At 62.9% G+C, this 230,686-nt stretch carries 227 protein-coding genes and 4 tRNA genes (1 of these 231 only partly in view); 62 read left to right on the forward strand and 169 right to left on the reverse strand.

Features of this window, described 5'->3' with window-relative positions; all coding sequences use genetic code 11:
* Positions 1-115: 115 nt before the first annotated feature.
* The gene (locus H351_RS22875; protein ID WP_021334317.1) at positions 116-376 is read right to left on the reverse strand and encodes a GlsB/YeaQ/YmgE family stress response membrane protein; all 261 of its coding nucleotides are present in this window, start codon (positions 374-376) and stop codon (positions 116-118) included.
* 188 nt (positions 377-564) lie between these two features.
* Between H351_RS22875 and dctA the strand changes: the two genes are divergently transcribed.
* Entirely contained in the window at positions 565-1,971 is a 1,407-nt protein-coding gene (gene dctA, locus H351_RS22880; RefSeq protein WP_020906875.1) for a C4-dicarboxylate transporter DctA, read from the forward strand.
* Here dctA and H351_RS22885 read toward each other — a convergent pair.
* The 3 genes from H351_RS22885 to H351_RS22895 all read right to left on the reverse strand — a co-directional run bounded on the left by H351_RS22885 (position 1,949) and on the right by H351_RS22895 (position 7,137).
* Entirely contained in the window at positions 1,949-3,313 is a 1,365-nt protein-coding gene (locus H351_RS22885; protein ID WP_029254900.1) for an outer membrane protein assembly factor BamB family protein, read from the reverse strand. The two genes, dctA and H351_RS22885, sit on opposite strands and share 23 nt — an antisense overlap.
* Entirely contained in the window at positions 3,310-4,707 is a 1,398-nt protein-coding gene (locus H351_RS22890) for a hypothetical protein (protein WP_029254899.1), read from the reverse strand. Before H351_RS22890 ends, H351_RS22885 begins: the two co-directional genes overlap by 4 nt.
* Before the next feature lie 183 nt (positions 4,708-4,890).
* Positions 4,891-7,137, reverse strand: a complete 2,247-nt coding sequence (locus H351_RS22895; protein WP_029254898.1) for an MMPL family transporter — start codon at positions 7,135-7,137, stop codon at positions 4,891-4,893.
* A 224-nt stretch (positions 7,138-7,361) separates the two neighbouring features.
* Here H351_RS22895 and H351_RS22900 point away from each other — a divergent pair, with 224 nt between their 5' ends.
* A complete protein-coding gene (locus H351_RS22900) occupies positions 7,362-8,810 on the forward strand; it encodes a hypothetical protein (RefSeq protein WP_029254897.1) in 1,449 nt (482 codons plus the stop codon).
* Between the two features lie 54 nt (positions 8,811-8,864).
* Here the strand turns inward: H351_RS22900 and H351_RS22905 are convergent, their stop codons facing one another.
* The 24 genes from H351_RS22905 to mftA all read right to left on the reverse strand — a co-directional run bounded on the left by H351_RS22905 (position 8,865) and on the right by mftA (position 39,069).
* Complete coding sequence (locus H351_RS22905) at positions 8,865-9,977, reverse strand: NDMA-dependent alcohol dehydrogenase (RefSeq protein ID WP_019744235.1); 1,113 nt, start codon at positions 9,975-9,977, stop codon at positions 8,865-8,867.
* 48 nt (positions 9,978-10,025) lie between these two features.
* Complete coding sequence (locus H351_RS22910) at positions 10,026-11,525, reverse strand: aldehyde dehydrogenase family protein (RefSeq protein ID WP_019744236.1); 1,500 nt, start codon at positions 11,523-11,525, stop codon at positions 10,026-10,028.
* Between the two features lie 108 nt (positions 11,526-11,633).
* Positions 11,634-13,301 carry a sigma-54-dependent Fis family transcriptional regulator gene (locus H351_RS22915; RefSeq protein ID WP_029254896.1) on the reverse strand — a complete coding sequence of 556 codons (1,668 nt, stop codon included), beginning with the start codon at positions 13,299-13,301 and terminating at the stop codon, positions 11,634-11,636.
* Positions 13,302-13,305: 4 nt separating this feature from the next.
* A complete protein-coding gene (locus H351_RS22920) occupies positions 13,306-14,943 on the reverse strand; it encodes an AMP-binding protein (RefSeq protein ID WP_029254895.1) in 1,638 nt (545 codons plus the stop codon).
* A 207-nt stretch (positions 14,944-15,150) separates the two neighbouring features.
* Complete coding sequence (locus H351_RS22925) at positions 15,151-16,521, reverse strand: MFS transporter (RefSeq protein WP_019744239.1); 1,371 nt, start codon at positions 16,519-16,521, stop codon at positions 15,151-15,153.
* Between the two features lie 234 nt (positions 16,522-16,755).
* Entirely contained in the window at positions 16,756-17,295 is a 540-nt protein-coding gene (locus H351_RS22930) for a hypothetical protein (protein ID WP_029254894.1), read from the reverse strand.
* 142 nt (positions 17,296-17,437) lie between these two features.
* A complete protein-coding gene (locus tag H351_RS22935; protein ID WP_029254893.1) occupies positions 17,438-18,736 on the reverse strand; it encodes a haloacid dehalogenase-like hydrolase in 1,299 nt (432 codons plus the stop codon).
* An 82-nt stretch (positions 18,737-18,818) separates the two neighbouring features.
* Entirely contained in the window at positions 18,819-19,592 is a 774-nt protein-coding gene (gene eutC / locus H351_RS22940) for an ethanolamine ammonia-lyase subunit EutC (RefSeq protein WP_019744242.1), read from the reverse strand.
* The gene (locus H351_RS22945; protein ID WP_144440117.1) at positions 19,589-21,013 is read right to left on the reverse strand and encodes an ethanolamine ammonia-lyase subunit EutB; all 1,425 of its coding nucleotides are present in this window, start codon (positions 21,011-21,013) and stop codon (positions 19,589-19,591) included. The genes eutC and H351_RS22945 overlap by 4 nt, the downstream gene beginning before the upstream one ends.
* Complete coding sequence (gene eat, locus H351_RS22950) at positions 21,010-22,482, reverse strand: ethanolamine permease (RefSeq protein WP_003941913.1); 1,473 nt, start codon at positions 22,480-22,482, stop codon at positions 21,010-21,012. Before eat ends, H351_RS22945 begins: the two co-directional genes overlap by 4 nt.
* A 165-nt stretch (positions 22,483-22,647) precedes the next feature.
* Complete coding sequence (locus H351_RS22955; protein WP_029254891.1) at positions 22,648-23,208, reverse strand: DUF779 domain-containing protein; 561 nt, start codon at positions 23,206-23,208, stop codon at positions 22,648-22,650.
* Positions 23,209-23,299: 91 nt separating this feature from the next.
* Positions 23,300-24,823 carry an aldehyde dehydrogenase gene (gene adh / locus H351_RS22960; protein WP_007730158.1) on the reverse strand — a complete coding sequence of 508 codons (1,524 nt, stop codon included), beginning with the start codon at positions 24,821-24,823 and terminating at the stop codon, positions 23,300-23,302.
* Positions 24,824-24,966: 143 nt separating this feature from the next.
* The gene (locus tag H351_RS22965; protein WP_029254890.1) at positions 24,967-26,280 is read right to left on the reverse strand and encodes a sigma-54-dependent transcriptional regulator family protein; all 1,314 of its coding nucleotides are present in this window, start codon (positions 26,278-26,280) and stop codon (positions 24,967-24,969) included.
* 84 nt (positions 26,281-26,364) lie between these two features.
* Positions 26,365-27,867, reverse strand: a complete 1,503-nt coding sequence (gene mftG / locus H351_RS22970) for a mycofactocin dehydrogenase MftG (RefSeq protein ID WP_029254889.1) — start codon at positions 27,865-27,867, stop codon at positions 26,365-26,367.
* Complete coding sequence (gene mftF, locus H351_RS22975) at positions 27,864-29,261, reverse strand: mycofactocin biosynthesis glycosyltransferase MftF (RefSeq protein WP_029254888.1); 1,398 nt, start codon at positions 29,259-29,261, stop codon at positions 27,864-27,866. Before mftF ends, mftG begins: the two co-directional genes overlap by 4 nt.
* Positions 29,262-29,358: 97 nt before the next feature.
* The gene (mftE, locus tag H351_RS22980; protein WP_029254887.1) at positions 29,359-30,051 is read right to left on the reverse strand and encodes a mycofactocin biosynthesis peptidyl-dipeptidase MftE; all 693 of its coding nucleotides are present in this window, start codon (positions 30,049-30,051) and stop codon (positions 29,359-29,361) included.
* Positions 30,052-30,151: 100 nt separating this feature from the next.
* On the reverse strand, positions 30,152-31,390 hold the full coding sequence (locus H351_RS22985) for an HNH endonuclease signature motif containing protein (protein WP_059016363.1): 1,239 nt from the start codon (positions 31,388-31,390) through the stop codon (positions 30,152-30,154).
* Positions 31,391-31,442: 52 nt separating this feature from the next.
* Positions 31,443-33,392 (reverse strand): mycofactocin system FadH/OYE family oxidoreductase 2, encoded by a 1,950-nt coding sequence (locus H351_RS22990; RefSeq protein WP_029254886.1) that lies wholly within the window; start codon positions 33,390-33,392, stop codon positions 31,443-31,445.
* Complete coding sequence (locus H351_RS22995) at positions 33,392-34,219, reverse strand: mycofactocin-coupled SDR family oxidoreductase (protein ID WP_003941966.1); 828 nt, start codon at positions 34,217-34,219, stop codon at positions 33,392-33,394. The genes H351_RS22990 and H351_RS22995 overlap by 1 nt, the downstream gene beginning before the upstream one ends.
* Positions 34,216-36,147 carry a mycofactocin system FadH/OYE family oxidoreductase 1 gene (locus H351_RS23000; protein WP_029254885.1) on the reverse strand — a complete coding sequence of 644 codons (1,932 nt, stop codon included), beginning with the start codon at positions 36,145-36,147 and terminating at the stop codon, positions 34,216-34,218. The genes H351_RS22995 and H351_RS23000 overlap by 4 nt, the downstream gene beginning before the upstream one ends.
* A gap of 26 nt (positions 36,148-36,173) precedes the next feature.
* On the reverse strand, positions 36,174-37,352 hold the full coding sequence (gene mftD, locus H351_RS23005; protein WP_020906858.1) for a pre-mycofactocin synthase MftD: 1,179 nt from the start codon (positions 37,350-37,352) through the stop codon (positions 36,174-36,176).
* Between the two features lie 55 nt (positions 37,353-37,407).
* Positions 37,408-38,625, reverse strand: a complete 1,218-nt coding sequence (gene mftC, locus H351_RS23010; RefSeq protein ID WP_003942089.1) for a mycofactocin radical SAM maturase — start codon at positions 38,623-38,625, stop codon at positions 37,408-37,410.
* A gap of 76 nt (positions 38,626-38,701) precedes the next feature.
* Positions 38,702-38,989 carry a mycofactocin biosynthesis chaperone MftB gene (gene mftB / locus H351_RS23015; protein WP_007728309.1) on the reverse strand — a complete coding sequence of 96 codons (288 nt, stop codon included), beginning with the start codon at positions 38,987-38,989 and terminating at the stop codon, positions 38,702-38,704.
* Positions 38,974-39,069 carry a mycofactocin precursor MftA gene (gene mftA / locus H351_RS31540; protein ID WP_063836238.1) on the reverse strand — a complete coding sequence of 32 codons (96 nt, stop codon included), beginning with the start codon at positions 39,067-39,069 and terminating at the stop codon, positions 38,974-38,976. Before mftA ends, mftB begins: the two co-directional genes overlap by 16 nt.
* A gap of 150 nt (positions 39,070-39,219) precedes the next feature.
* Between mftA and mftR the strand changes: the two genes are divergently transcribed.
* Positions 39,220-39,819: a mycofactocin system transcriptional regulator gene (mftR, locus tag H351_RS23020; RefSeq protein ID WP_019744253.1), complete on the forward strand. Its 600-nt coding sequence runs from the start codon at positions 39,220-39,222 to the stop codon at positions 39,817-39,819.
* Between the two features lie 28 nt (positions 39,820-39,847).
* Complete coding sequence (gene mftM / locus H351_RS23025; RefSeq protein WP_029254884.1) at positions 39,848-40,681, forward strand: mycofactocin oligosaccharide methyltransferase MftM; 834 nt, start codon at positions 39,848-39,850, stop codon at positions 40,679-40,681.
* Between the two features lie 6 nt (positions 40,682-40,687).
* Here the strand turns inward: mftM and H351_RS23030 are convergent, their stop codons facing one another.
* A complete protein-coding gene (locus H351_RS23030; protein WP_019744255.1) occupies positions 40,688-40,891 on the reverse strand; it encodes a DUF4287 domain-containing protein in 204 nt (67 codons plus the stop codon).
* A gap of 142 nt (positions 40,892-41,033) precedes the next feature.
* Here H351_RS23030 and H351_RS23035 point away from each other — a divergent pair, with 142 nt between their 5' ends.
* Positions 41,034-41,246: a TOBE domain-containing protein gene (locus tag H351_RS23035; RefSeq protein ID WP_003942061.1), complete on the forward strand. Its 213-nt coding sequence runs from the start codon at positions 41,034-41,036 to the stop codon at positions 41,244-41,246.
* Positions 41,247-41,262: 16 nt separating this feature from the next.
* Here the strand turns inward: H351_RS23035 and H351_RS23040 are convergent, their stop codons facing one another.
* Entirely contained in the window at positions 41,263-41,688 is a 426-nt protein-coding gene (locus H351_RS23040; protein ID WP_019744256.1) for a DUF6314 family protein, read from the reverse strand.
* Between the two features lie 104 nt (positions 41,689-41,792).
* On the opposite strand from H351_RS23040, the gene H351_RS23045 reads away from it, so the two are divergent.
* Positions 41,793-42,269, forward strand: a complete 477-nt coding sequence (locus H351_RS23045) for a MaoC/PaaZ C-terminal domain-containing protein (RefSeq protein WP_029254883.1) — start codon at positions 41,793-41,795, stop codon at positions 42,267-42,269.
* A 233-nt stretch (positions 42,270-42,502) separates the two neighbouring features.
* Positions 42,503-43,291, forward strand: coding sequence for a thioesterase family protein (locus H351_RS23050; protein ID WP_029254882.1), 789 nt, complete (start codon positions 42,503-42,505; stop codon positions 43,289-43,291).
* Positions 43,292-43,314: 23 nt separating this feature from the next.
* Here the strand turns inward: H351_RS23050 and H351_RS23055 are convergent, their stop codons facing one another.
* Together H351_RS23055 and H351_RS23060 are read right to left on the reverse strand one after the other, a co-directional pair.
* Positions 43,315-44,985, reverse strand: a complete 1,671-nt coding sequence (locus tag H351_RS23055) for an ABC transporter permease (protein WP_029254881.1) — start codon at positions 44,983-44,985, stop codon at positions 43,315-43,317.
* Positions 44,982-45,917 (reverse strand): ABC transporter ATP-binding protein, encoded by a 936-nt coding sequence (locus H351_RS23060; RefSeq protein WP_020906854.1) that lies wholly within the window; start codon positions 45,915-45,917, stop codon positions 44,982-44,984. The genes H351_RS23055 and H351_RS23060 overlap by 4 nt, the downstream gene beginning before the upstream one ends.
* A gap of 68 nt (positions 45,918-45,985) precedes the next feature.
* Between H351_RS23060 and H351_RS23065 the strand changes: the two genes are divergently transcribed.
* Both H351_RS23065 and H351_RS23070 read left to right on the forward strand, forming a co-directional pair.
* Positions 45,986-46,480: a GbsR/MarR family transcriptional regulator gene (locus H351_RS23065; RefSeq protein WP_019744262.1), complete on the forward strand. Its 495-nt coding sequence runs from the start codon at positions 45,986-45,988 to the stop codon at positions 46,478-46,480.
* An 83-nt stretch (positions 46,481-46,563) separates the two neighbouring features.
* Entirely contained in the window at positions 46,564-47,103 is a 540-nt protein-coding gene (locus H351_RS23070) for an RNA polymerase subunit sigma (RefSeq protein WP_029254880.1), read from the forward strand.
* On the opposite strand, the gene H351_RS23075 is transcribed toward H351_RS23070, so the two are convergent.
* From H351_RS23075 to H351_RS23085, 3 genes are read right to left on the reverse strand one after another with little or no spacing between them, the layout of a single operon-like run.
* The gene (locus H351_RS23075) at positions 47,100-47,783 is read right to left on the reverse strand and encodes a MadR family response regulator transcription factor (protein ID WP_019744264.1); all 684 of its coding nucleotides are present in this window, start codon (positions 47,781-47,783) and stop codon (positions 47,100-47,102) included. The genes H351_RS23070 and H351_RS23075 overlap by 4 nt on opposite strands.
* Positions 47,780-49,171, reverse strand: a complete 1,392-nt coding sequence (locus H351_RS23080) for a MadS family sensor histidine kinase (protein ID WP_024487311.1) — start codon at positions 49,169-49,171, stop codon at positions 47,780-47,782. Before H351_RS23080 ends, H351_RS23075 begins: the two co-directional genes overlap by 4 nt.
* Positions 49,172-49,229: 58 nt before the next feature.
* Positions 49,230-50,435, reverse strand: a complete 1,206-nt coding sequence (locus H351_RS23085) for an iron-containing alcohol dehydrogenase (protein WP_078377468.1) — start codon at positions 50,433-50,435, stop codon at positions 49,230-49,232.
* 420 nt (positions 50,436-50,855) lie between these two features.
* On the opposite strand from H351_RS23085, the gene H351_RS23090 reads away from it, so the two are divergent.
* Both H351_RS23090 and H351_RS23095 read left to right on the forward strand, forming a co-directional pair.
* Positions 50,856-51,218 (forward strand): RNHCP domain-containing protein, encoded by a 363-nt coding sequence (locus H351_RS23090; RefSeq protein WP_003941922.1) that lies wholly within the window; start codon positions 50,856-50,858, stop codon positions 51,216-51,218.
* 15 nt (positions 51,219-51,233) lie between these two features.
* Entirely contained in the window at positions 51,234-51,653 is a 420-nt protein-coding gene (locus H351_RS23095) for an RNHCP domain-containing protein (protein ID WP_029254877.1), read from the forward strand.
* On the opposite strand, the gene H351_RS23100 is transcribed toward H351_RS23095, so the two are convergent.
* The 4 genes from H351_RS23100 to mdo form a co-directional block, all read right to left on the reverse strand.
* Positions 51,642-51,989 carry a hypothetical protein gene (locus H351_RS23100; protein WP_020968992.1) on the reverse strand — a complete coding sequence of 116 codons (348 nt, stop codon included), beginning with the start codon at positions 51,987-51,989 and terminating at the stop codon, positions 51,642-51,644. The two genes, H351_RS23095 and H351_RS23100, sit on opposite strands and share 12 nt — an antisense overlap.
* A 56-nt stretch (positions 51,990-52,045) precedes the next feature.
* Positions 52,046-53,569: a MadC family VWA domain-containing protein gene (gene madC / locus H351_RS23105; protein ID WP_029254876.1), complete on the reverse strand. Its 1,524-nt coding sequence runs from the start codon at positions 53,567-53,569 to the stop codon at positions 52,046-52,048.
* Positions 53,566-54,648, reverse strand: a complete 1,083-nt coding sequence (locus tag H351_RS23110) for a MadB family AAA-type ATPase (RefSeq protein ID WP_029254875.1) — start codon at positions 54,646-54,648, stop codon at positions 53,566-53,568. Before H351_RS23110 ends, madC begins: the two co-directional genes overlap by 4 nt.
* A gap of 86 nt (positions 54,649-54,734) precedes the next feature.
* Positions 54,735-56,009: an NDMA-dependent methanol dehydrogenase gene (gene mdo, locus H351_RS23115; protein ID WP_003942095.1), complete on the reverse strand. Its 1,275-nt coding sequence runs from the start codon at positions 56,007-56,009 to the stop codon at positions 54,735-54,737.
* A gap of 361 nt (positions 56,010-56,370) precedes the next feature.
* Here mdo and H351_RS23125 point away from each other — a divergent pair, with 361 nt between their 5' ends.
* Positions 56,371-57,426: a ferredoxin--NADP reductase gene (locus H351_RS23125; protein ID WP_020906844.1), complete on the forward strand. Its 1,056-nt coding sequence runs from the start codon at positions 56,371-56,373 to the stop codon at positions 57,424-57,426.
* On the opposite strand, the gene H351_RS23130 is transcribed toward H351_RS23125, so the two are convergent.
* Both H351_RS23130 and H351_RS23135 read right to left on the reverse strand, forming a co-directional pair.
* Positions 57,398-58,717 carry a glycosyltransferase 87 family protein gene (locus H351_RS23130; protein WP_029254874.1) on the reverse strand — a complete coding sequence of 440 codons (1,320 nt, stop codon included), beginning with the start codon at positions 58,715-58,717 and terminating at the stop codon, positions 57,398-57,400. The two genes, H351_RS23125 and H351_RS23130, sit on opposite strands and share 29 nt — an antisense overlap.
* Positions 58,718-58,755: 38 nt before the next feature.
* Positions 58,756-59,493 (reverse strand): DNA alkylation repair protein, encoded by a 738-nt coding sequence (locus H351_RS23135; protein ID WP_020906842.1) that lies wholly within the window; start codon positions 59,491-59,493, stop codon positions 58,756-58,758.
* A gap of 361 nt (positions 59,494-59,854) precedes the next feature.
* On the opposite strand from H351_RS23135, the gene H351_RS23140 reads away from it, so the two are divergent.
* Complete coding sequence (locus tag H351_RS23140) at positions 59,855-60,223, forward strand: SPW repeat domain-containing protein (RefSeq protein WP_029254873.1); 369 nt, start codon at positions 59,855-59,857, stop codon at positions 60,221-60,223.
* Between the two features lie 13 nt (positions 60,224-60,236).
* Here H351_RS23140 and H351_RS23145 read toward each other — a convergent pair whose 3' ends face one another.
* Positions 60,237-61,001: a glutamate racemase gene (locus H351_RS23145; RefSeq protein ID WP_029254872.1), complete on the reverse strand. Its 765-nt coding sequence runs from the start codon at positions 60,999-61,001 to the stop codon at positions 60,237-60,239.
* A 42-nt stretch (positions 61,002-61,043) separates the two neighbouring features.
* Positions 61,044-62,222, reverse strand: a complete 1,179-nt coding sequence (locus H351_RS23150) for an NAD(P)/FAD-dependent oxidoreductase (RefSeq protein ID WP_029254871.1) — start codon at positions 62,220-62,222, stop codon at positions 61,044-61,046.
* A 184-nt stretch (positions 62,223-62,406) separates the two neighbouring features.
* On the opposite strand from H351_RS23150, the gene H351_RS23155 reads away from it, so the two are divergent.
* The 5 genes from H351_RS23155 to H351_RS23175 are packed head-to-tail and all read left to right on the forward strand — an operon-like array spanning position 62,407 to position 64,950.
* A complete protein-coding gene (locus H351_RS23155; RefSeq protein WP_003941912.1) occupies positions 62,407-62,874 on the forward strand; it encodes an Asp23/Gls24 family envelope stress response protein in 468 nt (155 codons plus the stop codon).
* Positions 62,871-63,248, forward strand: a complete 378-nt coding sequence (locus tag H351_RS23160) for a hypothetical protein (protein ID WP_020906840.1) — start codon at positions 62,871-62,873, stop codon at positions 63,246-63,248. The genes H351_RS23155 and H351_RS23160 overlap by 4 nt, the downstream gene beginning before the upstream one ends.
* Position 63,249: 1 nt before the next feature.
* The gene (locus H351_RS23165) at positions 63,250-63,429 is read left to right on the forward strand and encodes a hypothetical protein (RefSeq protein WP_003942043.1); all 180 of its coding nucleotides are present in this window, start codon (positions 63,250-63,252) and stop codon (positions 63,427-63,429) included.
* Positions 63,416-64,390 (forward strand): DUF6286 domain-containing Asp23/Gls24 family envelope stress response protein, encoded by a 975-nt coding sequence (locus H351_RS23170; RefSeq protein ID WP_019744281.1) that lies wholly within the window; start codon positions 63,416-63,418, stop codon positions 64,388-64,390. Before H351_RS23165 ends, H351_RS23170 begins: the two co-directional genes overlap by 14 nt.
* A complete protein-coding gene (locus H351_RS23175) occupies positions 64,387-64,950 on the forward strand; it encodes a hypothetical protein (protein ID WP_029254870.1) in 564 nt (187 codons plus the stop codon). The genes H351_RS23170 and H351_RS23175 overlap by 4 nt, the downstream gene beginning before the upstream one ends.
* Positions 64,951-65,068: 118 nt before the next feature.
* Here the strand turns inward: H351_RS23175 and tuf are convergent, their stop codons facing one another.
* The 14 genes from tuf to H351_RS23245 form a co-directional block, all read right to left on the reverse strand.
* A complete protein-coding gene (tuf, locus tag H351_RS23180) occupies positions 65,069-66,259 on the reverse strand; it encodes an elongation factor Tu (RefSeq protein WP_019744283.1) in 1,191 nt (396 codons plus the stop codon).
* A gap of 125 nt (positions 66,260-66,384) precedes the next feature.
* The gene (fusA, locus tag H351_RS23185) at positions 66,385-68,487 is read right to left on the reverse strand and encodes an elongation factor G (RefSeq protein ID WP_003942073.1); all 2,103 of its coding nucleotides are present in this window, start codon (positions 68,485-68,487) and stop codon (positions 66,385-66,387) included.
* 201 nt (positions 68,488-68,688) lie between these two features.
* Positions 68,689-69,159, reverse strand: a complete 471-nt coding sequence (gene rpsG / locus H351_RS23190; RefSeq protein ID WP_003941856.1) for a 30S ribosomal protein S7 — start codon at positions 69,157-69,159, stop codon at positions 68,689-68,691.
* Positions 69,159-69,533, reverse strand: a complete 375-nt coding sequence (gene rpsL / locus H351_RS23195) for a 30S ribosomal protein S12 (RefSeq protein WP_003941908.1) — start codon at positions 69,531-69,533, stop codon at positions 69,159-69,161. The genes rpsG and rpsL overlap by 1 nt, the downstream gene beginning before the upstream one ends.
* Before the next feature lie 409 nt (positions 69,534-69,942).
* On the reverse strand, positions 69,943-70,488 hold the full coding sequence (locus H351_RS23200; RefSeq protein ID WP_029254869.1) for a DUF3558 domain-containing protein: 546 nt from the start codon (positions 70,486-70,488) through the stop codon (positions 69,943-69,945).
* A complete protein-coding gene (locus H351_RS23205; RefSeq protein ID WP_029254868.1) occupies positions 70,485-71,033 on the reverse strand; it encodes a DUF3558 domain-containing protein in 549 nt (182 codons plus the stop codon). Before H351_RS23205 ends, H351_RS23200 begins: the two co-directional genes overlap by 4 nt.
* Positions 71,034-71,116: 83 nt before the next feature.
* Positions 71,117-71,728: a TetR/AcrR family transcriptional regulator gene (locus H351_RS23210; protein ID WP_019744287.1), complete on the reverse strand. Its 612-nt coding sequence runs from the start codon at positions 71,726-71,728 to the stop codon at positions 71,117-71,119.
* 42 nt (positions 71,729-71,770) lie between these two features.
* Entirely contained in the window at positions 71,771-72,556 is a 786-nt protein-coding gene (locus H351_RS23215) for an enoyl-CoA hydratase family protein (protein ID WP_020906835.1), read from the reverse strand.
* A gap of 24 nt (positions 72,557-72,580) precedes the next feature.
* Positions 72,581-73,741 carry an acyl-CoA dehydrogenase family protein gene (locus H351_RS23220; RefSeq protein ID WP_029254867.1) on the reverse strand — a complete coding sequence of 387 codons (1,161 nt, stop codon included), beginning with the start codon at positions 73,739-73,741 and terminating at the stop codon, positions 72,581-72,583.
* Positions 73,741-75,726, reverse strand: coding sequence for an ATP-binding protein (locus H351_RS23225; RefSeq protein ID WP_029254866.1), 1,986 nt, complete (start codon positions 75,724-75,726; stop codon positions 73,741-73,743). The genes H351_RS23220 and H351_RS23225 overlap by 1 nt, the downstream gene beginning before the upstream one ends.
* Before the next feature lie 8 nt (positions 75,727-75,734).
* Positions 75,735-77,333, reverse strand: coding sequence for an acyl-CoA carboxylase subunit beta (locus tag H351_RS23230; RefSeq protein ID WP_003941989.1), 1,599 nt, complete (start codon positions 77,331-77,333; stop codon positions 75,735-75,737).
* Positions 77,330-78,478 (reverse strand): acyl-CoA dehydrogenase family protein, encoded by a 1,149-nt coding sequence (locus tag H351_RS23235; protein WP_007728404.1) that lies wholly within the window; start codon positions 78,476-78,478, stop codon positions 77,330-77,332. The genes H351_RS23230 and H351_RS23235 overlap by 4 nt, the downstream gene beginning before the upstream one ends.
* Entirely contained in the window at positions 78,475-80,196 is a 1,722-nt protein-coding gene (locus H351_RS23240; RefSeq protein ID WP_020968977.1) for an acyclic terpene utilization AtuA family protein, read from the reverse strand. Before H351_RS23240 ends, H351_RS23235 begins: the two co-directional genes overlap by 4 nt.
* Positions 80,193-80,993 carry a TIGR03084 family metal-binding protein gene (locus H351_RS23245; protein WP_020968976.1) on the reverse strand — a complete coding sequence of 267 codons (801 nt, stop codon included), beginning with the start codon at positions 80,991-80,993 and terminating at the stop codon, positions 80,193-80,195. Before H351_RS23245 ends, H351_RS23240 begins: the two co-directional genes overlap by 4 nt.
* Positions 80,994-81,102: 109 nt before the next feature.
* Between H351_RS23245 and H351_RS23250 the strand changes: the two genes are divergently transcribed.
* From H351_RS23250 to H351_RS23260, 3 genes are read left to right on the forward strand one after another with little or no spacing between them, the layout of a single operon-like run.
* On the forward strand, positions 81,103-81,903 hold the full coding sequence (locus H351_RS23250; protein WP_020906831.1) for a crotonase/enoyl-CoA hydratase family protein: 801 nt from the start codon (positions 81,103-81,105) through the stop codon (positions 81,901-81,903).
* Positions 81,900-82,760: an EamA family transporter gene (locus H351_RS23255; protein WP_020906830.1), complete on the forward strand. Its 861-nt coding sequence runs from the start codon at positions 81,900-81,902 to the stop codon at positions 82,758-82,760. Before H351_RS23250 ends, H351_RS23255 begins: the two co-directional genes overlap by 4 nt.
* A 44-nt stretch (positions 82,761-82,804) precedes the next feature.
* Positions 82,805-83,332, forward strand: coding sequence for a gamma carbonic anhydrase family protein (locus tag H351_RS23260; RefSeq protein WP_003941993.1), 528 nt, complete (start codon positions 82,805-82,807; stop codon positions 83,330-83,332).
* 40 nt (positions 83,333-83,372) lie between these two features.
* On the opposite strand, the gene H351_RS23265 is transcribed toward H351_RS23260, so the two are convergent.
* The 7 genes from H351_RS23265 to H351_RS23295 form a co-directional block, all read right to left on the reverse strand.
* Positions 83,373-84,359 (reverse strand): pirin family protein, encoded by a 987-nt coding sequence (locus tag H351_RS23265; RefSeq protein WP_029254865.1) that lies wholly within the window; start codon positions 84,357-84,359, stop codon positions 83,373-83,375.
* 20 nt (positions 84,360-84,379) lie between these two features.
* Positions 84,380-84,853, reverse strand: coding sequence for a MarR family winged helix-turn-helix transcriptional regulator (locus H351_RS23270; RefSeq protein ID WP_019744297.1), 474 nt, complete (start codon positions 84,851-84,853; stop codon positions 84,380-84,382).
* Positions 84,840-85,934, reverse strand: a complete 1,095-nt coding sequence (locus H351_RS23275) for an LLM class flavin-dependent oxidoreductase (RefSeq protein ID WP_020906827.1) — start codon at positions 85,932-85,934, stop codon at positions 84,840-84,842. Before H351_RS23275 ends, H351_RS23270 begins: the two co-directional genes overlap by 14 nt.
* 146 nt (positions 85,935-86,080) lie before the next feature.
* Positions 86,081-87,613 carry a DHA2 family efflux MFS transporter permease subunit gene (locus H351_RS23280; RefSeq protein ID WP_003942006.1) on the reverse strand — a complete coding sequence of 511 codons (1,533 nt, stop codon included), beginning with the start codon at positions 87,611-87,613 and terminating at the stop codon, positions 86,081-86,083.
* Positions 87,610-88,080: a MarR family winged helix-turn-helix transcriptional regulator gene (locus tag H351_RS23285; RefSeq protein WP_003941890.1), complete on the reverse strand. Its 471-nt coding sequence runs from the start codon at positions 88,078-88,080 to the stop codon at positions 87,610-87,612. The genes H351_RS23280 and H351_RS23285 overlap by 4 nt, the downstream gene beginning before the upstream one ends.
* Positions 88,081-88,169: 89 nt before the next feature.
* Positions 88,170-89,135 carry an NADPH:quinone oxidoreductase family protein gene (locus tag H351_RS23290; protein ID WP_019744299.1) on the reverse strand — a complete coding sequence of 322 codons (966 nt, stop codon included), beginning with the start codon at positions 89,133-89,135 and terminating at the stop codon, positions 88,170-88,172.
* 79 nt (positions 89,136-89,214) lie between these two features.
* Positions 89,215-89,871 (reverse strand): TetR/AcrR family transcriptional regulator, encoded by a 657-nt coding sequence (locus H351_RS23295; protein WP_019744300.1) that lies wholly within the window; start codon positions 89,869-89,871, stop codon positions 89,215-89,217.
* 65 nt (positions 89,872-89,936) lie between these two features.
* Between H351_RS23295 and H351_RS23300 the strand changes: the two genes are divergently transcribed.
* Together H351_RS23300 and H351_RS23305 are read left to right on the forward strand one after the other, a co-directional pair.
* Positions 89,937-90,926, forward strand: a complete 990-nt coding sequence (locus H351_RS23300) for an NAD(P)-dependent alcohol dehydrogenase (protein ID WP_029254864.1) — start codon at positions 89,937-89,939, stop codon at positions 90,924-90,926.
* Between the two features lie 44 nt (positions 90,927-90,970).
* On the forward strand, positions 90,971-91,729 hold the full coding sequence (locus H351_RS23305) for an acyl-[acyl-carrier-protein] thioesterase (protein WP_020906825.1): 759 nt from the start codon (positions 90,971-90,973) through the stop codon (positions 91,727-91,729).
* Here the strand turns inward: H351_RS23305 and H351_RS23310 are convergent.
* Positions 91,726-91,926, reverse strand: a complete 201-nt coding sequence (locus H351_RS23310) for a hypothetical protein (protein WP_003941897.1) — start codon at positions 91,924-91,926, stop codon at positions 91,726-91,728. The two genes, H351_RS23305 and H351_RS23310, sit on opposite strands and share 4 nt — an antisense overlap.
* Positions 91,927-91,999: 73 nt before the next feature.
* Here H351_RS23310 and H351_RS23315 point away from each other — a divergent pair, with 73 nt between their 5' ends.
* Complete coding sequence (locus H351_RS23315) at positions 92,000-92,497, forward strand: SixA phosphatase family protein (protein ID WP_007728426.1); 498 nt, start codon at positions 92,000-92,002, stop codon at positions 92,495-92,497.
* A gap of 13 nt (positions 92,498-92,510) precedes the next feature.
* Here H351_RS23315 and H351_RS23320 read toward each other — a convergent pair whose 3' ends face one another.
* Positions 92,511-93,518 carry an LLM class flavin-dependent oxidoreductase gene (locus H351_RS23320; protein ID WP_020968971.1) on the reverse strand — a complete coding sequence of 336 codons (1,008 nt, stop codon included), beginning with the start codon at positions 93,516-93,518 and terminating at the stop codon, positions 92,511-92,513.
* Between the two features lie 88 nt (positions 93,519-93,606).
* On the opposite strand from H351_RS23320, the gene H351_RS23325 reads away from it, so the two are divergent.
* Positions 93,607-93,993: a glyoxalase superfamily protein gene (locus H351_RS23325; RefSeq protein WP_003942070.1), complete on the forward strand. Its 387-nt coding sequence runs from the start codon at positions 93,607-93,609 to the stop codon at positions 93,991-93,993.
* 95 nt (positions 93,994-94,088) lie between these two features.
* On the opposite strand, the gene H351_RS23330 is transcribed toward H351_RS23325, so the two are convergent.
* The 27 genes from H351_RS23330 to H351_RS23460 all read right to left on the reverse strand — a co-directional run bounded on the left by H351_RS23330 (position 94,089) and on the right by H351_RS23460 (position 121,305).
* Positions 94,089-98,045 carry a DNA-directed RNA polymerase subunit beta' gene (locus tag H351_RS23330; RefSeq protein WP_019744304.1) on the reverse strand — a complete coding sequence of 1,319 codons (3,957 nt, stop codon included), beginning with the start codon at positions 98,043-98,045 and terminating at the stop codon, positions 94,089-94,091.
* Positions 98,046-98,162: 117 nt separating this feature from the next.
* Complete coding sequence (rpoB, locus tag H351_RS23335; protein ID WP_019744305.1) at positions 98,163-101,669, reverse strand: DNA-directed RNA polymerase subunit beta; 3,507 nt, start codon at positions 101,667-101,669, stop codon at positions 98,163-98,165.
* 450 nt (positions 101,670-102,119) lie between these two features.
* Entirely contained in the window at positions 102,120-102,953 is an 834-nt protein-coding gene (locus tag H351_RS23340) for a hypothetical protein (protein ID WP_029254863.1), read from the reverse strand.
* 45 nt (positions 102,954-102,998) lie between these two features.
* Positions 102,999-103,727 carry a hypothetical protein gene (locus H351_RS23345; protein WP_019744307.1) on the reverse strand — a complete coding sequence of 243 codons (729 nt, stop codon included), beginning with the start codon at positions 103,725-103,727 and terminating at the stop codon, positions 102,999-103,001.
* A gap of 99 nt (positions 103,728-103,826) precedes the next feature.
* The gene (locus H351_RS23350; protein WP_019744308.1) at positions 103,827-105,074 is read right to left on the reverse strand and encodes an MCE family protein; all 1,248 of its coding nucleotides are present in this window, start codon (positions 105,072-105,074) and stop codon (positions 103,827-103,829) included.
* Positions 105,071-106,348, reverse strand: a complete 1,278-nt coding sequence (locus H351_RS23355; protein ID WP_020906821.1) for an MCE family protein — start codon at positions 106,346-106,348, stop codon at positions 105,071-105,073. Before H351_RS23355 ends, H351_RS23350 begins: the two co-directional genes overlap by 4 nt.
* Positions 106,345-107,598: an MCE family protein gene (locus H351_RS23360; protein ID WP_003941941.1), complete on the reverse strand. Its 1,254-nt coding sequence runs from the start codon at positions 107,596-107,598 to the stop codon at positions 106,345-106,347. Before H351_RS23360 ends, H351_RS23355 begins: the two co-directional genes overlap by 4 nt.
* Positions 107,598-108,593: an MCE family protein gene (locus tag H351_RS23365; RefSeq protein WP_003942053.1), complete on the reverse strand. Its 996-nt coding sequence runs from the start codon at positions 108,591-108,593 to the stop codon at positions 107,598-107,600. Before H351_RS23365 ends, H351_RS23360 begins: the two co-directional genes overlap by 1 nt.
* Positions 108,590-109,669, reverse strand: coding sequence for an MCE family protein (locus tag H351_RS23370; protein ID WP_019744310.1), 1,080 nt, complete (start codon positions 109,667-109,669; stop codon positions 108,590-108,592). The genes H351_RS23365 and H351_RS23370 overlap by 4 nt, the downstream gene beginning before the upstream one ends.
* Positions 109,666-111,027 (reverse strand): MCE family protein, encoded by a 1,362-nt coding sequence (locus H351_RS23375; RefSeq protein ID WP_019744311.1) that lies wholly within the window; start codon positions 111,025-111,027, stop codon positions 109,666-109,668. The genes H351_RS23370 and H351_RS23375 overlap by 4 nt, the downstream gene beginning before the upstream one ends.
* Positions 111,024-111,884 carry an MlaE family ABC transporter permease gene (locus H351_RS23380; RefSeq protein ID WP_003941894.1) on the reverse strand — a complete coding sequence of 287 codons (861 nt, stop codon included), beginning with the start codon at positions 111,882-111,884 and terminating at the stop codon, positions 111,024-111,026. Before H351_RS23380 ends, H351_RS23375 begins: the two co-directional genes overlap by 4 nt.
* Positions 111,885-111,889: 5 nt before the next feature.
* Positions 111,890-112,684 (reverse strand): MlaE family ABC transporter permease, encoded by a 795-nt coding sequence (locus H351_RS23385; protein ID WP_003942038.1) that lies wholly within the window; start codon positions 112,682-112,684, stop codon positions 111,890-111,892.
* A gap of 9 nt (positions 112,685-112,693) precedes the next feature.
* Positions 112,694-113,815, reverse strand: a complete 1,122-nt coding sequence (locus H351_RS23390; protein WP_024487305.1) for an ABC transporter ATP-binding protein — start codon at positions 113,813-113,815, stop codon at positions 112,694-112,696.
* A 259-nt stretch (positions 113,816-114,074) separates the two neighbouring features.
* On the reverse strand, positions 114,075-114,461 hold the full coding sequence (gene rplL / locus H351_RS23395) for a 50S ribosomal protein L7/L12 (protein ID WP_003941857.1): 387 nt from the start codon (positions 114,459-114,461) through the stop codon (positions 114,075-114,077).
* A 78-nt stretch (positions 114,462-114,539) separates the two neighbouring features.
* Positions 114,540-115,124: a 50S ribosomal protein L10 gene (gene rplJ / locus H351_RS23400; protein ID WP_003942074.1), complete on the reverse strand. Its 585-nt coding sequence runs from the start codon at positions 115,122-115,124 to the stop codon at positions 114,540-114,542.
* A gap of 452 nt (positions 115,125-115,576) precedes the next feature.
* Complete coding sequence (locus H351_RS23405; RefSeq protein WP_029254862.1) at positions 115,577-116,269, reverse strand: hypothetical protein; 693 nt, start codon at positions 116,267-116,269, stop codon at positions 115,577-115,579.
* Between the two features lie 135 nt (positions 116,270-116,404).
* Complete coding sequence (gene rplA, locus H351_RS23410) at positions 116,405-117,124, reverse strand: 50S ribosomal protein L1 (protein ID WP_003941982.1); 720 nt, start codon at positions 117,122-117,124, stop codon at positions 116,405-116,407.
* Positions 117,125-117,233: 109 nt separating this feature from the next.
* Entirely contained in the window at positions 117,234-117,668 is a 435-nt protein-coding gene (gene rplK / locus H351_RS23415) for a 50S ribosomal protein L11 (RefSeq protein ID WP_003941896.1), read from the reverse strand.
* A 66-nt stretch (positions 117,669-117,734) separates the two neighbouring features.
* The gene (gene nusG / locus H351_RS23420; protein WP_003942049.1) at positions 117,735-118,571 is read right to left on the reverse strand and encodes a transcription termination/antitermination protein NusG; all 837 of its coding nucleotides are present in this window, start codon (positions 118,569-118,571) and stop codon (positions 117,735-117,737) included.
* A gap of 84 nt (positions 118,572-118,655) precedes the next feature.
* Positions 118,656-119,159, reverse strand: coding sequence for a preprotein translocase subunit SecE (gene secE, locus H351_RS23425; protein ID WP_020968963.1), 504 nt, complete (start codon positions 119,157-119,159; stop codon positions 118,656-118,658).
* A 31-nt stretch (positions 119,160-119,190) separates the two neighbouring features.
* Positions 119,191-119,263 (reverse strand) — tRNA-Trp (locus tag H351_RS23430).
* 173 nt (positions 119,264-119,436) lie between these two features.
* Positions 119,437-119,862: a (3R)-hydroxyacyl-ACP dehydratase subunit HadB gene (gene hadB, locus H351_RS23435; RefSeq protein ID WP_003941909.1), complete on the reverse strand. Its 426-nt coding sequence runs from the start codon at positions 119,860-119,862 to the stop codon at positions 119,437-119,439.
* On the reverse strand, positions 119,849-120,403 hold the full coding sequence (hadA, locus tag H351_RS23440; protein WP_019744315.1) for a (3R)-hydroxyacyl-ACP dehydratase subunit HadA: 555 nt from the start codon (positions 120,401-120,403) through the stop codon (positions 119,849-119,851). The genes hadB and hadA overlap by 14 nt, the downstream gene beginning before the upstream one ends.
* Positions 120,404-120,489: 86 nt before the next feature.
* Positions 120,490-120,657, reverse strand: coding sequence for a 50S ribosomal protein L33 (gene rpmG, locus H351_RS23445; protein WP_003941903.1), 168 nt, complete (start codon positions 120,655-120,657; stop codon positions 120,490-120,492).
* 61 nt (positions 120,658-120,718) lie between these two features.
* A tRNA-Met gene (locus H351_RS23450) sits at positions 120,719-120,791 on the reverse strand.
* A gap of 45 nt (positions 120,792-120,836) precedes the next feature.
* Positions 120,837-120,909: transfer RNA gene (locus H351_RS23455), tRNA-Thr, on the reverse strand.
* 313 nt (positions 120,910-121,222) lie between these two features.
* Positions 121,223-121,305 (reverse strand) — tRNA-Tyr (locus tag H351_RS23460).
* A gap of 224 nt (positions 121,306-121,529) precedes the next feature.
* Here H351_RS23460 and H351_RS23465 point away from each other — a divergent pair.
* Positions 121,530-122,021, forward strand: a complete 492-nt coding sequence (locus H351_RS23465) for a YajQ family cyclic di-GMP-binding protein (protein ID WP_029254861.1) — start codon at positions 121,530-121,532, stop codon at positions 122,019-122,021.
* A gap of 69 nt (positions 122,022-122,090) precedes the next feature.
* Here H351_RS23465 and htpX read toward each other — a convergent pair whose 3' ends face one another.
* Both htpX and H351_RS23475 read right to left on the reverse strand, forming a co-directional pair.
* Positions 122,091-122,954, reverse strand: coding sequence for a zinc metalloprotease HtpX (gene htpX, locus H351_RS23470; protein ID WP_029254860.1), 864 nt, complete (start codon positions 122,952-122,954; stop codon positions 122,091-122,093).
* Positions 122,955-123,089: 135 nt separating this feature from the next.
* Positions 123,090-124,139, reverse strand: a complete 1,050-nt coding sequence (locus H351_RS23475) for a polyprenyl synthetase family protein (RefSeq protein WP_024487304.1) — start codon at positions 124,137-124,139, stop codon at positions 123,090-123,092.
* A 104-nt stretch (positions 124,140-124,243) separates the two neighbouring features.
* Here H351_RS23475 and H351_RS23480 point away from each other — a divergent pair, with 104 nt between their 5' ends.
* Positions 124,244-125,506: a geranylgeranyl reductase family protein gene (locus tag H351_RS23480; RefSeq protein ID WP_021343459.1), complete on the forward strand. Its 1,263-nt coding sequence runs from the start codon at positions 124,244-124,246 to the stop codon at positions 125,504-125,506.
* Positions 125,507-125,561: 55 nt separating this feature from the next.
* On the opposite strand, the gene H351_RS23485 is transcribed toward H351_RS23480, so the two are convergent.
* The 4 genes from H351_RS23485 to menD all read right to left on the reverse strand — a co-directional run bounded on the left by H351_RS23485 (position 125,562) and on the right by menD (position 129,565).
* Positions 125,562-126,260 (reverse strand): demethylmenaquinone methyltransferase, encoded by a 699-nt coding sequence (locus H351_RS23485; protein ID WP_003941879.1) that lies wholly within the window; start codon positions 126,258-126,260, stop codon positions 125,562-125,564.
* A 37-nt stretch (positions 126,261-126,297) separates the two neighbouring features.
* Positions 126,298-127,443 carry a glycosyltransferase family 4 protein gene (locus H351_RS23490; protein ID WP_024487303.1) on the reverse strand — a complete coding sequence of 382 codons (1,146 nt, stop codon included), beginning with the start codon at positions 127,441-127,443 and terminating at the stop codon, positions 126,298-126,300.
* A gap of 68 nt (positions 127,444-127,511) precedes the next feature.
* Entirely contained in the window at positions 127,512-127,955 is a 444-nt protein-coding gene (locus tag H351_RS23495) for a DUF3592 domain-containing protein (protein ID WP_020968960.1), read from the reverse strand.
* Positions 127,952-129,565, reverse strand: a complete 1,614-nt coding sequence (gene menD / locus H351_RS23500) for a 2-succinyl-5-enolpyruvyl-6-hydroxy-3-cyclohexene-1-carboxylic-acid synthase (protein ID WP_020906813.1) — start codon at positions 129,563-129,565, stop codon at positions 127,952-127,954. The genes H351_RS23495 and menD overlap by 4 nt, the downstream gene beginning before the upstream one ends.
* A 68-nt stretch (positions 129,566-129,633) precedes the next feature.
* Here menD and H351_RS23505 point away from each other — a divergent pair, with 68 nt between their 5' ends.
* Together H351_RS23505 and H351_RS23510 are read left to right on the forward strand one after the other, a co-directional pair.
* Positions 129,634-130,236, forward strand: coding sequence for a flavin reductase family protein (locus H351_RS23505; RefSeq protein ID WP_021343457.1), 603 nt, complete (start codon positions 129,634-129,636; stop codon positions 130,234-130,236).
* A 58-nt stretch (positions 130,237-130,294) separates the two neighbouring features.
* Positions 130,295-131,122, forward strand: a complete 828-nt coding sequence (locus tag H351_RS23510; RefSeq protein WP_029254858.1) for a siderophore-interacting protein — start codon at positions 130,295-130,297, stop codon at positions 131,120-131,122.
* Between the two features lie 65 nt (positions 131,123-131,187).
* On the opposite strand, the gene H351_RS23515 is transcribed toward H351_RS23510, so the two are convergent.
* Genes H351_RS23515 through H351_RS23525 form a run of 3 tightly spaced genes read right to left on the reverse strand, consistent with a single transcriptional unit; the run spans position 131,188 to position 133,324 of the window.
* Positions 131,188-131,634: a DUF6918 family protein gene (locus H351_RS23515; RefSeq protein ID WP_003941973.1), complete on the reverse strand. Its 447-nt coding sequence runs from the start codon at positions 131,632-131,634 to the stop codon at positions 131,188-131,190.
* A gap of 48 nt (positions 131,635-131,682) precedes the next feature.
* On the reverse strand, positions 131,683-132,678 hold the full coding sequence (locus H351_RS23520) for an o-succinylbenzoate synthase (protein ID WP_029254857.1): 996 nt from the start codon (positions 132,676-132,678) through the stop codon (positions 131,683-131,685).
* A 1-nt stretch (position 132,679) separates the two neighbouring features.
* On the reverse strand, positions 132,680-133,324 hold the full coding sequence (locus tag H351_RS23525) for a PaaI family thioesterase (protein WP_029254856.1): 645 nt from the start codon (positions 133,322-133,324) through the stop codon (positions 132,680-132,682).
* A gap of 83 nt (positions 133,325-133,407) precedes the next feature.
* On the opposite strand from H351_RS23525, the gene H351_RS23530 reads away from it, so the two are divergent.
* Both H351_RS23530 and H351_RS23535 read left to right on the forward strand, forming a co-directional pair.
* On the forward strand, positions 133,408-134,301 hold the full coding sequence (locus H351_RS23530) for a 1,4-dihydroxy-2-naphthoyl-CoA synthase (RefSeq protein WP_024487301.1): 894 nt from the start codon (positions 133,408-133,410) through the stop codon (positions 134,299-134,301).
* Positions 134,302-134,329: 28 nt separating this feature from the next.
* Positions 134,330-134,719, forward strand: coding sequence for a VOC family protein (locus H351_RS23535; protein WP_019744328.1), 390 nt, complete (start codon positions 134,330-134,332; stop codon positions 134,717-134,719).
* An 80-nt stretch (positions 134,720-134,799) separates the two neighbouring features.
* Here the strand turns inward: H351_RS23535 and H351_RS23540 are convergent, their stop codons facing one another.
* From H351_RS23540 to H351_RS23560, 5 genes are read right to left on the reverse strand one after another with little or no spacing between them, the layout of a single operon-like run.
* Complete coding sequence (locus H351_RS23540; protein ID WP_003942018.1) at positions 134,800-135,159, reverse strand: hypothetical protein; 360 nt, start codon at positions 135,157-135,159, stop codon at positions 134,800-134,802.
* A 2-nt stretch (positions 135,160-135,161) separates the two neighbouring features.
* Positions 135,162-135,920 (reverse strand): ABC transporter ATP-binding protein, encoded by a 759-nt coding sequence (locus tag H351_RS23545; RefSeq protein WP_019744330.1) that lies wholly within the window; start codon positions 135,918-135,920, stop codon positions 135,162-135,164.
* Positions 135,917-136,660 carry an ABC transporter ATP-binding protein gene (locus H351_RS23550; protein ID WP_007728482.1) on the reverse strand — a complete coding sequence of 248 codons (744 nt, stop codon included), beginning with the start codon at positions 136,658-136,660 and terminating at the stop codon, positions 135,917-135,919. Before H351_RS23550 ends, H351_RS23545 begins: the two co-directional genes overlap by 4 nt.
* A complete protein-coding gene (locus H351_RS23555) occupies positions 136,653-138,911 on the reverse strand; it encodes an ABC transporter permease (protein ID WP_059016365.1) in 2,259 nt (752 codons plus the stop codon). Before H351_RS23555 ends, H351_RS23550 begins: the two co-directional genes overlap by 8 nt.
* A 60-nt stretch (positions 138,912-138,971) precedes the next feature.
* A complete protein-coding gene (locus H351_RS23560) occupies positions 138,972-140,396 on the reverse strand; it encodes an ABC transporter substrate-binding protein (RefSeq protein WP_059016368.1) in 1,425 nt (474 codons plus the stop codon).
* 284 nt (positions 140,397-140,680) lie between these two features.
* Here H351_RS23560 and H351_RS23565 point away from each other — a divergent pair, with 284 nt between their 5' ends.
* Genes H351_RS23565 through menE form a run of 5 tightly spaced genes read left to right on the forward strand, consistent with a single transcriptional unit; the run spans position 140,681 to position 143,992 of the window.
* Positions 140,681-141,880, forward strand: coding sequence for an inorganic phosphate transporter (locus H351_RS23565; protein WP_019744333.1), 1,200 nt, complete (start codon positions 140,681-140,683; stop codon positions 141,878-141,880).
* Between the two features lie 15 nt (positions 141,881-141,895).
* A complete protein-coding gene (locus tag H351_RS23570) occupies positions 141,896-142,159 on the forward strand; it encodes a membrane protein (RefSeq protein ID WP_019744334.1) in 264 nt (87 codons plus the stop codon).
* 54 nt (positions 142,160-142,213) lie between these two features.
* Entirely contained in the window at positions 142,214-142,549 is a 336-nt protein-coding gene (locus H351_RS23575; RefSeq protein WP_029254855.1) for a DUF3349 domain-containing protein, read from the forward strand.
* A 4-nt stretch (positions 142,550-142,553) separates the two neighbouring features.
* Complete coding sequence (locus H351_RS23580) at positions 142,554-142,856, forward strand: DUF3349 domain-containing protein (RefSeq protein ID WP_019744336.1); 303 nt, start codon at positions 142,554-142,556, stop codon at positions 142,854-142,856.
* Entirely contained in the window at positions 142,853-143,992 is a 1,140-nt protein-coding gene (gene menE / locus H351_RS23585; protein WP_020723596.1) for an o-succinylbenzoate--CoA ligase, read from the forward strand. Before H351_RS23580 ends, menE begins: the two co-directional genes overlap by 4 nt.
* Positions 143,993-144,046: 54 nt before the next feature.
* Here the strand turns inward: menE and H351_RS23590 are convergent, their stop codons facing one another.
* Positions 144,047-144,940 carry a hypothetical protein gene (locus H351_RS23590; RefSeq protein ID WP_029254854.1) on the reverse strand — a complete coding sequence of 298 codons (894 nt, stop codon included), beginning with the start codon at positions 144,938-144,940 and terminating at the stop codon, positions 144,047-144,049.
* Positions 144,941-145,094: 154 nt separating this feature from the next.
* Between H351_RS23590 and H351_RS23595 the strand changes: the two genes are divergently transcribed.
* Both H351_RS23595 and H351_RS23600 read left to right on the forward strand, forming a co-directional pair.
* Complete coding sequence (locus H351_RS23595) at positions 145,095-146,102, forward strand: daunorubicin resistance protein DrrA family ABC transporter ATP-binding protein (RefSeq protein ID WP_003941960.1); 1,008 nt, start codon at positions 145,095-145,097, stop codon at positions 146,100-146,102.
* Positions 146,099-146,926 (forward strand): ABC transporter permease, encoded by an 828-nt coding sequence (locus H351_RS23600; RefSeq protein ID WP_003941848.1) that lies wholly within the window; start codon positions 146,099-146,101, stop codon positions 146,924-146,926. The genes H351_RS23595 and H351_RS23600 overlap by 4 nt, the downstream gene beginning before the upstream one ends.
* A 21-nt stretch (positions 146,927-146,947) precedes the next feature.
* Here H351_RS23600 and H351_RS23605 read toward each other — a convergent pair whose 3' ends face one another.
* Positions 146,948-150,196: an AfsR/SARP family transcriptional regulator gene (locus H351_RS23605; protein ID WP_051636576.1), complete on the reverse strand. Its 3,249-nt coding sequence runs from the start codon at positions 150,194-150,196 to the stop codon at positions 146,948-146,950.
* 49 nt (positions 150,197-150,245) lie between these two features.
* On the opposite strand from H351_RS23605, the gene H351_RS23610 reads away from it, so the two are divergent.
* Positions 150,246-151,115: a 1,4-dihydroxy-2-naphthoate polyprenyltransferase gene (locus tag H351_RS23610; protein ID WP_019744341.1), complete on the forward strand. Its 870-nt coding sequence runs from the start codon at positions 150,246-150,248 to the stop codon at positions 151,113-151,115.
* Between the two features lie 12 nt (positions 151,116-151,127).
* Here H351_RS23610 and H351_RS23615 read toward each other — a convergent pair whose 3' ends face one another.
* From H351_RS23615 to H351_RS23630, 4 genes are read right to left on the reverse strand one after another with little or no spacing between them, the layout of a single operon-like run.
* A complete protein-coding gene (locus H351_RS23615) occupies positions 151,128-151,508 on the reverse strand; it encodes a phage holin family protein (protein ID WP_003941998.1) in 381 nt (126 codons plus the stop codon).
* Positions 151,509-151,557: 49 nt separating this feature from the next.
* Positions 151,558-152,124, reverse strand: a complete 567-nt coding sequence (locus tag H351_RS23620) for a Clp protease N-terminal domain-containing protein (RefSeq protein WP_020906798.1) — start codon at positions 152,122-152,124, stop codon at positions 151,558-151,560.
* 5 nt (positions 152,125-152,129) lie between these two features.
* Entirely contained in the window at positions 152,130-152,381 is a 252-nt protein-coding gene (locus tag H351_RS23625) for a helix-turn-helix domain-containing protein (protein ID WP_003941869.1), read from the reverse strand.
* Between the two features lie 52 nt (positions 152,382-152,433).
* Positions 152,434-153,171 (reverse strand): lysophospholipid acyltransferase family protein, encoded by a 738-nt coding sequence (locus tag H351_RS23630; RefSeq protein WP_003941959.1) that lies wholly within the window; start codon positions 153,169-153,171, stop codon positions 152,434-152,436.
* A 122-nt stretch (positions 153,172-153,293) separates the two neighbouring features.
* Between H351_RS23630 and H351_RS23635 the strand changes: the two genes are divergently transcribed.
* The gene (locus H351_RS23635; RefSeq protein ID WP_029254852.1) at positions 153,294-153,917 is read left to right on the forward strand and encodes a GNAT family N-acetyltransferase; all 624 of its coding nucleotides are present in this window, start codon (positions 153,294-153,296) and stop codon (positions 153,915-153,917) included.
* Here the strand turns inward: H351_RS23635 and cds1 are convergent.
* Positions 153,815-154,918, reverse strand: coding sequence for an L-cysteine desulfhydrase Cds1 (cds1, locus tag H351_RS23640; RefSeq protein ID WP_019744346.1), 1,104 nt, complete (start codon positions 154,916-154,918; stop codon positions 153,815-153,817). The two genes, H351_RS23635 and cds1, sit on opposite strands and share 103 nt — an antisense overlap.
* The gene (locus H351_RS23645; protein ID WP_019744347.1) at positions 154,915-155,301 is read right to left on the reverse strand and encodes a DUF4229 domain-containing protein; all 387 of its coding nucleotides are present in this window, start codon (positions 155,299-155,301) and stop codon (positions 154,915-154,917) included. Before H351_RS23645 ends, cds1 begins: the two co-directional genes overlap by 4 nt.
* Before the next feature lie 291 nt (positions 155,302-155,592).
* Between H351_RS23645 and H351_RS23650 the strand changes: the two genes are divergently transcribed.
* On the forward strand, positions 155,593-155,805 hold the full coding sequence (locus H351_RS23650) for a BldC family transcriptional regulator (RefSeq protein ID WP_003942029.1): 213 nt from the start codon (positions 155,593-155,595) through the stop codon (positions 155,803-155,805).
* A gap of 164 nt (positions 155,806-155,969) precedes the next feature.
* Entirely contained in the window at positions 155,970-156,176 is a 207-nt protein-coding gene (locus H351_RS23655) for a hypothetical protein (RefSeq protein ID WP_019744349.1), read from the forward strand.
* Between the two features lie 25 nt (positions 156,177-156,201).
* Here the strand turns inward: H351_RS23655 and H351_RS23660 are convergent, their stop codons facing one another.
* From H351_RS23660 to hemL, 7 genes are all read right to left on the reverse strand, one after another.
* A complete protein-coding gene (locus tag H351_RS23660; protein ID WP_029254851.1) occupies positions 156,202-157,890 on the reverse strand; it encodes a MinD/ParA family ATP-binding protein in 1,689 nt (562 codons plus the stop codon).
* A 142-nt stretch (positions 157,891-158,032) separates the two neighbouring features.
* Entirely contained in the window at positions 158,033-158,995 is a 963-nt protein-coding gene (gene ccsB / locus H351_RS23665) for a c-type cytochrome biogenesis protein CcsB (RefSeq protein ID WP_019744351.1), read from the reverse strand.
* Entirely contained in the window at positions 158,992-160,656 is a 1,665-nt protein-coding gene (gene resB, locus H351_RS23670; protein ID WP_021333939.1) for a cytochrome c biogenesis protein ResB, read from the reverse strand. The genes ccsB and resB overlap by 4 nt, the downstream gene beginning before the upstream one ends.
* On the reverse strand, positions 160,653-161,501 hold the full coding sequence (locus tag H351_RS23675; RefSeq protein ID WP_019744353.1) for a cytochrome c biogenesis CcdA family protein: 849 nt from the start codon (positions 161,499-161,501) through the stop codon (positions 160,653-160,655). Before H351_RS23675 ends, resB begins: the two co-directional genes overlap by 4 nt.
* Positions 161,502-161,503: 2 nt before the next feature.
* Positions 161,504-162,109: a TlpA disulfide reductase family protein gene (locus tag H351_RS23680; protein ID WP_003942071.1), complete on the reverse strand. Its 606-nt coding sequence runs from the start codon at positions 162,107-162,109 to the stop codon at positions 161,504-161,506.
* Positions 162,106-162,765, reverse strand: coding sequence for a histidine phosphatase family protein (locus H351_RS23685; protein WP_003941868.1), 660 nt, complete (start codon positions 162,763-162,765; stop codon positions 162,106-162,108). Before H351_RS23685 ends, H351_RS23680 begins: the two co-directional genes overlap by 4 nt.
* A gap of 67 nt (positions 162,766-162,832) precedes the next feature.
* Positions 162,833-164,158 carry a glutamate-1-semialdehyde 2,1-aminomutase gene (hemL, locus tag H351_RS23690; protein WP_029254850.1) on the reverse strand — a complete coding sequence of 442 codons (1,326 nt, stop codon included), beginning with the start codon at positions 164,156-164,158 and terminating at the stop codon, positions 162,833-162,835.
* 110 nt (positions 164,159-164,268) lie between these two features.
* On the opposite strand from hemL, the gene H351_RS23695 reads away from it, so the two are divergent.
* Together H351_RS23695 and H351_RS23700 are read left to right on the forward strand one after the other, a co-directional pair.
* On the forward strand, positions 164,269-164,616 hold the full coding sequence (locus tag H351_RS23695) for a hypothetical protein (protein ID WP_029254849.1): 348 nt from the start codon (positions 164,269-164,271) through the stop codon (positions 164,614-164,616).
* A 59-nt stretch (positions 164,617-164,675) separates the two neighbouring features.
* Positions 164,676-166,607, forward strand: a complete 1,932-nt coding sequence (locus H351_RS23700) for an acyl-CoA dehydrogenase family protein (protein ID WP_029254848.1) — start codon at positions 164,676-164,678, stop codon at positions 166,605-166,607.
* 40 nt (positions 166,608-166,647) lie between these two features.
* Here H351_RS23700 and H351_RS23705 read toward each other — a convergent pair whose 3' ends face one another.
* Positions 166,648-167,664, reverse strand: coding sequence for an ABC transporter permease (locus H351_RS23705; RefSeq protein WP_029254847.1), 1,017 nt, complete (start codon positions 167,662-167,664; stop codon positions 166,648-166,650).
* Between the two features lie 131 nt (positions 167,665-167,795).
* On the opposite strand from H351_RS23705, the gene H351_RS23710 reads away from it, so the two are divergent.
* Positions 167,796-168,356, forward strand: a complete 561-nt coding sequence (locus tag H351_RS23710) for a TetR/AcrR family transcriptional regulator (protein ID WP_019744357.1) — start codon at positions 167,796-167,798, stop codon at positions 168,354-168,356.
* On the opposite strand, the gene H351_RS23715 is transcribed toward H351_RS23710, so the two are convergent.
* The 9 genes from H351_RS23715 to H351_RS23755 form a co-directional block, all read right to left on the reverse strand.
* Positions 168,347-169,222, reverse strand: a complete 876-nt coding sequence (locus H351_RS23715) for a TIGR03619 family F420-dependent LLM class oxidoreductase (protein WP_019744358.1) — start codon at positions 169,220-169,222, stop codon at positions 168,347-168,349. The genes H351_RS23710 and H351_RS23715 overlap by 10 nt on opposite strands.
* A complete protein-coding gene (locus H351_RS23720; protein WP_019744359.1) occupies positions 169,219-170,877 on the reverse strand; it encodes an ABC transporter substrate-binding protein in 1,659 nt (552 codons plus the stop codon). Before H351_RS23720 ends, H351_RS23715 begins: the two co-directional genes overlap by 4 nt.
* Before the next feature lie 24 nt (positions 170,878-170,901).
* Entirely contained in the window at positions 170,902-171,963 is a 1,062-nt protein-coding gene (locus H351_RS23725) for a DUF1214 domain-containing protein (protein ID WP_019744360.1), read from the reverse strand.
* Between the two features lie 88 nt (positions 171,964-172,051).
* Positions 172,052-173,197, reverse strand: coding sequence for a sulfotransferase family protein (locus H351_RS23730; protein ID WP_029254846.1), 1,146 nt, complete (start codon positions 173,195-173,197; stop codon positions 172,052-172,054).
* 22 nt (positions 173,198-173,219) lie between these two features.
* Complete coding sequence (locus H351_RS23735) at positions 173,220-174,011, reverse strand: SDR family oxidoreductase (protein ID WP_019744362.1); 792 nt, start codon at positions 174,009-174,011, stop codon at positions 173,220-173,222.
* Positions 174,005-174,364 (reverse strand): nuclear transport factor 2 family protein, encoded by a 360-nt coding sequence (locus H351_RS23740; RefSeq protein ID WP_019744363.1) that lies wholly within the window; start codon positions 174,362-174,364, stop codon positions 174,005-174,007. Before H351_RS23740 ends, H351_RS23735 begins: the two co-directional genes overlap by 7 nt.
* A 24-nt stretch (positions 174,365-174,388) precedes the next feature.
* A complete protein-coding gene (cysN, locus tag H351_RS23745) occupies positions 174,389-176,290 on the reverse strand; it encodes a sulfate adenylyltransferase subunit CysN (RefSeq protein ID WP_019744364.1) in 1,902 nt (633 codons plus the stop codon).
* Complete coding sequence (gene cysD / locus H351_RS23750) at positions 176,290-177,195, reverse strand: sulfate adenylyltransferase subunit CysD (RefSeq protein WP_019744365.1); 906 nt, start codon at positions 177,193-177,195, stop codon at positions 176,290-176,292. Before cysD ends, cysN begins: the two co-directional genes overlap by 1 nt.
* Complete coding sequence (locus H351_RS23755; RefSeq protein ID WP_029254845.1) at positions 177,192-177,938, reverse strand: 3'(2'),5'-bisphosphate nucleotidase CysQ; 747 nt, start codon at positions 177,936-177,938, stop codon at positions 177,192-177,194. Before H351_RS23755 ends, cysD begins: the two co-directional genes overlap by 4 nt.
* A gap of 254 nt (positions 177,939-178,192) precedes the next feature.
* Here H351_RS23755 and H351_RS23760 point away from each other — a divergent pair, with 254 nt between their 5' ends.
* Positions 178,193-178,804: a TetR/AcrR family transcriptional regulator gene (locus H351_RS23760; RefSeq protein WP_029254844.1), complete on the forward strand. Its 612-nt coding sequence runs from the start codon at positions 178,193-178,195 to the stop codon at positions 178,802-178,804.
* Positions 178,805-178,816: 12 nt separating this feature from the next.
* Here H351_RS23760 and H351_RS23765 read toward each other — a convergent pair whose 3' ends face one another.
* The 12 genes from H351_RS23765 to H351_RS23815 form a co-directional block, all read right to left on the reverse strand.
* Positions 178,817-179,098 (reverse strand): metal-sensitive transcriptional regulator, encoded by a 282-nt coding sequence (locus tag H351_RS23765; RefSeq protein ID WP_003942012.1) that lies wholly within the window; start codon positions 179,096-179,098, stop codon positions 178,817-178,819.
* 31 nt (positions 179,099-179,129) lie between these two features.
* Positions 179,130-179,402 (reverse strand): hypothetical protein, encoded by a 273-nt coding sequence (locus H351_RS23770; RefSeq protein WP_007735305.1) that lies wholly within the window; start codon positions 179,400-179,402, stop codon positions 179,130-179,132.
* Positions 179,395-179,910, reverse strand: coding sequence for a hypothetical protein (locus H351_RS23775; RefSeq protein WP_003941872.1), 516 nt, complete (start codon positions 179,908-179,910; stop codon positions 179,395-179,397). The genes H351_RS23770 and H351_RS23775 overlap by 8 nt, the downstream gene beginning before the upstream one ends.
* Complete coding sequence (locus H351_RS23780) at positions 179,903-180,340, reverse strand: hypothetical protein (RefSeq protein ID WP_003942066.1); 438 nt, start codon at positions 180,338-180,340, stop codon at positions 179,903-179,905. The genes H351_RS23775 and H351_RS23780 overlap by 8 nt, the downstream gene beginning before the upstream one ends.
* Positions 180,341-180,355: 15 nt before the next feature.
* Positions 180,356-180,511 (reverse strand): hypothetical protein, encoded by a 156-nt coding sequence (locus H351_RS32310; RefSeq protein WP_019744371.1) that lies wholly within the window; start codon positions 180,509-180,511, stop codon positions 180,356-180,358.
* 57 nt (positions 180,512-180,568) lie between these two features.
* The gene (locus tag H351_RS23785) at positions 180,569-181,231 is read right to left on the reverse strand and encodes a hypothetical protein (RefSeq protein WP_019744372.1); all 663 of its coding nucleotides are present in this window, start codon (positions 181,229-181,231) and stop codon (positions 180,569-180,571) included.
* Positions 181,232-181,280: 49 nt separating this feature from the next.
* Entirely contained in the window at positions 181,281-182,255 is a 975-nt protein-coding gene (gene hemB, locus H351_RS23790) for a porphobilinogen synthase (RefSeq protein WP_029254843.1), read from the reverse strand.
* A gap of 76 nt (positions 182,256-182,331) precedes the next feature.
* Positions 182,332-183,894 (reverse strand): bifunctional uroporphyrinogen-III C-methyltransferase/uroporphyrinogen-III synthase, encoded by a 1,563-nt coding sequence (locus H351_RS23795; RefSeq protein WP_003941969.1) that lies wholly within the window; start codon positions 183,892-183,894, stop codon positions 182,332-182,334.
* Between the two features lie 60 nt (positions 183,895-183,954).
* Entirely contained in the window at positions 183,955-184,929 is a 975-nt protein-coding gene (hemC, locus tag H351_RS23800; protein ID WP_029254842.1) for a hydroxymethylbilane synthase, read from the reverse strand.
* Positions 184,926-186,287 carry a glutamyl-tRNA reductase gene (locus tag H351_RS23805; RefSeq protein ID WP_020968933.1) on the reverse strand — a complete coding sequence of 454 codons (1,362 nt, stop codon included), beginning with the start codon at positions 186,285-186,287 and terminating at the stop codon, positions 184,926-184,928. Before H351_RS23805 ends, hemC begins: the two co-directional genes overlap by 4 nt.
* Entirely contained in the window at positions 186,284-187,147 is an 864-nt protein-coding gene (locus H351_RS23810; protein ID WP_019744376.1) for a redox-sensing transcriptional repressor Rex, read from the reverse strand. The genes H351_RS23805 and H351_RS23810 overlap by 4 nt, the downstream gene beginning before the upstream one ends.
* A gap of 140 nt (positions 187,148-187,287) precedes the next feature.
* Positions 187,288-187,548, reverse strand: a complete 261-nt coding sequence (locus H351_RS23815) for a glutaredoxin family protein (RefSeq protein ID WP_003941953.1) — start codon at positions 187,546-187,548, stop codon at positions 187,288-187,290.
* 200 nt (positions 187,549-187,748) lie between these two features.
* Here H351_RS23815 and H351_RS23820 point away from each other — a divergent pair, with 200 nt between their 5' ends.
* The gene (locus H351_RS23820; RefSeq protein WP_020968932.1) at positions 187,749-188,744 is read left to right on the forward strand and encodes an HAD family hydrolase; all 996 of its coding nucleotides are present in this window, start codon (positions 187,749-187,751) and stop codon (positions 188,742-188,744) included.
* A 39-nt stretch (positions 188,745-188,783) separates the two neighbouring features.
* Here H351_RS23820 and H351_RS23825 read toward each other — a convergent pair whose 3' ends face one another.
* From H351_RS23825 to H351_RS23850, 7 genes are all read right to left on the reverse strand, one after another.
* Positions 188,784-189,821 carry a lysophospholipid acyltransferase family protein gene (locus H351_RS23825; protein ID WP_029254841.1) on the reverse strand — a complete coding sequence of 346 codons (1,038 nt, stop codon included), beginning with the start codon at positions 189,819-189,821 and terminating at the stop codon, positions 188,784-188,786.
* Complete coding sequence (locus H351_RS23830) at positions 189,818-190,951, reverse strand: NAD-dependent epimerase/dehydratase family protein (RefSeq protein ID WP_029254840.1); 1,134 nt, start codon at positions 190,949-190,951, stop codon at positions 189,818-189,820. Before H351_RS23830 ends, H351_RS23825 begins: the two co-directional genes overlap by 4 nt.
* 237 nt (positions 190,952-191,188) lie before the next feature.
* A complete protein-coding gene (locus H351_RS31545; RefSeq protein WP_003402602.1) occupies positions 191,189-191,290 on the reverse strand; it encodes a 30S ribosomal protein bS22 in 102 nt (33 codons plus the stop codon).
* Between the two features lie 244 nt (positions 191,291-191,534).
* Entirely contained in the window at positions 191,535-191,771 is a 237-nt protein-coding gene (locus H351_RS23835; RefSeq protein WP_003941845.1) for a helix-turn-helix domain-containing protein, read from the reverse strand.
* 126 nt (positions 191,772-191,897) lie between these two features.
* Entirely contained in the window at positions 191,898-192,713 is an 816-nt protein-coding gene (gene proC, locus H351_RS23840) for a pyrroline-5-carboxylate reductase (protein WP_019744381.1), read from the reverse strand.
* A gap of 34 nt (positions 192,714-192,747) precedes the next feature.
* Positions 192,748-193,593: a thioesterase family protein gene (locus H351_RS23845; RefSeq protein WP_029254839.1), complete on the reverse strand. Its 846-nt coding sequence runs from the start codon at positions 193,591-193,593 to the stop codon at positions 192,748-192,750.
* On the reverse strand, positions 193,590-194,228 hold the full coding sequence (locus tag H351_RS23850; protein WP_020968930.1) for a MerR family transcriptional regulator: 639 nt from the start codon (positions 194,226-194,228) through the stop codon (positions 193,590-193,592). The genes H351_RS23845 and H351_RS23850 overlap by 4 nt, the downstream gene beginning before the upstream one ends.
* Before the next feature lie 150 nt (positions 194,229-194,378).
* Here H351_RS23850 and H351_RS23855 point away from each other — a divergent pair, with 150 nt between their 5' ends.
* The 4 genes from H351_RS23855 to H351_RS23870 all read left to right on the forward strand — a co-directional run bounded on the left by H351_RS23855 (position 194,379) and on the right by H351_RS23870 (position 200,398).
* The gene (locus H351_RS23855; RefSeq protein WP_019744384.1) at positions 194,379-195,002 is read left to right on the forward strand and encodes a TetR/AcrR family transcriptional regulator; all 624 of its coding nucleotides are present in this window, start codon (positions 194,379-194,381) and stop codon (positions 195,000-195,002) included.
* A gap of 159 nt (positions 195,003-195,161) precedes the next feature.
* Entirely contained in the window at positions 195,162-196,628 is a 1,467-nt protein-coding gene (locus H351_RS23860; RefSeq protein WP_029254838.1) for a wax ester/triacylglycerol synthase domain-containing protein, read from the forward strand.
* A 3-nt stretch (positions 196,629-196,631) separates the two neighbouring features.
* Complete coding sequence (locus H351_RS23865) at positions 196,632-198,968, forward strand: glycerol-3-phosphate 1-O-acyltransferase (RefSeq protein WP_029254837.1); 2,337 nt, start codon at positions 196,632-196,634, stop codon at positions 198,966-198,968.
* The gene (locus H351_RS23870; RefSeq protein WP_029254836.1) at positions 198,965-200,398 is read left to right on the forward strand and encodes an HAD-IB family hydrolase; all 1,434 of its coding nucleotides are present in this window, start codon (positions 198,965-198,967) and stop codon (positions 200,396-200,398) included. Before H351_RS23865 ends, H351_RS23870 begins: the two co-directional genes overlap by 4 nt.
* Here H351_RS23870 and H351_RS23875 read toward each other — a convergent pair.
* From H351_RS23875 to H351_RS23885, 3 genes are read right to left on the reverse strand one after another with little or no spacing between them, the layout of a single operon-like run.
* The gene (locus H351_RS23875; RefSeq protein WP_019744388.1) at positions 200,378-201,262 is read right to left on the reverse strand and encodes a sugar phosphate isomerase/epimerase family protein; all 885 of its coding nucleotides are present in this window, start codon (positions 201,260-201,262) and stop codon (positions 200,378-200,380) included. The genes H351_RS23870 and H351_RS23875 overlap by 21 nt on opposite strands.
* Before the next feature lie 7 nt (positions 201,263-201,269).
* A complete protein-coding gene (locus tag H351_RS23880; protein WP_029254835.1) occupies positions 201,270-202,391 on the reverse strand; it encodes a hypothetical protein in 1,122 nt (373 codons plus the stop codon).
* The gene (locus H351_RS23885) at positions 202,391-203,341 is read right to left on the reverse strand and encodes a Ppx/GppA family phosphatase (RefSeq protein WP_003941975.1); all 951 of its coding nucleotides are present in this window, start codon (positions 203,339-203,341) and stop codon (positions 202,391-202,393) included. The genes H351_RS23880 and H351_RS23885 overlap by 1 nt, the downstream gene beginning before the upstream one ends.
* Before the next feature lie 66 nt (positions 203,342-203,407).
* On the opposite strand from H351_RS23885, the gene H351_RS23890 reads away from it, so the two are divergent.
* Positions 203,408-204,193: a DUF3109 family protein gene (locus H351_RS23890; RefSeq protein ID WP_003941928.1), complete on the forward strand. Its 786-nt coding sequence runs from the start codon at positions 203,408-203,410 to the stop codon at positions 204,191-204,193.
* A 71-nt stretch (positions 204,194-204,264) separates the two neighbouring features.
* Here the strand turns inward: H351_RS23890 and H351_RS23895 are convergent, their stop codons facing one another.
* The 8 genes from H351_RS23895 to H351_RS23930 form a co-directional block, all read right to left on the reverse strand.
* On the reverse strand, positions 204,265-204,954 hold the full coding sequence (locus H351_RS23895; RefSeq protein ID WP_003942020.1) for a response regulator transcription factor: 690 nt from the start codon (positions 204,952-204,954) through the stop codon (positions 204,265-204,267).
* Positions 204,951-206,186, reverse strand: a complete 1,236-nt coding sequence (locus tag H351_RS23900; RefSeq protein WP_019744391.1) for a sensor histidine kinase — start codon at positions 206,184-206,186, stop codon at positions 204,951-204,953. Before H351_RS23900 ends, H351_RS23895 begins: the two co-directional genes overlap by 4 nt.
* Positions 206,187-206,348: 162 nt before the next feature.
* On the reverse strand, positions 206,349-207,104 hold the full coding sequence (locus H351_RS23905) for a phosphoglyceromutase (protein ID WP_003941992.1): 756 nt from the start codon (positions 207,102-207,104) through the stop codon (positions 206,349-206,351).
* Between the two features lie 46 nt (positions 207,105-207,150).
* Positions 207,151-208,752, reverse strand: coding sequence for an AMP-binding protein (locus tag H351_RS23910; protein WP_029254834.1), 1,602 nt, complete (start codon positions 208,750-208,752; stop codon positions 207,151-207,153).
* Between the two features lie 139 nt (positions 208,753-208,891).
* A complete protein-coding gene (locus tag H351_RS23915; protein WP_029254833.1) occupies positions 208,892-209,389 on the reverse strand; it encodes a type III secretion system chaperone family protein in 498 nt (165 codons plus the stop codon).
* A complete protein-coding gene (mshA, locus tag H351_RS23920) occupies positions 209,386-210,714 on the reverse strand; it encodes a D-inositol-3-phosphate glycosyltransferase (RefSeq protein WP_019744394.1) in 1,329 nt (442 codons plus the stop codon). Before mshA ends, H351_RS23915 begins: the two co-directional genes overlap by 4 nt.
* Positions 210,715-210,756: 42 nt before the next feature.
* Positions 210,757-211,584: an alpha/beta fold hydrolase gene (locus H351_RS23925; protein WP_020906763.1), complete on the reverse strand. Its 828-nt coding sequence runs from the start codon at positions 211,582-211,584 to the stop codon at positions 210,757-210,759.
* On the reverse strand, positions 211,530-212,756 hold the full coding sequence (locus H351_RS23930) for an MFS transporter (RefSeq protein ID WP_019744396.1): 1,227 nt from the start codon (positions 212,754-212,756) through the stop codon (positions 211,530-211,532). The genes H351_RS23925 and H351_RS23930 overlap by 55 nt, the downstream gene beginning before the upstream one ends.
* A 111-nt stretch (positions 212,757-212,867) precedes the next feature.
* Between H351_RS23930 and H351_RS23935 the strand changes: the two genes are divergently transcribed.
* The 3 genes from H351_RS23935 (at position 212,868) to H351_RS23945 (ending at position 215,100) form a co-directional block, all read left to right on the forward strand.
* Positions 212,868-213,641: a PIG-L family deacetylase gene (locus H351_RS23935; RefSeq protein WP_019744397.1), complete on the forward strand. Its 774-nt coding sequence runs from the start codon at positions 212,868-212,870 to the stop codon at positions 213,639-213,641.
* A gap of 65 nt (positions 213,642-213,706) precedes the next feature.
* Positions 213,707-214,099, forward strand: a complete 393-nt coding sequence (locus H351_RS23940; RefSeq protein WP_003942017.1) for a PaaI family thioesterase — start codon at positions 213,707-213,709, stop codon at positions 214,097-214,099.
* The gene (locus H351_RS23945) at positions 214,096-215,100 is read left to right on the forward strand and encodes a tocopherol cyclase family protein (RefSeq protein WP_019744398.1); all 1,005 of its coding nucleotides are present in this window, start codon (positions 214,096-214,098) and stop codon (positions 215,098-215,100) included. The genes H351_RS23940 and H351_RS23945 overlap by 4 nt, the downstream gene beginning before the upstream one ends.
* Here H351_RS23945 and H351_RS23950 read toward each other — a convergent pair.
* Positions 215,066-215,935 (reverse strand): LysR family transcriptional regulator, encoded by an 870-nt coding sequence (locus H351_RS23950; RefSeq protein ID WP_029254832.1) that lies wholly within the window; start codon positions 215,933-215,935, stop codon positions 215,066-215,068. The two genes, H351_RS23945 and H351_RS23950, sit on opposite strands and share 35 nt — an antisense overlap.
* A gap of 70 nt (positions 215,936-216,005) precedes the next feature.
* Between H351_RS23950 and H351_RS23955 the strand changes: the two genes are divergently transcribed.
* Complete coding sequence (locus H351_RS23955) at positions 216,006-216,365, forward strand: YybH family protein (protein WP_019744400.1); 360 nt, start codon at positions 216,006-216,008, stop codon at positions 216,363-216,365.
* 15 nt (positions 216,366-216,380) lie between these two features.
* On the opposite strand, the gene H351_RS23960 is transcribed toward H351_RS23955, so the two are convergent.
* Entirely contained in the window at positions 216,381-217,652 is a 1,272-nt protein-coding gene (locus H351_RS23960) for an ROK family transcriptional regulator (protein WP_020906761.1), read from the reverse strand.
* Positions 217,653-217,994: 342 nt separating this feature from the next.
* Here H351_RS23960 and H351_RS23965 point away from each other — a divergent pair, with 342 nt between their 5' ends.
* From H351_RS23965 to H351_RS23975, 3 genes are read left to right on the forward strand one after another with little or no spacing between them, the layout of a single operon-like run.
* Positions 217,995-218,990 carry a TauD/TfdA dioxygenase family protein gene (locus H351_RS23965; RefSeq protein ID WP_029254831.1) on the forward strand — a complete coding sequence of 332 codons (996 nt, stop codon included), beginning with the start codon at positions 217,995-217,997 and terminating at the stop codon, positions 218,988-218,990.
* Positions 218,987-221,308, forward strand: coding sequence for an arylsulfatase (locus H351_RS23970; protein ID WP_029254830.1), 2,322 nt, complete (start codon positions 218,987-218,989; stop codon positions 221,306-221,308). Before H351_RS23965 ends, H351_RS23970 begins: the two co-directional genes overlap by 4 nt.
* A 15-nt stretch (positions 221,309-221,323) precedes the next feature.
* The gene (locus tag H351_RS23975) at positions 221,324-222,073 is read left to right on the forward strand and encodes an SDR family NAD(P)-dependent oxidoreductase (protein ID WP_003942076.1); all 750 of its coding nucleotides are present in this window, start codon (positions 221,324-221,326) and stop codon (positions 222,071-222,073) included.
* A 19-nt stretch (positions 222,074-222,092) separates the two neighbouring features.
* Here the strand turns inward: H351_RS23975 and H351_RS23980 are convergent, their stop codons facing one another.
* The 4 genes from H351_RS23980 to H351_RS23995 all read right to left on the reverse strand — a co-directional run bounded on the left by H351_RS23980 (position 222,093) and on the right by H351_RS23995 (position 226,801).
* Positions 222,093-222,854, reverse strand: coding sequence for an ESX secretion-associated protein EspG (locus H351_RS23980; RefSeq protein ID WP_029254829.1), 762 nt, complete (start codon positions 222,852-222,854; stop codon positions 222,093-222,095).
* Positions 222,851-224,401, reverse strand: a complete 1,551-nt coding sequence (locus H351_RS23985; RefSeq protein ID WP_029254828.1) for a hypothetical protein — start codon at positions 224,399-224,401, stop codon at positions 222,851-222,853. The genes H351_RS23980 and H351_RS23985 overlap by 4 nt, the downstream gene beginning before the upstream one ends.
* 127 nt (positions 224,402-224,528) lie before the next feature.
* The gene (locus H351_RS23990) at positions 224,529-225,725 is read right to left on the reverse strand and encodes a L,D-transpeptidase (RefSeq protein WP_029254827.1); all 1,197 of its coding nucleotides are present in this window, start codon (positions 225,723-225,725) and stop codon (positions 224,529-224,531) included.
* A 32-nt stretch (positions 225,726-225,757) separates the two neighbouring features.
* Positions 225,758-226,801 carry a UDP-N-acetylmuramate dehydrogenase gene (locus tag H351_RS23995; protein ID WP_020906754.1) on the reverse strand — a complete coding sequence of 348 codons (1,044 nt, stop codon included), beginning with the start codon at positions 226,799-226,801 and terminating at the stop codon, positions 225,758-225,760.
* 74 nt (positions 226,802-226,875) lie between these two features.
* Here H351_RS23995 and H351_RS24000 point away from each other — a divergent pair, with 74 nt between their 5' ends.
* The 3 genes from H351_RS24000 (at position 226,876) to H351_RS24010 (ending at position 228,746) form a co-directional block, all read left to right on the forward strand.
* The gene (locus H351_RS24000) at positions 226,876-227,373 is read left to right on the forward strand and encodes a DUF2505 domain-containing protein (protein WP_019744408.1); all 498 of its coding nucleotides are present in this window, start codon (positions 226,876-226,878) and stop codon (positions 227,371-227,373) included.
* Positions 227,374-227,449: 76 nt separating this feature from the next.
* Positions 227,450-227,950: a DUF2505 domain-containing protein gene (locus H351_RS24005; protein WP_019744409.1), complete on the forward strand. Its 501-nt coding sequence runs from the start codon at positions 227,450-227,452 to the stop codon at positions 227,948-227,950.
* A gap of 7 nt (positions 227,951-227,957) precedes the next feature.
* Complete coding sequence (locus H351_RS24010; RefSeq protein ID WP_020968914.1) at positions 227,958-228,746, forward strand: hypothetical protein; 789 nt, start codon at positions 227,958-227,960, stop codon at positions 228,744-228,746.
* A gap of 70 nt (positions 228,747-228,816) precedes the next feature.
* On the opposite strand, the gene H351_RS24015 is transcribed toward H351_RS24010, so the two are convergent.
* Positions 228,817-230,686, reverse strand: the 3' portion of a protein-coding gene (locus tag H351_RS24015) for an Ig-like domain-containing protein (RefSeq protein ID WP_029254826.1). 173 nt of this gene lie beyond the right edge of the window; 1,870 of the gene's 2,043 nt are visible here — the last part of the coding sequence; its start codon lies off the right edge, out of view; it ends in the stop codon at positions 228,817-228,819.

The following is a 230,686-nucleotide window of genomic DNA, read 5'->3' on the forward strand; positions in this document are numbered from 1 at the left end:
ATCTGAGGCGACGAGAGTGCCGTTCGCTCACAACTGGGGTCGGACAACTAGGGCAAACCAAAAGTGCGCCCTCCCGAACTTCGGGAGGGCGCACTTCGCGAATCGCGTTGGCTTGCTATTTCTTGCCCGTGACGGCGCTGTAGCCGATCGAGAGCACGGCCGCCGCGGCGATACTGATGATCCAGCGGATCCAGTCGATTCCACCCGTGTCGCCCTTGTCCGAGATCGCTCCCCAGACCCAGTACCCGATAAGCGCTCCGGCGACACCGAGGACGACGGTGATGATCATGCCGTACTGCTGCTTACCTGGCAGTACGAGACGAGCCAGGATTCCGATGACTGCGCCGAAAATGATGGTTCCGATAATTTGCCCCATGACAGCCCCTCTCACACGTCGTGCATGCACGCGGACGGAAGATCACCGCTCAGGGAAACAATAACCACAGTCACACACAACTGTCGCTTGTTGACCGAATTGTTGTCCGAGATGCAACCTCGACGCGTTACATCCACGACATTCGCGAGTTATTTTTTCGCAATCAAGCAGACCTACCGTTCCCATCCATGCCAACTTCCGTAAAACTGCCGAACAGCGAGCTCGCGCGACTCGCCAACAAGCCGCCCTGGTACCGATCACTGTTCGTGCAATTGATCGCCGCTATCGTCATCGGCGTTCTCATCGGCTGGTTGTGGCCGGAATTCGGCGCGAATCTCAAGCCCCTCGCCGACGGCTTCATCAAGCTGATCAAAATGCTGATCGCGCCGATCATCTTCTGCACGGTCGTGATCGGGATTGCTCACGTCGGGGATCTGAAGGCCGTGGGGCGTATCGGCGTCAAGGCTCTCATCTACTTCGAGGTCGTCACCACTTTCGCGCTGCTGTTCGGACTACTCATCGGCAACCTGATGAAACCAGGAGCGGGATTCAACATCGATCCGGAGACGCTGGCGAACGGTGCGGACGCCGTGGCCGCCAAGACCGGAAGTGGCGAACTTCCCCACACCGTGGAATTCCTGCTCAATATCATTCCGGTGTCGATAGTTTCGGCCTTCGCCGAGAACGCACTCCTCCAAGTCCTCTTCTTCGCCGTACTGTTCGGGCTCGCCTTGGCCAAGGCAGGTGAGAGTGGACCACCAATCGTGTTCGAACTCGTCGATCGTCTGAGCCATCTGTTCTTCACAATCATCGGCTGGATCATGAGACTGGCGCCGTTGGGCGCTTTGGGCGCGATGGCGTACATCGTCGGCCAGTACGGGATCGCTTCGCTCGGAAGTTACGGAAAGCTGATCGCCGCATGCTATCTCGCGGCCGTCCTGTTCATCCTCATCCTGGCGGCGATAGTCAGGTACTTCGCGGGCGTGAACCTGTGGAAGTTCGTCAAGTACATCAAGGACGAACTCTTCCTCGCGTTGGGAACGGCGTCGACCGAAGTAGTTCTGCCCCGAATCATGGTCAAGCTCACCAACGCCGGATGCTCGCGCACTACAACAGGATTGGTGGTGCCTACCGGCTACTCGTTCAATCTCGACGGCGCCACGCTGTACCTGTCGATCTGCATGCTGTTTCTGGCTCAGGCACTCGGCGTGGACCTGACACTCGGTGAACAGATCACTGCCGTCCTGGTACTGATGCTCACGTCCAAGGGAATGGCCGGCGTGCCGGGATCGTCATTCCTGGCACTGTCCGCCACCGTGGCCGCAATCGGTCACGGCGCAATTCCAGTTGCCGCAGTCGCCCTCCTGCTGGGCGCCGATCGAATCATGGACTCGATGCGAGTCTCGGTGAACCTGCTTGGGAACTGTGTCGCTACCTTCGTGGTCGCAAATTGGGAGGGGCAGCTCGACAAGGAGCGCATGCGCCGAGTGCTCGACGGAGAAGACGTTCCACCGCTCGAGGAAGTCGATCCGATCACCGGGAAAACTGTTCCGGCACCGGAGGCCGAAGCACTCAAGACAGTTTCAACGCCGTGATGCGGTCTTCACTGGAACGCAACAGCACTTTGTCCCCCGCCCACAGCTCCCGCGGCATCGCCCAGGGGGTGAACTCGTCGTCCCCGTCCTGGTCCACCCGAACCTCCCAACTACGTTGGCCCGTAAGGACATCCGTTCCGTAGACGTTTCCCTCGTCGATAACGACATCGCCGTGCCAGACAACCGCCCCGGCGCGCTCAGCGTTCGATCGCCACAGGACCTCACCGGTGAAGAGGTCCACGAACTGGACCTCGGGTTCGGAACCGGAACGTGTCACGGCAACCACGTTGCCGATCACCGCCAACGACTGTGCGGTGTCGAAGAGTTCACTGTTGGACCACAATTTCTCGCCGGAAGTCCGGTCGAAACCGCTGTGTCCCAGAATGATCGGAGTCGATCTTCCCACGGGATCATCTCGGCTGTATCGCCCGCCGTAGTACGAGGACTCCGAGGGCAGTTCGTCCGTCCTGGCGAACTCGCGCCCGTTCTGATCGAGCGCGTACTCACTTGTCGGACGGCCATTGCCTTCGCAACCGCCATCCGACACCAATGTCACGCCGTCCGACGATGTATGCGCGGTCGAACAGGTGGAGTAACCGTGTACCCACCGCTGTTCGCCCGTCTTCAGATCGAATCCCAGAGACTCGTCGAGAGCGATCACACCCAGATCGCCGTGCACCGACATCACCGGATCGACGTATCCGGCTTCCCACGATCCACCGACGTCGAACGCTTTGGACCAGTTCGCTTCCGGATCGTCGACGGTTCCGCTGTGCACGCGAACGTCGTTGCTCTCGATATCACCCTCGAGCGCGAGGACCGTGTCACCCGAGACAACCGCGATGATCGGTGCCCACGGCGTCTTGATGTCTCGACGCTCTCCTGTCTCGATATCGAAAAGTGAGTACGAACCACCGGATACGTACGGCCCGGAGAAACACAGCACCGAACTGCCGAGCAGAGTCTCGGAGCAACCACCGATGTCGACCGCCGACGTGCGCCAACGAACTGTGCCATCTTCGGCGTCCAATCCGACCAATTCTGCGTCGTCCAACGAATACGCCTGACGATCCGGCATACCGATCATCGTGACCACGAGTGATCCGGCGTCGATGAATCCGCCCATGTCCATGTTGAATTCGGTTCCAACAAGTGGGCTCCGAAATATCGCGAACTCGCGCCCGAGAATCTCGGAGGCCTCGACGCTCCACAACGGAGATGAGGCCGCTGTCGGTTCGGAACTCGTCGACGTGACCACCGTGGCGATGGCGGCGGTGACCGTGACTACGGCTACGGCGGCTGCGATCCGAAGGCGGACCTTGGGCGAATACCTGGCGGTCATCGAATCTCCAGCCCGTCGATCGTCGCGAGAAACTCCAACTGCTCGAACGTCATCGGCACGTTCGGTGCCTCTGCCGAAGAGCTCACCGTTACTCGCGTCCCACCGGGACGGGTAACGACTACCGATCTGTGGACCTTCTCCCCGCGACTCTCATCGCGTTCGATCACGGATCCATCCTCGGTGGTCTCCATCGAGAGCGGGTGTCCGTCGTACGAAGGGTCGTACTTGTTCGGAGGTGTGGGAAGCGGTTGTCCGCTGGTGATCGAGATACTCAGACGCGACTCGTTGCTTCCCGACCGTGCAACAAGAACCTGGCACGTGGTGGTGTCGTCGTATTCGGCCAGAACCAGATCACCCAGCCGGCTGCCGAGGTCAGGCGCTTCTGGCGGTGCTGCGCGCCAACCCGATCGGAGCGCTTCACCGAGCGCCTCGACGATTCCTCGATCCAGATCCCTCCCTGATGACTCGTCCGTCCGACCGCCACAATCAGTCTCAAGCGGGGCAGCCCCCGGCGGAGCAGGCGTCGTAATTCGCAGTTGCGGCAGGCTGACCAAGGACACCAGTTCGTCGATGGTCAGTGGAAGCGCGCCGCTTGCCTGAACCTCGGCGCCGACTCGATCGGCAGTGTCATCGAGATAGGCGTGAACTCGTGTGCCATCGATGCCGTAAAGGAACGCCGAACGAGAAAGAGTGCGTTGTCCGTTGATTTCACTCCACGAGTCCTGCACGTCCACAACTGAACCATCCGCGAGTGAGCGACGTTCGACGAGAGAACCGGCAACGCACGGAGGAACCGGCGCCTTACTGCTGTTGACCGAGACCGACAGTCCACCACTGGCCTCGCCTCGAAGTATTGTCGCCGACGCATCAGTGGACGCCAGATCCTCGATCGTCCATCCCTCGGGCAGCTCGTCCGAGGTCGACGGTGCCGAGATCGGACCGAACTGGAGTGATCGGCTCGGACTGGCGAACTTGATCTCGACGCCGTCCGGAATCGCACCGGCGACCGCATCCGACATCGATACAGCCTTGGCGCCGGAAAACCACGGAAAACGTGGATCGTCGTACGCGTCGTCGCCGCCTGTCGATGTGAAGATCGAGATTCCGTGTTCGTCGTCCGGCGCTTCGACACTCTCACAACCCGGAATCGTGGTCGGGTACACCGCGCTCGGCGTGACGTACGAATATTCAGGCACGTCCTCCGCCGGAATCTCGTCCGGTGTAGACGTCATGGTGATCGAAGATGACGCAGCTACAGAGATGTCATCGGACGGCGAACTGCTCCACCGATCCACCAGCCCGGCAACCACTGTCCCACCGGCGATCAGGGAGACGACCGTCAGCGCGAAGGTCCACTTCTCGGCCCGCTTCGAATCGGTTTGCTCCTTCGACACGTACCCTCGCAGTCACTGTCACGGCTCGCTCCCGATGCGCGTCGCCTCTGGAAGTCCTGTCGCGATCACAGCGATTTCTGTTACCAACCGGATGGTTTCCTATCGCGCGAGCGCCGCATGAAGACAGAAGAACGGGGTGCCAGTTGCTGTGCAACCGGCACCCCGTCCTGACGACCTGAGTGCTTACACCCTTACAGGCACCTGATTCGGGTCTGGATCGGAATCCGGATCCTGCTCGATCGGAATCCGTCGAATCGCTTCACCCTCGATGTCGACGTTCGGCAGGATCTTGTCGAGCCACGCCGGCAACTTCCACGCCGAATCACCGAGAATCGACATGACCGCAGGGATCACGATCATGCGGATGATGAAGGCGTCGAAGAAGACTGCCGCCGCGAGACCGAAGCCCATCATCTTGCTTGTCGTCTCCGAGGACAGCATGAATGCGCCGAACACGGAGATCATGATGATGGCCGCCGACGCGACCACGCGAGCACCATGGGTGTAGCCGGAGATGATGGCGTCCTTGGCCGACAATCCGTGCACGTATTCCTCGCGCATTCGCGTCACGAGGAACACTTGATAGTCCATCGCCAACCCGAAGACCACACCGATCATGAAGATCGGCAGGAACGAGATGATCGGTTGTGTGTGCTCGATCAGCCCGAAGTCGCCCAACTGGAAAATGGCCACCGTGGCGCCGAAGGTCGCACAGACGGAAAACAGGAATCCGAGAGTTGCGGTCAGCGGCACCAAGATCGAGCGGAAGACGACCATCATGATGATGAACGCCAGCCCCACAACCACGATGAGATACGGGATGAGCGCGGAACTGAGCTTCGACGACATGTCTGCAACGATCGCGGTTTGACCCGCTACACCGAGTTCTGCGCCTTCCGACTTCACCGTCGATCCGTAGTCCCGGATCTGATTCATCAGCTCGTGGGTTTCGGGGCCGCTCGGAGACATCTGCGGGGTGACCGCGATGAGCGCAGAGTTTGCGCCCGCCATCGGGTTTGCCGTGTCCGGTCCGTTTCCGACCCACATCAACTGATCCGGCGTTGCGACGTTGTCGAGGCCCTTGATGTGCGCGACAGTGCCTTCGGCAATCGCGGTGATGTCGGTACCGTCGGGCGCGTCGAGCACGACGAACAATTCGCCGTTGACGCCTTCACCGAATCCTCGTTGCAGGAGGGCCAGTGCCGGTCGCTCTTCGTCTTGAGTGAACGAGAGTCCGAGTTCGAGCTTCGTCATCGGAATAGCCGCGATCACCAGGAGGACCAGAGCAGCACCCGCGATCGGCCACGGGTACTTGGTGACTATCTTGGCCCAGCGATGTCCGTTGGATTCCATCGTCTCGGGCTCGTCACCGTGGCGAAGCCCGGGAATACGAGGCGAGAACGCGAACCGACCGAAGATGCCCAGAACTGCCGGGATCAACGTGATTGCGCCGAGCACGGCGATGATGACGGCAACCGCCGCCGAGATTCCCATCTGCGTGATCATCGGGACCCCGACCACCGCCAGGGCTGCCAGCGCGACCACCACTGTCAGGCCCGCGAATACGACCGACGAACCTGCTGTACCTACTGCGCGTCCGGCAGCAGCTTCCCTGGTTCCGCCCAGATTGAGCTCACTGCGGTAGCGCGACACGATGAACAACGCATAGTCGATCGAGACTGCGATGCCGATCATCGTGACGATTCCCGTGACACCTTCGTTGATGTCGAAGAAGCCCGAGCCGAGTGTGACCGTCAGAGTGGCCAGCGCAATTCCAAGAATTGCAGTGAACAACGGGATGAACGCCGCGATGAGTGCGCCGAACGCCACGATCATCACGATGAACGCCACCGCGAAGCCGAGCATCTCCGACAGACCGCCCGCGGCCTGCACCTGCATCATCGAACCGGTGCCTTCGACTTGCAGGCCACCGGTGCGGAATTTTGCCATCAAATCGAGGAACGCCGTCTTGTTCGCCTGCGTCTGATCCTCGATGCGAATCGACTGATTGAGCTGGATCAGCCCGACCTTGCCGTTGTCGCCGAGAACGGCTGACGCCACCGCCGGATTGGCCTCCGCGAGAGTGACCGGATTGACGATCTTCTCGGGATCGACGATGTCCGGCAACGTCTTCGCCTGTGCGATCAACTGGTCGATCTGATCGCTGTGCGCGGCAAGCCCGTCGTCTGCCGCGATGAGAATGCTGGTCGACGCCTGAGTTTGCTGCTCCGCTGCCGCTGCAAAGTTCTCGTTCATCAACTCGGTCGCACGCTGTGAATCGGTGCCCGGAAGATTGAATTCTTTGGAGAACGTCGGATTTGTGGCGCTGATAGCGCCTCCCACCACCGCGATCACGATAATCCACGCGGCCACCACAAGATACTTGTGGCGGAAAGCGAACTTCCCCAACCTGTAAAGATACGTAGCCAACGTAGGCCTCTCTCGCCGTGGACTGGTCTGTCCGAAGAACACGGAGTCTTTCGGTGCCAAGGTCATACGGTACGGACCGATAGGCCCATTGGCACCCGGTATATCTGCGAAAACGGCATATCCGGCGCGCTCTCCGTCTCCTTTTCAGACCGCTCGGTACCGTGGACACGACACGGGCAGGCGCCTCACCAGAGCAGACGTCGCGTAGTACGAAAGGCAATCCCATGAATCACGGCCATGCCGTCGATCGCGATCTCCTCCTTGCAGGCCAACAGCGACTCGACGCGCTGGGGCCACGATTGACGGGATCACCTTCACACCACGCGGTGGTGGAAGAAGTCGCGAACGAACTGACCGAACTGGGCCTCGAAGTCCGGCGTGATTCACACACTTTCGAACGCTGGGATCTACCGGACACATCTGAGGGGCTTCGCATCGAGTTGCCGACGGGACCGATCAAGGTTTCGTCCGCATTCCCCTACTCGGGATTGACCGGGCCTCAGGGAATCTCCGCTCCCCTGGTCTACGTCAGCGCGCGACGCCCCAAATGGTCCGCGGCCAAGGGCGCGATCGCGGTGATCGAGGTCCCGCACGTCGATCTTCCCCGCAAGCTACTGGTCAGCGAGTGGGGTCCGATCGCCACCGACGAGACTCTTCGAAATCCGGTTCTCTCCGCAACCCTTCTTGGCCCGAAACTCGACAAGGCCCGCAAGGCCGGAGTGCTCGGCGTGATCGCGGTGTGGCGTGACATCGCTCCGGACAACGCACTGGGACAATATCTTCCGTTCACGCAGCCGTACCACGACATCCCCGCCGTCTGGGTGGCCGGCGACGAGGGCAGGAAGGTTGTCGCTGCAGCTCGTTCCGGTCAGCGGGCGACTCTGGTTCTGGATGCAACTCTGCATCCGGACACCCGGACCGACACGGTGTGGGCGGTATCCCCGGGGACATCACCGGAAGAGACGATTCTGCTCATCACTCACAGCGACGGAACCAACGGCGTCGAGGAGAACGGGCATCTGGGAATGTTGGCCTTGGCGCGGCACGCCGTCGCGCAGCCGCATCGACGGTCGTACGTTTTTGTGCTGACGACTGGCCACCTGCGAATTCCAGCGGTGTCCAAGCACGGACAGGCAACCTCCACCTGGCTCGAAGTGCACCCCGAGATGTGGAAGGGCGAAGCCGGTCAGGCGCGCGCAGTAGCCGGGATCGCGATCGAACACCTCGGCGCGCTGGGTGATACCGAGGACACCTCGACCGGCAGCTATGCGTTGGTGACCACTCCGGAACCGGAACTGCTCTACGCGACGAGCCGAGAAGCACACGACATCGTTGCACCGCTGTGGCGCGACATCGGGGCAGGCGATCGCCGAATCGTGGCGCCAGGACCGGTCATTCATTTCGGCGAGGGTGAACCACTGTTCGAGCGGAAGATCCCGGCAGTCGCCTTGGTGACGGCGCCGCAGTACCTACTAGCTCTGCGTGATGCCGACGCCGCCACGCACGTCGATCTCGACGCGATGGTCAAACAGGTCGAAAGCTTCCGCGATCTGCTCGACGCGTTCGATGCAACCGACACCGCGGCTTTCGGTCCGGTGGTCTCGCGCTCGGTATTCGCGAAGTTCTCAGCACTACTTCAGTTGATGCAGATTTTGTCGAAAGCCAAGAAATAGTGCTGTGCGCCTTTATTAACCGCCCGCGGTTAATAAAGGCGCACAGCAGTTGTCCTACTTGTCGTGAATGATCACGCCACGGATGTTCTTGCCATCACGCAGATCCTGGTAGCCCTGGTTGACGTCTTCGAGGCTGTAGGTGTTGGTGATCAGTTCGTCGAGCTTGAGCTGACCCGCATCGTAGAGACGAAGCAGTCGCACGATGTCGTACTGCGGGTTCATGGATCCGAACAGCGTGCCCTTGATCGTCTTCTGATTCAGCGTCAGGTCGGTTCCCGACACGTGCACGGTCAGCTTGGCCGGATCGGCGAGACCCGTGATCACCACGGTGCCGCCCTTGCCGATCACTGCTGTCGCTGCACTGACCACGTCCTCGTCGACGGTGCCGACAAGGATGAGCGCCGCGTCGGCGCCCTGTCCCCACGTCAGCTCGTTGACCTTGGCAGCAGCGCTCTCGGCGTCTGCAAAGGCATGGGTTGCACCGAACTTCAGTGCGGTCTCACGCTTGAGAGCAACCGGATCAACCACCACGACGTACTTGCAGCCGGCCGAAACGGCGCCCTGGACGGCATTGATGCCGAGGCCACCGATGCCGTAGATCACCGCGGTGTCGCCGGCGCGAAGGTTACCGGCGTTGACTGCCGTTCCCCATCCCGAAGGCACGCCGCAGCCGACGACCACTGCTGTCTCCAAGGGAAGCCAGTCGTCGATCTTGACCACCGAGTGCTGAGAAATGGTGGCGCGCTCGGAGAACGTTCCGAGCATGCACATTCCGCCGAAATCCATTCCGTTGCCGTGGAAACGGAAGGAACCGTCCGTCATCGAACCTTCGAGGATGGTGGCACCCATGTCACAAAGGTTCTGGCGACCGGTCGAGCAGTAGCGACAGGTGCCGCAGTTGGGGATGAAGCTACATACGACGTGGTCGCCCGGCTTGACCTTCGTGACGCCGGGTCCGACCTCTTCGATGATGCCCGAGCCTTCGTGTCCGCCGACAATCGGGTAACGCGGCGGGAGATCACCGTCGGTCAGGTGCAGATCCGAATGGCACAGTCCGGCAGCGGTGTACTTGATCAGTACCTCACCCACCCCCGGGCCGTCGAGGTCGAGTTCCATGATCTCGAAAGGCTTTCCGGGCTCGAGCAGTACAGCAGCTTTGGTCTTCACTGGTGATCTCCTTGATTGTCGGACGAGAGAATGAGCGATGGGGGTCGGTCAGAGGGCGATGTTGACGGCCTTGGTCTGGGTGTAGAGATCGATAGCCGAAGCGCCGAGCTCGCGGCCCCAACCGGACTGCTTGTATCCGCCGAAAGGCATTGCGGTGTCGAAGCCGTTGTACTGGTTGATCCACACCGAGCCAGCCTTGAGACGCTTGGCCGTGCGGTGGGCCTTGGAAATGTCACGGGTCCAGATGCCGGCGGCAAGTCCGTAGATGGAATCGTTTGCGGCAGTGATGGGTCCGTCGTCCGCGTTGAACGGCAGCGCTGCCACGACGGGTCCGAAGATCTCCTCCTGAACGATGGAGAATTCGGGCTTGACGTCGACGAAGACAGTGGGCTCGACGAAGTAGCCCTGATCGCCCCAGCGGTTACCGCCGGTGAGTGCACGTGCGCCGTCGGCGATTCCCTCACGGAGGTAGCCGGTGACCTTGTCGAACTGCTCCTGCGAGACCAGCGGTCCGAGCTGGGTGGTGGGATCGAGGCCGGGTCCGATCTTGACCTGGCTCGCTGCGTGCGCGACGGCCTCGGTGAACTTCTCGAAGATGGTGTCCTCGACGTACAGACGGGTACCCGCAACGCAGCACTGACCGTGGTTGAACAGCCAGGCGTTGAGTGAACCCTCCACCGCGGAATCGAAATCCGCGTCGGCGAATACGATGTTGGGGCTCTTGCCACCGAGCTCGAGCGTAACCTTCTTCAGGTTGCCCTTGGCGGCGTCGACGATCTTCTTACCCACCTCGGTGGAACCGGTGAACGCGACCTTGTCCACGTCGTCGTGGCCGGACAGTGCAGCACCTGCATCGCCGAAGCCGGGAACGATGTTGACGACGCCGGGCGGGAAGCCTGCTTCTTCGAAGACCTCCGCGAGAAGCAGTGCGGTGAGCGGGGTCTGCTCAGCGGGCTTGAGGATCACCGTGTTGCCGGCGGCGAGCGCGGGGGCGAGCTTCCACGACGACATCAGCAGCGGGAAGTTCCACGGCACGATCAGTCCACAGACGCCGATTGCCTCACGCAGGGTGTAGGCGTGGAACTCGCCGCCCGGAGAGAAGGGCATCGACACGTTGACGGTGCTGCCTTCGATCTTGGTGGCCCAACCCGCGTAGTAGCGGAAAACGTCTGCGGCCCAAGCCACGTCGACGGCGGTGGCGATGGCAACGGACTTGCCGTTGTCGAGAGCTTCGAGCTGACCGAATTCCTCGGCACGAGCACTGAGAATGTCGCCGACGCGCCAGATCATCCGCTCGCGCTCGTTTGCCTTCATCCGAGACCAGGGGCCGTCCTCGAAAGCCGTTCGGGCGGCGCGTACCGCGCGGTCGATGTCTTCGGCCTGGCCGTGTGCCACGTCTGCGAGCTTCTGTCCGTCAGCCGGGTTGTACGTCGCGAAGGTCTGACCCGAAGCGGCGTCGACGAATTCGCCGCCGATGTAGAGCTTCTTCGGTCCGTTCAGGAAACCCTGTACCGCGGAACTGATGGTGTGTTCGGCTACTGCCGTCATCGGAAACTCCCCTGAAGTAGTGAGGTGCGAATGTGATGCACGCCATACTTCCGCGCTTCCGGGGGTGCTAACTGTCCGAACTTTGTACAACTCAATTCGGACAGCAAACTACACAGTGATGTCGAGCGCCCGCATCCGTGTGTAGAGAGTGCTTCGGCTGATTCCGAGTTGCGCCGACGCGTGAACCTTGTTGCCGCCGCAGTCTTTCAACGCTCCGATGATCGCCTGGCGCTCGGCCTTCTCCCGCCCTGCCAACCGCGACACCTTGGCCGTGGTGCGATAGTCCTCGGGCAGATCGACGACGTCGATGCGAGTGCTCGAGCGTTCGCCGGAGGCGCGATGGAGCACGACGCGCAATTCGGCCAGATTGCCCGGCCAACTGGCCGCCGCGAGCGCTTCGGCAGCGCTGGCAGTCAACCTCAATTCGGGCGAGATCCCCTCCAACATCGCCTGAGCCAACTCGGCGATCTCGGCTTGTCGTTCTCGCAGCGGGTTGATGGCAATCCTGGAGGCACAACGCGAGATGAGTGACACGATGGCTGGCGGCAAATCCGCGACCGCGCCGCTGGTCAACACAATCCTCGGCCCCTCGGCGCTGGCATCGACCAGGTCTGCAACCAGTGGCAACACCGAATCGGGAAGGAGCTGCACCTGTTCGATCACGACCACGCCCGAACGCTTACGGGCTGCTCGCACAAGATCGGTGATCCACTGCTCACGGCCGTCGAACGCGATTCGCGTGGCATCGTGCCACCTGGCGTCGACGCTCCCGACCACGTCCGATGCTGCCGAAGTTCGACCGGAACCCGCTTCACCAGAGATGGCAACTGCGGACGACGAGGCTCGCGCTCGCATGAGGTCTCGGCGCAGTCGTTCCCCCGGAGATGGTGCCCGCTCGTGGGTTCTGCGGATGGGCGCCCGTTCCCGCTGGAGTGGTTCGACCAGGAAGAGTGCACCGCCGTCGGCCCCGGAAATCCGGTCGGCTTGAACTCGCGCCAGCGCACCGGACGCCAATTCGACTGTCACAAGCCTCGATTGATCAGGATTGAGATCGGCGATCAAGGACCGGAGTGATACGTGGTCGGCGGTGTCGAGCAGATCCAAGGCCGTTCGGTTGCTCAGCAGGATGTCGTCGCCGATGGCCGCGACGGCAATGTGGCGCTGATGTGACACTCGCTGGAATGCGTCGACCAGCCGCTGCTCCGACGCCTTGGAGCCTTCGAGCAGTCGTTTCTCGATATCCGCTGCAGCACGCGCAAGGAAGGGCGCGAACAGCGGGTTGGCCTGCGAGACAACGCCGGTCATGTCGAGAATACCCTCCACGCGACGTGTGACGGGATGCAAGATCGGCTGGCCGTAGCAGCTCAATCCCTTGAGGCTGTCGAGGAAATGCTCGTCCCCGTGGATCACCACGCTTCGACCTACCTCGAGCGGAGTACCGAGTGCATTGGTACCGGCGTGCTCTTCACCGAAGCGTGAACCGTTGACGACGCCCAACCGCTCGATTGTCCGCTCGACGCGGCTGTCGGAGTACACCGAAGCGACCACGCGGCATTCTCGATCAGCAAGCAGCACACAGAAACCGGTGCCCGCGATCTGTTGCGACACCTCGTCGAGCACGGGCGCGGCCGCCCGGAGCAGACGAGATTCGCCGTCCTGCTCCTCGGTGTCCACGGCGATTGCCGACGACGGATCGAGGCCACTCAGTCGAGAACGCTTCCAGGAGAGCGCGATCTCGGGGCGTACCGGCTCACGCTCCCCTGGGTTCGCAGACATATGCTCAGGCCTGACCGATCAATTCGATCGCCTGTTCTCGCATCGCGATCTTGCGGACCTTGCCCGTGACTGTCATCGGGAACTCGTCCACGACATGGACGTACCGCGGAATCTTGTAGTGCGCGAGCTTGCCGGTGCAGAAGGCACGGACCGAATCGGCGTCCAGATCGTCTGCACCTTCGCGCATCTGGACCCACACCATCAATTCCTCGCCGTACTTTGCGTCAGGCACACCGATGACCTGCGCGTCGAGAATGTCGGGATGGGTGTAAAGGAACTCCTCGATCTCACGCGGATATACGTTCTCACCACCGCGGATGACCATGTCCTTGATGCGTCCCGTGATAGCGACGTATCCGGCCTCGTCCATGACTCCGATGTCTCCGGTGTGCATCCACCGGGCAGCGTCGATCGCCTCGGCGGTCTTCTCCGGGTTCTCCCAGTAGCCGAGCATGACCGAGTAACCACGCGTGCACAGTTCGCCCGGCTCGCCGCGCGGCACCGTCAGTCCGGTTGCCGGATCTACGATCTTGATCTCGAGGTGCGGCCCCACCCGACCGACGGTTTCGGTGCGCTGCTCGATCGAATCGTCCGAGCGGGTCTGCAACGACACCGGCGACGTCTCGGTCATGCCATAGCAGATGGACACCTCTGCCATGCCCATGCGATCGATGACCTGCTTCATCACCTCGACCGGGCAGGGCGAACCCGCCATGATGCCGGTGCGAAGGGACGACAGATCGAAGCTGTCGAAGTCCGGCAGCGCCAACTCGGCAATGAACATCGTCGGAACGCCGTAGAGGGACGTGCACTTTTCGGCCTGGACGGCTTCGAGCGAAGCGCGCGGATCGAATGCGGGGCCCGGAATGATCATGGCAGCACCATGACTGGTGCACGCAAGGTTGCCCATCACCATGCCGAAGCAGTGATAGAACGGCACCGGGATGCACACCCGATCGACCTCGCTGTAGTGGCACAACTCGCCGACGAAGTAGCCGTTGTTGAGAATGTTGTGGTGGCTGAGCGTCGCACCCTTCGGGAAACCGGTAGTGCCCGAGGTGTATTGGATGTTGATCGCGTCGTCGGCCGACAACGCGGCCTGGGCTGCGGCGAGCGGAGCCGGATCGCTTGCCTGCGCCGCCAAGCCGTCTGCAAGCACCGCGTCCCACTCGGGTGAACCGAGCAGGAGCACCGACGTCAGATCCGGGCACTGCGGCCGCACCGTCTCGATCATCGACGCGTAGTCCGAGGTCTTGAAGCTGGCCGCAGACACCAGCGTCGAGATTCCGGCCTGCTCGAGCACGTACTGCAACTCGTGCGAGCGGTACGCCGGATTGATGTTGACCAGGATCGCGCCGATCTTTGCCGTTGCGTACTGCGTGAACGTCCATTCCGGACAGTTGGGAGCCCAGATCCCCACCCGATCGCCCTTCCCCACACCACGGGAAAGTAGTCCGGCAGCGAGCCCGTTCACCTGCTCGGCGAACTCCCGGTACGTCCACCGTCGACCGCTGGCATGGTCGATCAACGCATCGCGGTCACCGTGTGCGGCAACCGTGCGATCGAGGTTGTCTCCGATGGTGTCGCCCAGCATCGGACCGTCCCATACTCCGGACGTATAGCTGGGCAGCGGCGTACTCATGTGTTCTGTCCTCTCCGGTTACCTGTTCAGGCACCTATGAGAGGGGCCGCCGCAGCGGACCCTCTCATCTACGAATTTACTCGATTCGGTGTGATGCACGACATACTTCCCGGTGCGGGGTGGCCGTAACTGTTCAGAGTCCGGACACCCCACCCGCCTGCTGTGCGCCTTTATTAACCGCCGGCGGTTAATAAAGGCGCACAGTGTTTAGAGGGCGTGGTCCTTGGTCTCGACGAGCGCCCAGGTGCAGACCAGACTCACCACGCCGAGGATTGCCAACATGATTCCGATGGCCATACTCCCGTATGCCGAGGCCAGCGGTGCGGCGATCAGCGGCGGCACTGCGCCGCCGAGCACTCCGGCGAGGTTGTAGCCGAGGCCGGCTCCGGTGTAGCGGTAGCGGGTCTGGAACATTTCCGGAAGCAGCGCACCGCAGGGGCCGTACGCGATTCCGAAGATCATCAGCGTGCCGAACATTCCGAGGATGAACGCGATCGGTGTTCCGGTGTCCAGGAGCGGGAACAGAATGAGCGCCCACACCACAGCCAGACCACAAGAGATCATGATGACCTTGCGACGCCCGATGCGGTCCGAGTACAAGGCGGAGACGATGATCGCCGCACCGAAGACGAAGGCGGAAGCGATACCGACCGACAGGACGAACGGGCGGGAGAAGCCGAGGGTCTTGGTTCCGTAGCTCGTGAGGAACGCCGTGCCCATGTAGAAGAACGCGAACAGGCAAGCGAGGGCGCCGGCCGAGAGCAGGATTTCCTTGGTCTGGAACCGCCAGGCATCCAGGAACGGAAGGGTGCGAGGTGCTTCGTTCTTCTGCTCTGCGACGCGCTCTGCCTGCTCCGCCTTGAAGACCGGGGTCTCCTCGATGGCGAGTCGCATGTAGAGGCCGATGCCGACCAACACGATGGAGAACAAGAACGGGATACGCCAGCCGTAGTCGAGGAAGGCTTGGTTGGTATCGCCGAGAACAGCGCCGGTGATGAGGAATGTACTGCTCGAGAGCACGAAGGCGATTGCGGGGCCGAGCTGCGGGAACATCGCATACAGACCACGTTTGCCCGGTGGGGCGTATTCCGCGGTGAGCAGAGTTGCGCCTGCCCATTCACCACCGACCGCGAAGCCTTGGCCGAATCGCAAGAGCACCAGGATGATCGGAGCCGCAACACCGATAGTTGCCGCACCGGGTAGCAAGCCGATCAGGAGCGTCGAGATACCCATGAGCAGGAGCGTCGAGATCAGAGTCTTCTTGCGACCGATGCGATCACCGAAGTGTCCGAACAGCATTGCGCCGACGGGCCGGGCGATGAATGCTACTGCGAAGGTCGCAAACGATGCGACGGTTCCCGCGGTGGCACCGAGCGCGGGGAAGAATACCGTCGGAAAGACAAGTGCCGCAGCAGTTCCGTAGATGAAGAAGTCGTAGAACTCGATGGTCGTGCCGATGCAGCTCGCGATCGCGACGCGCCGCACACTGGTGGTCTGCGGGGGTTGTGTCGCGCCTGCGGCACTCGCACCCCCGGCGCCGGCGGCGCTGTTGCCGCCTGTGGGAGAGACTGTGGTCACTCGATTCCTCCGTGGTCCCGTGGTGTCGCCCTGTGGGCATCACCGTCGATAGGAGGAAAGGTAGTGATGTGGCTCACCCCCGCACTACCCCCGAAAGGGGGTAGGAGTGATCTCGGTCACGACTTGTACGCAATGGTAACGAGTTTCACGGCTCTTCACATGCCGTGGGCCGTCCGATTCGTTCACACGAATCGGACGGCCCACGCTGAACTGCGTCAGGTCCAGCGCTACGAATCAAGCCTTTCCGGCAGCCCCGAAAAGCTCCTGACGGATCTCTCCCCACACCGTGGCATAGGAGTCGATGATCGGTTCTGAAATCCACTTGGACTCCCCCGCTTGAACTTTCGCGAGAGCATCCGAGAAGAGATCCTGATAGCGGGACAACCGCGGAACGAATGCCGACAAATCGTCGAACAGGTTTGCAGCCCGGCGGTCCAGCTCGGCAAGGGAATTCGCGTCTGCGTCGTCGATAAGTGCAACGAACTCCTCGTCCAGCGGAACGAAAGCCTCGTACACCTCGCCGATGGAGTCCTCGTCGATCGAGACCCGCTCAGCGTCCAACTGATCTTCGAGTTCCGCGAGGCCTTTCTCGGTCAGGCTGATGACACCTTCTGCTTCGGCCGCTTTACCCTGCGCGACAAGTGCGTCGTACGCAGCTTGACCGGACGCTGCGCTGACGCCCAAGTGCTCGGCCAGTACAACCGCTCCGACCCGCTCCTTGAGACGTACTGCTTGGAGCAGTGCCAGTTCGTCCACATTGCCAGCGAAGGCCATCGATTTCTCCTACTCACGTGCCGCCTCTGCGGCTCCAGCATCACAGCGGACACCCGTGGGTTTCCGCAGCCCGACAAAGGGCTCGAAAGAATCAGATCACACGCCGATCGATCGTTGTGAAGTCACCGCAGCAAGCCGACTGTCACGCGACGGAATCCACCTGATCGGGGATCACGCTGCCGTCCGCACGAGTCACGGCGCCTTTGGCCCCGGCCGCGTCGGTGTAGGCATCGGTCGAGCAGTGATAGGGAGCAGCCGCCTGTGCTTTCGGTTCGATGAACATGGGGTTGACCAGCCATTTTCCGTCACTGTTGTCGTAGGCATTGCACATCAGTTCGGGATTGTTGCGGTTGATCACCAGGCGCGCACCGGTCGCATCTCCGAGGAACGTCACGTCGGTGACAGAATCACCGGCAGCAAACACCTGACGCCGATCGGCAGGCAACTGCTCGAACGCCGTAGGCCCTTGGACCCCGTAGACAACCTCGTTGACCTGACACCGCTTCCCATCGATGTACGGAATGACCGAGTCGTCACCGTCCGCAACCCCACCACATCCCCGCAGGCGCCCCGTCAGAACGCCGCCCTCGACGATCGGCCGAACTCCCATCACGTGATCGGCATCCAATCCCAGCTGCTCCGACCAGACTCGAACGACCGGTTCGGCCGACGCGGAGATGATCCGCACGTCGAATCCATGAGCGCCGAGTGATTTCACCAAATCTTCGATTTGCGCGTAGTAACGCACCGAACCGTCGACTTCCGTGGTACCGACGGTCTGATCGGATCCTTCTGCGGCAGCGAGATTCTCAGCGCGCGCTGCGCGGGCGTACTCGGTGATCTCGTCCTCGGTGTGCCCTGCCATCAACTGCACCGCCCACGCGTATGCAGCCTTGGTCCGGCGGTGATCGTAGCCGTCGAATGCAACCTGTCCGTCGCGAGTTTTCTCCTCGAGTACCGCAACGATCTCGTCAGCGCAGTCCAAGTCGGTACTGGTTACCAAGGGTTGACCCGCGGCGGTCTCCGAGCCACACGCGGCGGAAAGTGCGGCAGCGCCGGCTGGAGTCATGAAGCGACTGGTGGTTGCCCAGTCCGCTCCCACGGGCTGTAACACCTTGTTGTTCTTGATCATCCAGAATGCAGTGGCGCTTCCGATGTCGTTCTTGACAACTGTGTTGTCCCAGTCGAAGAGCGCCAACGGAGCGCCGTTATCGACATCACCTGCAGCTCCACACGTTCCGAACTCCGTCATCATGGCATCCAACCTCACACGGTTGTCGCCGTACCACGCCAGACTGGGATCCAACACCGCGCAGGATGAACCACTCTGCGCCGCATCCTCTTTCGTGGCACTCTCGGCCGAACTACATGCAGTTGCACTCAACAGGACACTACCTACGGCCAACGCACACAGGGCGCGGGCATGCAGCGAACGGAACATCGATTCCCTCATTTTCGTCGTGATTCGGGTACGACGGCATACCCGAGTGTCGATCGACCCGGGTATGCCGTGCAGGTGTCAACTAATCGAGCGTCAGCACTTCTCCCGACGCAACGGCGTCGGCGCGAGAGGTGTCCTTGAGGTCGACGCCGGAGCGGCCCAATTGGCGCGCTCCCGTCACCAACCCCAGGACGACACGAGCAGCCTGCTCGTATCCGAGGCCCTCGGGTGGGTGGACATTGGAAATGCAGTTTCGATCCGCGTCGGTACGACCGACGCGCGGAAGGTGAGTCAGATAGATCCCGACGCTGTCCGCAACGGAGAGCCCTGGACGTTCGCCGATCAGGACGATCGCCGTCTGCACTCCCATCGCGGCGGCGATGTGATCACCCAGTGCCACACGGGCATTCGTGGCGATCACCGGCGGCGCAATCGAGTACCGCTCCCCCAACACCGTGACCAACGCGGACAGTAGTTGCTCGCCGTGGTCCATCAGTGCTCGCGGGGAGAGTCCGTCGGCGAGGATGAACCCGATTTCCTTGTCGGAGCTCTTGATCGCGCTCAGGTCAGCAGGCTGGCGCCCCAGGTCGGGTCTCCGGAGATACTCGCTGCGAGTGGAGACGCTGCTCGCGACCACCACCGGTGCCCCGATACCCACCCCGTCGACCCGACTGGCGAGAGTCTCGGAATCGAGTGGCTCGTGCACTGCGTCGCGGGCTGCGGCGTGTGCTGCCTTGAATTCGAGAACCCGCTTGGTGGGCAACGAATCTCCGGCACGCCCCAGCCCGATACGCGATTGTGTGGTCTTGCGCAGTGGACCCCAGAAATCGAGGATCGGCGCCTGATCTTCGGTCATGAGTTCACCGTCAAAGCCCGCAGCGGCGACATTTCGGCGTCGATCGGAAGAACCCGACCGTTTGCGTCGGTCATCCCCAAGTTGTGGAGCCAGGTCTCGAACTCCGGGGCGGGCTGCAAACCGAGGACCCTACGCACGTACAACGCGTCGTGGAACGCCAGACTTTGATAGCCGAGCATCACGTCGTCGGCGCCGGGCACCGCGATCACGAACGCCGCGCCGGCGACGCCCAGCAAGGTGAGGAGGTTGTCCATGTCGTCTTGATCGGCTTCGGCGTGGTTGGTGTAGCAGACGTCCACTCCCATCGGCAGCCCGAGGAGTTTTCCGCAGAAGTGATCCTCCAAGCCCGCGCGAATGATCTGCTTGCCGTCGTAGAGGTACTCGGGACCGATGAAACCGACCACCGTGTTGACCAGCAGCGGCTCGAGATCTCGAGCCACGGCGTATGCCCTGGTCTCGAGTGTCTGCTGATCGACCGGGGCTCCGCCGGTGCCGTAGTGGGCACCTGAACTGAGGGCGGACCCCTGCCCTGTCTCGAGGTACATGACGTTGTTGCCGACCGTTCCGCGGTTCAAGGAGCGTCCGGCCTCGTTACCTTCGCGCAGTAGCGGAATGTTCACTCCGAAACCGGAATTGGCGCCTTCGGTACCGGCAATCGATTGGAAGACAAGATCGACCGGCACCCCCGATTCGATCAGTCCGATCGTGGTGGTCACGTGAGAGAGCACGCACGACTGAGTCGGGATCTCGAATCGCTGACGGATGTCGTCGAGCAGGTGGAGCAGATCCGAGGTGGCCTGGGGTGAATCCGTCGCGGGGTTGATGCCGATGACGGCGTCGCCACATCCCATCAGGAGACCGTCCAATGTGGCCGCCGCAATGCCGCGTGGATCGTCCGTCGGATGGTTTGGCTGGAGTCGGGTGCTCAGCCGTCCGGGCAGTCCGATGGTGGTGCGGAACCCCGCGGTGACCGTGATGGCCTTGGCGACGGCGATCAGGTCCTGATTGCGCATGATCTTGCTGACCGCGGCAACCATCTCGGGGGTCAGACCGGGACTCACGGCAGACAAGCGTGCTGAAGCTTCCGGCGCCGACGCAGTCTCGAGCAGCCAGTCCCGTAATCCGCCAACAGTCAGGTGGGCCACTGGCGCAAATGCGAGGCGATCGTGGCTGTCGATGATGAGCCGGGTCACCTCGTCGTCCTCGTACGGAACCAACAGATCTTCGAGGAACACCGTCAACGGAAGATCAGCCAGAACCCATTGGGCAGCAGCGCGTTCGGCGTCGGAGCTTGCCGCGCAACCGGCGAGTTCGTCACCCGACCGCAGTGGTGTCGCTTTTGCCATCAGATCGACGAGACCGTCGAACGAGTAGTTGGTTCCGGATACCTGCTGGTGATACTTGGCCATCCCGCGACTCATCCCAATTCTTCTTCCGCCTGTGCAAGTACAGCAAACTCCTCGTCCGGCGAGTTGGCAACAAGGTGGTGTCGACTGTAGAGACCGAAGTACGCCATCAGAACGCCGAAGGCGACCAAGGTGAGCAGTGCCGCAACGGGATCGACCAGGAAGGTGGCCACCACCGACACTGCCGCGATCACGAGCGCAAACGAGGTGGTGGCGATACCGCCGGGCGTGCGGTACGGGCGCGGCATGTTCGGCTCACGCTTACGAAGAACGATGTGACTCACCATCATCAGGACGTAGCTGACTGCCGCGCCGAACACCGCCATGTTGAGCAACATGGCACCTTCACCGGTGAGTGAGAGCGCGAAGCCGATGATTCCGGGAACGACGAGCGCGAGTGTGGGGGCCTTGCGCTTGTTGGTCACCGACAGGTTCTTCGGCAGGTAGCCGGCGCGGGAGAGAGCAAACGTCTGACGTGAGTAGGCGTACATGATCGAGAAGAAGCTCGCGACCAGACCGGCAAGTCCGATGTAGTTGACGGCCTTTGCCGCTCCGCTGTCCCCCAGCGCCTCGACGAGCGGATTTCCGGAGGTGGACAGGGCGTCGGCGCCGAGCGCACCGGTGGCGAGGAAGAGAACCGTTGCGCCTGTGACGATCAGGATCAACATGCTGATGATGATGCCGCGGGGGACGTTTTTCTCCGGCTCACGTGCTTCCTCGGCGGCCAGCGGTACACCTTCGACGGCAAGGAAGAACCAGATCGCGAAGGGCACGGCGGCCCAGATTCCGAGCAGACCGAATGGCAGGAACGACGACGATCCGACTGCGCTGGTGTCGACGGCGATATCGGTGAGGTTGGACGAATCGAAAAGGCCGACAGCCGAAACCGCGAACACGACCAGGCCGACGAGTGCAATGGCGGTGATGATGAACATCGCCTTGAGTGCCTCACCGGCGCCGGTGAGGTGAATGCCGATGAAGATCGCGTACACCGCGAGGTACACCCACCACCCGTCGGTGATCCCGAACAGGTTCAGGGACTCGACGTACGCACCGATGAAGGTCGCGATCGCTGCGGGTGCTATCGAGTACTCGATGAGAATTGCTGTGCCGGTGGCAAATCCGCCCCAGGGCCCCATGGCCCGTCTGGCAAACGTGTATCCACCACCAGCGGCAGGAAGTGCTGACGACATCTCGGCCATACCGAGCACCATCGCCAGGTACATCCCCGCGATGACGACGGCCGCGATGAGAAGGCCACCGAAACCACCTTCGGCCAGACCGTTGTTCCAGCCGGCGTAGTCACCGGAAATCACATAGCTGACACCCAACCCCGCAAGCAGCACCCACCCTGCTGTTCCCTTTCGGAGTGTTCGTTTCTCCAGATACGAATTGTCTTCCGCATGGAAGTCTGCGCCGTCGTGGTGTGCACCCGCGGCACCGGCGTTTTTGCCGGTTGCGTGGTCGGAAAGAGACATGTCCATCCTCTGAATCGGTCAAGAATGAGACGACGCACGGTGGATGCGTCGCGTGAAATGAACGGTATGTGGGCGATGTACGGAGAAGGTCGCGTGGAGATGACCGTGCTGTTAACTGGCTGTCATGTGAGCGGCCCCGAGTCTGTTCAGATCTTCTTCAGGCGGCCGTTCTCAGGATCGGGCGGCCGCGCCCGGCACCGGGCAGGCATCGACGGCCTCGGCGACGACCTGGGGAACCGCCGGGGGCGAAGGACGCACGCCCGCTTCCCAATCAGCGCCTACGAGAATGCTCGACGCGCCGAGTGCTTCGTTTTCGTCCGATGTGAATGCCCTTGCTCGACTGAGGAATCTGAATCCTTCAGGAGACTCCAGGCTGAATCCGCTGCCGCGGCCGGGCACGACGTCCAGCACCAACTGGGTGTGCTTCCAGGCTTCGAACTGTGATCCGGAAATCCAGACCTGTACAGCGTCGGTTCCGGTGGGAAGGTCTTCGGGAATCTCTCCGACCGCAAGTCGGAGATCGACGATTCCGAGTAGTACGTCACGGTCCCCGACGATGAATTCGCCTGAGGGATAACACATCGGGGCCGAGCCGTCGCAGCATCCGCCGGATTGATGCATCATCAGTTCGCCGTGAGTCCCGCTGAGGCGGCGTAGCAGGTCAGCCGCCCCAGCGGTGGTCACCAACCGGGGTGGAACGGCGCCGGTATCGGGTGTGTCCGTGGCGCTCATTCCAACCTCCGTGTGTTTGTGCAGGTTTCGCGTGTTGCAGTCTTGCGCACCGGCACCCGCAGCGAGGGGCTCACGGGTGCCGGTGGGTCGATCAGAAGAAGCCCTGAGCCTTCTGGGCGTAGCTGACCAGGAGGTTCTTGGTCTGCTGGTAGTGCGAGAGCATCATCAGGTGGTTCTCGCGGCCGATGCCGGACTGCTTGTATCCACCGAAAGCGGCGTGTGCCGGGTACTGGTGGTACGTGTTGGTCCAGACGCGACCGGCCTGGATGTCGCGGCCTGCGCGGTACGCGACTCCGCCGTCGCGGGACCAGACACCGGCGCCCAAACCGTAGAGCGTGTCGTTGGCGATTTCGATAGCCTCGTCGTAGTCCTTGAACGAGGTGACCGAGACGACGGGTCCGAAGATCTCTTCCTGGAAGATGCGCATCTTGTTGTTGCCGGTGAACACCGTCGGCTGGACGTAGTAGCCGCCGGACAGGTCTCCGCCGAGTTCGGCCCGCTCACCACCGGTGATGACCTTGGCGCCTTCCGCCTTGCCGATCTCGATGTACGAGAGGATCTTCTCGAGCTGATCGTTGCTGGCCTGGGCACCGATCATGGTGTCGGTGTCGAGCGGATCCCCTTGGCGCACAGCCTTGGTGCGAATGGCGGCCATCGCGAGGAACTCGTCGAAGATGTCTTCCTGGATCAGCGAACGTGACGGGCAGGTGCAGACCTCGCCCTGGTTGAGGGCGAACATCGTGAAGCCCTCGAGTGCCTTGTCCTGGTAGTCGTCGTTGGAGGCGAGGACGTCGGAGAAGAAGATGTTGGGGCTCTTGCCACCGAGTTCGAGGGTCACGGGGATGAGGTTCTGCGACGCGTACTGCATGATCAGGCGACCTGTGGTGGTTTCACCGGTGAACGCGATCTTCTTGATACGCGGGCTCGACGCGAGCGGCTTTCCGGCCTCGACGCCGAAGCCGTTGACGATGTTGAGCACACCGGCAGGCAGCAGGTCACCGATGATGCCGATGAGGTGCAGGATCGAGACGGGTGTCTGCTCGGCAGGCTTGAGCACGATGGCATTGCCGGCAGCAAGGGCGGGTGCGAGCTTCCACACGGCCATGAGGATCGGGAAGTTCCACGGAATGATCTGGCCGACTACGCCGAGCGGCTCGTGGAAGTGGTACGCCACGGTGTCGGAGTTGATCTCCGAAAGCGAACCTTCCTGTGCGCGAATAGCTCCCGCGAAGTAGCGGAAGTGATCGATGGCGAGCGGAATGTCGGCGTTGAGGGTCTCGCGGATCGGCTTGCCGTTGTCCCACGACTCGGCGAGTGCGATGGATTCGAGGTTCTCCTCCATACGATCAGCGATCTTGTTCAAGATGATCGCGCGCTCGGCGACCGAGGTCTTGCCCCAGGCCGGAGCTGCTGCGTGCGCTGCGTCGAGAGCGAGCTCGATGTCTTCTGCGGTGGAACGAGCCACATCACAGAAATTCTGTCCGGTCACCGGTGTCGGGTTCTCGAAGTACTGACCCTTGACCGGAGCAACCCATTCGTTGCCGATCCAGTTGTCGTATCGAGACTGGAAGGACATGATCGCGTCGGCGGTACCTGGACGGGCGTACACGGTCATTGCAAGCTCCTATGTAAACGTGATCTTCCTGGGCGCACCCACCAAATCGGTGACTGCAATCCCACCCCCCGGTGGGGTGTGATTCACAACACTAGGAGTTGCAACGTTGCAAGTACGTTGCGTGCGAGAAACGCAGATGATTCTCAGATGCCCAATTGGCGGTCGAGGAGATCAATTCTTGCCTGGACCTGCGAATACAGCGGAGATTGAGGATCCAACGTGGACAGGTAGGCCTCCCACACGACGGAGTCTTCGCGCCCATGTACGGACGTGGTCCACCGGGCCAGAAGGTTGGCGTCACCTCCACGCAGCAGAGCCGCCTGAACCCTGGTGCGTAGTTCTTCCCGCACCTCGTCGATTCCCGGGGAGGCCGAGCCTGCCAGTACCGGGCCCGAATACAGTTTCATCGCCGTCGCCGCGTCTCCGCGATCCAACGCTGCCCGCACGTCGCCGACGTCTGTCGTGAACTCCGTGATGATCCGATAAGGACGCGAAGCCAGCCGGTCGGCGCCGAAAACCTTACGAAGCCGCGACATTTCCGCGCGAATGGTCACTGCGTCGAGCTCCCCCTCGTCGAGCAGGACCGCAAGGTGGTCGGAGCTCAGACCCTCCGGATGTTCGGAGAGCAGAAGGAGAATCTCGGCGTGACGCTGCGAAATCGGGATGCGGTCACCGCCGCGAACCAGCGTCGGCCGTCCGGCACCGAATGTTTCGAGGCGCGGAGCCGTCGCGCTGAGCGGGATAGGCGAGTTCAAGAGGTGGAATCGCAATTCCGATTCGGCGGCCGCAACAGTTGCACGGATCAGCGACAGCACTTCGGGAACCGCGACCCTGGGACCACCGGTGATGTCGATGGCACCAAGGATTTGCCCAGTGGTGGGATCGTGGACGGGTGCGGCCGAACAACTCCAGTCGTGCACGGTTCGGTTGAAATGCTCGGATCCGAAAATCTGTACGGAGTGGTCGAGAGCAAGCGCCGTTCCCGGCGCATTGGTGCCGACACGATCTTCGCTCCAGTCGGCGCCTTCGACGAAGTTCATGGACAACGCCTTGTCCTTGGCCGAGTTGTCACCCTCCACCCAGAGCAGTCGACCGTGTGCGTCGCTGATCGCGATCAGCAATCCGGTCTCGGCAGCATCTTCCACCAGGAGTTTCCGAATCACCGGACGGATCAGTGACATGGGATGCGCGGACCGATATTTTTTGAGTTCCAACCCCTCGAGCATCTCAGGATTGCCGACAACGTCAGGATTTACTCCCTTGTTGCGGCTCCGCATCCAGGACTCGAGCACGACCGAACGGACATGGGAGTCGTCGGTCAGCCCTTGGCCGGGCACGCCGCGGGCATCGATGAACGACTGATGGGCAGACGAAAGTCGCCGCGCGAGTAACGCGACGTCATCGCCTGGCCTGACCGCCACCCACGGGTTGCCGGACACAGCCTGTTCACGTGCCATATTTTGCGTTCCTCCGCTCCGTGGACCACTGTAACGCCGATCACAGCCCATAGGCGAGAACGACCATTCGGTATGACTGTCGACCTAGCCTGCTGCCCCTCGCGGCCACTCGTCACCGAGCAGGATGGCGCTTGCTCGTTCCGCGACCATCACCGCGGTCGCGTGTGGGCCGCGGGTCGGGATCGTCGGCAGGATTGACGTGTCAACAATACTGAGTCCTGCCGCGCCGATCACACGGCACCGATCATCGACGACTGCGAACAGGTCCGATTCGGCACCCATCACGCAGCTACCGGACATGTGCAAGGACGTACCGAGGCGAGATTCGATCCACTCGTCGGTGTACTCCACGACGGGGCGATCGATCAACCCGGTCTCGGCGATCGACTCGAGAAGGTTCTCGGCGATCTGCATTCCTTCCCGAATGGCTGCTCGATCGTGCGTCGACGCGACGTAGTTGTATCGAATACGCGGTGCCCCAGCGGGATCCCCCGATGCCAGTTCGATGCTCCCACGACTGCGCGGCGCCATGAGGACCACCCCGACGCCGTGATCCATGCGAGGCACACCGGGAACCAAGTCTGTGAAAGATGCGGTGTACGGGCGGATTTCAAGCTCGGCGAGATTGAGTGCAGTCTCCAGCACCGGTGTCTGCGAGCGAATCGCACGAGGCGTCGAAAAATGGTACGGCAGCAGCACTTCCGGATGGTCGACGAAGTTCTGGCCGACGCCAGGTCGATCGAGAATGACGGAAACTCCTTGCTCTGCAAGTTGTTCCGCCGGACCAACACCGGAATTCAAGAGAATGTGCGGCGTCGCCACCGCACCCGAACACACGATCACGTGGTCGGCATGAATGCGTCGGACGTTGCCGTCGTCGAGAACGTCGACGCCGATCGCACGGGTTCCCGAGAATACGATGCGAATGACGTTCACTCCGGATTCCACCCGCAAATTCGGGCGGTGCAACGCCGGCATCAGATACCCGATCGCAGTACTGATCCGACGATGATCCGCCACGTTCAGTGGCACTCGGCCGACGCCGAACGAGTCCGGCGCATTCTTGTCGACGTCGTCGGGAAAACCTGCTCCGAGCGCTGCCGCATGAAACTCACCGCTCAGTGGATGCAGTTGGTCCCACGCTCGACGCTCGACCGGGATCGGACCGGCGGTCCCGTGGAACTCGCCCTCGAAATCACGATCCGTCTCAGACTTCTTGAAGTACGGCAAGACGTCGTCGTATCGCCAAGCACTCGGCCAGTTCTCGAAATCTGCGCGGGTCGCTCGAGTGAAGTACGCACCGTTGACGGCCCCGGACCCACCGAGCGTCCGCCCGCGCGCAATCGTGGACGCCCGACGCGGTGTCAGTTCGACCGGATAGGTCCACGTGTATTCGCTCGCAGGTCCGACCGGCAGTCGGTACGGATCACCCAGGACGTCCGGAAGTTCGAGCGCCGAACGATATCCGCTTCCCGATTCGAGGAGCATCACCGTGGCGGATGGATCTTCACTGAGCCTGGCTGCGACGACGCAGCCACACGTGCCACCACCGACAACCAGGAAGTCTGCGTGGTCGGCTTCTGTCACTTGGTGATTCGAGGTTTCAGCGCCGCCCAGTCGCGAGCGTCGAACGCGCCCCGCCAGAGTCCGGCTCCATACGCGATGTCATCTGCTCGTTTGAAGAAGACGTACCGAACCGGACCCAGCCCGCCTGGCTCACGGTGGCGATACCAGTCCACCAAACCTTCGGTGACTGCCGCAGCGACGGCCAGTCGCCGAATTCGACGGGAAGCGATCACCGCCAGAAGAGTCACCGGCCAGTAGTGACGACACATCGCCGAGGCGAGTTGCCAGAATCCTCCGACAAACCCCTGCGCAGTGAGGATCGCTGCGATCCGGGTGGGCTGACTCAGCCCGTTGAACATCTTTCGCAGGCGATACACCGTGAAGAGCAGAGCGCCCAGCGCACTCGCAAGACCGGAACGGGTCAGTGTTGCGGCGGCGATGCACGCGAAGAGCGTCGAGAACGACATCGCCATCGGCGGAACCGAACCCTCGTGTCTTGCAGCCAACGGCGCCGCGCCCGTGCCGTAGAACGCTCTCCTGGCGAACCACTTGTCGAACTGAACTCGATGATCGTGGGCGACATGCGCAACCGGTTCGTACCTCAGTCGCCAACCCGCAGCCTGCAGTCGCCAGCAGAAATCGACGTCCTCGGCCACTTCGAGACTCTCGTCGAAACCGTTGCATTCGAGTGCCACGTCGCGCCGGACGATCACGGCCGCGCTGGGGACATAGGCGACCGGACTTCCCGACTTCACCGCAGCTTCTTTGCGTCCGAGGTCGAGAGACGATCGCATGTTCTCGTACCGCGCCAGCGCCGTCCCGTACGGATCGAGGGCGACGATGCGGGGCGCAACAAGGGCAACCCCTGGATCGCTGAAGTGGCCCAACATCAACTCGAGCCAACCGGCACGCGGTATGACGTCTGAGTCGAGGAAAGCTACGAAACGTGTTTGGGCCGAACGCAATCCCGAGTTTCTCGCTGCCGAGGGTCCGCGGGCGCTCTCGTGCCGCACCACTGTGATGGTTCCGGTGCCCGGGCAGGCGCGACGGGGCTCCACCGGCACTTCCGAACCGTCGTCGACAACGATGACGGTCAGATCCTTGAGGACGGGCAGTAGGCGTTCGACGCCGGCCTGGTTGTCCTTGACCGGAATCACGATGGTGACATCTGCCGCAGACGGTGTCGACATCGGACGAGGATTCGCGACGCCTGAATCGAGAAGGTGACGAGCAACCGCAGCGCTCTGCTGGTCGACCACCTCGAGGAAGCCGTCACCGATCATCGCCGCAGCCGTCGGAGCCAGCTTGAGCATCCGTGTCGGAGAGCCGCCGATGAGCACCCGGCCGCCCGAGTACGTGCGCACCTTGGGGTCCAACCGAATGCCGAAGCCGTCGGGGAGTCTTGCTGGTCGCATCAGATGATCGTAAGGGACGTAGCCCGTCGTGCTGCAACTCGTCGCAGCCTCGAAAGCCGTCGCAGGTGGACCGTCCGCCCCCACTCGGTCGTGGTCGTCACCGAAGCCTCCCATCTGGACCAGGCTCCCACCGGGCCAGTCCATCCGTCACGCGTCCTACCAACTCACCGAAGATGTATGCGCCGTCTTCGGCGGTAGCCCCGACTGGATTGCCGAGAACGCCGTTTTGCGACACAGCGACCATACCGCCCGAACGCATTCCTGGCATCAGGTCCGCGATAGGAGACAAATTTCCTGTCTCAGCAAGGCTCATGTGCACCAAATCGGGCGAAAGGTGCAGCAATAGGCTCGTTTCAGTGTGCCCCGCGTGCGCATCGGCACCCGCAACAGCGCACGGCGCCCAAGCGGCGTCACGTCCCTCGTATCGAAGAAGTGCCACAGCTTTGGCCAGCGCGGGACCGTTTCCGCCGTGGCCGTTGACGAACAGCACCCGCTTCGTCCACCTGAACGCCGACCTTCCGTATTCGACGACGAGGGTCTCCATAGCCTCGGCACCGATCGAAATCGTGCCGGCAAACCCTTCGTGTTCGCCGCTCGCCCCGTATTCGATGGCCGGGGCCACGACAACGTCGGGGAGAGCCTGTGCGACTGCTCTCGCGATCCGAGTGTCGGTATCGAGAGGCAGGTGCGGTCCGTGTTGTTCGAAAGAACCGACCGGGACCACGACGGTGAGCGCAGTGCCTTCGAGCGCAGGACTCGGGATGGCAGCAAGGTCACGCGGAGAACTCATCCCCCGATCGTATTGGTGCCGGCCCCTCCCACCGCAACACAGCATGCGGATACACCGGGGCATGGTTGTGCCCCGGTGTATCAGTTTTCGGTTGTCGCGGTCACGCCGCTGTCGGTGGGCTGTTCCCGCCGATCGGCTGCTGATACGGATCAACCGACATCGGTGGATAGAACACCGTCTTCCGATCCGGGCCGATCTCCACCCGCCACTCCGTGTGGTGCATCGTCCGATGGTGATGACCGCACAACAAGATCAGATTGTCGAGATCTGTTGGGCCGCCATCGTTCCAGTGAACAATATGGTGAGCATCGCACCACCCCGACGGCGTCCCGCACCCCGGAAACGCACACCCACCATCCCGAACCGCCAACGCCCGCCGCTGCGGAACCGTCGCCGTTCTCGCTTCCTTACCGCACTCGAGCGGAACACCATTCTCATCCAACAAAATCCGCGTCACGGTGCAGTCGCACGCCAACATCCGGGCAGTGTCGATACTGATCGGACCCACCCAATCCGTCCACGCAAACCCGAGTTCCTCCGTGGACGGCAGCAAGTCCTTCAAGGCCTGCAGATCCGTCATGTCTTTCGCCGACGCAGTGATCGTGATGTGCGGTTTCACCCCGCCCTCGATCGGACCCAACCCCGCCCGCTCGTACCGGCGCAGCAGTTCGCAAAACCCGTCCGCCCGTCGCAGCGCAGGAGTACGCGTGTCCTTCACGCCGTCCTTCTCCGGCGTCGGAGCCGACAAACTCGACAACAACGTGATCAACCGCGCCCCGTTCACCGCATCCAGATCACCCTTCACAGACACACGCCCGTACAAGCCTTTCGAGGCGTAGAACTCGTTGCGCTCCGAATCCTCGCCGACCGGAACACCGTCCTCACGCTTGCCGTACTGCTTCTCGATCCGCCGAATCGCCGCCCGCACCGCATCACAATCCGCAATGTTCTTCGACGCCAACCCGAGCAGAATCCCGCGAGCCTTCTCCACATCCGCCAGGGTCATGTTCTTGGGTGGATGCTGACAAAACGACGCCACCAGACGCGCTTTCAACGCATCCACGTCACCCCGGTGAAACGCATCGCCCACAACGGGTTCGAGCATCAACAACCGCGCCAACCCGACCAGCAGACTGCACTCACCGATCTCCAGATTCGTCGAACCGTGCAACCACTGTGCGATCGCCCGAAAACCCTTCCCGCCGAGAACCTCACGGGAAAACATTTCCACGATCAGCAACACCATCCGCGACTGCAACTCGTGCCGGGCGTGCACCAGATCGAGAACCTCACTCTTGAGGCCCTCACCATCCAGCTGCCACGCTTCCCGACTGTTCATACCGAAAGTTTAATCGAACATACTTTCGAGAGCCAGAGACAAAACGGACGACTTAAATCGCCAACGCAGCCCGATGCCCCTCGATGACCGCTGCGTGCGAACGTCTCGGGGACAGGGCGTCACCGATGCGAAATATCTCGAAAGAACTTCCCTGCAAGGTGTTCCACAACTCGTCGACAGGTTCCTGCTGTGTCGCGAAGACCACCCAGTCGACCGCAACTTCCTCGACCACACCCGTCGGAAGGTGAACCAAGCTCACGAGCGGCGAGGCTCCAGCGCTCACCGAAGTCGCCATCAGATCCGTCCGTTGCACGATCGACTTCTCGAACGCCCGGCGGTTCCACCCCTCGAAATCCAGGGTGACGCTCAGATCTTGGGCAACCACCATGCCGTTGGTCGCGATCGTGACAGCGCAACCTCGATCAGCCAGGAATTCAGCCACCGACGTACCTTGATGGAATCCCAACTCGTCGTATACGAGCACCATTCCGCTCGGCAGAACCCTGCCGTCGAGAACGTCTCGAACACTTACGACACGCTCTGATCCACCCGCCCACGTTGGGCGCACGGGCCGCGCGCCGGTTGCGATCACGACCACGTCGGGCGCCCGTTCCTCCACAATCGCAAGGTCAGCTCCAACACCCAGCTCGATCGTCACACCGCTTCGGCGACACTCCGATTCGAGATTTCGCACGAGGTCGGCGAGCTCACGGCGAACCGATACCACCGAGGCGGTAAGAATCTGTCCGCCAAGTCTTCGTTCACGCTCGAACAGCGTCACCGCATGACCTCGCTGGGCCGCGGTGGCCGCAGCTTGCAGGCCGGCCGGGCCGCCGCCAACTACCACCACCGTGCGGCCCCGTCGCCGCGGCATCGGCAGTGGGACCGATTCCCGACCGGCGCGCGGATTTTCGGTGCACCCCAACCAACGCCCCAGACCCATCCGCCCGACGCATTCCTGGTTGCAGGACAGGCAGGTTCGCACCTGTGACGATTGACCGGCACGCGCCTTGTTCACAAAATCCGGATCGGCGATCTGCCCGCGAACTACGCCCACCAGATCGCATACACCGTCCTCGAGTGCAGCTTCGGCTTGCTCCGGCGTCTTGAAACGGCCGACTCCGACGACTGGAAGATCGATGACCTCCCTGATCGCAGACGGGACGAAGTTGGCGTAGCCCGTGGGTACAGCCATCGATGCTTCGACCAGATGCAGTGTTTCCGTGGCCATTCCGACGGTGGTGTTGATGTAGTCGACGTGACCGTCAGCTTCGATCAGTTGGGCGGTGGTTACCGCGTCGGACAGTTCGATGCCACCCCGCGTTCCTTCGTATCCACTCAGGCGCACACCGAGCACACGATCCGGGCCGATGGCCTTACGCAGGACCCCGAGCACTTCGAGAAGGAAACGAGCACGATTCGCCACGCCCCCGCCGTAGCGATCGGTGCGCAGGTTGGTCGAGGGTGCCAGAAACGCGCGCACGATGGACGACTGCGACGCCTGCAATTCCACCCCGTCGAAGCCACCGGCAACGCAGTTGCGCGCAACAAGGGCGAACCCTGCGAGAATCTCGGCAATGTCCGCGTCGTCGACAGCTTTGGGCACCTCGCGGAACAACGGATCCGCAACGGCGCTCGGCGCCAACAGCGGCGATCGCGAATAGGTTCCAGCGCCCTGACCCCCATTGTGGTTGATCTGCGCGAGAATCGACGAACCATGCGCATGAACGGCGTCGGTGATCCGCCGGTATCCCTCGATCGCTTCCGGCCGATAGCCCGCAATCATCTTCTCGTACGGTCGATCCGAAGGATGCGTCGAGTGTTCCTCGGTGATGATCAGACCCGCACCGCCCCGTGCCCGCGCCTCGTAGTAGCTCGCGTGCTGCTCCGTCGGCAACCCGTTCTCCGCGTAATTGGTCAGGTGTGCGGAGAACACGACCCGATTGCGGAGTGTCAGGTTGCCCAGGCGCAGTGGCGCGAAGAGGCGCGGGTATGGCGTCATCAGACCTTGGAGTTTCCCTGATCGAGAGCGATATGACTTGCCGTGACGGTGCGTGAACCGTCACCCGCGAGCCACAGAACGGTATCGGCGATCTCGTCGGGTTCGGCGAACGCGATGTCCGAGAGGATCGGAGTGAAGTTGGGAAGGTACTGCGGAAACTTTGCAAATACCTCGAGCGCGCCCTGGTCGACCCCCATCGGCGTATTTACTCCGTAAGGGTGGATCGAGTTGACCCTGATCTTGTACTCCCCCAGTTCCTTTGCCGCGGCCTGCGTCAGACCGACGAGACCGAACTTGGCGCTCGCGTAGTGCGCCTGTCCGGGCAGCGCCTTGAGTCCGGCCACCGAACTGACCACGATGATCGATCCACCGCGCCCACCTTCGATGATCGCCGGCACCGATGCCTTGAGGGTTTTCCAGACTCCGGTCAGGTTGATGTCGATCAGGGTTTCCCACTGCTCGTCCGACATTTCCCAGAATCGATTCCAGTTACAGACCCCGGCATTGGCGACCACGATGTCAAGGCGTCCGAACTGCTCGACACCGTCCTTGACCACCGCGGTGAGCGCTGCGCCGTCACGGACATCTACCTCGCGGGCGAGGATCTTCCCACCCTCCGCTTCGACCAGACGTATCGTCTCGGCAAAGTCCTCGGAAGTTGCTGCGTCGTAAGAATTGTCCGACGCCACCGACGCGCACACGTCGACTGCGATGATCGCTGCTCCCTCGCGCGCCATCTTGACCGCGTGCGCACGTCCTTGACCGCGCGCTGCGCCGGTGATGAAAGCAACGCGACCTTCGAGCGAACGAACTGAACCCTGTGTCATGAGATAGCCCTCTCTGCAGAATTGAAACTCGTTCTAGTAGTAAACCCTGCAAAGCGCCCTTCGCGGATGGATTCGAGAACAGTTCTCGGGGCAACCGAGTCACCCACCTGGATGTCGGCCGCTTCCTTCAGCGTTTCGTTCGGCAGACGGGGCGAGCAGTCGATCACCACTTCACACTCGAGCTGTGACCGCTCGCCGGTATGAACGTGCTCGACGCAGACGGCCCCTGAGGCGATTTCGATGACACGGGACGCGAGCACCCTGGTGACCCCGGCCTGCTGGATGCGCGTGTTGGCGCCGACCAGATCCCCACTCGCACCGAGCCTCGAACCGACGATGCCGTCCGGGGTCACAATCGAGACGGAGACGCCCTCGGCCGCGAGTGCTTCTGCGAGCGCCACCGCGATCGGTCCACCGAGCGGATCGATCAGCGCGACCGGACCCGGCCCCACGGTGGTCAACTTCCCGAAGGCTTCCGACGCATCCAACCACCGAACCGAGTCGTCGACCGGATACGTCGGCGGCCGCGCAGCACTACCGGTGGCAACCACAACCAGCTCGCCCCGACTACGTGCATCACTCAGGTCCTGCGCGTCGACCGCCGCCCCGGTCCGCATCGTCACGCCGCTACGACGGCATTCGTCCTCGAGCCACTGCGCGAGGAGTGCGAACCGGCTGCGGCCGTCACCTCGCGCAAAAGTTCGGATCATGCCGCCGAACTGCGATGAACTCTCGACGAGTGTGACCGAGTGCCCCGCCACCGCCGAGATCCGCGCGGCTTCCATCCCGGCGGGGCCACCCCCCACGACCAGCACGGCTCCCGGTGCCGAAATCTGCTCTCGCTCATCGGGGTCCACCGTCTCGAAACCTGCGCTCGGATTCCCGACGCACGTCACGACCGGGTTGCGAGGATCACGCACGAGGCACGTCTGATTGCAGAGCACACACGGGCGTGGACGATCGCCGCGCGCGGCTTTCACGACCAGGTCCGGGTCCGCGATCTGGGCCCTGGTCATCTCGACGAACTCGGCTACTTCCAGCGCTGTGTGTGCGTCGGTGATGTCCACGACGCTCCCCTGCACGACAACAGGAATCGAAACCGCGGCCTTGATCTCACGGCACAGGTCGAGGTTGAAGTTCGGCGGGCAGTGAAAGTCGGGTCGGTACCCCTCTGACGAATAGAGTCCGCCACGAACGACGACAAGGAGATCGAGTAGTGGCGACAGATCGCGTGCAAAACCGGCGGCGAGATCGGGTGTCAGTCCCGCCCATGGTGCTTCCTCGTCGCAGGACAACCGCAGGGAGACAACGTGGTCCGACCCGACTTCCTCGCGCACTGCCGAGATGATCTCGCGAACAAGGGCAACGCGATCAGTGCCGTATCGGTCTTGCCGAGTGTTGGTCAGACCCGAAAGGAACTGCCGCAGAATGCTTCGAGGACCGGCATCGAGTTCCACTCCGTCCATTCCCGAAGCGATGGCCATTGCCGACGCTTCACGAAAGCCGGCCATCAACTGGTCGATTTCCGGCTGCCCCATTGCCATCGGCAACTCACGCGTCACCGGGTCGGCCACTCTTGACGGTCCCCACAGCACCGATTGGGAGTATGCGCTCGATCCCTGCATGCCGGTATGACCGAGCCCGGCAACAACCAGCGTTCCGTACGGAGCACATGCGGCCGCGATCGACTGCCACCCCGGGCCGCACTCCGACGCCAGCGGTGCCCGCTCGTACGGCCAGTCGTTCTCCAATACCGAGGCCACTTCGGTGACGACGATTCCGGCTCCACCCTCGGCGCGGCGCTGGTAGTACGCACGGTGCCGATCGGAAAGTGATCTTCCCACAGCCAGATTGGTCTCATGCGGACCGAAAACAACCCTGGACCGGACGAAGCGTCCGGCCAGGGTTGTGTGTTCGTCGAGTGTCAACTCACAGCTCTATCGGAACCGCAATCTCAGCTGGCGCCCAGTGAGCGTGTGAAGCCTTCCGGGATCACCAGGTCTGCCGGGCTCAGTTCGGTGATGGACGAGTGGCCAAGGCCCATCAGCCCCGAGTCGATGCCCATCCGCATCAGGTCGAGCACGTTCTCGACACCGGCCTGGCCGTTTGCCGAGAGACCCCACAGGTAGGCGCGCCCGAGCATGACGGCCTTGGCTCCGAGTGCTAGCGCCTTGACGACGTCGCCGCCGCGTCGAATGCCGCCGTCGAGAACAACTTCCACCTGATCGCCCACGGCCTCGGCAATGCCCGGGAGCACGCGGATCGGCGCCGGGGTGCCGTCGAGGTTGTTACCACCGTGGTTGGAGACCGAGATAGCGGAGACACCGGCGTCGACAGCTCGCTTGGCGTCGTCGATGCGCATGATGCCCTTGAGCATGAACGGTCCACCCCACTGCTCACGAAGCCAGGCGATGTCTTCCCACGTCGGAAGCGGGGTCTGCATCCACTCGCCGTACGCGCCGAAGAACGTCGGTGCCGGCTGGCCGGGAGCCGCGAGGTTGGGTGTTGTCAGGTCGGGGATCTTGCCGGTCTTGGCGAACTCCAGCAACCACTTCGGGCGCATGATGCCCTCGGGAGCGAACTGGAACATCGCCTTGAGGTCCATCTTTTCGGGGATGGACGGGCTACCCCAGTCGCGACCGTACGAGAAGGACCAGTCGGTGGTGATGATCAGGCCCTTGGCACCGGCAGCGCGAGCGCGCTCCATACGCTGCAGGAGCACGTCGCGGCTGCCGACCCAATACATCTGGAAGAAGACCTGCGGGTTGGCCGCGGCAACTTCTTCGATGGACTTGCTGGCGAAAGAACTCAGTCCGATGGCTGTTCCCCGTGCTGCAGCCGCACGAGCTACCGCTACCTCACCGTCGGGGTGCACTGCCTGCACACCTGTCGGTGAAATCATGACGGGCAACGAAATGTCCTGGCCCATAATGGTGGTGGACATCTCGCGCTTGTCCGACAGTCCCGCAGCGTGAGGAGCGAAACCCAGTTCGCTGAATGCCGCGACGTTGTCGTCGACCGTCAGCCCTTTCTCGGATCCCGCCACCAACGCCGCGTACACGGACTTGGGCAACCTCTTCTTCGCACGGCGCTGTGCTTCTGCCACCGTCTCGAAGAAAGCATTCTTAGCCATTGAACTGACCTCTCTGGGGTGCAGCTTTCGCCGCACTGTCGGTATCGCGCAGTAGTTACTGCATTCCCGCAAGCGGGTTTTCGTCACAAATCTTGGCGGGCGGACGCATCATCAGTGTCAGTGGCACCGATGCACGTGGGGTCTTACGTTGACCGGAACGGGAGTGGTCGACGCTGGACTTCGGGACCTCTCCCGCCGACGCCAATGCCATTTCACCGTTACCGATGACGCATTCGGGGTCAGGTCCGTCCATCGGCAGTCCGGTGAAGAACTTGGCTGCCATGCAGCCACCCCGGCAGGAGTCGTAGTGATTGCACTTGCTGCAGGCGCCACCGGTCTGCGGCGAGCGCAGCTCCTCGAACAGGTCCGAGTGCTGCCAGACTTCCTGGAATCCACCGTCTTTCACGATGTTTCCGGCGAGGAACTGCTCGTGAATCGCGAACGGGCATGCGTACACGTCACCGACCGGGTCGATCAGGCACACGACGCGGCCCGCGCCACAGAGATTGAGACCGGGCAGTGCATCGCCGAACGCGGAGAGGTGGAAGAACGAGTCGCCCGTCAGGACGCCTTCGCCGTTGGCCACCAACCAGTTGTAGAGCTCACGCTGCTGCTCCGGGCGTGGGTGCAGGTCGTCCCACACATCGGCGCCGCGACCCGAAGGGCGCAGTCGAGTGATGCGCAGGGTCGCGTCGTACTTGTCCGCGAGAGCCTTGAACTCGTCGAGCTGACTGACGTTGTGCCGCGTGACGACCACCGAAATCTTGGCGTCCTTGAAGCCGGCTTCCTTCAGGTTCGCGAGAGCCCGCTCGGCCATTGCGAACGAACCAGGCCCGCGCACAGCGTCATTGACCTCAGCGGTGGCACCGTCGATGGAAATCTGCACGTCGACGTAGTCACTGGCCGCAAGCCGTGCCGCGACCTTCTTGTCGATCTTCACGCCGTTGGTGGAGAACTTCACGCCAACCTGGTGGTCCGTTGCGTAATCGACGAGCTCCCAGAAGTCGGAGCGTACCGTCGGCTCGCCGCCACCGATGTTGACGTAGAAGACCTGCATACGTTGCAGCTCGTCGATGATGGACTTGCACTGTTCGGTGCTCAGCTCGTTGGGGTCACGGCGACCCGACGACGAAAGGCAGTGCACGCAGGACAGGTTGCAGGCGTAGGTGAGTTCCCACGTCAGGCAGATGGGGGCGTCGAGTCCGAGTTCGAACTGATCGACGAGGCGACCCACCTTGGCGGGCGGAGAGGGCTGTTCAAGAACTGAGGTCATGGCTGTGTCCTCGCGAAGAAATGAAGCGGGCGAACGTGCAGAAGGGCTGTTCCGCACGTGGGGGCGAGCGTCTGGCTCAGACAGGCACGATCATGTGCGAATCGGCGAGAGTGCTCAGCGCGCGGGCATATTGGGGAGCCGCGTCATCTTCGATGCCTTGCGCACGTAGTGCGGACCTGACATCAGGATGGTCTGGCAACGCCTTGACCACCGCAACGATGGTCGTGTTCTTCAGGAACGACAGCTTGCGCGTTCCGAAGTGGTAGAGCAACGCCCCGAAAGGTTCGGGGCGAAGCGCTACCTGCGGGTGGAGTTTCCACCCCGCATCGAGATCCAAAGCAGACACGGTCAGTACACGCCGCACATGCCGTCGATGGAAACTTCCTCAACGAGGGACTCCTCGACGAGGTCGTTCTCGAGCGCCTTGTTGTCACGATCTGACATGGATTCCTCCTGCGGTCGCACTCCGTCTGGAAGTCTGTAGATCAGACTTCCAACCTGGGAGTTGGTGGTCACTAGTGGGACTTCACTGTGACTCGGTTCACCACTGTAATGGCATCGAGTGCAGAATGACACACATGGAGCGAAAAAAGTATGCGTAGCCGCAAGAAACCGTCCGCTCGGATAGGTCGTCGCCCCTCCACAACGAGGGAGGGAATCAGCACGATCGGCATCGAACTGTTCTCCACCGTCGGCTTCAACGAGGTGAGCGTCGACCAGATAGCCGACGCCGCCGGCATCGCGCGTCGGACTTTCTTTCGCTACTTTCCGTCCAAGAACGCCGTCCCCTGGGGCGACTTCGACGGACATCTCGACGAGATGCGCGAGCACCTGGATTCACTGCCCGCTGACATACCGTTGGTCGACGCACTCGAATCCGCATTGTTGACGTTCAACACCTTCCCACCGGAAGAGACTGCGGTACATCGCAAACGGATGGAATTGATCCTCGAAGTTCCGACGCTTCAGGCATACTCTGTGGTGATGTACGAAGGTTGGCGGCAGGTGGTCGCCGACTACGTCGCACGCCGAATGAATCTCGAGCCGACCGATCACGGCCCACGCACGGTCGGCTATCTTCTGCTCGGGGTCGCCATGTCGGCGTACGAACAGTGGCTCACCGACGATTCACTCGAGCTACCGGAACTCTTGAAAACAGGTACGCAGTCCTTGCGGACCGGCATCACCACCTGAGAAGCATCACCACCTGAGAAAGGCGATCATGTCCACCATCACGAACGAACCGGTCCTGGATTCACTGGCACCGTCGACGCCGGGCTTGTGGTCGTTCGGGCATGTCACCGTCGAACGTGTCGATTCCGGTCCGATCTCGCTCGATCGTCGAGGCGGCCGACTCCACGTCAGGCACTCCCTCACTCCCGCCGATCTGAGCGAGCGACTCGTAGCCGGAGTCACCTCGTCGATCCAGGACGCGGAGTTCGGTCAGGACGAATTCGAGTTGACGATGGTCGGACTGGTTCGGTCCACCGTGGACGGCGCTCTCGAATCCTGGACCACCTACTACCGGAACTCCCTTGCCGAACTACTGGACGGCACTGCAGATTTCGCGCCGATTCACGACAAAGCCGAAGAACTGGTTCGCGGTTCCGTACTCGATCTGGGTTCCTGCTTCGGTTTCCTGCCCCTGCGGCTCGCGCGCGCCGGAATGGACGTGACCGCCACGGACATCCTGCCCGGAACGATGATCCTGCTCGACGCGGTAGCCCCCGAACTCGGCATCACGATCGACACGGTGATCTGCGACGCGGGTGAAGTACCGGCACCGGACAACAGCGCCGACACCGTCACCGCAATTCATCTCCTCGAGCACGTCGACGACTCGGTCGGCGAAGCCGTGATCGCGCAGGCACTCCGAATCGCACGTCAACGGGTCGTCATAGCCGTCCCCTTCGAAGACGAAGCCACCGCGTGCCACGGCCACATCCGAACGTTCGATCTCGAGTCACTGTGTGCGGTCGGCCGGCAGACCGGTGTGCCGTTCGAGGTATTCGAGCATCACGGCGGCTGGTTGGTGCTGGACGCATCGGCCGCCTGAAAAGAACTAGCCTTCTTTCAGCGTATGGGCGACAAGTGCATTCGCGTGCCCATGCCCCATCCCGTGCTCCGACTTCAACCAATTCACCAATTCCATGTGCTTGGTGAGGTCTGAGCTTTTGATCAGCTCTTGCCACTCACCGATCGGCCGACCGTATTTCTTCTCGATCGACGGAAAATACGACGCCGGGCCTTTCACGGGTTCAGTCATGACCGGAATCTACCTCCACCGCCCGACAATATTCGCGCACCTGCGGTGCCCGCATGTCCGCACCTGCGGAATCGCTGGGTAGATACGCGACCATCGGATTATGGTCGAAGTACACCCACCCCAGAGCACAGGAGTTTCAGAGATGCGACTGTCCACACGAAATCAACTCACCGGCACCATCACCGAGGTCAACCTCGGCACCGTCATGGCAACGGTCAAGGTGAAGTTGGACGGCGGCAACCAGATCGTGACTTCGTCGATCACCCGCGATGCCGCACTGGATCTCGACCTCGAACCAGGCCAAGCTGCAACGGTATTCGTGAAGTCCACCGAGGTGACGATCGGCGTCGAATAACTGGTGATCGCTGCGATCAGGGCCGGGTGAGATGCGTGGTCATCGTGTAGTTCTTGCTCGGCCCCGTCACGGTCCAGACGACCGCCCAAGCCGATCCATCTACTGCAGTGACGTCGATTCGCCCGCGGTAGGTGTCCGCACCGCACAGGTGCTCGACTTCCTCCCCCGGTGCCCAGTCGTGGAACTCTCTGCCGTCTTCGAATGTCACGGCCCATTCGAGGCCGCGCTTTGCAATGAACAGAGTGCGGAACACTGGCAATTCCAGATCGCCGTCACGCAGAGTGCCACTCTCGTACCAGCGCATCCGACCGTCACCGGCGTCGGAGATAGTGGTCTCGCCGAAGACATGCTTGGTGGAACCGGAAAGGCGGTCGACTATGTCGCGCTCGAAGTGCCACGTTCCTGCCAGCGCCCTCGGCTCGATCTTCGCGTCGTCAACCATGTGACGATTCTAGTGACCCTGGACAAGGACTTGCGAAGGGGCCGAACGCACTGCGGGGAGTATGTTCCGAGTACATCCGGAACACGCAGGAGATTCACACAGACATGAACGATTCGGCCGCCCTTCACCAACGCACAGTGTTCGCAGAAGATCTCGAGATCGGCCAAGTGATCCCATTGGGCTCGTATTCGGTGACCGAAGAGGAGATCGTCGAGTTCGCAACCCAGTGGGATCCCCAGTGGTTTCACATCGACAAGGAAGCCGCCGGGTCCGGGGTCTTCGGCGGGTTGATCGCCAGCGGGCTGCACACCCTGTCGATCTGCCAGAAGTTGGTGGTCGCCAGTCTCTACGACCAGTGGAACGTGATCGCCGGAAAGTCCATGCGCGACGTGAGCTTCCTACGTCCACTTCGCCCCGGTGACACCCTGAGCGGAAAGGTCACCGTCGACAACGTCGTGTTCGACAATCGCGCGCGGGGATTGGTCACCATCACAGCGAAATTGGTCGATGCAGACGGCAATCGCGTTCTCGACGTAGTCACTGACGCCTACCTGCACTGTCGCCCGACTCGCGGACAGTGAATTATCGGTAAATTCCGCACCGCATTGTCTGAATTGCCGTACTTTCAGTGACGTTGCGACGCAACAGTACCCATCCCCGCAAACAGGAGTTCCTCACACATGAGCAGCCTCGGCGAGATCAATCCTCTCGGCATTCTTCAGATCCTCATCTACATGCTCTTCGGTGGGTCGTCCAGCACTCCCGAGTAGACCCTAGCTTGCCATAGCCATAGTCAGCATCTAGGGTGCTGACTATGGCAATTAATAGTCAGGCGTCCGCGACGGTATCGCCGTCGACCGACGCAGCGTGTCATCACACCGAATTCGACTCCAGCTGGCGGAGTTTCGACGGCATTCAGGGCGGACTCGCCGTTGCACGGATGCTGCGAGTGGCTGCCGACGCGTCCGGAGCCGAACCTCTGGCAGTCACGGCGCACCTGGACCGCCCCGTCCCTCCGGGGCCGGCCGAGCTGACTGTCGACGATATGCGGGGCGGGCGGACCGTCAGTTGCCACGTCACGCTGACCGGTTCGGGATCCGCTCTCGTTCGGCTAGCCCGCGACACAGGAGGCACAACGATGTCCGCCCCTGTCGCCGAACCGACTCCGGCCGACCCGTCAACCCTGCCGCCGCTGGAGATCCCGGTGGATTTTGTGCCGTTCTCCCAGCACCTCGACATCCGGCCGATCAATTCCGCGAGGCCGTTCGCCGGTGGCGACGCCCCGGAATTCGACGTCTGGATCCGATTGCTCACAGACCTCGATTTCACGGCCCAAGAGCGCGCCGCGGTCCTTCTCGACGCGCTTCCGCCCGGATTGTTCGCAACACTGACGATGCCCGTGGCTATACCCACTATCGAGTTCACCGCGCATTTCACACCGGAGCACCTCACGGCAGATCCCCGAACACTGTCACCGTGGTATCGCCTACGCCACGGGACCGCCTGGGCGACAGACACTCTCTGTGTTGACGAATCCGAACTATTCGACTCGACCGGACGGCTCGCCGCTCGGGCTCGCCAGCTTCGTCGAATTCTGGGTTGAACTCCCAATTGAGTTCAGTCCTACTACCCCTGGAGGTCGCGACGACGGAACGCAACAAGCGATGCTATCGAAAGCACTACTGCCACAACGATCATTGCCAGCAGCGGTAGAACTGTCACTGGCTCGGCGGGGGCACCCGGCACGTGGGTGAAGGGTGACAGATCCAGCACTAACTGTGGAAGCTTCAGCAACGTTCCGAGTTGCCCGAGCACGATGCATGCCGCCAAGATTCCCCAGGAGAGCGCCGACGCGTAGGTCGGAAACAGTCCGAAAGCCAACGACACCAACCCCACGACTACAAGCACCGCGGGTAGATAGGCCAAGGCGGCGCCAGTCATGCGAAGTGTGTTGCCGCCGACGTCATCCGTGACGAGCCCGAAGGCAAATCCGGTGAAGGCACCCATCAAGACGTGCGCGAGGATCACCCCACCCACAACCACACCCAGGTGGGAAAGCATCCACCTCCACCGCGACAAAGAGGTTGCCAGCAACGGTTCGAGCCGTCCCGATGTTTCCTCACCCCGCATCCGGAGAAGACTCTGGACCGAATATGCCGCGATGACGATCGAGGTGAGACCGAGCGCAGTGGCCAAGTACGAATCCACCAGATCCGTACCGCCGCCACCAAGTTTCTCGAACATCTCCGCGGTCTGCTGCGACGATCCCACCATCGCGTCGATCTCGTTGCCCACAGCGCCGTAGGCGAACCCGAGAATGACAACGGCAAAGATCCACCAGAACATCGTCATTCGCTGCATGCGCCAGGCCAGGCCCCAAGCCGACGGCAACCACGATGCTGCGGTCGGTGGGCCGGGCCGGGGCTGCACGAGCCCCGCTCCCTGATCACGATGGCTGATGAGAACAAACGCCACCATCACATGCACAACCGCAAATCCGATCAGCAACAACAGGATCCACCAGGCATCGTCGTCGAAAGGTCTGATCTGTTGCGCCCATCCGATCGGCGAAAGCCACGACAACCAACCGCTCACCACGCGAGTTCCGTCGTCGACGACCGTACTGTTCACGTCGCCGATCGCGCGCAGCATGAAGGCAACACCGATCGCGGCACCCGCCAGACCGTTGGCCGTACGAGCACCGTCCGTGATCTGCGCAGTCACCGCCGCCACACCGGCAAACGCGATTCCGGTCCCACCTATCGAAGCACCCAACGCGAGCGAACCAACGACAGGCAAACCGACGGCGATCGATCCCAGGGCAATTCCCAGTGTCAGAACCACGTTCGCACCGACCGTGACAATCAGTGCGGAGGTCAGAAGCGCTCGCCGACCAGCCACCGCAGCACCGATCATCTCGGCACGGCCGGTCTCCTCGTTCTGTCGTGTATGCCGAACCACCGCAAGGGTGCTCATCAATGCCGCCACCAACGCGAACACGAGCACCGACTGACTGGCGACTATCGCGCCCTGCGAATCGCCGGACACGATTCCGTTGGTCGCCAGCGCCACCGGCGATACCGCGGAACTGACTGCGATGTTTCGCAATTCCTCGGGGGTCGAGTACAGCCCGGTCACACTGGCGACGACGAGCAGCATGAACAGGACGATCGAGATGACCCACACGGAAAGCTGAATTCGGTCCCGTCGCAAAGCCAGCCGGACCAGTCGGCGTGTGCCGGTGAATTGACTTGCCGAGGCAGGTACCGGTGGAGCGGCCTCGACAGCAACGGTCATGGCCGTACACCGGTCTCGGCTCGCAGGTGGACCGAAGCCTCCCTGGCGCGCTCGTCACCGTAATGACGCAAGAAGAGTTCTTCGAGTGTCGGCGGAGTGGAAGTGAGCGCCACGATTCCGAATCCGACCAAGTACGTCATGAGTGGTCCGAGTTGCGCGCTGTCAACTTCGCAGGTGACGTGGTTACCGTCGATCACCGCGTCGTGGACACCGCCGAGCCCGTCGAGTCCGCCGATCTGGCGCTGTGTCTCCGCCGAGATGGACGTGCGCGTGAGATGCCTGAGTTCGGACAGCGTTCCCTCTTCCACCGTCCGCCCGTCGCGGATGATGCTCACGCGATCGCACAGCGCTTCGACCTCGGCGAGGATGTGGCTCGACAGCAGGACCGTCTTTCCGGCGTGAGCCACCTCCTCGACGCAGTCCTGAAACACCGCTTCCATCAACGGGTCGAGCCCCGATGTCGGTTCGTCGAGTACGTAAAGGTCGACGTCGGACGAAAAGGCCGCCACGAGTGCAACCTTCTGCCGATTACCTTTCGAGTACGTCCGCGCCTTCTTGGTCGGGTCAAGTTCGAAGCGATCGAGCAACTCGCTGCGGCGTTTTCGGTCCAAGCCACCGCGCAGACCCGCCAACAGATCGATAGCCTCCCCGCCGGTGAGGTTGGGCCACAGATTCACGTCGCCAGGCACGTAAGCGAGACGTCGATGCAAGGTAACAGCGTCTCGCCACGGATCGCCGCCGAGAACAGTTGCGTCTCCGGAGTCCGAGCGGAGCAGGCCGAGGAGCACCCGAATAGTGGTCGACTTTCCAGAGCCGTTCGGTCCCAGGAATCCGTGCACTTCACCTGCTGAGACTTCGAGGTCGAGGCCGTCCAGCGCGCGGGTGGTACCGAAGGTCTTGACGAGGCTTTTCACTGAAATTGCCGCACCCATGAATTTGACCGTACGCCGATTTCACAAATGTGTGAAGATAGAAAAGAAGAAAAGATCGAAGGGTTCCGATGACCGACACCAGCCACACCGTTGCACCGGACGAGAGCCGACATTTTGTCGAACGACTCTCACTCGTTCTGAGCGACATGGGTTTTCCGCCGATGCCTGCCCGCGTGTGGGCCGCGTTGATGACCAGCGAGACACCCTCGTCCACGCCAGGAGATCTCGGATCCCGATTGGGAGTGAGCCCCGCCGCCATTTCCGGAGCAGTCAGATACCTCCAGCAAGTCGGATTGATCGAGCGAGTGGCCGTCCCCGGATCGAGGCGTCAGCACTACTGCGTCAGCGTCGACATGTGGGCCGACGCGTTTGTCACGAAACAATCGTCCCTCTACCAGGTCTCGGCAGTTGCGGACGAGGGCATTCGGGTCCTCGGTGAAGGCACTACGGCCGGCGATCGTATGGAAGATCTGCGCGACTTCTTCGACTTCATGGCCGCGGAAATGCCGCGCATGCTCGCGGACTGGCGCTCCCAGCGAAAAGACAGGACACCTGGAAGGTAACTTCAGGTTTACCCGCATTTTCGGTGGGGTACCTCAATTCTCGTTCCAGCATGATGAGGTGCGCTGTACCCGAGGAGTTGTTGATGAAGCTGTCGATCAGGGGCGCGAAGACTTCACCGACGCCACCCTCCGCACGAACCGCTTCACCCGAAACCTGTGAACAATCGATTTCCTTGAACCGCAACGCCGCCGGGGCATTCGCCGGCGATCATCACGCACTGTCGAAACTCCTGGCCCGATTGCACCCTCGCGTCGTTCTCTACTATCGCGCCAGGCTTCTCGGGACGCCTGTCGCAACATTCGCCGACGATCTCGCCCATCAATACACCCTGGACGTCGTCACACGAATGTCCGAAACGATCTCGGCCGACACACGCATCGAGAACTTCGCCTACGAGTTGGCCTCGCAACGGATTGCGTCAATTCCCCAGTCACGCAACATCGACGGACAATTCAAACGCCCACGTCGCCTCACCGACGACCAACGTGAGGTCCTGGTATTGCGAATCGCAGTGGGTCTGACTGCCGAGATGACCGCGTCGACTCTGCGCACAACTCGATCGAGCGTGCTCCTCGTACAGCATCAGGCGCTGCGCGCCTGGGCGGTCTCCGAGCGGAGCTAGATCAGACCTTGCTTACTCGCGGCGTAGACGGCCTCTGCTCGCCGACTCACCTCGAGTTTGCGCATGATGTTGCTGACGTGGAACTTGACCGTGGTCGGCGAGATGAACAGTCGCTCACCGATCTTGATGTTGGACAAGCCGTTTGCGAGCAGTCTCAGTACTTCGAGTTCACGATCGGTCAATCGTTCTTTGGATGACGACTGCCCGTTGAGCGATCGGACGACAGCCGATGCGCTGCGAGAATCGAACGCACTCTCACCCCGCGAGACCGCCCTGATCGCACGCACCAATTCGGTGGTGTCGACGTCTTTGACGACATAGCCGCGAGCACCCGCGTGTACCGCTCGCACCACCAGTTGATCGTCGAGAAAGGTGGTGAGAACCAACAGTCCGAGCCCGGGATGCGCCGTGGACAACTGGCCACAAAGGGTCAGTCCCTCGTAGTCGGAACTGGCGGAGAGTTTCAGATCCATCAAGACGATGTCCGGGCCCACCTTGTCGACCACGGCAAGCGCCTCGGCGAGAGACGAAGCCTCCCCCACGATCTCGAGGTCGCTTTCGCGCTCGAGAACCGAGCGGAGCCCTTGCCGCAAAATTGCATGGTCGTCGACCAGGACGATTCGAACCAATCCCTGAACCGGCGATGCTCCGCGGGTGATGACGGGACGCGCAGTGGTCATGATTCCTCGCTCTCGATTTCAGTGGTGGAGCAAAGATTGTCGACATCCGCCTGGAGCGGAAGTGCCTGTGGCAGTGGTAGTGGCAGTCGCACGAGAATCTGAATTCCACCGATCCGCGCGCGCCGTACTTCGAGCGCACCACCCAACTCGAGAGTTCGTGTCTGCATGTTCGCCAGTCCGCGATGACGGCCGTCGACGTCGTTGGTGGCTGCGAGTTTGAGGATCAGACGCATCCGCGCAGGGTCGCCGTCACCGTCGTCGGAAACCGACAGCAACACCGTATCCGCTCGATAGGTCAACCGCAGGACCGCTCGACTCGCATGGGCATGCACCGCAACATTGAACAGTGCCTCCCCCGCGATCCGCAGAAGAGCGTGTTCGGCATCGCCTGGAAGCTCGGTCGGGGTACCGCCGACGCGAACGCTGACCGCCAACTCGTCCGGCATGTGAACCACGCCGAGCTGCTCGAGCATCTCGGGCAGCGACGTCCGGTCCGCGTCCGAGGAATGATTGAGCGCGTAGATCGCCGAGCGAAGCTGCTCGACCGCCCGCCTGGTCAAATCCTTTGCCAAGTCCAGCCTTTCACTGCGTTCCGCCTCCGGGATGTCGCTCCGGCAGACCTCGATCTGCATGCCGGCCGACAACACAGCCTGTGTCACGCTGTCGTGAAGTTCGCGGGCGATCCGGTGCCGTTCGTCGTCGACCACCTGGTGCCGGTGAGCCACTCCGAGTTGACGCTGCGTGGACTCCAATTCGCTGTTGCGCACCGCGAGGTCGGCTGCAGTGCGATTGGCCTCCGCATATGCGTCTTCGGCTCGTTCGAGCAGCAGTTGTCCGCGCTGGTAGAGCGCCGAGTTCTGCAGGGCCACAGCAGTCTGGCTGGCCAGAATGCTGAGCACAGCACCGTCCGTCGTATCGAGCGTCCGGTTGGCCGGCGTCCAGGCAGCAAAGGCGCCGACCACACCGCCGCCGAGCACGATCGGCACAAACGCGTAGTGAGCGTCGATCACCGAGTTTGATTCGATTCTTCCGCACCGGATGTCGTCGAGACATTCGACGACGTCCTCCGGAAGGGGTGGCCCCTCCACGTTGTCGACCAGAAATGGGGTGGCGTCCGGGCCGAGAACCAATCGCCGTGGTCCGGCGTCGGGCAATGTTCCGTCGGCCAAGGCGAAGACTATCCAGTTGGCACTCAGATGAGCACGGGCGGCTTCCGCGACCGCGCAGACGAGGGTTTCCGGCCCCTCGACGGTCCGCACCAAAGCCCGCGAGATCAATTCCAACGCATGCACGACGCGTTCGAGACGCTCGGCAGCGCCGCGGTACTGCGGATAAAACGAACTCTTACCCGAACGTAATCCGGTGAGCCGCGACAGGTCCGCGGTCATCGTCTGCACCGCTTCACCCTGCACCGCATCACCCTGCACCGCATCACACTGTCCCTCTTCACAACGCACCTCGGAACAACGCCACCATCTGCTCCTGCGTCGCTTCCCTGGGATTGGTGGACATGCAGGCGTCGAGCAACGCGAAGCTGGCAAGTCGACTGAGGTCTTCCTCGCGAACACCCAACTCCCCCAGCCCCTTCGGGACCCCAACCTCCCGGGCAAGACGTTCGACCCGGTCGGCCACCGCCAGCGCTGCTTCCTCCGGGGTGCCGTGCTGTTCAGGAAGGCTCAGTGCCGCAGCGATGGCAACAAAGGGGGCAGCATCCGTCGTGGAATTGAATCGGATGACGTGGGGCAACAGAATTCCGTTGATGACGCCATGTGGCAGATCAAGCATGCCGCCCACCTGATGGCTCATGGCGTGCGCGGCTCCGAGTATCGCGTTGGTGAACGCCAACCCGGCCTCGAGACTCGCCTGCGCCATCACCGATCGAGCTTCCATCTCCATCGGGTCCTGGATCGTGTGCACCAGATTCTCCGTTACGAGGCCGACCGCGCGGAGCGCGTGATGATCGGTCAACGGATTGTGCGCCAGTGAGACGAAGGCTTCGATTCCGTGCGTCAGTGCATCCAATCCCGTTGCTGCATTGAGCCACTCGGGCATCGTCGTGAGCAACCGCGGATCGATGACCGTCACATCTGGCACCAGGGCACGGCCGATGATGGTGATCTTGGTGCCGCGGGTCGTGTCCGTGACGATGCAGAACTGCGACACGTCAGCGCCCGTTCCGGACGTGGTGGGAACCATCACCAACGGCGGGATCGGTTTTGTCGCCTGATCGACACCCTCGTAGTCGAGTATGTTGCCGCCGTTGGCAGCGAGGACGGCTACACCTTTAGCCGCGTCGATGACGGAACCGCCACCGAGCGCGATGATGACGTCGCACTCGCCTTCCTGGTACACCTCGAAACCGGCCGCGATCTCGAAGTCCTTGGGGTTGGGCGTCAGCCCTGACCACACTGTCGCGGTCAAGCCCTGCTCCGTGAGATGGTCCTCGAGTTCGCTGACCCACCCCGCGTCGATCAAGCCGGGATCGGTGACCAGAAACGGGCGGAACCCGCCGAACCGCAGAGTCGCGTGTGCTGCCTCGACCAGGGAACCGATACCGAAGACGATCTCGGGGGCGTGAAATTTGACCAGTCGAGCAGCAGTGCCGCGGCGATGAACACCGTGGTTCACAGCATCCGGATATGCCACGGACACGACCCCACTCTCCTCTCGCGCGGCACCGAGATCACCGCTTCGCGAATTCCCAGCTCGCTCGCCCGAGCACCAACTGGTGTGATCCACCTTACAAGTGCTGGCCCCGAGCCTACGCGGACAGCAGTCGGGGCACACCCACCGAAGGAGAGGCACTTACCTACCCGTTTGGGCAGGTAGTCGTCGCCGGAAAATAGATGGCGCGGCAATCAGGTCCCGTTGTACTTTCGGTTCTGGCCAGAGCGGCCCGTAGTACCGATCCAGAAGGTGTTTATGACCCAGCCCGCGCCGAGCGCGCCTCTCGCCCCTGCACTGCCGGCAACCTCGAGGGTCACTTGCTGATCCCCGAAACGACGGACTGACAGCCGCGAGGCCACTCGGCCTGCTCCTACCTGCTTTGTTCACTCAGCTAGGAGTTCTCCAGTGCCTCAATCACACAATTCCATCTCGAAAACCGACACCTTCTCGTGCATTCAGTGCGGACTCACCGTCATGACGTACGGCCCCGATGGTGATCGCCGAAACCACTGCCCCAGTTGCCTGCATTCCCGACACCTGTTCGACCAGGTGGAAGGTGGACCGTCGGACTGCGGAATGCGGATGGCCCCCATTTCGATCGCGGTGCTGCGAAGCGGCGATTGGATGATCATCCACCGCTGCGCACAGTGCCTCGAACTCACCTCCAACCCCGTCAGCCGTGACGACAACCAGTTGTTGTTGATGAGGATGGCGGTGCGGCCGCTCGCACAACCACCCTTCCCGCTCGAAGCCTTCGGCGACTTGTGAGGGGTGAGAAAGCAGATGCCACGTAGGAATCCCAGCACCCGCGCGCGGCGGGCACCGCAACGGACCAAGCACGTATTGCACGGAATCGGCGGCGAACAAGGATCGAGCTTCCGTTGTCTCACATGCCGTTTGGACATCTCCATTGCGGCGCCGGGTACCGCTCATCGGAACCACTGCCCGAACTGTCTGGCAAGCCGCCACGTCGATGGTCGCGTTCCGGGCGACCGAGCACAACAGTGCAGAGGTGCCATGGCGGCGCTGTCCCTGTCGGTACGGCAGGACGGTGAGTGGATGCTCGTTCACCAGTGCATCGAGTGCAATACGTTGAAAGTCAACAGGATCGCCGGCGACGACAACGCCTTGGTCTTGCTGCGGTTGGCGCTACGCCCCTTGGCGGATCCTCGACTGGGCTCGCGTGCGTTGCTAGCGCTCTGATCGATCGTCCGGCGTAATCGCGCGGTCCTGCGCGCGATTACGCCGGACGAACACCACGAACACGATCCCGGCAAGCAAGCCGACCGCCGTCGGTCCGAGGACCAGTCCCGAATACAGCCACGGGGCAGGTTCTGCCGGAAAGAGGTCCATGAATATGGGCCCGGTGTATGTCGGCTCGGCAAACGGCTCCCGATAGGACCCGCCGGTGAGAATGTGAGGTGATGCCAACGAGTTCCACCACCACTGAAACACGCCGAGCGCCACCAGCCCACACACGGCGCCGAGCACTGTCAGCGCCGCGATCGGCCGCCAGATCGATCCCCTGATTTCGGACATGAGATCAAACTAGTTCACGACGGATCGCGCAGTGACATCGGTGAAGTGCAGTGACATCAGCGAAGTGCGTGCCCCAGTTCAGCGGCCTTTGCCATCAGTTGCGCGGCATCTCGGGCAACAACAACCTCGTCGCAGATCTCCGAATACTCCGGCATCGCGCACGACGCCTGGTTCCAGTAGCGCTGAGGTTCAGGCGTGATCCAGGCCAGACGGTGAACCTTTCGGCGGAGTTCCTCGAGCTTGTCCACCTGAGGGGGCAACCCGTTGCACCGACCGTCGCCCACGATGATGACGGACGTCCGTGAATTCAAAGCGTTTCCGTGCTCGTCCAACAATTCTGTGAGCACTCGACCGTAATCGCTGCTGGCTTCCAGATCCAGACCCGGGTGCGCGAGTACCGCAGCGAGTGCGCCGTCACCGCTACTGGCGAGAAGGGTGTCGGTCACGTCGACCGGACGATCGACGAATGCGAGGACTTCACAACGATCTGCCCGGCGATGCATTGCCTGAGCCAACCGCAGAGTGAACGCGGTGATCGGGCGCACGGACAGCGACACGTCTGCGATGAGAAGTAGTCGAACACGATCGGGGCGAGGAGCTTTCACGACCAGATGGAAGGGAATTCCGTCGGTGCGCAGACTCGAACGCACCGTGCGTCGCATGTCGAGATGCCCTCGAGAGCGGTCCCGGGGCCGCGGTCTGGACGGTCCTCTCATCCGCCGAAGCACCTCGTGGCACGCGAGTTCGATGTCGTTGTGCGTTGCGCCCGCAGCAGATTCGCTGTCGGGCGCATCGGGAGCGCTTTCGGCGAGTGCAGCGGCCGAGAGTGCTTGCACGAACGCTTCGACCGCCTCGACGAGCCGGTTCAGTTGCGCCTGCGTCAGCGGCCCGTCGTCGGAGACGTCCGCATACGCTTTGCTCGGGTCGTATGCATCCAGCCAGGCGAGGATCGACGTCGGATCGTCCCAGGACAACGAACCGATCACTGCTGCAGCAACACTGGTGCTCAGGTCGCCGACCACTGCCGACGCGGCACGGTCCACGTCGACCGTGTAGCTGACTCCCCGTCGACCGGTCTCCGAACCGGTATCCACCGACAGTTCCGCATCGCTGGACGTCATCGACACATCGTCGTCGTCCTTGTGCGGGTTGAACCCCTTCTCCGCTTCCGGAGTGTCGAAGTAGTCGCCGACCTCGGCCGCACGCTCGTTGTACTCGGCATACCGGCCTACTTCTTGATCCTCGTCGATCCCCAGCGCGGTGGGCAGACCGTCCGCCACCTCGGCGCGCGAAGCCATCCGCTCGGCGTGCGCTTTGCCTGCGGCAGGCCGGAACAGCGCGTCGAACGCCCGATCGAAACCGGCCTGTTCGTGAGAATACTTGGCGCACACTGCCCGAAGACATGCGCGCAACGTCTCACGATCCGAAGCTCCGACCATCGCGAGTACACGCCGAACCTCGATGACCTCGGCCGGTGACGCGGAAACTCCGGCCGCCCTCAGCAATCGGCCGAAACTCGCGGACACCACGTCGAGAACAAACGACGGTTGCCACACGGCGAGGCCACCGAGCGTCGTCATCGCGTCGAACGGATTCCGCTGCCGCCGCGGATTCCCTGTTGATGGGGGTCACGTCCACCGGTCCCCCGGAACACGGCCGTCGTCGTGTTGGCGGGTTTGCTTGCCACCGTGGATCGCTCGATCGGCTCACCACCGTCACGCGACGGTGATTCGAGACGCTTTCCGTCGAATCGTTCCTTGGCCAGCGTCACATCTGACGAGTACTTGAGCAACGCCGTGAGCAGGATGTCGCGCACCTTGGCGTCGGAAGCGGTGTCGAATCCGCTGGCGGCGAGCACTGTTGCCGCTCTGGCCGCGTCGATGACCTCCGAGATGGACGGGCTCTTACGCAGCGGGAGATCACGCAAGATGCGAGCCAATTCGACAACCTCGGTGGCCGTAGCCGCATCCACCTCCGGCGCTCGGGCCGTGACGATCTCGCGTTCACGCTCCGACGTCGGATAGCCGAGATGGTAATGCAGACAACGACGCTTGAGCGCGGGTGAGAGCTCGCGGGTGTCGTTGGACGTCAGGATGACCCAGGGCTGCGAGCGGGCAACGAACGTACCGACCTCGGGAATGGTGATCTGCTGTTCGGCGAGAATCTCCAGGAGCAGTGCTTCCATCGATTCCTCGGTGCGGTCCACCTCGTCGACCAGAAGCACTACCGGATCGGGCGAGAGGATAGCTTCGAGCAGCGGCCGCACGGACAGGAAGTTCTCGGAGTACAACCCGAAATCCTGATCGGCCAGAAACTTCGACGCTTCGGCGACGCTGTCGAATTCGGAAACCTGATCACTGATCCGGTCGCGAAGCATCTGCACGTGCAGGAGTTGCTTCGCGTAGTCCCATTCGTACAGGGCGCGATTGTCGTCCAGCCCTTCGTAGCACTGCAATCGCACCAGTTTGCGGCCCCCGATCGCAGCCAGAGACTTCGCCAGTTCCGTCTTGCCGACACCGGCCGGCCCTTCGAGCAGGAGCGGACGCCCCAGCGCCGTCGCCAGATGAACGACTACCGCGAACTCGTCATCGGCAATGTAGTCCTGCTCTCGCAGAGCATCTTTCACTTCGATTCCGCTGGAGAAACTGCGACCGGACATGGAATACCTTTCGATAGGGGCACAGCCCCTGTGCGCGCTCGAGGAGTCTCTGGACTCCTTAAGCGCGCACGGGGCCGAAGGCCCTGCTAGAAGTACGACTTGTTGATCGCGTGATCGACAACCGGGATCATCGACTCCACAGTGACCTCACGGGGGTTACCCGGGGTGCACCAGTCGTCCTGAATGTGCTCGGAGATGGCGCGCACAGTCTTCTCGTCACCCTTGATGACATCACCACGACCCTCGTACTTCTTGGTGTTCATCTGGTTCTTCGCGTACGAGTCTGTGCGAACCTGCCCGAAGTTGTCGGGGATACCGACGTCCTTGGCCAGACGGATGGCAGCCTCGACGGCAGCATCCGCGGCCTGAACCGTGGTGAGGTTGCGAGTGTCGACACCGAGTGCGCCGGCCAACTGGGCGTAGCGCTCGTAGCGCGAAGGCAGGTTGTACTCCCACACACGCGGCAACGCGATGGCGTTGTTCAAACCGTGGTGGCTGTCGAAGAATGCACTGACCGCGTGCGAGATCGAGTGAACGATGCCGAGGCCACCGGAGTTGAAGGCCTGTCCGGCAATGTACTGCGCGTTCATCATTCCCTCGCGCGCCTTGAGGTTACGCGGCTCGAAGACGGCCTCGCGCAGGTTCTTCGCGACCAACTCGACCGAGTAGATCGCGTTACCGAGCGAAGGCGCGAAATCGAGACGAGAAACGAAAGGCTCACTGCCGTGCGCGAGTACGTCGAAGCCGCAGTACGCGGTGAAATGCTGAGGGCAGGTGTAGTAGAGCAGCGGATCGTCGATCGCCAACGTGACGATGGTCGCCTCGTCGAAGCCCACCCACTTGTGCGGGTTGTTCATGTCCGAGGTGTCAGTGATGACGTATGCCCACGACGTCTCGGATCCCGTTCCAGCCGTGGTGGATACGGCGATGTGCGGCGGGTTCTCCTTGTTGGTGGACTTGGCAAAGCCCTCGAACTCGTTGATGTTGCGACCGTCGTGTGCGATCACGACGCGAGCACCCTTGGCGGCGTCGTGGCTCGAACCACCGCCGATCGAGATGATCGAGTCGCACTTCTCCTTCTGATAGAGAGCCGCGGCCTCCATGACGTTGTAGTCCTTGGGATTCGACTCGACCTTGTCGTAGAGCACGACCTCGACACCCTGGTACTCGATCTTGCCGACGAGTTCCTCGATGATGCCCGAACCGCGCAGACCGGTCGTCATCAGAAGGGTGCGCTTGAAGCCGAGATTCTTGGCCTCCACACCGATGATGTCGTGAGCGCCCACACCCATCAGGGCGCGCGGGAAGGGGTGGAACTCCTTGATCGGAAAGTCCCAGATCTGGTTGAGCTCGATAGCCATCGGTATCTCCTCATGGATGTGCACGAATGTGACTGCGGGAGGGATTCGAGCCGATTCTTTGTGACCGGCGTCTCACCTGGTTCCCACTGTGTACCGACAAACACCCCGTGCACAGACTTCGGCAGCTCAACCGCCCGGACGCCGCCCGCAAACCGCCCGTTCGGGCAGGTCGTCGCCACCCCGGACCGCCAGGAAGGCCGGATCAGACTGCCGTGGTTCCCGCTGATCGGGAACGTGTTGCTCGGCGACTACGATCCCCAGTAGCTTTTCATCACTGCTAACATTGAACTAGAACACGTTCTAGATGTTGCACTTCACTGACCTGCGCTTTACCCAGCTTCACGAGAGGACTAGCTTCGCGATGACGACAGTCGAGGTACCGCACAGCTCGCGATCGGCGGTACTCACCGTGTCCGGAGTCATCGAAGAGACTTCCGACGCCCGGTCGCTGGTGTTCGAAATTCCCGCAGAACTGAAGGACAAGTTCGACTACAAGCCAGGTCAATTCCTGACCCTGCGCATCCCGAGTGATCAGACCGGCTCGGTCGCACGCTGCTACTCCCTGGCCAGTTCACCCTTCACCGACGACGCCCCCAAGGTGACCGTCAAGCGAACCGTCGACGGCTACGGCTCCAACTGGTTGTGCGACAAGCTCCAGGTCGGCGACACCATCGAAGTGCTGCCGCCGTCAGGTGTCTTCACGCCCAAGTCGCTCGATCACGACTTCCTGCTCTTCGGTGCAGGCAGCGGAATCACTCCGGTGATCTCGATCCTCAAGTCCGCCCTCACGCAGGGCAGCGGCAACGTCGTGCTGATCTACGCGAATCGCGACGAGAAGTCCGTCATCTTCGGCGCCGAACTTCGCGAGTTGGCAGCGCAACACCCCGGCCGCCTCACCGTGGTCCACTGGATCGAAACCGTGCAGGGACTCCCCGCCGTCTCACAGTTGGCGACACTGGCCAAGCCATTTGTCGCGTACGAGGCCTTCATGTGCGGTCCAGGCCCCTTCATGGACGCCGTCCACAAGGCACTGGCAGAAGCGGGCATGCCCCGCACGCAGGTTCACGCCGAGGTCTTCAATTCACTCGCCGGCGACCCGTTCCGTGACGTCGAGGTAGCCGAAGTCTCCGACGAGGAAGCTGCCGACGCCGCAACCGTCGAGGTCGAACTGGACGGTGAAACCCACACCCTCGTCTGGCCGCGCAAGCAGACGCTCGTCGACATCATGCTCGCCAAGGGTCTCGACGTTCCGTACTCCTGCCAGGAAGGTGAGTGCGGGTCGTGTGCCTGCACCGTCACCGAAGGCGAAGTCCAGATGGACAACTCCGAGATCCTCGACGCCGAGGACGTGGCAAACGGCTACATCCTCGGTTGCCAGGCGAAGCCGATCACCGATCGCCTGAAGATCGAGTTCTGAACCCTGCTTCGATGCATGACGGCCCCTGATTCCCTGCGGAATCGGGGGCTTTGTCATCTTCCGAGGCATCATCCGCGCCATCTTCCGAGTCCCGCCCCGTAACCCACTCCGGCGCCGTTGTGGGCAACCGCCACAACGCAAGAATCAGCACCAGGGTCACGATCAGGAAGCCCTCACGAAGGACCAACCCCAGCGGCAGCAGCAGCGGCGACGTCTCGATGAACTGCTGCCCCATACTCGGCCCGCAATAGACGACGGCCAACCCCACAGCGGCCGCACCGAACTGCAGCGGCGATCGAAGCCGAAAGAGAACCGTGACGGCAGCAGGCACGAGATACACCCAGTGATGAATCCAGCTGATCGGCGAAAGAATCGGCGCACTCAAACCGATCACCAACGCCGCATCGACCCCACGACCGACGCGATATACATCTCGGGCGACCCAGAGCGCTACCGCCGCGCACAGCACGGTCAACGGCATCGCCAGAGACGCCGTCCATGTGCCCAGTGCCGCAAGTCCGCCCTGCAGTGAACTGTTACCGGCACTCGCGATCGCCTGCCCGCTCAAGTCCACCCGGTCACTGAGGTTCCAGACGACGTCTGACCAGAAGGTCCAGCTGACGGCCGGGTCCACCATTGCTGCGACGGCGGTCGCCGCGGCAAATCCGATCGAACTCCAGATCGCGAGTCGCCACTGCTTCGTGACGACGAAGTAGACGATGAACAGCGCCGGCGTCAGCTTGATCGCGGCTGCGACGCCGATCAAAAGTCCTCGTGGAAACCACCGGCCGAATCTCGAATCGCCTCTGCGGGTCACGTCGAGCAGTACGAGCACCATCAGCACCAGGTTCACCTGGCCGAAGGAGATGTGGGCGCTGACGATGGGTGTCACCGACACGGCCAGGACCAATGCCGCCATGACGAGCGGCCGTTTGGGGACGCGCGCGGGAGTGAACTTGGCGACTGTCCACACCACCGCCGCGATGCACAACGCCGACCACAGCAGATAGGCCGTCCACCAGTCGAAGAGAACAGTCGGCCAGAGGAAGATCACCGCGAACGGGGTGTAGGTGAACGGCATGCCCTCGTCGACGATAAACGGGCCGACAAGGTTGCTCTCGTAGATGTTCGAGCCTGCGGCAAATGCCTGGGCAGCGTAGCGGTAGACGAGAAAATCAACGGGTTCGACGGCTCGAACGGAGTACACGAGATAACACAGAGCTGCGACGCCGGCAGCGATCAGTGAACCGATCGTCACAATTCGAGACGCCTCGACACGGGTGGCGGGCATACCGAGAATCGTCCCACAACCTACCGAGCGGTACTTCGCTAGCGGGCCGCCCGGAAGTGCGCTCGCTCGTCTGCGGTCAGGTGTTCGCACGCGTAGCTCAGCGCCGTGCGTCCCATGTCTGCTGCATTCTCAGTAAGGAAGCCGGTCAACAAATCCCGATCCACCCGCTTGCCCACCTCGCGGAGCATCCAGCCCATCGCTTTCTGGGTCAGGTCTCGTCGATCACCCAGCACCTGAGCGGCAAGCTCGAGCGTGGTCGACGCGTCGCCGCGAGTGATGAATCCGTACGTCGTCAGCAGCGCCACCCGTCGTCGCCACAGGTCACCCGAATCGGAAAGCTCGAAGATCAGCCGGCGATCTCGGTCGTACAGCCAGCCGCCGAGGATCTGTCCGGCGGACGAATCCACCAGATCCCAATTGTTGACCCGCCCGTCCTCGACAGCGGTCAGATAGAAGCCTGCGATGCGAGCGCGGCCCTCGCCGTCGAAAAATTTTGGGCGACTGACTTTTTCGAATTGAGCGACCAGGATCAGCAGCCCGGCCAATCGGTGCTCGTGAACGTCACTGTCGAGAAGGAGACGTATCTGAGGCAACGCGAGTCCGACGTGCTTCTTCACTACCGATCGCGTCTTCGGTACTCGCACGCCGATGAATACGTCACCCTCGCCGTACTCCCCCGGCGCTGTCTTGAAGAACCGCTGCAAGTGGACGGCATCTGCGGGATCCGCGAGGTCGGCCAACTGCTCGATCACGTCCGGGGCACTCGATTGCGTCACCCCAGAACCTTCTCACGGGTCGTCTGTGCGGACTCTTCGATTCTCTCAGCGTCCTCACACCGTGTGCCCTGCTCGGCCACAGGTCGGCAGACGACACTCGAGGACAGTCAGTGAAAGGACCACCCATGATCACCGCCGCTATCGCATTCACCACTCTCACCCTCATGGCACTCTCGGGACATATCGCGGCAAGCGCGCCGCGCGGGCTCGTGGCCATCCGGACGAATGGTCACAAATCTTGATATTCGAGCCTCCGCATCGCCTCTAACTGCAACGCGAATGCAATTGGCGGAGAGTTGATCTCGATCTTCCGCGGGCGTGTACTACAGGTGGACACACTCTCGTCTTTGGAGGTCTCGTCATGAAGTCGTGGAATCGAATGCAAGATGCCGTCGCGGTGGTTCTCGGCGTCTTTGCGGCTCTCTCGCCGATGTGGCTCGACACCACCGATCGGGCAATGTGGTCACTCGTCGTCCTGGGTGTCCTGGTTGCACTGTCGGGTCTGGCGCACATGGCACGTCCGGACATGACCATGGCGGATTACGCGATGGGTGTTTTCGGCGTCTTGATGTTCATTTCACCCTGGGTGATGAACTTCGACGCTCTGCGCGGTGCGTCGTGGACGGCCTGGGTGGTCGGGGTTCTGACCGTTGTGGTCGCGGTGAGTGCGATGCCGGTGATGAGTGCACGGATGCATCACGGGGGTCACGGCGGCGTAGCCGCCCATTGACGGAGCGGCTGGATCAGGCTTTGATCGCGCCCAACAACCGCCCGGCGTCGAAGGCTTCGGCGCTGGGCGGTAGTGCGCCCGGACGACCGCTCACGAACACCTCGACAGTTCCCGATCCTTCGCCCACGGCACCGAGCCCGTCGATCCGCCGCAGAGTCTGTCGTGCAACGGCTTCGGCGCTGTCGAAGAGTGTGACGCCGGCGGGTAACCGTGCTGCGATCTCGTCGGCGAGCAGTGGGTAGTGGGTGCACCCGAGGACAACGCCGCTGACGTCGTCCGGCGTCCGGGCAACCGCGGAATCGATGGCAGCAAGTGCGGCTGCGCGATCACCGAGATCTATCGAATCGGCCAGGCCGTGGCACGGCACTCCGACGACCTTGGCCCCGTTGCCGAACTGCTCGATCAGATCGGCTTGGTACCGGCTGGCCGTCGTCGCGGCTGTAGCCCAGATCGCCACTGAATCGCACGCGGCAGCGGCGGGTTTGATCGCGGGCACCGTTCCGATGACCGGTACTTCCGGCCCGACCAGTTCTCGCACGTGTGGCAGCGCGGTGACGCTGGCGGTATTGCATGGAAGAACGATGACCTGAGCCCCACGATCGAGGCTCCGCCGCACCGCACCGAGTACCCGGTCGACGACCCACGGCTCAGGCTTGGGGCCCCAGGGGGCGCCGTCCGGATCCAGGGAGAGCACCAGATCGAGATCCGGGCGCAGGCGTCTGAGCCACGCAGAGGTAGGGAGCAGGCCCAGTCCCGAGTCGATGAGTGCAACGATCACCGCACAAATCTATCGCCTCGGAACCGGTCCTGCCTCATCCGTTCAGGCCGGTGTGGACTCCAACACGTCAGAGATGGGCGTGCCGGCTGCGATCTTGGCGCGCATCTTCATCACCGCTCCCGCGCTGCCTCCGCCGACGACAGCTGCCAGCACACCGTCGCGCTCGTAGTAGGCGACGAACTTTCGGCCGTCGTCCTTGACGATGTGAACGGTGTCCGTGGGTGCGACGGTCCCCAACGCCTGGATCTTGACGTCGTACTGATCGCTCCAGAAGTAGGGAACCTGCGCCGGCGCATCGGGATCACCCGTTCCGGTGAGCGCTCCCGCCAGGATCTTGGCCTGGTCGCCCGCATTGGTCCAGTGTTCGACGCGCTTGCGCCGATCACCGATCTGCCAGGACGCGACGTCGCCGACGGCCCAGACGTGTTCGGTACTGGTGCGGCCGACGCCGTCGCAGAGCACTCCGTTGTCGAGTTCGATTCCCGAACCATCGAGCCATCCCGTGACCGGCACCGAACCGACTCCGATCGCCACCACGTCGACCGGGATCTCCGAACCGTCGCTCAAGGTCGCAGTGGCAACCGCTCCGTCGCCGGACAACGAGGTCAAGCCGGTGCCGACGCGGACATCGACGCCCTCGTTCCGATGCAGACGTTCGACGAGGGCGCCAACGGTGGGGCCGAGCACCGACGCCAGCGGTGTCGGCTGAGGTTCGAGCAACACGACGTCGACGCCGTGAGACTTCATGCTGGCGGCCAGTTCGCAGCCGATGAAGCCGGCCCCGACAATCAGCGCACGCTTGCCGGGAGCCAGCTCGGCGCGAAGGGCCAGCGCCTCCTCGATGGAGCGCAGAACGTGCACTCCGGACAGCTCCGGAAGGCCGGCAATGCGACGCGGAGTCAGTCCGGTCGCGATGACCAACTCGTCGTAGTCGAGGGTGGATCCGTCCGCGAACGCCACCGACTTTGCGGCAGTGTCCACCGAGGTCGCGGGCGAACCGAGCTTGAGATCCACCTTGTTCTCGACGTAGAACTCTGCCGGACGCAGCGTCGTCTCGTCCTTGTCGCCGCGGATCACTTCCTTCGACAGCGGCGGCCGGTCGTAGGGCAGATGTGTTTCCCCACCGGCGAGCGTCAACTCACCCTCGAAGCCTGCTCGTCGCAGTTCCTCCACGGTCCGCAGCCCCGACAACCCCGCACCCACGATCACTATCCGTGCCACCACGTACCACCCTGTCCGACCCACGTCACTAGCAGCGCTCACTATGAACGCCGTCACTATTTGCCCCCGACTCTGCCATACCAAATGCCGGAGTAGGTGTGGTGCATCCCGCATGGCCACCTACCAGTCACTACAGTTGGAGGTACTTCAGACGCACGCACTGACACATGAGCAGGGAGCCCCCATGACCAGCGATTCCAGTGAAAAGAACAGCGTCCGATTCGGCGCCGACGGTGGCGCGGAACTAGTCAGCACCCAGGGCAAGACGATCATCGCCGACGCCGTGGTCGCCAAGATCGCCGGTATCGCGACCCGCGAGATCAACGGCGTGTACGACGTCGGTGGGGGCACCGCGCGCGCGGTGGGGGCACTTCGTGACCGCATTCCGGGCGCCCGCGTCAACCACGCCCAGGGCGTGGCGGTGGAAGTGGGCGAGAAACAAGCCGCCATCGACATCGGCATTGTCGCCGAATACGGCGTCGCACTCCACGAATTGGCGGTAGGTATCCGCCGAAACGTCATTGCCGCAGTCGAAAGCATGACGGGTCTCGAGGTCACCGAGGTCAACATCACCGTCTTCGACGTCATGCTCTTCGAGGATGCAGAGAGTGGCGGCAGTACCGATCCGGAAGCCAAGCCGAGGGTTCAGTGAGTACCGCCGACGCCGGCCGCGAGATCGACGCGGCCGAGGTCGTCGCCGACGCAGTTCTTGCGATCCCGGAAGTGGCAGATCTGCACGGCGGGCAATTCGGTGAGGTGGGAACCTACCTCCCCGGACGCCGAGTCACCGGCGTCGTCGTCGACGAAAACTCTTGTGCGGTACACATTTCCGTTCACTATCCGGCCGACGTTCGCGGTGTCGCCGAACGCGTCCGAGCGGTGGTGGCACGGTTGGTCGACGTACCGGTGAACGTGACCGTCGGAGACTTGTCGACAGCGGGATATCCACCCGAAAATTCTGAAGATGCAGTCACCGAGCTCTCCACTGTCACCGAGATCGCACCGAACATTCGAGAAGGGAACTGACATGAACAGCACTACCGTCGGACTGCTGGTCGGTCTGCTCCTCGCGCTCGCCGGAATCATGGGCGGATTCAGCGGATTCGTCTTCGCCGTCCTGCTCGGCGCCGCCGGAATGGCGATCGGAGCACACCGCGACGGACATCTCGATCTCGGCGCGATCCTCCGAAGCCGTGGCCGTGGCTGAGCCGACCACTCCGAACGCGGCAGACGATCCCGGCCTACGAGGTTCACTGGTCATCAAGGACCGGGCGATGGCCAAGATAGCCACTGCCGCAGCGGTGAACGTCCCGGGGGTGGTCCGCCAGTCCGGTGGCTTGACCCGCCTGACCGGGCGCGACCTTCCGCGAGCCGACATCTCGATGGGCAGCGACGCCGTGGCCATCAATCTGTTCCTCGCTGTGTCCTGGCCATGTTCGGTCACCGAACTGACCGGTCGCGTGCGGGCAGAAGTCGGACGCAGCGTCGAGTCGCTGACCGGCCTGCCCCTCCACGACATGAACGTCATGATCGCGGCAACCGAGGGTTCTGACGAATCCTGTGTTTCCGGCGTCGAAATCGCGGAAGGCCCCGCACAGGAGGCACTCTCGGATCCGATTCCACCCCGAGTTCCCTCCGCGAACCCCGCCGCCGCGGTGTCAGCCGTCGTCATCGCGTGCGGTCTACTCGCACTCGCTTTCGTGGTCTCGCGCGAATGGTTCATCAATCGCGGAACCTTCGATTCGGCGCCCTGGATCCGGAACTCCGTGGAGTGGACGTCGCGTCTGCACTGGCAACCGTGGCTGCTTCCGGTGGCGATCGCTGCCGTTGTCGCGGGTGTTGTCCTGATCATGTCCGCCCTCAAACGCCGGGCGAAAACCCATGTGCCGTTGGGTAACCCGAGCGCATCGACGGTATGGATGCGGCCGACGGACATTGCACGTCTGTGCAGTAGCCACGCAGCGGTCGTTCCCGGCGTCGACTCGGCCCACACCAGCGTCGACCGCAAACACATCAAGGTCCACATCGAATCCACCGGCGGCGATCGAACCGAACTGGCCGCGGCCGTCGACGCGGCAGTTCGGCCTCATCTCGCGATACTCCAGCAGCCACTGCAGCTTTCGGTAGTCGTGAGAGAAACGCCAGTACGACGAAAGGACGCCTCGTGAACCGCTGGATCTCCGCGGTCGATCGGACCATCGTCCTCATCGTCGGAATCGCACTCCTCGCGGCGGGCGCATACGCCATCGCGTGGGACGCGGGTGCCTCACTGATCAGGACCTGGGTGTCACGACTCGATCGTGAGGTCCTCTTCGGTCTTCCGGAGGATCCTTGGTGGCACTGGGTGCTGTCGGGCACCTTCATCCTCTGCGTCTTCGCCGGTTTCGGGCTGTTGTACCTGAACCTTCGTCGACGCCGAACGAGCGCAGTCACATTGCGGCACAACGAGTCCGGTACCGACGTCAGTGTGGATCTGGGACCGGTCGCCGACGGCGTAGCGGCAGAACTCGCCCAGCTGAGCGGCGTGCGCAGCACCAGAAGCAAAGCGACGATCGATCGCGGACTGCCAACGCTGTCGATTGTCGTCACCGCAGACCCGGCGATCGATGTCGTCGGCTTCACCACTTCGGCCGAACACATCGCCCGTGCAACCAGGCGAAGCCTCGACGGCTCACCTGTCGCGGTACAGGTTCTGTTGCATCTCGACCGGGTAGAAGCCTCCAAGTAGAAGCACCCCGAACAACCGATCGCAGACCACCTGGCCATAGACACAGAAAAGGCGCTCACTCCCCGAAGGGAATGAGCGCCTTTCCTAGTGCTGTGAATCAGCTAGCGAGACAAGAGTCTCACTTGATGATCTTGGCAACCTTGCCGGCGCCGACCGTACGGCCGCCTTCGCGAATTGCGAAGCGCAGGCCCTCGTCCATGGCGACAGGCTGGATGAGCTTGACGGACATCTCGGTGTTGTCACCGGGCATGACCATCTCGGTGCCCTCAGGCAGCGTCACGACGCCCGTAACGTCCGTGGTACGGAAGTAGAACTGCGGGCGGTAGTTGTTGAAGAACGGGGTGTGGCGGCCACCCTCGTCCTTCGACAGGATGTATGCCTGGCCCTCGAACTCCGTGTGGGGAGTCGTGGTGCCCGGCTTGACGACAACCTGTCCACGCTCGACATCTTCGCGCTTGATGCCACGAACGAGCAGTCCGACGTTGTCGCCGGCCTGGCCCGAGTCGAGCAGCTTGCGGAACATCTCGATACCCGTGACGGTGGTCTTGGTGGAGGTCTCCTTGATGCCGACGATCTCCACCTCCTCGTTCACGTTGACCGAGCCACGCTCGATACGACCGGTGACAACCGTGCCACGGCCGGTGATCGTGAAGACATCCTCGACGGGCATGAGGAAGGGCTTGTCCGTCTCGCGGACCGGGTCCGGAATGGACTCGTCGACTGCAGCCATCAGGTCGAGGATGGACTGCGTCCACTTCGGGTCACCCTCGAGTGCCTTGAGTGCCGAGATCGGAATGACGGGGGCTTCCTCGTCGAATTCCTGAGCGGCCAGCAGTTCGCGGACCTCCATCTCGACGAGCTCGAGGATCTCGTCATCGTCAACCATGTCGGCCTTGTTCAGGGCGACGAGGATGTAAGGAACGCCAACCTGGCGAGCGAGCAGGACATGCTCGCGCGTCTGGGGCATCGGGCCGTCGGTAGCTGCGACGACGAGGATAGCGCCGTCCATCTGAGCTGCGCCGGTGATCATGTTCTTGATGTAGTCGGCGTGACCCGGTGCATCGACGTGCGCGTAGTGGCGCTTTTCCGTCTGGTACTCAACATGCGAGATGTTGATCGTGATGCCACGAGCCTTTTCCTCGGGAGCCTTGTCGATCTGATCGAAGGCCGAAGCCTCGTTCAGGTCGGGGAATGCATCCGCGAGAACCTTGGTGATGGCCGCCGTCGTCGTGGTCTTGCCGTGGTCGACGTGACCAATGGTGCCGATGTTCACGTGCGGCTTCGTCCGCTCGAACTTCGCCTTCGCCACTTTGTGTCCTCCTGGACTGTTGTTGCTTGCCGTATGCAGCAGTGCGGTTGGTTGTTACTTGGTCGTGCTTCGTGCCGGAAGCAACCGAGGTCACTTGCCGGCGCGGGCTGGGGAGCTCGCTGTGCTTACTCGCCCGTCGCCTTGGCGATGATTTCCTTCGAGACGTTCGCGGGAACCTCTGCGTAGGAATCGAACACCATGGAGAAGTTCGCACGGCCCTGGGTCTTCGACCGCAGGTCACCGATGTAACCGAACATCTCCGAGAGCGGAACCAGCGCCTTCACGACACGGGCACCACTGCGTTCCTCCATGGCCTGGATCTGGCCACGGCGGGAGTTGAGGTCGCCGATCACGTCGCCCATGTACTCCTCGGGCGTTGTGACCTCGACAGCCATGAGCGGCTCGAGAATGACGGGGCCGGCCTTGCGGGCGGCTTCCTTCAGTGCCTGCGAACCGGCAACCTTGAACGCCATTTCCGAGGAGTCGACGTCGTGGTAAGCACCATCGAGCAGCGACAGCTTCAGGTTCACGAGCGGGTAGCCGGCGAGAACACCGTACTGCATCGCGTCCTGCGCACCAGCATCCACGGAGGGGATGTACTCGCGCGGGATACGTCCGCCGGAGACCTTGTTCTCGAACTCGTAGGTAGCACCGTCTTCGCCCACGAAAGGCTCCAGAGCGATGATGACCTTTGCGAACTGGCCCGAGCCACCCGTCTGCTTCTTGTGGGTGTAGTCGTGCTTCTCGACCTTCTTGGTGATGGTCTCGCGGTACGCAACCTGCGGCTTACCGACGTTCGCCTCGACCTTGAACTCGCGACGCATGCGGTCGACGAGGATGTCGAGGTGGAGCTCGCCCATACCGCCGATGACGGTCTGACCGGTCTCTTCGTCGAGTTCGACCGAGAAGGTCGGATCCTCTTCGGCCAGCTTCTGGATCGCGACGCCCAGCTTTTCCTGGTCGGACTTGGTCTTGGGCTCGATGGAGACCTGGATGACCGGCGCGGGGAACGACATCGACTCGAGGACGATGGGGCTCGCCTGATCGCACAAGGTGTCACCGGTGGTGGTGTCCTTGAGGCCGATCATTGCGTAGATGTGGCCGGCTACGGCCTCGTCTACCGGGTTCTCCTTGTTGGCGTGCATCTGGAAGAGCTTTCCGATGCGCTCCTTCTTGCCCTTGGTTGCGTTGAGCACCTGAGCGCCCGGATCGATACGACCCGAGTACACGCGGACGAAGGTCAGCTTGCCGAAGAACGGGTGAGCAGCGATCTTGAAGGCGAGAGCCGAGAACGGCTCTTCCTTGCTCGGCTTGCGAGTGATCTCTACTTCTTCGTCACCGAGCTTGTGGCCGACGACCTCGCCGATGTCCAGCGGGTTCGGCAGGTAATCGATGACTGCGTCGAGCATGGGCTGAACGCCCTTGTTCTTGAACGCGGAGCCACAGATGACCGGGTACAGCTCGGAAGCGACCGTCATCTTGCGGATGGCGCCCTTGATTTCCTCGACCGTGAGCTCTTCGCCGCCGAAGTACTTCTCCATGAGAGCTTCGTCGGACTCTGCAACGGTTTCGAGCAGCTTCTCGCGGTACTCTGCAGCCTTCTCGACGAGGTCCGCGGGGATCTCTTCGATGGTCGGCAGTGCACCGGTCGGAACTACGCCGCGCCAGGTGATGGCACGCATCTCGACCAGGTCGACGACGCCGTCGAAGTCGTCCTCAGCGCCGATGGGCAGCTGGAGAACGAGCGGCTTCGCGCCGAGACGGTCGATGATGGTCTGGACTGTGAAGTAGAAGTCCGCGCCCATCTTGTCCATCTTGTTGACGAAGCAGATGCGCGGAACGTCGTACTTGGCAGCCTGACGCCAAACCTGCTCGGACTGCGGCTCGACACCTTCCTTACCGTCGAAGACAGCAACTGCGCCGTCGAGCACGCGCAGCGACCGCTCCACCTCGACCGTGAAGTCGACGTGGCCGGGGGTGTCGATGATGTTGATCTGGTTGTTGTTCCAGAAGCAAGTCACGGCGGCAGACGTGATCGTGATGCCGCGTTCCTTCTCCTGCTCCATCCAGTCCGTCGTCGACGCACCGTCGTGCGTCTCACCGATCTTGTAATTGACACCGGTGTAGAACAGGATGCGCTCGGTGGTGGTGGTCTTGCCGGCATCGATGTGCGCCATGATGCCGATGTTGCGGACCTTGTTCAGGTCAGTCAGCACTTCCTGTGCCACAGGTTTCTTCCCCGCTCGTTGCTTGGTTTTCGGGTGTCGGCCGTATCCGGTGTGTTCCACCGTCAAGGCCATGGTCTTTCAATTATGTCTCTGCCGAGGCGAACCTGGCCACCTGCGTCCGGAAACCGGCGAGATGATCAGGTCGCCAACGGCGACAAGCGTCGGAGCCCCACCCGATGGCAGTTGCTCCGACGCTTTACATCACCAGCGGTAGTGGGCGAATGCCTTGTTGGCTTCGGCCATCTTGTGAGTGTCTTCGCGACGCTTCACAGCTGCACCGAGGCCATTGCTGGCATCGAGGAGCTCGTTGGCGAGACGCTCGACCATGGTCTTCTCACGACGTGCACGCGAGAAGGTGACCAGCCAGCGCAGTGCCAGCGTGGTGGAACGACCGGGACGAACCTCGACCGGCACCTGGTAGGTAGCGCCACCGACGCGGCGGCTACGAACCTCGAGTGCAGGCTTGACGTTGTCCAGGGCGCGCTTGAGAGTGACGACCGGATCGGTGCCGGTCTTCTCGCGTGCCTGCTCGAGAGCCTGGTACACGATTCGCTCTGCGGTGGACTTCTTGCCGTCCAGCAGGATCTTGTTGACGAGCTGCGTCACCAACGGGGAACCGTAAACCGGGTCGTTGATGAGCGGGCGCTTCGGAGCGGGGCCCTTACGTGGCATTAGCTCTTCTCCTTCTTGGCGCCGTAGCGGCTGCGTGCCTGCTTGCGACCCTTGACACCCTGGGTGTCCAGGGAGCCGCGGATGATCTTGTAACGGACACCCGGGAGGTCCTTCACACGACCGCCACGGACGAGCACCATGGAGTGCTCCTGAAGGTTGTGACCTTCACCGGGGATGTACGCGGTGACCTCGACCGAAGTCGTGAGGCGAACACGTGCGACCTTACGGAGCGCGGAGTTCGGCTTCTTGGGGGTGGTGGTGTACACGCGAGTGCACACGCCACGACGCTGCGGGCTGCCCTTGAGGGCTGCCGTCTTGACCTTGGCGGTCTTGTCGCGGCGACCCTTGCGGACCAGCTGGTTGATGGTTGGCATTTACCGGCTTTCTTGTGACGAACAGACTGCTCGAGCGAACTCGGGCCGTTCGAAAACGTGGCTGTTCTGAAATTAGGGATCTAGCAGTTGGAGCAAGAGAGCTGCTGCTCCTCACCCACCTCAGAGTCTGTACTCAGCACTTTCATGCCGCGCACTGCCCCCGAGGTCGGGCGTGTCGCATACCCCCACACAGGCAGCCGGATGCTCGTTCATCAGCAGTTTCTGCTCGAACGCGCGCACGGCAATACCTAGCTAGGCACACAGATCGGCCCGGGCATGCCGGACACGACCCATAACGATACCTGTCGGCGCGCCACGAGGTCAAAGCGAGGCCACGGTGATAGTGACCTCACGCTCTGACCAGACACTCTGGCTGCAAACTCAGACCACGCAGCCGGACCGGTCACGATCAGATGCTGCGGTTCAACGTCAACGCGCCGAGCTTTGCCGCAGCCTCGCACGGATCCGCGCCGCCCTGCGGCTCGGTGACCCACCAACCGAACACTCCCCCGGCCGGTGCGCTCGCGCTCACGCCGCAGCTCTGCGGATCGGCCGGCTGGCGAACCTCGTAACCGCCACTGCCATTGATGTCGATTTTCGCCACCACGTATCCCAGATGTTCGAATGCAGCGCGCTCGTGATCGAGGGTGCCCGTCTCGAACCAGTTGAAGGTGATCTTGATCGGACCCGCGGCCCCGATGCCGTCCCAACGGCAGATGGCGCCGAAGAACCCACGCCCGACGGCGTCGGCACCCACCGCGCCGGCGATCTGCTCGTCGGTGACGGCCTCGCATTCTTGGAGGACGTTGGCGAATTCCTGGCTGTCACTACCGCCGTAGCTGCCCTCCGCACGGGGAGCCCCGGTAACCACCGAGCCGCAGCCTGTCAGCAGAACCAGCGATCCAGCCAGGGCGAGCCCGATCCGTACGCGCTTCACGGCGCCCTCGAACTTCACTGTGCCCTCGAAACTGTTTTTTCCATCAGATCCCGCGCCACCGTGCATGGATCCGCGGTCGGTGGCAGCAAACCGTAGGTGATCGACCAGTGCACGAAGTCTCCGCCGAACGCGATACCCAACTCGCACAACGAACCTGCCGTGGACGCGATGAAGCCTTGATGACCGCCGATCGTGATGTCGGCGGCGGGACGTCCGAGCAGGTCGGACCCGGCCCGTTCGCGGCCGATCGGGCTACCGCGGTACCAGGAGAAACTGACGCTCGGACCGCTCGAACCAGCGACCTCCCACTGGCAACCGACGCCGTTGCGCGTCGTCGTCGCAAAAGCGCCGAGGTTGAAGGCATTGACAACTTCTTCGTCGGTCACCGAGCCGCATTCGGCGAACATCGGACCGGGATCGGTGGGTGCGAGCGCCGGCGAACTGGCGTCGTCCCCCGGCCGATCGGCGGACCCGTCGTCGGAGCTGCAGCCGACCACCGCCGAAAGCACGGCAGCCGAGACCAATACCGAAGTCCCGATCGAAGTGAGGGTGCGTGCGGCCATGGAGCCGACTGTACTTCTCGGTGGCCCCCGACACACGCCACGTGCGCACCTCGCTCATCGGTCGCCGCCACGCCGCTACCGATTCAGGGAGTTGGGACCGGTACCCGAACCAGCGTGGAATCCAATTGCGCCGCCCATTGTTTGACCACCTCGGTGCGTCGACGCGAGTCGTCGGTCAAGACGTCTGCCAGCCCCAGCCCGCGGGCCAGGTCCAGGGTCGCCTGTACCAAACGGTGCGTCACCGGATCGGAGTCGTCGACGCCCAGACTCTCGACGGCCATGCGGTGCGCGATGCGCCCGAACCGTTCCTCGAGGGGCAACACGCGGGCCCGCAGGTCGGGGTCGGAGGCAGCGGCCGTCCACACCTGCAGTGCTGCTTTGAACAGAGTCCCGGTGTAGTACTCGACCAACCGCGAAATGACCGCCTCGGTTCGTCCGGCACCCACCGGAAGGTCGGTCGATTCCTTTCGTGCCTGATCCATCCTGGCGTCGAACATCACCTCGAGCGCCGCGGTGATGAGGTCCTCGCGGGTCGGGAAGTGATGCTGCATCGCACCGCGGGACACCCCGGCACGCTGGGCGACGACGCTCATCGTCGTTGCGCTCCATCCGAGTTCGGCGAGACACTCCACAGTCACTTCGAGCAGGTGGGAGCGCGTGACTCGACTTCGGTCCTGCTTGGGTTCTCGAGTCATCGCGCCGCCATCCTTTCTACCGCTGTGTTCCAGTGCGCAGTTCTACTGCGCCCAGGCTGCTGGACGCTTCTGCAAGAAAGACATCATGCCCTCACGAGCCTCGTCAGAGGAAAACAGCCGGGCCGACTGCGCGATCATCTCCTCGCCGTCACGGTCGAATCCGGCCAGGACCGAACGCGTCGTGATCCACTTCGATTCGGCAAGTCCCTGCGGTGAACATTGGCGCAAGGTGCCGAGCAGTTCGGTGATCGACTCCCCCGTGTCCTGCGACGCGGCGGTGACGAGTCCGATGGATTCGGCCTCGTGCTGGCCGAACTTCTCTCCGGTGAGCAGGTATCGGCTCGCAGATCGTTGGTCGAGCCTCGGTAGGACCGTGAGCGAAATGATGGACGCTGCCAAACCCAACCGTGATTCCGTCACCGCGAAGGTGCTCGCCGGTCCGGCGACGACGATGTCGCACGCCCCGACAAGACCCATACCCCCGGCTCGGACGTGACCGTCGATGCGCCCGATCACCGGCTTGGGAAGCTCGAGAATGCTGCGCAAGAGCGTCAGCATTCCCCGCCCTCGTTCTTTGACGGCCTCTTCCGGTGACGCGGACGATCCGGAAGCCTCGCTGAGATCGGCTCCCGCACAGAATGTTCCACCGGTGTGGGTGAGCACCACCGCTCGAACTGCCGGATCGGCGGCCGCTGACGTCAACCCCGCTTGTAACTCCGTGACCAACCGCGTCGAAATCGCGTTGCGGTTGTGGGGTGAGTCGAGAGTGATCGTGGCAGCACCGCCCGATACTTCGTACCGTACGTATGGCTTGTCCTGATCCGTCATGAGTCTCCTCTTCAGTAGGACCGTTTAGTACGACCGCGGCAGACTGAGAGAGTGCTGCGAGACGAAGTTGAGGATCATCTCGCGGCTCACCGGCGCGACGCGGGCGATACGAGCCGCGCCGAGCATGGCGGCCAACCCGTATTCCTTCGTCAGGCCTGCGCCTCCGTGCGTCTGGATCGCCTGATCGAGCGCCTTGATGCTGGCTTCGGCGGCGGCGTACTTTGCCATGTTCGCGGCTTCGGCAGCACCGAAATCGTCACCGCTGTCGTAGAGCACCGCGGCCTTCTGCATCATCAGCTTGGCGAGCTCGAGTTCGATCTTCACCTGCGCGAGGGGATGCGAAATACCTTGGTGCGCACCGATCGGCGTCTTCCACACCGTGCGCTCGTTGGCGAACTTCACCGCAGCGTTCAGGGCGTAACGGCCCATGCCGATGGCCATCGACGCACCCAGGATGCGCTCGGGGTTGAGGCCGGCGAACAACTGCATCAGGGCGGCATCGGCTTCGCCGACCAGAGCGTCGGCCGGCAAACGGACGTCGTCGAGGAACAAGATGAACTGGTGGTCCGGTTCGATGATGTCCATCTCCATCTGCGTCTTCACGAATCCGGGAGAATCCGTGGGGACGATGAACAGAGCGGGCTTGAGCTTGCCGGTCTTGGAGTCCTCGGTGCGCGCAACGATGAGGACGGCGTCAGCCTGATCGACACCCGAGATGTAGATCTTGTTGCCGCCCAGGATCCAGTCGTCGCCATCCCTGCGTGCCGTCGTGGTGATCTGATGAGAGTTGGAACCAGCGTCGGCCTCGGTGATTCCGAACGCCATGATCTTGGAACCGTCGGCGAGGCTGGGTAGCCACTGCTGCTTCTGCTCCGCCGTGCCGTACTTGCCGATGATGGTGCCGCAGATGGCCGGGGATACGACAACCAGGAGCAGACCGGCACCCTGTGCCGCCAATTCCTCCTGCACCAGCGCGAGTTCGTAGATACCAGCACCGCCGCCGCCGTATTCCTCCGGCAGGTTGACGCCCAGGAATCCGAGTTTGCCCGCCTCGTTCCACAATTCGGTGAGCGGCTCACCCTTGCGCGCCTTGGGCAGCACGTAGTCGACGTAGTTGAAGCGCTCACCCAGTTTGGAAACGGATGCCCGCAGTTCCTTCTGCTCTTCGGTTTCGATGAAACTCATCATGCTTCCTCTTCTGTAGCGGGTTCTTCCACACGTGCGAGTACCGATCCGACTTCGACCTGCTGGCCGACGGCGACCGGAAGTTCTACCAGGACACCGGCAGTCGGCGCGGTGACGGTGTGTTCCATCTTCATGGCCTCTAGCCACAGAATCGGCTGGCCGGCAGTGACGGTGTCACCGAGTGCGGCACCGAGGCGGATAACCGATCCCGGCATCGGAGCGAGCAACGAACCGGCGGCGACTTCCGCCGACGGATCCACGAAGCGCGGTGCTGCCGTCAACGCGACCGGCCCCAGCGAGGAGTCGACAAAAATCTCACTCCCGTATGCCGCCACGTCAAACGAACGCTGTACTCCGCTCTGCTCGAGCACTACCCGGGCAGCAGTTGCCGATACCAGGCTCACGTCGTCGAAGCCTTCTGCGTTCAACACGCCGCTTCGGCTCAGGGAGTAGCGGACGTCGTAGTCGCCCGACGCAGTGGAGTAGCTCTTTCTCTGCGGCTGCGACGGGAGGTTGCGCCACCCGCTGGGCAAGCGGCCGATGACGCGCGCCGACGCCCGGTTGTGCGCGGCATCGGCAAGTGCCGCCGCTAGCGCCGAAAGCCTTTCGGCGTCGGTGTCGGCCAGAGGCGTTGACAACTTCTCGAGGTCATGGGTCTCGAAGAACGCCGTATCGGTGTCCCCGGCAATGAAGGCCGGGTGAGCCAGGACATTGACGAGCAGGTCACGGTTGGTGCGCAGGCCGTGAATCCTGGTGCGCGCCAGCGTCGACGCGAGCAGCCGGGCAGCTGCGGTCCGCGTCGGCGCGTACGAGATGATCTTGGCCAACATCGGGTCGTAGTGGACGCCGACAACACTGCCGTCGACGACGCCGGAGTCGAGGCGAACGCCCTGCTCACGCAGAACACTGAATTCTTGTGGGTCACCGGGCAACTCGATGTGGTGAACGGTTCCGCTCTGCGGTTGCCAGTTCTTGGCGGGGTCCTCGGCGTACAGGCGCACCTCGATGGAATGTCCGCGAATCTCCGGCTGCTCGTCCGGAAGCACTTCACCTGAAGCGACCTGCAATTGCAGTTCCACCAGATCGAGTCCGGTGGTGCACTCGGTGACGGGATGCTCCACCTGCAGGCGAGTGTTCATCTCCAGAAAAAAGAAGTCACCCTTTTCGTCTGCCAGGAATTCAACGGTTCCTGCTCCTTCGTAGCCGATGGCGTTGGCTGCGAGCCGCGAGGCGTCGAACAGCTTCTCGCGCATGGCGGGGATGCGCTGCACGAGCGGCGACGGCGCCTCTTCGACCACCTTCTGATGCCGCCGCTGGATCGAGCACTCGCGCTCCCCCACCGCCCACACCCCACCGTGGCGATCGGCCATGACCTGGACCTCGATGTGCCGACCGGTCTCGAGGTAGCGCTCGCAGAAGACAGTCGGGTCGCCGAAGGCGGACTGCGCCTCACGCCGCGCCGCTTCCAGTTCGCCTTCCAGCGCCGACAATTCACGAACGACACGCATTCCGCGTCCGCCGCCGCCCGCCGACGCCTTGATCAGCACTGGCAAATGAGCGTCGGTCACCGCAGCGGGATCGAGTTCGGACAGCACCGGAACTCCGGCCGCGTCCATGATCTTCTTGGACTCGACCTTCGATCCCATGAGCTCGATGGATTCGACGGGCGGACCGATCCACGTCAGCCCCGCGTCGATGACGCTGCGCGCGAACTCCGCGTTCTCGGAGAGGAATCCGTAGCCGGGGTGAATCGCGTCGGCGCCTGAAGCCTTGGCGGCGGCGATGATGAGCTCACCCCGCAGGTATGTCTCGGCAGGCGTGTTACCCGGCAGGCGAACCGAAGCATCGGCTTCGGCGACGTGAGGGCTGTCGGCATCCGCGTCGGAAAAAACCGCAACCGTGCCGATTCCGTTCTTGCGGCAGGTTGCAAAGACACGGCGGGCGATTTCGCCACGATTGGCGACCAGTACTGAAGTGATTGTCACGGCGTGCCTCACATACGGAAGACGCCGAAGTTCTCGGTGCCTTCGATCGGGGCGGTGGCAATGGCCGACAGGCACATTCCCACCACGGTGCGGGTGTCTCGGGGATCGATGACGCCGTCGTCGTACAGACGCCCGGACAGGAACATCGGAAGTGACTCGGCCTCGATCTGGTTCTCGATCATCGCGCGCATGCCGGCATCAGCCTGCTCGTCGAAAACCTGGCCGCGGGCCTCGGCAGCAGCGCGTCCCACGATGGAGATGACGCCGGCGAGCTGCGCACCGCCCATGACGGCGGACTTGGAACTGGGCCAGGCAAAGAGGAATCTCGGATCGAATGCCCGTCCGCACATGCCGTAGTGACCGGCGCCGTACGACGCTCCGAGCAGGATCGAGATGTGCGGAACCTTGGAGTTGGCTACCGCATTGATCATCATCGATCCGTGCTTGATCATGCCGCCCTCCTCGTATTCCTTACCCACCATGTAGCCGGTGGTGTTGTGCAGGAACAGCAACGGCGTGTTGGAGCGGTTGGCGAGCTGGATGAACTGCGTTGCCTTCTGGGACTCTTCGCTGAAGAGAACTCCACGTGCGTTGGCCAGGATGCCGATCGGGTAACCGTTGAGTTCGGCCCAGCCGGTCACGAGGGAGGAACCGTAGAGCGGCTTGAACTCGTCGAAGTCGGAACCGTCGACGATACGGGCGATGACCTCACGCGGATCGAACGGAATCTTCAGGTCGGCCGGAACGATGCCGAGCAACTCTTCCGGATCCTCGAGCGGTTCGATGATCTCCGCGCGAGGCGCCGGCCCCTTCTTGGTCCAGTTGAGTCGCTTGACGATCGAGCGACCGATGCGGATCGCGTCCTGCTCGTCGGCTGCGAAGTAGTCAGCCAACCCGGACTTGCGAGCGTGCATTTCGGCGCCGCCGAGTGCCTCGTCATCTGATTCCTCACCGGTGGCCATCTTGACCAGCGGCGGGCCTGCGAGGAACACCTTGGAGCGTTCCTTGATCATCACGACGTGGTCGGACATGCCCGGGATGTACGCGCCGCCGGCAGTCGAGTTACCGAAGACCAGTGCAATGGTGGGGATACCGGCTGCGGAAAGCTGTGTGAGGTCACGGAACATACGCCCGCCCGGGATGAACACCTCCTTCTGCGTCGGCAGGTCTGCACCGCCGGACTCGACCAGCGAGATGACGGGAAGGCGGTTCTGCATGGCGATGTCGTTGGCGCGGAAACCCTTACGCAGCGTCCACGGATTGCTGGTGCCGCCGCGCACGGTGGGATCGTTGGCGACGATCAGGCATTCGACACCTTCGACGACGCCGATACCGACCACGGTGCTGGCTCCGACCGGGAAGTCACTCCCCCACGCAGCGAGGGGACACAGTTCGAGGAACGGTGAATCCTGATCGAGCAGGAGTTCGATCCGCTCGCGTGCCAGGAGCTTTCCCCGCTTGTGGTGCCGCTCGGTGTACTTCTCGCCGCCACCCGCCAACGCCTTGGCGTGCTCGACCTCGATCTCGGCGAGCTTGGTGTTCATGGTCGATGTTGCGGTCTTGTACACCTCGGAATTGGTGTCCAGTGTTGACCGGATGACACTCATGACTGATACCCCAATCGCTTGGCCGCGAGGCCGGTGAGGATTTCGGTGGTTCCGCCACCGATTCCCAGAATTCGCATGTCCCGGTACTGCCTCTCCACTTCGCTTTCCTGCATGTATCCGAGGCCGCCGAACAGCTGAACGGCTTGGTTCGCAACCCATTCGCCCGTCTCGACTGCCGTGTTCTTCGCAAAGCACACCTCGGCGATCAGGTCGCCGTCACCAGCCATGTACCGCTCGATCACCGAGTGGGTGTACACCTTGGCGACGTCGATCTTGCGGGCCATCTCGGTGACGGTGTTCTGCACGGCCTGCCGACTGATGAGGGGCCGACCGAAAGTTTCGCGGGCGCGGCACCATTCGAGGGTCAGCTCCAGGCAACGTTCTGCACTGGCATACGCCTGCGCGGCGAGGGCGACCCGCTCGGAGACAAATGCCTGGGCGATCTGCGCGAAGCCGCTGTTCTCTGCGCCGACCAGATTCTCCACCGGAACCCTCGCATCGACAAAGGACAGTTCCGCGGTATCGGATGCGCGCCAGCCCATCTTCTCGAGTTTGCGCGAGACGGTGAATCCCGGTGTGCCCTTCTCGATCACGAGCAGTGAGACACCACCCGCGCCGGGGCCACCGGTGCGCACTGCGGTAACGACGAAGTCGGCTCGAACGCCGGAGGTGATGAACGTCTTGGCGCCGTTCACGACGTAATGATCGCCGTCGCGCTTGGCTGTGGTTGTCAGGTGCCCGACGTCGCTGCCTCCGCCGGGCTCGGTGATGGCGAGCGAGCCGATCTTGTCGCCGCGCAGGGTCGGCTTGACCCACTTCTCGATCTGCGCCTCGTCGCCGGCCGCAATCAGGTGCGGCACCGCGATGCCGCAGGTGAAGAGCGAAGCGAACAGCCCGCCCGACGCACCTGCCTGATGCATCTCCTCACAGATCACGATGGAGTCGACGGCGTCGCCGCCCTCACCGCCCGCCGATTCGGGAGCACTGGCGCCGAGCAGCCCGAGAGCGCCTGCCTTGCGGTGCAATTCGCGCGGAATCTCGCCGTCGCGCTCCCACTGCGTCAGATGCGGCAGAATCTCCTGGTTCACGAATCCGCGTACGGTCTCGCGAAGCGCAAGCCTTTCCGGTGTGGTCCACACGGTCACCGTGAATCCTCTTTCTCGTCAGTTACGGGGAGTAGCGAAATCGGGATGTCGATGTGGCGCGAACGCAGCCATTCACCAATCCCCTTGGCCTGCGGATCGAACCGGGCCTGCGAGGCAACACCCTGACCGAGGATTCCCTCGATCACGAAGTTGACGGCACGAAGGTGCGGAAGCTGGTAGCGAGTGACGTTCAGGTCTGCTGCTTCCGGTAGCAGTTCCTTGAGCATTTCGACGGTCAGAGTGTGCGCCAACCACTTCCACTGATCGTCCGTGCGAACCCAGACGCCGACGTTGGCATTTCCACCCTTGTCGCCACTACGGGCACCGGCAATCGTGCCGAGTGGCACCGAAAGCGAAGACTGTGGCGGCAACGGCTCCGGACGCTCAGGTTCGTCGACGGCTTCGAGGTCCTGCGTCAGCGTCGACGGAGCGATGTCCACGCGAGTGCCGTCGGGCAGTACGGCCACGTGCGGCACCGATCCCGCGTCGACGTAGCCGGGGGTGAACACTCCGTACGGTTGTCCGTTGCTCGGCGGCGCGGTCAGCGAGAAGCCTGGATAACTGGCGAGTGCCATTTCCACCGCAACCGCAGAGAAGGGACGACCGATCACCTTGGGATCGGAATCGCGAACCACGCAGCGCAGCAACGCACTCGCGGTTTCCTCGGTGTCGGAATCCGGGTGATCCGTGCGAGCGAGAGTCCAGACCAGTTCGGCGGGCTTCTTCGTCAGCCAGGATTCGAGTTGAGTCTTCGCCAGATCCGCTTTGGCCTCGATGTCGAGACCCGTGAGGATGAACGTGGCCTCGTTGCGGAACCCGGCCAGCGTGTTGAGTGAGACCTTGTACTGCGGCGGCGGAGCCTCGCCCGTGACTCCGCTGATCAGCACCCGATCCGGGCCTTCCTGGGTGAGCACCGCGTTGTCGATGCGGGTGGTCACGTCCGGGCCTGCGTAGCGTCCACCCGTGATCTCGTACAGCAGCTGCGCCGTCACGGTGCCGACGCTCACCTCGCCGTCCGTACCGGCATGCTTGGTGATGACCGAAGATCCGTCCGCGTTGATCTCGGCGATCGGGAAGCCAGGACGGCCCAGATTCGGAATCTCGGTGAAGAACGCGTAGTTGCCGCCGGTGGCCTGGGTTCCGCACTCGATGACGTGGCCCGCCGCGACAGCACCGGCCAGCTGATCGAAATCATCTCGCTTCCAACCGAAATGGTGAGCGGCGGGACCGACGATCACCGAAGCGTCGGTGACACGTCCGGTGACCACGACATCGGCGTCGGCCGACAATGCTTCGACGATGCCCCAGGCGCCGAGGTACGCGTTGGCCGTGAGCGGGGAGCCGAGTCCGAGTTCGTCTGCCCGAGAGACCAGATCGTCGCCCTCGACGTGGGCGATCTTCGCGTTCAACCCCAGCCTGGTGTTGACCTCGCGCAGCGCGTCGGCCAGTCCAGCCGGGTTGAGACCGCCGGCATTCGCGACGATCTTCACGCCCTTGTCGAGCGCAAGTCCGAGGGTGTCTTCCACCTGTCGCAGGAACGTCTTCGCGTAGCCGAGTGACGGGTCCTTCATCCGGTCCCGTCCGAGGATCAACATCGTCAGTTCGGCAAGGTAGTCGCCGGTCAGGTAGTCGAGTTCGCCGCCCTCGAGCATCTCGCGCATCGCCGAGACGCGGTCGCCGTAGAAACCGGAGCAGTTACCGATCCGTACCGAACTCATTTATCCACCTTCGCTTCTCGTGCGGCTCGTCCCTCGCCGCTGGGTCCGGCAAATGCCTGCGCGAACCCGAGCCACTCGTCCGCGTCGGCACCAACGGCAACCAGATCGAGATCGGCGCGATTGGCACGCTGAGTGACCAGCAAACAGAAGTCCAATGCGGGCCCGGTCACCTTCTGCGGTGCATCTTCCGGCCCCCAGGTCCAGAGCGAACCGTCCGGCGCCGTCAACTCAACCCGGAAATCGTCGGCGGGCGGCGTCTTCTCGTTGACCGAGTACGCAAAGTTCCGCGTACGGACACCCAGATGAGCGATGTTCTTGATGCGCGCCGTCGGGGCTCGCTCGACGCCGAGCGCGTCGGCAACGTCCTGCCCGTGCGCCCACGTCTCCATCAATCGCGCAGTTGCCATGGACACTCCGCCCATAGGCGGGCCGTACCAAGGAAACTTGGTACCGGACGGGGCGGCGGTGAGAGCCTCGACGAGAGCGGTGCGCCCCGCTCGCCAATCGGCGAGCAACTCCGCCGGCGGGCGGGCCGCCTGCTCGGCAGCACCGTCGTCGACAAATCCCGCCGGATTCACGAACGCCGCCTTCAACTGCTCCGCAAACCCGTCCGGGTCGGTGATCGCCAGGATCGCAGCACTGTCCGTCCAGTGCAGGTGCCCGATCTGATGCGCGACGCTCCACCCTTCCGCCGGCGTCATTGTCGCCCACTTCTCCTCGGGCAGATCCGCAACCAGGGCGTCGAGGCTCTCGCCTTCGGCCCGCAAGTCATCGATGAACGTCTGAAGTTCGGCCATGCGACCAGCATCACACCCGGGTCCATAAAAATCAAGCACGAATGATTGTTATTGAGAAATCTTGTGGTGAGAGACTGAGCTCAACTGCCATCGACTACCAGGAGCACCCATGAGCGACGCCGTACTGATCTCGCGAACCGGCGATGTGGTCACGTGGACCCTCAATCGCCCGGACACCCGCAACGCGATCTCCGAGATCGACATGATCGAGGCCCTCGAAGACGCGGTCACCGCAGTCAACCGAGATCAGAGTGTGCGAGCGGTCATCCTCACGGGGGCCGGGTCGGCTTTCTCCTCCGGCGGCAACGTCAAACACATGCGAGACAAGGAAGGCATGTTCGGTGGTGCTCCCGGCGAGATCCGCCAGGGCTACCGGCACGGCATCCAGCGCATTCCGCTCGCGCTGTACACATGTGAGGTGCCGACCATCGCAGCCGTCAACGGCCCGGCCATCGGAGCGGGCTGCGACCTCTCCCTCATGTGTGACCTCCGCATCGCCTCGACCGCCGCAGTCTTCGCCGAGAGCTTCGTCAAGGTGGGACTCATCCCCGGCGACGGCGGAGCCTGGCTGCTCCCCCGCGCGATCGGCAACGCCCGCGCCGCCGAGATGGCGTTCACCGGCGAACCCATCGATGCTGCGAAGGCACTCGACTGGGGTCTGGTCTCGCAGATCACCGAACCCGAGGAATTGCTTTCCGCAGCGCACGCTTTGGCAGCTCGAGTAGCCGCCAATCCCCCGCAGGTACTCCGCATGACCAAGAAACTCCTCCGCGAAGGCCAGCACCAGAGCCTCGAGAGCCTGCTCGAACTCTCGGCCGCCATGCAGTCGATCGCCCACCACACCCGAGATCACCACGAAGCCGTCGCCGCGATGCTCGAGCGTCGAAGTCCCGAGTTCACCGGAGAATGAAGGCGGGCAGTCAGCTACTGCCGGTCGGCGCGGTCCTCACCTCGATACTGTCGCTCCAGTTCGGAGCGGCATTCGCGACGACATTGTTCTCGCAGATCGGGCCCGCCGGAGCCACGACGCTTCGGCTGACGATCGCTGCGATCATCCTCGGCGTCATCGTCCGTCCGCGATGGAGCAGGTGGTCGAACCGGCAACGCAAAGGCATCTTCGCGCTGGGCATCGCCCTCGCCGTGATGAACGGCGCCTTCTACCTCGCCCTCGACACGGTGCCCATCGGCACCGCCGTCACCATCGAGTTCCTCGGACCGCTCACCCTGGCCGCAGTTCTGTCTCGTCGGTGGGCCGACGGAGCGTGGGTACTGCTCGCCTTCGGCGGAGTGTTGCTGCTCGGGTTAGGCGATCACGGCGAATCCGGATTGGACCCGATCGGGGTGATGTTCGCGTTGATCGCCGCGACTGCGTGGGCCGGCTACATCGTGGCCGGTTCCCACCTGGCCGCGACGCTCCCGAGCGCCGACGGGTTGGCAGGCGCAAGCATCGTCGCAGCCGTATTGACGCTCCCCTTCGGCGTTGTCTCGGGCGGAAGCGAACTGCTGGATCCGAAGATGCTCGCCGCAGGCGCCGCCGTCGCCATCCTCTCGTCCGTCATCCCGTACAGCTTGGAAATGTGGGCGCTGCGCTCCTTGGCCAAGAAGGTCTTCGCGGTCCTCATCGCCCTCGAACCGGCAGCGGCCGCACTGGCCGGAGTCCTCGTGATCGGGCAAACGCTCGACGCTTTCACACTCGTCGCCATCGGACTGGTGGTGACCGCGGGTGTCGGGACGGTAGTCATGAATCGAAAGTCCACACCGAAATAGTCCAGGTACCGTCAGAGCACGTCATTCCAACGCACAGGAGAACCATGACCAACCCGATCATCGCCACCGTTCTCGGTAACACCCCGCAGATCGACGAAAGTGCATTCATCGCACCCAACGCCACCGTTGTCGGCGCTGTGACCATCGCTGCGGGAGCCAGCATCTGGTACGGCGCGGTTATCCGCGGCGACGCCGAATCGATCTCCATCGGCGCTGACACCAACATTCAGGACAACTGCACCGTGCACGCCGACCCGACGTTCCCCGCAGTGCTGGGCGAGCGAATCTCGGTCGGCCACAACGCAGTGCTGCACGGGTGCACCGTCGAAGACGACGTTCTCGTCGGTATGGGTGCCGTGGTGCTCAACGGCGCACACATCGGTTCGGGATCACTGATTGCAGCCGGTGCGGTCGTGTCTCAGGGGATGCAAATCCCGCCTGGATCACTGGTCGCCGGCGTGCCCGCCAAGGTCAAACGTGAACTCTCCGAAGGCGAAAAGGCCGGTATCACCGCCAACGGCGCCGGCTACATCATGCTCGCGAAGGCTCACCAGGACATCGAACAGGCCTGATCGAGACGATGCTCGCGGACGGTAGCCGCAAGAGCACCGACTAGCCTCGGGGCCGCAACGTACTGTTCGGCAACTCGGGTGCCGGGAGCGCCGGGCCGTCGTATCCCGGCACGACGCCGAAACGCTGGTCCGGGACGCTGCCGTCGAATCCGGAGGCCAGCTCGGCCTGCCACTTGCGTCGATACTCGACGATCTCTTCGTGGGTACGACCCATGAAGTTCCACCACATGATGACCTGCTCGCCCAACGGTTTCCCGCCGAGAAGTAGCAGTCGAGCCGGTTCGGATCCCGGATTGCGCAAAGTCAGTTTTCCGAAACCTGGTGCTTGATAACCCAACTCGGCCCAGCCGACGGTGGTACCACGCAGAACAACCGATCCTTGATCGACGATCACGCCGTGCTCATGTGAACGATCGACATCGAGGGCGATCTCGGCCCCAGGATCGAGAATCACCTCGGCACCGAGCAATTCGGTGAAGGTAGACACCGGAGACGTGTCACCGGCGAGCGAGCCGAGGAACACACTGAGCGTGGCACCATCGGTGGTCACCGGCTCCGGTCGATAGTGAACGAACGCGGGTGCGGTATCGCGTGCCGCATCCGGCAGCGCCACCCACAACTGCATCCCGTGCAGAACCTTCGTATTCGGCGTCGACACTTCGGAGTGCGCGATCCCACTCCCGGCCGTCATCAAATTCAGTTCACCCGGCCGCACCATCGCATGGGAACCGATGCTGTCACGGTGCTCGATCTCTCCGGTGAACAGCCAACTCACCGTTTGCAATCCGGTATGCGGATGCGGCGGAACATGCATGCCCGGTCCTGAGCCGACGTCATCCGGACCGTAATGATCGGCAAAACACCATGCCCCGATCAGCGAACGCTCGCGTTGCGGAAGGGTGCGACGCACTCGCATCGCCCGCGGGCCACCGAGCGGTACGTCGCGCGGGGTGAGAATCTGAATCTCGCTCTCCGCCGGATGGCCTTCGCATTCCTGCTCGACGGGCTGCGCTTCGAGGTTGCTCATATCGTCCATCCTGCCTCTAGTCATGACTGCGCGAGACGCAGACGCGTGCACAATTCGGCCAACAGTCGAAGTTCATCCGCGTCCAGGGCCGGTCCGACGTGGCGACGAATGCTCGCCGCATGACGGCGACCCACTGATTTCTGCAGCGCTGCACCCGCTTCGGTGAGTTGCACGATCGTCCCGCGGCGATCCTGTGGATCAACACTTCTCGATACCAGACCTTCACCCTCCAACCGTTCTACCAGGCGGCTGAGTGACGGCTGGCTCAACAGGATCTCGCGATTCAGGTCATGCAGGCGAAGTGAACTACTCGGTGTGAGGCTCAATGTGAACAGCACGTCGTACTCGCGCATCGACACCTGATCCCAGACGTCGTCGGCAGAGAGCCGCCGCAGCACCGACACCTGGGCGCGAAACAAGGCTTCCCAGGCGTCGGTGGCGAGTTCGGTGGTACTGACCGGAACCTCAGGCGGTTGCTCGTCAGGCAGTGACACTGCTTGCCTCACGAGCCGCCTTCATCGACGCGTGAGTGGGCGGGTTGTCCGGCACATGTGCTGGCCGCCTGGCCGCGAACTCACGGCGCAGAACCGGAACAACTTCCTCACCGAGCAGATCGAGCTGCTCGAGCACCGTCTTGAGCGGCAACCCGGCGTGATCCATCAGGAACAGCTGGCGCTGGTAGTCACCGAAGAAATCGGCAAACGCCAACGTCTTCTCGATGACCTGCTCAGGGGAACCGACGGTCAGCGGCGTCTGCTCGGTGAACTCTTCGAGTGAGGGCCCGTGGCCGTACACCGGAGCATTGTCGAAATACGGACGGAATTCCTTGACCGCGTCCTGACTGTTCTTGCGCATGAAGACCTGACCACCGAGACCGACAATCGCCTGGTCCGCGGAGCCGTGGCCGTAATGCTCGTAACGCTGGCGGTAGAGATTGATCAGCTCGATGTAGTGCTCTTTCGGCCAGAAGATGTTGTTCGCGAAGAATCCGTCGCCGTGATACGCCGCGATCTCCGCGATCTCGGGGCTGCGGATCGAACCGTGCCACACGAACGGCGCGACGCCGTCCAGCGGGCGCGGGGTGGACGTGAATCCCTGGAGTGGAGTGCGGTACTCCCCTTGCCAGTTCACGACCTCCTCGTCCCAGAGCCGGCGAAGAAGTTGATAGTTCTCGAGCGCCAGCGGGATACCGGCGCGAATGTCCTTGCCGAACCACGGGTACACCGGCGCGGTGTTTCCGCGTCCCATCATCAGATCGACACGCCCCTCAGCGAGGTGTTGAAGCATCGCGTAGTCCTCGGCGATCTTCACCGGGTCGTTGGTGGTGATCAGCGTCGTGGACGTGGAGAGCGTGATCTTCTCGGTCTGGGCCGCGATGTATCCGAGCATCGTGGTCGGAGACGACGGCACGAACGGCTTGTTGTGGTGCTCGCCGGTCGCGAAGACGTCGAGACCGACTTCCTCGGCGTGCTTGGCGATGGTCGTCATGGCCTTGATGCGCTCGTGCTCTGTCGGGGTCTTACCCGTCGTGGGATCAGTGGTGACGTCACCGACCGTGAAGATTCCGAACTGCATGGTTGCTCCTCCGCGAACTAGATCCATGCGTTTGCATGTAACTGATCAAACATTCAACCATCCAGCTGTATTCCACGGCAAAAGATGAGGGCGGCACACAAGATGTGTGCCGCCCTCATCTGGACAAACGATCTACCGAAAAGCGGTCAGTGCATAACGATCGGCGTTGCCGTCTCGCCCTCGGCCACCGGCCTGGTGGTCTTGCTCCGCGGCAGGAAGAACGCCGGGATGAGGGTCAGGACGATCAGCACAGTGGCAACGAGGAAGGTGTTGCCGAAAGCGTCCGACGCCGCACTGAGAATCGAATTCGCAGCAGACTCCTGCGGACTTCCCGGCTCGGTCGGAATGTGCGACGCCGCACCGACCATCGTCGTATCGAGGCCACGATCGAGAAGCTGGTTGGTCAAGACCACCGACATCACGGCGGTACCGATCGAACCTGCGGTCTGCTGAACGATGTTCATCAGAGTGGAGCCGCGAGCGATCTGCTCGTTGGAGAGCGTCACGATAGCTGCGGTCATCAGCGGCATCATGGTGCAACCCATACCGAGGCCCATGACGAACAAGGCGCCCATCAGCAGCCACGTCGGGGAATCCGAGGCAACCTGTGTGAACACACCCAAACCGATGAGAATCAGCGGCAAACCGGTCAGGACGATCTTGCCCGGGCCGATCTTGTCGACCAGTCGACCAGCGATCGGCATGGTGACCATAGCGCCCAGACCCTGTGGAGCCATCAACAATCCGGCCGCGAGCGTGGTGTGCCCGCCGACCTGAATGAAGTAGCTCGGGAACAGCAACCCGGCGCCCATGAACGCGACGATGAACAGCGACGTCGTGATGACGGCGGTGGTCAACTGACGGTTCTTGAACAGGTGCAGGTCGATCAGCGGGTGATCCTTGTTGAGCGCGTGGAACACGAAGGCGATGATCAGTGCCAGACCGATACCAGCCGACACCAGAACCCGAGCGGACGCGACGGTTCCCACCTCAGGGATGGACGACACGCCGAACAGGAACAGCGCCAGGCCGGGCGACAGCAGGATCATGCCGAGGAAGTCGAAGGACTCCGAAGGCTTCGCCTTGTCGGACGGCAGAATGATGAACGCAGCAGCCAGAGCGATGATGCCGATCGGCAAGTTGATCAGGAAGATCCAGTGCCAGCTCGCGGCCTCGATCAGCCAACCACCGAGAATCGGGCCGCCGATAGGACCGAGCAGCATCGGGATACCGAGAACTGCCATGACACGACCGACACGGTCCGGACCGGCGGCCCGGGTCATGATCGTCATACCGAGCGGCATCAACATGCCGCCGCCGAGACCCTGGAGCACGCGGAAGCCGATGAGCGAGGTGATGTCCCACGCCATCGCACAAGCGACCGAACCGAGCACGAACAGCACCAGGGCCGTCATGTACAGGCGCTTGGTGCCGAAACGGTCGGCAGCCCAACCGGTAACCGGAATGACCGTCGCCAAGGCGAGCGTGTAGGCCGTCATCGTCCACGCGACGGTGGCGTACGAAGTTTCGAAGTCCTCGGCAAAAGTGGTGAGCGCGACGCTCACCACGGTTACGTCGAGAATCGACATGATGGCGCCGAGCACCACCACGGAAGCGATCTTGAGGACCGCCCCGTCAAGTTTGTCGGACGCCGGTGCCGGCGCGTTCGGCGATGTCATCGCGAAGTCTCCTGGTTAAGTGCTCGCAGATAGTCACCCGCGAGAATGGGCTTGAGAGCCTCGAACAAACGAATCCGCTCTGGCTCAGGAACACGCGACGCGAATTCGCGAAGCTGGCCGCGCTTGCACTCGATGTGGTTGGTCGTCACCTTACGACCGGCCTCCGACAAGGAAACCCGCTTGACGCGTCGGTCCCGCTCGTCTTCACGGCGATCGACCAGACCCATGTTCACGAGCTGATCGATGTTCCGCCCCGTAGCTGCCACCGAGAGCCGAAGCTCGTCGGCAACCTCGTTGATCGGGATCGCCGCATCACGTTGTGCAAGTACGAACAGCACACGCACCTGAGAGAACGAGAGATCCAGTTCGATCAACGCATCGATCGACTCCGAATCACCGGCGCTCATCAGGCGAGTGAACAACTCGTCGAGTGCTCCATACAGGTCATCAGAATCGGAAGCGATCACCTGGCAAATGGTAGTGCGGTTGCAACTATTGCCCAAATGAAAACATGTTGCAACTTATTATTTGGTGAGCACCATCACGTTGCGAAGAATCATTCCTGCAGCAAGATGGCCTTTCCGAGAACTTTGCCGCTTTCGAGATCAGCCAGGGCAACTGCTGCGTCGGCAAGCGGATACCGTGCCTTGACCAGCGGACGCAAGCCGTTCCGAACGTGTTCTACCAGCGATGCATGCACCTCGGCTACCGCTTCGGGATTGGTGCGCGTGAACTCGCCCCACGCCGCGCCGACAATGCTGATGTTGCGGAACAGCACCCGGTTCACCTTGACCTGAGGAATGCCGCCGCCGGCAAAACCGATAACCACAAGACGCCCCTCCGGCGCCAGAACCCGGACCGCGTCGTCGAACGCATCCCCGCCTACCGGATCTACCACGATCTGAGCGCCGACGCCGTCGGTCAGTTCCCGAATCCGCTCTCCCCATCCCGGAGCCAGCGCGACAACCTCGTCGGCACCGAGCTCACGCAAGAAGTCCTCGACGCCTTCGCGTCGCACTACGGCAATCACCCGAGCCCCGTGTGCCTTGGCCAGCTGGATGGTTGCCGTTCCGACTCCGCCCGCAGCGCCGAGCACGACGACCGTCTCCCCCGCGACGATCTTCGCGCGACGAGCCAGCGCGAACTCCATCGTCTGATAGTTGATGATCAGAGAGGCCGCCTCGTCGAAGGCGAGTCCGTCCGGAATTCGGAGTACCTGCGCCGGGTTGACGGCAATCCGCTCTGCATAACCGCCCAGATACGCGGCCGCGAGAACACGATCGCCCGGAGCGAAACCCGACCCTTCCGGCGCGGAGACCACGACGCCCGAGATCTCCGCGCCGGGAATGAACGGCGGTTCCGGGCGGATCTGATACTTGCCGTAGGTGATGAGTAGGTCCGGAAAGCAGACGCCACTGGCCTTCACATCGATGAGAACAAGACCTTCGGCTGCGGGCTCGGGAACCTCCTGCGCGACAATTCCTTCGGGACCGGACAGTTCCGTAACCACCATGGCGCGCACAGAAAGCTCCTCTTCGGGACATCTGAAGTCTGGACCGGTAACCCGGTTTTCTCGACTTTAACCCGGTACTCACGTCAGATCATCGTTCGCTCCCGATGTGCAGACGTTCGAGTCCGTCGAGAATCAGATCGAGACCGAAAGCGAATTCGGCGGCGTAGCTGTATCCCGGAGCTAGGACGTGCTCGGTGGTCAGCTCGGCCAGGTGCGGATACTGACCGCTCTCGAACGAGCCCATGATCGCCTTCGCCAGTTCCGTCGTTTCCTGCGCTGTTTCGAACGGCAAGCTCACCTCTTGCAGCACGAAGCCGTAGATGTACGCATCCATGATCGAAAAGGCATGCGCAGCAAGGGCGACCGGAAAGTCGGCAGCGCGTAGTGTTCCGATGACGGCGTCGTGGTGGCGCAGGGTCGCGGGACCAGGCGTCGTTCGAGACTCCATCAACGGAGTTGCCCACGGGTGCCTCCCCAGCACCTCCCGAGTCGATACCGCTCGCGCGTGAACTTCCGTTCGCCACGGCAGTCCCGGCGTCGGAAGATCGATCTCCGCAAAGACCGCGTCGACCATTCCGTCGAGCAGATCCCCCTTGTCCGAAACATGGTTGTACAGAGACATCGCCTCGACGCCCAGTTCGGTCCCCAGCTTCCGCATGGTCATCGAATCGATTCCGACGGAATCTGCAAGCGCCACGGCAGCGCGTACAACGTGATCTCGGGTCAATCTTGTGCGCTTCTCCACATTGACAGAACTTACACCGTAAGTGCAATACTTACGGTGTAAGCATTCGACGAACGGAGACTCGCATGCCGCAGGAACTGATGACCGCCGTCGTACAGGATCGGTACGGCGAAGCCGACGTTCTCTACCTCGACCACATTCCGCGCCCCACTGTCGCCGACAACGAAGTGCTGATTCGCGTCGAGGCCGCGTCCGTCGACCGCGGGGCATGGCATCTCATGGCCGGACTGCCATATCCGTTGCGCCTCGCGGGATTTGGACTGCGCAGACCTGAGAACCGGGTCCGCGGACTGGACGTGTCCGGCCGAGTCGAGGCCGTCGGCAGTTCGGTGACCCGCGTGGCAGTCGGCCAGGAGGTATACGGGATCGCGGTCGGTTCGTTCGCGGAGTACGCGTGCGCACTCGAGACGAAGATTGCTGCAAAACCTGCTCGGTTGTCGTTCGCACAAGCAGCAGCGGTGCCGGTCTCCGGCCTCACAGCGCTGCAAGCCGTGCGCGACCACGGCCGCGTGCAGGCCGGGCAATCCGTCCTCGTTCTCGGTGCATCCGGTGGCGTCGGGATCTACGCGGTGCAGGTGGCGAAAGCCATGGGCGCGCTCGTCACCGGCGTATGCAGCACCTCGAAAACCGATACCGTCCGCTCCCTCGGTGCCGACGAGGTTCTCGACTACCGCGTCGACGACGCCACCGACGGATCGCATCGGTACGACGTCATCATCGACACCGGCGGCAACCGCCGACTGCGAGATCTTCGACGGGCGCTCACACGCACCGGAAGGCTCGTGATCGTGGGCGGCGAGAACGGCGGACGGTGGCTCGGCGGAATCGATCGCCAAATCCGCGCACTGTGCTTGTCTCCGTTCGTATCTCAGAAGCTCGGGTCTTTGATGGCTTCGGAGAACGCCGAGGATCTGGAGGTGCTGACCGCAATGATCGACGCAGGTGTCATCACCCCGGTGATCGACTCCGTTCATCCCCTTGCCGACACCGCCGTCGCCGTGGCACGAATGGTCGACGGTTCCGGCTGCGGAAAGCAGATAATCGCCACTCGCTGAAAAGCCTGACAGAATCGGCTCACTCCAGCGAACAGGAATCTCACGTGAACCCAGATCTCACGCTCGCGCCGCAGCCAGACAGAGGACCGATCTTCGTCAAGTCCCGCCCGGTCCGTACCGGCGACATCGACGTCGCCAAGCAGGTCAGGCTCGACGCCGTCGCCCGTTATCTGCAGGACATCGGCAACGACAACATCGAAGCCGCCGGCGCCATCGACACTCATCCGCTCTGGATAGTGCGTCGTACGGTCGTCGATGTCGTACGCCCGGCGATCTGGCCGGAAGAGTTGACGATGACTCGCTGGTGCTCCGGCTTCTCCACGAGATGGGCGAACATGCGCGTGCGCTTCGACGGCAGCAACGGCGCGCTGATGGAAACCGAAGGCTTCTGGATCAACATCAGCGCCGAGTCGGGCATGCCCACGCGGATGAGTGACGACTTCATGCGGCCGTTGGAAGAATCCACCGACGAGCATCGCCTGAAGTGGAAGCGTGTCCTCGCCGAGAACGCACCGGAGGCGGATGACGCGGGTGTTCTGGACACGCCGTTCGCTCTGCGCGCCACGGATATCGACCCGTTCGACCACGTCAACAACGCCGTCTACTGGCAGGCAGTCGAAGAGGTCCTCAGCGCGCGCACCGAACTGCGTACAGTTCCGCATCGAGCACTGATCGAGTACCTCTCCCCCATCGTCTCCAGTGACGACGTCGTCCTGCGCAGCCGCGTCGACGACAAGACCGTCACGGTCTGGTTCCTGGTCGGCGAAGCGCTCCGCGCAGTTGCGCAGGTGAGCGCCCTCTAACGCAGTTTCTGGGTCGCGACAGCCGCGACACCGAACACCAACGCAAGAAGAATCGCGGCCCAGAAACCGAAGAGCCACCACACCACGCCGAACACGACCACTGCCGGGGCAACGGTGATGAAAGCGATGGTGGGGCTTTCGCGTACCACCTCGAGTGCAGTTCGGGCATTAGTTCGATCGAGCTTCTTACCGGCCATCGAAAACCTCCTTCAAGGTCCTGACCATCCAGAGTAACCGGACTGACGGGCACAAAGCGGATACCGTGAACGCATGGCCGACCACCGCACCCTCGTCCTCATGCGACACGGCAAGTCCAGCTACCCCGAGGGCATCCGTGATCACGAGCGTCCGCTCGCCGAACGGGGCCTGCGCGAGGCCCGCATCGGCGGCGAATGGATCCGCGAAAACGTCCCGCCCGTAGACGCCGTTCTGTGCTCCACCTCCCGGCGGACCGTCGAAACCCTTGCCTCGACGGGAATCGAAGCTCCCGCCGGATTCGAGAAGTCCATCTACGGCGGCTCACCCGCAGACGTCATTGCAGCTGCGCGAACCACGTCCGACCACGTCAAGACGCTCCTGATCGTCGGACACGAACCCGGAATTCCCTGGACTGCACTCGATCTCGCATCGAACGAAAACTCCGAAGCAGCCCAACGTATCCGCGACAAGTTCCCGACTTCGGCGATCGCCGTCCTCTCCGTACCGGTGCCGTGGACCGAACTCGACGACTCCGTCGCCACTTTGCTCGAGTTTCACGTGCCCCGTTAGATCGACCACACCGCTAAAGCACCTCACGTAGAAGGCGGTCCGAAAGTGCAAGCGCGTCACGGTCGTACGTCGACGTCGACGCCAGCACTTCGTCGGCACCGGTCCGCTCGGCGAGATCGTGAAGCTGTTGTTTCACCTCGACAGGTGTGCCGTGCAGCGCCGACGCCATGAACGACTCGATACGCCTGGCATTTCGATCACTGCGCGGGGCGCGCCTGATCTCGTCCGGCGACGCGAGCGGAGGAAACTCCCCCGTCCGTGACGATTCTGCGAGCGCGTATGCCTCCGGGATCAGCAACTCACGCGCCGCGTCGGTGGTATCGGCAACCGCCACTTCGAGAGAAACCACCACATAGGGTTCGGGATGAGCGTCGGTGGCCCGGAAAGCTCGGCGGTACTCGTCCAATGCATCCACCCGGTCGGTGCTCCCGGTTCCGAGTATCGGCCCACCCACGACCACCGGAAGCCCCAGTTGCGCTGCCACTTTCAAACCTGTACGCGTCGCGAGTACGAAGATCGGCACCCCGGTCTCCGACGCCGGCCGTGCCGTCACTGCCGCGGATCCGTCCAGGTAGCGCCTCACCTCTTCGAGATCTGACGCAAACGTGTCCGGAGCATCCTTGCTGCGTCGTAGTGCCTGACGAACAGGCTCCGTGAATCCCAGCGATCGGCCGAGGCCGAGATCGATTCGCCCCGGGTACAGAGCCTCCAGCATCAAGAACTGCTCGGCGACGATCAGCGGTTGGTGATTCGGCAGCATGACCCCACCGCTCCCGAGTCTGATATCGCGCGTATGCGCGCCGATCGCGGCAAGCAGTACTGCCGGCGACCCGCTCCCGATCCCGGGCACCGCGTGATGCTCGGCCACCCAGAACCGGTGGTAGCCGAGAGCGTCGGCGTGCGCGGCGCGTTCGACGGAATGCGTCAGAGCTGCGGAGTCGGGGTATCCGCTCCTGGTTCGGGATCGGTCGAGAAGTGAGAGAAGCACTCTCGGAGCAACAAGGAATTCGGAAAGTTTCATCCGGACGCCTAATGAGGACCGTTTCTGACCGCAATCCCCGCAACACTGGACCTGTCGCCGGAATCCACCATCACATGAAGGGCACGTCATGGACATCAAGCTCGAACTGGTCGCCATTCCCGTCACCGACATCGACCGCGCCAAGGACTTCTACGTCCGCCTCGGCTTCAACGCCGACCACGATCACACGGTCAGCGAGGACCTGCGCTTCGTCCAGCTGACCCCACCCGGTTCGGCCTGCTCGATCTGCATCGGCAAGGGAATCACCGACGCCGAGCCCGGTTCCGTCGTCGGCATGCAGGTAGTGGTCAAGGACATCGAAGAGGCTGAGCGCGAGTTCAAGAGCCGCGGCATCGACATCAGCCCGATCGACGACCAGGCTTGGGGCCGATTCATCTACTTCGCCGACCCCGACGGCAACAAGTGGGCAGTCCAGGAGATCGTCATCCCGGACCTCAGCGGCAGCAACTCCTGAAGCGAGCGAGATGAAAAATCCCCCCACCTCTTTCGAGGTGGGGGGATTTTCTACGAACTAACGCTTAGCGGTAGTCGTCACATACGACTACCCGACTAGCGGTAGTCGTTGCTGAAGCCGTAGTCGTCCAGCGGAACTGCAGCACCGGTGTTCTGGCCGAAGCCGTCCGGGCTGTAGTACTGGTCGTCGTACGACGGCACTGCGTAAGCAGCGGCGCGTGCCTCTTCGGTGGGCTGAACCTGGATGTTGCGGTAACGGTTGATACCGGTACCGGCAGGGATCAGCTTACCGATGATGACATTTTCCTTCAGACCGATCAGCTTGTCCGAGCGGCAGTTGATAGCCGCGTCGGTCAAGACACGAGTGGTCTCCTGGAACGATGCCGCGGACAGCCACGAATCCGTCGCGAGCGACGCCTTCGTGATACCCATGAGCACCGGACGGCCGGCTGCGGGCTCGCCACCCTCGGCGACAACGCGGCGGTTTGCCGACTCGAACTCGGCGCGCTCGGTGAGCGAACCGGGCAGGAACTCGGTGGCACCGGAATCGATGATCGTCACGCGACGAAGCATCTGGCGCACGATGACCTCGATGTGCTTGTCGTGGATCGACACACCCTGGCTCCGGTACACCTCCTGGACCTCGTTGACCAAGTGGATCTGAACCTGACGCGGACCCATGACTCGCAGGACCTCGTGGGGATCGGCAGCACCTTCCATGAGCTGCTGTCCGACCTCGACGTGGTCACCGTCAGCCAAGAGGCTTTCGCGACCGTCGGCATGCTTGAAGACGCGCAGACGCTGACGCTTGCTGAGCTTGTCGTAGACAACCTCTTCGCCGCCGTCGTCCGGAACGATGGTGATCTTGTAGAAACGATCGCCGTCTTCGAGCTGTACCCGACCGGTGACGTCCGCGATAGGAGCCTTGCCCTTGGGCACACGTGCCTCGAACAGCTCCTGGACACGCGGCAGACCGCCGGTGATGTCATCTCCTGCGACACCACCCTGGTGGAAGGTACGCATGGTCAGCTGGGTACCGGGCTCACCGATCGACTGAGCGGCGACGATACCGACAGCCTCACCGATGTCGACCAGCTTGCCTGTGGCCATCGAGCGGCCGTAGCAAGTGGCGCAAACGCCGGTGCCGGTGGTGCAGGTCAGGACCGAGCGGACCTTGACCGTCGTGATGCCGGCTTCGAGCAGAGCATCGATCGCGGGGTCACCGAGATCGTGGCCACGCTCGACGATGACGGTGCCGTTCGCGTCGACTGCATCGGCCGCCAAGGTACGGGCGTACGTGCTGGTCTCCACGTGAGCATCGCGGATCATCGTGCCGTCGGCCTGCTTCTCGGCGATCGTGGTGACGATGCCGCGCTCTGTTCCACAGTCGACCTCACGGACGATGACGTCCTGCGAAACGTCCACCAGACGACGGGTCAGGTAACCCGAGTCGGCGGTGCGGAGTGCGGTATCGGCCAGACCCTTACGAGCACCGTGCGTGTTGATGAAGTACTCGAGAACGGTCAGGCCTTCCTTGAAGGAAGACTTGATCGGACGCGGGATGAACTCACCCTTCGGGTTTGTCACCAGACCCTTCATACCGGCGAGCGAGCGAACCTGAGTCATGTTGCCGGCTGCGCCGGACTTCACGATCATCGGGATCGGGTTGCTGTCGGGGAAGTGAGCCTCCATGGCCTTGCCGACCTTGTCGGTCGCTTCCTGCCAAATGGTGACCAGAGCGCTGTTGCGCTCCTTCTTGTCCAGAGCACCACGCTGGTACTGCTTCTCGATCTTGTCGGCCTGAGCCTCGAAGTCCTCGATGATGGCAGGCTTCTCCGGCGGCACGAGCACGTCGGAAATCGAGACCGTGACACCCGAACGGGTGGCCCAGTAGAACCCGACGTCCTTGAGCTTGTCGACGGTCTGAGCAACCACGATCATCGGGTACCGCTCGGCGAGATCGTTGATGATCGTCGCCTGGCGCTTCTTCGGCATCTGCTCGTTGACGAACGGGTAGTCCGCCGGAAGCAGCTCGTTGAAGAGCACACGGCCGAGTGTCGTGGTGGCGGTCCAGCCGTCACCGTATTTCCAGCCCTCGGGGAACAGTTCGTTCTCGAGGTCGCGCGGCGGACGCTGCTGCGTCAGACGCACCTTGATCTGAGCCTGAACCGAGAGCGCGCCGCGGTCGACTGCCATCTGAGCCTCGGCGGGCGAGGAGTACACGCCCTGCTCTGCCTCGTCGTTGGTCGGAGCAACGAGCTCACCGGTGACACCCTCGTCGAGACGGGTCAGGTGGAACAGACCCGTGACCATGTCCAGACGCGGCATGGCGAGCGGGCGACCCGAAGCAGGCGAGAGGATGTTGTTCGAGGACAGCATCAGGATGCGGGCCTCGGCCTGAGCCTCTGCCGACAGCGGGAGGTGAACAGCCATCTGGTCACCGTCGAAGTCGGCGTTGAAGGCCTCACACACCAGCGGGTGGAGCTGAATGGCCTTGCCCTCGACGAGCTGCGGCTCGAATGCCTGGATACCCAGACGGTGCAGCGTAGGTGCACGGTTGAGCAGCACGGGGTGCTCGGCGATGACCTCTTCGAGGACGTCCCACACCTGGACGCGCTTGCGCTCGACCATGCGCTTGGCCGACTTGATGTTCTGCGCGTGGTTGAGATCGACCAGACGCTTCATCACGAACGGCTTGAACAGCTCGAGAGCCATCAGCTTGGGCAGACCACACTGGTGCAGCTTGAGCTGAGGACCGACGACGATCACGGAACGACCCGAGTAGTCGACGCGCTTACCGAGCAGGTTCTGACGGAAACGACCCTGCTTGCCCTTGAGCAGATCGCTCAGGGACTTCAGCGGGCGGTTACCCGGTCCGGTGACCGGACGTCCACGACGACCGTTGTCGAACAGGGCGTCGACCGACTCCTGCAGCATCCGCTTCTCGTTGTTGACGATGATCTCGGGAGCACCGAGGTCGATCAGTCGCTTGAGGCGGTTGTTGCGGTTGATGACGCGGCGGTACAGGTCGTTGAGGTCGGACGTCGCGAAACGTCCACCGTCGAGCTGAACCATCGGGCGAAGCTCCGGCGGGATCACCGGAACAGCGTTGAGGACCATGCCCATCGGCGAGTTGCCGTTGGTCTGGAATGCCGCAACCACCTTGAGGCGCTTGAGTGCACGCAGCTTCTTCTGGCCCTTGCCGCTGCGGATGGTCTCGCGGAGAGACTCCGCCTCGGCGTCGAGGTCGAAGTTCTGCATCAGGATCTGGATGGACTCTGCGCCCATCGCACCCGTGAAGTACTCGCCGTAACGGTCGACCAGCTCGCGGTACAGGAGCTCGTCGATGATGAGCTGCTTGACGCTCAGCTTGGTGAAGGTGGTCCAGATCTCGTCGAGACGATCCAGCTCACGCTGCGCGCGGTCACGGAGCTGACGCATTTCGCGCTCGCCGCCGTCCTTGACCTTGCGGCGGACATCGGACTTCGCGCCCTCTGCCTCGAGCTCGGCGATGTCGGCTTCGAGCTTCTGCGCACGTGCCTCGAGATCGGCGTCGCGCTGATCTGCGACGGTCTTCTTCTCGACCTGCATCTCGGCTTCGAGGGTGGACAGCTCGTTGTGACGGAGCTCCTCGTCGACGCCGACGATGACGTAGGCAGCGAAGTAGATGATCTTTTCGAGATCCTTCGGAGCCAGGTCGAGCAGGTAACCGAGACGGCTCGGAACACCCTTGAAGTACCAGATGTGCGTGACCGGTGCGGCCAGTTCGATGTGACCCATACGCTCACGACGAACCTTGGCGCGAGTGACCTCGACGCCACAGCGCTCACAGATGATGCCCTTGAAGCGGACACGCTTGTACTTACCGCAGTAGCACTCCCAGTCCCGGGTGGGGCCGAAGATCTTCTCGCAGAAGAGGCCGTCCTTCTCGGGCTTGAGCGTGCGGTAGTTGATGGTCTCCGGCTTCTTGACCTCGCCGTAGGACCAATTGCGGATGTCCTCTGCACTGGCCAAGCCAATGCGGAGTTCATCGAAGAAGTTGACGTCGAGCACGTAACTTCCTTTCCCCGTTGGGGTTACGGTTGCCGGTCACCCGGCAACCTGACTGCCAATTCAAATGTGAACTACGCCCCCGGGCCGCTCTTTCAAGAGCAACCCGGGGACCGAAACCTAGTTCGCGAGGTCGTCGACCGTCGCAGCTTCGTTCCTGGACAGGTTGATGCCCAGGTTCGCTGCGGCCCGCTCCAAGTCCTCGTCGTCGCCGTCCGCCATCGTGATGGCCGCGCCGTCCGAGGACAGCACCTCCACGTTGAGGCAGAGCGACTGGAGCTCCTTGAGGAGCACCTTGAACGACTCGGGGATGCCGGGTTCGGGGATGTTCTCGCCCTTGACGATGGCTTCGTACACCTTGACTCGACCGACCACGTCGTCCGACTTGATGGTCAGCAGTTCCTGCAGCGTGTAAGCCGCGCCGTAGGCCTGCATCGCCCAGCACTCCATCTCACCGAAGCGCTGGCCACCGAACTGGGCCTTACCACCGAGAGGCTGCTGCGTGATCATCGAGTACGGACCGGTCGAACGAGCGTGGATCTTGTCGTCGACCAAGTGGTGCAGCTTGATGATGTACATGTAACCGACCGAGACCGGGTACGGGAACGGCTCGCCGGAGCGGCCGTCGAACAAGGTGGCCTTTCCGTCGGGTCCGACCATCTGCTCGCCGTCACGGTTCGGCAGCGTCGCGCCGAGGAGACCGGTGAGCTCGTCTTCCTTCGCACCGTCGAACACCGGGGTGGCGATGTTCGAGTCGGCCGGAGCGGACAGCATCTCTTCCGGCAGGGTCGCAGCCCAGTCGGGACGAGTGCCGTCGGACGCGATCTGAATGTTCCAGCCGGTCTTGCCGATCCACCCGAGGTGGGTCTCCAAGACCTGACCGATGTTCATACGACGCGGGACACCGTGCGTGTTCAAGATGATGTCGACAGGCGTGCCGTCCGAGAGGAACGGCATGTCTTCCTGCGGCAGGATCTTGCCGATGACGCCCTTGTTACCGTGGCGGCCGGCGAGCTTGTCGCCGTCCTGGATCTTGCGCTTCTGTGCCACGTAGACGCGGACCAACTCGTTGACACCGGGAGGCAGATCGTCGTCTTCGTCACGTGAGAAGACGCGGATTCCGATGACCTTGCCGGTCTCACCGTGAGGAACCTTGAGGGACGTGTCACGAACCTCGCGAGCCTTCTCACCGAAGATGGCGCGAAGGAGGCGCTCTTCGGGGGTCAGCTCGGTCTCGCCCTTCGGCGTGACCTTTCCGACCAGCACGTCGCCGTCACGAACCTCGGCACCGATACGGATGATGCCGCGCTCGTCGAGGTCGGCGAGGACCTCGTCGGAGACGTTCGGGATGTCGCGAGTGATTTCCTCGGCACCGAGCTTGGTGTCGCGGGCATCGATCTCGTGCTCCTCGATGTGAATCGAGGTCAGGACGTCCTCTTCCACGAGACGCTGCGACAGAATGATCGCGTCCTCGTAGTTGTGGCCTTCCCACGGCATGATCGCGACGAGCAAGTTCTTGCCCAGCGCCATCTCACCGTTCTCGGTGCAAGGGCCGTCGGCCAGAACCTGGCCGGCCTCGACACGCTGTCCCTCGTCCACGATCGGACGCTGGTTGGCGCACGTGCCCTGGTTGGAACGCGCGAACTTGCGCATCCGGTACGTCTTGCGGCTTCCGTCGTCAGCCATCACCGTGACGTAGTCCGCGGAGATCTCCTCCACGACACCGGTCTTCTCGGTGATGATGACGTCGCCGGCATCCACAGCTGCACGCAGCTCCATGCCGGTTCCGACGAGAGGTGCCTCGCTGCGAACCAGCGGGACAGCCTGACGCTGCATGTTCGCGCCCATCAGGGCACGGTTGGCATCGTCGTGCTCGAGGAACGGAATCATCGCGGTTGCGACGGACACCATCTGACGCGGCGAAACGTCCATGTAGTCGATGTCGGAGGACGCGACGAACTCGACCTCGCCACCCTTACGGCGGACGAGAATCTTCGAGTCGGTGAAGCGACCCTCGCGGTCGATGGCCGAGTTGGCCTGCGCGACTACGTGGCGGTCTTCTTCGTCAGCGGTCAGGTAGTCGACCTCGTCGGTCACCTGTCCGTCGACGACGCGACGGTACGGGGTCTCGATGAAACCGAACGGGTTGACGCGGGCGTAGACCGACAGCGAACCGATCAGGCCGATGTTCGGGCCTTCCGGGGTCTCGATCGGGCACATGCGGCCGTAGTGCGACGGGTGAACGTCGCGAACCTCGAGGCCGGCGCGCTCACGGGACAGACCACCCGGGCCGAGGGCGGACAGACGACGCTTGTGCGTCAGCCCCGACAGCGGGTTGTTCTGGTCCATGAACTGCGACAGCTGGGAGGTTCCGAAGAACTCCCTGATCGCAGCGACGACGGGCCGGATGTTGATCAGCGTCTGAGGCGTGATTGCCTCGACGTCCTGCGTGGTCATGCGCTCACGAACCACACGCTCCATGCGGGACAGGCCCACGCGGATCTGGTTCTGAATGAGCTCGCCGACGGTACGCAGACGACGGTTGCCGAAGTGGTCGATGTCGTCGACCTCGACGGGAACCTCGACGCCGCCCGGAGCCGTCATCGAGGTGTCACCTGCGTGCAGACGCACGAGGTACTCGACGGTGGCGACGATGTCTTCTTCGGTGAGCGTGGATGCAACGATCGGCTGACCCGCGTTCAGGCCGAGCTTCTTGTTGATCTTGTAACGACCCACGCGAGCGAGGTCGTAGCGCTTGTCCTTGAAGAACAGGTTCTCCAGCAGGGTCTGCGCGCTCTCCTTGGTGGGGGGCTCGCCCGGACGCAGCTTGCGGTAGATGTCGAGCAACGCCTCATCGGTGCCGGCGGTGTTGTCCTTCTCCAGCGTGGCCATGAGGATCTCGGAGAAGCCGAAGCGCTCCGTGATCTGCTCGGTGGTCCAGCCGAGTGCCTTGAGCAGGACGGTGACAGGCTGACGACGCTTGCGGTCGATACGGACACCAACGGTGTCGCGCTTGTCGACGTCGAACTCGAGCCATGCGCCGCGACCCGGGATCACCTTGACGCTGTGCAGATCCTTCTCGGTGCTCTTGTCGACGCTCATGTCGAAGTACACACCGGGGGAACGCACGAGCTGCGAGACGACCACGCGCTCGGTGCCGTTGATGATGAAGGTGCCCTTGTCGGTCATCATCGGGAAATCTCCCATGAAGACCGTCTGGCTCTTGATCTCACCAGTGTTGTTGTTGATGAACTCCGCGGTGACGAACAACGGCGCCGCGTAGGTCATGTCCTTGTCTTTGCACTCGTCCGTCGAGGCCTTGACCTCGTCGAATCGAGGGTCGGAGAAGGACAGCGACATAGTGCCGTTGAAATCCTCGATCGGAGAAAGCTCCGCGAGGATGTCCTCGAGACCACCGGACACTGCATTGTCGCCGAGTGCCGCTGCTCGTTCACGCCAACTCTGCGCGCCGATCAGCCACTCGAACGAATCTGTCTGTACGTCAAGAAGCCCGGGAACTTCGAGGGGTTCGCGAACTTTCGCGAACGAAACCCTCTTCGGGGCTCCGGGGATTCCGGAAACTGCCTTGGTCTGGCTAGAGACTGCCAAGATGCGTCCTTCCAGCACCTCACGCGGGCCGCTCCGTGCTGTTGCGACCGCCGCTGTATCTGCTTCGAATTTCGCTGGTTACAACCCGAACGAAACCCGTCGCAGAAAGCAAGAAGTACTTGACTTCGCAGCGGTTGAGACGAGGGGTGGACAGGAGGCAGCCAGCGCAACGTCCGAAAGTACACCCTTACTCTGGAAATGTCGAGTCGGGTGTAACTGAGGGTCGAATTCAGATACTGACGTGAGACTGCCGATCACTCGTCCGTGCATGTTCACCGATCAGAGTGGACCTTGCGGACCGCTCCGTCAAGGGCGAGAGCGCGTGTCGCAGCATTCGAACATTCGTGACGCGCATTCGAACACTGCCACCGGAAGTGTAGCCAGCAACGGCGTCACATACGAAAAATCTGGACCGACATCGTGCGTCGGTCCAGATCTTCGCGCTGGTACTGGTCGCGAATCTCCGAGCTACTGGTCGCGAATCTCCGAGATCAGCCAGTTTCCGTCCTGCTTCTCCAGGCTCACGATGACCATTCCGGAGCGAGAGTCTGCCGCCACGCCGTTCTGCGTCGAGCTGACGTTCAGTTGGGCGAGCAACTGCGCCCGGTCCTTCTCGAGTCGTGTGATCCCGATCAGCGGGACATCAGCGGTCGTTGCCGTCTGAGTTTGTTCGACGCCGGCCTTCTGCGTGTCCTTGTACTGCGTCAGCTGATCGCGCATCGACTGGTTCAGGCCCTGTACACCCTTGTCGAAATCGGCGTCGAACGTGTCGGGCGAGAACGTGAAGACTGCAGCCAACGCCGACGGCGTCACACGAAGAACCTCAGCCGTGGCGCCTTCGTCCACCCAGGCGATGTCGTCCGCCTTCGCGCCGACTTTGAAGAAGGCGATGCCGGCGAGGATCGCGACGATGACCGCTGCGGCCCCCAGGATCGCGACCAGGCGCCAACCGGCCTTGGATTGTGTAGGTGTTGTCGCCGACTCCCTCGCGCCCGTCTCCGGGGTAGCAGGGGCCTTGGGCTCGTCTGCGACGGTTTTCGCCGGTTTGGTCAGATCGGGGCCTGGTGTGGATTCCGGAGCGTCGGTTTCCGACTTCGGCGGCTCGATGTCGCCGGACTCGGCCTTCGTGAGCGTCGGCTTCGCAACCTCCTGTGTCTCTTCTTCCGGCTGTTCGATCGTGGGCTCGACCGGGTCCGAGTCGGACGTCCCCGCGGGGACGTTGAGCGAACGAGCGCTTCCAGCGATCTTCGGCCGACGGTTCTGAGGGGAGGACGGTCCGCCGGTACGACGTTTGGGTGGCATTACGCGCTTCTCCTTCGAGGGATGTCGGTGTGCAGGTTCGACGAACTACTGGCCACCGGAATCACCACCCTCGGTTGTCGGTGCAGGAGCACCGGATGCAGGTGCTTCGGTCCCCGAACCGGGTGCGGGCGTTGCGTCAGGAGCAGGCGTGGAGCCGTCGGCAGCCGGCAGAGTGCCCGAGCCGAGATCGAGCCGCGATCCGATCGGATCAGCGGACTGCGCCTTCCAGACCCCGTCGACCTCGACCATGCCCAGGCGCATGCCGAGCTGATTCTTGACGAACTGGTTGCCCTGGGTCGTGGTGACTCGAACGACGACCAGTGCCGTGGCGGTCCGGTCATCGGTATTGAGCTCGGTCAGCGCGGACTGCACAACTTCGGTATCAGCCTTCGAACCCGAGTTACGCAACTCGTCGGTGATGGAATCCTGAACGGTCTGCAGATACGTCGTCATCTCGTCACCGGTCACCGAAGAACGCATGTTCTCGATCGACTGGTCGAGATTGGCCGAATCCGCATTGTTGAGGTTGATCGCGACTTGCTGCGCACCGATCAGCGCGTCGTCACGCATCTCGGCGGTGGTGCGGTCGGTGGTGAGCGCCCGAACGTACGGGACGCCGAACACACCGAGCGCAACCACTGCCGCCAGAAGCAAGACACCGACCGCAATCAGAGACGCTGTCAGCCCCTTCGGTCTACCGGTTGTCGGCGCTCCCGATTCGACTTGCTCGGGCCCGCCGGACTGCGGGGAACTGTTTCTCTGAATCACACTCACTACCCTACTTACATGTTTTGCCCAGCCTCTGGCCGCGAATCGTCAACTGCCACAACTCAGTAGCCTGAACTGCACAAACTCGACCACATTCGGATCGGTCTACTTCGGTGTCACTCCGAGCAACGGCGCCAACTGCGTCGCGATCGGGTTGAGGTTCAACTTGTCCGGATCGACCTTCGGCTTGAAGTCCCAAGGCTGGATCGTGTCGGGATCGGCGTACACCACGCGGTTGGCACTGCGGACGCCCGTCTCGCTGCCCAGCGGCGTCTCACACGACGCCGCGGTGTTGAGCGGGAAATCCTGCTGGGTGTCGTCGAAGTTGGGATTCTGACGTTTCATCTCGTCCAGGATCGCCATGGTGCCTTCGTAACCCACCGTGCACGAGAGCGGATTATTGGTCTCGAGCACCAAGCCCTGATGGACCGTTCCGTCGCCGGGAGCAACCGTCGGTGCGGCAGCGGCCAGGCCGGGAAGGAAGATCAGGAACGGCTGCAGCGCGATCGTTCGGGGTGCAAGCGTCTTGGTGGTCGCGGCAAGATTGGTCAGGTCAGTCGTCAGGCTCGGGCCCGCCTCGTTGATGAGGGCACCGATCTGATCGCTGGCCGGGATGCCGTTGTCGATCAAGCGACGGATGTCCGGATCGCTGGTCCGCAACTGCGCCGTGACAGCATCGAGATCGGTACTGAACTGCTTGATCGCGGAGGACTGATCCGACTGCGTCGTCAGTACCGTCTCACTGTTCCGAATCAGCGCGAGCGTCTGAGGCAGAGTGTCGAGCCCGGACTGCGAGAGACCGGACAGCGAATCGGCCAGGACCTGAATGTCCTCGCCCTTGCCGTTGAATGCGGCACCGAGTTCGACGGCGACGGTGTGGAGCGCGTCGACCGGCACGGACTTGACCAAGCCGTTGGCACTGGTCAGCACATCCTCGATCGGGATCGGAGTTGTGGTGTCCCCCACCGCGATCACCGAGCCGTCCGCGAGGAACGGTCCCTGATCGGTATCGGGCTGAAGGTCGACGTACTGCTCACCGATGGCGGAGCGGTTGGCCACGACTGCACGGGCCGACGCGGGAATCTCCGGAGCACTGTTGTCGATCTTCAGGTCGACCTGAATTCCGTCCTCGGTCAACGACATGTCGCCCACTCGACCGACCGGCACACCGCGATACGTCACTTCGGCGTTGGTGAAAATTCCACCGGACGTGGCCAATTCGGTCTTGACCGTGTACTGACCGAACCCCATGAGGTTGTCCAGACGCACGTACTTGGCGCCGACGTAGATGAGACCCAGAAGCGCGACCACCACGAAGCCGACGAGCTGCCATCTGACCAGAGCTGATCTCACTGTCCATCACCACCGATTCCGAACTGTTCCAGCATTCCCTGGATGGGGTTGAGTGGGTCCGCTGCCGGAGCCGGTGTTGCCGGGTCACCGGCCGTGGTGGCGGGTAGACCGGCGACGACGGGGATCTGCGGCAGGATCGGAGCAATCGGCAGCAGCGACACCGTCGGCCAACCCGGCCGCGGTCCGTTTCCGTTGTAGTACGGGTTGGACGGATCTACCACCGGCTTGGGATTGCCGAACTTCGGCTGACGGTATTCCGGTTCACCCTGTCCGACACCGAGACCCGAGAGAGTGTTGCCGATCTGCAAGTCGACGCTCAGGAAGAGGTTCACGGAACCACCCTGCGCAATCTTCTCGACACCGTCCGGGAACGGGAACGTCGGAAGGAAAGGAAGTGCCCCGACGAAGTCGTCACCGGAGTCTGCGAGCGCCTGCAGAGTTGGACGCAGAGCCTGAAGATCGGCGATCAGATCGTCCTTGGACTGCGTGAGGACGTCGGTTCCCACTGTTCCGAGTCGATCCACCTGAGCAAGCATCTGCGTCAGCTGCGGGCGCTGCTCGTTGAGAACCTGTGTCGCAACGGGGAGTTCCTCGAGAATCTTCCCGATCTTCTCGTTCTGATCGTTGACGCGGGTCGAGAGCACATCCAGGCCGTCGAGCGCGCGGGTGATGTCGTCACGCTGTTCGTTGAGTCCACCGATGAGTGTGTTCGCCTGCTCCAGAAGACTTCTCGTCTTGCCCTCGCGACCGTCGAATGCGGCCCCGAGTTCTTCGACGATGGGTTGCAACTGGCCCACACCGCCGCCGTTGAGCAGCAGCGACAATGCGCCGAGAACCTGCTCGATCTCCGTGGCGTGGCGAGTGCGATCGAGCGGAATCAGGTCTCCGTCGGCCAGCTTCGCAGAGTCCGGTCCGGACGGCGGGGCCGACAACTGGATGAACTTCTCGCCGAGCAGGTTGGTCTGCTCGACCGCGGCAATTGCGTTGGCGGGTAGATCAACCGACGAGTCGAGGATGATTCCGACGTCCGCGGTCCATCCGTCCGGTCCGACCGACACGTCGTCGACTCGACCGACCGGAACACCGTCGACCTTCACAGCGGACTGCGGAACAAGGTCCAAGACATCGTCGAACTGAATGGTCAAGTGCATCGGATCGGAACCCACATCGGGACCGCCGGGAAGCGGAACCGCGTAGATTCCCTCGGACGAGCAGGCTGTTGCCGAGATCAGGACGGCGCACAGTCCGGCGCCGACTATCAATGAACGCTTCACTCGCCCTCCCCGTTTCCACTGGTCAGTCGCGGTGACACGACGCCGGGCACAGTGCCCGGAACTACCTGCATCTGTCGTTCGGAACCGGCAAGGATGCCGAAGGGAAGGTTCAGGCCTGCAGCCTGATTGGCTGCGTCGGTCATCGCCGCGACGTTTGCGCACTGGTCGATAGCCGGTTGCATCTGCCTTCCCAATGCCTCGAACCGAGGATCACCGGGCAACAGCTTGCCGAGGTCCATCAACTTGCAGAGCACGCCGGCCGGGTTCTGAAGATCAGGGAACGCCAGACGTGAAGCCAGCACACCTGATTCGGCGTCGTACGAGTTGACCAGGTTGGAGATCGCCAACGGAAGCATGGTGAGCGTGTTGGCCAGGGCTTCCTTGTTGTTCGCCAATGTCTGTGTCGGTTCGACGAGACCCTCGGTTGTCTGGACCAGTTGATCACGGTTGTCTGCCACGAACTTCGCGACGTCGCCGAGAGCAATCGAGAGCTGGTTCAAAGCGGCACCGAGATCGTCGCGCTCACCTGCCAAGAATCCGGTCAGGTCCGACAACTGAGTGTTGAACTGGCGCACCTGCTGATCGTTGGCCGCGAGAGCGCCCACGAAAGTATCCAGGTTCTTGATGGTGAGCGAGATGTTGTCACGCGAATCGTTGAGCGTCCGTGCGGCATCCGAGAGGTTGGTGATGCTGTCTCCCAACGCTTCACCGTTGCCCTCGAGGTTGGCCGCACCTGTCTCTACGAAATCGGACAGTGCTCCGTTCTTGTTGGCACCTTCAGGACCGAGCGCCGACGCGAGTTCGTCGATGCTGGAGTACAACTGGTCGACCTCGACGGGCGTCGCCGTCTTCTCGATAGGAATGACTGCACCGCTGGCCATCTTGTCGCCGCCGGTGAAGACCGGTGTCAGCTGGATGTAGCGGTCGGCAACCACCGAAGGCGTGATCTGAGCGGCACTGGCACCGGCGGGGATGTCGATCCCACGATCGACGCGCAACTCGACCTTGACCTGATCTCCCTGAGGTTCGACGGATTCGACGGTGCCGACCTTGACACCGAGAACACGAACGTCGGAACCGTCGTAGATACCCACCGACTTGTCGAAGTAGGCGGTGATCTTGGTGGTACCGGCGCGAGTGAACACCCACCACAGCGCGCCACCGATTACGAGTAACCCGATCAGAACAGCGGCGATGATCGCGACCGAGCGCTTCTTGGAGCCGCTTCCGGCTTCGGCAGTATCAGCCATCAGTTGCCTCCCAACGTACGAACGGGGTCACGGTAGCCCGGAATATCCGGCAGACCCGGCGGAAGGAGGTTCACGACGACCTGGTCGAACCAACGGCCGTTGCCGACCACGTTGGCGTACAAGCGAATGAAGGGTTCGTAGAGCTTCAGTGCCTTGTCCAAGTTCTCGTTGTTGGCCTTCAAGATGTCGATGACGCCGTTGAGCTGCGTCAGCGCCGGCCCGATTGCCGCCTCGTTGTCGCGAACGAGACCGGTGAGCTGCTGAGAGACGCGCTGAGTTCCGGTGAGCAGCTGCGAAATCGCTTGCTGGCGATTGTTGAGCTCCTGCACCAGAAGTCCGCCGTCTCGGATCAGCTGGGTGAACTCCTTGTTGCGATCCGCAAGAATCTGCGACGTCTTCCCGGTGGCGGCGAAGAGCTTCTGCAGGTCCTGATCGCGGCTCGCAATCGTCTGCGACAGCCGGCTGACACCGTCGAGCGAAGCGCGGACATCGCCAGGTGTCTCGGAGAATGCCTGGGACAACGTCTCCATGCTCTTCGCCAACTGGTCGGTGTCGATGTCGCCGACGGTGTCCGCCGCTGCCGAGAAGGCCTGAACGACGTCGTACGGAGAGGTGGTGCGCTCGAGCGGAATCCGGTCCTTGGGATCGAGGTTGTCGGTTCCGCGCGGATCGAGTGCGAGGTACTTCTGTCCCAGAATCGTCTTGATCTGAATGGACGCAGAGGTTTGATCTCCCACCCACGCGTCACTGACCTTGAAGTCGACGAGAACACGGTCACCGTCGAGGTCGACGGAAGTGACCTTGCCGACCTTCACGCCGGCGATACGAACCTCGTTGCCAGGCTTGAGACCCGCAGCTTCGGAGAACTCGGCGGAGTAGGACGAGCCTGCTCCCACGAACGGAAGCGAATCGAGGAAGAACGCGGACAAAGTGGCCAACAGCACCACGAAGATACCGATGGCTCCGGCCATTGCCGGACTGCGACGTTTACTCATCGACCTTGCAACTCCCTCATACCGTCTTGAGTGCATCGCGTGGCCGCGTTGGTGTAAATCGGCTGATTGACCGTCGGCAGGCCGGTGGGCAGATTCAGCGAGGCAGACTGTCCTGGACCGGCAACGATGTCGATTCCGCACAGGTAGAACTGGAACCAGGAACCGTAACTCGCTACGCGAGCGAGCTTGTCGAGCTTGACCGGCAAGGTCTCGAGCACCGCGTTCACATCGTCACTACGACGGTTGAGTGTGGTCGCCAGCGTGTTGAGCGCCGTGATCGAGCCCTGAATCGACGGCCGCGTCGGCTCGAGCAGATCTGCCGTGGCATCGGTCAACCCGGCGAGTGAGGTGACGGCCGAACCGACGACACCGCGCTCGTTGGCCAACCCGGTGACGAGTTGCTGGGTATTGACGATCAGCGAATCGAGGTTCTTGTCGTTCGCATTGACGGTGTCGAGAACGTCGTTGAGGTTCTTGATCACCGCCCCGATGACGGCGTCCTTGTCCGCGACGGTGTTGGTCAAACTCGCTGTGTTGCGGACGAGTTCGCTGATGGTGCCGGACTCCCCCTGGAAGACCTGGATGATCTGGTAGGACAGCTTGTTGACGTCGTCAGCGCTCAGGGTGGTGAACAGCGGCTTGAAGCCGTTGAACAGCGTCGTGAGATTTACTGCCGGGCGAGTCTGCGCCAACGGCAGGGTGTCGCCGCCGGTGATCTTCTGCCCCTGGCTGCCTTCACCTTGCGAGAGCGAAATGTATCGCTGCCCGACCAGGTTGCGGAACCGGATCGTGGCGATGGAACTGGCAGGCAACCAATCACGGTCGGACACCGAGAACTGCACCTCGGCCTGGTTGTCGTTGACGATCGCGATCTTCTCGACCTGTCCGACACGAACACCGGCGATGCGCACCTCGTCACCCTCGTTCAGCGAAGTGACGTCGGAGAACACTGCGTTGAACTTGGTGCCTCCGCCGCCGCCGAGGTTGGCGATGCTGGCGGCCAGCAATCCTGTTGCCAGGACGGTGACCACCACGAAGATGATGAGCTTTGTCAGTGGAGCTGCGAGTCCTCTCATTGGACGCTCACCTCCGCACCGGAAAATGCCGGAGCACTGACCATCGTGGTCCACGCCGGAACATCGTCCGGCGCAACACCGTTGGCCTGTCCGTAGATCACCTTCAACGTATCCTCTTCGAGTTTCGAGCCCGCGTAGCCGGCCTGCTGAGCAGGACCGCTGTTGTTGGTCGAGAACAACTGAGGTCCTGAGCCCTCGGGTGCAGGCAGGAATTCCATGGTGGCGGGACCGGGATTGCGGGAAGGAACCTGGTAGGAACCGTCACCGTACGAACCACCGGGGTACTGCGGGAACGGACGACCTGGCTCGGTCACGTTGTCGTAGCAAACCGGGCCGCGGTTGTCGACTAGCCGTGGCTCGTCCTGGTTGGGCAGGTAGCGACCCTTGGGGTTCACGATCTGAATACTCGCACGCACACCAGGATTGGGCGCATCGGTGGACAGGATCTTGGCAGCTTCCGGGGCGGTGTCCGAGAAGCCCTTGAACGTGCACCCGAACGTCGGTGAGTACTGAGCCAGAAGCTGGAGAGCTTCCTTCGAATCCGCAGCGAGCGTGATGATCGAGGACGAGTTCGCTTCGAGGAAGGCTGCGGTGTCCGACGATGTCACGGTGAGCGACGCCAGCAGAGTCCGCAACTGGTCCTGCTTCTGCACCACCGTGTTACCGGTCGTCCGCAGATTGTCGAGAGCGTTGATCAGATCGGGCGCAGCGTCCGAGTATGTCTGGGAGAAGTCCGCGAACTTGCGCAGATCCTCTTGCACCGCGGGCAGCTCGGTGTTGACGCCGCGGAAGATCTCCTCGAGACGATCGACCGTCAGACCGAGCTCAGCGCCGCGTCCCGTCAGACCCTGCGCGAGAGAACCGAGAGTGTTCGCCAGATCCTGCGGCGGAATCGCCTGCAGAAGTGGGAGCAGTCCGTCCAGAACGTCGCCGACCTCGACAGCGTTTCCGCTCTTGTCCTGCTGGATCACCGTTCCCGCGGAAATCGGAGCAGCGGTGGTTCCCTCCGGAATGATCAGGGAGACGTAGCGCTCACCGAAAAGCGTCTTCGGGAGCAGACGTGCCGTCACGTTCGACGGAATCAGATCAGCCTTGTCCGGTTCGATCGCGAGGACCGAGGTGACCTGGCCGTCTTTTGTCGACGCGGATCGCACCTCGCCGACCAGCAGACCACGAACCTTGACGTCCGCGTTAGGTGGCAATGCATTTCCGACGGTGTCGGTGACGAGGTCGATCTTCACGACGTCCTTGAACGTCTTGTTGAAGGTTCCGATGGTGAAGGCCAGGAACAGTGCCAACACCACGAAGAACACGAGTCCGAGCACACGGCGGCGCAGGACTGACGGAGCCTCGATCATCCGGCCACCCTCACTGTCGTCGTGGTGCCCCAGATTGCGAGGCTGAGGAAGAAGTCGAGAACGGCGATCGTGACGATTGCGGCGCGAACAGCGCGGCCGACGGCCACGCCGACGCCTGCGGGACCACCCGAGGCATGGAACCCGTAGTAGCAGTGGATCAGAATCAGCACGAAGGCGAAGACCAGGACTTTCGCAAACGAATACAGCACGTCCTGCGGTGGCAGGAACAGATTGAAGTAGTGGTCGTACGAGCCCGTCGACTGCCCGTTGAACACGGTACTGATCACTCGCGACGCGAGGTACGCCGCAAGCAGACCCACGATGTACAGCGGGATGACGGCGACGAAGCCGGCGATCATGCGGGTCGTGACCAGGAACGGCACTGACGGAACTGCCATGACCTCCAGTGCATCGATCTCTTCGGAGATTCGCATAGCGCCGAGTTGAGCGGTGAAACCACAACCCACCGTGGCCGAGAGCGCAAGAGCCGCAACGATCGGAGCGATCTCACGGGTGTTGACGTATGCGGACAGGAAGCCGGTCAGGACCGAGCTACCCAACTGCTCCAGAGCGGCGAAGCCCTGCAGACCGACGACGACACCGGTGAATCCCGACATCATCGCGATTACACCGATCGTTCCGCCGATGACTGCGAGCGCACCGCTACCGAAGGTCACTTCGGCGAGCAGCCGAAGCGTCTCCTTCCGGTACCGATGCAGGGTGCGCGGGGTCCATGCGATGGCGCGCGCGTAGAACGACATCTGCTCGCCCGCGCGGTCCAACGCGTTCACTGGAATTCTGGCAACTTTGCGGCTCTTCAGCAGGAACTGATCGCCGCGGCCTCGTGCGATGGTCATTTAGGTCAAGATCCCTTCGCCGGCACAATCTGGAGGTACACCATCGTCAGAATCAGATTGGCGAAGAACAACAGCAGGAACGTGATGACGACGGCCTGGTTCACCGCCTCACCGACGCCCTTCGGGCCACCGGATGGGTGGAGTCCCTTGTACGCGGAGATCACACCGGCGATGACACCGAACACCGCGGCTTTGATCTCACCGCTCCAAATGTCCGGTAGCTGCGCAAAAGCTGAGAACGAGGAGATGTAGGCACCGGGGTTACCGCCCTGCAGGATCACGTTGAAGAAGTAACCACCCGCGATACCGACTACGGACACCAGTCCGTTGAGCAGCACAGCGATCAGCACCATCGCGAGTACACGCGGAACCACCAGGCGCTGAATCGGATTGATTCCGAGGACTTCCATCGCGTCGATCTCTTCGCGAATGGTTCGAGAACCGAGGTCGGCCGTCACGGCCGATCCGGCCGCACCGGCGACCAACAATGCTGTCACCAGAGGGCTACCCTGCTGGATCACCGCCAGGACGCTGGCAGCGCCGGTGAACGATTCTGCACCCAACTGCTTGATCAGCGAACCGGTCTGCAGTGAGACGACGGCGCCGAAAGGAATGGCTACCAATGCCGTCGGCAAAATTGTCACGCTGGCGATGAACCAGGCCTGCTCGATGAACTCACGGAACTGAAATGGACGCCGGAACGTATTCCTGACGACGTCGACAAACAGTTCGACGATGTTTCCGGCCTGAGTTAATGCTCCGTTGACCGGACTCAGAACCGAGTTGCGGGTAACCCCCATCCGATATGCCTACCCTTGCCCGTGTGTCGTGTTTCCGTAGGGATCGCCCTCGTATGCAGGAATGACCTGCGTGTCTTGCGAGTTGTCGTTCCACTCCCCCTGATAGCCGCTCGCGTCGGCGTACTGGGGAGCGTACTGCCCAGTTCCGTCAACCTCGTCGAGGCTGTCCTGAATTGCCGCCTGAGCGTTAGCTGGGAGGGTGTGCATGATCTGGCGGACGCGCTCCTGGCGACGACGAACAGCCTGACGCTCCGGGTTTCCGGGGGTGGCCTTCATCTGCGGCACGATGCCCTCGACGTCGTCGACACCACCGGCGTGGTGACCGGCGTCGACGAGCGCCTGCTCGTGCGCCATCTGAGCCTCGTCCTTTTCCTCCGACATACCGATCGGACCGATCATCGTTCCGTTGAGGAACTGCTTGACGACGGGCTCGTCAGAGGTGAGCAGCACCTCACGAGGACCGAACATCACCAACTGACGACGGAAGAGCATGCCGATGTTGTCCGGCACCGTGCGTGCGAGATTGATGTTGTGCGAGACGATCAGAATCGTCGCGTCCGACTGGGCGTTGATGTCGATCAGCGTCTGGCTGATGTACGTCGTACGCACCGGATCCAGACCGGAGTCAGGCTCGTCGACGAGGATGATCTCGGGATCGAGAACGAGTGCACGCGCAAGACCGGCACGCTTGCGCATACCGCCGGAGATCTCACCGGGAAGCTTGTCCTCGGCGCCGACCAGACCCGTGAGATCGAGCTTTTCCATCACGATCTTGCGGATATCGGATTCCGACTTCTTGGTGTGCTCACGAAGCGGGAATGCGATGTTGTCGTACAAGTTCATCGAGCCGAACAGTGCGCCGTCCTGGAACAGAACGCCGAACAGCTTGCGGATCTCGTAGAGCTCCTTGGAGGAGCACTGCAGGATGTCCGTGCCGTCGATGACAATGGAGCCTTGTTCAGGGCGGAGCAGTCCGATCAGGGACTTCAGGAACACCGACTTACCGGTACCCGAAGGCCCGAGCAGTGCGCTGACCTCACCCGCGGGAAGTGTCAACGACACGTCCTGCCAAATCCTCTGCGACCCGAAAGACTTTGTCAGTCCTTGTACCGCTACCTCGACTCCCACCATTACCTCCGCGACGTCCGTTGCATGCATGCACCCGTGTGGGTTGGGTCACTCTATCGCATGGGAGTGGTACCCGTGACTGCGAATACTACTAACGAGTAGGGAAGAAGCATAATTCAGGTCACAGCCTAGTTCGGGCACCCCTCCCACCTGCATGGATTCCGACATATCACCCGCGAAAAAAGTTCAAAAAAAGAGGGCCACTCCCCGTGGGGAGTGGCCCTCTTCGTTACTACTCGCGAAGAGCAGCGGGAAAACCGTCTTACTTGATGACGATCTTTGCGCCGGCAGCTTCGAGCTTTTCCTTGGCAGCCTCTGCGGCGTCCTTGGCAACCTTCTCGAGGATGGCCTTCGGAGCGCTCTCGACGAGGTCCTTGGCTTCCTTCAGGCCGAGGCCGGAAACGACCTCACGGACGACCTTGATGACCTGGATCTTCTTGTCGCCAGCCGACTCGAGGACGACGTCGAACTCGTCCTGCTCTTCAGCAGCTTCTGCGCCGGCAGCCGGTGCGCCTGCAGCGGCGACGGCGACGGGAGCAGCAGCGGTGACCTCGAAGGTCTCCTCGAATGCCTTAACGAACTCCGAGAGCTCGAGGAGGGTGAGCTCCTTGAACTGGTCCAACAACTCTTCGGTGCTGAGCTTCGCCATTGTGGCGGTCCTTCCTGTAAGTCCCATGTCGCTGATCCGCGACCGGGCGGGGTTATAGCAGTGATGCGCGGGTGCGGATCAGCTTTCGGCTTCGGCCTCGGCCGGAGCCTCGGTGGCAGCCTCTGCGGGGGCCTCTGCGGCTCCGCCTTCTGCGGCCTTCTTCTCCTGCAGGGCAGCGGCCAAACGGGCCATCTGCGAAGCGGGAGCATTGAACAGGCCTGCGGCCTTTGCCAAGTTGCCCTTCATCGCGCCGGCAAGCTTTGCCAACAGGATTTCGCGGGATTCGAGATCCGCGATCTTGTTGACCTCTTCCACGGACAGCGCAGCGCCGTCCATGTAGCCGCCCTTGATGATGAGCGCCTTGTTGTCCTTAGCGAAGTTCTTCAGAGCCTTCGCAGCGTCGACCGGTTCGCCCTTGATGAATGCAATGGCGGTCGGACCAACGAACAGGTCATCAAGGCCCTCGATGCCAGCCTCTGCGGCGGCACGCTTGACCAGGGTGTTCTTGGCGACGGAGTAGGTGGCACCTTCTCCGAGAGCGCGTCGCAGTGTCGTGATGTTGCCAACCGAAAGGCCACGGTATTCCGTGACCACAGCGGCGGTCGAACCCTTGAACTGCTCGGTGATTTCCGCAACTGCGGAAACCTTCTCAGGCTTTGCCATACTTCGCCTCCTCTCGTGACAGTCGTTGTCCCACTCAGGAACCGCTGCACCTCATCGGGTGAACCCGAGAAGACACAGTCCGCGACATGCAAAACGCCCCGGCGCAAGCGCACGGGGCGTACAGAGGAAACATGAAGAAGAGGCTTACGAATCAGCGTAACGATGCAACGCAAAGCAGTGCATAACCAGGCAAACTGTAGAACCACTACATCAAGCTATCCCCCTACCTCGTTCACCTACGTGGGCCGCCGGGCACTCCCGGACTTTCAACCACACTCATTACTGAGTGCAATCACCAACGGTCTTGGGTAGAACATGATTTTGGGGTGAAGTTCATATCCAGCACTGAACTCCGCGTCGAAGACTACCTGACTACTCGCTGCATAACCAAATCGGCCTCGTCACGCAGCTGGTTTCTTCAAGCACCCGGTTTCTTCAAGCACCCGGTTTCTTCAAGCACCGATAGCCCTGGCGATCTTTTGTTCGATCTCTGCCCGAGCTCGGTCCGGCAGCACCAGCAGCCCGTCGAGTTCTTTGTGAGCCTTCCGATACGCACTCTGACGTTCCTGTGGCGTCGCGCCATCGTCCATGGCCAGGCGCAGCAGACGTTGCGCCCGTACCAGGCGCTCTTGTTCATCGAGGGTGAATCCGCTCCGTCGGCGACGTTTCGCCTCCGCTTCTGCGATCTCGAAGGCGATCGAGTAAGCGTGCACCGCCTCGCGGTACTCGGTTTGTGCCTGCTGGTTACCGATCATCGTCTCCGGATTGCCTGGACGGAGCAGATCGGCACGATATTTGGCTCGATGAAAATCGGCCGTCAAAGGCTCACGCATGTCCGTCATCATCGGAGTGTCGAGCAGTGTGACCGGATCGAGCTCGTACGAGAACCATCGGGCGTCGACCGCATCGTGCTGCTCGATGGCCTTGGCCAGCTCTCGGCGCTGTGTTTCTTCGTCGGCGTGATGTTGTGCGTTGGCCTGCGCGATGGCGACCTTGGTCTCCTGCTTGAGCCGGAAGCGCTCTTGCCGGCGCTCGATCCGCCTTTCGTTGGCAACCGCGACACCTTTCAGCGCCCCACCGATGGTGCCGCCGAAAACGAAGATCAGCCACCAAAAGTTTCCGAGGAACTGGAACGCTTCGTGCATACCCCGATGATGCCACCGTTGGATCGATACCACCGTTGGACCGATACCACCGGCAGGGATCACCCTCTCCCGAAACAGACAAGAAGGCCGGCAGGGAGTGATCCCTGCCGGCCTTCTTGTTCGTATGCGGACTGCTTACGCGTCTGCAGCATCCTCGAGGAGGTTGCGAGTACGGTTCGGATCCACCGGGATGCCCGGACCGGTGGTGGTCGAGACCGTGATCTTCTTCACGTAGCGACCCTTGGCCGACGAGGGCTTCGCACGCAGGATCTCGTCCAGGGCTGCGCCGTAGTTCTCCACCAGCTTCTCATCGTCGAACGATGCCTTGCCGATGACGAAGTGCAGGTTGGCCTGCTTGTCGACGCGGAAGTTGATCTTTCCGCCCTTGATGTCGTTGACAGCCTTGGTGACATCCGCCGTGACGGTGCCCGTCTTCGGGTTCGGCATCAGGCCACGCGGTCCGAGGACACGGGCGATGCGGCCGACCTTGGCCATCTGATCAGGAGTCGCGATTGCGGCGTCGAAATCGACCCATCCACCCTGGATGCGCTCGATCAGGTCTTCTGCACCGACTACGTCAGCGCCTGCAGCCTCGGCTTCTGCTGCCTTCTCGCCAACAGCGAACACGATGACGCGAGCGGTCTTACCGGTGCCGTGGGGCAGGTTGACCGTTCCGCGGACCATCTGGTCAGCCTTACGGGGGTCGACGCCCAGACGAACTGCAACCTCAACGGTTGCATCCATCTTGGTGGACGACGTCTCCTTGGCGAGCTTTGCAGCCTGAAGCGGGCTGTAGAGCTTGTCTGCGTCGATCTTCTCAGCGGCGGCGAGGTACGCCTTGCTGCGCTTTGCCATTTGTTCTGTCCTTACTTATCACTGCAGCGAATTACCTGTGCAGTGGTGAATGGTTCAGTTGTGGTCGGGGCCTGGCCGGCCCTCCCACGTAGTGCTGTGGAGCGGACTATTAGCCCTGGACCGTGATGCCCATGGAACGAGCGGTGCCGGCGATGATCTTCGCGGCCTGCTCGATGTCATTGGCATTGAGGTCTTCAGCCTTGGTCTTCGCGATTTCGCGCACCTGATCCATGGTCACCGAGGCAACCTTGGTCTTGTGCGGTTCGCCGGAGCCCTTGGCGACGCCGGCTGCCTTGAGGAGCAGCTTGGCGGCGGGAGGGGTCTTCAGCTTGAAATCGAAGGTCCGGTCTTCGTAGACCGAGATCTCGACCGGCACAACGTTGCCGCGCTGGGACTCAGTCGCCGCGTTGTAGGCCTTGCAGAACTCCATGATGTTCACGCCGTGCTGACCGAGCGCGGGACCCACGGGAGGTGCAGGGTTAGCCTGACCTGCCTGGATCTGCAGCTTGATGAGCCCGGCGAGCTTCTTCTTCTTTGGGGGCATCTCTAGTTCCTAGTTTCTAGCTTGGGTGTGTGTCTTGCGTCGAACAAATTGCAAGTTTTGGGGTGGTCAGATCTTCGCGACCTGGTTGAAGTTGAGCTCAACCGGGGTTTCACGACCGAAGATCGACACGAGAACCTTGAGCTTCTGCTGCTCGCCGTTGACCTCGCTGATGCTGGCCGGAAGGGTTGCGAACGGGCCGTCCATGACGGTGACCGACTCGCCGACCTCGAAGTCGACCTCGATGAGGGGCTTGCCGAAGGACTCGGACGGTGCCTCGCCTGCTGCGACGGCGGCCGCTGCAGCCTGCTGCTTCTTCTGCTCCTGCTGCGGGAGCAGGAACTTGACGACCTCGTTGAGGGTCAGCGGCGAGGGACGCGACGTGGCACCGACAAAACCGGTGACGCCAGGCGTGTTGCGCACTGCGCCCCACGACTCGTCGTTGAGCTCCATGCGAACGAGGATGTATCCGGGCAGAACCTTGCGATTGACCTGCTTGCGCTGGCCGTTCTTGATCTCGGTGACCTCTTCGGTGGGAACTTCCACCTGGAAGATGTAGTCACCGACGTCGAGGTTCTGAACGCGAGTCTCGAGGTTGGTCTTGACCTTGTTCTCGTAACCGGCGTACGAGTGGATGACGTACCAGTCACCCGGTGCGCGACGCAGCGCAGCCTTGAGTTCGGCAACGGGATCCTCGACCTCGAGCTCGGCGGCGGGAGCGGCCTCGTCGGAGTTCTCGGCATCGTCGGAGATGACGTCCTCGGTCGCTGCAGCGTCTGCATCAGTGCCTTCGGCAACGTCTGCATCGGTGCCTTCGGCAACCACGACGTCTACTTCGGCTGCCGCCTCGGCAGAAACACGCTCTTCGGCCAAAGCCTCATTCGTGTCGTTCTCGGGGGTGCTCACTGGGGCACTCGCTTCCTCTCGTTACTCGGACCCGGGTCGGGTCTTGTCGCGCTCGCAGGCAAAGACGCCCGACTGCTACGGCGATCAGCCGAACAGCCAGGTGACACCCTTGATCACAGCGATATCGACGCCGCTGATGAAAGCGACCATGAAGACCACGAACGTCAGCACGACGCTGGTGTAGGTGATCATCTGCTTGCGGTTCGGCCAGATGACCTTACGGAGTTCTGCGATGACCTCGCGGAAGAATTTGCGCAGGCGCTTGAAGATGTTGTCCTTCTTCGCCTTGGGCTTCTTGCCGGGGTTCGTTGCAGTCGGCTTGGCCGAAGATGTCCGGGATGCCGTCCGGGCCGGAGTCTTCACGGTGGACGCGCTGACCGAGGCGCCGCGTGCAGCGCGCTTGCCGGTCGGCTTGTTGGAAACCCCACTGGATGCGGAGGGAGCCTTCTCGGCACCGTCCTTGTCCAACGACAGATCGGAACGCGTAGTCGCGTCAGCTGCAGTGTCGTCGACACCGGTCGAATCGGCAGACGTTGAAGTCTCCGCATCCGAAGTGTCGGCGTCGCGCTTGGCGCGCTCCTCGCTCACGTCGTTCCTCTCAGTCGCTGGCATCCGGGGGCAGGGGCGACAGGACTTGAACCTGCAACCTGCGGTTTTGGAGACCGCTGCTCTGCCAGTTGAGCTACGCCCCTTTGGTTGACATCGACAGGTGGACCCTGCCTGAATCAACCCTTCTGCGATCACACAACATACGCGCTACCCGAGGTGAATGTCTTGCAACATTCAGGGCAGCGCGCAGCGCTGAGGAATCCCAGAAATCTCAGTGTACTTCAAAGCCCCGGAACAAACACAATCCGCCCTGCGATCAGGCTAGACGGACCGTGGCGGTGGCACGACCGAAGATCTTCTTACCTTCGGACTTGGCCACGATTGCCAGTACTGCGGTCTTGCTTTCTTCGTCGATCGACTTCACCTTGGCGGTGAACTCGATCTCGGCAGCCTTGTCGGCTGCCACGATCACCGGGCTCGTGAACCGTACGTTGTACTCGGTCACTGCGCCCGGATCCCCCAGCCATTCGGTGACGTAGCCGGCACCGATGCCCATGGAGAGCATGCCGTGCGCGACGACGTCCGGCAAGCCGGCAAGTCGTGCGACCTCGTCACTGAAGTGAATCGGATTGGGATCTCCCGAAACACCCGCGTAGTTGGCGAGGTTTCCACGCGTCAGGGTGACGGACTTCTCGGGGAGAAGTTCGCCGACACTCACGTCGGAAAATTTACGAAGCGACATGCATCATCACGTCCTTGACTGCGTGGGCGATGTTCTCGTCCACTTCCCCACCCGTTCGAGCAACAAGCGTTGTCCACGTGGTGACAACTGCTTCGTCGTTCTGATCGGTGATGATGTTCTTGGTCACGATGATGTCGCTACCTGCGGCCTGCCTGAACGAATCCAGGAAAACATCGCAGAAGAGTCGGTCACCGACCTGCATGGGCTTGTGCAGCACCAGTCGCTGATCGGTCTGAAGAATCTGACTCAAGTCGTAGCCTGTGACGATCTCTTCGAACAGACGTCGCTGAGCAATGGCACCCACGATGGCGACGAACGTAATGGGAGCAATCAGGCCGTCGTATCCGAGGCCTTTGGCTGCCGATTCGTCGTAGTGCGCAGGATGCGCGTCCTGGACGGCGCGAGCGAACTCGCGCACCTTCTCGCGTCCGACCTCGTAGAAGTCTTCGACACGATAGTGGTGACCGACCATCTGGACGGCATGAGCGGCCGGGTCCGTAGGGACCTCGGCCGCTGCCTGGTTCTCTTGCAAATCTGTCACGCGGTGAGACTCTCTTCTAGCTAGGACCCGAAGACGCAGGCCCAGAGAGGGTCTTCCGCGAAAATCGTCGTCCTGTTAAGGACTTACTACTTCGACTCGCGATGCGACTGGTGGGTTCCGCAGTTGGGGCAGAACTTCTTGAGCTCCAGGCGATCGGGGTCGTTGCGCCGATTCTTCTTGGTGATGTAGTTGCGGTGCTTGCATACCTCGCAGGCCAAGGTGATCTTGGGCCGAACGTCGGTCGAGGAGGCCACGGGATGCCTTCTTTCGGGTGTATCTGATTACGAGCAATCAGGGTGGATCATGCATATTGTGTAGCGGTGACCGGACTTGAACCGGCGACGCAACGATTATGAGTCGTTTGCTCTACCAACTGAGCTACACCGCCTCGGTGTCGAGTGTCGCGCGGAAAGCACGGCACCACAATCCAGCGAGCCCCCTAACGGAATCGAACCGTTGACCTTTTCCTTACCATGGAAACGCTCTACCGACTGAGCTAAGGGGGCGTGGCTCAGGAGTGCGTTGCCGCTCTCTTGAAGCCTCCGAAAGATTACACACGAACGAGCGCCAGCACCAAATCCGCTGGTCATCGGGGCAAAAATGGTGCCGGAGCCCATTGTTGCACCGATCGGGGCCGCTGGCGAGGGCTTTGCGGGAACCAACTTGACCCCGCACTCCCCCGAAGCCATCCCCAGAAGCACTCCCGAGGCCCCTGAGCCGCAGCCGACGCCGGCGTCACCAACGCGCACCCGACCTCGGAACAAGCACAAAAAAAAGTCAGCCCCGACTCTCGTAAAGAGAATCGGGGCTGACTTGGTGTGGCAGATGTAGGATTCGAACCTACGTAGGCATAAGCCGACGGATTTACAGTCCGCTCCCATTGGCCGCTCGGGCAATCTGCCGTGCTTGCACCAGGCTTCGATCCGGCGCATTCGCAAGTATATCGCGACGTGCGGCGGCCGAAAACGGCTTCCTCGGTGCGGTGAGAAGAATACAACGAACACACCCCCATTTTGCAAACCGGGTGGTAACGGGCGGTGCCGACCCGATAACGTCGAGGTGTCCACCGGTATGGAAGGTGGGCAGAACTCGATGTTCGTGAACTACCGGAAAGCGGGAGTGTGAAGTGGCTGATTCGTCCTTCGACGTGGTGAGCAAGGTTGACCGTCAAGAGGTGGACAACGCCCTGCATCAGGCTGCCAAGGAGTTGACCACGCGTTTCGACTTCCGAAACACGGGAGCGTCGATCGAGTGGTCTGGTGAAGAGACGATCACGTTGAACGCCGACACCGAGGAGCGACTGCTTGCCGCCCTCGACGTGTTCAAGGAGAAGTTGATCCGTCGTGACATCTCGCTGAAGGCATTCGATGCCGGCGAGCCGGCGCAGTCCGGAAAGATCTACAAGCTGTCCGGAACCTTGGTCCAGGGCATCAGCAGCGAGAACGCGAAGAAGATCACCAAGAAGATTCGCGACGAGGGCCCCAAGGGCGTCAAGGCGCAGATCCAGGGTGAGGAACTTCGTGTGAGCAGCAAGAAGCGCGACGACCTCCAGGGCATCATCTCCCTGCTCAAGGGTGAGGACTTCGGGATCGCCCTGCAGTTCGTGAACTACCGGTAGTAGGGGCTACGCCCCTGTGCGCGGTTAAGGAGTCCTGGGACTACCTAACCGCGCACAGGGGCCGAAGGCCTACATCCCGGCCATCTTCTCCAAACGCTCGATACGATCCGCCATGGGCGGATGCGTCGAGAACAGCTTGCTCACCTTGTCCCCCGCTCTGAAGGGGTTGGCAATCATCAGGTGGGACTGCGCCGCGAGCTTGGGCTCAGGCGGCAACGGCGCGGCTGCCACGCCCGACTCGAGCTTGCGCAGCGCCGACGCCAACGCCAATGGGTCACCGGTGAGCTCGGCTCCCGATTGATCAGCCTGATACTCGCGAGAGCGCGAAACGGCCAGCTTGACCACGGTTGCCGCGATCGGTCCCAGTAGGGAGACGAGCAGCAGCGCGATCGGATTACTTCCCTGCCCGTTCCCTCGGCCACCGAAGATGCTCGCGTACATCGCGAAGTTGGCCAGGCCCGAGATGACGCTGGCCATCGCGCCGGCCACGGACGAGATCAAAATGTCCCGGTTGTAGACGTGAGAGAGTTCGTGCCCGAGTACGGCGCGCAGTTCCCGTTCGTTCAGGATCTGCATGATGCCGCTGGTCACGCACACCGCGGCGTGCCGAGGGCTACGACCGGTGGCAAACGCGTTCGGGGCGTTCGTGGGGCTGATGTACAGCCTGGGCATCGGTTGGTGCGCCGTCGTGGCGAGTTCGCGCACGATCCGGTAGATCGCCGGTGCCTCGACCTCGGTGATGGGCTGGGCGCGCATCGATCGAAGCGCCAACTTGTCGCTGTTGAAGTACACGTAGGCATTCATGCCGACGGCAAACAGAACGGATCCCCACAGAAGGAACGGGCTGTTGAACAGCGAGCCGATGAAGACGATCAGCGCTGACATCCCCACCAACAACCCGAATGTCTTCGCACCGTTCGCGTAGCCGTGCAAACTGCTCACCTCTTGCCTCGCTGGAGCCGAAGGCTCACCCGAACTCCCGGCGTATGCACCGGTTCTGTTCAGTCAACGAAGGACAGGGTCATCAGGGTTCCCACCCAAGGTCGTCAGGGTTTCACCCCAGGTGTGTCAGCCGACTCGTTCGATCGTGTAGTCCACGAGGCGCACGAGCGCTTCGTTCGCCGGTCCCTGCGGGAGCTCAGCCAACTGGGCCTTTGCCGAGACTGCGTACTCGCCCAGCTTTGCCTTCGCCTTGACCATGCCCGGCGAACGCTCGAGCAGTTCGAGAGCTTCTTCTACCAAAGCGTCTTCGGTGACCGGGCCCGCGAGCAGCTCCCGCAGGCGATCTGCGTCGGCTCCTTCTTCGCGGAACGCGTACAGGACGGGCAGGGTGTGGACACCCTCGCGCAGGTCGGTGCCCGGAGTCTTGCCGGACTGCGCCGATACGGAGGAGATGTCGATGATGTCGTCGGAGATCTGAAACGCGGTGCCGACGGCGTCACCCAGGCGCTCGAGGCGCTCGATGTGAGCTGCGCCGGCGCCGGAGAAGGTGCCGCCGAATCGTCCGGATGCAGCGATGAGCGAACCGGTCTTCTCCCACACGACCTTGAGGTAATGCTCGACCGGATCCTGTTCCTTCTTGACGCCGATCGTCTCGCGCATCTGGCCGGTGACCAGCTCTGCAAAGGTTTCGGCGATGATCCGAACGGCTTCAGGTCCGAGCGTCGATACCAGGCGTGATGCGTGCGCGAACAGATAGTCGCCGGCCAGGATCGCCACGCTGTTCCCCCAGCGGGCGTTGGCGCTGGGTGCTCCGCGCCGCATGGACGCCTCGTCCATGACGTCGTCGTGATAGAGCGTCGCCAGGTGAACGAGTTCGGTGACAGTCGCTGCGGTGATGATCGACGGATCGTTCGGCACCGGTCCGAGTTGCGCGGTCAGGATCGTGAACAACGGACGGAAGCGCTTTCCCCCGGCTCGCGCGAGATGCAGCGCGGCCTCGGTGAGGAAGTCTTCGCCGTCGGACAGCTCGCTGACCAACAACTCCTCGACATCGGAGAGTCCACCACGCACTACTGCGGCGAGCTGTTCGTCGCCCAGGTCGATGCCTGCAACGACGGTGCTCGATGCGGTTGCGTCGGCAGCAGTCTTTTCGGTGCTCACGATGTCAGTACCCATTCCTGTCGTCAGTGACGGCTCGGTTCCCACGGTAGTGAACCTAGCGGTTCGCACTCGGGACGGCCTCGCCACGGTGGCGATCGCGAGCCTGGGAAGATGTGAGTGTGTCCGTAGAAGAGCAGTCCCCCGTCGTCGATTCGCTTCCGACCGAAACCGACATTGTGGTCATCGGCGCAGGTCCCGCGGGTTCTTCGGCCGCGGCTTGGGCCGCCCGCAGCGGCCGAGACGTCGTGCTGGTGGACGCTGCCGTGTTCCCGCGAGACAAGACTTGTGGTGATGGACTCACTCCGCGCGCCGTGGCCGAACTGGATCTCCTCGGCCTCGGCGAGTGGGTTCGGTCACATACGACGAACAAGGGACTACGGTTGTCCGGCTTCGGCCAAGAACTCGAACTCGAGTGGCCAGGGACGTCGTTCCCGCCGATCGGCAGTGCGATCCCCCGGACCGAACTCGACGACGCCATTCGCCGGTGCGCCGTCGAATCCGGCGCGGTCATGGTCGAGGGCACCAAGGCTGTCGACGTCGAACTCGACGGTGATCGAGTAGCCGCCGTCGTACTCGCCGGCCCCTCGGGACGCAGCACTCTTCGTTGCCGGACGCTGATCATCGCCGACGGCGTTCGCTCGACGCTCGGCAAGAAGCTGGGACGGCAGTGGCACCGGGACACCGCGTACGGTGTCGCGGCACGCGCTTACGTCGCGACGCCGCGCAGCGCCGACCCGTGGATCACCTCGCATCTGGAACTGCGGGACGCCGAGGGCACGTTGCAGGCGGGGTACGGCTGGATCTTCCCGCTCGGCACCGGCGAGGTGAACATCGGCGTCGGGACACTGGCGACATCCAAGCGCCCGGCGCCGGGTGCCCTGCGTCCCTTGCTCGACTTGTACACCGACCAGCGCCGAAGCGAGTGGCAGTGGAGCAGCGAAATTCATTCCGTCGCTTCGGCTTTGCTACCCATGGGCGGCGCCGTCTCCAACATCGCCGGACGCAACTGGGCCGTGATCGGCGACGCCGCAGCGTGCGTGAACCCGCTCAACGGTGAGGGCATCGACTACGGCCTCGAAGGCGGACGTCTGGTGGTCGAACAGCTCGGCGCCGACGACCTCACGGAGCTGTGGCCGACCGTGCTTCGGGAGCATTACGGGCAGGCATTCTCGGTCGCGCGCCGGCTCGCAGGCCTGCTGACGGTTCCGCAATTCCTGCCCGCCTCGGGCCCGATCGCGATGCGCTCACGGGCACTGATGACGGTCGCCGTTCGGGTGATGGGAAACCTCGTCACCGACGCCGACGCCGATCTGACGGCGAAGGCATGGCGTGCATCGGGGGCCGCGTCGAGAAAGATCGACTCCCGACCGCTGTTCGGCTGAGCAAGTGCTGTGCGCCTTTATTAACCGCCGGGGGTTAATAAAGGCGCACAGCAGTTCAGGCAGTGGCGTAATGCAGCGCCACGATGCCGCCGGTGAGGTTGCGCCACTTGACGTTCTTCCACCCGGCAGCCTCGATCTTGCGTGCCAACTCTTCCTGGGTCGGCCAGGCGCGGATCGATTCGGCGAGGTAGACGTAGGCGTCGGGGTTGCTGCTGACGGTGCGTGCGACCTGCGGGAGCGCCTTCATGAGGTACTCCATGTAGACCGTGCGGAAGGGCCCGAAGACGGGCGTCGAGAACTCGCTGACGACGAGACGTCCGCCCGGCTTGGTGACGCGGGCGATCTCGCGCAGTCCGGCTTCGAAGTCGGAGACGTTGCGCAGGCCGAAGGAAATCGTCGCGGCATCGAACACGTTGTCGGCATAGGGCAGGTACATCGCGTCACCTGCGACCATCGGAACTTTGCGCGAGATTCCGGCCTTGAGCATTCCCTTGGAGAAATCGGTGGCGACGCACCAGGCGCCGGAGCGCCCCAGTTCGACGGTCGAGACTCCGGTTCCGGCGGCGAGGTCGAGTACCTTCTCGCCCGGCTTGAGGTCGAGAGCTTCGCGGGTGGCCTTGCGCCAACCCTTGTCCTGGCCGAAGGACAGCACGGTGTTGGTGAGGTCGTATCGCTCCGCGACGTCGTCGAACATCGACGCGACTTCGTGCGGTTGCTTCTCGAGAGTTGCTCGGGTTCCGTGTGTAGTGGCCACACCCGAAACGCTACCAACCCTCGGGCAGCGAAGGCGTTCAGGCTGCTCTGGCACCCGTTCGCCGCCCGAGGCCCTGCACGTCCTCGTAGTGACGGAGCAACTCTTCGCAGATTGCCGGCCAGGTCCGGTGCAGCACCGAGCGCCTCGCCGCGGAGCCGAACTGCACCCGCAGATCACGCTGACGAAGTGCGTCGACGGCGCTTGGCAGGAGTTCGGTGAACCTGTCCGTCGGCAGGAGGTAGCCGTTGCGGCAATGCGAGATCAGGTCACGTGGTCCACCGGCGTCCGGTCCGACGACAGGTACACCGCTCGCGAGGGCTTCCTGAACCGCCTGGCAGAAGGTCTCGTGCTCGCCGGGGTGAACGAATACGTCCAGGCTCGCATAGGCGTCGGCCAGCGCGGTACCGCCGAGTTGTCCGGTGAAGATCGCATCCGGCATCAGTCGTCGTAGGTTCTCGCGATCCGGGCCGTCTCCGACGATCACGATCTGCACGCTGGGATCGGCCGCCAGCACGGCCAGTCGCTCGACGTGTTTTTCGGGCGCGAGGCGACCGACGAAGCCGACCACCAACTGGTCGCTGTCGCCGATCCAGGACTGCCGCAACGCCGAGCTACGACGCGAAGGCGCGAATCGTTGTGCGTCGACGCCGCGGGCCCACCGGTGCACGCGCGGAATGCCGTGCTCTTCGAGGGCGTCGACTGCCGACGTGGAGGGTGCAAGGGTCCTGTTGCAGCTCTTGTGGATTCGACGGGTCCACGCCCATGCGGCGCGACTGGTGACGCCGAGACCGTAGCTTTCGGCAAATCCGGCGACGTCGGTCTGGTAAACCGCGACGGTGGGTATCGCGAGCCGCTTGGCGACGGCCACTCCCCCGGCGCCGAGCAGGAACGGCGACGCCAGATGGACGACGTCGGGCGCGAAGGTCCGCACGGCCGTCGTCAGACGCGGTTGTGGCAGGCCGACGGGGAGTGAACTGACTTTGGGCACCATGACGGCGGGCACCCGAACCACCTGAACACCTTCGTGTTCGGTGGCGGCAGAGGTGTCGGATCCGACAGTGTCCGGCGCAATGACCATGGCGTCGTGGCCAGTGCGATCGAGGTGTTCGAGCACGCGTAGTACCGAGTTGGTGACGCCGTTCATGTTGGGCAGGAATGACTCCGCAACGATGGCTACTCTCACACCGAGAACGGTGACAGGGCCAGGAAAAGTCCACGTCATGTTCGTGTGAAGTTCCGGCGAAGCGCGAACTAACTCGAGGCGACCGGCGCCGATCCCGGAGCTCCCGCTTCCCGCTTGCGCAGGTACCAGATCGACGGTCCAGCCAGGAGCCACGTCACGACGATCACCGATCCCGCCGGGATCAGCGCCACCGTCGCGTTGCGTCCCGCTACCCGGACCAAATCAGGGTCGGCTTTGGAGTACTCCACCTCGATGCGTTGTCCCACAGTCAGATTGGTGGGGTAGAGCACGCCGAGTTCAGGGTTGTGATTCGCGCCGTCTGGTGTCACGAAGCTGATCGCCGAACGTAGCGAGCCTGCCGAGAGCACCTCGGCGGTTGCGGTCCCCATGTTCGATTCGATGGTCCGATCGTTGCGCCAGGCACCGAGAACCAGGATCACCGCGAGCACCGAAATGCCGACCGCAACCACGAGTACGCCGATGCGGAAGCGCCGCAGAACCGTTTGCGTCACAGCTGTGCCCGCACGGAAGCGTGGAGTTCGCGCAGTCCACTGCGATCTGTTGCGACTTCGAGCACACGAATGCCGTTTGCGGGTTGCGCCAGCGTCGTTGCCAGGGCGTCGACGGTGACGGCTGCGTGCGGCACGCGGTAGGCCGCGCACAGCGCAGCGAGGTCCATGCCGTGCGGTGTTCCGAACACTCGCTCGAAGACGCCGGCGTACTGCGGGTCGCCTTGTTCGAGGAGTTCGAAGATGCCGCCGCCGTCGTCGTTGGCCACGACGATGGTGAGGTCGCTCGGCCTCGGCTCACCGGTCCCGATCAGCAGCCCGGACGCGTCGTGCAGGAAGGTCAGGTCGCCCATGAGAGCGACGGTCCGGCCGCCCTCGTACGCCAATGCGGCACCGACCGCCGCCGAGACGGTGCCGTCGATACCTGCGACCCCGCGATTGGACAGCACCCGGACAGCGGGCTTGGGATAGCTCACGAGGGCCGCGTCGCGAACGGGGTTGGACGCGCCGAGCAGAAGCTGGTCGCCGTCCGCGAGTGCATCCATCACGGCAGCTGCCACGTGCAGGCCAGTCGCTTTGGGGTGGGCGTCGAGTTGCTTGCGGACGGCAGTTTCGGCGTGTTCGGTCAGCGCGGCGCATCGAGCAATCCAGGCGGGATCGGGCGTCCCGGTGACCACTGCCCTGGTTCCCGTGGCGAGCACGTTGCCGGATACGTCGGGCCAGCGCGGCCCGGTGGTCAGCGCGTAGACGTCGACGCTCGGGTCGGCCAACACCTTCGAGACCTGACGATGCAACGTCGGGCGGCCGGTGATGATCGCCTGCTTGGGCTTGAGTTGCGAGAGCGCGAGTGGATGCAGTGCGATCCCGTGCATCGGAGCCGTCGGCTCGGCCACCGTCGGCAGGCCGGCCAGCTCAGGCCGAAGTGCGCTGCCGTGTCCGGAAATGACCACCGTATCTGCGGTGAGGTCCAGATCGACCGGAACATCGAGCGTCGCGTTCTGCGTGGTGGTCCAGGCTGCACCGCCTGGACGGCCCTCCGGAACCGGGCCATGGACGTGCACGTCCGGCACCAGCGGCTCACGGAGCGGGATGTCGAAATGCACCGGACCCGCGTTTCCGGATCTGGTTCCGCGGGCAGCGGCGAGGACCCGGCAGACCGCCGAGCGCCACTGGCTGTTCTGCGTCGAATCGTCCTCGGCCAAGCCCAGGCTGATGGTTGCGCGAACCTGACTGCCGAAGAGCCCGAGCTGCTCGACGGTCTGGTTGGCGCCGGTGCCGAGCATCTCGTAAGGCCGGTTGGCGCTCAGGACCACCAGCGGCACTCGCGCGTAGTTCGCCTCGAGGACAGCCGGTCCGAGGTTTGCGACGGCGGTCCCGGAGGTCATCACGATGGGGACCGGTCGTTTCCCGGCGATTGCCAGTCCGAGTGCCAGAAAGCCTGCTGTCCGCTCGTCGATCCGCATGTGCAGACGCAACCGGCCGTCGAGATCGGCGGCCTGGAGGGCAAATGCGAGGGGCGCGTTGCGAGAGCCTGGACACAGCACGACTTCACGCACGCCACCACGAACCAGTTCGTCGACGACGGCTGTGGCTTGTGCAGTGGACGGATTCACGCCTTCAAGAGTGTCAGATGTTCGGGTGCAAGCATGCCCAGGGGCGGGGACAGCGGCATTATGTGTGGGTGCGCACACTCTTCGATCCAGCCGAGCTCGAACCCCGCCGGTTCTATCAGTTACTCACCGCTTCGGTGGTCCCCCGGCCGATTGCCTGGGTGTCCACCCTGTCGGCGGACGGCGTCGGCAATCTGGCTCCGTACAGCTTTTTCACCGTGGCAAGTTCGGCGCCGCCGATCGTGCAGTTCACGTCGGTCGGACGCAAGGACAGTCTGCGCAACATCGAAGCGACCGGCGAATTCGTGATCAACCTGGCGACCGCCACGCTCGCAGACGTGGTGAACAAGAGTTCCGCCTTCTACGACGCCGAGGCCGACGAATTTCTCGAGTTGAACATCCGTAGCGAACCGAGCGAGCGGGTTCGCCCTGTCCGGGTCGCCGACTCCCCGATCGCCATCGAATGCACGCTCCACCAGGTCATCGAGGTCGGTAATTCATTTGTCGTGATGGGAAATGTGGTCGCGGTCGCAGTACGTCCCGAGGCTGTCGCCGACGACGGGTTACCGGACTTCGCGGCAATCGCACCGATGAGCCGACTTGGCCGAGCGCAGTGGGGTCTTCCTCCCGAAGTCGTCGAAAAGGACAGACCCACCACTCCACACCGGCCGTAAATCAGGTTAGGGTTACCTGATTAGGTACGAGTAACAGATAATCAGGGAGCAACCAGTCATGGCCAAGCGCGCCAAGTTCGTGAAACCGGCCTCACGCAGCATCGTGTCGGCGCAGGTCGTGGCGAACAAACGAATCAGCCCGAGCTTCATCCGAGTGACCATTGCCGGCGAAGAGCTGTCCACCATCGCACCGATGGGTGCCGATCAGTGGTTCCGCATGTTCATCCCGCAGGTCGGCCAGAGCGAACTCCGGTTGCCGAGCGCGGCAAGCAATCTCTGGTACGCGCAGTACCTGTTGATGTCCAAGGACACGCGACCGGTCGTGCGCAACTACACGATTCGCGCCTACCGTGCTGCCGGATCCGGTCTCTTCGGTGAGACCACGGAGATCGACATCGACTTCGCCTATCACGGCGACATCGGCCCGGCATCCGCGTGGGCGGACACCGCGTCGACCGGCGACAAGGTCGCCCTCCTCGACGAAGGCTGCATCTACAACCCCACACCCGAGGCCAAGTGGCAACTGCTCGTCGGCGACGAGAGCGCACTTCCGGCGATCATCGGCATTCTGGAAACCGCGCCGGCAGACCTGCGTGCCGAGGTCTTCGTCGAGATTCCGAACATCGAAGACAAGCAAGACATTCCGGAGTTGGCGAACGTCAACGTGCATTGGCTCGTTCGCGAGGACGAACACGCAACGCCGGGTGTTCTGACCCTCGAGACCGTCCGCGCCGCCGAACTGCCCGAGGGGCCGTCGTACACGTTTGTCGCCGGCGAACAGGCACTCACCACGGGACTGCGTCGGCATCTGGTGAACGACCGAAAGTTCGCCAAGACCGACATCACCTTCACCGGCTTCTGGCGCCACGGACATTCGGCTCACTGACAAACGAATGCAAAAAAACGAGCGGCCCGGGAGAAACTCCCGGGCCGCTCGTTTTTTACGTTCGCTTATGCAGCGTGCTTCTGGATCACATCGCCCAGACGCGGCAGAGCTGCAGTCACATGCTTCTTGGCCGAACCGCGCAGCTTCGAGTACATCGACTTGACGACGGCCTTGTCGCTACCTTCGATACGCTCGTCCGTCACCTCGAGGAGGGAATCGGCAACCGCGTCACCGCGGGCGCTGATGAAATCGGCGAAGCTGCCTTCACCGGAAGCCGAGAATTCCTGCCAGTACGGCTCGAGCTTTGCCACGAAAGCCGGCAGAAGCGCGGTGACGGCGTCCGGCACGATGGACGGGCTCACCTTCTTGACCGCGCCGTAGCCACCCTTGAGAGCCAGCCCTGAGGCCCCCGACTTATCCGAAACCTCTGCGTCGATCAAGGTCTGCACGTCCGCGACGACCGCGGGAACCCGTGATTCCTCGAGCAGGGTTTCGTTCAGAGCTGCAACCACTTTCGATCCCTTCATTCTTCACTGATGTTCATCAGGTCGCGCCCGAGACTATACGAAATTCGGCAGGTCTCTACTGCCGAGTATCCGATGGCAGCGCCTGGCCCTCTCCAACCACCAGTCGCGCCGGTCCGCGGGCGCGGCCAGCGTCTCGAGCAGAACCGGATCAGGCTCGACGGCACCAACGGACAAAGCGCCGTCGACGGCTGCTCCGGTGACCGCGATATCCCGGACGAACAGGCCGCCCGTGCCGAGGCCGCAGGCAAACGGAAGCCTGGGCAAGGCTGCCGCGGCCGCCAGTCCCGCGGACATCCCCACAGCCGTGTCCAGCGCACTCGAGACCACCACCGGCACCCCGTAGTCCGCCAGCTGCGCCGACAGCGCCACCACAGCACGCATTCCGCCCAGCGGGGGCACCTTCACGACGGCTACGTCCGCTCCCCCGGCTCGTACGACGCGCAACGGGTCCTCGGCACGGCGAATGCTCTCGTCGGCGGCGATCCGCACACCGGTCCCCGCGGCGCGGACGCTGACCAGTTCCTCGACGCTTGCACACGGCTGCTCCGCGTATTCGAGTTCACCGTCTTCGGTGATCGCTCGCAAAGCCGTGATCGCCTCGTCCACACTCCACCCGCCGTTGGCGTCGACGCGCACGTTCGGGATGTGCCGACGCACCTCGTTCACCCGGGCGACGTCCTGCGCCAACGACTGCCCCTTCTCGGCGACCTTGACCTTGGCGGTCCGGGCCCCGGGGAAGCGCTCCAACAATTGCGGAACGGCAGAGGCGTCGATCGCCGGCACGGTGGCGTTGACGGGAACGGCGTGACGAAGCGCAGGCGGCGGACCCAGCCACGCCGCCTCGATCCCGGCGAGCAGCCACTGCGACGCCTCGTCGTCGTCGTACTCGACGAAGGGGGCGAATTCTCCCCACCCGGCCGGGCCACGAACGAGCAGAGCCTCACGAGTCGTGATGCCGCGAAAGCGAACTCGCATCGGCAGCGCAAGCACCACGGCGTCCGAGATCAGATCGTCGAACGAGGGGAACATGTCAGGGCTGTCCTGGAAGCAGTTCGATCATGAGCGCCTCACCGTCGGCGAGGAGCTTGCCGTCGAGGTCGGTCAGGCGTGCGCTGACAAAGGTCTTGCGACCCTCGACCCGATCCACCTTCCCTTCGATCACCAGTTGCGTGTTGAGCGGAGTGATCGCACGGTAGTTGATGTGGAGGTAGCCGGTCCGGGAAATCGGACGGCCACCCGCGTGGACCGTCATCCCGAAGACGTCGTCGAACAGCAAGGGCAGGACGCCGCCGTGAGCGGCACCGTTGCCGCCCAGGTGGTAGCGGCGGAAGACGCCGGTACTGCGGACTCCTTCGGTGTCGAACTTCTCGACCATCCACGGGAGCATGAGGAGGCTGCCGCGTCCGGGCAGTTGGATGTTCGAGCCCGCGGGCGACTTGCCCTCCGGCACCTCGTACGGAGTCAACCGATCGGCAAGCTCCTCGGCCTGCGTAGCGATGTCTGCGAGTACGTCGTCGGGAACATTGGTCGAGACGGCAAGGTCCTGCAACCTGCGCATCGCTTCGACGAAGCGGCCGAAGTCCGGACCTGCGGGAGTGTGCCGGAACCGTGGAAATCCGCCCCGCTTCTCACCGTCTGTGACGCTCTCCGTGCCGTCTGCGGTTTGTTCGCTCATGACCTGCACGTTAGCGCGCCCGGGAACGTGTTCTACCTCAGGCATCCGTTAGACACGCGAGGCGTGCCTCTATCGTGACTGAGGTGACCTTCAACCCGCAGCTCTGGCGCCCTGTTCCCGGATTCGAGAACCTCACCGACATCACGTACCACCGGCACGTCAGTCAAGGCACCGTTCGCGTCGCCTTCGACCGACCGGAAGTACGTAATGCGTTCCGCCCGCACACCGTCGACGAGTTGTACCGCGCGCTCGATCACGCCCGTATGACCTCCGACGTGGGAGCGGTCCTGCTCACCGGCAACGGACCGAGCGAGAAGGACGGCGGCTGGGCGTTCTGCTCGGGCGGAGACCAGCGCATCCGTGGCCGCAGTGGCTACCAGTACGCCGAAGGTGAAACGGCGGACACCGTCGACAAAGCACGCGCCGGACGCCTTCACATCCTCGAGGTCCAGCGCCTGATCCGCTTCATGCCGAAGGTCGTGATCTGCCTGGTCAACGGTTGGGCTGCGGGCGGCGGTCACAGCCTGCACGTGGTGTGCGACCTGACGCTCGCCAGCCGCGAGCACGCACGGTTCAAGCAGACCGACGCCGACGTCGGAAGCTTCGACGGCGGCTACGGCAGCGCCTATCTGGCAAAGATGGTGGGCCAGAAGTTCGCTCGCGAGATCTTCTTCCTGGGTGAGACGTACACCGCCGAGGAAATGCATCAGATGGGCGCGGTCAACAAGGTTGTCGACCACGCGGAACTCGAAAACGTCGCGATCGACTGGGCAGGCAAGATCAACGGCAAGTCGCCGCAGGCACAGCGGATGCTCAAGTACGCGTTCAACCTGCAGGACGACGGGTTGGTCGGCCAGCAGCTGTTCGCCGGTGAGGCAACACGTTTGGCGTACATGACCGACGAGGCCGTCGAGGGTCGCGACTCGTTCCTCGAAAAGCGTGATCCCGATTGGTCACCATATCCCTGGTACTTCTGAGACAGTAGGTGCGAGAGGGAGGTCGGACGTGGAGATTCTGAGTAGCCGTACGATATTGCGCCCGAGCGAGTACGAACGAACGCTGAGCTTCTACCGAGACACCCTCGGTCTGGCGATCGCTCGTGAATATCCCGGCGGCACAGTCTTCTTCGCCGGCCAAGGGCTGATCGAAGTCGCTGCGCACGGCGGCACCGGCGAAGGTGGCTTTCGCGGCGCGATCTGGCTGCAGGTCCGTGACCTCACTGCCGCTCAGACCGAACTGGTTCTCGCCGGAGTCAAGATCGCCCGCGAGGCCAGGCAAGAACCGTGGGGTCTGCACGAGATGTGGATCGCCGACCCGGACGGGACACCGATCGTGATGGTGCAGATCCCGGAGGACCATCCCATCCGACGCGATTCCCGGCCACCGTCCGCGTAGTCGAGACACCACTGTAGCCGAGCAGTGACAGATGCCCGCCACGACTTTCGTGGCGGGCATCTGTCGGTTCTTCGCAGAGATCAGTTGCGCGTGCTCAGCGCCTGAGAGATCTGATCTGTCTGGGCCTGACCCTCGAGCAGTTGGCGAACCAACCACAGCCGCAGCACCTTTGCCACCGATGCGGCCAGGAAGAGTGCGGCACCGACCACTGTCAGGGCGAGGAAAACCACGGTGAGGATCTGGTACGACACCAGATCCCGCAGGTCCGAGAGCGTCAGCGAAGAGATGTAGACGACGAAGGCGCCGACCACACCGACGACCATGAGCACCAGGCCGGCGATGCGCGTCGCAGCGTCGCCGCCTGCCTGCTTCTTGTCCAGCTTCAACTCTGCGATGTTCTTCTTGAATTCCTCACGGCGATCTTCGGCGAGAGTAGTCATCGTCATCCTCCTAGATAACTGGTAGAAAGTTCGTTTTCGATGTCGAGGGGATCGCCGGTCTTCACGACGCGTCCCTGCAACATGAGTGCGGCCGAGGTCGCGATGGGCAGCACCGCTCGTGCGAACTGCTCGGCGACGAGAATGGAAATGCCTTCGGCTGCAAGCGAGCCGACGACGTCGTACATCTGCGAGACGATTCGCGGTGCGAGACCCATCGACAGCTCGTCGAGCAGGAGCACCGTCGGGTGAGTGCCGAGCGCCCGTGACAGCGCCAGCATCTGCTGCTCGCCGCCGGACATCGATCCGGCCAACTGCCCGCGCCGCTCCCCCAGGATCGGGAACCTGCTGTACGCAACCTCTTCGAGTTCGGCCAACCCGACGCCCGTTCCCGTGGCGATCCACAGATTTTCGCGCACGGTCAGGTTTGCGAAGATCCCGCGTCCCTCGGGGATGGAGCAGACGCCCAGCCTCGCCAACTCCGAAGGCTCGACGCCGTTCACGACCTGGCCCGCGAGCCGGAACTCGCCGCGGGTGACCGGCAGGACGCCTGAGCAGATCTTGAGCGTCGACGTCTTGCCACCACCGTTGGGTCCGAGCAGCGCCACCACTGCGCCCGGTTCGAGTACCAGATCCACCCCGTGCAGAACCTCGATGGATCCGTAACCGGCACGGACACCGGACAGTTCGAGCAACGGTTCGGCGCGGTCGGGGCTGCGTATGCCCTCGTCGATTTTCGCCTCGCCAATTTTCGCTGAAGTCATACCGCCTCCTCCTCGGTCCCGATGTAGGCCGCGATCACTTCCGGATCCGTCCGGATCTTCTCCGGATCGCCCGATGCGAGGACTGCGCCGTAGTCGAGCACGTGAATGGTCGAGCACACCTTCATCACCAGCGGAATGTCGTGCTCCACCAGACAGATTCCGAGTCCACCCGCCGCCAGCTCGGTGAGCATCTCGGCAAAGACCTCGGTTTCCTGCTCGGTCTGGCCCGAGGCCGGTTCGTCGAGCAGCAGCACTCGCGGGTCGGTCATGAGCGCCCGTGCAACTTCGACTACGCGGGCGCGTCCGGTGGGGATGTCCGCGACGTCCTTGTCCGCGACATCCGTCAGCCCGGTCAGCTCCAGCAGACGATCCGTCTCGCTGTCCACGTCGATCTTGTTGCGGCCGTTCGCCTTGTGGATGTCTCCCGCGACACGCAGGTTGTCACGCACCGACAGCGAGACGAACAGTTCGAGCCGCTGGAAGGTACGCGCAAGCCCGCGACCTGCCCGCTTGTGCGGCGGCAGCTTCGTCACGTCGACGCCGCCGAGGAACACCTGACCGGACGTGGGTTTCTGCAGCCCGGTGATGGTGTTGAAGAGCGTCGTCTTGCCCGCACCATTCGGTCCGATCAGTCCCGTCACGGTTCCGGGTTGCACGGTGAGCGAAACGTCCTTGACCGCGACGTGCCCACCGAAACGAACGCTCACACCGCGTGTTTCGAGAAGAGGTGTGTCAGACATGGGCGGTCAACTCCTTCGGCGAGCCGCCCTGGTACTGAGGAATCCCCAGTTCGCGGTCGATCTCGTCACGGATCTCGGGGCTGTACGGGACGTCGATCCCGACGTCTTCGGGAACGACTGTCGCCTTGGCGGCCAATTCTTCCGGAGTGAGAACCGCACGGGGCATGACCATCTCGCCGATCACGGGCAGCATGAACACCACCGCGATCGTGATGGACGCGAACCACCAGTTGCCGAGTACGCCGGTCAGAGCAAGGACGTAGGTCAGTAGAACGACTGCGGCGCCGCCGATCAGAACCGGCCTGGCATCGGTGAGCCGACGGTATCCCTCGATCACGCTGTGCACGGTGCCACTGGGGTTCGCGCCGACACCGATGCCGATCAGGGCCGGGCTGACGGCCGCGATGTTGCCCAGCAGCAGCCACATTCCCTCCAACTCCGGTTGCGCCGAAGCCAGATTGGTGAACGAGACCATGATGACGGCAAAGCCGATTCCGGCCATGAGCCCACCGAACAGCGCGCCGGTGACGTATCCGATGCCCGCGACGACGGTCAGCATGAGCAGCGAGAGGCTGACCATGATGGCAAAGCTCTCGCCCGAGACCGAACCCATCGCGCTCGACATCAGAATGCCGCCGAGACCGGCGATCCCCGAAGAGATCATGAAGACGCTCAGCTTGAGCCGAACCAGGCTCTGGCCGAGCATGGCCGAACCGGCCGGGCTGTCCTTCATCGCAGCGAGACGGCGCCCGTAGCCGCTGTTACGCAACGCGATGACGCCGACGCCGAGTACCGAGAACAGCGCGGTCACGGTCATCAGGAACACCGTCTCGTTGCTCAGATCGAGCGGGCCGATCTTCAGCGGAGGGAGAGCGATGTTGCCGTCTTTGAACAGCGAATACTTCATGCCGAACATCTCGTGTTCGGTGGTGTCGCGAAGGACCATGTTGGAGAGGAACACTCCGAATGCCATGGTCGCAAGCGCGAGATACAGCCCTCTGAGCCGCAGCGCCGGCAGGGCGACGAGGCCACCGATCACTGCGGTGACGAGGACTCCGACGACGATGCCCCACAGGTTGAGGTGCGCAGCCAACCCGGAACCGGAGATCCCGAAGTGGAAGGCCACGATGGTAGCGATAGCGCCGAAAGATACCGGCGCCAAGTTCAATTCACCCGCGTAGCCGGTGAGGAGTGTGAGCGAGAGCGCGATGATCGCGAAAGTCATTCCGATGGTCAGTGTCGTGACCGCCGACGTTACCATCAGCAGACGGATCAGGTACACGATGACGATCAGTGCCACGCCCCAGACGACGGCCTTGCGCACGCTCGGGACGTGGTACCGCTCACGGGTGCGAGTGACCGCACCGCGCAGGCGGTCCTGAGGTAGGACGATGAGTACGACGAACAGCGCGATCATCGGTAGGGAGACACGGAAATTCGACGTCCAACTCCAACTGGTCGGGAAGTACGCCAATACGTACGTACCGGCAAGCCCGAGAACCACGGCACCGACAAACGTGCGCAGGATGCTGCGCAACCGACCGAACATGGCCGCGGCAAACGCGTCGATCACCAAGAGCGTCAACATGTTCGCCTCGAGTGTGCCGCCACTGATCGGGGTGATCAGGATGCCGGCCAGGACTGCGAGCGTCGAACCCATCGCCCAGGACAGTGCCGCGAGACGCTCCGGATTGTGGCCGTTGAGGCGCAGTAGTTCCGGATCGTCGACGACGCCGCGCATCGCAACACCGGCACGGGTGCGCGTGAAAAGAATACGCAGACCGACGGCGATAGCGATCGCAACGAGGATGCAGATCAGCTCGTGGTAGCGGATGCTCGCGCCGAACACCGTGATCTTGGACTGGTCACCGAAGAACATCTGCATCGTTCGGGCGGTCTCGGGATGCCAGAACCAGTGAGAAATCGAGAGCATTCCGAGCAGGATCGATACCGTCACAACGATTTTGGTGACCTCGGCGGTATCGCGTAGCCCCTTCATGATCAGGACGTAGAGGCCGAGACCCATCAGCGGACCGACCAGGACCAACGAGATCAGCAAGGCAACGACAGTGGGAAGTTCCCAGCCGTAGCGCAACTGCCAGTAGATGAACGCACCGAGCATTGCCTGTGCACCGTGCGCGAAGTTGAAGATGCCTGACGTGTTGTACGTGAGTACCAGCCCGGAGGCGGCGATCGCGTACACCGACCCCAGGACCAGGCCCAGGATCGTGAAAGTGACAAAAGTGTTCATGGCTGAACCCTCGTTAGGGACTCGGGCGGCGGTTGGCGCTCGCCGCCCGAGTCGGAAGAATCAGGACTGCGGCTTGATGACGTTGGCGTTCTGGTACTTCGTCGAAACGCGGTCAGCGCCGAGCTCGGTTCCCCAGGTGCTCTTGTCGGTCGCGACGAGGTACTTGGGGTCGCACTTGAATTCGCCCGCGGTGGACGGGAACGCCTGCGAGTAGGTACTGCCCTTCAGCGAGGTCATGAGTCCGCAGGTGGCCGGCATGTTCTTGCCGGGGGCGGTGACGGCATGCAATCCGCCGCCGTCCCACTCGTGAATGTTCGAGAGTTCGTCGACCATGCACTGACGCGTCAGATCGCTGCCGCACTCGTCCGCGGCGGCCGCCCACAGCAGGAACGACGACGCCGCCTGCATACCGAGAAGCGCAGTCTTGCCACCCTGCTCGGAGACAAGATCGACGTACTTCTTCACCGCGGGCACCTTGTCCGCGTTCTCGAGCATCTGGAAGGTCATGCCCGCGTTGAGGTTGTCGAGCAGTCCGGTGTCCTTGTTCCAATCGGAGACGGTCGCGCCGTACCAGGTGGCTTCACCGAAGAAGATGGGATCGATCCCGACCTGGTCGAGGGCCTTCACGAAGTTCAGCTCCGACGGGCTTGCCGATCGTGACGTCCAGATACCCTTCGCACCGCACTCCTTGTACTTCTCGGCAAACGGCACGTAGCTCGATTCGCCCTCGTAGTTGAGTGTGACGCCGCAATCCTTGAGCTTGAAGCCCGCAGCCTCGGCGATCGAACGAATCTTCGTGGTGGAGCTGATGATCGTGGGCATCGTGCTGTTGACGACGTCGAAGTCGTTCACCAAGTCGGGATGCATCTCGGCCATCTGGAACCACTGCGAACCGTTCGCGTAGTCGACGGGGAACGGAACTCCCTGGAACGTCATGGGTCCGTTCGCGGCGTCCGGCGAGACGGTGAAGCCTGGCACTGACACCAGGTTGCACGCGACACGCGTCTGCTCGGCGGTCTGATCCATCGCGAAGCCGTAGCCGACCATCATGAACTGACTCCCGCACGCTTCCTGCATGACCGAGTTGGCCTGCGTCATCGCGGCGTCGTAGTCGGTACCGACGACCTTGCGCCCGTTGATACCGCCTTGATCGTTGCACCACGAGATGAGCGCGTTCACCGCATCGCTCATTTCCTTGTTCAACCCGGGAGACTTCACGTACCCGCGGTCGTCACCGAACCCGATCTTGATCTCGGTGTCGCTGACGCCTTGATCGGTTGCGCCGGTGGCATCGCCTTCGCCACACGGCGAATCGAGGGTGCCGAACTTCGCGTCGGATGTGCTCGACGCAAGATCGGCGCTGACGCCTGGTCCGCCGACAGCGACGGCGTAGGGATCGTCACCACGATTCGATGCGCAGGCTGATGCCAGAACGGCGGTCGCTGCGAGTGCCACGATCAGCTTCGTGGACTTGTTGGGCTTCACGGTCGGAGCTCTCCTTCTCACTGACAGACACCGAGATACAGAGGTGAAACCCCTGTTCCGGTGCGCTCGGTGCCCGTAGGTAATCAGCGTTTAAAACGGTCCGAATGTGCCTTCCCGGTGAGTGAGACCAAAAAGTGAGGTCCCACACAGGGTTCGGATTTCGTGGCGCTGAACACATCGCGAACGGCAGCGCCGCAGCCCACGCGCGGGGACGTACTCCACGGAGGCCCTGTTCGCATCCCGTTCGCTGTACTTTTACGCGTTCGATACGCACAATTCACGTTGTGACCGCAGAGCTCGTAATCCTCCTGGTGGTAGTTGTCACCGCCCTCGCGTTCGATTTCACGAATGGTTTTCACGACACGGGTAACGCAATGGCCACCTCCATCGCGACCGGTGCACTCAAGCCCAAAGTTGCGGTCACACTTTCCGCGATCCTGAACCTGGTCGGTGCGTTCCTGTCCGTCGAGGTCGCCGCGACGGTAGCCAAAGGTGTCGTCAACCTCGGCGCGGTCAGTGGGCAGGATCTGCTGCTGATCGTGTTCGCCGGTCTTGTCGGCGGAATCATCTGGAACCTGGCCACCTGGCTTCTCGGATTGCCGTCGAGCTCCTCGCACGCGCTGTTCGGCGGATTGATCGGCGCCGCGATCGCCTCCATCGGTATGGGCGGAGTCGAGTGGGGCGGAGTGCTGACCAAGGTCGTCGTCCCCGCGATCCTCGCGCCGGTCGTCGCTGCTCTGGTCGCGGGCGTCGGCACCAAGCTCGTGTACCGCATCACCGCATCCGTCAAGGAAGACGAGCGCGAGCGCGGTTTCCGTTTCGGCCAGATCGGCACCGCCTCCCTGATCTCACTTGCACACGGCACCAACGACGCCCAGAAGACGATGGGCGTCATCTTTTTGGCCCTGGTCGCTCACGGCACCATCACCGCCGAGACCGAGATGCCGTTCTGGGTGAAGTTCACCTGTGCCGTCGCGATCGCCCTCGGCACCTACCTCGGCGGTTGGCGCATCATCCGCACCCTGGGCAAGGGTCTTGTCGAGATTGCCGCGCCGCAGGGTCTGGCAGCCGAAGCGTCGTCCGCAGCCATCATCCTCACGTCGAGCCACCTGGGACTCCCCCTCTCGACCACCCACGTCGCCACCGGCTCGATCCTCGGTACCGGTATCGGTCGCAAGGGCGCCGAGGTCCGTTGGGGTGTCGCCGGCCGGATGGCCGCAGCCTGGCTGATCACATTGCCGTCGGCTGCCGTCGTCGGAGCTATCTGCTGGGCTCTTGCGCATCTGGTCGGCGGACTCGCCGGCGTGCTCGTCGTCTTCGCCGCGCTTATCGCCTTCGCGATCTTCATGTACATACGCTCGCGTAAGGAACCCGTGGACGCGGCGAACGTCACCGCCGAATGGGACGAGAATTCAGATGCGGCAATTGCCGAGATCCCGGCAGCCGAACCCACGCCGTCCACCGAAGCCACCCGCAACTCCTGAAAGGGGCGCAAGAGAATGCATCTACTCACCGATACCCTCGATTCGCTCTGGCAGGTAGTGGCAGTAGGACTGCTCTTCGGAGCGGGACTGCCGGCGATCTTCGCATTCGGCCTCAAGTCGCTGAGCCTGCCGAATCCCGACGGCACCGAAGGACCGACCACCCTGGGTAAAATGGGTGCGTACCTCTGTTTTGCGATCGTGCTCGTCACGATCTTCGCCGGAATTCTGTTGTTGATGAAGAACTTCTTGGCCAGCACGTTCGGAATCCACGTCTTCTGAGTGGTCGTCGCGGCACACCACTGAAACCACCGAAACGAAAATGAGGCCGAGGATTTGAGCAAGTATTCATTGCGCAGCGTGCTCGACTGGCTACGCGCCGGGTACCCCGAGGGCATCCCGGACAAGGATCATTTCGCCCTGCTCGCGGTTCTCCGTCGACGTCTGACCGACGAGGAGATCGAGCAGGTCGTTTCGATGTCCATCGAGTCCGCGCACGAGGTACCGGACCGCCACGTCGACTACGACACGATTCGCGCCATCATCGAGGGGATCCTCAACGAGGAGCCGTCCGAGGACGACGTCGATCGTGTCACCGAAAGACTGCGCGCAGGTGGGTGGCCGGTTATCGAAGACGTGGACGCCAACAACGAAGTTCGAGATGTGAGCTGACGTCATGGCTCTTCCGCCCTTCCTCACGTCGATAGTCGGCTGGTTGCGGGCCGGCTATCCCAATGGCGTCCCCGAGCAGGACTACATCCCGCTCTTCGCACTCCTCACTCGCAGACTCTCCGAGGCCGAGGTCGACGCCGTCGCCGACGCGTTGATCGAGGACGGCGATCTGCCCATCGAGAAGACCGACATCCAGGTCCTCATCACGAAGATCACCAACGAGATGCCTCTCGAAACCGACGTCGACCGCGTGCGAAGCCATCTGGCTGACGGCGGTTGGCCCCTTGCCGGGCCGGACATCCGGTGAACGTTCTTCGCACACTCGCGGTTCCGCAGGGCGAGGCGGCTTTCGAGGTATTGCCTGCCGTCGCGCAGATCCTGGGCGGCGAGCACGACGCCGTACTCCCCGTCCCGGCTGCCGACGCACGCGAGACGGCCCGACTGAGCGACGCTCTGCACCCCGATCAGCCCATCGACGACGGCGTCTCGCTGGTAGTCGCCACGTCGGGAACCACGGGAACGCCGAAGGGCGCGATGCTCGGTGCTGATGCACTGAGGGCCAGCGGCGACGCGACCCACGAACGCCTCGGCGGCACAGGATCCTGGTTGCTCGTTCTCCCTCCGCACCACATCGCCGGCATGCAGGTTCTGCTCCGCAGTGTTCTCGCCGGAACGCAACCGGTGATCGTCGACGTCAGTGCGGGTTTCGACCCGGCAGCGCTTCCGGGTGCCGTCGCCGCGATGAGCGGACCGCGCCGCTACACCTCCTTGGTGCCGACGCAGTTGGTCAAGGCGCTCGGTGATCGCGCCGCGGTCGAGGCGCTGGCTTCACTCGACGCGGTTCTGCTCGGCGGCGCTGCGACTCCCGCGCCGGTACTCGCGCAGGCAACCGAAGCGGGCATCACCGTCGTCCGTACCTACGGGATGAGTGAAACCTCCGGCGGTTGCGTCTACGACGGAATCCCGTTGTCCGGAGCGCAGATTCGTATCGACGACGGGCGAGTGCTGCTGGGCGGGCCGATGCTCGCGTCCGGGTACCGCGGGCTTCCCGACCACCCCGCTTTCGCCGAACCCGGATGGTTCCGGACCGACGACGCCGGAGCTGTGGTCGACGGAGTCCTGCGCATCAGCGGCCGGTTGGACGAGGCAATCTCCACCGGCGGGCTGACCGTCGTACCGCAGGTGGTCGAGGCCGCGCTGGCCGATCACCCCGCCGTTCGCGAGTGCGCGGTGATCGGCGTCGAGGACCAGCGGCTGGGGCAGCGGGTGGTGGCCGTGGTCGTACCCGAGGGCAAAGCTCCGACGCTCGACGAACTACGCACACATGCTCAGCGGACACTCGACGTGACCGCGGCGCCGCGCGAGCTGTTCGTCGTGGACGCACTGCCGCTCCGGGGGCCGGGCAAGCTCGACCGCGCCGCCCTGGTGGCTCGGTTCAGCTAGCAGCCGCAGCCCGATTGTTCAGCCGCAGGCCTGATCAGCGCCGCGGCTGCACAATCAGCGCGCGGCTCCGCGGAGGCAAGTCCGCTCGAACCTTTCGCGGACGCGTTCGAAGTCGCGAAGATCCGCCCATACCCACCGGAACACCTCGAACCCCGCGTCCCGGATCGCGTCCTCCCGCAGTTTCTCGCGCTCTACCGCCCTACCCGGATTGTCGCCGCGGTACTTGACCATCCCGTCGAACTCGCCCACCACACCGTGCTCTTTCCAGAAGAAGTCGACTCGTCCGATGAACCTGCCACCGTGACGGATCTCGTGCTGCAGCGTCGGCATCGGCCAACCGTCGTCGCGCATGCGTACCCGGCTGATGGACTCCCCCGGACTCTCGGCACCTGGTTCGATGAACGTCGCCGCCACTCGAGCGCGACTCATCCCCAGCCGTCCGCGCGCATGATCGAGCGAAGCGTCGACGTTCTCACGCCTCATCCCACGTCGCAGGGCGCAATCACCGATCACCACGGCGGTCTCGAACGGCGTCGTCCGTGCGAGGTCGACGAACGTTCGCGCAAGCGACGTGGTTGCGACGCCGTCGATCAGCGCGACCTCCTCGGGCGGGACCACTGCTGGATGAAGATGCAAGGTCTGACTCTTCCGCCCACCCGAGCATCGGCTACGCGTCAGATGCACGGTGTCCAATCGCAATCCGCCGCAATCCAATCCGTGCATGATCGCTGCCGAAGCGTGGCTCACGATCGCACCTGGACCACAGGTTTCAGCGGCCGCGAGGACCGCGCACCGGTGGCGTGCTCCAGCGTCGAGTTCGCGGAAGTGATCGGCGTGCATGTAGATCCCCGCTGAGATTCGGTGCAGCTCGCCGCGCCTGACCGCTCGCTGCAACTGCGCGTCGCTGGTGCCGTCCCGGTGAGCCTGCGCCCGCGTGAGAATTTCCATGCAGCGAGCGTGACGCCATCGCGCCCGCACACCGGCAAGCAAGTTCCGTCTGGGGATTGTTTGCCGGTTGTGGAGCACCGACCTCGCGCGCTGTGCAAGTAACCGCAAGTTCCACGCAAGGTCCATGCAAGATCGATCTGCCAAGCTTCATCCCATGAACCACACAGCTTCGCCTCTTGCCATCGAGGCCGACGGACTCGTCAAGAAGTTCGGCGAGCACCGCGCGGTCGACGGCGTCAGCCTCACCGTCCCCACCGGCTCGGTGTTCGGCGTCCTCGGGCCGAACGGCGCCGGCAAGACCACCACCGTCCGCATGCTCGCCACCCTCCTTCGCCCCGACGGCGGCGAGGCGCGCATCTTCGGTCACGACGTCAGCCGTGAACCCACCGCGGTCCGCTCCCTGATCGGCGTCACCGGGCAGTACGCCTCCGTCGACGAGGATCTGACCGCGACCGAGAACCTCGTGATCTTCTCCCGGTTGCTCGGCCTGAGCCGCCGCGATGCGCGCACCAAGTCCCTCGAACTCCTCGAGGAGTTCGACCTGGTCGAGGCCGCAACCAAGCCGCTGAAGAACTTCTCCGGTGGTATGCGTCGGCGCCTGGATCTGGCGGCCAGCCTGATCGCTCGCCCGCCGCTGCTGTTCCTCGACGAGCCCACCACCGGACTGGATCCGCGCACCCGCGCCCAGATGTGGGTGACCATCCGGCGACTCGTCGCCGAGGGCTCGACAGTGTTGCTCACCACGCAGTACCTCGACGAGGCCGATCAGTTGGCCGATCGCATCGCGGTGATCGACCGCGGTCGCGTGATCGCCAACGGCACCGCCGACGAACTCAAGGCTTCGGTAGGGATCTCCTCCCTCCAGCTCAAGTTGGTCGACCGTGACCGAACCGAAGAAGCTCGCTCGCTCATTGCGGCTGCGCTCAGCGTCGAGGTGGGAGTCACCCCCGAAGTCGGTCGGATCACCGCACCGCTCAGCGACCCGTCGATCACAGCGGACCTGTTGATCCGTCTGCGTGAGCAAGGAATTGCCGTCGACGAGATCAACGTACAGAAACCCAGCCTGGACGAAGTGTTCCTGACCATTACCGGGCACCAGCCCGAAGACGGTGGACGCAACGACGCCCAGTCCGACAACGACTCCGATCGGAGCGTCGCATGACAACCACCCTCACCAAACCCCGGTCGCCGATAGCCCAGCCGGACGCCGCACCCCGCCGTATCAGCCTGCAGCAGAGCTTCGCGAACACGTTCACGATGGCGTACCGCGGAATTCTCAAGATCAAGCACAACCCCGAGCAACTGTTCGACGTCGTCATCCAGCCGATCATCTTCACGTTGATGTTCACGTACATCTTCGGCGGCGCGATCGCCGGTGACGTGACGGCATATCTGCCGACGATCATCCCCGGCATCCTCGTCCAGACCGTCATCACCGGTTCCATCGTCACGGGCACTCAGCTTCGTGAGGACATGGACAAGGGCGTGTTCGACCGCTTCAAATCCCTTCCCATCGCTCGTATCGCCCCGCTGTCCGGCGCATTGCTCGCCGACGTCGTGCGCTACGGCATCGCCACGACCATCACGTTCATCGTCGGTTTCGCGATGGGATACCGCCCCGCAGGCGGCGTGGTCGGCATTCTGTCTGCCGCGATTCTGGTCATGGTGTGCGCGTTCTCCATCAGCTGGATCTTCGCCCTCATGGGCGTGCTGATGAACAAAGCGTCCACGGTGCAGGGTGTTTCGATGCTCGTGCTGTTCCCGCTGACGTTCCTGTCGAATGCGTTCGTCGATCCTGCCACCATGCCGAGTTGGCTTCAGAAGTTCGTGAACGTCAATCCGGTCTCACACTTGGTGACCGCGGTTCGCGAGCTGGCCAACGACGGTCACTTCGGTATCCACGTCGTGTGGTCGTTGGTCGGCGCCGCGGTGATCGTTGCCGTCATGGCGCCCCTGACCGTCCGGATGTACATGCGCAAGACATAAGTCCCGCAACATCGTCCAGCTCTAATCCAGCACCGGTCCGCGAAGCGCAGCCAACACTGCTTCGCGGACCGCTCTGCGTGAGTAGCCCGACACCTTCTCGGTTTCCACAGACCACCTGTCGACTCCCACCACACCGACAGCGAAGTCGGAGAGACGCGCATGGTGGAGCGAGACGAAGTCCTGTCTCCCCGGCATTTTCAACGACAGAGCCATCAGTTCGACCCCTCGATCGATGTTGCCCGTGACAAGATCGAACGACCCGATCGCCGACGCCAAGGAACCCGCGAGCGGCAGGTCCGCATAACCCTTGGGATCGAACTTGAGAGCACTCGAATCCTTCATCTGCAGAACACGACTTGCCACGAGTTCATGTCGGCCGTGAACGACGTGAGCACACACGGCCGCAGCACCGAGCAGAACGACGAAGGGATCACCGAAGATGTTCTCGATCGCAGAGCCCAACAACTCCAGTGCTTCTCGATACCTGGCCAACCCTTCTTCGACTCGGCCGTCCGCGAGATCCGCCTCGGCGATGCTCGCCATCAGCGCCGCGCGCCGTTGATCGGTTTCGATGGCACCGGTCCCACCCGAGTGCGCCAAGGCCGGACGTGCCCGATCGAGAAGTGTTCGCCCGCCGGCGGTGTCACCGGATGCGATCATTGCTCCGGCTTGAAAGCAGATGAGCTGCATCGCCTCGTCACGTGCACCGAGGCGTTCCATCGACGCCGCCGCAATCGCGTAGAACTCGATGGCCTCGCCATATCGCGCGGATTGGCTGTGGACCGACCCGACATGCTGGGCCGCCATCGCAAGGCCCCACTCGTCACCGGCATTGGTCGCGTAGTCGAACAACGCTTCCCCGTCCAGCAAAGCGCCCCGCAGATCCCCGATGTTCTCGCGCATATTCGAACGCGCGGACAGCGCAGCCATTCGGGTCTCGGGGTCGGAACTGCGAACGCCTTCCGCGACCAAACGCGCAAGTCTGTGGTTGGCGATCCCACTCGTGGTCAGCTTGATCAGAAATGCGAACAACGGACCGAGATCATCGCGCTCACGCAACAGCTTTCGAAGACGAACCCGCGCGCGGGCATGGTTTCGATCGGTCTCCGCGAAAAACAGATGCATCGCCACCAGAATGAACGTCGCGCCCACCAATTCTGCATTTACATCGCGTAGATCGTTGTCCGCGGTCGCCCCGACGATCTTCGACGCCCAGTTCGAGACTTCCGAATTCGATCCTCGTACGGCCCACAGAATCGCGAGGACGGGAAAGACGTTGGCTACGGTGACCGCGTCGCCGCGCTCCACGGCCCAGCGAAGAACCGCGAGAAGGTTGTCGTGCTCGGCGTCGAGGTCGGCAATCAGGCGCAGCTGATCCGTGCGTGCACGCACGACGGCGTCCTCTGCGATCGCGATTGCCCAGACATTCAGGCGCCGGATCACTTCCGGCCCCTCTCCGGACGCGGCGAGCTGCTCCTCGCCGTATTCACGGACCGTCTCGAGCATGTAGTACCGAAGCTCACCCTGACCGTCGCTGACGGAAAGAAGTGACTGATTGACCAGCGCTTCGACAGCGCCGGCCACATCGTTCAACTCTCCCCACCCGGCAACGGCCTGCGCCGAGGAAAGCGTGAAACCTGCCGGGAATCGGCACAATCGACGCAGCGCAATCTGATCCCCGCTGCCCAACAGATTCCAGCTCCAATCGATCACCGCGTGCAGCGTGCGATGCCGATCCGGAGACGTCGGATCATCGGAGCGCAACAACGCGAACCGATCTCGCAGTCTCGAACCGATTTCGTCGACGCTCATCGTGCGGACCCGGGCAGCCGCGAGCTCGATCGCCAACGGGAGTCCGTCGAGCGTCGTACACAGCTTGACGACCGCGTCGACGTCCAGATGAACGGACGGCCGCACCGCACGGGCTCTCGCCGAGAAGAGTTCGACTGCCGAGCCGGTTCCGTCGTCGATCGCCAACGGCGGCAACGGGTACACCGCCTCGGCACTGATCATGAGCGGCGAACGACTGGTGGTCAGTACCGTCAGCTGACGACCGGCCGCGATCATCTCGGCCACGATCTCCGAACACGCGCCGATCACGTGCTCGCAATTGTCGAGGATGAGCAACATCGGACCGGCGGACAACGCCTCTTTGAGTCGCTCTCGCGCCGAATGCGTCCGGCCGACGGTCAATTTGCCTGGCGCCAGATCGGATTCGCTGATTCCGAGGGTGCCGCCGATGGCCGCGATGACATCTTCGCTGCTGCGCAACGACGCCAACTCCACGAGTACCACCGCGACGCCAGGCTGGTTCACGGATCCGCGCAGGCCCAATTCGTGTGCGAGACGGGTTTTTCCGGCGCCACCGGGTCCGAGAATGGTGACCACACGTGAGCGAGCCAGCAAGGATTCGATCTGGTCGATGTCGCTGTAGCGACCGAGCAAGGTGTTGGGGGCAGCGCGTAGACCGATCGCCCGCGCAGCTCGCGGTGTTGCCGCAGGTGCCCCGAGAAGTTCCGCGTTCAGAGTCACCAGTGCGGGTGACGGATCAGCGCCCAGGCGATTGGCGAGGTGGTTGCGGAACTCCGCGAACACTTCGAGTGCCTCGTTGACTCGGCCGGCTCCGGCGAGCGCACGCATCAACGCTTCGGCCGCTGTGTCGTCGAACGGGCTAGCCAGATGGCGTCCGCGCACCAGTGGAATGGCGGCCGCGTACTCCCCCAACGTGAGCAACGCGTCGATCTGCGCGGACTCCAGTTCGTCGTACACGCGGCCTGCGTCGAGCGCCAGACGATCTGCGACGTCGCCGACCACGTCGCTCCCGGGGGTACCGCGCCACAGGCGCAGCGCCGCGGTCGTGAGGGCGAGTGCCTCGGACGCGTCGGCGCCGCCGGCGCGCAGACGACGGACGGCGTCCGCTGCCCGGGCCAGGTCGACACGCTCCCGAGCGAGAGTGAGCCGGTATCCGGCCGCCGTGACTTCGAGCGCCCCGTCCGGAAGTGCAGATCGCAGGCGCGAGACCTGAGTGTGGAGGGCGTTCATCGGTGAGCGCGGCGGCTCCAGCCCCCAGACGTCGTCGATCAGGCTCTGCGCGGTACGGGGCTCACCCGGATTGCGAGCCAGCGCAACCAGCAGAGTTCGAGCTCGCGGACCCGGCAACGGAACCAGACGATCGCCCACTTTGGTCGAAATGGGTCCGAGCAAGGCAATGTCTGCCGGGTCTTCGCCCGACTGCGCGTACCTGGCGCGCTCACTCACGTCTCGAGTCATGTGCTGATCCACCGCGTTCGATCGTATTGCACAGTGCAAAGATCGTTGTATGGCAACAGCTGCTCAATGGATCGAAGGCGCGAGGCCGCGCACACTCCCGAACGCGATTGCGCCCGTGCTGGTCGGCACCGGAGCCGCGGCGTCCCTGGACCTCGCAGTGTGGTGGAAGGCGCTCCTGGCACTGATCGTCTCCTTGGCCTTGATCGTCGGGGTGAATTTCGCGAACGACTACTCCGACGGAATCCGCGGAACGGACGACGACCGCGTCGGGCCACTGCGCTTGGTCGGATCGAAGTTGGTCAGTCCCGGAGCTGTGAAGGCCGCAGCGATCAGCTGCTTCACCGTTGCCGCTGTAGCCGGGTTCGTTCTGGCGGCGACCACAGCCTGGTGGCTGGTTGCGGTCGGCGTGTTCTGCATCATCGGTGCCTGGTTCTACACCGGCGGCAAGAAGCCGTACGGATACAGCGGGTTCGGCGAGATCGCCGTGTTCATCTTCTTCGGGCTGATCGCAGTGCTGGGAACTCAATTCGTACAGGCCGAACGGGTGGATCTGGCCGGGCTGGCCGGCGCGATCGCCATCGGTTCATTCTCGAGCGCGGTGCTCGTTGCCAACAATCTTCGAGACATCCCGACCGACACCGAGTCCGGAAAGATCACTCTCGCAGTCCGGCTCGGCGACGCGAAGACCCGCACGCTGCACGTGATCCTGCTGGCCGTCCCGTTCGTCGCGACCTTGCTGCTGATCCTGCGTACTCCGTGGGCCCTGCTCGGATTGCTGGCGTTGCCACTGGCAATCCGAGCCAACGCCCCACTGCGTTCCGGCGGTCAGGGTATGGCCCTGATCCCCGCGTTGCGCGACACCGGACTCGCCATGCTCGTCTGGGGTGCCGCGACCGCAGTTGCGCTCAGTCTCGCCTGAACGTCGACGTACTCAACGGTTGTCGGGGACGAACGCGCTGAGCAGAAAGTTCACGATCGAGATGATCAGCGCGCCCCAGACTGCCGTCCAGAAGCCGTCGACCGTCAAGCCGTAGGACGTTCCGGACGAGATCCACGCCGTCAGCATCAGCATGAGGGCGTTGATCACGAGCGTGAACAATCCGAGAGTCAGGATGAGCAGCGGTAGCGAGAGAAGCTGCACTACCGGCTTGATGAAGGCGTTGACCACCGTGAAGATCAAAGCGATCACCGCGATCACGAGAACCGTGCCCCAGGTGCCGTTGTCGTGGTTGGCGATCGTGATGCCGGTGACCCACGCCGACGCCAGCCAGATGGCTATGCCGTTGATGATGAGACGTGCCAGAAATGTCATGTCTGAATGCTGGCACATCCCGCCCCGTGCATGCGGAGCCGTGCCGAATCTAGGCGGCGCGATTCATCTTCGCTTCCAAGCGCTCACGGATCACCGACATCGTGACCTGCGTTTCGAGGGCCTGACGGGTAGGCCCGTCGGCGACACGCAGGATGCCGAGCAGGATGTGTTCGGCACCGATCCGATTGTCCTTGTGCGCGAGCGCTTCACGAAGCGAGAGTTCCAACACCTTCTTGGAGTCCTTCTCGAATCGTGAACGAGGGAACCCGAATCGACTCTTGCGAGAAGTGTCGACGCCGTCCGGCACAGGAGTCTCGTCCAGCACACCTTCGCCGAAGGACTGCTCGAGACTCTCCCGAACCGCATCGAGATCGATGCCGATCGACTTGAGTATCTCGGCGTCGTCGTCGAAATTGTTCGAGCTACCTTCGTTCGATCCGGCGCCGGCGTGGTGGATCACGTCGAGGGAGACACCGGACTCGGTGAGCACCTCGGTGGCGATGCCCCGATCAGAGGTGAGCAGCGCGGTCAGAAGTTCCATCGGCGTGACCGGACCGGATCCGGCGACAGCATCGACAACGACGCCACGAGCCTGTGCGGAGAACCTTTCGAACATGGCAATTACCTGCCCTTCTCACGCAGTGAACGCAGCATCGATTCCGACTGCGCGGACGCGTATTTCTTGTGGACGGCTTGACGGCTGACCTCGAGAGCTTCCGCGATCGCCTGCCAGGACCATCCGTGACGGCGCGCGTTGGCGACCTGAATGGCCTCGAGTTTTTCGAGTAGACGACGCAGCGCTCGAACAGCACGCAATCCCTCGGTGGGATCCGGGCTACCGGCGGCAGCAGCGAGAGAGGTTGCTTCGGTCATGATGTCAATTTAGGTTGACAACTGGTATCTGTCAACCAAAATTGACAGGCGCCTAGTATCCGGCGACGGCCCCGTTCACTGCCACCTGCAAGTCGGCCTGCACAGTTCGGGCGATATCCATCGGCTTGTCCGGAAGTTCGGTCACCGGCATTCCGACAAAGACACTCGCAGCCTTGACGTCGCCGGCCACCGGACCGTAATTGATGCCGATCGACACCAGGGCCGGTGAGCATCCCAACTTCTCGGCGCGCGCGACGATGTGGCCGATTCCGCTGTTGACGTGCTGCAGCCGCGTCGGGTCTTCGGTGTTGCACGTCCCTTCCGGGAAAATCGCCAGACAGTCCCCGTTGCCCAGCCGCTCGGCCGCGACGTCCATCATCACTCGGCCGGCATCCGAAACAGCCCGGAGGCCGTAGTTCTTGCTGCGAAAAACCGGGATGCTGCCCATCATGTCGACCTTCTTGCGCTGTGAAGGATCAACGAAGAGTTCGTCTTTGGCGAGGACCCGGGTCCGTCCGATCACTCGACGCAACGGAGTACGCCACGCGGTCGCCGCGAGCGTGAACTGGTCGCTCTCGGTCAGATGATTGACTGCCACGACCAACTGCGTCTTTCGTTCCAGCAGAGTCTTCAGCGCGGCTTCCGCACCCGGCGCGTACCTCACTCGCGGGCGGTACTTCAGCGCCAATGCGGCATAAGCGAGCTTCGCCACAAATCGATTCTGTTGATGACTGCGGTAGTACTCGTACACAGCCTCGTAATTGTCGAGTGAAACTTCAGGATTGCCCATGATCCGCCCTCGCTGGAGAAGTGCCCCTTGACCAAACGATACACAACCTACGGTTGCGTAGGTTTGCGTTACAGAAGGCGTAGCGCTGGGAGAAACTCCACTCTCGAGGTAAAACGGTTTCTGTGATCCGCTCGGCCATATCCACCGACCTACCCGCACTGCAACAGATCGAGATCGCCGCGGGCGAACCGTTCCGAGACATCGGGATGGACGCCATCGCAGACGATCCACCGCCGACGCTCGACGAGTTGAACGATTTTCTCGCAGCCGAGCACATCTGGGTTCAGACCGACGCAAACGATGTACCCGTTGCGTACGCGCTCGTCGAGATCGTGGACGGCGGTGCACATATCGAACAGGTTTCCGTTCACCCCGATCATGCCCGCAAAGGCCTCGGAGCTCAGCTGATCGACGCCGTCACCGAATGGGCGGCGGACCATCACCACGAGCTCGTGACTCTGACGACGTTCGTCGACGTTCCGTGGAACGCGCCGTACTACGAGCGACTCGGGTTCGTGCGTCTGGCCGAGAACACGCTCTCTCCCGGCCTGATTCGCATCAGAACGGACGAGCAGTCGTCCGGGCTGGACGCCTGGCCGCGCGTGACGATGAGCCGCCCGTCACACGGTCCGGCGGCGGCGATTCAGGAACTGGCCGTCCACGCACCCGAACGGACGAACTCGTCCAGCACTGCCGTCGGACCGAGCAGGTCGATCCCTTCCGACGCCACCCATTCGTCGTTGTAGTACGTGCCCGAGTAACGCTCTCCGCCGTCACACAGCAGCGTGACGACGCTGCCGCTGCGCCCGGCTGCCATCATCTCGGCAATCAACGCAAAAGCTCCCCACAGGTTCGTCCCCGTCGAGCCACCTACTTTGCGCCCCAGGGCTGTGCTGGCGTGCCGTGCGGCCGCGATCGAGCCTGCGTCCGGCACCTTGATCATTCGGTCGACCACCTGACCGACAAACGACGGTTCGACGCGCGGGCGGCCGATGCCCTCGATCCGGGAACCCCGTGTACCGACGATCGACGGATCGCTCGCTCGCCACGCGTCGAAGAACACGGAGTGCTCCGGATCTACCACGCACAGCCCCGTGTCGAATTTCCGATAGCGAAGAAAGCGGCCGATCGTGGCGCCGGTTCCGCCCGTCCCGGCTCCGACGACCACCCAGTCGGGAATCGGATGTTCCTCGTGCTCGAGCTGAGTGAAGATCGATTCGGCGATGTTGTTGTTTCCACGCCAGTCCGTCGCGCGCTCGGCGTGGGTGAACTGGTCCATGTAGTGACCGTTCAACTCACTCGCGAGCCGATGTGATTCCGAGTAGATCGAGGACGGATCGCTCACGAAATGACAACGTCCGCCCTGCGCCTCGATCAGTGCGATCTTGGCGGGACTCGTGCTCGCGGGCATCACCGCGACAAAATCCAGGCCGAGCAACTTCGCGAAATACGCCTCGCTGACAGCCGTCGAACCTGACGACGCTTCGATGACGGTGGTCTCTTCGGTAACCCAGCCGTTGCAGATCGCGTAGAGGAAAAGCGACCGTGCGAGTCGATGCTTGAGACTTCCCGTGATGTGGGTCGACTCGTCCTTCAGATAGAGCTGGACGGTCCAGTTACTGGGCAGCGGATAGCGCAGTAGGTGAGTGTCCGCGCTGCGTTGCGCGTCGGCTTCGATCAGCCGCACCGCGTTGTCGACCCACTGGCGCGAGGTCCGACGGTCGACGTCGAGCGACTCCGTGGTCACCGCCCGTCTCCGCGCAGCTTGGAGCGAAGATCGTCACGATCAGACCGACGCTGGGCGTCGACGGCCGCGATGCCCGCATTGACACGCTTGCGCAGTTTCGCGAAGAGCAGCAGCGACAGCGGCAGCGCGATCAGAACTGCGAACAGTGCCGCGACGATCAGGGGAACGTCGGTGCCGGCGAGCTTTCCGCCACCGATGATGACGGCACCGATCACGACGACAAGCAGCAGCCGAGCGACCGAGTACAGCACCACGTCGCGGGCTAGTTGACCCTTGGTCACCGGCCCGGCAGCCGACTTTGCTTGCCCAGAGTTTGCGGAGGGTTTACTGGCCTTGACCGGCTCAGAAGGAACATTTTCGGGGTTTTCAGACAACTGACTCACCCTCTCAGGTTACCCATTCCGAATACGGGTGGGACTGAGCCCGCTATATCCATTTTGTCCTTTACTTAAACATTACTTTATCTTGAAAGATCGACTACCCGGCTATATCTGTGCAAACATTGCGCTACCACTCAGAAAACGGTCGAATGTGAGCGAAGGACTTCGAAACAAACTCGACGCAGGTTTTTGGCAACTGGTCGACACAACGGTTCGGAACCAAAGTTCGGAATCACTGCTCGGTTCGGAATCACTGTTCGTCAAACGTTCGACATCAACATGGAGGACCTCACAATGAGCGCACCAACCTTCAATACCGCCGCAGACGCACTCATGACGCCCGGACAGGTAGCGGCATTGTTTCATGTCGATCCCAAGACCGTGACCCGCTGGGCACACGCAGGACGACTGGGCTCGCTTCGCACACCAGGAGGACATCGTCGATTCCGTGAGACCGAGGTCATGCAGCTTCTGCGCTCGCTGACCACCGAAGCGGACAACAACTGAGCAACTTTCGCTCACGTCGAAGTACTTGTAGTACCCGACAGATCTTGCAGTACCCGACAGATACAGCACTAGCGCACTGAGCCGAAACGCTTGTCCGCACCACTTCTGGTGAAGCGGGCCGGAGACTGAGTAGGCTCGACTTCAGTTCCCTGAGGAGGTGCGCCGTGTTGTATCTGTTGGCGTTGGTGGGTTTGGTGACATTGATCGTTCTGATGTGGAAGGCGTTCGGGCCCGATCCGTCGACGCGTACCCCGGTGAGCGGCGTACGCGGGCCGGACGACGATCCCGAATTCCTGTGGAATGTGAACCAGCAAACACGACGCAAGCGCACGGAAGGGCCGGACGTACCGCCGACTGACACGTCGACGTAGCGTCCGGGCTCACCCGGCTATCCGATTACCGCCCCGGCAACGCGAACGGGGAGGCCGGAAAGTCCTGCGCAACCACCGCAGCCAATTCCAGCACCGCTTCCCGAGTACCTGGACGCAGCCGGTCCAGATCGATTTCGGCGCCCTCTTCCAAATGCGGATCGAACGGAATCAGTCTCACCGCTCGGCAGCGCTGCTCGAAATGCTCGACGACCCGGGGCAGATCAACCTTGCCCGAGCGAGGCCGTACCGCGTTGATGACCGCTACGGACGTGGCGACCAGCCTGCTGTAACCGTGAGCGTCGAGCCAATCAAGTGTCGCGGAGGCGCTACGTGCACCGTCGACAGATCCGGAACTGACGACGATCAACGAATCTGCACCTTCGAGAATGGCCTGCATCGCCGAGTGCATCAATCCGGTGCCGCAGTCGGTCAGAACTATGCTGTAGAACTTCTCGAGCATGTCGACCGTGCGCGTGTAGTCCCCGCCGCTGAAGGCCTCTGAAACTGCTGGATCGCTGTCGGATGCAAGCACTTCGAGACGGTGGCGATTCTGCGATGTGTAGCCACGGACGTCGCTGTACTTCTCGATGCTGTTCTCGTCGCGCAGCAGGTTTCGCACTGTTGCCGGAGTTTCGAGCGGGATCTTCTGGCTCAGCGTTCCCCGGTCGGGGTTTGCATCGACAGCGACGACGCGATCGCCGCGGATCGAGCCGAACATCGACCCCAGTGTCGCAGTGGTCGTGGTTTTTCCGACGCCACCTTTGAGACTGAGCACCGCAACCTTGTAGCAGCCCTGCAGCGGCTGGTTGATCTGGCGCGTCAACTCGACGAGGTGCTGCTCCTTTGCACCGTTTCCGAGGTTCACCGATCGGCCGGACAACGTGTACAGCGCCTTGCGCCAGCCACCCACCGGGGCAGGCCGGACAGGCCGCTTGACGAGGAGCGCAGCCGAGAGATCTTGCGCAGTCATCGGGAGAGCCGACTCGAAGCGACTGTCCGGAGCCGAGTTGAATCCGGTCTGCGGCATCGGAGCGCGAGTAGGTGGCGCTGTCGGCGGGGCCATCGGCATGGCCAACCCATTCGGCACGGCCTGACCATTTTGCAGGGCGTGGCCGTTCTGCAGGGCCTGGCCGTTCTGCAGGGCCTGGCCGTTCTGCACCGGCGCAGCGCCGGGGTGCCCGAACTGCCGAATCACGGGATTTGGCGGATGCACGCCGGGCGCAAAAGGCGCCTGCGGGTGCTGGAGCGGTCTCGCGGATCCATGCGCGGTCGGACTGGGCTGCGAATTCTGGACAGGCAGCGGACTCTGGACAGGCTGCGGAGGGCCAGTTCGCGAATCCGGAACCGACCCTGCACGATTCGTAGGTTCGTAGGTCTGCATCGGCATCGCGGGCGAGGTCGAGAACTGGCCGTTGATCGGGCCGGGCTGTGCTGCCGGATACTGGATGACCGGAGTCTTGGGACCTGGTACCGGCGCCGCCGGAGTCGCTGGGGTCGTCGTCGGCGGCGGAGCGGCAGGTGCACTGGGCGCCTGGCCGGCGACTTGCTGGAGCGGGCCGGAGTCGACCGGGGCCACGAAGAGACTGCGAACATCACTGGGAACCGAGTCGGATGACGGCTCGGGCGCGGATGTGCGCAGCTCGCGCCGCGTCGGCTCGGCAGGACGCACCGGCTCCCACAATCCTGCTCCGGCGTCTTCGATCTTGTCGGCCATCTCGCAGTTCCCCCTCGTCGATCCCGCAGCTACCAGACAGCTAGTAATTCACCAAGCTGCATCGTAGCTGGCGCCGCCCCTGACTTACCCGCCGGTAATACCTACAGACCGGTCGGCAGCCACCCACGGTACCTCGAGAGGATCAGTTGAGTCCCGCGTAGGAGTGCAAGCCGGACACGACCATGTTGATGATGAAGAGATTGAACAGCATCGCAACGAATCCGGCGATGTTGATCCAGGCAGCCTTCGTCTCCCGCCAACCAGACGTTGCCCTCGCGTGCAGGTAGGCCGCGTAGATCACCCAGGCGATGAAGGACATCGTCTCTTTGGGGTCCCAACCCCAGAAGCGTCCCCATGCAGCTTCCGCCCAGATCGCACCGAGGATCACACCTGCGCCGAACAGCGGAAATGCGATGATCGTGCTCTTGTATGCCAAGCGGTCGAGCGTCTGGGCGTCCGGCAGTCGCTCCGCGATCCGGCCGCCGATGCTCGTGCCTTCGTCACCGGGCGGGAACTTCAGTCGCAACAGGAACAGGAGGCTGGCGATACCGCCGATCATGAAGATGCCGGAGCCGACGCTGACGATCGTCACGTGAATCGGCAGCCAGTACGAGCGCAGCGCCGGAACCACGGGAGCCGCGTCGGCGTAGAGAACCGTGCCGGCGAGGAACATCAAGATCAGAACCGGTACCAGCAGGAAGACCCACATCGGACGGTACGCCGGCTTGATCAGCAGGACGTGCCCGACCAGCAACGACGCCGCACACGCCATCGCCACGAATTCGTACATGTTGCCGAGTGGGAATCGTTCCGTCGCAAATCCGCGGAGCACGATCGACGCGATGATCAGTACCGTTCCGACAACCAAGACAGCTCGGCCCATTCCGCCGAATCGCTCCGAGAGCGACTTGGTCGGAGTCTCCGCGACCCTGCCAGGCACGGACGCGTCGACTCCGCCGGCAGAGACCAGTTCCTTGTCCTGAACCGCCTTTGCTCTGGCCGACGCGTACTGCACGATGAGCAGCACAAACGCCAGCACGAGCACGGTGAAGGCGGACTTGAAGGCCCAGTCGCTGTACTGCGCGAGTGTCTCGTTGGTTGTCATCGGGCGTTCTCCTGCGCGTGCGGTTGGTTCACCGCGGTGGTCGGATTGCTTTTCAGCAAGCGGTCGGCGAGGCGGTCGAACTCGTCGCCCCAGCCTGCGTGGTCGGTGCGGGCAAGCCCACCAAGTTCTACTACAGTACGTCGTTCGTCATCTGGATAGATACGTGCCCAGACGCGGCGACGCTTGATCACGAGCGAGACGAGTAGCCCCGCCATCATCGTCAACGCTGAAACCAGTACCCACACCTGAGCGGGATCGTGGGAGACCTGCAGGTTGACGAAGTCGACGGCACCATCGAATCGCACCTGAGTTCCGTCGGCAAGCGTCGCGCTCTCACCCGGGAACAGATTGACTCGGTCCTGCTTGACCAGCCGGCCCTGATTGATCAGTTCGGTGTTGAGCTCGAACAGCGATTGCGGGTTACCGGTATCGAGTCCGGTATCACCCTTGTAGATGTCGATGGCGACTGCCGGATCGTTCATCGCCGGGTAACTCGACGACAGCAGGTTGCCGTGGAACAGCGCTGTGGGCGCGAACAATCCTTCGATGGCAATCTGGTTCTTCCGGCGCTCGTCCGTATCGGGATACATGCCGCCCGGCGGGTCGAAACGCATCGCGCCACTACTCAGGAACGTCGTGGCGTCGTCCGGACGCCACTGGAGCGTCTCGGTGCGGGTCTCACCGTTCGGGAACGTGACGGTGAATGTCGGCGCGTATCCGTGTCCCTGCAGGTACACACGATCGCCGGCGATCCGCAGCGGGTGGTTCACCTGGATGGTCGTGTCCCGCCAGGTATCGGACTCGAGGTCGTCGCCTGCCTGGTACGAGATGTCCGAGGTGAACATCTCGGCCTGACCGGTCTCGAGGTAGTCGGCCTGGAAATTCTTCACACGGACACACAGCGGAGTCATGCCGGTGCCGTCGAGGCTCAGGCCCGCGACGAACGAGTCAAACACTGCCGGCGAAGTCGTGCAGAATCCGGGGCCGTCGTTGGCGATAACGATGCGATTGCCCTCGTAGCCGAACAACTTGCCCGCGGCAATCGCGATCAACAATCCGACCAGGGACAGGTGGAACACGAGGTTGCCGAATTCGCGGAGGTATCCCTTCTCCGCCGAGATGGTGATCTCGCCTTCGCGTCGTGATTTCGTATCGCCGCGACGCGTTTCGACGCGCCACCCACGTAGTTCTTTCGACACACGGGCAGCAAGTTCGTCGGGAGTCTCGCCGTCGACGACGCTCTTGGTGTGGTGCGGCAGGCGAGCAAGATTGCGCGGCGCATTCACCGGACGGGTGCGCAGCGCCTTCGCGTGCTCCACGCAACGCGGCAGGATGCAGCCGACCAGCGAGATGAAGAGCAAAGCGTAGATCGCGGTGAACCAGAAGCTGCTGAACACGTCGAACAGTTCGAGGCGGTCCATCCACGGACCGAGCGTCGGACGCGCGGCGATGTAGTCGGCGACCTTGCCCTCGTTGAGGGTTCGCTGTGGCAGCAGGGCGCCGGGGATCGCAGCGAGTGCGAGGAGGAACAGCAGAACCAGCGCGGTCCGCATCGAGGTGAGCCCGCGCCAGGTGTTGCGCCCGAGTGCAACGACTCGACCGATCACCGACTGCTTCGGCAGCACGGGTGTCGGGTTGTCGTTATTGTCGTCAGCTGTCATATCGGCAGCGTCACCTCCGAGATAAATGCGTCGCGAACCCAGCCGACGAACTGGTCCCACGCGCCTGTGACGAGGGCGATTCCCACTGCCACCAACATGATTCCGCCGAAAATTTGAATGGTGCGTGCATTACGACGCAACCAGCCGACGCCGGTCAGCGCACGCGCCGACCCCAGCGCCAGAAAGATGAACGGCAGGCCGAGTCCGATGCAGTACGCGACGATCAAGGTGACACCGCGCGCGGCGGTCATCCCGTCGGTTCCCGCGGCTACGGACATCACGCCTGCCAACGTCGGCCCGAGGCATGGCGTCCACCCCAGCGCGAACACTCCCCCGAGCAGCGGCGCCCCCACCAGCGACGACACACGACGCGGTTCGAAACGGACGTCTTTCTGCAGCGCCGGGATGAGTCCGATGAACACCAGGCCCATCGCGATCGTGACCACACCGCCCACGCGCATCAGGACCTCGCGGTTGACGAGCAGAGTCGAGATCACGCCGAACACCGACGCGGTCGCGAGAACGAAGACGACGGTGAAGCCGGCGACGAACAATCCGGCCGCACCGGCGACCCTCAGGCGGCTGCTCCGGGTGATCGTCCGGGTCCTCGCCTCGTCGGCGGTGATCGCGGGGGCGTCGGCGCCGACGACGCCGGCCAGGTAGGACAGGTAGCCGGGGACGAGCGGCACGACGCACGGTGAAGCGAACGACACCAGACCGGCGAGCACACAAGCGCCGAGGGCCAGCAGAAGCGGACCGGACGACGCCGCGTTCTGAAACGCTTCGCCCACACCGGCACTCAGTGTGTCGCTGCCTGCCAGCAGCGTGGTGGTCGTGGTTGTCATCTTTACTGCGCGTCTTCCTGAGCTACTCGCTGGACGACGGGCAGCAAATCCTCGGCGAGAAGTTCTTGGAGGAACACCGCGGCAACGCGATGCTGGCGGTCCAGGACGATCGTCGTCGGAATGACCGACGTGGGGTAGCCGTCACCGAGGGCGATCAGCGAACGCATCGACGGGTCGTAGATCGACGGGTACGAGACCTTGTTGTCGACCACGAAGTCCTGCGCTTTGTTCTTGGTGTCGTCGCGGACGTTGATGCCGAGGAACTGCACGCCCGAATCCTTGGTCTGCTCGTAGACCTGTTCCAGGTCGTCGGCTTCGGCGCGGCACGGCCCGCACCACTGACCCCAGACGTTGAGGACGACGACCTTGCCCTCGAAGTCGTCGACGCCGACCTTCTGACCTTCGTTCATCAGATCGGGCCCGGAGAGCTTGCCGATGGTGCCGCGGTCGGACGGTGGATCGTAGAAGATCTTGGTCTGCCCGCCCGGTGAGACGAAGTCGAAAGTTCCGCCCTGTGCGACGGCGTCGTCGCCGGTCGCGCAGGACGAGAGAAGAAGCATCGCCGACGCAGCGGCTGCGAATGCTGCGGCGATGCGGCGCGAAATCATGCTCCTGTCACTCTCGGGTCGGAGGCACCGGCAGGTTCGGAGTAGACGATGTCGACCAGGGTGTCGCCTTCGTAGACCAGTGAGGTCAACGAGGCCAGTCCACACTGACGGTGACGGGGATCGTGCCAGAGACGCTCGCCCTGCAGGAATCGACGCAGTGTCCAGACCGGAAGCTGATGGCTGACTACGACGGCTTCGTGTCCGACTGCCGCGACGCGTGCGGCGTTGACGGCTGCGAGCATGCGATGAGCGATCTGCAGGTAGGGCTCGCCCCAGGACGGGGTGAACGGGTCACGCAATTTCCACCAGTGACGCGGACGTGAGAGCGCACCGTCCCCGACGGCAACCTTGAGACCCTCGAACTCGTTGCCTGCCTCGATGAGGTTTTCGTCGGTGACGATGTCGAGCTTGTGTGCCTCGGCGATCGGCGTCGCGGTCTCTTGTGCGCGCTGCAGCGGCGATGCGACCACGTGGGTGATGTCGTGATCGGCGAGCACCGACGCGACCGCACGAGCCTGGGCTTCGCCCGCCACCGACAACCGGAAGCCCGGGAGCCGTCCGTAGAGGATCCCGCGCGGGTTGTGAACTTCGCCGTGGCGAAGGACGTGGACGATGGTGCGGGTGGACGTGTGGTCGGGGTGATCGGCGTCGGTCACAGTCGAGGGTCCTCGCTGAAGAAGATGGATGTCGGAAGCGTGCGGTTGTTGCTCGAGCTTGAACGTGTCAGGGGTTGACGGCAGCAGCTGCGGCCTTGGCGGCGTGCGGCATGGCGTCGGCGATGATCGAGAATGCTCGATCATCGAGTGCAGCGGAGACGAACCACGCTTCGAACGCGCTCGGCGGCGGGTACACGCCGCGGGAGAGCAACGCGTGGAAGAAGGCGGGGAATCGCCAGGTCTGCGCGGCTTTGGCTTCGTCGTAGTTGGTCACCGTGTTCTCGGTGAAGAACACGCTCACCAAGGTTCCGGCGTACTGCACACGGTGTTCGACGCCTTCGGCGGTGAGGGCTTGGGTCATGAGGTCGCCGAGGGCGGTGGCGTTCCGGCCGAGCTTGGCGTACACCTCGGCGTCGGCGGCGCGCAGACTCGCGAGTCCGGCGGCGACGGCCACGGGGTTACCCGAGAGGGTGCCGGCCTGGTAGACGGGACCGTCCGGCGCGAGGTGACCCATGATGTCGCCGCGGCCGCCGAATGCTGCGGCAGGCAGGCCGCCGCTCATGACCTTGCCGAAGGTGTAGAGGTCGCCTGCGACGTTGTCGATGCCGTACCAACCCGAGGCGCTGACGCGGAATCCCGTCATCACCTCGTCCATGATCAGGAGTGCGCCGTGCTCACGGGTGAGACGACGCAGACCCTCGTTGAAACCGGGAAGCGGTGCGACGGCGCCCATGTTTCCGGCGGCAGCTTCGGTGATGACGCACGCGATGGCGCCGGGGTTGGCGGCGAACGCCGCGGCGACTGCGTCGAGATCGTTGTAGCGGACGACGATGGTGTCTTCGGCTTGAGCGCCGGTCACGCCGGGCGAGGTCGGCAGCCCGAACGTCGCGAGGCCCGATCCGGCGTCGGCGAGAAGGGCATCGACGTGGCCGTGGTAGCAACCGGAGAACTTGATGATCTTGGTGCGGCCGGTGAATCCGCGGGCGAGGCGGACTGCGCTCATCGTGGCTTCGGTTCCGGAGTTGACCAGACGAACCTTTTCCACGGGCGCGACGCGGGCGACGATTTCCTCGGCGAGAGCAACTTCGCCTTCGGTCGGCGCACCGAAGGAGAGACCTCCGAGGGCTGCTTCGCGAACGGCTTCGACGACTGCCGGGTGAGCGTGCCCGAGAATCATCGGACCCCAGGACGACACCAGGTCGACGTAGTTGTTTCCGTCGACGTCGGTGAGGGTGTAGCCGGATGCTTCGCGAATGAATCGCGGTGTTCCGCCGACCGAACCGAACGCGCGGACGGGCGAGTTGACGCCACCCGGAATCACGTTGCCGGCACGTTCGAAGAGCCGAGCGGAGTTCGTTGCATGCACGTCGGGATCACCGGAAGACACAGTCACGGCTTCCAGTGTCCCAGTTCTGTCGAATCTGACAACGACAGGGTGTAGGACTTCGGTGCTCGAGGCGAGTTTTCCGGTCGAACCGGGCCCCACGTGAGACGATTCCGAGCATGAAGCGACTGTTGACGACGCTGATGGTCTCGGCTGCGATTCTTCTCACATCGTGTGGTTCGGACGCTTCGAACGACGACAAGGCGACAGTTTCGTCGCCGCCGAGCGCCACAGACTCGGCTCGAACCACCGCGACAACGAGCACCGACCCGGCGTTTCTCGGCGGGTGTTCGGCAGTGTCCGTCTACGTTCAGCAGCGTGTTCAGAGCGGCGACACGTCGACACAGACAGCGGGCGCCGACTTCCTGAAGATCGTCGAGAACGACCCTTCGTACCAGGCTATGTCCGAGAGCGAGAAGGAACTCTTCCGCCAAGGAATCGAAGCGGGTGCCGCGGGCTCCTGCTGAATGTGAGGTTGGGATCGAACCGGGTTGCCCGCGGTGCGCTACGCGCTATCGTCGGTTCCATGGCCACCACAGCGGACCACCTCAGGACAACACTCGACGGACGCTGGCGGGAGGTGCGTGAGCGCGTTCGCGGCGAATTGAACGACGAACGTTTTGCTCCGCACTACACACCCAACACCGCCATTGCGCGCTCCAAGGCTCTCGAACAGATGCGGGTCCTCGCCGATCTCGGCTACGCCGCAAACGGTTTCGCGGTCTCTCACGGCGGAACGGGCGACGCGGGTGGCGCCGTCACCAGCATCGAGATGCTCGCGATGTCCGACCTCTCACTGATGGTCAAGGCCGGCGTGCAGTGGGGACTGTTCGGCGGCGCCATCGAAAACCTCGGCACCGAGAGTCACCACCAGGCGTACGTCAAGCCGCTGATCGACCTGGACCTGCTCGGTTGCTTTGCGATGACCGAGACCGGTCACGGCAGCGACGTCCAGGAACTCGAAACCACGGCAACCTACGACGTCGAGACGGGCGAGTTCGTCGTCAACTCCCCCACCCCGTCTTCTCGCAAGGACTACATCGGCGGCGCTGCCCAGCACGCCACTGTCGCGGCAGTGTTCGCACAGCTGATCACCGGAGGCGAAAGCCAGGGCGTCCACTGCTTTGTCGTGCCGATTCGTGACGACGCCGGCAACGACCTCCCCGGAGTGACGACGTCCGACTGCGGGCTCAAGGGTGGACTGCCCGGAGTCGACAACGGCCGCATCGTCTTCGACCAGGTCCGCATCCCGCGGGAGAACCTGCTCAACCGTTACGCCGACGTCGCCGAGGACGGCACGTACAGCTCGGCGATCGAGAACCCGAACCGTCGGTTCTTCACGATGGTCGGCACATTGGTTCGTGGACGTGTCACCGTCGGTGGTTCGGCGGCAGCGGCCGCCCGCGTGGGATTGGCCATTGCCGGTCGATATGCCCTGCAGCGCAGGCAGTTCAGTGCTCCGAAGAGTGACGACGAGGTCCTGATCATGGACTACCTCGTCCATCAGAAGCGTCTGCTGCCGTTGATCGCCCGCTCGTACGCTCTGCAGTTCGCACAGAACGAACTGGTCGCCGCGATGCACGACATTCAGAGCAGCGACGACCCGGACCCGCAGGAGCAGCGCGAACTCGAGGGTCGTGCCGCCGGACTCAAGGCCGCCAACACGTGGCATGCCACTCGGGCAATCCAGGAAGCACGCGAAGCCTGTGGTGGCGCAGGCTATCTCGCCGAGAACCGCCTCACCGCACTCAAGGCTGACACCGACGTCTTCACCACGTTCGAGGGTGACAACCACGTTCTGACGCAGTTGGTCGCAAAAGAACTCCTCACCTCGTACGCCGACGAAGTCCGCGGCATGAGCCCGGTCGACTGGATGCGCTTCGCGGCAACGACGGTCTCCGACGTGGTCAAGAAGCGCACGGCAGCGCAGCAGATCCTGCAGACGATCGTCGACACTCGCCAGGACAACGAAGAGGACGGCAGCCTCTTCAACCGCGGCACCCAGATGAAGATGTTCGAGGACCGCGAGGAGTACCTACTCGCCACTGCGGCAAGGCGATTGCAGGCAGCGCAGAAACGCGAGGAGAACCCGTTCGACGCGTTCAACTTCGTGCAGGACCACGTACTCAAAGCCGCTCAGGCGCACATCGAGCGTGTCATCCTGGAAGCATTCGTCGCCGGCATCGACTCGTGTGAGGACGAGACCGCAAAGGAACTCTTCGGCGAGGTGTGCGATCTCTACGCACTGTCCGTGATCGAAGAGGACAAGGCCTGGTTCATGGAGCACCGGCATCTGTCGGTGGAGCGTTCGAAGGCCGTGACGCGCGGGATCAACGAGCGTTGCCGCACCCTGCGCCCCCACGTCGAGACACTGATCGACGGGTTCGGCATTCCGGACATCCTGCTGGGGTCCGCGATGCTCGACGGACCGGGCACGGACGCCGTACGGCTGAAGTAGACAGTTCGGGTGGGGTCGGCAATCGCCGGCCCCACCACATTTATTGCGCTGCCGTCTTTTTCGACTGCCGAGAGGCAAGCAGTCCGGTCAGGCCGAGTGCCGCGACCAGCCAGATCCCCAGAACGAGCAGGTGCGGTCCGGCGCCGTTCCCATCGAAGTAGATGACGGAGCGGATGGGCTCCATGGCCGCTGATCCGAGCCAGAACGAATGGATGTGCTGCCAGAATCCGGGCAGGAACGACACCGGGATCGCACCACCCGAACTCGGGAAGTTGATGAAGACGAGCACCGTCAGCACCGCGAAGATCGCGGCTTGGCCGAGCAGTCGATTGAGCAGGATGCTCACCGCACCGACGGTGAACGTGTAAACCATCGAGATTCCCAGCAGTTGTAGGATCTGACCGACCGACGCCCCGAAGGCGTGCATGAAGATGCTGGTGATTCCGAAGGCTATGAGCGGGGTGAGTATCGCCGCACCGGCCAGGATCGAATACTGCTCTCGCAGCCGCATTCTCGGCGCAACCTGACTGAGCACCGTGATGGTCAGGTAGCCACCGAGGGTGCAGACGATCAGGAAGTAGAAGAGCCCGACGGTCGAGGAGTCGCGCGCCGTGACGGGCGCCGAGTCGATCACCGTGACCTGCTGCCCCGTCTGCTCCGCGACGGAATGCGCCAAGCTGCTCACCACGGAAACCGTCGAGGCGCCCGCACCGGTGGCGATATGTGCGGTCACGGTGTCACCGATCTCGACGGCGCCGATAGCGTCACGGTTGTCGATGCGCGAGATCGCGTCAGCCGAGTTCTCTGTGGCGACGAAGTCGAATTTGTCGCCAGACGTGGCTTCGATTCCCTCGATCAACGACGCCGTCACAGATGCTGGACCAACCACCACGATCGGTGCCTGGTTCGGCAACGGCGAGTGGAACGCGCTGACGTAACACAGGCAGAACATGATGACGAAGAACAGCGGAAACGCGAGTCCACTGCCCACCATCTTCCAGTTGGTCGGCGGATCGACAACCTCTTCACTGGGAACGCGGACATCGGTATCTGTCATATTTCACACTCTCTTCACTAACCGCATCTAGCTGTCAACACCGTTGACAGACTCAACAGTCAACACTGTTGACACGTTAGAGTCAACGCCGTTGACAACGAGGTCGGCGAGCGAGCACAGAGGTCGATGTCGTGACATCCACGAGGCACACACCAGAGCAGGAACAGCCCTCGACGTCCGAGGCGATTCGCGCCGCAGCGTTCCAACTATTCGGTGAGCACGGGTTCGGCGGCACGTCAGTTCGCGCCATCGCCAAAGTTGCCGGAATCGATCCGGCCCTGGTCATCCGGCATTTCGGGTCGAAGGAAGCGCTGTTCCTGGAAACCACTCCGGTTGCGGACTACTTCGAAGGTCAGTTCGACGGCCCACTCGACACCCTCGGTGAGCGGATCGCAGCCTTCGTCCTGGGCAAGGCCGACGCCCGGATGCTGTCGGTGTACACAGCGCTCATGCGAGCGTCGGACAGTCCACGCATCCGGGAGCGACTGCGCGAGATGACAGGCACGTTTGCCACCAATCTCGCCGCTCGCCTCGACGGTGAAGACGCGTACACCCGCGCACTCCTGGTCTCCGCCCAGGTGTCCGGCCTGTTGAGCGTCCTCAGCGACGAGAGCATCCCCCAGTCCGCAGATCGCGACGAGTTGGCAAAACTCTACGGCCGGGCGATGCAGACGCTGATCGATCAGTACTGAGTGATGACCTCCTCGGCAAACCGTCGAATGGAGTCGAGTCGCCCCTGACGATCACCGGCGTCAACTCCGTAGCGATACCAGGGCAACACTCTGATTTCCGTGACTCCGAGAGTCTCGAGTTCGCGATATCCGTCCAGATCACGAACATCCGTCGGCGAGACGTTGACGCCGAAAGGAACATCGGCACGACCGTACTCGACCCGCAATTCCGTGAGGCGATCGATGGCGGAGGCCAATTCGGCATTGGTCGCGTTCACCGACATCCAACCGTCAGCCAGCCTGGCTGCACGACGCAACCCCGGTTCGCTGTGCCCACCGATGTAGATCGGAACCGGAATCTCCGGAGCCGGACTGATCATCAGAGCGTCGAAATCGTAGTGCTTGCCGTGGTATTCGACCCATTCCGGCCCACGTCCCGCACACACCGCCTTGATGATCTCGATGGCTTCGTCGGTACGCGCACCGCGGGTGCGCATCTCGGTACCGGTGAAGGTGAATTCCTCGGGAATCCAGGACAAACCGACGCCGAGGGCGACGCGGTTCCTCGACATCACGGCCATGGTCGCGACCTGCTTGGCTGTCAACAGCGGATCGCGCAGTGGAAGTTTGAACACGTTGGTGTAGAACTGAATTCGCGATGTGACGGCCGCCATCGCCGCCATGGCAATGAACGGATCAGGCATCGGCGTCTCGGGCGCCCACATCCGCTTCCCGTCAGCAGTGTACGGGTACGGCGCCGACACCTGCTCGGGATAGAACACGGAATCCGGCATCGCGATTCCGTCGAACCCCACCTCTTCGGCGACCTGCGCCAACTCGCACAGTTCCAGGGCGTCGATCATCGCACCCGCCAAGGACCACTTCATCGTTCCACCGTTTCGCCGTTGGGCGAGATCCAAGCGCCGCCCAAGAACATGATGTCGGTGATGTTGCGTACGACGCCGTGAACATTGCCGTCCCATGCGGTCAACACCGACGCCGGCCCCCAGATCACGTAAGGCACAGTCGCGTTGGCGTACTCCTGCACCTTGCTGATCGCCTCACGGACAGCATCGTCCGTCGATGCCGTCTGCACAGCTGTGATCATCGCGTCCATCTCCGGGTCCGCGAAGCCGGACGGGTTGTTCTTCGAATCACTGGCCATACTGTTGTACAAGTTGAGGTACGGCGCTTCTTCTCCGACCGGAGCGCCACCTCTGGTCATGTCGAAATCGTGGTCCTTGTATACCCGTCGAACCAGATCGGTCACATCGGTCGCGTAGTCGATGGTGACGTCGAAACCGATCGCGTTCAGCGACGCCTGAACCGTCAGTGCCGTCGCCTGTTGGCTGGGCTCCGGGGTGGTGAGGTAGCGGAGTTTCCCGTCGTACCCGTCGGACTTTGCTTGATCCAGCAGCGCCTTTGCCTTCACCTGATCGAACGGAATACCTGCTGTGTTGTTGAACCAACGTGACGTCTGCGGGACCAGATCGGAACTGGCGGTGCCCAATCCGTTGTTCGCACGAGTATTGACCGCCGCCGGATCCACCCCGTAGGCGATCGCCTGACGGACGCGTACATCGGCCCCGGGCTTGCCCTCGCGATTGTTGATCGTGCCGATCCCGTTCTGTCCGGTCGGACTGAGGTAACCCGAGTATCCGTCGTCGAGAGCTTGTTCGATCACGGCCTCGTCGCGGAGGATGTACGTCATGTCGATCTGGCCGCTCTTCAACGATTCGTACTGAGACTGCGCACCCGACGTGGGAACAAACCGCACTGTGTCCAGTGGAGGTTTACCGCCCTGATAATCCGTGCGTGCGGCGAGTACCAGTTCTTCGTGCGGGGCGAACTTGGCCAAGGTGAACGGACCCGCCCCGATCGGTGTGAACGCTCCCTCCCCGGTTCCTGAAACCGACCCTGCCCCTCCCCCTGAACTTCGCGCAACGATCATTCCGGGCCCGAGCGACAACAGCGCCGGGAATTGACGCCAGGGCCGCTCGAGCACGAATTCGACTGTGGTGGCGTCGAGCGTCTCGATCCGATCCACGATGTTGAGCCAGGTCTGCGATACATCACCCTTGCCTGCCACGAATCGATCGATACTCCACTTCACCGCTTCCGCGTCGAGCGGACTTCCGTCACTGAAGGTGAGGCCATCAGCCAAAGTGACGGTGTACGAAGTGAAGTCGCTGTTGTTCGACAGTGTCTTCGCGAGTTGTGGCACGAAGCTCCCGTTTGTGGAGTCGCTGCGTACCAGCGTGTCGTAAATCGCGGCCATTTCGGTTCCGCCGGTCGAACCGGCGGCTTGCGTTCTCATGGGGTCCAACGAGGAAGGGAACGAATAGGACCCGAAGGTGAGAACACCGCCGTCGATCCGCTCCCCCACATCTGGGGCGCCCACAAAACCAGCTGCGCCACTACTGCTCGGTGAAACCGATCCCGAGGTGCCCCCACTACTGGAGGCACACCCGGCCAACATCAATGCACCGGCGAGCCCGAGCGCGACAAAGCGAGGGCCGAACCTAATCTTCCTGGTGTACATACGTTCCCAATCTCCGTCGGCGCGTCAGATCTTGACTACCTTGGACGTCGGGATCGGGTGCGAGTCCGCCTTGATCCAGCGCAGCGCCCATGTGCCCTCGGCATGCGAATCGGTGTCGATCCAGTTGCCGTAACCCGGATCCTTCGCCGCTACGACGATTGTCATGGTGCCGTCGTCGTTGAGCTTCGCGGTGTGATTGTTGATGTAGATGTTCGTGCGGTTGTAGTCGAGAGACTCGACCCAGAAGTTCTGCAGCACGAAGTTGAAGTACTCGCAGTTCGGAACCTCGGTCTCGATGACCCACGCCTCGTCCTCGGCGAGCTTCCAGTAACCGTGGAAGTAGAAAATCGTCGGATCGCCGCCGGCGTCCTGGAAGTAGTCCTGTCCCCAGTCGAAGATCTCGTTGGTGTGCGGCTGGAATTTGCGCGACCACTCCAGGAAGGTCTCCGCCATCCCCTTCACGATCCCGACGGACTTGGTGAGACGCTCGCCGATCTCTTCCGGACTCAGCGGGACGAACTCGCCGTCCGGGTTCAGGCATTCGATGGTCAGATCACCGATGACCTCGTTGCGCCGATCCTGGTGAGTTTGCCGAACGGAGATGAGGTTGCTGTCGGGCGCCAAAGGCAGCCAAGCGCCCTCAGCGGGCTTGTCGACGCTCGCGATGAACTCGAAACGGCCGTTCTCGTCGACCTCGAGGTCGTGGATATGCAGATCTCCGGTCTGCAGCATGGTGCCGTCGATGTGGTACCGATTGACGCGCGAGCCGAAGGTGATCAGCGGGACGGTGCCTCGGGTGCCGATGATCCGGTAGTTGTACTTACCGGAAATGTTGGCGCGCATGTAGACGTTGTCCGGGTTGTCGGCACCGATCTTCGTCATCATGTTCGGGTTCGGAGCCGACGAGAACTGCGGCCACCGCGGATCGGTGTACTCGACACAGTTGATCGTGCCGTACCGAAGCAACCGACTCAGGTAGCGGACGCCCTCGGCTTGAGTCAGCGGATCCTGAGGGACGATCTCGTCTTCCAGGACCTTTCCGACCTCGAGCAGATCTGCGCAGAACTTTTCCCAAACAGCATTCATGTGAATCTCCTTGTTTCAGTTGGGGCTTCGCCCTGTGCGCCTTTTTGGTAGTCGGCACTACCAAAAAGGCGCACAGGGCCGGAGGGCTTCAGGGTGTGGTGGCGAACTTCGCTTCGACGTCGGCAGCGCTCACGCCGAAATCCGCGAGCGAATAGCGATGCGACGGACGACGGTGCTCGGCAAGGCTCGCCTGATGCGACGCCTCCACCGCTGCGCGAGCCTCGTCAGTGAATGGCAGGTCGAACTGCGCGTAGATCTTCTCGACGGTGCCGACCGCATCGGCGATGAAGTCCTTGTAGTCGACGTCGATGAACTGATCGGGGTTGTAACGGCTACGGGCATTGTTGAAGTTCGCATTCCCTCGCGCCCACAACTCCAGTTGCGTGCGCCCGATGGCCGGACGATCGAAGGCCCTCGACATGTCGTGTCCGCCCTGCTCGACGAGGCTGAAGGTGGACGCCATCGATGTCAACGGGTCCCGGAAGGTCCGAACGAACAGTGCATCCGGATAGACCGACATGATCTCGTCGATCGCGAAGACATGGCTCGGGCTTTTGAGCACCCACCGTCTGTCCTGGTCGTGCAGCCCGATCAACTGCAGGTTCTTCTTGTGCCGCGCATATGTTTCGGTCCAATCCTGCTCCGCCAGCCACTGCGTGTAACTCGGCACGTACGCCACCGTCTCGAACGCGGTGGAGAGCAGCGTCTGCTGCAGCAGACGCCAACATTCCTCGACCTCCTCCGCCCCCATGAAATGCACCTTCATCAGGTCCGCTTCGTTGCGCTGGCGAGCACGGTAGAAGGCATCGGAGCGAACGTAATCTTCGTTCTCCGACCACTTGTCGCGCTCGGGGCGCGGCTGCGGCGTCTCGGCGAGCCACATCTCGGCGCCCTGATGCGCCGGGTCGGCACCGAGCAAGCGGTGCAGCGCGGTGCTGCCGGTGCGGGTCAACCCGACCACGAAGATCGGGCGTTCGATCGAAACATCGACGTGCTCGGGGTATTTCGCGAATCCGGCCTCACTGGTCAGGCGTCCCGCGAGCGCTCCGACGATCATCTTGCGAGCGATCACCTTGCCGTGAGGAGTGAGGTCGGCCTCGTTCTGGAACGACTCGAGGAGAACTCGAAGTCCTTCGAGATAGCTGTCGCTGCCGAAGTTTTTGTACCCGGCCGCCTCGCGCGCAGCGTGGTGCAGGTCATCGATGGAACCGATGCCGTCGTAATCCTGTGTCATGGCTAATCCTTGTATGAGTTGATCAGTGGTGCGTGTGACCGCAGTTGACGTCGAGACATTGCCCGGCGATGGCTCTGGCCGAATCGGACAAGAGGAAGACGACGGCATTGGCGATGTCGTCAGGTTCGGGTAGCCGGCGCAGATCGGCGCCCGCTGCAACCTCGTCGTAAATGACCTTGGGGTCGACCCCAGCTGCCGCCGCCTTTTTCTCGAACATGTTCTTGACCGAGTCCGCCCAGATATAGCCGGGAGCAACCGAATTGACTCGAACGCCCTTGGGACCGAGATCGATCGACAAACTGCGTGCCATTGCCAGGAGCCCGGATTTCATGATGCGGTAGGCCCCGAACCCGGGAAGCTGATTACGCAGCACCATGGACGTCACCATCACGACGGAGCCCTCCGCCTCGGTCAATGCCGGCACAAACGCGCGTGTCACGTTCAACGCCGCAAGCAGGTTGATGTCGATACCCGACTGGATGGACGCCATGTCGGCGTCCAGGAGCGGGACCTGCGCGGGTTGAACAAATGCGTTGTTCACCAAGCAATGCACCGCACCGAACTCAGCGACAGTTGTCTCCGCCAACGAAGCGATCGAATCGACGTCGGTGAGGTTCGTCGGGACGGCCAACGCGATTCCGCCGCGGTCTCGAATCTCCCTTGCCACCGATTCCAAGCGCTCGGGTGTGCGGGCAGCCAGAACAACCTTCGCTCCGGCCGCCGCACTCTGCATCGCAATCGAACGACCCAGCGCCGGGCCCACTCCCGAGACGACGACAACCTTGCCTGCCAGCAGGCCCTGATGGGTCAGCACAGCGCCTGCGGATCGAGAACAACACTCAGGGAGATGATCTTGCCGTTCTCGTCGAACTCGAACACGTCGGTGGCAGCGAAGTCAGGGATACCGGCGCGCTGCACCCGAAGCTGCATCGCTGCGTACTTTCCCGTCACCGAAATCGGACCGAGCAGGCTGACTGTGAAATCGACCTGCGCGTTCGCGGTATCGAATTCGCGAATCTCCTCGATTCCGCGGTAGGTCCGGCCCCCCAGCGGTTCGTGTTGAACTGCGTCGGGCGCAAACAGCGCAACCAGTCCGTCGACGTCGTGACTTCCGAGACACTTGACGTAATCCTCTACGGCAGAAACTATTTCAGCCCTGTCAGGCATAGATGCTCCTCGTGTTCAGGCGGATCAAGAAATGGTTCCGCGGGCGCGGAGATGGTCGACGATCGCGATCGCAGCGTCCTCGGTCGTCGTGACACTGGTGTCGATGTGAATGTCAGGGTTCTGCGGCGGTTCGTACGGCGAATCGATTCCGGTGAAGTTCACCAACTCGCCCCGTCGAGCCTTCTTGTACAGACCCTTGGGATCTCGCTCCTCTGCGACGGCAAGAGCGGTGTCGACGAAGATTTCGACGAACTGTTCGTCGCCGATCAATTCACGGGCGGCATGACGCTCCGCCTCGAACGGTGAAATGAAGGACGCGAGCACGATCAGACCGGCGTCCGCCATCAGTCGGGTGACCTCGGTGACGCGACGGATGTTCTCGACGCGGTCGGCTTCGGTGAATCCGAGGTCTCGATTCAGCCCGTGACGGACGTTGTCTCCGTCGAGGAGGTAGGTGTGCGCGCCGAGTGCGTGCAGTTGACGCTCGACATCGTTCGCGATGGTCGACTTTCCCGAACCGGAGAGACCGGTGAACCACAGAACTGCGGGTTGGTGTCCCTTGAGCCTGGTGTGCGCGGCCTCGTCGACGTCGACGGATTGCCAGTGAATGTTGTCCGATCGACGCAGCGAGTGCGTGATCATGCCCGCACCGACAGTGCCGTTGGTAAGGCGGTCGATGAGGATGAAGCTACCGGTGTCACGGTTGCCGACGTACGGGTCGAACGGGACCGGTCGATCGAAACTGAGGTTGCAGACACCGATTTCGTTGAGCGCGAGAGTAGTCGTTGCGGTCTTCTCGAGAGTGTTGACGTTGATCTTGTGTTTCGGTTTGGTGATGCGCGCAGTGACTGTGACGGTACCGATCTGGCACAGGAACGGCCGTTCGGGCAGCATGGGAGCCTCACCCATCCAGACGATGCAGGCCTCGAACTGATCGGCTACGGCCGGCGGATTGTCGCCGATGGACAGCACATCACCGCGACTGATGTCGATCTCGTCGGCGAGCGTGATGGTGACCGAGCGGCCCGCACCGGCAACGTCGAGGTCGCCACCCATGGTCACGATGCGCTCGACTGTGGACGTCTTTCCACTGGGGAGCACGCGGATGGGATCTCCGGGAGATACGGTGCCTGAAACGATCTGGCCGGAGAATCCGCGGAAGTCGAGGTCCGGCCGGTTGACCCACTGCACCGGCATCCGGAACGGAGCCGCGGCGGCAGCATCGTCGATGTCCACGCTTTCGAGATGCTCGATCAGGCTTGGTCCGGAGTACCACGGGGTATTCGCACTGCGCTCGGTGAGATTGTCACCCATGTATGCCGACATCGGGATGGCGACGAACCCGTCCAGACCGATCTCGTGAGCGAACCCTGCGTAATCCGCGGTAATGGCATCGAAGACCTCTTGCGAGTAGTCGACGAGGTCGAGCTTGTTCACGGCAAGCACCACGTGCTTGATCCCCAGCAACGAGACCAGATACGAGTGCCGGCGGGTCTGAGTCAGTATCCCCTTGCGGGAATCGACAAGGATCACCGCAAGATCGGCGGTCGACGCGCCCGTCACCATGTTTCGGGTGTACTGCTCGTGCCCCGGAGTATCGGCGACGACGAACTTGCGTCGCTCGGTCGTGAAGTAGCGGTAGGCGACGTCGATCGTGATGCCCTGCTCACGTTCGGCGGCGAGACCGTCGACCAGGAGCGCGAAATCGAGCCCCTCCCCCTGGGTTCCGCTCTTGCGCGAATCGGCTTCGAGCGCCGTCAACTGGTCGTCGAAGACGAGTTTCGATTCGTAGAGCAGACGGCCGATCAAGGTGCTCTTGCCGTCGTCGACGCTGCCGCACGTGATGAATCGCAGCATGCTCTTGTTCGCATGACGTTCGAGGTACGCCTCGATGTCGTCAGCGATCAGATCCGAGGAAACAGTCATCAGAAGTACCCCTCTTGCTTCTTCTTTTCCATCGACGCACTGGAGTCGTGGTCGATGACCCGTCCCTGGCGTTCGGAAGTGGTGGTGAGCAACATTTCCGAGATGATCTCGGTCAGGCTCGTGGCGGTCGATTCGACGGCTCCGGTCAGCGGGTAGCAGCCGAGGGTGCGGAAACGAACGCTCTTGAGCTCCGGAGTCTCTCCCGGCAGCAACGGCATCCGGTCGTCGTCGACCATGATCAGCGCACCGTCCCGCTCGACGACGGGCCGCTTGTCGGCAAAATACAGCGGAACGATCGGAATCTCTTCCTGGCGTATGTATTCCCACACATCCAGCTCGGTCCAGTTCGAGAGAGGGAAGACGCGCAGGCTCTCGCCCGGCGCTTTGCGGACGTTGTACATCCGCCACAGTTCCGGTCGCTGCTGCTTGGGATCCCAACGGTGCGCAGCTGATCGGATCGAGAAGATGCGTTCCTTGGCGCGGGATTTTTCTTCGTCACGGCGGGCGCCGCCGAATGCAGCGTCGAACTTGTAGTGATCGAGGGCTTGTTTGAGGCCTTCGGTCTTCCACATGTCGGTATGGACAGCGCTGCCGTGAGTGAACGGGTTGATCCCCTGCTTCACGCAGTCCGGGTTGGTGTGGACGATCAGATCGAGATCGCCTGCAGCAGCGGTACTGTCACGAAGTTTGTACATTTCACGAAACTTCCACGTGGTATCGACGTGCAGAAGCGGAAACGGCAGCTTCGACGGATAGAAGGCCTTGCGCGCCAGATGCAGCATCACGGCGGAGTCCTTGCCCACCGAGTACAGCATCACCGGGTTCTCGCTCTGGGCAACAGCTTCACGCATGATGTGAATGCTCTCGGCTTCGAGTCGTTCGAGGTGCGTCAGTGTCGCGGTCATCGGCCCAGTTCCTCCAGTGCTTTCGGGGCGAGTTCGGGTCGGCAGATCAGCAGATCCGGCAACCACGGGTTTTCCTGGTTGTAGCGCAGTTCGCTGCCATCGATACGCGAAACATGCAGTCCCGCAGCACGTGCGACAGCAACGGGCGCCGCCGAATCCCACTCGTACTGTCCGCCCGCATGTGCATAGATGTCTGCCTCACCCGAGACGACCGCCATTGCTTTGGCTCCGGCGGATCCCATTTCGATCAACTTCGCGCCCATCGAGTCGGCCATGCGCATGACCGGTTCCGGACGCCGCGTCCGCGACACGACGACCCGCACCGGTGTCGAAGCGCCGCGCTCGGTTCGATCATCGCTGCTCGAATAGGTGACGCCAAGGGCAGGCATTGCGACCGCACCTGTTGTGAGGACACCGTTTTCGGTCAGCGCAACATGAACGGCCCAGTCCGATCGTCCGGCCTCGCCGTACTCACGGGTGCCGTCGAGAGGGTCGACGATCCACACCCGATCCGCCTTCAGCCTCGCGAGGTCGTCAGCCCCTTCCTCCGACAGCACTGCATCCGCAGGAAAGCGTCGGGCAAGTTCGGCGACGATGAATTCGTGACTGAGCCGATCGGACGCGTTCTTGAAAGTCGCGACATCACCGTCGTTTTCGCCGAGGGATTTCCGATGGTCGAGCAGAAGTTCTCCCGCCGCAGCGGCGATGTCGATCGCCGCGCGTTCATCGTTAGTGCGTGTCATAGGTACTCCACAACTGTGTAGACCTCCCGATCGATACGGGAAGAAAGGTCAGGCCGACCGCAGAGTGTCCAGCGCTTTGCACTGGCCTCGATGTGGTCTGCGCCATACCGTAACACCAGAATGAACAATGTTCATTCTATTTCGAACAATGTTCATTCTATGATCTACATCACTTTGGATTTTAGGTGGCGTTCAACAACGAACAGCGTTCGATGTAAATTGAGGATGCCGAGCCGCCCGACTACGGTGGTCAAATGAGCAGTGCCAGCAGCAAGTCGATCTACGGTGACGCCGAAGTGCGTCGGCGCCGAACACTCGACGCGGCGATCTCGCTTCTGGACGAGGGAGGCTACTCCGCGCTCACCATCCGCGCGGTCGCTAAACGAGCCGGCACCAGCACCGGACTGATCTACCAGTACTTCGTCGACAAGCAGGACATCTTCGCCGCACTCCTCAGCGAAAGTCAGCTGGAAATGGCGGACTTCGTGAACTCGCTCCCCCGCGAGCAGGGACTGAGTGCCTTACTCGAGTCCATGATTTCCGAGTTTGCTCGGCACTGGGCACGGGTGGGACGACTCACCACCACTTGGCGCGACATCGAAGGCATGGCCGGGTCCGACCGAGAAAGCATGCGGGAACTTCACGCATCCGTAGCGATCTACAACTCGGCATTGATTCGAGCGCTCACCGAATCTGCTGCAGCCGAAGGGAGCCGGTTGATCGACGACCCCGCGTTGATCCATCTCGTGCTCTCCGGACTCAAAGGCCTGTCGGACACCATCGTCATCAACATCGCCAAAGAAGTCACACCCGAGTACTTCGTGAGCTTCTCCGCCCGGGCGCTCGCGCGGTCCATCACGGAGTGACGGACCGACACCTTACGAACGAACGAGGCGAGCGATGGCCGCCTGAGCTTCCTTGATCTTGACGTCCGCTTCCGGACCACCCTGCTTGGCAGCTTCGACGACGCAACCCGCAAGGTGGGCGTCGAGAAGCTTCAGGGACACGGACTGCAACGCGCTCGTCGCGGCGGACACCTGGGTGAGCACGTCGATGCAGTACCGGTCGTCTGCGACCATGCGCGAGATTCCGGCTACCTGACCTTCGATACGACGAAGGCGTTTGAGCAGATCGTCCTGCTCGGGGCTGTAACTACTCATACCGCAACTATACCCCCTACCCGTATGAGGGCTACTGCGATGCGACGAAGCCCACCCGGACGCGGCGCACGACATCGATGGCCATCAGCCCCGCAACCAGAATCGACAACCCGGCGCCCGAGATCCAGAGACCGTCGTAGTGCGTGCTCTCGAACGGCGGAGCGCCCTCCAGTATCGGTCCGAAGTCGGACGTCGTCGTACCCGCTCGCCAGCACACGACCGCCAGAATCGTTGCGGCGACGATACCGAGTACACCGATCCACGTCTTCACGTCGACACGCGGGGATGGCTGTGGCTCAGTCATCGGCAGACCCGTCCGGTTCGACACCAACCACAACGACCTGACTCAACGCCTCGCGAAGTGCCTGATCGTCCTTTGCCCACGCCCGCACCAATCCCCCGGTGGTCAAACGTAAGCCGATACCGTGCCGACGCCTGGGCACTCCGGACAGCTCACCGAGCGCGCGTGCCGTTTCCCACGGTTCCATTTCGTCCTCGTAGGCAGCGTCGTCGGACTCCGGGAACACCTCGGCGATCTCGGTGATCGGCACCTCTTCGGTTCCCTGACGCAACGTGGTCGCGGTCAGAAGTACGCTCGCGTGCCGCCGTGCTGCGATCACCTGCACGTAGACCAACCCGGTGAGGATCACGGCGAACATCGCCAGACCGAACCAATGCACCACCGGGCCGGTGAACAGCTCGATGACCAAGGCGATCAGGCAGAAGATCGGACCGAACGCGATGGCCCACCACCGAGAACCCGGTTCGTAGTACAGAACGTCCGGGCCGATTTCCGGCGCGCGATCAGCCACGGGCAAACCAACTTCGGGTGGTGTCGCGGTAGATCGCGACGCAGGCACAGATCAGCATGACGGGAACAACCAGCGCGAGCACGGTACTGATCCCGGCCACGACCAGCGCGATCTGCAGCACCGCGAACACTCCGGACACGATCACCAGGATCCGTCGGCACAACGCCCGTCCGGCGCGAGTGGGACCGGCGAGGCCACCGATCGCGAGGCCGGTCAACAGCAGAACCAGCCCTGACACCCGCACGAAGGTGACGTAGATGTCGATGTTTCCGGCCGAAACGCCTTGATCGGTGAATTGTTCACGCAGCGAATACGAGGCGCTGGTGACATTGATCAGGCCGAAGAGTATGAGTAGGAACGCGCTGGCGATCCACAGCCAGAATGCTGCCTCGACGGCCGTCGGGCGCCGGACCTTCGTAGAGATACTCACGGGTTCAAGTGTGCGCTATCCGCTGACGATGCCCGGAATCATGAGCACCAGGAGTGTCACCAGAACTGAGGCTCCAAGGATCGCGAACAAGATCACTTCGGTCCGTGAACCACGTTGGCGCAGTGGAGCGTCGTGGGTGCTTTCCGTGCGCAGGGCTTCCTGAGAACTCATTGTCTACGACCTCTCCCCTACTACTGCAGTGACCCGTTTCACAGTACCCCGAGCTACCTATCGGTTCCCCGCCGGGGGGAAACGAAGAAAGTACGGATTGGACTCTTTTCGGTGCATCATCACGATCGCCCCGACAGCAGCAACTGCCTGCAGGATTTCCGCTCCGCCGAACAGCAGAGTGGCCGCGCCGCCGTCGCCGCCGAGCCCGAAGATCACGGGGATCGCAGAGACCAACATGAAGACTCCACAGAACGTCAGCAACATTCGAGCCCAGTTCTTGCCACGACTCATCGAGCGCACGAACAAAAGGAACACCGCGGTGACGATCACCACCAGGACAGCGGAGAACACGATGACCAGTGGGAACATGCCCTCAACGTCGGAGCGTGTCAGACCGGCATCGACAGCCGCCTGGTTCCTGAGCATCTCGTCGACGAACATCGACTTCTGCCCGAGCAGCATCCAGATCATCGCGCCGCCCTGGACCAATCCCAGCGCCGTCACAGCCCACCACAACTGAATCGCAGTCACGACGTCCGTCGGCGGCTCGGGTTTCGGCTGGGGGCCCGGGTATCCGTTGTAACCGGGGCCGTATCCCGGGATCTGACCCGTCGGCATCGGTCCGAGTTCGCGGTACGGCTGATTCTCGAACGGCTGGTTCTCGTAGGGAGGTTCCCGGCGGGGCGGTTCCTGGCGCGACGGCGGCCACTGCTCGGTCATGACACCAGCGTATCGGTCGATACCGGTGCAGCCACCATGCGTGACTCTGTCACAGCCATCCGGCAACTTCCGACGCCCAGTACGTGAGGACCACGTCGGCACCGGCGCGGCGAATGCTGGTGAGCGATTCGAGAATCGCCGCGTCCCGATCGATCCACCCGTTCTGCGCGGCCGCGGTGATCATCGAGTACTCACCCGAGATCTGGTACGCCGCGACCGGAACCGGAGACCGGTCGGCGGTCTCACGCAGAATGTCGAGGTAGGACATTGCAGGCTTGACCATCACCATGTCAGCGCCCTCGGCGATGTCGAGGTCTACCTCGCGCATCGACTCGCGGCGGTTGGCGCCGTCCTGCTGATAAGTGCGACGGTCGCCTTGCAGTGAGGATCCGACGGCTTCACGGAACGGCCCGTAGAACGCTGACGCATATTTCGCGGCATAGGCGAGCTGACCGACCTCGACATACCCGGATGCATCGAGCGCGCCGCGGATCGCAGCCACCTGACCGTCCATCATGCCGCTGGGGCCGAGCAGGTGCGCACCCGATTCAGCTTGCGCGAGAGCCATTTCGACGTATCGGATCAAGGTCGCGTCGTTGTCGACAGCGCCGCCGGCAGTCAACACGCCGCAGTGGCCGTGATCGGTGAACTCGTCGAGGCAGGTATCGGCCATGATGACCGTCGAATCGCCGAGTTCTTCTGCCAGAGCGCGCAATCCGACGTTGAGGATTCCGTCGGGATCGGAGGCACCGGACCCCTGGGGATCCTTGTCCTCCGCCTTCGGGACACCGAAGAGCATCAGACCACCGACGCCGGCTTCCACTGCTTCCACCGCGGCGGACCGCAGCGAATCGAGGGTGTGCTGGAAAACGCCTGGCATGGAACTGATCTCACGCGGCGTATCGATGCCGTCTGCGACGAACATCGGCAACACGAGGTGCCGGGGTTCGAGCGAGGTCTCTGCCACGAGTCGCCGGAGCGCTGGGGTGCGCCGGAGCCGGCGAGGGCGATGAGTGGGAAACACGAGAAGTAGCCCTCCTTCGTCGGAACCCTGTGAGTGGTTGAGGAGTCCACAGACTCCTCAACCGCTCACGGGTGCGCTAGCGCCTGCGGGACTTCTTACGCGGCGGCGGCAAAGCACCTTCAGCGCGCAGCCGAGCTGCGTGCTCGGCGAGAGCCTCCACCAGCGGTCCCACCTGCGAGGTCTCGGGCTGCACGTCGACGCGCAGACCGAACTCGATAGCGGTTTCGGCCGTCTTCGGGCCGATGCACGCGACCAACGTGCGGGCGTGCGGCTTGCCGGCGATGCCGACGAGGTTGCGCACGGTCGAGGACGAGGTGAAGCAGACGGCGTCGAATCCACCGGTCTTGATCATCTCGCGGGTCTCGGCCGGCGGCGGCGCCGCCCGGACGGTGCGGTAGGCGGTGACGTCGTCGATCTCCCAACCGCGTTCGCGCAGGCCCTCGGCGAGGGTTTCGGTTGCAATGTCCGCGCGCGGCAACAGAACCCGGTTGACCGGATCAAAAACGTCGTCGTACGGGGCGAATTCGGCCAGCAGGCCTTCGCTGGACTGCTCACCGGTCGGGATCAGCTCGGGGTTGATGCCGAACGAGCGGACCTTGGCTGCGGTTGCTTCGCCGATACAGGCGATCTTCACGCCGGAGAAGGCGCGAGCGTCGAGACCGAACTCCTCGAACTTCTCCCACACTGCGCGAACCGCATTGGTGGAAGTGAAGACCACCCACTGGTAACGACCGTCGACGAGGCCCTTGACCGAACGCTCCATCTGAGCCGGGCTGCGAGGCGGCTCGACGGCGATGGTCGGAACCTCGATCGGGATCGCTCCGTGAGTGACCAGACGGTCGCTCATCTCGCCGGCCTGATCCTTGGTGCGCGGCACGAGGACAGTCCAGCCGTACAGAGCGCGCGATTCCCACCACGACATCTTGTTGCGCTGCGCGACAACCTTGCCGACGGTGACGATGAGCGAGCCCACCAGTTCGGATCCGGCTTCGTTGAGCGTCGCGAGAGTTGCCTCGACGGTTCGCTGCTGACGAGTGGTGCCGCGGACGGTGATGGCAGCAGGCGTCTGCGGAGCCAAGCCGTTCTCGACCAGCGCGCTGGCGGTCTCGGCGAGATGTCCCGACGTCGCGTGCAGAACAAGCGGTCCCGGTGCAGCGGCCAGAGCAGCCCAGTCGACTTCACCGCGAACGTCGGCCTCGGTGTGACCCGAGCCGAGCGCCATACCGGCGTAGCTCGGCACAGCCGAACCCGAAGGCAGACCCGGGAGAACCTCGAACTGAACCTGCGTGCGGGCGACTGCCGTGACCTCTGCGATCACGGAATCCGTGGTCAGCGGATCACCGGAGACCAGACGCACGACGTCGTGGCCGTTCTTGGCCTCGTGCACTAATGTCTTTGCAACCTCGGCAGGCTCACCGAGTGCCGGACGCACGTCCGCGATCAGCTCGCCGGTCTCCTCGTCGCGGCCCATGTCGATGCCGACGAGCGCGACGACGCCCTTGTCGACGTCCGGATCCGTGAATGCCATTGCGGCGCCGGTGAGGACGTCACGTGCGCGAACGGTGAGCAGGGCGGGGTCGCCCGGTCCCGATCCCACGAACAGGATCCGTCCGGGAGTGTTCTTTCGGACTCGGGTCATCGGTGATTCTCCAGTGCGCTGTATCGAAATGGGAACTTGGTGCAAGTGCAAAGTGGGGCGTCAAACATCGGCTGCCTCGCCTGTAGTCACGTTCATCAACTCTCGGGCGCCGAGTTCGAGTAACTCGCGCGCTACCGCTCGGCCGAGTTCCTCGGCCTTGTCCGGCGCACCGACTGCGCCGGTACGGATGACGTCCGAACCGTCGATGGCGGCTGCGCAGCCGCGTACCGACAGTTCGTCGAAGATTCTGCCGTCGTCGTCGAGGGATTCGACGATCTCCGCGATCGCTCCGACCGGAGCGGTGCAGCCCGCTTCCAGCTCGGCGAGAAGTGCACGCTCGGCAGTGACTGCCGCCCTGGTACCGGCGTCATCGTGCTCAGCCAGGATCGCCGCCAATTCCGCATTGACAGAAAGGCATTCGACGGCCAGAGCGCCCTGCGCCGGAGCGGGGAGCATCTGCACGGGCTCGATGTTCTCGGTGATGAGATCGAGCAGACCGATACGGGACAAGCCGGCGCGAGCGAGGATCACGGCGTCGAGTTCACCGGATTCGACCTTGCCGAGACGGCGTTGCAGGTTGCCCCGCAACGGCACGATGTCGAGGCCGAGCCCGAGTGCCTTGAGCTGCGAAACGCGGCGCGGCGCGGAGGTTCCCACCTTGGAACCGGCCGGAAGCTCCCCGAGGACCAGACCGTCGCGGGCGACGAGCGCGTCACGCGGATCTTCGCGTGGCGGAATCGCCGCGATGACGAAACGCGGATCCTGCGCGGTCGGTAGGTCCTTGTAGGAATGCACAGCAACGTCGACGCGGTTGTCCAGCAAAGCTTCTCGAAGCTCTGCCGTGAACACTCCGACGCCGATCTTCTGGACGGGATCGGTGGACTGGTCGCCCTTGGTCTTGATGATGACCAACTCGGCGGGATGTCCCGCTGCAATGAGGGCATCGCGCACAGTGCCGGCCTGCGTGGTCGCGAGAAGACTTCCGCGAGTGCCGATCCGCAGCGGGCTCCCCGATCGAGGGGTGGTGACGCTCATGCCTGCAGGTCCCTTCCAGTGCGGTCGCCGTCCACCAGGTCGGTGGGTGTGGCCACGGCCGCGGGAGATCCGGGGCTGAGTTCGAAGAGTTCGCGCAGCGCTGCTGCGTAGGAGTCGCCGCCGGGGGCCGACGCCAGTTGCTTGACGCGCACGGTCGGGGCGTGGAGAAGCTTGTCCACGACGCGTCGCACGGTGCGTGCAACCTCGTCGCGCTGCGGATCGTCCAGGCCGGGCAGACGCGAATCGAGCCGCATCAGTTCGGCTTCGACGACGTCGGCGGCGCGCTGACGCAAAGCCGTCACGGTCGGGGTGACCTCGGCGAGGCGCTGTCCGGCAAGGTAGGTCGCAAGTTCGCCGGCGACGATGGTGCGTGCGGCTTCTGCGTCGGAAGCGGCTGCGCCTGCCGCCGGATCACGCTGCAGCGTCTCCATGTCGAGAACGGTGACACCCGGCAGGCCGGCGACGGCGGGATCGATGTCGCGCGGCAGCCCGAGGTCGCAGATGACCAGGTGCTTGGTGTTGTCGCGATCGGGCTCGGCGAGTGCGCGGTGCACATCCGCCAGGGTGACCACTGCCCCGACCGCGCCGGTACAGGTGACCATGACATCTGCCTGCGCCATCGCGGCCGAAAGCTGATCGAAGGCAACACCGTCGGCGTCGACGCCGTTGGAGCGTGCCGTCTCGGCGAGGTGCTCTGCGCGTTCCTGTGTCCGGTTGACGACGACGATGCGTTCGATTCCGGCGCGAGTGAGATGCGCAACCGACAGACCGCCCATCGAGCCTGCTCCGACAACCACGGCAGTGCGGCCGACGAGGCCGCCCTCACCGATGATGCCCGCTGCACGATCAAGAGCCACGGATACGACTGATGCTCCGGCTGAGTCGATTCCGGTTTCGGAATGCACTCGCTTGCCGACGCGCAGTGCCTGCTGAGCCAGTTCGTGGACGACGCGTCCGGCGGCCTGCTGCGCATCCGAAGATGCGTAGGCCGAACGGATCTGGCCGAGAATCTGCTGTTCGCCGATCACCATCGAATCGAGGCCGCTGGCCACCGCGAAGAGGTGCTCGACGGCTGCTTCGCTGTAGCGGACGTACGCGTGAGCGTGCAGCGCCGTCAGGTCGAGACCTGAATGGTCGGCGAGGATTTCACCGACCTCGGTGAGCGCACCGTGGAACGCGTCCACCACCGCGTAGACCTCCACCCGGTTACAGGTGGAGACGATCATCGCTTCGGAGATGTGCGAAGACGCCAGAAGCTTGTCGATCAGCTTCGGACGATCGGTGTCGGTGACAGCTACTCGCTCGAGCACCGGGACGGGCGCGGTTCGATGCGAGACCCCGACAAGCAGAACACTCACGGCGCGATCACTGATCCGTTTCTTGTCGAACCTGCTCCGACCGGAGCGGGTGAACTGGTGGATGGGACTGACGAAGCGGATGCGGCGTGAGCCACTCGTACTCGCGGCGCACTGGATGCCTGATCGGCGTTGCGCGCACTGTTGAAGGAGAGAACCTGCATCTCGACGGCTAGATCGACGCGTCGCAGTTCCACGTGGTCGGGAACGTCGAGGGCGATCGGCGAGAAACTCATGATGCAGCGCAGTCCGGCGCTGACGAACTGGTCGCACACGCCCTGCGCGGCCTCGTCCGGTGTGGAGATGACGCCGATGGTCGCGTTCAATTCGCGGCAGGCGACGGTCAGTTCCTCGGTGCTGCGCACCACGAGGTCGCCGACTGTGCTTCCGATTCGATCTGCGTCACTGTCGAAGAGTCCGACCATCTCGAAACCGCGGCGGCTGAATCCGCCGTAGCCGACCAGCGCCTTGCCGAGGTTTCCGACTCCGACGAGAACGACCTTGTGCCCACGATCGAGTCCGAGTGCACGCTCGATGCGGATGCGGAGCCTGTTGACGTCGTATCCGACGCCGCGGACGCCGTTGGGTCCGAGGAATGACAGATCCTTGCGCAACTTCGCTGATCCGACACCGGACGCCTGCGCAAGTTCCTCGCTCGAGACGATGGAGGTACCCCGGTCGGACATCACTCCGAGGACCCGCAGGTATGCGGCCAAGCGCGTCACCGTAGCCTGGGGGATGACGCGATCCTGAGCGATCGAGTCGGTGACAGAAGAGCCCGCAGCGCCGGTGACGCGCTGAGCCACAGGCTCATGCGTCTGGTGCGGTTCGGTCACGTCGCTGGCTCCTCGTCCGGTCGACACGACTGTCGACCTCCACGATGCTCCGGGGGAATGTTCACACCACGGTAACCGCTTGTGAACCCATGCACAAAGTTGCTCGAGACGGGTTCGATGTGCCGTTCACCTGCAAAGCGGCTCCGCGGACAACTTTGAGGGTTGCCTTACTTGCGTAAATCGTCACGAAGGCGCTCTTCGTCAACTTCCCAGTAACCGTGCTCGCGTCCGTCGAGAAGAATGACCGGCAATCTGTCTCCGTACTCCGCTCTCAGCTCTGGATCCGTCGCGGCAGCTTCGTCTACGTCGATGCACGTCAATTCCAGCTCGAACTCGGAACAGACCCGTCGTAGTACCTCCGCCGCGCCGACGCAGGACGCGCATCCTGCGCGTGTCAACAAGGTCACTTCATGCGTAGCTGCAGTCATCGACGCATACCTTTCTTCTACTGGGACGCCATCTACTTGATCGGTCGAGTGTGCCTCCGGAGCCCCACTCGGTACCAAATCGGCGGAGAGGAACGTCACACACCACAGGGAAGGTCACCATCCAACCCATCGGGCCTCATCGCGGAGGATAGGCTGACTCGAAGAGTTCTCTGCTCGAGAATGCAACACGGGAGGTGCGGGTGCCTGCGCGATCACTACCGAACGGCTCCGGATTCGGATCAGGGCTTGCCGGGGTCATTCTCCCCGGACGTCGCCATGTGAAGAATCCGCTGGGCCCGAGTGAGTCGGAAGTTCGAGCCAATCTCGCCGGCGAGGCGAGCGCTGATGCAGCTCTGGCATTGCACGAAGCTGCCAACCCCACAGAACCGGAAACCGGCGAAGAGCCCCCGGCCGTTCCGCGCGACCTCACGGCCGCCGCATTCTTCGACGTCGACAACACCATGGTGCAGGGTGCGTCGATCATCCACTTCGCCCGTGGTCTCGCTGCACGAAAGTATCTCAAGACCTCGGATCTGGTGGATTTCGCGTGGAAGCAGATCAAGTTCCGAGTCACCGGCCGAGAAAGTAGCGACGACGTCGCCGAAGGCCGCGAGAAAGCACTGTCCTTCGTGGCCGGTCGATCCACCGCCGAACTCGCCCGCCTCGGCGAGGAGATCTACGACGAGGTCATTGCCGACAAGATCTGGCCAGGCACGAGGGCGTTGGCCCAGATGCACCTCGACGCCGGACAACAGGTGTGGTTGGTGACGGCAACTCCGGTCGAACTGGCTCAGGTCATCGCCGAGAAACTGGGACTGACCGGCGCGTTGGGCACCGTCGCCGAAAGTGAGGACGGAGTCTTCACCGGCCGACTCGTCGGCGACATCCTGCACGGAATGGGCAAGGCACACGCCGTACGGACGTTGGCGGTGCGTGAAGGACTCAATCTCAAGCGCTGTTCCGCCTACTCCGACAGCCACAACGACGTACCGATGCTCTCGTTGGTGGGGACACCGGTGGCGATCAATCCCGACGCAGACCTTCGTGAACTCGCGAAGAACCGCGGTTGGGAAGTTCGTGATTTCCGCACCGGACGAAAGGCCGCCAAGATCGGCGTTCCCACAGCGCTGGTGCTCGGAGCGGTCGGCGGTGCGCTCGCGGCGATTCTCGCCAGGCGCAAAGAACAAAACGCCTGAGCGGGTTCGGTCCGGATCGAGAAGCGATCCGGACCGAACTCAGCCGAGAAAGATGTTGCGCCGCTTGGCCAACAACCGATAAAGCGTCTGCTGAATCGTTTCTCGGACGTGGTCCGTGACCTCGAACAGGACCATCGGATCGTCGGCTGCACCGCTCTCGAAGGTGTCGGTGACGATCGGCTTTCCGAACTCGATGTACCACTTCGACGGCAATGGAACCAGGCCGAGTGGCCCGAGGTGCGGAAACAAAGGTGTGACCGGGAAATACGGCAAACCGAGAACGCGTGCGAGTGTGGTGAGATCACCGATCTTCGGATAGATCTCCTCCGAGCCCACGATCGAGCACGGAATGATCGGAACACCGGTTCGCATTGCGGCCGACACGAAGCCACCGCGCCCGAACCGCTGCAACTTGTACCGCTCACTGAACGGTTTCCCGATGCCCTTGAATCCTTCCGGGAACACGGCCGCGACTTCACCGTCGTTGAGCAGACGCTCGGCGTCGGGGTTGCACGCCAACGTATGGCCGGCTTTGCGCGCCAGTCCGCCCACCACCGGCATTTCGAAAGCCATGTCCGCAGCCAACATTCGCAGTGGACGATGCGCCGGATGATGATCGTGCACGGCAACCGACGTCATCAGCCCGTCGAGTGGGATGACACCGGCGTGATTGGCAACCACCAACGCTCCCCCGGTGAGGGGAATGTTCTCGATCCCGCTGACCTCGACGCGGAACCATTTCTCGAACAACGGCCGCAGCACGGGCATGACGACGTTGTCCGCAAAATGCGGGTCGAATCCGAACTCGTCGACCTCGTAGTCTCCGGACACCCGACGTCGGAAAAATTCTGCTGCCGAGGCGACCTGGTCGACGATCGCCGACCTGGCCGCATCGACGAACGTGCTCTCACCACCATGGTCGGCCGCCGACGGCACTCCGGACGGATGCCGACGCTGACTTTGTTCACGGACGTCACGCTCCGCGCCGGTGACGGACTCACGCGAACGAGAAGCTTCCGACTTTCCGGTGTGAGTTGCGCTGGGCCGCAGGGGAATTACCTTCGCCACGTCAGTCACCCCTTCACCGCACTTCGTCCCGACAACGGCATATGCATCACGTCTGCACTTGCGCTCGCCTCGGCAGTGTCACCGCCGAGGATGGTGGTCAACGCATTCTCTGCCCGATCGATCCACTCGGACTTGATGATCCGGCGCGTCTGCATCGCACGCATGAAATCGTCGAGTGCCTGCATGGTGGTCCATCGCGGCTCGAACCCCAACTCGCTGCGCATGCGAGTGGTGTCGAGTCCGCAGCCGAACCGGAAATACTCGAGTTGCTCGTCGGTGTAGAGCCTCATGGAGGACCCCACCAACGCGCTGCCGACACTACGGAACAGAGCGAGCGGCATCGGAACTTCCACCCTGCCTGCCCGGCGGATCGCCTGCGACATCATGACCACTCCGTCGCCGGCGATGTTGTACGTACCCGAGGCGTGTCCGATGGTCGCCTTCTCCAGCGCCGCGAGGCCATCCTCGACGTGGAGCAATTGCAGGCGCGCGTTGCGCCCGACGATGGTGGGCACGAGTGGGGCGGTGACGTAGTGCCCGACGGTTGCAGTCAGCTGAGGTCCGATCAACGGCGCCAACCGCAGAATCCCGACCGAGATGTCCGGGCGCCGACGCCCCATCCCGCGGAGGTATCCCTCGATCTCGAGGCTGTCGCGGGCATATCCGCCCGGCGGCCGGCGGCGCGCACTCATTTCTTCGGTGAACTGAGCGGGATCCTTGGCACTGCACCCGTAGACGACCGAAGCCGAGCGCAGGACCACCTTGCGAACCGTCGGAGCTTTCTGGCAGACCGCGAACAGTTGCATGGCGCCGATGACGTTCATGTCCTTCATCGCGGCGCGGCTGCCGGCTTTGGGGGCTTTCTGAAGCGTCGACGCGTGCACGACGGTGTCGACCTCGGCGTTTCGGATCACTTTGCCGATCAGCGGATTGCGGATGTCTGCTCGCACGAATTCCGCGCGGCCCATTCTGCGCATCATGTCCTTGCTCGGACTGACGGCGTCGACGGCGATGACACGCTCGATCGACGGATTCTGCGCAAGCCTGGTAACCAGGTAGCCGCCGAGGAATCTGCTCGCCCCGGTCACCAGTACGACGCGAGGCGCCGTGCCCCCTGAAGTGTTGTCACCTTCAACCACCAAGTACCCCCATATCCAGTAGAAACGCGCTCTGCCGAAGCGTTCCTCCCGCGATTTTCCCCCACTTTACGGGCAGAGGGGGTCCCGCGCTGACTACCCAAAATTCGGCCATTCAAGACAAACCGCCCAGACAATGAGACGGCCGACACATCTCTCCCCTGAGATACGTCGCCCCTCCCCTGAAATACATCGATGCCCGCCACCCCGGAAGGGGCGGCGGGCATCAACAGGTACTGCTTATTTACCGAGTTTCCTGCGCTGTACTCGGGTACGACGAAGCAGCTTGCGGTGCTTCTTCTTCGACATGCGCTTGCGACGCTTCTTGATCACTGAACCCATAGCGGGTGTCCCTCACGTTCTTCTCTAGCGTTCCTGCGCACGCCGGTCACGTACGCCTGCGCCAAGCAATTGGCGCCTGGCCCTCGTTTTAACTAGCTCAGCGCCTTACGACACCAGCTTGCTGGTACGACAGTGACTCATCGTACCGGTGTGGACTCACTCGGCATAAACCGAGCCTCCGGCACAGCAACCGCTGTGCCCGCGACTCGGCTCACGCCGAGGTCATCCTCTTCGAACCGGCTGGTCAGCCGGCATCGAAGTACGAGGTTTCGAGGTAATCGTGTACCGCCTTCGCGTGTACACGGAACGAACGGCCCACTCGTACAGCGGGCAATTCGCCACTGTGTACCAACCGGTACACAGTCATTTTCGACACCCTCATCAAAGTTGCTACCTCAGCAACAGTGAGGAATTGCGTGCCGGCCACTGCCGGCTTTCCGTCGTGGGACGAACCCATGGACGGCTTGTTTGCAGACACCATTAATCCACATACCTCCAGCACGACTCGCGCCGCCGGCTTCCCCTCCGGCGGAACAGACACGTACGTACTAAGTCGAGCTTAGCTGTACTGGTGGGGTTAAAGCGACGGGTGTGGCTAAACGGACGACTATTCCGCAGCTGAACCCATCGCGGCCGAGCGCGACTTGGCGGCATCCAAGGCATCGAAGAACGCCGTCCGCAGGCCGCCCGCTTCGAGCTGACGCAGTGCCGCAGCCGTCGTTCCACCCGGTGACGTCACCGCGGCGCGAAGATCCGTCGCGCTGTCGCCGGTGCGATCGAGCATCGCTGCGGAACCGACCATCGTCTGCACCACCAATTCGGTAGCGACCGGGCGCGTCAGGCCGAGACCGACTCCCGCATCGATCATCGCTTCGGCAACCAAGAAGAAGTAGGCCGGGCCGGAACCGGAGACAGCAGTGACCGCGTCGATCTGCGATTCGGGAACCGTGACCACCTTGCCGACGCTGCCGAGGATGCCGCGTACGAGCTCGAGATGCTCGGCCTTGACGTGCCGTCCGGGCGAGAGAACGCTCACGCCCTCCCCCACCAGCATGGGGGTGTTCGGCATGACGCGGATGACCGGGAACCCTGCGGGCAGACGCGTTTCGAAGAACCCTGTCGGGATACCCGCCGCAAGGGAAACGATCAATTGCTCGAGGTCGCCGTCCAGATCGACCTTCGTCAACGCGGTGAGCGCTGATTCGACGTCGCCGGGCTTGACCGCGATGACGATGACGTCTGCGCCCTCGGCGGCGTCGGCGATCGTGCTGACGCGGATGGAGTATTCGGCGATCAATTCGTCTGCGCGAGGTTGATACTGCTCGGCGACAACCAGATCCTTGATGGCGTGGCCGGCCTGCAACAGCCCGGAGATCAGCGCCTCGCCGATCTTGCCGCCACCGATAATCGCAATTCTTGTCATGGCGAACAGCCTGCCACGACTGCAGCGATCGACCCTAGCGGGGCATCATCGCCAATTGACGACTCTGTACGACGACTGCGCCCGTCGAATCGAGAACAGCATGATCCTCTTCGAACCACGTGCTGCCCAGAACATCCGAGCTTGCCCGCACGCGAAGCCATCCCGGCGTCGGCAGTCGGCGCAGGTACGTCGTCAACTGCACGGTCGGCGCCCACCCGAACAGGCCGCGGTTCATCGTCACGGGCGCGCTGATGTCGCCCGCCATGATCGCGAACAACACAGCGGTGTCGATGTCGTCCTCGTCCTCGGGTCGAGGACGAACCCACATCCTGACCTCGGCCTCGCCTTGGCTGCCGGTCAGGAAGTGCGCCGAGGTGGTGTCGATTCGCATGTCGCAGCCCTGCCCGACGTGCACGACCTGCGCCATCGGGTGATCGCCGATGACGGCCACCGCACTCTCCGGCGGTTCCGGTGACATGTCGTCGATCGACGAGGCAGTGACGAAGGTGGGGTCGCCGTCATCGGGGAATCCGAGCGTGACCGCCGCGCGAACAGCGCTGCGTCCCGCCTGGCTCAACTCGACGTCGAACAACGCGACCTGGCGTCCCTGCTTTCGGACGATCACCTCCAGTTCGACTTCACCGGGGTCGGGGGCGGACAGATAGTTGGCGCTCACCGCGAGTGGCTGCATATTCAGAAGCGAGTCGTTCTCACCTGCGCCGTCTCGCAGACATTGACGCGCGGCAGCGGCGCACACAGCCATCATGGAGCCGCCGTGCACTTTCGGCCCGATGGTCCAGATCGGATCGATCGTTGCGGTGTATCGCCCGTCGCCGAGCGAGGTGAGGCGATTGAGATCTTGAAAGGGACTGGTGCTCATCGATTTTCCTGTTCGGTGCTTTCTCGGTGTTGCGGGAAATGTCGTGCGGCCAAGTCTTGGTGCGCCAGGCGTCGCAATGCTGTCAGGACGGGTTCGTACATGGCGGTTCCGAGGACCGCATAGCGAATGCCGTCCTCGGTCGAACTGGTAGGCATCAGCTCGATTTCCACTTCGGCAATTCCTCGGATGTGGTCGCCGTAGGCGCGCAATCGCTCGTCCGAGAGGCTCAGTCCGGCATCCTCGAGACCGATCAGTGCACGCTCGAGGTGAGCAACCGCCACGTACCTCGGCTCGTAGACCTGACCGAGAAACTCCAGAACCTTGCGAGCTCTGGGGAACTGTTGATCCGGCACCGGATCGACGTAGGGCGGTAGTTGCGCGATCGCGCGACCGAAAGTCTCGAATTCGGATCGCTCGTCACTGTCCACCAATTCGAGCACCGCACGAATCCGTGGAATCGCGAGTCCCGCCCCGGCCAGCGCCCTGATCAACGCGAGTCGCCGGACGTGCTGTTCGCCGTACCTCGCTCCCGTCGCGCTGGTCGGTTCACCAGGCATCAGCAGGCCTTCACGGAGGTAGTACTTGATCGTGGCCAATGCAACGCCGGACTGTGCGGCCAATTCGGAAACCTTCACCGCTCCTCCGTCCAACTCGCTCGGGCCACCACTGGATAGTGATGCTATCCAATGGTGGCCGAGCATCGGTAGGCAGGACACGCCTTGCGCTAGGGTTGAACCTTCTCTGCGCACACCACCAGAAATTTCCGAACGGAGCGAACAGGCGGAATGACGGATTTGCAGTCGGGGGCTCAACCCGACGAACAGTGGCGCATCGTCGAACCACTGACGCTGACTCCCCTGCTCACCGCCGCACTCGAGGTCTTCCACGAACTCGGCTACCACGGAGCGTCGGTTCGTGACATTGCAAAACGCGCCGGCGTCACCGTGCCGACGCTGTACTACCACCACGGCAACAAACAAGGCATCCTCGTCGCGCTGATGGAACCGGGCATCGAGAACGTCACCGCACGCGCGAGCGCTGCGGTCGACGCTGCCGGACCGTCGCCGACGGCACAGTTCGGCAATCTCGTCGAGGCGTGTGTTCTGCACATGACCAGTCGCTCCGACATCGCGTTCCTCGATTCCGAACTGCGGTACCTCGAGGACGCCGAACGAAAGAGCTACGCCGCCAAACGAAAGAAGCTCGAGAATCTACTCGTCGACGTTTTGACGGCAGGCGTCGACAGCGGTGAGTTCACGGTCCCGGACATCACCGGAACGGGCCGCGCACTGCTGGGCATGTGTCAGTCCGTCGTCCTCTGGTATCGACTCGACGGACCGCAGACTCCGCGCGAAGTCAGTGTTCTCTACCGCGAGATAGCTCTGAAAGCCGTCGGCGTCACTTCGTGAACGCTGGTCGAATTTCGAGGCATGTCCGATTAGCCCTTAACTGACGAACGTCACACCTGTCGGCTGACACCGAAACCGGGACGCGCCCACTCTCACGGGTCCACACTTAGAAGCAGAGATGCGCGGGGTGGATCCGCAGACCGAGGGAGTTCTTGACGTATGGCCAACAGCAATCCATTTGTTCCTCCGAGCGCGGTCGACGTCGACCTTTCCGCGGTTGCCTGGGGGGCGAACCGCACGATGTCCGACTTCGAGACGGGAATGTGGCGGATGGAAGAGGCGCAGCCGCAACTGCGCTCACCGATCGTTGCGGTAGAGGTTCTCGATCGAGCTCCGGACTGGGATCGACTTCTCGACGCAGTCGAGTGGGCATCGCACGTGGTTCCGCGTATTCGTATGCGCGCGGTGGAACCGGCGATGCAACTGGGCAATCCGGTGTGGTCGGTTGATCCCGAGTTCGACATCGGCTACCACCTACGACGCGTCCGCTTGCCCGCACCGGCGGACTTCGATCACGCGCTGCGCATGTGCCGTCACCTTGCGACCGAACCTTTCGACAAGGCTCGGCCGCCGTGGAGCGCGCTGCTCATCGAAGGTCTCGACGACGGTCGTGCCGTGTTCGTGGTCAAGACTCACCACTCCATCACCGACGGCATGGGCGGCATCCAGATGATGACGCTGCTGCACAGCAGGCGCCCGGATCCCACTCCGAACAAGCCCGACCGCACACCGCCGGCTCCGGAGCACCTGTCGTCGGTAGGTGCATTCGGCGAGGAGGTCGTCAGCGAGATCCGGCGTGCGCCCTCCCGTATCGCCAAGCTGGTTCGCGGCGCCACCAATGTTGCGACCACGGCGATCTCGAGTCCGTTCAGCACGGCTTCCGAGGTCCTCGGGTACGCCAATTCACTCCGCAAGATCGTCACTCCCCCAGCTCGTTCCGGTTCCCCTCTGCTCCACGATCGTGGTCTCGGACGATGGTTCGGAACTCTCGAAGTGGGTGTTCCCGAGCTCAAGGCCGGAGCAAAAGCTGCCGGCGGCTCACTCAACGACGCTTACGTCGCCGCTTTGCTCGGCGGCTTCCATCGCTACCACGAAGCCTTCGGACAATCCGTCGAGAGCATCCCGATGGGTATGCCGATCAGCATGCGCACGGGCGCGGATGCCAACGGCGGCAACCGGTTTGCAGCCGTTCGCTTCAACGGCCCGGTCGCCGAAACGGATCCGGCCAAACGCATCAGGCAGGTGCGAGAGATCGTTCTGAGTCTGCGTGAGGAACCCGCGTTGGACGCTATCGACGTCGCCGCTCCGATCCTCGCTCGCCTGCCGAACTATCTACTCGCGAACTGGTATCTGTCCCAGTCGACAGGACTGGACCTGCAGGCTAGCAACGTCGCCGGCGTACCGGTACCGGTCTATCTCGCCGGAGCGAAGATCGAGCGGATGTTCCCATTCGGCCCGGCGCCCGGTTGCGCGGCGATGGCGACACTGGTCTCCCACGTCGGGGTGTGCTGCATCGGAATCAATCTCGACACCGCCGCGATCACGAAGCCCGCGCTGCTGATGCAGTGCTTGCAGGAGAGCCTGGACGAGATCGTGGCTCTCGGAGTCCCAACGGAAGGTGCGTGAGTCATGAGCGAGAACACGACCAACCCGCGCGTGTACCTCACCGAAACCATGACAGAGGCCGAAGCCGGCGTGCTGCGGAAGTGGCTTGCCGACAAGGCAACCTCATCCGAAACCCGGCCGGTCACCGTGAACATCACCGACAAGACTCTGGCAGAACTGGCGGCACGGACCGACGACCCGATGCTCGCACCGCTTCGCGTGGTGTGGATTCCGGACACCCATACCAAACACAATGTCGCGGTGCGACTGCGTGATGCACTGGCACCACGCGACCCCCTCCACCCCGGACGCGGTGCGCAACGCAGAACCCTGCGCACCGACCCCTCACGGTGCCGGGTCATCGAAGGTGAACCAGCACCACTGAGCGATCTCGAGCGTCGCCTCGAAAAGAGCGGTGGCGGTTCACTACCCGAGTTCATCCGACGGCAGGCCGCCCTCGCACTCGAGCGCGCCGAATTGGGCCTCCTGGGTGGCCAGTACAAGGTGTCGCGGTTCGTCGTCGACGAGATCACCGACACCCGCCGGTTCACCACCGAGGTGATGGCTTTGGCCGACCGGTTGAACATCGCCGTCGCCGAAGTCGACCGCCGCGCCCGTGAAGCTCTCGAAGAAATGGTTGCCACCCAGAGTCGCCAGGCCATCGCGGTGTGGGATCGCCTGGGCCGCTACTTCGCTCGCGCCTACAAGCTGGACGTGGACACGAGCCGCTTCGAGGAACTCCGTGAGCTGAACAAGGAACACTCACTGGTCTTCCTCCCCAGTCACCGTTCGTACCTCGATCCCCTCGTCCTGCGTCCGGCGTTGATCGCGAACGGCTTGCCGCTCAATCACGTCATGGGCGGCCTCAACATCAGCTTCTGGCCCATGGGCTCGATCCTCAAGCGCAGCGGCACCGTCTTCATTCGTCGAAGCATCGGCAACGACGAGGTCTACAAGTGGTCGATGCACGAGTACATGCGCTACCTGCTCACCAAACGCTTCAATCTGGAGTGGTACATCGAAGGTGGACGCGGGCGTACCGGGAAACTACGCCCACCGCGCTTCGGTCTCCTGACCTACCTGACCAAGGCCTTTCAGGTCAGCGGCGCATCCGACGTGTACCTCGTCCCCGTCGCGCTGAGCTACGACCAGCTCTACGAGGTCGGGGCAATGGCTGCCGAGGCACTCGGCGCCGAGAAGACACCGGAAGGCCTGCGCTGGATGGTGGGTTACGTACGCGCACAGGGAAAACGCAACGGCGTCGCGCACGTGACCATCGGCCGGCCGCTCTCACTCGCGGACGCACTCAGCCAGGAAACCGATCAGCGCCTCGCCATTCAAAAGGCCGGCATCGAGGTGTGTCACCGCATCAACGAGGTCACACCGGTGACCGTGTCTTCACTGGCGATGTTGGCGTTCCTCGGAATCGAAGACCGGGCGTTGACAGTTCGTGAACTCACCGCGATTCTCACGCCGCTGTTCGGATACATCACCGCGCGAAATCTTCCGATCGCCGGCGACGTCGAACTGTCCGATCCGCGTGTCATCGAGAAGGCCCTGCAGACACACGTAGATTCCGGTGTGCTCGAGCGCTTCGATCGCGGCGGCGAGCAGGTCTTCTACCTCGGCAAGGACCAGCATCTTGTTGCTGCCTTCTACCGCAACAACACAATTCACTTTCTCGTCGTGCGTGCCATCACCGAACTCGTGCTCCAGGCAGCCGTCGAAGAGCGGTTCGAGGATCCCGTCGGAGACGGTTGGGCCGAGGCCAAGCGCATCCGCGACCTGATGAAGTTCGAGTTCTTCTTCAGCGACCGGGACACGTTCGAGCAGGAGATGCGAACCGAGCTGACCCTGATCGATCCCGAGTGGGAAACCGTCATGGCCGCCGACAAACGAACCGAGCACATGATCGAGACGGTGCGGCCGTACCTCGCGCACCGAGTGCTGCAACCGTTCCTCGAGGCCTACCAGGTTGTCGCCGATCAGCTTGTGCTCGCGCCGATTTCGACGTCGTTCGACGAAAAGTCCTTCATCAGCAACTGCATCGACGTCGCACATCAGCGTCGCCTGCGGCAGCAGATCGCCAGCAACGAATCGGTCTCCGGTGAGTTGTTTGCCACTGCACTGAATTTGGCGCGCAACCGCAACTTGATCGAAGTCGACGACGACGGAGTCCGGGCCAGGCGCCTGGCGTTTGCCGCGGAGATCAAGGTCCAGGTCGAACGTCTGCGCCATATCCGAGCACTCGCGCACGCACGGCTCGATCAGGTGGCCATGCCCGTGCCCGACGCCGCAGCAGTAGTGACCATTCCAGAAGCAAACCGAGCACCCGCCGAGAACGAGGAAGTAGGACTGTGACCGGACTCGAGCGTCTGCACTCCGCCATCGAAGCCGCGCCTCCCGGGCCCGGAACGATCGCCGCCTTCGACCTCGACGGCACGTTGATCAGCGGGTACTCGGCCAGCGTTGTGTACCGAGACCGCCTGCGGCGCTTGGATATCAGCGTCGGCGAATTGTTGCGCACCACCGGCGCCGCGATCGACACCCAGTTCCGTGGCGCTGATGTCGGAGCGCTGATGGACATCGGCGTTCGCGCCCTGGGCGGCCGTACCGTCGAGGAACTCAACGACTGGGGCCGACGGTTGTTCAAGCAGGAGATCGCCGCGATGATCTACCCGGAAGCCCGTGGGCTACTGGCGGCGCACCGGCGAGCCGGCCACACGATCGTGATGGCCACGTCGGCGACTCCGTTCCAGGCCAAGTACGTCGCCGAAGATCTCGACATCGAAGACGTGCTGTGCACCGAGCCCGAAGTCGTCGACGGCATGCTCACCGGCGAACTGTCCTCGCCCGCTCTGTGGGGGCCGGCCAAGGCCAATGCCCTTGCGGGCTATGCCGAGAAGATGGGCGCCGACTTGAAGAACGCGTTTGCGTACTCCAACGGTGTCGAAGACGTCTTCATGCTCGAGGCCGTCGGGCGACCTGTCGCGTTGAATCCCGATCGTGGTCTGGCCAGGATCGCGTTGCGCAATCACTGGCCCTCGGTCAGCCTGCGTAGACCGCAACGCGGCGCAACGCCGATCTCGACGATCCGAACGGCAACCGCCATGGGCGCGCTTGCTGCCACCGCCGCCCTCGGCGCGTCGGCGGGCATCGTCACCGGCAACCGTCAACTGGGTGCGAACCTGGTCGGCACCTACGGCCCCGATATCTCGCTCTCACTGCTCGGCATCGACGTCGAGATCGACGGCGAGCACAACGTGTGGGATCACCGCCCGGCGGTGTTCATGTTCAACCATCAGAGTTCCCTGGACATGTTGGTCCTGGGAACCGTGATCAAGCGTGACGTGACCGGCGTCGCGAAGAAGGAAGCGGCAAGCGATCCACGGTTCATGCCCGTCGGCGCACTGCTCGACGTCGCCTACATCGACCGCACCGACACCACAAAAGCGAAGGCTGCACTGCAACCGGCAGTCGACAAGCTCAAGAATGGTGTCTCGATAGTCATAGCTCCGGAGGGCACCCGTTCTCCGACGCCACGCCTGGGCCCTTTCAAGAAGGGCGGATTCCACTTGGCGATCCAAGCCGGTGTGCCGATCGTGCCCGTGGTGATTCACAACGCGGGTGAACGGATGTGGCGCAATTCGCTTGTCGCCCATCCAGGCCCGGTCTACGTCTCGGTGCTCGATCCCATCTCGACCGAAGGCTGGGAGACCAAAGACCTCGACGCACACGTCGAGGAGGTACGCGCGCAGTTCGAAGCTGCGCTACTTGCCGGCCACCGCTGAGCGTGCCAGGTGCTCGCGTGCAAACGCGAGCGCCTGCGCCAGCATCGACGACCGCTCCCGCCGGGTGCGCGCGTTCTGCGTGTTGATCTCGATGACAGCCTGGCCGCTGAATTCGCTCGCAGCCAATTGCTGACACAACTCCGCGCACGGCTGTGAGCCATGCCCCGGAATCAGGTGCTCGTCCATCGACGCCCCGCGACCGTCGGCCAGGTGCAGGTGCTCGAGCCCCTTGCCCATACGGGAGGCCAACTCCAGGGCATCCATGCCCGCCGTCGCGGTGTGCGACAGGTCGAGTGTGTAGTGAGCGTGATCGGAATCGGTCGGGTCGTACGACGGACTGAACGCGGACAACGCTGCCCCCGGACCGCCACGTTTACGCAGACGCTCCGCGGATTTGTCCTTGCCGCCGAAGAAGCTGTCGGCGCGCATGGGGAACATGTTCTCCACCGCCACCACGACGCTGCTCTTCGATTCGAGATCGACAACCTGTTCCGCGAAGCCTTCGGCGTACTTGCGCTGCCACCGGAACGGCGGGTGGACGACCACCGTCGTCGCTCCCAAGGTTTCGGCAGTGCGTACCGAACGCTCGAGCTTCTCGACCGGATCGGAACCCCACACGCGCTGCGAAATCAGCAGACACGGCGCATGCACGGCCTGCACCGGAATCGCATACTTGCGAACGAGGGCAGCCACAGCACCGATGTCCTGACTCACGGATTCGGCCCACACCATCAGTTCGACACCGTCGTATCCGAGATCAGCGGCGTAGCGAAATGCTGCTTCCGTGTTCTCCGGATATACCGAAGCCGTCGACAAGCCGACGGCTATCGGCCGACGAACCATGCGCTGCGATCCCCCGATCATCGTCCGATCAACCCGAGGTCAACAAGAACGCCAGTGGACCGAGCGTCACGATCATGCCGACGACCACCGCGATCACGAAACTCGTGATGTCGTCCGTCTTCCGCAGAACCCGCACGACGGCCACCAAGCCGACGATCACGATCAGCGCGAGCACCAACGCCACCCACGGCAGCATGTCCCACAGCTTCTCGAAGCCCTTGAACATCGCGCCGCCGACGATCAGTGCAACAACCACCTGACCGGCAAGCACTGCCCATTCACGGATCGAGTTACGCTCGCCTGCCTCTTCCGCTGCCGGTTCGGCTTCGACATCGGACTCCGCGGCGGCACTGGACTTTTTTGCACTGTCATCGACAGCCGGCGCCTTGACCAGATCGACAACGGCGGTCGATTCGGCCTCGCCGGCATCCGCGTCTGCGATCTTGTCGATCAGTTCGGTGCTCTCTTCCGGCGCGGCCGGAGCAGGAGCAGTCGGTGCAGGTGCCTTCACGACAGGAGTGGGGACACGCGGCGGCAGGATCGGCGGACGCAACGACGGCGACTGCGTTGCAGCGCGCTCCTGACGCATCAGGTCGCCCGCCAGGGTCTGACCCGACAGCAGTGCTGGTTCCTGCGTTACCTGCGTCGGTGACGAGGAGTTGAGCGGTGCCCGGCTCACCCACTGTCCGGGCGAGGACTTCGAGGTCTGTCCCGGCGATGGCGTGGAAGTCGGCTTCGGAGTGGTGACCGGCGGTGTGGCAACCGGCTTCGACTCGGCCTTGGGTGCCTGCGGCTCGTCATCGTCATCGTCGTCGTCGAACGAGACGGCGAAGGCGGCGGTGCGGTCGGCGGGAACCTTCGGTGCCGGTTCGGCTGACTTGGCGGTTTCCGCGACAGCCTCGGCCGGCGCAGAAGATGCAGCGTTTTCTGGCGCAGGGGCTTCAGGCTGAGAAGCTGCTGGTTCGGCCGACTCGGGCTCGGCGGCCGCGCGCGATCCCGACTGGCGAACGATCGGGATCTCACCCGTCAGTTCGGCGACGGAGATGCCACCGGCTACGCCGCGCCGACGTCGTCCACCTCGGGATTCGACGCTCTGACCGTTCCGCTTGAGCAGTTCCGCTACGGAAATCTGCTGACTGTCCTCGGTCATCAAGCACTCACCACCAATTCACCGCCCATTTCTGTGTCGAGCTTTCGCAGAATCAGACCCTCACGCAGTGCCCAGGGACAAATTTCCAGTTCGTCCACTCCGAGCGCCCGCATGGTTGCCTCTGCGATGAGCGCGCCGGCCACAATCTGCTGTGACCGATCCGAGCTCACTCCTTCCAATTCTGCACGGTCCGCTGCCGTCATCCTGGATATGAAGGCTATGAGTTGCCTGAGTCCGCTGGAAGTCAGGGTCCGTTTTGCCCGGGGGCCTGCGGCAGAAGGGGCCGCGCCGGTGAGCCGAGCCAACGATCGGAAGGTCTTCGAGGTCCCGACCGTGCGGTCCCAGTCGCCGGCGGCGCGCAGTTCCTTGGCTGGTCCGACCAACTCCGCGTCCAGCCAGTCGCGCAATACAGCGACCCGGCGCTTGCCCGGCGGATCGGCCTGTAGCCAGTCGCGCGTCAACCGTCCCGCACCGAGTTGCAGTGAGAAGGCGACGTCCGGATCCTCGTCACCGCCTGCGGTGAGTTCGAGCGAGCCGCCGCCGATGTCCAGGTTCAGGATGCGTCCGGCGCTCCAGCCGTACCAGCGGCGCACGGCAAGAAAGGTCAGGCGGGCTTCGTCGACCCCGGAGAGAACCTCGAGATTGACTCCGGTCTCGGCGCGGACGCGGGCGAGCACAGCTTCGGAATTGTTGGCGTCACGGACGGCGGAAGTGGCAAAAGCCATCATTTCCTCGCACCCGGACGTCTTGGCGATACCGGCGAATTCGGAGACCGTCGACACCAACCGATCGGCCCCTGACGTGGTGATATCGCCGCGGTCGTCAGTGTTTTCTGCCAGCCTCAACGTGGACTTGGTCGAGCTCATGGGTGTTGGGTGGCCGCCCCGATGGGCGTCCACAACCAATAGATGGACGGTATTGCTTCCGACGTCGAGTACCCCTAGTCGCACATCGCCACGTTACTGGGTCTACCGTCGGCCCTTGTGACAGCAGGTAACCCAGACCGGTCCCACAAGATGACTCCGAGCCCCGAGGTCGATCTCGATTTCCCGCGCGAATGGGTCGAATTTGTCGATCCGGACAACTCCGAGCACCTCATTTCCGCTGATATGACGTGGTTGCTCTCGCATTGGACCTGCGTGTTCGGCACGCCGGCGTGTCAGGGCATCATCGGCGACCGCCCGGACGACGGTTGCTGCTCGCACGGCGCTTTCCTCTCCGATCAGGAGGATCAGGACAAGCTCGATGCGTCAGTGAAAATGCTCACAGCCGAAGACTGGCAGTTCATGGAAAAGGGTCTCGGCAAGAAGGGCTACGTCGAAGAAGACGACCTCGAGGACGAGCCCGCGCTGCGCACCCGCCGCTACAAAGGAGCGTGCATCTTCCTCAACCGGCCGGGTTTTGCCGGCGGCGAGGGCTGCGCACTGCATTCCATGGCGCTCAAGAAGGGCATCGAGCCGCTCGAGGTGAAGCCGGACGTGTGCTGGCAGCTACCCATCCGCCGCACCCAGGACTGGGTCGACCGGCCGGACGGCGTTCAGATCCTCAAGACCACGATCACCGAGTACGACCGCCGCGGCTGGGGTGAGGGCGGCGACGACCTCGCCTGGTACTGCTCCGGCTCCCCCGACGCTCATGTCGGGGAGCGGCAGGTCTGGCAGTCCTACGGGCCGGAACTGACAGAGCTTCTCGGAAAGCGTGCGTACGACGAGCTGGCTCGCCTCTGCAGGCGTCGCGCCGGCCTCGGCCTCATAGCAGTCCATCCGGCGACCACGATCGCTCAGAACAAAGCTCAGGGCTGACTCCACGTAGACAAAAAGAATTCAGCCGCTCACACGATCGTGTGAGCGGCTGAATTCGTCTCGAGGTTCGATCACGCTTCGAGCTTGTAGCCCAATCCGCGGACCGTGACCAGGTGTTCGGGCTTGGCCGGATCCGATTCGATCTTCGAACGCAACCGCTTCACGTGTACGTCAAGGGTTTTGGTGTCACCGACGTAGTCGGCGCCCCAGACGCGGTCGATCAACTGTCCACGGGTCAGCACCCGGCCGGAGTTGCGGAGCAGGTACTCGAGGAGGTCGAACTCCTTGAGCGGCAACGTCACCGGGTTACCGGCGACCTGCACGACGTGACGCTCGACGTCCATCCGCACCGGCCCGGCCTCGAGCACCCCGTTGTCGGAGGCGAGATCCGCCTCGTTCTCCACCCCGCGGCGCAGCACCGCACGGATGCGGGCGATCAGCTCGCGCGCCGAATACGGTTTGGTCACATAGTCGTCCGCACCGAGTTCGAGGCCGACGACCTTGTCGATCTCACTGTCACGCGCCGTCACCATGATGACGGGAACGCCGGAGCGCGACCGCAGCGCCTTGCAGACGTCCGTGCCACTCATGCCGGGCAGCATGAGGTCGAGCAGGACGATGTCCGCTCCGGAGCGATCGAATTCCGCCAACGCCGACGGTCCGTCGTTGACGATGGTGGTCTCGAAGCCCTCCTTGCGGAGCAGGAACGCCAGCGGGTCCGCCAAGGACTCCTCGTCCTCCACGATCAGCACACTCGTCATCGTTTGGCCTCCATGCCGTTTTCTCTACTGCCTTGTTCTCGTCTGCCGATCCGCGTGGAACCGGCGGTTCCCGCGTCGTCAGAGTCGATGTCGTCGTCCGACTCCACGTGTGCCGGTATCTGCAACGTGAAGGTAGACCCTGTTCCCGGTTTGCTCCACAGTTCGATGGAGCCGTTGTGATTGGCCGCGACGTGTTTGACGATCGCCAGCCCCAGACCGGTTCCGCCGGTCTGCCGTGACCGCGCCTTGTCCACGCGGAAGAATCTCTCGAACACTCGCTCCTGGTCCGCTTTCGCGATACCTTCTCCTCGATCGGTGACTGCGATCGCGACATTGTCACCGCGTACCGACCGACTGACGGACACCGGAGAACCCTTGGGCGAGTATGCAATAGCGTTCTCGATGAGGTTGGACAATGCTGTGACGAGGAGAGTCTGATCCCCGAGTACTTCCAGCCCACTCGGATGGTCTGTGGTGACGGTGATCCCGGCGGCCTCGGCCGACAGATTCGACCTCGACAGCGCCTCGGACACCACGGTGTCGACGTCGACCACGTCGAGATCCGGCAGCTTCTCGGCACCTTGCAGACGCGAGAGTGCGATCAACTCGGTGACCATCTTGCCCAGACGAATCGACTCGCCCAGCACCCGTTCGCCGAAGTGCCGCACCGATTCCGGGTCGTCAGCAGATTCGAGCAGTGCCTCCGCGAGCAAACTCATCGCGCCGACCGGCGTCTTGAGTTCGTGGCTGACGTTCGCGACGAAATCGCGTCGCGTCGCCTCCATGCGGACCTGCTCGGAATCGTCGTCGGCGAACAGGACCACGAAATTGCGATCGTCCTTGCTGAGCAACCGGGCCGTGCCACGTACCGCGATCTTGTCGCGGCCGCGCTGAGCGGTCTGCGCCGTCAGATCGACCTCGACGGCTTGGCCCGTCCGCAGAACTTCCTGAGCAGCACGCCATGCCCTCTCGTCGACCAGACGATTCTTGACAAGGCCGAGTTCCTCGGCGCGAGGGTTGAAGAGCACGACGTCGTGGAAACCGTCGACGACGGCGATACCGCTTTCCGAAGCCAACACGATGAGGTCGAGAACCTGAGACATCGTGAGCCCGGTCTGTTCGTCCGAGCGCTGACTCTGGCGCGACGACAGCCTGGGTACCAGCACCCCGCCGACGAGGTAGCCGACCAAGCCGGCGACCACGACCAGCAGCACTGCAATCACGACACTCACGGCGCAATCGTACGTTCGCGCGAAGTGTCGGTTACGGCGGGTTCGGACGTTCCCGCCCGCGTAATCCGCCAGGTGGACGGCGTTGGTTCGTCGTTCATCTGTTGTTGGCCGAGGCCCCCCGAAAACACTGTTCGGGGGGCCTCGACGCACATCATCGGGTTGCTACTTTCCGCCCTGATTCGCCACCGCGGCGGCGCCGGCAGCTGCGGCCTCCGGATCCAGGTAGGTGCCGCCGGGATTGAGCGGCTTCAGGTTCTCGTCGAGGTCGTAGCGCAGCGGGATTCCGGTCGGGATGTTCAGGCCCGCGATGTCCTCGTCCGAGATGCCGTCGAGGTGCTTGACCAATGCACGCAGCGAGTTGCCGTGTGCGGTGACCAGCACGTTCCGGCCGGCGAGCAGCTCCTGGGAGATGGTGTCCTCCCAGTACGGGATCAGACGCTTGACGACGTCGAGCAGGCACTCGGTCAAGGGAACCTCGTCGAGGTTCGCGTACCGAGGATCGGTGTCCTGGCTGTACTCGCTGCCGGCTTCGATGGCGGGCGGCGGGGTGTCGTAGCTACGACGCCAGAGCATGAACTGCTCGTTTCCGTACTCTTCCTTGGTCTGCGCCTTGTTCTTGCCCTGCAGAGCGCCGTAGTGGCGCTCGTTGAGACGCCAGTCGCGCACTACCGGGATCCAGTGGCGATCGGCGGCGTCGAGTGCGAGGTTGGCCGTGCTGATCGCGCGGCGCAGCAGAGACGTGTAGAGAACGTCGGGTAACAGGTTGTGCTCGGCGAGCAGTTCGCCGGCGCGCTTGCCCTCGGCCATGCCCTTGTCTGTCAGGTGTACGTCCACCCAGCCGGTGAACAGATTGAGTGCATTCCATTCGCTCTCGCCGTGGCGGAGCAGGACCAGGGTTCCGATACTCATGGCGTTCATCCTGGCACGAGTACCGGAACCCTTCTTGATCAACCCTGTCCGGAAATCAGCTCGGGGCTACTTCCGCAGTTCGCAGATCCTTGCGGAGGATCTTTCCGGCCGCGGATTTCGGCACGGTACTGATGAACGAAACCTGGCGAACCTTCTTGTGCGGCGAGACGCGCTCGGCGACGAACGAGATCACGTCGGCCTCGGTCAACTCGGCGCCGTCCTGGAGCACGACGAATGCCTTCGGGACCTCTTCGCCCTCGGCGTCGAGCACGCCGATCACGGCGGCGTCGGCGATCTGCGGGTGGGTCAGCAGCAAAGCCTCGAGTTCCGCCGGGGGAACCTGGTAGCCCTTGTACTTGATCAGTTCCTTGAGGCGGTCGACGATCTTGACGACGCCGTCGCCGTCGACGGTCGCGATGTCACCGGTGTGCAGGTAACCGTCGTCGTCGAGGGTGTCCTTGGTGGCCTGGTCGTTGCCGAGGTAGCCGAGCATGATGTTCGGGCCCTTGCACCACAGTTCGCCGGGCTCGCTGACGCCGTCCGAGCCGAGAGCCGGGTACGCGACCTCTTCGCCCGTTCCGGGGTCGACGAGCTTGCATTCCATGTTGGCGATGGTCGGACCGCACGTGTCGAGGGCGATGTCGTCACGATCGAAGGGGATCGCGTGCGAGACCGGGCTCATCTCGGACATGCCGTAGCCCTGGCGGACGTGGCAGTTCAACCGGTCGGCGACGGCCTTGCCGAGTGCCGCGTCGAGCGGGGCCGCACCGGAGAAGATGGTGTGCACGCTCGAGAGGTCGTACTGATCGACGAGCGGGTGCTTTGCCAGCGCGACGGCAACGGGCGGTGCGACGAAGATGTACGTCGACTTCTGCTCGGCGACGATCCGCAGGAACTCGACGAGATCGAACTTCGGCATCGTGATGAGGCTCGCGCGGCGGTAGAGCGCAGCGTTGAGCAGGACAGTCATGCCGTAGATGTGGAAGAACGGCAGGACCGCGAGAATCTTGTCGTCGGTCTCGATGCCCATCCGCGGAATGATCTGGCAGACGTTGGCCACGAGGTTCCGATGGGTGAGCATGACCCCCTTGGGTCGGCCGGTGGTGCCAGACGAGTACGGCAGCACCGCGAGCTGGGTGGCCGGATCGAAGGAGACCTCGGGCGCCGCTGCGCCCTCGCCGAGCAGATCTCGCAGCGACAGATGGCCTTCGGCACCGTCGAGCACGAAGACGTTCTCAGCCGGGATACCGACCAGGTCAGCAGCTGCCTTTGCCTGAGGCAGGAGCGGCGAGACGGTGAAGAGGAACTTGGCCTTGGAATCGGTGAGCTGCTTGGCGATGTCCTCGGCGGTGTAGAGCGCGTTGATCGTGGTCGCGACGCCACCGGCACGAAGGATGCCGTGGAAGACGGAACCGAAGGCCGGGACGTTGGGCGAATGCAGCCCGACCACGTCGCCGACGGCGAGTCCGCGCGCTGCGAGAGCGCCTGCAACGCCGTTGATCTGTGCGATCAGCGAAGCGTATGTGGTGACTGCGCCCGAACTGCCCTCGACGAATGCCGTCTTGTCGAGGTCTGCGGGGTCGGTATTTCCGAACAGGAAGTCGTAGACGCTGAGGTTGGGGATTTCAACGTCGGGGAACGGACTCTTGAAGCTCACTGTGCTCCTCGAAAAGTTGCGCGGCGGGGTGGTGTGACCAACTTACTGTGACTCACGGGAACAGTATTATTCCGTGACGACAGTCACAAGTAAAGGCCACTTTACGTGACACATCCGCGATGTGTCTCACCCCGCTCGATCAGCTCTGCGCGGGCTCCTCCTCGATGAGGTGCTTGAACGGTTCGAGATTCGCCAGCGACTCGCCTCGCGACACCCGCCATGCCCACTCACGCTTGATGGACGAGGAGAAGCCGAGTTCGAGGATGACGTTGAAATCGCCGTCGGCGGCTTCGAGAACCTGACCGAGCACTCGGTCGAGTTCATCGCCGGTCACGGCATGCTCCGCGATCTTGCCGACCAGGTAGATGTCCCCGACCTTGTCGAGTGTGTACGCCACCCCGTACAGACGGCGGTTGCGCTTGAGCAGGAACTTGTAGACGCCCTCGAAGTTCTCGTCCACCTTGCGGCACACGAAGGCCTCGACCCGCACACCGTGCTTGCCGACGGTGAGCAGAGTCGACGTCTTGAGTTTGTGTTCACCGGGAAGTTCGACGATGAAATGCGCGTCGTCTTTTCTGGTGAATTCGAGTTCGCGCTCGGTGAGAGCCTGCTCGATGGTGTCCGAAATGCTGCTCATGTACGCACTCCCCCGGTCCGGCGCAGACGCCACAGACCCCGCGCACGGCGGGGCGAGAAGTCGCTTGGACCGGTTCCGTTGTTGTAGTTGACTGCGGCTTTGCGATAGCTCTCGAGCAAACCGTCCGCGGTGTGTTCCCACGAGAAATTCTCGGCGTGACGCGGTGCCTGCGCGGCGAGTTCGGCCAAGCGCGTCGGCGCTGTCACCAAAGATTCGAGGGCGCCGGCCCAGTCTTCGGTGCGGTGTCCTTGAACCAGCAGGCCTGTCTCCCCGTTGCGTACGGCTACTCCCAGTCCGCCGACGTCGGCGGCGATCACGGGAGTTCCGCAGGCTTGAGCTTCGATGGCGACCAACCCGAAGGACTCCGAATAGCTCGGCACCGCAACCAGATCCGAGGCACGGTAGACATCGGCGAGACGCTCCGGTGCCTGCGGTGGCAAGAACGTCACCTGCGCGGTGATACCGAGTGATCGTGCAAGTTCGATCAGCACGTCCGGCCGCGCGAGACCAGTTCCGGACGGGCCACCGACGACGAGGATGCGCAGCGGCAACCCGGGCCTGCGGCTGATCACTTCGGCTGCAGCACGCAGCAGAACGTCCGGCGCTTTGAGCGGTTGGATGCGGCCGACGAAAGTCACCACGATCTCGCCCGGGTCCAACCCCAACGACGCGCGGGCTGAATCGCGATCGCCCGGTCGATAGCGGGTGAGATCGGCGCCGGGAGCCACGACGTCGATACGCGTGGGATCTGCGCCGTACAACTCGTGCAGCGCCTTGGCTTCGTCGGTGGTGTTGGCGACCAGGCGATCGGACTCGGCGACTACTTGCTGCTCGCCGATCTGACGTGCTGCCGGCTCCGGGGTGTCTCCCTCGGCAAGCGAAAGATTCTTCACCGCCGCGAGGGTGTGTGCAGTGTGTACGAGGGGAACGCCCCAACGGTCGCGAGCCAGCCAGCCGACCTGCCCGGACAACCAGTAGTGCGAGTGGATCAGGCTGTAGTACCCGGGCTCGTGTCGCGCTTCCTCCCGTAGAACGCCCGCGACGAAGGCACACAGTTGAGTCGGCAGATCCGCCTTGTCCAGCCCTTCGAAGGGACCAGCTGCAATGTTCCGAACCCGCACTCCGGGAGCGGCGTCCACCACGGGTGCGTCGGCCGAGGACGTCGCGCGGGTGAATATCTCCACCTCGACGCCACGTTTGGCGAGCTGAATCGCGGATTGCAGAACGTAGACGTTCATCCCACCCGCGTCACCGGTGCCGGGTTGCGCCAATGGCGAGGTGTGGACCGAGAGAACGGCCACCCGGCGAGGGCGCGAAATGTGCATGGGCGTCACGACTCCATACTGCCCCCTCACCGGGCGCGAACTCTAACCGAGGCTCGAGATGAAGGTTCGCACTTCGGACACGAATCGTGTCGGATCCTCCACGAACGGGCCGTGATTGCAGCCTTCCCAGTACGACGCCTGGGACTTGGGAATCAGTTCCTCGGCGTGCTTACCTGCACTCACGTCGACGACGGAGTCCTCGGTTCCGTGCAGAACGAGAACGGGGATATCCAGGTTGCGAAGCAAGTCGTCGTGACCGACAGCACGGTTGAACAATGCTGCGCGCACCCGCGGACGAGTCGAGAGGCTGTACCCGAACAAGGCCTGCGACGCTGCACCCTTGCCCTCGGGTGGGCCGGTGAGAGCGTTACCGAAAGCGCCGAGTGCCCTGATCGCCTCGCGGGGATCTTCGGACATCGCGCCGGGAACCGCGCTACGCATCGCCGAGCCGACCTTGCCGCCCTTCTCCCCGCGGCCGATGCTGGTGATCGCACCGACCAGAACCGCACCCGCCACCGCGCCGGTTCCGTGCGCTGCCAGATAATCGCAGATCACCAGACCGCCGTACGACCAGCCGAGCAGTATCGCGTTCTCGGTGACGCCTTCTGCCGCGAGAACAGCCGCGACGTCGCCGGCCCAGTTCGCGGAGTCGTCGTATCCGGTTTCGGGAGCATCGGAGTAACCGTGGCCGCGCAGATCGACAGCGATCAGGCGGTAGTCCGCAGCCAGGTCCGCGAGGACCTGCTCGCCCCAGCACTGCGACGACTGAGCCCAGCCGTGCAGCAGCACCAGCGGGGTCCCCGCCGAATTTCCGGTTACTCGATAGACGATGGACGTGCCGTCGACGCTGACGGCTTCACGAATAGACATGCCGTCACGATAGAGGCTGCGACTGCAGCGCCGACCGCGAGCATGTACGCCGACGAGACGTCGTAGCGGTCGATCAGTTGCCCGGCCAGCGCAGACCCGAGCGCCACGCCGACGCCGAGGCCGGTGACCGTCAGGGTCATTCCCTCCGTGAGCTTTTCCGGGGGGACGATCTGTTCGACCAGGGCTGTCGCGATGATGAGCGTCGGTGCGACGGTCGCCCCTGCCAGCACGTATGCACCCGCGAGTGCGGCCACGTTTCCGACCAGGAGTAGTGGGACGCTGAGAACGGCGACCGCGGAGGACGCGATCATCAGTTGACCGCGCAGCGATCGCGCCGGGTGCATCGACCCGAAGATCAGTCCCGCGATTCCCGAGCCGCCGGCGAACAGCGCGAGGACCAGCGTCGCGGATCCCGGCGAATTCTGTTCCTGGGTGAACGCGATGGCGCCGACGTCGATGACGCCGAAGATCGTTCCGAGCATCACCATGATCACGATGACGATCCACATCACGTGGTTACCGAGAACCGACCGTCCGCGGCCGGGTCGGCGCGGATGCACCTTCGGTTCGGTTCCGCGCTGTATGACCAGCAGCAGGGTTCCGGTGACCAGCAGAATCAGTCCCGCCAGCGGTCCGGCCTCGGGAAAGAGCCCGATGCTCAGGCCGACCGAAATGACGGGGCCCGCCACGAAACAGAGTTCGTCCACCACGGATTCGAAGGCGAAGGCGGTGCGCAGCTGAGGTTTTCCGACATAGATCGCCACCCACCTGGCGCGGATCATCGCGCCGATCGTCGGGGTGGCGCCGCCGGGGACGACCAGAACGAAAAGCAGCCAATCGGGAGCTTCCATCCGCACTGCGAGCAAGAGCGCCCCGATCGCCGTGACGCTCACGGCTGCGGCAATCGGCAGGACCGCACGCTGGCCGAAGCGGTCGACCGCACGTGAGACCGCGGGCGCGATGATCGCCGACGAGAGCGCAAAAACCGCGGCGAGCGCGCCGGCGAGCGCGTAGTCACCACGAAGTTGCGAGATCATCGTCACGATTCCGATGCCGATCATGGCGATCGGCAGCCTTGCGACAAATCCGGCGGCTGAGAAGGCGACCGATCCGGGGGCGGCAAAGATCTCGCGGTAGGCGCTCAGCAGGCCTTTGTTGGTGGATTCGCTCATGTCAGCTTCTCGTGCACTGAACAAGGTTCACAGAGCCGAGGCCGACTCGACAAATCGTTTTCACTGTGCGCTCGGGTTGACCTGTCGGTAACTTGCCTTACGATTGCGCGAATGAGTGTCCTGGTGTGTTTCCACGCCCATCCCGATGACGAAGTTTTCACTACGGGTGGCGTGATGAGAATGGCCGCCGACGCAGGTCACCGCGTCGTAGTCGTCACCGCTACCGACGGTGCTCTCGGCGAATTCCCCGACGGCCTGTTGGACGAATACGAGACGTTGGCTCAGCGCCGCAGCCGTGAACTCGAGGCGTCCACCGACGCGTTGGGCGCCAATCGCGTCGTGTCCCTGCATTACCCGGATTCCGGGATGGTGGGTACGCCCGAGAACGAGAATCCGGAAGCGTTCTGCAACGTCGACGTCGAGAAGGCCGCCGAGCGTCTGGCCGAGGTACTTCGTGAAGAGAACGCCGATGTCCTGACCATCTACGACCCCAACGGCGGATACGGGCACCCGGATCACATCCAGGTCCACCATGTCGGCGTCCGGGCCGCAGAACTCGCAGGCACGCCGTTCGTCTACGAGGCGTCCACCAACCGCGATCACATGAAGATGCTGATGCAGGCCAACCCCGAGTGGACCGAAGAGGCGCAGCCGCCGGACATCGAATCGTTCGGGCTTCCGGCAGACCAACTCACCACCGCCGTCGATGTCAGTTCGGTGATCTCGTCCAAGCGCGCGGCCATGTACGCGCACGCGACGCAGGTCGGCGATTTCGGCCCGTTCCTCGAAATGCCGACGGAGCAGCTCGCCGCGGCATTCGGCACCGAGTGGTTCCGTCGCCGCAACGCGCCGGAAGGTCTGTCCGAAACCGCCCTTCCCCTCTGAAGTCACCGCCCTCGATAAACCGAAGTCCCGACGGAGGTTTCGGCGGCTCGTTACCATCGGTAGGCATGGACCTCGAACAACTTGTCGCGAGCATGCCTTTTGCAGTTCACACCGGAATTCAGTTGGACAGCGCGGCACCCGAACAGGTTGTCGGCCATCTGGATTGGGACAGCCACCGCACCACCGCCGGCAACGGAATGCACGGCGGCGCCTTGATGACGCTGGCAGACAGCGTCGGCGCCGTCTGTGCATTCCTCAATCTTCCGCCCGGTGCAAGCACTTCCACCACCAGTTCGTCGACCGTGTTCACTCGCGGGGTGCGCAAGGGCACGGTCACCGCAACCGCCCGGCCATTGCATGCGGGGCGCAGCACCGTCGCGGTCGTGACCGAGATTCGCGACGACGAAGGCCGCCTCGTCGCTCAGGTCACCGCATCACAGGCAGTATTGGGACCGTGAAGCGTCCCGCGTACCGCGCCTCGGGTGCCACCCTGCCGTACGGCAATCTGCTTGCCTCCCATGATGTTGCGATGGAGGGTTACTTCTGGCGATTCACGATGCCAGGCAGCGGACGGGTGGTGATCGCGCTCGCCGGAATCAACAAGTCCGACGGCGGCAACTGGTCGACGCTCGGTCTCGCGGCGCATCCAGGCGGATTCCTCCGTACCGCCGAACATCCGAGCGGATCGGCCGATCCACGGATCCTGGGGGCCTACGCCGACAACGCTTTCCGCGGCAATGCCGATCGACTGCAGGTCGATTTCGGCGACAGCCATCTCGACGTGCGGATCAGCAATCAGCGATTCTGGCCGCATCGCCGCTTCGGGGGATCGAGCTACTTCCAATCAGTTCCCGCACTCAATCAATACTGGCATCCGTGGCTGCTCGGCGGCCGGGTCGAGGGAAGCGCCGTCATCGACGGGCAGAACTGGGATCTCACCGGGGCACAGGTGTACGGCGAGAAGAACTGGGGAAAGGGAGGATTCCCGGAATCCTGGTGGTGGGGACAGGCACAGGGGTTCACCGATCCGCGAGCCTGCGTGGCGTTTGCCGGCGGCCAGGTCAGCGCCGGACCTCTGCGCACCGAAGTCACCGCCGTCGTTGCCGCGCTACCGGACGGAACGGTATTGCGGCTGGGTAATCCGCTGACGTCACAGGTGGAGACGACGGTGTCCGACGATCGCTGGACTCTTCGCGGCTACAGCCGGAAGTGGAGCGTCGACATCGACGGGACCGCGCCCATCGCCGACGCACATATTCTTCCTGTTCCGATACCTGCCGAGCGTCGAAACGTGCCAGGAGCGCTCGAGCATCTCGGTGGAACCATGTCGGTCATCGTCCGCCGGCGCGGCACCATAGTCTGGAAGGACAGGTCACGGTTGGCTGCTCTCGAGCACGGCGGATTGGATCGGGCGCAGGCCGAACTCACTCGGCGGGAACAGCTCTCGCAAGATCGATGAGAGCGGAGGCCGCCGGATTCTTGCCGCCCGACGAACGCCAGACCAATTCCAGCCGAGATCGTGCTTCCGGTTCGAGATCGATCCGATGCAACTCCCCCACTGTCGACTCCGGAAGCACGGCCATTCCCAGCCCCTGCGCTGCCAATGAAACGATGATGCCGAGGTTGCTTGCCTCGAGCGCAACCGTCGGCTTGGTGCCGGCGGCGGCGCACGCGAAGTCCAGACACGTTCTGATGCCGGTTCCCTCCGGCAGACAGATGACCGATTGCGTCGCGAGTTCGGCAAACGGCAGAGACGACACCTCGGCCAGCGGATGATCCGCCGCCACTCCGGCCACCAGTCGTTCGTCGGTGATCACCCTCGATTCGAGCCCTTCCGGCAGCTTGCCCGCCACCCCGATGACGGCTATGTCGAAGGTTCCGTCCAACACTCCGGCAAGCAAACTGCGCGAATCGTCCTCGGCCAGCGAAATGTCCAGTCCGGGGTGTTTGTTGTGCAACCGACTGAGCAGATCTGTGAGGTCGGCGGAAGCGCAGGCGGTAACCATCCCGACCGAAACGGAACCCCGAACCAGTCCGTTCAAGGCATCGACAGCGTCGCGGGTGCTCTGAACGGAAGCAAGTGCAGCGTAGGCGTGCGGGAGGACAGCTCGCCCGGCGTCGGTCAGACAAACGGTTCGACCACTACGATCGAGCAATTCCTGCCCCAACTCACGTTCGAGCCGTTTGACCTGCGCACTCACACCCGGTTGGGCTACGTGAAGCCGCTCGGCGGCGCGAGTGAAGTTGGCTTCCTCCACTACCGTGACAAAGTATTCGAGCTGCCGAAGTTCCATAACTGCTGATTCTAGCTGCGAGACAAACTAGATCTTGGACTTATCGACGGCGGGCTAGAACGATGGAAGCATGACAACAACAGATGACGTTCAGAAGGCCGGAACCCCGGAAGACATCGCGAAGCTTTTTGTGCAGTTCGCCAACGCTGGTGACGCAGACGCCGTCGCCGCACTCTACGAGGAGGATGCGGTGATGGCCTTCCCGCCCGGATCCCTCACGGTGGGCCGCCAAGCCATCCGCGAGGTGATCTCTCAGATGCTGGCAGCTGCACCGAGATTCACCGTCGAGGAATCTCTACCGACGGTGATCAGCGGCGACCTCGCCATGACCTCGACCAAGCCTTCCGACGGAACCGGCGGGCGCACGCAGGTCGCGCGCCGCCAGTCCGACGGATCATGGTTGCGAGTCTTGGATCGACCGGAACTCTGACTACCCTCTTCGCAGTCAGACGGCCGACGCACGACGCATGGCCGCAGCGGGATCAGCAAACAGTGAACTCAGCGACACGACCGTGGAAGCGTATTCCTGAACCCGATTACCGAAACCGGTAATTCGAATGTCCTTACGCTCCAACGAGGATGCCGTCGAGAAAGCCTCGGCGACATGGGGTACTCCGGCGGGATAGTCGGTGAATGCCTGACCACCCAGAATCACACGATCCGGGTTGAACAGGTCACGCAGCATTGCCACCGTCCGGCCGAGGACGCGTGCTCGATCAACCAGAAGCTCGTGTGCCGGAATGGAACCCGACGACGCAGCCCGGTAGACGTCCGCGATCGTGACACGCTCACTGCCCTGGATCACTGCGCCCGAAGACAAAGCCTGCGCGACTACGGCGCGGTCACTGATCGTTGCTTCAAGGCAACCCACGGCGCCGCAGGTGCACCGTGCGGACGAACCCGTCGGAAGGTGCGCGATCGAACCGGGTCCGCTGGACGGCGTGTGTACTCGACCTTCGAAAGTGATTGCGATACCGGCGGTTTCACGGGCGTAGAAGTACAGCCCGGTAGTACCCGGCGTCGGGGCTTCGGCACGGTCGGTGCTGAGCAGAAGTTCCGACGCAGCCATCGCCTCGACGTGGGCGGCGACTGATACAGGAAGGTCCAAGCCGGCTCCGATGATGGATCCGACTTTGGCGCCCTTCCACCCCAGGCGCGGGTGATCGACTACTCCGGTCGCCGAATCGACGCGACCGCCGATGGCCACGCCGACGGCGAGGGGACGACGCTTGTGCCACCGTGAGGCAAACGATTTGGCCGAGCGCGCAATGGTGGCAAGCGCGACAGCAGAATTGGTGGCGGGAGTCGGAATCTCGACGGCGCCGAGCACCTTGCCACGAATGTCGCTGGCGATGATGCTGGTCACGACGGCCCCGATATGAATGCCCACGGTCAAGTACGGCTCGTGGTTGACCTCGAACGGAACCCGCGGACGCCCGATGGCGCCGGAGGCCGTCAAGTCTGCGCGTTCGCGCAGGATCCCGAGGTCCAGCAGGCTCGTGACCTGACGGTTCACGGTGGCAATACTCAGTCCGGACGCTTTCGCCGCGGTATCGCGAGAGAGCGGTCCGCGGGATCGAGCAATGCGCAACACCGTCGCGGACGGTCCGTCGGCAATGCGCAGTTCGGGCACGACGATCTGGGTACGGGTCCGCGTTCCCGAGAGCGCGGTTCGCGATCGGATGTTCGGAATGGCGGAGATGGTGGGTGTCGACATGGCTGTCCCTTGCAGAAGGAGGAGAAGGCGCATATCTCTGTCGACCGCGAAATCAGCTTTTGCGCTGGTCAAGCGAAGAGAAAGACAGGAAAGGCGCAGAAATTAGCTGCAGAAAGAACGGCGGCGACAACACAGCTCTCGCGCCAAGGGCAGACGCGAACCAAGCGCAGCGGTCACATAGGTGACCCGCAAAGCGGCAGGCTGGTCGGTCGACATGGCTCCAAAAGTAGCAGCTTCACCGAGATTCACAAATCAGGTGCGGTAACGATCACACTGACCACAACCCTGTCGAGGCGGATTCTCGCGTGTTTGGGTGGGTGCACTCCCCACGAAAGGTGCACCATGTCTACAGCTTTCGCCAAGCCAACCCTCACGGACGCGGCATCAACGAACGGGGCGGCTGCCGGCGCCGCTCGCGGCACTGTCACCCCCCTCGGCGCGCATATCGGCGCCCGAATCGACGGAATCACTCTCGGCGAGCACCTCGATCCGGCGACGATCTCACTCATCCGACAGGCGCTTCTCGAACACAAGGTGATCTTCTTCCGCGGACAGAACCACCTCGACAACGATTCGCAGTACGAGTTCGCCCAGCTGTTGGGCACCCCGACCACTGCCCACCCCACGGTGAAGTCGCACGGCGCAAAAGTTCTGCCCATCGATTCGGACCTGGGCAAGGCCAACAGTTGGCACACCGACGTCACCTTCGTCGATCGCATCCCCAAAGCTTCGATCCTGCGCGCGGTGCAGCTACCCGAATACGGCGGTTCCACGACGTGGGCGTCAGGGGTAGCCGCGTACAACGGACTGCCGGATCCACTCAAGGCGCTCGCGGAGAACCTCTGGGCTCGCCACACGAACGTCTACGATTACGCGGCCACCAGCGCCGAGCGTCTCACCGAAGATCGCACGTCCGCCTACCGCGAGGAGTTCCAGTCCACGTACTTCGAGACGGAGCACCCTGTGGTGCGTGTCCACCCCGAAACCGGAGAACGCACGCTCGTCCTCGGACATTTTGTCAAGAACTTCGTCGGGTTGAGCACCGAACAGTCGAACGGTGTGTTCAAGCTCTTGCAGGATCACGCCATCAAGCTCGAGTACACGACGCGCTGGAACTGGGAAGCGGGTGACGTCGCGATCTGGGACAACCGGGCCACCCAGCATTACGCGATCGCAGACTACGACGACCAGTACCGGCGTCTGGAGCGCATCACACTTGCCGGCGACATCCCGGTCAACATCCATGGGGAACGAAGCCGCAGTATCGCCGGCGACGCTTCCGAGTATTCGGTTATCGAAGGTGCAGTTGCGGCAGAAGGTGCCTCGAACAACTCATGACTCACGCAGATTCCGCCCTTCCGCCGCACGCGCGCGGTTACGAAGGCTTCGAGGGTCGAATCGGCCGCACCGCAGCCGATTCGACCCCGGCGTGGCCCACAGCCACGACCCCGCCTCTCGGATCACCCAACATCGTCGTGGTTCTGATCGACGACATGGGATACAGCGACATCGGACCGTTCGGCTCCGAGATCGAGACTCCCACCCTCGACCACCTTGCCTCGCAGGGCATTCGAATGACCAACTATCACACGACGCCCCTCTGCTCGCCGTCGCGCGCCGCGCTTCTCACCGGCCTCAATCCGCACCGCGCCGGGTACGGATTTGTTGCCAACGCCGATCCGGGATACCCCGGACTGCGTCTGGAATTGGCCGACGACGTCCAGACACTCCCCGAAATCCTCCGCGGCGCAGGCTATGCGACCTATGCGGTGGGCAAGTGGCATCTCGTGCGCGACGCAAACCTCGCCCCAGGACGAAGTCGTGATTCCTGGCCGACACAGCGTGGATTCGATCGCTACTACGGCTCACTCGAAGGACTCAATTCCTTCTATTATCCCAATCAATTGATCTCCGACAATTCTGTGGTCGACGTCGACGAGTATCCCGAGGGCTACTACCTCACCGACGATCTGACCGACAAGGCCGTCGGGTACATCAAGGACCTTCGCGCCCACGATCAGGACAAGCCGTTCTTTCTCTACTTCGCACACGTCGCCATGCACGGACCCTTACAGGCCAAGCCCGCCGATCAGGCGAAATACCGCGGTCGCTACGACGAGGGCTGGGATCGAATCCGCGAGTCGCGGTTCGCCTCTCAGCTACTGCAGGGACTCTTTCCGGAGGGGACACGACAGGCACCGCGTAACTCCGAACCCGGATTCGACGTGCCCGAATGGGATTCGCTCACGCCGGAGGTGCAGTCTCGGTTCGCCCGCTACATGGAGGTGTACGCGGCGATGGTCGACTCGATCGATCAGAGCGTCGGACGCATCGTCGACACCCTGGACGAACTGGGCGAACTCGACAACACGATCATCGTCTTCACCTCGGACAACGGCGGCACCGCCGAGGGCGGTTCGGACGGGACTCGAAGCTACTTCGCGCAGTTCGCACATATTCAGGATCCGGACTGGGTGGGCGATGTCCCACACGACGAATCCCTCATCGGCGGACCTGAATTGGGCGTGCACTATCCACGTGGATGGGGGCAGACGTCCAACACCCCCTTCCGGTTCTACAAAGGGCAATCCTTTGCCGGCGGGATCCGTGTTCCCTTCCTCCTGTCCTGGCCCGCGGGATTGAAACCCGAAGCGGGCGACAACGGGATCCGCGACCAGTTCGCGTATGTCACCGACCTGACGCCGACGCTTCTCGAACTGGCCGGAATCGAAACCCCCACCGTGCGAAACGGGCTGCCGGTCAAGGAGTTCGACGGTGTGTCGAGCGCGCCGGTTCTGCGTTCACCCACCGCTCCGAGTACCCACACCGAGCAGTACACCGAGGTGACCGGAATCCGCGGCTACTACAAGGACGGATGGAAACTGCTGGCGCTCGCTCCCGCTGACATCGACAAACCGCACTGGCAATTGTTCGACGTCCGAGCCGACCCGACCGAGCTCGACGACCTCGCATCACGGTTTCCCGACAAGGTTCGCGAACTCGCCGAGGCCTGGGATCACTCGGCGTGGGCGAACACCGTGTTTCCTCTACTGGGCAATACCGTCGGCGCGGTTCGCCGTCCGGAGGAAGAGGCACTCTCACGCCCGGTGCGACTACTTGCGGGAACGCCCCCGCTGGAGCGCTACCGCTCATCCAAACTGATCGGGTTCCGTGACTTCGACATCACGATCGAACTCGACGGTTACCGCGAAGGCGACGCCGGCGTCCTTGTCGCCCATGGGGATCCACAAGGTGGATATCTTCTCTACGTCGAGGACGGCAACCTGCATCTCGGATACAACGCCTTCGGTTCCTACTCCGTGGTCGATGCGGGGCCATTGCCGGTCGGCACCAAACGAATCGACGTGTCCGTGGCGGTGTTACCGCGGTTGCGTTGGGATCTCCACGTCAGCGTCGACGGCATTCACGCGGGCCAACTGCTCGGGCAAGTACAACTGGTCGGGATGGCGCCGTGGACCGGCATCTCGGTCGGGGTCGACGCCAGAGGACCTGTGTCGTGGGAAGTACGACGACGCCACGGACCATTCCGGTACAGCGGGGCGCTGCGCGCCGTCACCTACACCCCTGGCCCGGTCAAGGTACCGCGTCGTCACATTGAATCCATCGAACGGGAAGCAGAGTATGCCGCCGACTAGCCCTACGATTGCATCATGACCATTTCTTCCGATGCCCGCATCGCCGTAGTCACCGGAGCCAGCTCCGGAATCGGTGAGGCCACCGCCCGCACCCTGGCAGCTCAGGGATTCCACGTCGTGATCGGTGCTCGCCGCGTCGATCGTCTCGAGAAGATCGCCGAGGAAATCGGTGGTACCGCTCTCGAACTCGACGTCACCGACGAGGATTCCGTCGACGCGTTCGCGGCCGTGGTCCCCCGTGTCGACGTGTTGGTCAACAACGCGGGTGGTGCAAAGGGTCTGGCAACGGTCCTGGACGCCGATCTGGACGACTGGCGGTGGATGTGGGAGACCAATGTCCTGGGCACGTTGCGTGTGACGAAGGCACTGCTGCCCAAGCTGATCGATTCGGGTGACGGTCTGGTCGTGACCATCACCTCGGTGGCCGCGCTGGAGGCATACGACAACGGCTCGGGCTACACCACCGCCAAACACGCTCAAGCCGTCCTTCATCGGACATTGCGCGGTGAACTGTTGGGTAAGCCCGTTCGACTGACCGAAATCGCACCGGGAGCCGTCGAGACGGAGTTCTCACTCGTCCGGTTCGAGGGCGATCAGGACAAGGCCGACAAGGTGTACGAGGGAATCACACCGTTGGTAGCGCAGGACATCGCCGAGATCATCGGGTTTGTCGCGTCCCGGCCGTCACACGTGAACCTCGATCAGATCATCGTCAAGCCGCGGGATCAGGCAAGCCCCGGTCGGTTCCATCGCACCACCAGCTAGCTCGAATCGCACCGAACAGCTAGAGCCTCGGGCGAATCGACTGACGGAGGACGGAGTCGAGATTGCGTGCAATCTCGGCCTCCGTCACTTCCGCGGAAGCGCCGCGGGCACTCACGGTTTCACCCGCGGTGATGATGTACCGACCGTCGCCGGCATAGTCGTACCAGTGGAATGTTATTCCGTCGTCTGTCGGCCTGCTGTCGACGGCTCCTCCCGGGTATGCGGTGACTTCACCGATCGAGGTCCGCTCTCGGCCGAAGAATCTGCTCACTTCCTCGCTCCCGCGCGCACCGGCTGCGCTGCTCAGAAAGCTCTGCCTCCCGGCAGTTTTCGGCCTTTCGATGTTCAGGCCACGCTCCGATCCAGCGGGGCAGGTCGGCAGGTGATCGACGAGCATCCGTGGAATTGCCGATGGGCGTGCGACGGTGAAAACCACGTCGGAGCCACAGTCGACAGTCCTGCCGGGCAGTTGAGTCAGGAGCACACCCAGGTCGCCGGCAACAACACCGTGCAATCGCGTCACCGTACTCATCTTCTGCCCATGGAAACCGGAAACCTCCACACGAGCATCAGGATTCGCAAGAGCACCGAGAACGTGATGCAGCCGATCGTCGAGCACGGCAGACAGGTGCGCTCCCGCTCGACGTCGCGCCGCTGTCAACTCGATCATGGTGTCGGCCGCCGGACGAAACCGCAGCGGGTACGGGAGTCGGTCACGTCCGACCGCTTCCCAGAGAATCTGGAATTCGAGGCCGGTGAACTGCCATTGCATGGTGGTCATTCGCCCAGTACCGCCGGGGAGACCATGGGTAGGTCGCCGATCAGGGCGTTACCGTTCTCGACGGTGACGAGGTAGCCGGGGGTGTCGTGAACGTTGTCTTCGTCTTGCCCTTGCCCTCGTCCCGGTGCCATGCCGCCGACGCCACCCATCGCACCCCGACCACTCTGCGCGCCCGTCGCCGAAGTACCGCCAGTTCCGTTGACTCCCCCACGTCCGCCACCGGCGAGGCCACCGCCGCCGCCAGGGCCTCCAGGTCCGAGGGCTCCACCTGGCCCGAAGCCGCCGGTACCGATTCCACCGGCAGAACCTCCACCCGAACCGCTACCCACCAGGCCTGACGGCACGCCGGAACCGAGCTGAGCACCATTCGGAGTTGCACGGGCAAGGCCATCCGGCGCTGCACCGGCGGACAGTGGACCGGCATGTGCCGCGGTGGTCCCGGCCGGGCCGGAATCGTTTGCGGACCGGGCGGCGTCGGCACCGGAATTCCCTTGGGTGTCAACACCACTACGGTTGTCACCATTTCCGGAATTGGGGCCTAAAGGGTTCTGACCGGAACCGTCTCCGGCCGGATTTGCACCGCCGGAGTTTCCACCGTCCACTCCTCCACCAACTCCGCCACCCGACGCCGATGGCGCGCCGAGCCCGTTCCCCGTTCCCGAGGCCATACCTCCGCCGGAACCACCACCACCGAATGCGCCGCCACTTCCAGCCCCGCCACTTCCAGCCCCGCCACTTCCAGCCCCGCCATTGCCGGTGACCGGATTGAAAGCGGCCGGGAGGATCGGCACCTGGTCGTCCGCACGCTTCATGTACGGCAGATACACGTCCTTCATCACCTGGCGCGCTTGACGTTCGGCTTCTTCCGCTTCGTATTGGGCCTGCTTCCACGTAGCCCCGGGAACCAGGCTGAGAAACCTCTCGACCGTCGAGGCGCCGTCGGGTGCCGGAATCGAGCGTTTGGCCTCGTCGAGTGCGATCTTCGCCTCCTCGATCTTGTTCGAGATCAGATCGACCCGCACCTTCAGCTCACCCGCATCGGCCGAGTAGGCCAGCACTGCTTCCAACGCAGCCGAGCCGCCGCGCCCCTGCCAGCCTTCGGTGATTGCACCGTTCACATCGTTCTGGAACTTCCCGATGCCAGATTCCACCCGGCCGGCAATTGCCTTCCAGGCCTCACCGATTGCACTCAGGGTTGCCGGATTCATCTCGTTGACGTGGTCGAAGATTTCGGAGTGCGACATCGCATCGAAAGGATCGTCGTCCACGATTGCATGTTCGCTGTACTCGAGCGATGACGTCTGGGCGGTGAGGGCATCGCGCTCACCCCAGGCTCGTGCGCGCTCTGCATCGGCGTCGGCGGTCGCAACAGCCATCTCGTCGTCGAACGCGCCGCGGTCGTCGGTTACGGATTGCACCAGAGCAGATGTAGCGACTGCGCTCGCGATGGGAGCGCCGACAACTGGCAACGCCGCCACGCCGGACGGGACGGCATGCGTCGCTTCGGAGATCCTGCCAAGCACATCTTCCAGAAATGGAATGCCCACCGCTGCCCCCTCACGTCGAAATCCCCGTCAGACTCCCCCGAGCCGACAGCGCTTACCTGTATTGACGCAAGCAACGCCCGGATGGTTCCGCTCGTCGACGGATTTCTCGGTTCACAGCAGTAGAGACTTACGCCAGTGCAGACATCGACTTCCAGGTCGGCAAATCGATCGCCCAGTCGTAGATGTCGCCGTCCGCAGGCGACAGGTCGATCGACGTGCCGGTCACCTCGACGGGGTCACCGTAGAGGGCGGTTCCGAAGTATTCCTGCGCGTCGGATGTCGACAGGTTGATGCAACCGTTCGTGACGTTCGACGAGCCCTGTACCCCGGTGGTCTCAGGATTGGCGTGGATGAATTCGCCGTTGTTGGAGATGCGCACCGCCCAACGCTCACGCACGTTCTCGTAGAACGGCGGATTGGACATCATGAAGTCTTCGTACTTCTCCGTCACCATGTGAATGCCACTGCGCGTGACGTTTCGAGGTTCGTTTCCCTCGCCGTAGCTGACGGGAATGTCCATGATCGTCTGACCGTCTCGCACCACCTGCATGCGGTGGCTCGGCGCGTTCGCCTTCACGATCTGGCTACGACCGATCGTGAAGTCGAGCGTGAGATCCTGGTCGCCGTACGCGCCACCGCCGTAGTTCAAGCCGTAGAGCTTGGCGTCCAGATGGACAGTTGTGCCCGGCACCCAGTAATCGGCCGGTCGCCAATGGGCCCGTGATCCGCCGTTGTCGTCGGCCAGCCATGCCCACGATCCGGCGGTGGGCGGCACGGTGGTCACGACAAGCGCCTTCTCGACGGCCGCCTTGTCGACGACGGAGTTGTCGAACTGCAACGTGATCGGTGCCGCGATACCAACTTCCTGGCCGTCGGCGATGTTGAGGGTGGCGCCGGTGGTCGACTCCGGGGCGACCGTCGTAAAGCTCCCCTGCACTGGCACAGATTTGCCGTCGGTTCCGGTTGCCGAGCCCGACCACGAATACGTGGTGCCGTAGCCGAGTGCCTCACTGACGGTGAACGTCGTCTTGTCAGGCGAGAGTTGTCCGGCGACGGCCTTACCGGCCGCGTTGCTGAGATTGACGTCGGCCAGTGTTCCCTGGGTCACCGCAACCGAGACGGGCGCGACCGGGCTGACGTCTTTGGTACCGGGTGCCGGCGTCGACACCACGGTCGCAACAGGTGCTGGTTCGGCGGCCGCCGCACCGCCCTGTCCGTCCTTGCCACCGATCGTGCAGCCGACAGCGGCCACCATCACAGCGAGCAATACAGCTACCAACGCAACAAGACGCGAACGACTTCTCCGACCACCCAGCTCATGCACTTCAACAGGCTACCTGCGGGCTCCGTCAGGAATCAGATGGTGAAGCCCACAGTTACCGGTTCCGGTTCAAGGTGGACACCGAACGCGGCTTCGACGCCGTCGCGAACCGTCCGCGCGAGCGAGACCACATCCGCGCTCGTTGCCGACCCTCTGTTGGTCAACGCCAAGGTGTGTTTCGTCGACAGCCTGGCCGGTGCATCTTCACCGGGATAACCCTTCGAGAATCCGGCCCGTTCGATCAACCATCCGGCCGAGAGCTTGGTTCCACCACTGCCCGGGAACTGCGGCACGGTGACGTCTCCGAGCTGTTCGGTTATTGCTCCGAGCACAGCGGGCAGCTTGTCGTCCGGCACCACGGGGTTGGTGAAGAAGGAACCCGCGCTCCACGTGTCGTGGTCGTACGGATCGAGCACCATCGCCTTGCCGGTCCGCAATCCCAGAACCGCCTCGCGGACCTGCGACGCAGGCAACCGCTCACCTTCCTCGGCCCCGAGTGCGGTGAACAGTTCGCGGTACGCGAGCGGGGCGCTCAATCCGTCGGTCGACGCATCGAATTCGACGGCGAGAACCACTGCTGCATCGGAATGCTTGAGAACACTCGACCGGTAGCCCAACTCGAGTTTCGACGGTTCGACCCACGACACTTCGCCGCTGCGTCGGTCGAGCAATTGAACCTGCCGGAGCCGCGAGCCCACCTCGACGCCGTACGCGCCGACGTTCTGCACCGGCGTCGCACCGGTCGAGCCCGGAATCCCGGACAGGCATTCGAGGCCGCCCAGTTCCGCGGCGACGGATTGGCCGACTACTTCGTCCCACACTGCGCCCGCTTCGGCAATGACGCGGTCCGTGTCGAGGCTCACGGTGGTGTTGGCCACACGAACGACAACTCCGTCGAATCCCGCGTCCGAGATCACGAGATTGGATCCGCCGGCGAGAATCAGCGTCGGGATCTGCTCGCGATCGAGCAGCGTCACGACGTCGATCAACGACTGCGTCGTCGGGCATTCGGCGAGCAGCCGCGCCGGTCCTCCGATTCGGAGCGTCGTCAATCCCGACAAGTCAACGTTCTCGGACACGAAAGCGCCTGATTCCACGACGCGTCTGCCAATGGTTACGTCCCACACATCGATAAACGGTAGCCTCCACAATCGTGAGCCGTCGCATCGAGCATTCGTCGAAGTACACAGTCCCCGCCGAGAAGGTCCATGAGGCGGTGACCTCCGAGCAGTACTGGCGCGACCGAATCGTCGCTGTCGGTGGTCCCGGCGCGGCGATCGAAGAGCTGACCGTTCGCGACGAGACCGTCGCGGTCACGATGTCGCAGATCATTGCTGCCGAGCATCTCCCGAGCATGGTGTCGAAGGTCGTCAACGGCGACATCGTCATCAAGCGCAGTGAGACGATGGCTCCTTTCAAGGACGGCAAGGCCACTGGCACCTTCTCCGCCCACGTCGACGGTGTTCCCGCCCGTATCGAGGGCACGCAGGTCCTGACTGGCGACGAGAACTCCGCCACTCTCGAGATCGAGGGTGAGGTCGAGGTCAAGATCCCGTTCCTCGGCGGAAAGATCGAAAGCGCGATCGTCGACGAGGTTGTCCGGCTCATCCAGGCCGAACAGGACTTCACCCGGGAGTGGATCGCGAAGTAAAATTCTGCGGGCGGCGATAGTTGTGGATACGGCCAATTTGGCTTGTCACAGCGCGTAACAGGTATTCTTTCCGATCATGGCTCGCCGCATCGACTACTCCGCCCGCTATCAGCACTCCCCCGAGCAGGTCTACGCGGCACTGGCGGACCGCTCGTACTGGGAGGCCCGCGTCGAGGAGATGCGCAAGCATTCCGAGAACCATGTGGAACATTTCGAGGTCACCGATTCCGGAATCGATCTCGTACTGCACCACATTCTTCCGCGCACCGATTTGCCGGACATTGCTCAGACGGTGATGAAGAAGGATCTGGTCATCACGCGCAAGGAGTCGTACGGCGCCTTCGGTGACACCGTGACCGGAACGTACGAAGCGTCCATCCCGGCCGGGCCGGGGAATCTGTCCGGGACCATGGAATTGTTCGCGACCGATACCGGGTCCACGCTGCGAACCACGTCCGAGGCGAAGGTCTTCATACCGTTCATCGGCGCGAAGTTGGAACAGCTCATGCTCATCAACCTCGTCGATCTGTTCCGCACCGAAGCTCAGGTCACGGCGACCTGGCTCGCCGCACGCTGAAGCCGGCGTGAAGAAGGCTCCACCCCCGAAGATCGAGGGGGTCATCACCCGTGGCACGACGGGGATCAACAGACTGCGACGAAGTGACCGGTGGATCGTCCACAACCGCACTATCGCGCACGCCCTGAACAACGCGGCCGATCCGTTGATCGTCGACCTCGGGTACGGGGCGAGGCCGGACACCACCTTCGAGATGGCAAGCCGCCTCACCGCTGTCCGGCGGGATCGACGCGTCATCGGGCTCGAGATCGACCCCGCCCGCGTGGTCGAGAGTCGTGACGGTGTCAGCTTCGCCCGTGGCGGATTCGAACTGGCCGGTCTCACACCCGTTTTCGTACGCGCCTTCAACGTCCTCCGGCAGTATCCGGAAGACGCCGTGGACTCTGCGTGGGCGCACATTCAGTCCGGCCTCGCCCCGGGCGGACTGCTACTCGACGGAACCTGCGACGAGCTCGGAAGGCGTTGCGCCTGGGTGCTTCTCGACGCCGATCGTCCATTGACCCTGACACTGGCCTGGGACCCCTTCGACATCGAGCGTCCTTCCGACATCGCGGAACGTCTCCCGAAGGCTCTCATTCACCGCAACGTTCCAGGTGAGCCGATCCACGCGCTGCTCAGCGCGGCCGATCGAGCCTGGGCCACCGCTGCGCCACACGCCTCGTTCGGACCTCGACACCGCTGGGCTGCCGCATTGGAAATTCTTCGGGCGCAAGGAATTCCCGTGCAGCCCGCGCGACGACGTCTTCGCGACTGCATCCTGACGGTGCCATGGCATGTCGTAGCGCCGAACCCCTGAACTCGCAGACGGGAAACGCCTCGCCGCGGAGGAGGTCTCCGCGGCGAGGCGTCTGTGTGCAAGCGTCGGGCTAGGACCCGAAGATGTTTTCCAGGCTTCCCAGCGAACCTGTCGAACTGCCGCCGTTGCCGGGATCGCCGCCGTCGGGCTCTGCTGTGACCTTGACGGTAACTGCGGCCTGGGTCTCGGAACCGAGGTAGCCGTCAGTTCCGCTGAACACCGCGGTGATTCGGCGATCTCCGAGTTCGGTGAAGGTGTGCGAGAGCGTGGCCTTACCGTTCACTACCGCAACCGGTCCACCGATCGGGGTGGTTCCGTCCATGAACTGAACGGTTCCTGCGCTGAGCGTAGGTGCCACTGCCGCAACGAGATCAACCTTCGCGCCCTTGACCGCTGACGCCGGAGCGCTCACGGTGATGGACGTTTCCTGATCCTCCGCGGCCGGAGCCGTGACCGAAACCGAGTGAGCGGCCGAGGTAGAGGTGAGGAATCCTGTTGCACCCGAGTAGACGGCCGTGATGTCGTGCGTACCGACGCTCGCGAACTCGTGCATGATCGACGCCTTGCCCTCGACGACCGGCACCGGCGAGCCGAGATTGCCCGAGCCGTCCTTGAACTGCACTGTGCCGCCAACCGGCGTCGGCGTGACGGTTACGGACAGACCAACTGCCGTACCGGTTTTTGCATCCGCCGGAACGGTCAAGACCGTCTGGGTCTGCTGGTCGGTGGGAGCCGGCGCCTTGACGTTCACGGTCTGGGCGTTCGATGTCGAGCCCAGGTAGTTACCCGAACCCGAGAACACTGCGGTGATGCTGTACTCACCCGCCACGTTGAAGATCGGCGTGGTTGTCGCTTTTCCGGTTGCGTCCACGGGAATCGGGGAGCCCAGATCCCTGCCACTTTCCTTGAACTGCACGGTGCCACCTGCAACACCGGTCGAGACAGAGGCAGTGAACGACAATGCCTCACCGGTCGACGCCGTCGACGGGCCGACGAGTGTGGTCGTTGTGTTCTCCTCGACCACCACCGGAGCGACTGTCAGCGCATGGGGCGCCGACGTCGAAGTCTGGTAGACACCGGAACCGGAGTACACCGCCACGATCGAATGCGCTCCGACTGCATAGGAATTCGCCAGCGACGCCTTGCCGTTGGCATCGACGGTAACGGCGCCGCCGAGGTCGGTTGCACCGTCTTTGAACTGCACCGTGCCACCCGCCGGAGTAGGCGACACCGTAGCCTCGACGGTCACGGACTCACCTGCAACTGCACTTGCGGGACCGGTGATCGCGGTTGCAGTGCTCTTGTGCGCTTCGGACACGACGACGTCGACAGCTGACGACGTGGAGGTCGCCACCTTTGCATTTCCGAGGTACTTGGCCGTCACGCTGTGGGTTCGGACGTCAGCCGGTGTCCAGGCAAGTGTTGCAACACCATTGGCGAGCGCGCCCGCACCGATCTTGGTGGCACCGTCGAAGAACTCCACCGAATCACCGTCGGCACCACCGGTCACCGTCGCACTCAGCGGAACAGGTTGTCCCAACTTCACGCCACTGGCCGGTGACAGCGTCGTCGCCGAAATGTTCTTCGACACCGTCACCGCCGGGCCCTTGTTCTGGAAATCGGAACTCGTCACTGACGCGTTGTAATGCACCGAAGTATCCAACGGCACCTCACGCGCACAATCCGCGCCCACCGTGTACTTGAACTCGAAAGTCTTCGAGTCGTTGTTGTACAGCGGCCACTCTGTCAGTGACCCCTTCACACGAACAAAATCAGCACCCTTGGACTCGACACTCCGCGTCGAACCATTCACCTTCGCCGAACCCTCGACGTACGTCAGACATGTCGGATGAACATCCTTGATCGCATACAGGTAATCCACGACGATGTTCTTCCGCTTGAACACAGTCTTCACGGTGATCGTCTCGCCCTCGGACGGA

The sequence above is a fragment of the Rhodococcus erythropolis R138 genome (genome assembly GCF_000696675.2).
GTDB lineage: Bacteria > Actinomycetota > Actinomycetes > Mycobacteriales > Mycobacteriaceae > Rhodococcus_F > Rhodococcus_F erythropolis.

Excerpts from the sequence above, each read along its gene's own strand:
- H351_RS22875 (WP_021334317.1), bottom strand. The coding sequence starts at position 376 with ATGGGGCAAATTATCGGAACCATCATTTTCGGCGCAGTCATCGGAATC.
- dctA (WP_020906875.1), top strand. The coding sequence starts at position 565 with ATGCCAACTTCCGTAAAACTGCCGAACAGCGAGCTCGCGCGACTCGCC.
- H351_RS22885 (WP_029254900.1), bottom strand. The coding sequence starts at position 3,313 with ATGACCGCCAGGTATTCGCCCAAGGTCCGCCTTCGGATCGCAGCCGCC.
- H351_RS22900 (WP_029254897.1), top strand. The coding sequence starts at position 7,362 with ATGAATCACGGCCATGCCGTCGATCGCGATCTCCTCCTTGCAGGCCAA.
- H351_RS22910 (WP_019744236.1), bottom strand. The coding sequence starts at position 11,525 with ATGACGGCAGTAGCCGAACACACCATCAGTTCCGCGGTACAGGGTTTC.
- H351_RS22915 (WP_029254896.1), bottom strand. The coding sequence starts at position 13,301 with ATGTCTGCGAACCCAGGGGAGCGTGAGCCGGTACGCCCCGAGATCGCG.
- H351_RS22920 (WP_029254895.1), bottom strand. The coding sequence starts at position 14,943 with ATGAGTACGCCGCTGCCCAGCTATACGTCCGGAGTATGGGACGGTCCG.
- H351_RS22930 (WP_029254894.1), bottom strand. The coding sequence starts at position 17,295 with ATGGCCTTCGCTGGCAATGTGGACGAACTGGCACTGCTCCAAGCAGTA.
- H351_RS22935 (WP_029254893.1), bottom strand. The coding sequence starts at position 18,736 with ATGTTCCGTTCGCTGCATGCCCGCGCCCTGTGTGCGTTGGCCGTAGGT.
- eutC (WP_019744242.1), bottom strand. The coding sequence starts at position 19,592 with ATGACCGAAGATCAGGCGCCGATCCTCGATTTCTGGGGTCCACTGCGC.
- H351_RS22945 (WP_144440117.1), bottom strand. The coding sequence starts at position 21,013 with ATGAGTCGCGGGATGGCCAAGTATCACCAGCAGGTATCCGGAACCAAC.
- eat (WP_003941913.1), bottom strand. The coding sequence starts at position 22,482 with ATGGACATGTCTCTTTCCGACCACGCAACCGGCAAAAACGCCGGTGCC.
- H351_RS22955 (WP_029254891.1), bottom strand. The coding sequence starts at position 23,208 with ATGAGCGCCACGGACACACCCGATACCGGCGCCGTTCCACCCCGGTTG.
- adh (WP_007730158.1), bottom strand. The coding sequence starts at position 24,823 with ATGACCGTGTACGCCCGTCCAGGTACCGCCGACGCGATCATGTCCTTC.
- H351_RS22965 (WP_029254890.1), bottom strand. The coding sequence starts at position 26,280 with ATGGCACGTGAACAGGCTGTGTCCGGCAACCCGTGGGTGGCGGTCAGG.
- mftF (WP_029254888.1), bottom strand. The coding sequence starts at position 29,261 with ATGCGACCAGCAAGACTCCCCGACGGCTTCGGCATTCGGTTGGACCCC.
- mftE (WP_029254887.1), bottom strand. The coding sequence starts at position 30,051 with ATGAGTTCTCCGCGTGACCTTGCTGCCATCCCGAGTCCTGCGCTCGAA.
- H351_RS22985 (WP_059016363.1), bottom strand. The coding sequence starts at position 31,390 with ATGAACAGTCGGGAAGCGTGGCAGCTGGATGGTGAGGGCCTCAAGAGT.
- H351_RS22990 (WP_029254886.1), bottom strand. The coding sequence starts at position 33,392 with ATGACGCCATACCCGCGCCTCTTCGCGCCACTGCGCCTGGGCAACCTG.
- H351_RS22995 (WP_003941966.1), bottom strand. The coding sequence starts at position 34,219 with ATGACACAGGGTTCAGTTCGTTCGCTCGAAGGTCGCGTTGCTTTCATC.
- mftD (WP_020906858.1), bottom strand. The coding sequence starts at position 37,352 with ATGGCTAAGAATGCTTTCTTCGAGACGGTGGCAGAAGCACAGCGCCGT.
- mftC (WP_003942089.1), bottom strand. The coding sequence starts at position 38,625 with ATGACCTCAGTTCTTGAACAGCCCTCTCCGCCCGCCAAGGTGGGTCGC.
- mftA (WP_063836238.1), bottom strand. The coding sequence starts at position 39,069 with ATGTCAGATCGTGACAACAAGGCGCTCGAGAACGACCTCGTCGAGGAG.
- mftR (WP_019744253.1), top strand. The coding sequence starts at position 39,220 with ATGCGTAGCCGCAAGAAACCGTCCGCTCGGATAGGTCGTCGCCCCTCC.
- mftM (WP_029254884.1), top strand. The coding sequence starts at position 39,848 with ATGTCCACCATCACGAACGAACCGGTCCTGGATTCACTGGCACCGTCG.
- H351_RS23030 (WP_019744255.1), bottom strand. The coding sequence starts at position 40,891 with ATGACTGAACCCGTGAAAGGCCCGGCGTCGTATTTTCCGTCGATCGAG.
- H351_RS23035 (WP_003942061.1), top strand. The coding sequence starts at position 41,034 with ATGCGACTGTCCACACGAAATCAACTCACCGGCACCATCACCGAGGTC.
- H351_RS23040 (WP_019744256.1), bottom strand. The coding sequence starts at position 41,688 with ATGGTTGACGACGCGAAGATCGAGCCGAGGGCGCTGGCAGGAACGTGG.
- H351_RS23045 (WP_029254883.1), top strand. The coding sequence starts at position 41,793 with ATGAACGATTCGGCCGCCCTTCACCAACGCACAGTGTTCGCAGAAGAT.
- H351_RS23050 (WP_029254882.1), top strand. The coding sequence starts at position 42,503 with ATGGCAATTAATAGTCAGGCGTCCGCGACGGTATCGCCGTCGACCGAC.
- H351_RS23055 (WP_029254881.1), bottom strand. The coding sequence starts at position 44,985 with ATGACCGTTGCTGTCGAGGCCGCTCCACCGGTACCTGCCTCGGCAAGT.
- H351_RS23060 (WP_020906854.1), bottom strand. The coding sequence starts at position 45,917 with ATGGGTGCGGCAATTTCAGTGAAAAGCCTCGTCAAGACCTTCGGTACC.
- H351_RS23065 (WP_019744262.1), top strand. The coding sequence starts at position 45,986 with ATGACCGACACCAGCCACACCGTTGCACCGGACGAGAGCCGACATTTT.
- H351_RS23070 (WP_029254880.1), top strand. The coding sequence starts at position 46,564 with ATGAAGCTGTCGATCAGGGGCGCGAAGACTTCACCGACGCCACCCTCC.
- H351_RS23075 (WP_019744264.1), bottom strand. The coding sequence starts at position 47,783 with ATGACCACTGCGCGTCCCGTCATCACCCGCGGAGCATCGCCGGTTCAG.
- H351_RS23080 (WP_024487311.1), bottom strand. The coding sequence starts at position 49,171 with ATGACCGCGGACCTGTCGCGGCTCACCGGATTACGTTCGGGTAAGAGT.
- H351_RS23095 (WP_029254877.1), top strand. The coding sequence starts at position 51,234 with ATGCCACGTAGGAATCCCAGCACCCGCGCGCGGCGGGCACCGCAACGG.
- H351_RS23100 (WP_020968992.1), bottom strand. The coding sequence starts at position 51,989 with ATGTCCGAAATCAGGGGATCGATCTGGCGGCCGATCGCGGCGCTGACA.
- madC (WP_029254876.1), bottom strand. The coding sequence starts at position 53,569 with ATGACGACGCTCGGTGGCCTCGCCGTGTGGCAACCGTCGTTTGTTCTC.
- H351_RS23110 (WP_029254875.1), bottom strand. The coding sequence starts at position 54,648 with ATGTCCGGTCGCAGTTTCTCCAGCGGAATCGAAGTGAAAGATGCTCTG.
- mdo (WP_003942095.1), bottom strand. The coding sequence starts at position 56,009 with ATGGCTATCGAGCTCAACCAGATCTGGGACTTTCCGATCAAGGAGTTC.
- H351_RS23125 (WP_020906844.1), top strand. The coding sequence starts at position 56,371 with ATGACGACAGTCGAGGTACCGCACAGCTCGCGATCGGCGGTACTCACC.
- H351_RS23130 (WP_029254874.1), bottom strand. The coding sequence starts at position 58,717 with ATGCCCGCCACCCGTGTCGAGGCGTCTCGAATTGTGACGATCGGTTCA.
- H351_RS23140 (WP_029254873.1), top strand. The coding sequence starts at position 59,855 with ATGAAGTCGTGGAATCGAATGCAAGATGCCGTCGCGGTGGTTCTCGGC.
- H351_RS23155 (WP_003941912.1), top strand. The coding sequence starts at position 62,407 with ATGACCAGCGATTCCAGTGAAAAGAACAGCGTCCGATTCGGCGCCGAC.
- H351_RS23165 (WP_003942043.1), top strand. The coding sequence starts at position 63,250 with ATGAACAGCACTACCGTCGGACTGCTGGTCGGTCTGCTCCTCGCGCTC.
- rpsG (WP_003941856.1), bottom strand. The coding sequence starts at position 69,159 with ATGCCACGTAAGGGCCCCGCTCCGAAGCGCCCGCTCATCAACGACCCG.
- rpsL (WP_003941908.1), bottom strand. The coding sequence starts at position 69,533 with ATGCCAACCATCAACCAGCTGGTCCGCAAGGGTCGCCGCGACAAGACC.
- H351_RS23205 (WP_029254868.1), bottom strand. The coding sequence starts at position 71,033 with ATGGCCGCACGCACCCTCACTTCGATCGGGACTTCGGTATTGGTCTCG.
- H351_RS23210 (WP_019744287.1), bottom strand. The coding sequence starts at position 71,728 with ATGACTCGAGAACCCAAGCAGGACCGAAGTCGAGTCACGCGCTCCCAC.
- H351_RS23215 (WP_020906835.1), bottom strand. The coding sequence starts at position 72,556 with ATGACGGATCAGGACAAGCCATACGTACGGTACGAAGTATCGGGCGGT.
- H351_RS23220 (WP_029254867.1), bottom strand. The coding sequence starts at position 73,741 with ATGAGTTTCATCGAAACCGAAGAGCAGAAGGAACTGCGGGCATCCGTT.
- H351_RS23230 (WP_003941989.1), bottom strand. The coding sequence starts at position 77,333 with ATGAGTGTCATCCGGTCAACACTGGACACCAATTCCGAGGTGTACAAG.
- H351_RS23240 (WP_020968977.1), bottom strand. The coding sequence starts at position 80,196 with ATGAGTTCGGTACGGATCGGTAACTGCTCCGGTTTCTACGGCGACCGC.
- H351_RS23245 (WP_020968976.1), bottom strand. The coding sequence starts at position 80,993 with ATGGCCGAACTTCAGACGTTCATCGATGACTTGCGGGCCGAAGGCGAG.
- H351_RS23250 (WP_020906831.1), top strand. The coding sequence starts at position 81,103 with ATGAGCGACGCCGTACTGATCTCGCGAACCGGCGATGTGGTCACGTGG.
- H351_RS23255 (WP_020906830.1), top strand. The coding sequence starts at position 81,900 with ATGAAGGCGGGCAGTCAGCTACTGCCGGTCGGCGCGGTCCTCACCTCG.
- H351_RS23260 (WP_003941993.1), top strand. The coding sequence starts at position 82,805 with ATGACCAACCCGATCATCGCCACCGTTCTCGGTAACACCCCGCAGATC.
- H351_RS23265 (WP_029254865.1), bottom strand. The coding sequence starts at position 84,359 with ATGAGCAACCTCGAAGCGCAGCCCGTCGAGCAGGAATGCGAAGGCCAT.
- H351_RS23275 (WP_020906827.1), bottom strand. The coding sequence starts at position 85,934 with ATGCAGTTCGGAATCTTCACGGTCGGTGACGTCACCACTGATCCCACG.
- H351_RS23280 (WP_003942006.1), bottom strand. The coding sequence starts at position 87,613 with ATGACATCGCCGAACGCGCCGGCACCGGCGTCCGACAAACTTGACGGG.
- H351_RS23300 (WP_029254864.1), top strand. The coding sequence starts at position 89,937 with ATGCCGCAGGAACTGATGACCGCCGTCGTACAGGATCGGTACGGCGAA.
- H351_RS23310 (WP_003941897.1), bottom strand. The coding sequence starts at position 91,926 with ATGGCCGGTAAGAAGCTCGATCGAACTAATGCCCGAACTGCACTCGAG.
- H351_RS23315 (WP_007728426.1), top strand. The coding sequence starts at position 92,000 with ATGGCCGACCACCGCACCCTCGTCCTCATGCGACACGGCAAGTCCAGC.
- H351_RS23320 (WP_020968971.1), bottom strand. The coding sequence starts at position 93,518 with ATGAAACTTTCCGAATTCCTTGTTGCTCCGAGAGTGCTTCTCTCACTT.
- H351_RS23325 (WP_003942070.1), top strand. The coding sequence starts at position 93,607 with ATGGACATCAAGCTCGAACTGGTCGCCATTCCCGTCACCGACATCGAC.
- H351_RS23340 (WP_029254863.1), bottom strand. The coding sequence starts at position 102,953 with ATGCCACCCAAACGTCGTACCGGCGGACCGTCCTCCCCTCAGAACCGT.
- H351_RS23360 (WP_003941941.1), bottom strand. The coding sequence starts at position 107,598 with ATGGCTGATACTGCCGAAGCCGGAAGCGGCTCCAAGAAGCGCTCGGTC.
- H351_RS23365 (WP_003942053.1), bottom strand. The coding sequence starts at position 108,593 with ATGAGTAAACGTCGCAGTCCGGCAATGGCCGGAGCCATCGGTATCTTC.
- H351_RS23370 (WP_019744310.1), bottom strand. The coding sequence starts at position 109,669 with ATGAGAGGACTCGCAGCTCCACTGACAAAGCTCATCATCTTCGTGGTG.
- H351_RS23375 (WP_019744311.1), bottom strand. The coding sequence starts at position 111,027 with ATGATCGAGGCTCCGTCAGTCCTGCGCCGCCGTGTGCTCGGACTCGTG.
- H351_RS23380 (WP_003941894.1), bottom strand. The coding sequence starts at position 111,884 with ATGACCATCGCACGAGGCCGCGGCGATCAGTTCCTGCTGAAGAGCCGC.
- H351_RS23385 (WP_003942038.1), bottom strand. The coding sequence starts at position 112,684 with ATGGGGGTTACCCGCAACTCGGTTCTGAGTCCGGTCAACGGAGCATTA.
- H351_RS23390 (WP_024487305.1), bottom strand. The coding sequence starts at position 113,815 with ATGGTGGGAGTCGAGGTAGCGGTACAAGGACTGACAAAGTCTTTCGGG.
- rplL (WP_003941857.1), bottom strand. The coding sequence starts at position 114,461 with ATGGCGAAGCTCAGCACCGAAGAGTTGTTGGACCAGTTCAAGGAGCTC.
- rplJ (WP_003942074.1), bottom strand. The coding sequence starts at position 115,124 with ATGGCAAAGCCTGAGAAGGTTTCCGCAGTTGCGGAAATCACCGAGCAG.
- H351_RS23405 (WP_029254862.1), bottom strand. The coding sequence starts at position 116,269 with ATGCACGAAGCGTTCCAGTTCCTCGGAAACTTTTGGTGGCTGATCTTC.
- rplA (WP_003941982.1), bottom strand. The coding sequence starts at position 117,124 with ATGGCAAAGCGCAGCAAGGCGTACCTCGCCGCCGCTGAGAAGATCGAC.
- rplK (WP_003941896.1), bottom strand. The coding sequence starts at position 117,668 with ATGCCCCCAAAGAAGAAGAAGCTCGCCGGGCTCATCAAGCTGCAGATC.
- hadB (WP_003941909.1), bottom strand. The coding sequence starts at position 119,862 with ATGTCGCTTCGTAAATTTTCCGACGTGAGTGTCGGCGAACTTCTCCCC.
- H351_RS23475 (WP_024487304.1), bottom strand. The coding sequence starts at position 124,139 with ATGGGTACTGACATCGTGAGCACCGAAAAGACTGCTGCCGACGCAACC.
- H351_RS23510 (WP_029254858.1), top strand. The coding sequence starts at position 130,295 with ATGGCCAAGCGCGCCAAGTTCGTGAAACCGGCCTCACGCAGCATCGTG.
- H351_RS23520 (WP_029254857.1), bottom strand. The coding sequence starts at position 132,678 with ATGTTCCCCTCGTTCGACGATCTGATCTCGGACGCCGTGGTGCTTGCG.
- H351_RS23525 (WP_029254856.1), bottom strand. The coding sequence starts at position 133,324 with ATGAGCGAACAAACCGCAGACGGCACGGAGAGCGTCACAGACGGTGAG.
- H351_RS23540 (WP_003942018.1), bottom strand. The coding sequence starts at position 135,159 with ATGACTACTCTCGCCGAAGATCGCCGTGAGGAATTCAAGAAGAACATC.
- H351_RS23545 (WP_019744330.1), bottom strand. The coding sequence starts at position 135,920 with ATGACTTCAGCGAAAATTGGCGAGGCGAAAATCGACGAGGGCATACGC.
- H351_RS23550 (WP_007728482.1), bottom strand. The coding sequence starts at position 136,660 with ATGTCTGACACACCTCTTCTCGAAACACGCGGTGTGAGCGTTCGTTTC.
- H351_RS23555 (WP_059016365.1), bottom strand. The coding sequence starts at position 138,911 with ATGAACACTTTTGTCACTTTCACGATCCTGGGCCTGGTCCTGGGGTCG.
- H351_RS23570 (WP_019744334.1), top strand. The coding sequence starts at position 141,896 with ATGCATCTACTCACCGATACCCTCGATTCGCTCTGGCAGGTAGTGGCA.
- H351_RS23580 (WP_019744336.1), top strand. The coding sequence starts at position 142,554 with ATGGCTCTTCCGCCCTTCCTCACGTCGATAGTCGGCTGGTTGCGGGCC.
- H351_RS23590 (WP_029254854.1), bottom strand. The coding sequence starts at position 144,940 with ATGGAAATTCTCACGCGGGCGCAGGCTCACCGGGACGGCACCAGCGAC.
- H351_RS23595 (WP_003941960.1), top strand. The coding sequence starts at position 145,095 with ATGAACCACACAGCTTCGCCTCTTGCCATCGAGGCCGACGGACTCGTC.
- H351_RS23600 (WP_003941848.1), top strand. The coding sequence starts at position 146,099 with ATGACAACCACCCTCACCAAACCCCGGTCGCCGATAGCCCAGCCGGAC.
- H351_RS23605 (WP_051636576.1), bottom strand. The coding sequence starts at position 150,196 with ATGACTCGAGACGTGAGTGAGCGCGCCAGGTACGCGCAGTCGGGCGAA.
- H351_RS23610 (WP_019744341.1), top strand. The coding sequence starts at position 150,246 with ATGGCAACAGCTGCTCAATGGATCGAAGGCGCGAGGCCGCGCACACTC.
- H351_RS23615 (WP_003941998.1), bottom strand. The coding sequence starts at position 151,508 with ATGACATTTCTGGCACGTCTCATCATCAACGGCATAGCCATCTGGCTG.
- H351_RS23620 (WP_020906798.1), bottom strand. The coding sequence starts at position 152,124 with ATGTTCGAAAGGTTCTCCGCACAGGCTCGTGGCGTCGTTGTCGATGCT.
- H351_RS23625 (WP_003941869.1), bottom strand. The coding sequence starts at position 152,381 with ATGACCGAAGCAACCTCTCTCGCTGCTGCCGCCGGTAGCCCGGATCCC.
- H351_RS23630 (WP_003941959.1), bottom strand. The coding sequence starts at position 153,171 with ATGGGCAATCCTGAAGTTTCACTCGACAATTACGAGGCTGTGTACGAG.
- H351_RS23650 (WP_003942029.1), top strand. The coding sequence starts at position 155,593 with ATGAGCGCACCAACCTTCAATACCGCCGCAGACGCACTCATGACGCCC.
- H351_RS23660 (WP_029254851.1), bottom strand. The coding sequence starts at position 157,890 with ATGGCCGACAAGATCGAAGACGCCGGAGCAGGATTGTGGGAGCCGGTG.
- ccsB (WP_019744351.1), bottom strand. The coding sequence starts at position 158,995 with ATGACAACCAACGAGACACTCGCGCAGTACAGCGACTGGGCCTTCAAG.
- resB (WP_021333939.1), bottom strand. The coding sequence starts at position 160,656 with ATGACAGCTGACGACAATAACGACAACCCGACACCCGTGCTGCCGAAG.
- H351_RS23675 (WP_019744353.1), bottom strand. The coding sequence starts at position 161,501 with ATGACAACCACGACCACCACGCTGCTGGCAGGCAGCGACACACTGAGT.
- H351_RS23680 (WP_003942071.1), bottom strand. The coding sequence starts at position 162,109 with ATGATTTCGCGCCGCATCGCCGCAGCATTCGCAGCCGCTGCGTCGGCG.
- H351_RS23695 (WP_029254849.1), top strand. The coding sequence starts at position 164,269 with ATGAAGCGACTGTTGACGACGCTGATGGTCTCGGCTGCGATTCTTCTC.
- H351_RS23700 (WP_029254848.1), top strand. The coding sequence starts at position 164,676 with ATGGCCACCACAGCGGACCACCTCAGGACAACACTCGACGGACGCTGG.
- H351_RS23705 (WP_029254847.1), bottom strand. The coding sequence starts at position 167,664 with ATGACAGATACCGATGTCCGCGTTCCCAGTGAAGAGGTTGTCGATCCG.
- H351_RS23715 (WP_019744358.1), bottom strand. The coding sequence starts at position 169,222 with ATGAAGTGGTCCTTGGCGGGTGCGATGATCGACGCCCTGGAACTGTGC.
- H351_RS23720 (WP_019744359.1), bottom strand. The coding sequence starts at position 170,877 with ATGTACACCAGGAAGATTAGGTTCGGCCCTCGCTTTGTCGCGCTCGGG.
- H351_RS23725 (WP_019744360.1), bottom strand. The coding sequence starts at position 171,963 with ATGAATGCTGTTTGGGAAAAGTTCTGCGCAGATCTGCTCGAGGTCGGA.
- H351_RS23730 (WP_029254846.1), bottom strand. The coding sequence starts at position 173,197 with ATGACACAGGATTACGACGGCATCGGTTCCATCGATGACCTGCACCAC.
- H351_RS23740 (WP_019744363.1), bottom strand. The coding sequence starts at position 174,364 with ATGCCTGACAGGGCTGAAATAGTTTCTGCCGTAGAGGATTACGTCAAG.
- cysN (WP_019744364.1), bottom strand. The coding sequence starts at position 176,290 with ATGACTGTTTCCTCGGATCTGATCGCTGACGACATCGAGGCGTACCTC.
- cysD (WP_019744365.1), bottom strand. The coding sequence starts at position 177,195 with ATGACCGCGACACTGACGCACCTCGAACGACTCGAAGCCGAGAGCATT.
- H351_RS23755 (WP_029254845.1), bottom strand. The coding sequence starts at position 177,938 with ATGACACGCACTAACGATGAACGCGCGGCGATCGACATCGCCGCTGCG.
- H351_RS23760 (WP_029254844.1), top strand. The coding sequence starts at position 178,193 with ATGAGCAGTGCCAGCAGCAAGTCGATCTACGGTGACGCCGAAGTGCGT.
- H351_RS23765 (WP_003942012.1), bottom strand. The coding sequence starts at position 179,098 with ATGAGTAGTTACAGCCCCGAGCAGGACGATCTGCTCAAACGCCTTCGT.
- H351_RS23770 (WP_007735305.1), bottom strand. The coding sequence starts at position 179,402 with ATGACTGAGCCACAGCCATCCCCGCGTGTCGACGTGAAGACGTGGATC.
- H351_RS32310 (WP_019744371.1), bottom strand. The coding sequence starts at position 180,511 with ATGAGTTCTCAGGAAGCCCTGCGCACGGAAAGCACCCACGACGCTCCA.
- H351_RS23785 (WP_019744372.1), bottom strand. The coding sequence starts at position 181,231 with ATGACCGAGCAGTGGCCGCCGTCGCGCCAGGAACCGCCCCGCCGGGAA.
- H351_RS23795 (WP_003941969.1), bottom strand. The coding sequence starts at position 183,894 with ATGACCCGAGTCCGAAAGAACACTCCCGGACGGATCCTGTTCGTGGGA.
- hemC (WP_029254842.1), bottom strand. The coding sequence starts at position 184,929 with ATGAGCGTCACCACCCCTCGATCGGGGAGCCCGCTGCGGATCGGCACT.
- H351_RS23815 (WP_003941953.1), bottom strand. The coding sequence starts at position 187,548 with ATGACTGCAGCTACGCATGAAGTGACCTTGTTGACACGCGCAGGATGC.
- H351_RS31545 (WP_003402602.1), bottom strand. The coding sequence starts at position 191,290 with ATGGGTTCAGTGATCAAGAAGCGTCGCAAGCGCATGTCGAAGAAGAAG.
- H351_RS23835 (WP_003941845.1), bottom strand. The coding sequence starts at position 191,771 with ATGGTGTCTGCAAACAAGCCGTCCATGGGTTCGTCCCACGACGGAAAG.
- proC (WP_019744381.1), bottom strand. The coding sequence starts at position 192,713 with ATGACAAGAATTGCGATTATCGGTGGCGGCAAGATCGGCGAGGCGCTG.
- H351_RS23845 (WP_029254839.1), bottom strand. The coding sequence starts at position 193,593 with ATGAGCACCAGTCCCTTTCAAGATCTCAATCGCCTCACCTCGCTCGGC.
- H351_RS23855 (WP_019744384.1), top strand. The coding sequence starts at position 194,379 with ATGACGGATTTGCAGTCGGGGGCTCAACCCGACGAACAGTGGCGCATC.
- H351_RS23860 (WP_029254838.1), top strand. The coding sequence starts at position 195,162 with ATGGCCAACAGCAATCCATTTGTTCCTCCGAGCGCGGTCGACGTCGAC.
- H351_RS23865 (WP_029254837.1), top strand. The coding sequence starts at position 196,632 with ATGAGCGAGAACACGACCAACCCGCGCGTGTACCTCACCGAAACCATG.
- H351_RS23875 (WP_019744388.1), bottom strand. The coding sequence starts at position 201,262 with ATGATCGGGGGATCGCAGCGCATGGTTCGTCGGCCGATAGCCGTCGGC.
- H351_RS23880 (WP_029254835.1), bottom strand. The coding sequence starts at position 202,391 with ATGACCGAGGACAGTCAGCAGATTTCCGTAGCGGAACTGCTCAAGCGG.
- H351_RS23890 (WP_003941928.1), top strand. The coding sequence starts at position 203,408 with ATGACTCCGAGCCCCGAGGTCGATCTCGATTTCCCGCGCGAATGGGTC.
- H351_RS23895 (WP_003942020.1), bottom strand. The coding sequence starts at position 204,954 with ATGACGAGTGTGCTGATCGTGGAGGACGAGGAGTCCTTGGCGGACCCG.
- H351_RS23905 (WP_003941992.1), bottom strand. The coding sequence starts at position 207,104 with ATGAACGCCATGAGTATCGGAACCCTGGTCCTGCTCCGCCACGGCGAG.
- H351_RS23915 (WP_029254833.1), bottom strand. The coding sequence starts at position 209,389 with ATGAGCAGCATTTCGGACACCATCGAGCAGGCTCTCACCGAGCGCGAA.
- mshA (WP_019744394.1), bottom strand. The coding sequence starts at position 210,714 with ATGCACATTTCGCGCCCTCGCCGGGTGGCCGTTCTCTCGGTCCACACC.
- H351_RS23925 (WP_020906763.1), bottom strand. The coding sequence starts at position 211,584 with ATGTCTATTCGTGAAGCCGTCAGCGTCGACGGCACGTCCATCGTCTAT.
- H351_RS23930 (WP_019744396.1), bottom strand. The coding sequence starts at position 212,756 with ATGAGCGAATCCACCAACAAAGGCCTGCTGAGCGCCTACCGCGAGATC.
- H351_RS23935 (WP_019744397.1), top strand. The coding sequence starts at position 212,868 with ATGAGTGTCCTGGTGTGTTTCCACGCCCATCCCGATGACGAAGTTTTC.
- H351_RS23940 (WP_003942017.1), top strand. The coding sequence starts at position 213,707 with ATGGACCTCGAACAACTTGTCGCGAGCATGCCTTTTGCAGTTCACACC.
- H351_RS23950 (WP_029254832.1), bottom strand. The coding sequence starts at position 215,935 with ATGGAACTTCGGCAGCTCGAATACTTTGTCACGGTAGTGGAGGAAGCC.
- H351_RS23955 (WP_019744400.1), top strand. The coding sequence starts at position 216,006 with ATGACAACAACAGATGACGTTCAGAAGGCCGGAACCCCGGAAGACATC.
- H351_RS23960 (WP_020906761.1), bottom strand. The coding sequence starts at position 217,652 with ATGTCGACACCCACCATCTCCGCCATTCCGAACATCCGATCGCGAACC.
- H351_RS23965 (WP_029254831.1), top strand. The coding sequence starts at position 217,995 with ATGTCTACAGCTTTCGCCAAGCCAACCCTCACGGACGCGGCATCAACG.
- H351_RS23970 (WP_029254830.1), top strand. The coding sequence starts at position 218,987 with ATGACTCACGCAGATTCCGCCCTTCCGCCGCACGCGCGCGGTTACGAA.
- H351_RS23975 (WP_003942076.1), top strand. The coding sequence starts at position 221,324 with ATGACCATTTCTTCCGATGCCCGCATCGCCGTAGTCACCGGAGCCAGC.
- H351_RS23980 (WP_029254829.1), bottom strand. The coding sequence starts at position 222,854 with ATGACCACCATGCAATGGCAGTTCACCGGCCTCGAATTCCAGATTCTC.
- H351_RS24005 (WP_019744409.1), top strand. The coding sequence starts at position 227,450 with ATGGCTCGCCGCATCGACTACTCCGCCCGCTATCAGCACTCCCCCGAG.